Here is a 226,542-nt window from a genome sequence, read left to right as displayed (position 1 = left end):
TTGTTGTTCCCATGCAGCGAGAGGTTGGCGGCCGGCACCTTGGCGGCGCCGGCCACTGCCAGCTCGCCGCCGGAGCAGGTGTCAAGGCGCAGGCCCTCGTCGGTCACCCAGCGGGCCACCTCGGTGCACAAGAACGCCTTGCCGGCGTAGTAGACGTCGACTCCCCCGCACAGGTCCTTGAACGCCTCATCGAAGGCGGTCTTGAATCCGCGCGCGCGGGCACGGAAGTCGTTCTCGTCGAGCACGAACAGCGGGGTGCCGAATTCGGCTGCCAGCGCGGAGACGGGAAGGCCCTGGATGGACAGTTCGCCGCCAACCTCGCGGGAAACCCCCGAAGCCCACTCGATCTGACGAAGCGCGTTGATGTTTTCCGGGAAGTGCAGCCATTGCGGGGCTAGCGGCGATACGGCCATAGGGTCTTACATCCTCTCTGGGGCGGAAACGCCCAGCAGTTCCAATCCATTTGCCAAGACGGTGGTGGCGGCGTCGTTCAGCCACAGGCGGGTGCCGTGCACCGGTGCGACTGCTTCGTCTTCGCCCATCGGGGTGATGCGGGTGGCGGCGTACCACGAGTGGTAGGCGCCGGCGACCTGCTCCAGGTAGCGGGCGATGCGGTGCGGTTCGCGGAATTCAGCGGCGCCGGCAACCACCGACGGGAACTGGCCGAGCACTGCCAGCAGCTCGTTTTCGGTGGCGTCGGTCAGCAGCGCGGCGTCGAACTCATCGCGGGTCACGCCCTTGGCGGCGGCATTGCGGGCCGCGGCGCAGGAGCGGGCGTGGGCGTACTGCACGTAGAACACCGGGTTGTCGTTGGTGTTCTTCTTCAGCTGCTCCGGGTCCAGCGCGATCGGCGAATCGGCCGGGAAGCGGGCCAGCGAGTAGCGCAGCGCATCGGCGCCGATCCAGTTGATCAGATCGCGCAGCTCGATGATGTTGCCGGCGCGCTTGGACAGCTTGGCTCCGTTGACCGAAATCAGCTGGCCGATCAGCACCTCGATGTTCTTTTCCTTGTCATCGCCGGCGCAGGCGGCAATGGCCTTCAGGCGGTTGACGTAGCCGTGGTGGTCGGCGCCGAGCAGGTAGATCTTCTCTTCGAAGCCGCGGTCCTTCTTGGACAGGTAGTAGGCGGCGTCCGCGGCGAAGTAGGTAGGCTCTCCGTTGGCGCGGATCAGCACGCGGTCCTTGTCATCGCCGAAGTCGGTGGTGCGCAGCCAGACGGCTCCCTCCAAATCGAAGATGTGGCCCTGCTCGCGCAGGCGAGCCACGGCGTCGGCGACCGCGCCGCCTTCATGCAGGCTGGTTTCGGAGAAGAACACGTCGAAGCTGACGCCGAAGTCGGCCAGAGTCTTCTTGATGTCTTCGAGCTGCGCCTTGTAGGCGGCCTCGCGCAGGGCGGGAATGGCCTGCTCTTCATCCAGAGTGCCCAGCTCGGGGTTCTGCGCCAGGACGATATCGCCCAGTTCCTTGATGTATTCGCCGGGGTAGCCGCCCTCGGGCACCGGCAGGCCGTGGATGCGGTTGTAGACCGAGCGGGCGAACACGTTCATCTGGTTGCCGGCGTCGTTGATGTAGTACTCGGAAGTGACCTCGGCGCCCGAGGCGCGCAGCACGCGGGCGATGGCGTCGCCCAGCGCGGCCCAGCGGGTGTGGCCGATGTGCAGCGGGCCGGTAGGGTTCGCGGAGACGAATTCCATGTTGACCACGTGTCCGGCCAGGGCCTCGTTGTTGCCGTAGGCGGAACCTGCCTCGACGATGGCGCGGGCCAGAGAACCGGCAGCGGCTGCGTCCAGGGTGATGTTCAGGAAGCCGGGACCTGCGATGTCCACGGCGCCGACTCCTGGGACCGAAGCAAGCCGGGCAGCCAGGATCTGCGCGAAGTCGCGCGGGGCCATGCCGGCCTTCTTGCCCAGCTGCAACGCGATGTTGGTTGCCCAGTCGCCGTGCTCACGGCTCTTCGGGCGGTCCACGCGGACCGTCTCTGGCACCTCGACTGAGATTTCACCTGCGGCTACGGCTTCGGTGAGGCATGCGGATATTGCTGCGGAGAGTTCTTCAGGAGTCACCGTTCAAGAATACCGGTAATTGCGGTGCTTCTTCAGCATTCATGACTTGCAGCGCCTGTGACACTGGCCCAAGCCGGTGACTTTTGCAACACATCAGCACCGGGGTGTTTGAATTGCGCAGATCAACGCACGACCTGATAGTATTTTTCCTGTTGCCCGGCAACACGCCTCTGTAGCTCAGTGGATAGAGCGTCTGCCTCCGGAGCAGAAGGTCGAAGGTTCGATTCCTTTCAGGGGCACCAGCAAATTGCAGGTCCGGTTTATCCGGACCTGCAATTTTTTTTATTTCCCCAGCGGTGTGATCTTCCACCGCAGATCAGCTAAACACTGGCGGTTCTCGCCCAGCTGGTGGTTATCTTGGGGCATGACCGATTCAACGCAGGCCCACCCGGATGAGCCACACGATCAGAACTACGCCGAACGCCTGAACTGGCTCCGCGCCGGGGTGCTCGGCGCGAATGACGGCATCGTTTCGGTAGCCGCCACAGTTGTTGGCGTCGCCGGCGTCACCAACCACACCGCCCCCATCTTCACTGCCGGAATGGCCGCGGTCATCGGCGGAGCCATCTCGATGGCCCTGGGTGAATATGTTTCGGTCAGCAGCCAACGTGATTCGCAGCGAGCCCTGGTTGAAAAGGAGCACCAAGAACTCCGTGACGATCCCGACGCGGAGCTCGCTGAGCTTGCCGGGATCTACGAGGCCAAGGGATTGAGCCAGCACACCGCGATGCAGGTAGCCACCGAGCTGACCGAGCATGATGCGTTGGCAGCACATTTGTCCGCCGAGCTGAATATCGATGAAGAAGAAGTCGTCAATCCTTGGCATGCCGCCTATGCATCGGCGGCGTCCTTCATTGTCGGCGCCATCTTGCCCATGCTGGCGATCTTGCTGCCGCCGGAACAGATCCGCATTCCGGTGACCTTTGCCGCGGTACTCGTAGCCCTCGCACTTACCGGGACGCTCGGCGCCTACATCGGCGGAAGCTCCAAACGCGTGGCAGCGCTGCGCCTGGTCATCGGCGGTGCCCTGGCCTTGGCCGCGACCTTCGCCATCGGCTCGCTGCTTGGCTCCAGCGGAATTATCTAGCCCACGAACTCCGGCCTGGGAAACTATTCATGGACACCCCATCGATAACTTTTGCTGAAGCGACACCACAGGATTCGAAGCACGTCCAGAGCGCTGCGATAATCTGGGCGCAGGCTGCGGCCCAACGCGATCACAAGCCCCTGCCTTTCGACGGCAGCCAAGCACTGGCCGGCGTCGAGCGTCGTTTGGCCTTGCCTGGTGTCAGGCTCGTGGTCGCATCCGAGGTCGGGGTTCCAGCAGGATTTACCCTCTGCTCACCGCCAGATGGCTATCTGGAGATCTACTACGTCGCTGTTGCGCCGGATTTCTGGGGACAGGGCGTGGCACGCGAACTCTTGGCCGAAGTGGACCACTTCGCGCAGAAGGCCGGTTCCCACGATTTGCGTCTATGGGCCATCGCCGATAATTCACGGGCCATCAAGCTGTATCAGGCCAACGGCTACCGTCCTACTGGTGAAGAACTCAGGGATGAAGCTTCGGGACGAGTGGAAATCCTGTTGTCCAAGACACTGCGCTAAAACCTGGCTTAAAAACAGCAAGGGCTTTGCCGCCCCCTCGGATCGGCAAAGCCCTTGATACTGGGCAATTCAGCTACTGCAGCATGGTCTTGTCATCGAGCTGTGCGCCCTTGATCTTGCTGAACTCGTCCAGCAAGTCCTGGACGGTCATCCTGGACTTCTCTTCCTGGTTCAAATCCAGGATGATCTGCCCGTCGTGCATCATGATCAGCCGGGTGCCCAGCTGCAATGCCTGCTCCATATTGTGCGTGACCATCAACGTGGTCAGCTGGTGGCGTTCGACAATTTCCTTGGTCAAGCGCGAGACCAGCGCCGCACGCTGCGGATCCAGGGCCGCGGTGTGCTCATCGAGCAGCAGGATCTTCGGCTTGGAGAAGGTGGCCATCAGCAGGCTCAGCGCCTGGCGCTGGCCGCCGGAGAGCAGGCCCACCTTCGTCTTCAGTCGCCCTTCCAAGCCGAGCTCCAGGGACTTCAGCTCCTCGACGAACAGCTCGCGGCGCTTGGAGCCCACGCCCAGGCCCAGTCCGCGGAAACGGCCCCGGGCGTAGGCCAGCGCCATGTTCTCCTCGATGGACATGGTCGGCGCGGTGCCGGCCATCGGATCCTGGAACACCCGGCCGATGTACTTGGCGCGGGAGTAGTCGGCCATCTTGGTGACATTCTTGCCCGCAATGGACACCGAGCCGGTATCCGGCTGCAGCTTGCCGGCGACCATGTTCAGCACGGTGGACTTGCCGGCGCCGTTGGAACCGATGACCGTGACGAATTCGCCGTCCGAGAGGTTCAGGTTGATGTTGCGCAGCGCCTTGCGCTCGTTGACGGTTCCCGGAAAGAAGGTGCGGGACAGGTTCTTGATCTCAAGCATTGGTGCGAACCTCTTCCTTGGATTCGGTGACGGGCGCCGGGGTGCGCTTGAAGGACTTCACAATCTTCTGGAAACCCTTCCACTTCGGCAGCAGCAGGGCCACGACCACGAGGACCGCGGAGATCAGCTTCATGTCGTTGACCTCCAGGCCGGCCGACAGGGCCAGCTGGATGACCAGGCGGTAGATCACGGCACCGAAGACCACCGCAATGGCGGCCAGCCAGATGTAGCGCTGGGTGAAAATCGCCTGGCCGACGATGACCGATGCCAAGCCGATCAGGATCAGGCCGATGCCCATGCCGATGTCGGCGAAGCCCTGGTACTGGGCGATGACCGCGCCGGAGAGCGCCACCAGGCCGTTGGACAGCGCCAGGCCCAGGATCTTCTGGTTATCGGTGCTTACGCCGAAGGAGCGGATCATTTCCTGGTTGTCGCCGGTGGCGCGCATGGCCATGCCCAGTTCAGTGTGCAGGAACCAGACGATTGCCGCGACGAAGACCAAGCAGACGCCGAAGAGGATCGCCACCGAAGCGGCCGAGCCGAGGATGCCGGCGGCCCGCATCGGGCTGATCAGCGTTTCCTCGCCGAGCAAGGGGGTATTGGCCTTGCCCATGATGCGCAGGTTGACCGAGTACAGCGCGATCATGGTCAGGATGCCGGCGAGCAGGCCGTCAATCTTGCCCTTGGTATGCAGCAGGCCGGTAATGACACCGGCAACCATGCCGGCGAAGAAGGCCAGCACGGTGGCCAGCCAGGGATTCATCCCGTTCACGATGCCGACCGAGGCGACGGCTGCACCGGTGGTGAAGCTGCCGTCGACGGTCAGGTCGGGAAAGTCCAGGATGCGGAAGGTCAGGTACACCCCGAGCGCCATGATGGCGTAGATCAGGCCGAGTTCAACCGCTGTGATCATGTGTGGATCCTTGAGTTGTAAGTTTTTTGCGAGTTATCACGACGAAAGGCGAGGCGTCAGGTTATGCGCCTCGCCTTTCGTCGATAAGTTGTTGCCGGGGTTTAGTAGACCTCGACGGCTTCCGATTTCATCTCATCGGTGAATTCGATGCCTGCTTTCTTGGCGGCATCTTCGTTCAGGTACAGGTCGACCTCGGAGATAGTCTCCACCGGCATGGTTGCCGGCTCGGCCTCGCCCTTGAGCAGCTTCATGGCCATGGCAGCGGTCTGCTCGCCGAGCTTCTCGTAGTTGATGCCGTAGGTTGCGGTCGCGCCGCGCTTGACGGACTCGCCGTCAGCCGAAATGACCGGAACCTTGTTCTTCTCGGCTACCTGCAGCAGGCCTTCCAGTGCGGAGACCACGGCATTGTCGGTCGGGACGTAGTACGCGTCGACATCCAGCGAGCTGGCGGCCTGCTGGACTTCGCTGGAAGCCGAGACAGCGGCTTCCTCAATGGTCAGGCCCAGGCCCTTGGCGGCTTCCTTGGCCATCTTCACCTGGACGGCGGAGTTCGCTTCGCCCGAGGAGTAGACGATGCCGACCTTCTTGGCATCCGGCACCAGGTCCTTGAGCAGCTGCAGCTGCTCATCGACCGGGTTCATGTCCGAGGTGCCGGTGACGTTTGCGCCCGGGGCTTCGTTGGAAGCAACCAGCTTGGCATCCACCGGGTCGGTCACAGCCGAGAAGAGCACCGGAACATTGGTGATCGCCTGAGCGGCTGCCTGTGCCGATGGGGTGGCTACTGCCAGCACCAGGTCGATATCCGAATCGGCGGCCAGCTTGCCGGCGATCGAGGTGTTGGTGGCCTGGTCGGTTTCGGCGTTGTTCTCGTCGTAGCTGATCTTCTCGCCCGTGTAGCCGGCTTCTTCCATGCCTGCCTTGAAGCCGGTGACCACTGCATCCAGCGACGGGTGTGAGACGAACTGGGAGATGCCGATATTGACTGGTTCGTCGCCGCCGCCGGCGGCACCCTGTTCTCCGCTGCCGCCGCAGGCGGTCAGGGCCAATGCGCCAGCTGCTGCGATCGCAGCGAATTTCATGGCGGTGAAGCTCTTCATTGAAGTTCCTTTCAAAGTTCCCTTGCGAGTGATTCCCACCGATAGCGCGGATGCCAGGTTATGAAGCGCAACTGGTGCGCAGCATGCGGGAACCGTCCAGGCATCGCGACGATGATTACCCACGATCTTACATGTGAACGACCTCACCTTGCCTACAATCAAGCGCGTTTTCTAGACGTTTGCCTCTTGATACCGATTCTGGTGGACACAAATGATCCACTTCTAGCCGGAATCTGGAAGTTTTGTATTTGGCGGCCCGAAGTTGTCGACAATTGCTTGGACAATCTGAAAATTTGACTCCTGGAGCCCTGCTTGCCGACTGCCTGGGCTATTGCATTAATGCTGCCCGGCCAGGCTTCGGCCCGGCGGCCACCACGAACATGCGGGGCGTGAATAGAATGGGAACATCATGGCGCTCAGCATTACGTATCCCGAAGCACTTCCCGTCTCAGCCCGCCGAGAGGACATCCTCGACGCGGTGCGCGAAAACCAGGTAGTGGTCATCGCCGGCGAAACCGGTTCGGGCAAGACCACCCAGCTTCCCAAGATGCTCATCGAACTCGGCCTGGCCGAGCAGGGCATGATCGGGCACACCCAGCCGCGCCGCCTGGCCGCGCGCACCGTGGCTGAGCGCATCGCCGAGGAAATGGGCACGTCCATCGGCGAAGAGGTCGGCTTCCACGTGCGCTTCACCGGCGAGGTCTCGCGCAAGACCAAGCTGAAGGTGATGACCGACGGCATCCTGCTGGCCGAGATCCAGCGCGACAAGCTGCTGAAGAAGTACTCGGCAATCATCATCGACGAAGCCCACGAGCGCAGCCTGAACATCGACTTCCTGCTCGGCTACCTCAAGCAGATCATGCCCAAGCGCCCGGATTTGAAGATCATCATCACCTCCGCCACCATCGACCCGCGGCGCTTCGCCGCGCACTTCGGCAAACAGGATGCCGACGGCGAACTGGTCCCCGCCCCGATCCTGGAGGTCTCCGGGCGCACCTTCCCGGTGGAACTGCGCTACCGGCCGCTGCAGGCCGATCAGCCCATGGACGCCGACGAGGCGGCCGAGAACACCCTGGAGGAAGAGCGCGACCCGCTGGATGCGGTCACCGACGCGGTCAAGGAACTGAGCGGCGAAGCTCCGGGCGACATCCTGATCTTCTTCTCCGGCGAGCGCGAAATCCGCGACGCAGCCGATGCGCTGCGCGCGATGGTCACCGCCAACAAGCGCCTGCCGCGCTATGAGGTGCTGCCGCTGTTCGCCCGGCTGTCGCTGGCCGAGCAGCATCGGGTCTTCCACCCCGGCGGCGCCCCGCGCATCATCCTGGCCACCAACGTGGCGGAGACCTCGTTGACCGTGCCGGGCATCAAGTACGTGATCGATACCGGCACCGCGCGCATCTCCCGCTACTCGCATCGCACCAAGGTGCAGCGCCTGCCGATCGAGCGCGTCTCGCAGGCCAGCGCCAACCAGCGCTCGGGCCGCTGCGGCCGCGTCTCCGAGGGCATCGCCATCCGCCTGTACTCCCAGGAGGACTACAACTCCCGACCTGAGTTCACCGACCCGGAAATCCTGCGCACCAACCTGGCCAGCGTGATCCTGCAGATGATCTCCATGGGCGTGGTGGCCTCGGCCGCCGAGGTCGCCAGCTTCCCGTTCGTCCAGCCGCCCGAAGCCAAGGCGATCACCGATGGCGTGAACCTGCTGCGCGAGCTCGGGGCGCTGGGCCAGGACAAGTCGGCCAAGCTCACCGAGGTCGGCCGGAAGCTGGCCCAGCTGCCGCTGGATGTGCGCCTGGGCCGGATGATCGTCGAATCCGCGCAGCGCTCGGTCGCCAAGGAAGTGATGGTGCTCGCCGCCGGGCTGAGCATCCAGGACCCGCGCGAGCGGCCCAGCGAGGAGACCGGGCAGCGCGAGCGCGCCACCGAGCTGCACAAGCGCTTCGCCGACGGCAAGTCCGACTTCATCGCGCTGCTGAATCTGTGGGCCTATCTGCAGGAGCAGCAGAAGGAACTGTCCTCCTCGGCCTTCCGCCGGCTGTGCAAGGCCGAGTTCATCAACTACCTGCGCGTGCGCGAGTGGCAGGATTTGTTCACCCAGCTGCGCCAGCTGGCCAAGCCGCTGGGCATCACCGTCGCGGCCGCCCCGATCGAGCCGGCAGCCAACGAGGACGAGGTGCACAAGTCGCTGCTCTCCGGGCTGCTCGGGCACATCGGGCTCTACGACGAGCGCAAGCGCGACTACCAGGGCGCGCGCGGCACCCGGTTCGCGATCTTCCCCGGCTCGGGCCTGTTCAAGAAGTCCCCCACCTGGGTGATGTCCGCCGAGCTGGTGGAGACCTCGCGGCTGTGGGCGCGCACCAATGCGGCCATCGACCCCACCTGGGTGGAGGAGCTCGCCCCGCATTTGCTCAAGCGCACCCACTCGGAGCCGCACTGGTCCAAGCGCAACGGCTCGGTGATGGGCTACGAGAAGGTCACGCTCTTCGGGCTGCCGATCGTCCCCCGCCGCCAGTTCCACTACTGGCGGGTGGACAAGGACCTGGCCCGCGAGCTGTTCATCCGCCATGCGCTGGTTGAGGGCGATTGGCGCACCCACCACAAGTTCTTCGCGAAGAACCGCGCGCTGCTCGAGGAAGTCGAGGAGCTGGAAACCCGCATGCGCCGCCACGACCTGCGCATCTCGGACGAGGACCTGTTCGCGTTCTACGATGCCCGGGTGGGTGCCGAGGTGTACTCCGAGCGGCACTTCGACCGCTGGTGGAAGAAGGCCCGCGCCGCCGACCCGGCGCTGCTGGACTTCGACCCCGAGGCGCTGCTGGCCGAAACGGACGCGGTGGACGAGACCGCGTTCCCGACCACCTGGAAGCTCGGCGGCATCCACCTGCCGCTGTCCTACGAGTACAACCCGGCAGCATCCGCCGGCGAGGGCGATGGCGTGTCGATCACCGTGCCGGTGGTGTTCCTCAACCAGCTCGATCCTGCCCGCTTCGCCTGGCTGATCCCGGGGCTGCGCCACGAGCTGCTCACCGCGCTGATCCGCTCGATGCCCAAGGCGATCCGCAAGAACTTCGTGCCCGCCCCGGATGTGGCGTCCAAGGCGCTGGGGATGCTGGAGGCGGACTTCGACCCGGACACCGACGAGCTGGCCGAATCCCTGGCCCTGGTGCTGCGCCGGCTGCGCGGCATCGTCGTCGATCCGGGCTCCTTCGATTTCGCCGCGCTGCCCGCGCATCTGCGCTTCGGCTTCACGATTACCGACGGCTCGGGCAAGGTGCTCGGGCGCGGGGACGATCTGGCTGCGCTGCAGTACAAGTTCGCCGCCGCCAACCGCGCCGCACTGGCCAGCGGGGTCAACTCCCCCGGGGCGGCCGCTCCGGGCGCAGCCGGCAAGCCCGGGACCCCGGGGGCGATGGCTTCCTCCTCGAAGCGGCAGAAGAAGGGAGCCAAGGCCGCCGGCTCCGCGGCCGCTGGCTCCGCTGCCACCGGGGCCTGGGACCAGCGCGGGCTGGATCACTGGCCGCAGCTGGAATCCGCTGGCGAGACCCAGGGCGATACGCTGCCGCAGAAGGTGAGCACCACCGTGATGGGCCAGCAGATTACCGCCTACCCGGGGTTGCTGGATACCGGGGACAAGGTGGACCTGACGGTCTTCCGCACCCAGGCCGAACGCGATGCGGCGCACCGCACCGGCGTGATCCGGCTGCTGATGCTGCGCCTGCCGCCAGCAGCGAAGTTCGTGATCTCGCACCTGAAGAACGCCGAGAAGCTGGTGTTCACGCAGAACCCGCACGGCTCCATCGAGAAGCTGATCGCCGACTGCACCATGGCAGCGGTGGACCAGCTGGTGCCCGAGCGGCTGCCGATGAACCGCGCCGAGTTCCAGGCGCTGTTCGAAACCGTGCGCGCCGAGCAGATCGATACGGTCTTCACCATCACCGCGATCGTGGCGAAGGTGTTCGGCTCCTCCACCCGCATCGCCAAGGATGTGAAGAACACCAAGTCGCTGGCGATGTTCGCGGCGGTGAGCGATATCCGCTCGCAATTGGAGCAGCTGATCTACCCGGGCTTCATCGCCGCTACCGGCGCGCCGCACCTGATGCGCCTGCCACGCTACCTGCAGGGCATCGAACTTCGCCTGGACAAGCTGCGCGGCGGTGCGGTCACCCGCGATTCGCAGGCTTTGGCGATCATCCAGAAGCTGGAGGACGAATACGATGCCGCGCTGGACAAGGTGCCCGCGGGCGCCCGGGTGCCGGCCGGCTTGGCCCAGGTGAAGTGGATGCTGGAGGAAATGCGCATCTCGCTGTTCGCCCAGGAGCTGGGCACCGCCTACACGGTCAGCGAGAAGCGCATCCGCAAGGCGATCAAGGATTCGCTGGCGCAGCTATAGCGGCCAGGAAAGGATCCCGACATGCACGGCGGTACCGCCGAGCACGCTGAGCACCGGTGCGCCGGCGCAGCAGGTGCAGCCCCATGGTGGCCGCCAGCGCGGCGGCCACCGGCCAGGCCACTGCCGGATCCATGATGCCGGCGGGCAGCGTGGCAGCAACCAGCACCACCATGATGCCCAGCGGCATGCGCAGGGCGAGGTAGTTGATGAACCCGTGGCTGCGCAATTTGGCGATGAAGGCCAAGGGCAGCGCGCGCAGCCCGAAGGTCACGGCGGTGCTCGCCGCGATGGCCGAAAAGAGGTACAGGTTATCGGGCATTGCTTCCTTCTTCCTGAAGTGGCGCAGCGGCAGGCTCGCCGTCGCCGGCACCGGTGCGCCGGCGCAGCAGGTAGGCCGCCGCCAGTCCGGCCAGGAACATCGCCATGGCCACCACCATCATGCTCTGCGGCGCGATCCAGCTGGCCACCACTGCGCTGATCAGCGCCAGGCCGGACAGCGGAATACTGCGGTACGCCTTGAACGCTTCGATCGCCAGCACGGCGAATAATGCGGTCACCGCGAATTCCAGGCCCTTGATGGATTCGGGGATCAGTGAGCCCAGCAGCGCCCCAGCCAGCACGCTGGTGGTCCAGCTTGCATGGAGCAGGCCCTGGATGGCCAGGATCCGCGTCGAGGAATAGTTGTACCGCTCTGCCTGCAGGGTCAGCGCGTAGGCCTCATCGGTCAGTGCGAACATGCTGTAGATCTTTGCGCCCTTGCCCCTGGTGAAGCCTCCCATATGACCATGCGCAATGTCCGCGGCTAGGCCTTCACAGGGCTGAAGGCCGGCTCAGGCCTCGGGCACGAACTGGCCGTGGCCGTCCTGGCGCAACCCCTCGCGCAGCGCCTGCGCGTTGTTCTCCATGGCCTGCGGATCCGGGTTGTCGGCCGCCCGGGACAAATCGAAGTCGGCCAGCGAATTGGTCGGCCAGACATGCACATGCAGGTGCGGTACCTCGAAGCCGGCGATCATCAGCCCGGCGCGCTGCGCGGAGAACACGCGCTTCTGGGTGCGCCCGATCTTGGTGGCGACCAGCGTCAGGTGCGCCATCAGCTCGTCGGGGGCGTCGGTGAACTCGTCGATTTCCTCGCGCGGAACCACCAGGGTGTGCCCGTCGGACAGCGGCCCGATGGACAGGAACGCCACGCACTGCTCGTCCTTCCAGACGAAGCGGCCGGGAATTTCCCCGTTGATGATCTTGGTGAACAGCGTGCTCATTGCTGCCTTTCTGCGTTGATTGCTGAACTCTAGTGGCGGTGCTGCTCGTCGCTCGTGGCGATCGGCGCATCCGGGTAGGAGCAGTATTCGGACCAGCTGCCGGGGAACAGCGCCAGCTCGATCCCGGCGGTGGCCGCGGCCAGCACCTGGTGCGAAGCGGTGATCCCGGAACCGCAGTAGGCGGCCGAACCCGGCCGGTCTGCGCCCAGCTTCGCGAAGCTGGCCTGCAGCGCTTCGGGCGCGTGGAACCGCATCTGCGCGTCCAGGTTGTCGGTGGTGGGGCGATTGCGCGCGCCGGGGATATGCCCGGCCACCGGGTCCACCGGTTCCTCGATGCCCAGATAGCGTGCGGTGGCCCGCGAATCAATCAGCGTCCCGGCCACCTGTCCCAGCTCCTCGTACTCCACCACCGGCATCCGGCCCCAGGACAGCGACACGCTGCCCGGGTCGGCCTGCTCGTAGCCCAGCGCCAGCTGCCCGCCGGCGTCGGTCCAGGCACCCAGTCCCCCATCGAGCACCTGCACGCGCTCGAACCCGGCATGGCGCAAGAGCCACCAGGCGCGGGCGGCGGCCAGCGCGCCGGCGTCGTCGTACACCACGACCTCGCTGCCGCCATCGATCCCCCAGCGGCGCGCGGCCGCTTCGAAATCCGCCGGCAGCGGCAGCGGATGGCGGCCGGTGTGCTCGCCCGGGGTCCCGGAGAGCTCCTTTTCGAGGTCGACGAACACGGCACCGGGAATATGCCCGGCGGCGTAGTTCTGCGCGCCGTCATCGCGCCCGAGCACCCAGCGCACGTCAAGCAGCACCGGGTTCTGGCCTGCGTCCAGGATTTCGCGCAGCTGCGCGGCGCTGATCAAGGGGTTCATTGGCTGTGTCCTCCCAGCAGCTCGTCGAGTTCGTGTTCGATTCCGGGTTCCGGGCGCAGATAGCTGCATCCCGCGCGCTGCGCAATCGCGCCGAGCTGGCGGTCGAACAGGCCCAGCCCGTTGCCGTTGAGCAGCCCATCGTGGATCGGGATCCAGCACGCCGCATCCACCGCCACGGCGAAATCGGCCGCCTCGGCCATCTTGCCCCACGGGGCCATCACCGGCAGCAGCAGCACATCGGGCTTGGCCCCGATGGGAACCTGGTAGCTGTCGCCCGGGTGGAAGATTTCCCGCTGGCCGACCGCGCGGTCCCCCAGCAGGTAGCCCACGTTGGCCACCAGCGGGATCGAATGGTGGATCCTGGCGTGGGTGCCGCCGAAGGTGCGGATGCGGATGCCGCCGACGATGAAGTCGGCCCCGGCCCGCACCGCCACCACCTGGGATTGGCTGGCCGGCGGCAGTTGGCCGCGCAGCGACTGCGCCAGCGCTTCGGGTGCATAGAGCTCCAGGACGGGGTTCGCTTCCAGCGCGGCGGCAATGGCCGGCTGGTCTGCATGATCGGCATGCTCGTGGGTGATCAGCACGGCGTTGATGCCGTTGAATGCGTCGCCGAGCTGCGAGAACCCGCCCGGATCCAGCAGGACCTTGCCGTCGATCGTGCCCACTTCCACGCAGGAATGGCCCCTAAGTTTGATGCGCATATCCTTAGCGTAGGCTCAGCGCCCCGCCCATGCCAGAGCCAGACACGCATTGCGCCGCAAAGTTGGCTAAAATTGAGGGAAACCGCAGGTGATTGGCCCAGTTTGCTGGCTGGTCGCCGGTCCGCAACAACGTCAAGGAATGGTGCACGTCGATGTCCCAGCCAGAAACCCGGGTCACCAAGCAGCGCCTGGCCGTCACCGAGGCGCTGAGCGAGGTCGATGATTTCGCCACCGCACAGCAGCTGCACCGCTGGCTGCAGGATTCCGAGAAGAAGGTTTCGCTGGCCACCGTGTACCGCCTGCTGCAGTCCATGGCCGACGACGGCCTGGTCGACGTGCTGCGCAGCGGAGATGGCGAAGCCCGTTTCCGCCAGTGCGTCACCGAAGTCCACCACCATCACCTGGTCTGCCGCTCCTGCTCCAAGACCGTCGAGGTGCTCGCCCCGGCCGTCGAGCGCTGGGCCGCCCGCGTCGCGGCGGAGCACGACTTCTCCGATCCCGAGCACACCGTGGAGATCTACGGCCTCTGCGCCGACTGCCGAGCCAAGGCCGAGACCGGCAGCAGCTCCGCCAAGTAGCCGTTTCAAGACCCGGGATCGGTTATCCCCACCAGAAAATATTCGAAGACATTTTCGAATAACGCGCGTATACTTATAGTATGTCCGAAGCAAAGGCGCACGGAAACGGCCTCGCACTCACCGCGGATCAGCCGGATTTGGAATCCCACCTGATCCAGCTGCAGAACGATCTGTCATGGCTCCAAGACCATGGCAGCAAAGCCGAATGCGCCCAAGCCATCGAATCCATCGAGGGCGTCATCGCTTCCCTGCGCTATGGCCAAGCTGGCCTGGCTCATCAGCTGGAGAAGGAAGTGCTGCGCGAGAATGAGGAGCGTGGCACCAATATCGATGACCAGGTCCGCGGCGCAGCCAGCCGGGTCGCCATCGCCCGCAAGCGGCCCCAAAACGGTTCCAGGAACTACTTGGTCAACTGCCGCATCCTCTTCGAAGACACGCCAAATATTGCCGCCGCGTTTTCCCGCGGTGAATTCACCGAAGCGCAGATCCAGGCAATGCTCACTCCGCTGCAGGATGTCCGGCCGCTGCGCCGCACTGAATTCGATGGGATTTTCAGGCAGAATCCAGACATGTTCGAATCCATGGGGCCTAAGCGCATCAAGGAGACGGTCACCGACTTCACTGTCAAATACACCTCGGATCGCGAAGACAAGAAGCTCAAGGACTCCAACGCCCAGCGTTATGTCCGGTTCCGCAAGGACCGCGAAGAAGGATGCGTTTTCCTGCAAGCTCGCCTGCCCATTGTGGGCGGCACCGGTTTGCAGAAGACCCTGCGGGACCAATCGTTCAGGATCAAGTGCAAGGGCGACCCGCGCACGCGCACGCAGATCGAGGCCGACCTGCTGGCCCGCTACATGTTCTTCGATGAAAACAACGAACAGACGATCAACGTCCAGCTGGGGCTGATCATGACCGACAAGGCATTGTTCATGGGCGATCGGGAACCGGCCTATTTGGAAGGCTACGGCTTCATCCCTGCCCAGACAGCCCGTGAACTAATTGGCGGCCACCAAATCCCCAATGAGCTGACCTTCGAGGAAATGGAAGCCAAGCTCACCCCGGAAAATATTGAGCGGATCGAGGTAATGACCGAGATTACCCGCCTGTACACAGCACCTGGGGATCAGGAACTGATCACGATGGATTCCAAAGCCCGGATCTTCCCGCAAAAGCTCAAGAAGTTCATCAGGATCCGCGACCGGCACTGCCGAACCCCGTTCTGCGATGGGCTGGTCGAGGAAACAGACCATGTCACCCAATTTGCCCGTGGCGGAGCGACCAGTGTTTCGAACTCATCGGGCCGTTGCGCCATCTGCAATAAGGCAAAGCAAGCCACCGGCTGGTACGAATACACCGCATTCAATGATCATCATTCGATGCTGATCTGCCCGGGCTCGGCAATGTCCTATCGCTCTACCGCGCCACCGGCAACTGGGTACGTTCATAAGCCATTCCCGCAATTGATGTGCGATTCACAGTGGTTCACGCAATTCAAGGAACGGCTCGACCATCCCGATGGGCCATATTGCACGCAATCATAGATAGCAGCGCGTGCTCCGTTGCACTATTCATCGCACGAAGGCCATCCCCGGGCCTGACAACCCTCTAGCATGCTTGCCGCGGCCGGAGAGCAGCATCAGCAATTCAAGACGAGTGCCGGCGATCTGCGGGCCAATGCCCCAACGAAAAGTTTCGTCCTGGCTGCATAACTGCACCTTGCGTGCCAGTTCCTTGGCACCGCCAACGCCTTGAGGGGTGGCGGCCTGGTACTTGATCGCCAATTCCAGCGACATTTCGGGATAGTCCCGTTTCAAGCCCACGGCACGGCGGATATCCTCGCCGTGCGCGATTTCTTCGACCAATCGGCTGGCTACCGGCCCCGGCGGAGCATCGCGCAAACCAGCTACCTTCACAAGCTTCTGCAATGTGCCATCGGGAGTTGCGGATTTCTCTGCCGCCACTCCCTGATCGTTCTGGCGGTCAAAGTTGAATCCAGCCTTGGCCATCGCGATCAGCAGCCGGAAAATCGTTGCCCGCGCGTTATTGACTAAATGGGCGGCCACGTCATGGATGCTCCACCCGCTGCAGAGCGAAGGAGCCTCCCACTGATCCGCCGTCAATGTTCCCAGATCATCGATCAGGGCAAGGCGCTCGGCGTGGACCAATGGCCAGATTTCACTGGCAGGGATTTTGCTCATGTTCCACCTTGGGAGCATGGAGTCCAGTTAGTCAAGCAAGCCCATGCCAGCCGACGCGCTCCAGGGACAGAAGCGCTATACCTGGTGCCGGCGCGGGGAACGCACCGCTTCGATTCCACGGCAGATCACATAGATAAGGAATGAAATCGTCGTGACATACGGGCTGATCGGCAAGGAACCTGCCAATGCCAGCAGGATGCCGCCTACGACAGCCAGTTCTGCGAACACGATGGAGAGCACGACGGTAGCAACCGGGTTGGACGTCACGCGCATGGCGGCGGCGGCCGGCGTGATCAGCAACGCAAGCACCAGCAAGGCGCCAACCACTTGGATCGTCACCGCCACGGCCAACGCCAGAATCATCATGAAGACAATGGACAGGCCCGAGGTGCGCACGCCGCGGGCGTTGGCAACCACCGGATCCACCGAAGCGAAGGTCAAGGGGCGCCAGACAAGCAGCAGCGCGATGACCACTACTGCCGAAAGGAGCAGCATTCCGTTCAGTTGCACATCATCCACGGCCACGATCTGGCCGGTCAGCAAGCCGAACTTGTTCGCGCTTCGCCCCTCATACAGCGACAGGAAAAGGATGCCCAAGCCAAGTCCGAAAGGCATGAGCACTCCGGTGATGGAGTTACGATCCCGGGCCCGGGTTCCGAGGATGCCGAGGATCAGGGCCGCGATCATGGAACCGAAGACTGAACCGGTCACCACATCAGCGCCGATGAGCAAGGCGAACGCCGCACCCGCGAAGGACAGCTCGGCGATGCCGTGCACGGCGAAAGCCATGTCGCGCATCATGATGAAAATCCCGATCAGGCCGCCGACGATGCCCAGGGCAGCGCCGGCGATCAAGGAATTGGTCACCAGCGGAAGCAGCAGCCCATAGTCCTGGAAATTGAATGCCTTCTCCAGAAGATCCGAAAAGTTCATATCCTGCTCCTACTTTCCGGTCTCGAGTTCGATGTCTTCAATGTGGTCATGCCCGTCGGCGGGCAAGGCCCGGGTTCCGTCACCGGAGACCACCACGATGCGTCCGTTGACCCGAAGCACCGCGACCGGAGCGCCGTAAAGTTCGGTGAGCACGGAGGACTGCATGACTTCATCCACGCTGCCCAGGTGGAAGCGCCCTTCGGCCAGGTACAGGACACGGTCGACGTACGGCAGGATCGGGTTGATCTCGTGCGTCACGAAGACCACGGCGCTGCCGCGCTCCACAGCCTGGCGGTGAATCACTTCACTGATCGCCTGCTGGTGGTTCAGGTCAAGCGACAGCAACGGCTCATCGCACAGCAGGACCCGAGGGTCGCTGGCCAATGCCTGGGCGGCGCGCAAGCGCTGCTGCTCGCCTCCGGAGAGGTCGGACACCGCGCGGTTGGCGTAGCCGCTGGCGCCAACGAGCTCCAGCAGTTCGTCGACTTTGTTGCGCACAGCCCGGCGGGCCATGCGGATCCCGGGCTTGGCGCCATCCACCCCCAGCGCCACCAGATCGCGGGCGCGCAACGGAACGTTGTCCCCAAAGGGTCGTTGCTGCGGAATCAACCCGACGGCAGCTGATCCCCTGCGCACCGGCTCACCGGCGATCGAGACGCGGCCGTGATTCAGCGCGGTGGTGCCGAGCATCGTGTTGATGAAGCTGGTCTTGCCCGATCCGTTGGGCCCCAGAACTGCAAGGAACTCCCCGGCCGCGATGGACAGGTCGAGTTGTTCCCAGAGCACGCGCGAGCCGAAGGCAAGGCGCGCGTCTTCGAATTTGACGATGGGGGTCTGAGTCATTGACTGCTTTCTGGATTGCGCTGGCTGCGGGTGGGCCGGCGACGAAAAACTGCGGCACCGCAATGGGTGCCGCAGTCAATCCTACCAGTTGCGAGTCATTCGCAATATGCGCTTAGGCGTGAGCTTCCGCTATTTTGCCTGCTTTTCGCTGCGAGGCGGGATAACGCGCTTTCGGGTGGTATCGGTGATCTCGCCAACCAGCACCTCGATGATGTCCTCCAGGAAGACGACGCCGAGGGTTGCGCCGGACTCGTCGACGACTGCAGAAAGGTGGTTTCCTTCCTGCCGCATCGCTTCGAGTGCCGCCTCGATTTCGGTGTCCTGCTCCAACCGGCCCAGCGGATGCAATGGCAAGTCGAGCAGCGGCTGCGTGGAGTGCGCATCATCGATGAGCATCACGTCCTTGACATGCCAGTAGCCCACCGGGACGTCGTTCTTGGTGATCACCATGCGCGAGAATCCGGTCTTGCCGACCTTCTTCTCGAACTCGCGTGCGGTGGTCTGCCCGTATTCCAAGGTGAACAGGTCATCCAGCGGAACCATGCAGCTGCGTGCGGTCACCGAGGAGAATTCCAGCGCCTTGGTCAACCGGGCGGCGTCGTCCTCATCCAGCGCGCCTTCCTCGGAGGAAGTATTGATGATCGAGCGAACTTCGGCGGCAGTGTAGGAACTGGCCACCTCGTCCTTCGGCTCGATGCCGAAGGCATGCAGCACGAGGTTAGCCAGGCCGTTGAGCGACGCGGTGATCGGCTTGAGCAGCTTGGACAGGCCAACCAGCGGCATGGCCAGCAGCAGCACGGCCTTGTCGGCGATGGACACTGAAATGTTCTTCGGCACCATTTCGCCGAAGGTCACGTGCAGGAAGGTCACCAGGATCAAGGCGATCAGGAAGGCAACGGAGTCCGCGGCGGATTCGGCCATGCCGATCTTCATCAGCGGCTCGGCGAGCAGGTGGTGGATTGCCGGCTCGGAGATATTCAGGATCAGCAGCGAGCAGACGGTAATGCCCAGCTGGCATACCGCGAGCATGATCGACACGTGCTCCATGGCGTACAGCGCGACCTTCGCCCGCTTGTTGCCTTCGTCGGCCAGCGGTTCGATCTGCGAACGACGTGCGCTCATCACCGCGAATTCACCGGCGACGAAGAACGCGTTGCCGGCCAGCAGCACAACCAGCCAGATCAGGCCCATGAAGTCATTCATTGCCTTCCTCCTTCGCTGGGGTTGCTGGTTCGAAGCGGACCTGCGAGATGCGTCGGCCGTCGAGTTCGGTCACCGTGAAGGTGCCATGCTCGGTGACGACCTGGTCGTTGAGCTCGGCCAAGCGGCCCAGTTCGGCGAGCATGAAGCCGCCGATCGTCTCGTACGCCGACTCCTCCGGGATCACGTCGCCATCGAAGTTCTCGTTGATTTGGTCCGGACGGTACATGCCTGGGAACAGCCAGTTGCCATCGGGCTGGGTGACTGCTTCTTCCTCGTCCTCGTCGTGCTCATCGGACACTTCGCCGACGATTTCCTCGACCAGGTCTTCAAGGGTGACCAGCCCGGCGGTTCCGCCGTACTCGTCCATCACGATTGCAACCTGGTATTCGGCGGCGCGCAGCTGCTCGAGCAGCACGTCCAAGTGGATTGTTTCCGGCACGTACAGCGCATCGCGGGCGAACTCGCCCACCTGCAGCGCGGCGCGGCGTTCACGGGGCACCGAGACAATCGCCTTGACATGGCAGATGCCCTGGATTTCATCGGTGGATCCGGTGGTGACCGGGAAACGCGAGAAGCCGGTGTCGGCGCTGACTTCGATCAGCTCGGACAGGGCCGCCTCGGAATCGATGGTGGACATCGAGGTGCGCGGGGTCATCACGTCGGCAGCGGTGCGCTCGGAGAATTCAATGGTGGATTCCACAAAGCGCGCGGTCTGCACATCCAGGGTGCCCAGCTGGGCCGAACGGCGAACCAGCGAAGCGAGCTCCTGCGAGGAACGGGCCGCGGAGATTTCCTCCTTGGCTTCCAGCCCGAAGAACTTGCGCAGGACCATGTTGGAAAAGCCGTTGAGCACGATGATCGCCGGCTTGAAGATGGCGGTGAAGACCAGCTGCGGGCGGGCCAGCAGCTTGCCGACCGCCATGGCCTTGGCGATCGCCATGTTCTTCGGGACCAGCTCGCCGATCAGCATCGACAGCAAGGTGGCAACGACCATCGAGACGACAACCGCGATGGCCAGCGAGCTTGCGGCGGGAATGCCCAATTTTTCCATCAACGGCTCAAGCAGCGCGCTCATCGCAGGTTCAAGCACATAGCCGGTCAGCAAAGTGGTCAGCGTGATGCCCAGCTGGCAGCTGGAGAGCTGGGTGGAGAGAGAGGTCAAGCACTGCAGCAGCGGCTTGGAGCCGCGCTCGCCATTGTTGACTGCGTTCTGGACGGTGCTTTTATCCAGTGCGACCAAGGAGAATTCCACGGCCACGAAGAAGCCGGTGCCGAGAATCAGCAGCAGGCCGAAGAGTATTGAGAGCCATTCCATAGGTGCTTACCGCCGCCTATGCGCTGGCGTGCAAAGTTCAGTTTCAGTGCCGATCTGGCGGCAACTAGAAGGCTCCAAACGGGAGGCGGAACTTCCTGAACATGGACTGTTGTGGCCGGCACTGCGCCCGTGGGCGGCACACCGGCTTGGAGAGTGAGATTCCATAGTGCGCATCAGTCTATCGAACGAAGTGCCGTTGCGCACGACTTCGACACATGCTCGTTCAGCGGTGCCGCGGATACGCTGAACGGCATGTTATACGCGACACTTTCGTGAGATTAGATACGTGCCGTGGCCAAGTGGGAGAAAAAGTCACTAGACTGGTGCGCAGGTCTAGAAATCTTGTGGGCCGCAGTGGTCGTATCACGTCCTCGAAAGACCACCGGCTCAAGCTAGAACAACGTAGAAATCAGGGAAGAGGCGTTGCACGTGCCAGAGCAAGCACACCACCGGCTGACTGAAGAGTTTGGTGGAAACGAGTGGCTAGTAGACGAGCTGTTCGAACAGTATCTCGTCGACAAGAACTCGGTAGATAAGAAATGGTGGGATATTTTCGAATCTCTCGCCGCCGAAAAGAAGGAACCCGCAGCACCGGCAGCGCAGCCGGCACCAGCAGCGGCAACCGCGGCAGCACCAGCTGCCAACGGGCAGGGCGCACCACGCGCCGCCGCCCAGGCCCGTGCCACCGAACCAGCGCCGGCTGCCACGGCAGCACCAGCTCCGGCCGCTGAAGCCAAGAAGGCTGAGCCAGCTCCGAAGACTGCCCCGATCCCGGCACAGGCCCCGAAGGCCACGCCGTCCACCGAACTTTACGGCGAGGAGAAGCGCACCCCGCTGCGCGGGCCAATGAAGGCCATCGCAACCAACATGGATGCCTCGCTCACCGTTCCTACCGCAACCACCGTGCGTGCCGTGCCGGCCAAGGTGATGATCGACAACCGCATTGTCATCAACAACCATCTCAAGCGCGCCCGCGGCGGCAAGATCTCCTTCACCCATCTGATCGGCTTCGCCGTGATCCGTGCGCTGAAGCAGATCCCGTCGATGAACGTCACCTACGACGTGATCGACAAGAAGCCGACCGCGATCCAGCCGGCCCACGTGAACTTCGGCATCGCCATCGACATGCCGAAGCCGGATGGCACCCGCATGCTGGCCGTGCCGAACATCAAGGCCGCCGAGACCCTGAGCTTCAACGAATTCTGGGCCACCTACGAAGATTTGATCAAGCGCGCCCGCGGCAACAAGCTGACCGCTGACGACTACGCAGGCACCACCGTCTCGCTGACCAACCCCGGCGGCATCGGCACCGTGCACTCGGTGCCCCGCCTGTCCAAGGGCCAGGCCGCGATCATCGGCGTCGGCGCACTGGAATACCCGGCCGAATACCGCGGCTCCTCGGAGAAGACCGTGGCTGCCTTGGGCATCGGCAAGCACATCACCCTGACCTCCACCTACGACCACCGCGTCATCCAGGGTGCAGGTTCGGGCGAGTTCCTGAAGCTGGTCGAGTCGCTGCTGCTGGGCGAGCAGGGCTTCTACGACGAGATCTTCGAGCAGCTGCGCATCCCTTACGAGCCGGTCCGCTGGGCCGTCGACAACCAGGTCGACATCGACCTGCAGGTCAACAAGGTCGCCCGCATCCAGCACCTGATCAACTCCTACCGCGTGCGCGGCCACCTGATGGCCGACACCAACCCGCTGGAATACGTCCAGCGCAAGCACCCGGACCTGGACATCAAGTCCTACGGCCTGACCCTGTGGGACCTGGACCGCGAATGGCTGGCCGGCGGCCTGGGCGGCAAGGACCGCGCGCTGCTGCGCGACATCCTCGGCGTGCTGCGCGATGCCTACTGCCGCACCATCGGCACCGAGTACATGCACCTGCAGAACCCGGAAGAGCGCGAATGGTTCCAGGCGAAGCTGGAATCCGGCTACGCCAAGCCAAGCCGCGAAGAGCAGCTGCGCATCCTGAGCAAGCTGAACTCCGCCGAGGCCTTCGAGACCTTCCTGCAGACCAAGTTCGTCGGCCAGAAGCGCTTCTCGCTGGAAGGCGGCGAATCGCTGATTCCGCTGCTGGATGCGATCATCTCCGACGCAGCCGACGAGCAGCTCAACGAGGTTGCGATCGGCATGGCCCATCGCGGCCGCCTGAACGTGCTGACCAACATCGCCGGCAAGACCTACGCACAGGTCTTCCGCGAATTCGAAGGCACCGCCACCCCGGGCTCGGTCCAGGGCTCAGGCGATGTGAAGTACCACCTGGGCACCGAGGGCTCGTACACCTCGGACGCCGGCAACCAGACCAAGATCTACCTGGCTGCCAACCCATCGCACCTGGAAGCCGTCGATCCGGTGCTCGAGGGCATCACCCGCGCCAAGCTGGACCGGCTGGAGCAGAAGAACACCGTGCTGCCGATCCTGGTCCACGGCGACGCCGCCTTCGCAGGCCAGGGCGTGGTTTCCGAGGTGCTGGCAATGAGCCAGCTGCCGGGCTACAAGACCGGCGGCACCGTGCACGTGATCGTGAACAACCAGATCGGCTTCACCACCGCGCCGAGCTCCTCGCGCTCCTCGGTCTACGCCACCGACGTGGCCCGCACCGTGCAGGCCCCGATCTTCCACGTCAACGGGGATGACCCGGAGGCAGTGGTGCACGTGGGCCAGCTGGCCTTCGAGTACCGCCAGAAGTTCGGCAAGGACGTCGTCATCGACCTGGTGTGCTACCGCCGCCGCGGCCACAACGAGGGCGACGACCCGTCGATGACCCAGCCGATCATGTACAACCTGATCGAAGCCAAGCGCTCAACCCGCAAGCTGTACACCGAAGCCCTGGTCGGCCGCGGCGACATCACGCAGGAAGAAGCCGAGAACGTGCTGGCCGAGTACAAGGAGAACCTGGAGCGCATCTTCGCCGAGACGCATGCCGCCCAGACCTCCCCGATCCCGATCATCACCCCGGGCTCGACCATCAACGACCTGGAGAAGCCATTCGCGCAGGCCGCCGACGAGAACACCGTCGACGGCGCCCGCGGCTCGGCCATCTCCGAGCAGACCCTGGCCAAGATCGGTGCCGCCCACCTGGACATCCCAGAAGGCTTCACCATGCACACCAAGCTGAAGTCGCTGCTGGAACGCCGCGAGAAGATGTCCCGCGAAGGCGGCATCGACTGGGGCTTCGCCGAGCTGGCAGCCCTGGGCAGCCTGACCATGGAAGGCGTGCCGGTCCGACTGGCAGGCCAGGACTCGCGCCGCGGCACCTTCGTGCAGCGCCACGCAGTCTTCCACGACCGCGAGAACGACAACGAGTGGTACCCGCTGAAGGGCCTGTCCGAGGACCAGGCTCCGCTGTGGATCTACGACTCGCTGCTCTCCGAATACGCCGCCCTCGGCTTCGAATACGGCTACTCGGTAGAGCGCCCGGATGCGCTGGTCATGTGGGAAGCGCAGTTCGGCGACTTCGTCAACGGCGCGCAGACCGTGATCGACGAGTTCATCTCCTCCGCCGAGCAGAAGTGGTCGCAGTCCTCCTCGCTGGTCATGCTGCTGCCGCACGGCTACGAAGGCCAGGGCCCGGACCACTCCTCGGCCCGCATCGAGCGCTTCCTGCAGCTGTGCGCGGAGAACAACATGGTCGTGGCCCAGCCGTCCACCGGTGCCAACCACTTCCACCTGCTGCGCCGCCAGGCCTACGCCCGTCCACGCAAGCCGCTGATCGTCTTCACCCCGAAGCAGCTGCTTCGCCTGAAGGCAGCCGCCAGCGCCGTGGAGGACTTCACCACCGGCGGCTTCCGCGAGGTCATCGGCGATGCGTCGATCACCGATGCGAACGCCGTGGACAAGGTGCTGCTGTGCTCGGGCCGCGTGTACTACGACCTGCTGGCAGCCCGCACCAAGGCGAACGACACCAAGACCGCACTGGTGCGCGTCGAGCAGCTCTACCCGGCTCCGGCCGAGCAGATCGCCGCCGAGCTGGCCAAGTACCCGAACGCCGAGGTTTCGTGGGTCCAGGACGAGCCTGCGAACCAGGGCCCATGGCCGTTCTTCGGCCTCTACGTGGTGCCGCAGCTCGATCGCAAGATCAAGCTCGTTTCGCGCCCGGCATCGGCTGCCACCTCGGCCGGTACCGCCAAGCGCCACGAAGCAGAAAACGCAGTGCTGATCCAGCAGGCTTTCGCCCGCTAACCAGCATCGGCTGAACGCTGCTGGCCAGCTGTGCCGGCGAACCGACCGGGGGTTGACCTCGGAGGTTCGCCGGCACAGCGCTTTAACCCCGGCACCGGATTCTCGCAGGGAATTGTGGGGTTCAACCACTGGCTGCCTCCCCCGATGCCGGCGATCCGACTGCTAAGGTGGGGATCGATTCATCTTTTTGAGCCAACGAAAGGTCGCCCAGTTGGAGTTACGCACAATCCGCATTACCGCAATCGGAGATGAGCTGCTGGCCGGGCATGGCGACCCGCGAGGCCTGGGCTGGTTCGGCCGGGTCATGGCCCGCACCCAGGATCCGGCGCTGCGCCTGCAGTCCTTCGTCCTGGCCGCACCGGCCGAGGGATCCGAGTCGCTGGCCGAGCGCTGGCTGGGCGAAGCCTCCCGCCGCTTCAGCGACCAGTACGAGAACCGCCTGGTCATCGCACTGTCCGACCGCGACGTCGACCTGGACGTCACCACCGCGCGCAGCCGGCTGAACCTGGCCAACATCCTGGATTCGGCCTCGCAGATGAACATCAAGGCGCTGCTGGTCGGCCCGGCCCCCTGCTTGGACGATGCGCGCAACCAGCGCGTGGCGGAGCTGAACCGGGTGTACTCGGATGTGGCGCTGCGCCGCAATCACCACTACGTCGATACCTTCACCCCGCTGCGTGCCCATGCCCAGTGGCGTGCGGACCTGAACGCCTCCGGCGGCGTGCCCGGCCAGGCCGGGTACGGCCTGATGGCCTGGCTGGTGCTGCACCGCGGCTGGTATTCCTGGCTGGACTTGCCCGAGCCGGGCGATAGCTGAGCCGGTCCGGTCCGTTAGGAAAATGGGCCGGAAGTGTGAAAGACTATGAGCCGGCCCGAATTTTCGGGAAGTACTATTGATCCCTCTAAGGAGTCACCATGTCGAAGCGCGCTCGTAAGCGTCGCGATCGCAAGCGTGGCGGTGCCAACCACGGCAAGCGCCCAAACAGCTAAGCGAAGCGAACATAAAAGAACCCCGTACCCTTCGAGATCTTCTCGAAAGATGCGGGGTTTCTCTTTGCCTTGCTAGCGGTGCCGGGCTAGTGCCCCGACTCCACGCGTATCTGTGAAATCCGCGCAATGATGCTGGCCTTCAGGGTCTGCGGGGCATGCTCCTGGCAGCTGCGGCGCACCACCGAGCGGATGATGCACTCCAGATCGTACTGCTCGGTGCATTCCGGGCAGCCTTCCAGATGAGACTTGACTTCCTTGAGGTCATCGAGCGTCAGCGCGCCGTCAAGGTACTCGTAGATGCGGACGATGCGGTCATCGGCGCAATCACCCAATGAATTGCAATCCATCCTATTTCGCTCCTCGTTCGGCCTTGGCGGCGCTCTTGCTCTGGGTGCCGGTGGCGATCCCGCGATCCGCGGCGTAATCCGCCAGCAATTCCCTCAAATTCTTTCGTCCACGATGCAACCTGGACATCACGGTGCCGATCGGCACGCCCAGGATCTCGCTGGCTTCCTTGTAGCTGAAGCCCTCGACATCCACGAAGTACACGGCCATGCGGAAATCCTCGCCGATCGACTGCAGCGCGGCCTTCACATCCGAATCCGGAAGGTGGTCCAGCGCTTCGGCCTCGGCCGAACGCAAGCCGGTCGGCGAATGCTCCATGGCCTGGGCCATCTGCCAATCCTCGACCGTGTCGGTGGAGGTGCGCAGCGGTTCGCGCTGGCGCTTGCGGTACAGGTTGATGTACGTGTTGGTCAGGATCCGGTACAGCCACGCCTTGAGGTTGGTGCCAGGCTTGTACTGGTGGAACGCGGAATAGGCCTTGGTGTAGGCCTCCTGCACCAGATCTTCGGCATCCGACGGGTTGCGCGCCATGCGCAGGGCAGCCGAATAGAGCTGGTCCACGTACTGCATCGCGTCACGCTCGAAGCGTTCGCGGCGCTGCTGTTCGGACTCAGAGGCCGCATCGGGCAAATTCTCGTCCACGCTCTCATTATTCATCACTGCCGAGTCTACGCGTTCAACCGGCTTTATGCGCGCGCCAGCACGGGCCCGGGCCGGGCGCGGGGCCTCGGCCAGCGCGCAGGCGGTGCCGCCGGCACTTGAAGTGTCCTGTCGTATCGTCACACTAGGCATAACCAACCGGGCGCAAACCTTATTCCCGCACCGATCTCGGCTAGGATTAAGCAGTGGGCGCACAGTGCTTCAAGCGCTGCCAGCGCCCCCGAAGTGAAGCATCGAGCCGAAGGATCTACCAATCAGCACCGCAAGCGCCCCCGGCAACCGACCCAACCAGCTGCACGAGGCAGAAGAGAACTGGTGGGCGGCGCCCTTCGCCGCCACCGGCCTGGATGCCACCGTGCAGGTGCCCGCGTCGAAGTCGCTGACCAACCGGTATCTGATCCTTGCGGCCCTGGCCTCCTCCCCCTCCACCATCCACAACACGCTGATCAGCCGCGACACCGAGCTGATGCTGCGCGCCCTGGCCGAGTTCGGGGCAGGAATCGAGCGCATCGGGCAGGCCGATGGCTCCACCACCGTGGTCATCACCCCGGGCCAGCTGGCCGCCGGCCCGCTGTCCATCGACTGCGGCCTGGCCGGCACGGTGATGCGCTTCGTGCCCCCGCTGGCCGCCGTCGCCGGCGCCACGGTGGCCTTCGACGGCGACGAGGCGGCACGCGTGCGCCCGATGGCCCCGGTGCTCGACGCGCTGGCGGACCTCGGCGCCCGCATCGACTATGCCGGCGCCGCCGGCATGCTGCCCTTCACCATCGATGCCAGCGCCATGAAGCAGGACGCCGAAGTGGTCATCGACGCCTCGGGCAGCTCGCAGTTCATCTCGGCGCTGCTGCTGGTCGGCCAGGCCCTGCCCGGCGGGCTGGCGCTGCGCGCCGCGCCGGGGCCGATCGCCTCCCCCGACCACATCGCGATGACGGTGCAGACCCTGCGCGAGCTCGGCGTGGACGTGCAGGTCGATGCCGATGCGCGCGGCTGGCGCATCGCACCGGGGCAGCTGAAGGGCTTCACCGTCACCGTCGAGCCCGACCTGTCCAATGCCGGCCCGTTCCTGGCCGCCGCGCTGGCCACCGCCGGCACCGTGCGCGTGCCCTTCTGGCCCGCGAAGACCACCCAGGTGGGCGGCAAGTGGGTTGAGATCCTGACCGCGATGGGCGCGCAGGCAAGCTTGGGCGATGACGGCGTGCTTTGCGTGCGCGGCACCGGAACAATCCGCGGGATCGACTACGCCGACGCCTCCGAGCTGGCCCCGACCCTGGCCGCCCTGTGCGTGCTGGCCGATGCGCCGAGCACGCTGAGCGGCATCGGGCACCTGCGCGGGCATGAAACCGATCGGCTGGCCGCGCTGGAAGCCGAATTGTCGAAGGTCGGCGCGCGCGTCACCGCGACCGCCGACGCGCTGCGCATCGTCCCGGGCCCGCTGCGGGCCGCGGATATCGAGTCCTACGAGGATCACCGCATGGCCACCGCCGGCGCCCTGCTGGGCCTGGCCATCGACGGGGTGCGCGTGCAGAACATCGCCACCACCGCGAAGACCATGCCCGACTTCCCGCAGTTGTGGAGCGCCATGGCCGCTACCGCAAAGGGCCAGGGCTGATGCGCTACTCCGACTACGACGAGTCCTCGGTGCGCGTGCGCCCGAACAAGAAGGGCAGCCGTCCGCGCACCAAGGACCGACCGGCCCACGAGCAGGCCGTGATCGGCCGCATCATCACCGTGGACCGCGGCCGCTACACCGCGATCCTCGACGAGGACACCGCCACCGAGCGCATCGTCATCGCCGCCCGCGCCCGCGAGCTGCGCCGCCAGGCGATCGTGCCCGGGGATCTGGTGGGGCTGGTCGGCGACACCTCCGGCAAGCCCGACACCCTGGCCCGGCTGGTGCGCATCGAACAGCGCAGCACCCTGCTGCGCCGCAGCGCCGATGACACCGACGCCACCGAGCGCGTGGTCGTGGCCAATGTGGACAAGCTGGTCATCGTCGTCGCCGCCGCGAACCCCGAGCCGCGCACCGGCTTCGTGGACCGCGCGCTGGTCGCCGCCTACGACGCCGGCATCCAGCCGGTGCTCTGCGTGACCAAGGCCGATGTGAAGGACCCGGCCGAGTTCCTCACCCACTACGAGGGGCTGGACTTCCCCGTGGTCATCTCCCGCACCACCGCGGCCGAGGCCTCGGGCATCGACGCCCGCAGCGCCGACGGCTCCAGCGCCCGGCTGGATGCCGGTGCCCTGGCCGAACTGGAGCAGCTGCTCTCCGGCTGCGTCTCGGTGGTGCTCGGCCACTCCGGGGTGGGCAAGTCCACCCTGGTCAACGCCCTGACCGGGTCGACCCGCGCCACCGGGCACGTCAACGCGGTCACCGGCCGCGGACGGCACACTTCCTCGAACGCGCTGGCCCTGCGCCTGGGCGGCACCCCCGGCTCCTGGCTGATCGACACCCCGGGCATCCGCTCCTTCGGGCTGGGGCTGGTGGATCCGGACAATATCCTGGCCGCCTTCGAGGACCTGGCCGAGATCGCCACCGGCTGCCCGCGCGGCTGCACCCATGCGGCCGGCGAGGCCGGCTGCGCGCTGGAAGCCTGGGCCGCCGAGTCCGAAGGCAGCCAGGCGGCCAACCGCCTTGCCTCCTACCGCCGGCTGGTCACCACCGAGGAAACCACGCACGAAAAGGAGCTCGGCGCGCAGTAGCCGCCGCATAACCATGGCTGAATACACCCTGCAGCAAGATCTCGACTTCGCCCTGGCATTGGCCGACAAGGTCGACGCCTTCACCCTGGCCCGCTACGGCGCCAACGACCTGGTGGTCGAATCCAAGCCGGACATGACCCCGGTCTCCGATGCCGATCGTGGCGCCGAGCAGCTGATCCTGGCCGAACTGGCAGCCCACCGCCCCGGCGACTCGGTGCTCGGCGAGGAATTCGGCGTGCACGGGGATTCGGCCCGGCGCTGGGTCATCGACCCGATCGACGGGACGAAGAACTTCGTGCGCCGCGTGCCGGTGTGGGCCACGCTGATCGCGCTGCTCATCGACGACGAGCCGGTGCTCGGCGTCATCTCCGCCCCGGCGATGACCCGCCGCTGGCATGCGGCCACCGGCCTGGGTGCCTACGTCAGCGAACCGGGCGCCGTCCCCGGGTCCACCGCCACCCGCCGCCTCGCCGTCTCCTCGGTCAGCGCGCTGGAAGACTCCTCGCTGTCCTACGCCTCGCTGAACGGCTGGAAGGACGCCGGCAAGCTAGATGGCCTGCTGGAGCTGCTGGGCACCGCCTGGCGCACCCGCGGCTACGGGGATTTCCTCTCCTACGCGCTGGTGGCCGAAGGCGCGGTCGACGCGGCCTTCGAACCCGAGCTGGAACTCTACGACATGGCAGCGCTGGTGCCGGTAGTGCGCGAGGCCGGTGGCCGCTTCACCTCGGTGGCCGGGGCGGAAGGCTGCCATGGCGGCAACGCGCTGGCCAGCAACGGCAAGCTGCACGAGGCAATCCTGCCCTACCTGAACCGCAGCTAGGCGCCGGGACGATCATGGCACCTGCACGCCGCGGACCGGCCGGCCTGACCACCAGCGAAGAGGACTACCTCAAGGCGCTGTACGCGCTCACCGAATGGGAAGACGCCGAAGTCGGCACCGGTGCGCTGGCCGACCAGCTGGGCCTGTCCCCCGCCTCGGCCACCGCCATGGTGCAAAAGCTCGCCGCCAAGGAGCTGGTGAACCACGTGCCGCGCGGGGCGATCACGCTCAGCGAGACCGGGCGGCGCGAGGCGCTGCGCATGGTGCGCCGCCACCGGCTGCTGGAGACCTTCCTGCGCGACGAGCTGGGCTACGGCTGGGACGAGGTCCACGACGAGGCCGAGGCCCTGGAGCACACCGTCACCGACCGGTTCATCAACGCCCTGGATGCCCGGCTGGGCCACCCGCGCCATGACCCGCACGGAGATGCGATCCCCAGCGCCGACGGGACCTTGCCGGTGTCTGCCGCGATCCGGCTGGACCGCTTCACCGGAAGCAGAGCGGTCATCGACCGGATCAGCGACGAGGATCCGCAGTTCCTGCGCCGTGCCGCCGTCCAGGGCCTGGTGCCCGGGGCGGGGATCGAGCTGCCGCATCAGCTGGATTTCATCGAGGCCTCGCTGATCTGGGTGCGCAAGGCCTAGCTGCGGGCTGTGCGAGAATGAAGAACAGCCCAAGACCCCAGGGAGGCCGGATGGAGCAGCGACCGATCATTCTCGGCGTGCCCGACCGGTTCGATCCCCACGTGCTGGCCACTGCCGCGCAATTGGCTGGCTCACTGGGCACCGGGCTGCTGTGCGTGCATGTCGATGCCACCGGCTACCCTCTCGAAGAACTGCCCGACGGCACCGTACGCAGCGCACCGCTGGATCCCGAATCCGGTGAGGAAGCCATCGTCCGCTTCCCGCAGGAGCTGCTGCTCCAGCTCGACGCCCAGCTTGCGGGCACGGAAGTCCACTGGCAGGCGCACGCCACCGCTGGCGGGCCAGGGCAGCAGCTGGCGCGGCTTGCCGTGCGGCATGATGCGGCGCTGATCGTGCTCGGAGTCCGCCAGCGATCCATGGCCAACGTCATCCGCGAGCTGCTCAACGGCTCCGTGGTGTTGCATCTGACGCACCGCCAGCGCCATCCGGTGCTTCTGGTCCCGCCACTCCCCGCCCGCCGAGCAGAACAGATCCAGAGTTCATGACCCCTCCGCCATCGCGCAGCGCGCAGAACACCGTGCCGCCTTCTTCCCTGGCCCCGGGTTCCTTGCTGCTGGTGTTCCTTGGCGGCGCCGCCGGGACAGCCGCCCGGCAAGGACTGGGCCTGCTGCTGCCTTCCGCTGGCGGTTTCCCGATCGCGATTTTCGCCGCCAACATGCTGGGAGCCTTCCTGCTCGGCCTGCTGCTGGAGGCGCTGTCGCACGGCGGCGGCAGCGAGGGACGGCGCCGCCGGCAGCGCTTGCTGCTGGGCACCGGTTTCATGGGCGGCTTCACCACCTACAGTGCGCTGGCCACCGACAGCATGCTGCTGTTCTCATCCAGTGCGGTGCTCCCGGCGCTGGCCTATGCTCTGCCCACGGTGATCTGCGGCGCTTTGGCTACCTGGTGCGGCATTGCCCTCGCGGCGAGGCGTGCGGCCCGAACAGCGGGAGGAGCCCGGTAGTGCTCTCCCCCGGCTTGTTTTTCACGGTTGCGCTCTGCGGCGGCCTTGGCGCCTGCCTGCGTTTCGTGCTTGATGCCCTGATCAGGCGGTGGCTTCCCGCCCCTCTGCCTTGGGGGACGATCCTGGTCAACCTTTCAGGCTCCTTCGCCCTCGGCCTGCTGACCGGGCTGCTGGCCCAGCAGCTGCTGTCTGCGCAATGGCTGGCGGCCATCGGTACGGGACTGCTCGGCGGCTACACGACGTTTTCCACGGCCAGCTTCGAAACGGTCCGGCTGCTGCAGTCAGGCCGCATCGCGGCGAGCCTGGCCAACGCCCTGGGCACGCTGGTTGGAGCCGTGCTTGCCGCGTGGCTCGGCTTCCAGCTGGCTGGGCTCTTCTAGCCGGAAACAGCACATGCCAAGCCGGAAGGCTTGGCATGTGCCGTTCGTTAGCGTGCTGCGCGGCGTCCCTTGGGTGCGCCCGTCCGGGCCCGGTTGGGAAGGTCCTTCGGCGGCCGCTTGGTGCGATCGTGCGGAACTACGTACCCTCCAGTGGCGATGACCAATATGGCGCTGATACCGGTCAACGAGAGCATCGCAATCGCCCAGATCTGGGACTGGTCATAGAAGGAATGGTCGACGCTCAGCCAAAGCACGTAGGCGCCGATGAGGTAGATGATATGGATCAAGAGCAGGCGGGTGCGCAGCCGCAGCTTGATGACTGCCTTCGGTGAGAAGAAGATCGACCACAGGATCAGCAGCGGAATGACCACGACGAGTATTGCTGGAATGGTCGGCCAGGGGATGAAGGCGATAGCTGCGAGTGCCGCCGCGAACAGCAGCCCGACTTCCAAGAGGAAAGCCACTGCGGCATAGGTTGCTGAGAGGAAAGGCGATACCCGCTGGGAACTTTTTTTACCCATCGACTTCAATCTCACTCCGTTTCTGCGCACGCGGCATTTCAAATGCCTTCGACTTTCATCTCAAGTCTATGTGCAAATTCTCCATCCCGCGAACAGGCTCGCGATGCGGCGGCTGACTTCAAGGCAAGCAAAAAGCTCCGGATCCAAGCTTGTGGGCTTGGATCCGGAGCCGGAATTTGTGGAGATGGGGAGAATTGAACTCCCGTCCGATGTGGTGTTGCCAGGTCTTCTCCGGGCGCAGTTTGCTGTGGATTTTCTCTGCCCCAACCATCACGCAAACAAGTGGTTGATCCGGGCACAGTTGCCTGAATGTGTACCCAGCAGCGGCAACAACTGCTGAATACATTGGCTATCTAAATGACGTTAGGAACAGGGGCGATAGCGTCCCCTGGCTAACGGACTGTCTGGCTGCTTAGGCAGCGAGAGCGAAGTCAGTGCGCTTTGATTCGGCACTTATTGGTTTGCAAAGAGCGTTTACGAGATAACTTTGCGTCCTCGGCCCGCTTCATCTGTCGCGACTCACACCGTCGAAACCGATCATCCCCGTATTTTGTTGTCAGTCCCGGTTTCCCGGATGCAACCACACCCTAGGGCGTGTTCATCAATCATAGCGCATCACGCCGGGTTGCCCCAATGCGAAATGCGCCACAACCTCTGCTTACGCGTTGCCGCGGTTGCGTTCGCGCATGGCACGCAATGCTTCGCGGTTATCCTGCTTTTCGCGCAGGGCCTGCCGCTTGTCGTACTCGCGCTTACCGCGGGCGACACCGATTTCCAGCTTCGCCCGACCCGATTTGAAGTACAAGCTCAGCGGTACGACAGTCAGGCCGGCTTCGCCGATCTTGCGCTCGATCTTGAGCAGTTCCTGGCGGTGCAGCAAGAGCTTTCGCCGACGACGAGCCGCATGATTGGTCCACGATCCGTTGAGGTACTCGGGAATGTAGACATTCTCGATGTACAGCTCTCCGCGGTAGAACTGGCCGAAACCGTCAACGAGCGAAGCTTTGCCTTCGCGCAGCGACTTCACTTCGGTACCGGTGAGCACCATGCCAGCTTCGAAGGTGTCGAGGATTTCAAAATCGTGGCGCGCCTTGCGGTTGCTCGCGATGACTCGATCTTCTTGGTTCTTCTTAGCCACGTTACTCCTTGCATGTCGCGGGCGGATTCCCGCGCACAGACTACAAGTCTAGCGCTAGAGAAGTCCCAATGGGTTCACATGTGATCCATTGATGATCGTTTCGAAGTGCAGATGGCAGCCAGTCGAATTGCCGGTGGTGCCAACGTAGCCGATGATCTGGCCCTGCTTCACATGCTGGCCGACACTGACCGCGATGCGGGACATATGGTGGTAGTTGGTGGCCAGGGCCTTGCCCTTGATGACTCCATGCGAAATGGTGACCTTGTTGCCCGAGGATCCACCCCACCCGGCCATCCAGACTTCGCCGGATGCTGCCGCCGTAATGGGCGAGCCGCACTGGCCGCCGAAGCCCCAGTCGATACCCGCGTGCACATAGCCGCCGCGGCCACCGTAATCGATGGTTCCGGCTGGCGTTGGGCGCCATCCGAAGGTCGAGGTCAAACGGTTGCTGGTGGTCGGCTTAATCAATCCCCAGCTACTTGGCTCAGCGTAGTCCGAAGACTTCGGCTGGGATTTCGGTGCAACGTAGGGCTTCTTCTTGTAGGTTTTTTTCTCCGCTCGGGCTTCGGCAGCCTTGCGCTCCTGCTCAGCCTCGTAGGCGGCCTTTTCCTCAGCGATGCGCTTTCGCTCGGCCGCTGCTTCGCGACGCGCCTTTTCTTCTGCCTTGCGCTTGCGCTCGGCGGCTTCCCGGATCAGGCGCTCCTGGCGTTCCTTGATCTGCTGATTGACCGCAGCGTATTCCTTCTGCTGCGATTCCAGCTTCGCCTGGATGCGCGGCTTCTGCGCTTCGAGTTCGGCGCTGAGCGCTTCGGTGCTGGCTACCAGTGCATCCAGCTCGTTCTTGGCGTTCTGCGCAGCATCTCGCGCTGCCTGCTCCTGCGCCAAAGCTTCCTCTGCCTGGGCTTTCAGCGAGGAGATTTCCTTCTCCACGGCAACCAGGCGAAGCTTGTTGCTTTCGTTATTGGCCTGTTCCTGGGCCAAATCGTTGTATGCGGCATTCTGGGATTCCATGGCACGATTGGCCATGCCCAGACCGTCGGCCATCTTGGTTGCCGAATCCATGTTGAGGATCATGTCCAGCCCGCCCGAGACACCGCCGCGCTTATAGGCTTCCGCGGCGATCTGCGCCATCGCGTCCTCCGCTTCGGACAGTTTCGCAGCGTTTTCTTCGATCTGCTGGGCCACTTCATCACGAGTCGCCTGCGCGCTGATCAAGCGGTTGTTCAGATCGGAGAGGGTGGCCTGGGCATTGGCTACGCGGCTTTGCGCGTCAGCCAATGCCTGCTGGGCAATGGGTACCTGCGCCTGCTGGTCACGCAATTTCTTGTCGGTTTCCTGGATGTCGGCATCCAGGAATTCCATGTCGGTCTCGAGGTTTTCGATGTTCTTCTCGACCTGAGCTTTCTTGTCGTCAAGCTCGTCAGCGACCACAAGGCCTGCTGGCAGAGTGAGCGCAAGAGCCATAGCTCCACCGATAGAGGCGCGTAAGAATTTACGTCGCACGGCGTTCGACAGCATAAAGCTCCTTTAAGAAATTGCGTACTTCAGTTCAAGCCTAGATAACGTTTCGGCTAAACCTTCAGGTAACGCTTCAACGTTACCACTGATGAAATTGTGGCCAAAACGATACCAATAATCAAGAGTATCGGAGCAACTAGCCATATTTCGGTGGTAGAGATGAACGCTACACCGACGTTTTCGTTGGCCAACTTGTCCTCAACGAGGAACTTCAGCAGCAACCACAGGGTGCCCGAAGCCAGCAGGCCGCCAATCAGCGACGCGATCACGCCTTCGATGATGAATGGCAATTGAATCGTTGCTTTCGAAGCGCCGACCAGCCGCATGATGGTTGTTTCGAGCCGCCGGTGCATGGCCGAGAGCTGAATGGTCGTCCCGGTGAGCAGCACCGCGCAAACAATCATCACGATTGCCACGACGGCGGCGGCAGCGGAAGCCACGCGCACCAACTGGAATACCTTTTCAAGCAGTTCGCGTTGGTCGATTACCGAGTCAACGCCGTCAACGGTGGAGAACGCTTCGTTGATCACCGGATACTTTTCCGGATCAACGAGTGCGACGCGGAAGGATTCGGGAAGTTGTTCTGCAGTGACTTGGTCGACCAACGCGGAGTTCTCGTATTGGTCAAGGAAGTTCTCGTACGCCTGTTCCTTGGATTCGTAGGCGAATTCCTTGATGTATGGGGCGAGCTGCTCGGACTTGAGCATCTCCTCGATGTCCTGCCGCTGTTCCTCGGTGACCGCACTGCCGGCACAGTTCGGTGAGGTGCTCGTGTCATCGCAGAGGTACACCGCGACTTCCATGCGGTCGTACCAGTAGCCCTTCATCTGGTTGATCTGGAGCTGAAGCAATACCGAAGCGCCAACGAAGGTCAACGATACGAAGGTCACCAGCACCACGGAAACAACCATGACGACGTTTTGCCGCAGGCCCTTCGCCGCTTCGCGGAGAATAAATCCTAGTCTCACTGGTCCTCGTCCTTCTTATCCTCGGCAACCTGCGATTCTTCGTCGTATTCCACGGCCGAATCGCCGACGAGCAGTTCACGCGAGCCGTCCTGGTTCACCACAGTGGTCATCGGCGTGTACTGGCCATCAATTTCATCGCGGATGACTCGTCCGCGTTTCAGTTCAATAACGCGGTGGCGGTATTCGCTCACCAGCTCGTGCGCGTGCGTAGCCATCAGGACGGTCGTGCCGTTCTGGTTGATGCGATTGAGCACGTTCATCACTTCGATGCTGTTCTTGCGGTCAAGGTTGCCAGTAGGCTCATCGGCCAGCAGGATCGACGGCCTGTTCACAATGGCGCGGGCAATGCCAACGCGTTGCTGCTCGCCACCGGAAAGCTCGGTTGGCTTGCGGCGTGCTTTGTCTTCGAGGCCGACCATTTTCAATGCGTCCGGCACTCGCTCGCGGATCTGGGCACGGGAGGCACCGATGACTTCCATGGCGAACGCGACGTTGTCGAAGACCGTACGCTCACGCAAGAGGCGGAAGTCCTGGAAAACGAATCCAATGTCGCGGCGCAGCTTGGGCACACGACGGCTCGGTATGCGGTTGAGGTTCTGTCCGGCCACGTAGACGGATCCGTCGGTGGAGCGCTTTTCGCGCAGCACCAAGCTGAGGAAGGTCGACTTACCCGAACCGGATTCACCAACCAGGAAGGCGAATTCGCCACGGTCTATCTCGATGCTTACCTCGTCCAAAGCCGCATTCTGCTGCTTCGGCTCGTAAACCATCGAGACGTTTTCGAATTTAATCATGTCTTCAATCGCTAGTCTTCGTCGGGGCGCGACCCACGAACACCAATCTCGAGATCAAACGTCTATTGATGCGCCAGTCTTCCAAACACTATCGGTGCAAGGTTGCGAACCAGCCGAAATATAAGGCGTGTTGCAAGATTCATGCCGTACGTCCAGCTAACGCGAAGTGCGCAGCTTCGGCATGACTAGCTGTAATTGGCGCAGCAGGATCCGCAACGGTGATGATGCTTACACCCTGCATGACAGAAGCGTCCACCGCGGTCAGTGTCAGCGAGACCGCCTACTTGCTTGGTCGGCGTTGTCCTGCACGCCAGCGGATGCCTGCATCGATGAAATCGTCGATTTCACCGTCAAGCACCGCCTGGGTGTTGCCCACTTCATGTTCGGTTCGCAGGTCCTTGACCATTTGATACGGGTTGAGCACGTAGGAGCGCATTTGGTCACCCCAAGATGCCTTCACGTCGCCGGCGAGTTCCTTCTTCTGCGCGTCCTCCTGCTCCTTCTTCAAGAGCAGCAAGCGCGACTGCAGAACTCGAAGCGCGGCGGCACGGTTCTGGATCTGCGATTTCTCGTTCTGCATCGAGACGACGACGCCGGTAGGAATATGCGTCATGCGTACCGCGGAGTCGGTGGTGTTGACGCTCTGGCCGCCAGGCCCCGAGGAGCGGAACACGTCCACGCGGATTTCAGATTCCGGGATTTCGATAGTGTCGGTCTGCTCAATCAGCGGCACAACTTCCACGGCCGCAAACGATGTCTGGCGACGACCCTGATTATCGAATGGCGAGATGCGCACCAGGCGGTGGGTACCGGCTTCTACTGAGAGCGTGCCGAAGGCATACGGGGCATCAATTTCAAAGGTTGCCGATTTGAGGCCGGCTTCTTCGGCGTACGAAGTGTCCATGACAGTGGCCTTGTATCCACGGCGTTCAGCCCAACGCAGGTACATGCGCAGGAGCATCTCCGCGAAGTCCGCGGCATCAACACCGCCGGCACCGGAGCGAATCGTGACAACCGCACCTCGGGCATCGAATTCGCCGTTGAGGAGGGTGACTATCTCGAGTTCAGCGAGGGCCTTCTGGATGCTGGTGAGCTCCTTGTCCGCTTCATCCAGCGTATCGTCGTCTTCTTCGAGCTCGGCAAGCTCAACCAGGACTTCCAAATCATCGATTCGCGTCTGCAGCCGAGTCAGCCGTTCCAGCTCGGATTGGCGATGGGATAGCTTGCTGGTGACGATTTGAGCAGCGGCCGGATCATCCCAGAGGTTGGGAGCGCCCGCTTCTTCCGAGAGGACTGCGATGTCAGCTTTGATCTGCTCGACATCGCTCACGTCTTCGATTGCGGAGAATGTAGAACGCAGTGAGCGGATTTCAGCGGAGAAGTCAGTTTTTGCCATGGTCTTCTAAGACTACGTCATTTGGCTTCTGATCATTGAGTCCGGCGGCCAACGTGGTGATTACCTGCTCAATACGGTTCGAGCGGATGATTCGACTGATATCGGCACTCCACCGGGAACTAGCCACCCTACTATCGGCGGTTGCACCGAACCGCTCAACTGGAGATTCGCGCCTTGGCCATCGGGCATGATCTGGACCCGGTCGATTCGCAGATTCTCGACCCGGCCGGCCGCACCAACGTCTGACAGGTACTGCTGCACTGCTTGCTGCACGCGTTGCTGGTCGAGCTGGATCCTTGGGTTGCCGTTGTCCGCAACGAACTCGAATTCGTCTACGGCAGCCACGACCGCTCCGTCGGCAATTGACAACAGCTGACGCGCTTTGAGATTGACGGCGCTGGCTGCCAGCACCACGGAAATGGTCAGCAATGTGATGGCGCACAGGCCGATTGCCAGCACCAAGGATTGCCCATCCTCATTCCGCAGATTCCGGACGGCACGTTGCGGCCTAGCCAAATCGATCAGTCCTTTGCGACGCGGAGGAATCCACGGTGAATGCGGACGCCTCGACCCATTCGGATACGAAAGGCAGCGGGACATCCAAGGCTACAGTCACGGTGACGACACTGCCCGGGCTCAAGCATTCCATTTCGCAACGAATTGAAGTGCGGGCGTTGCGATACCCAAAATTGTGCATGGTTCTTCGCACAACAGCGTGTGCATCGTTCCTCGCCTGCACAGGGTCTTCGGCGGCGGCAAAGACCTTGGCGGCATGATCGGCAGCACCAACCACGGCATAGCTGCCTCCTTGAAGCTGGCCGGCGGCCAGTATCAAGTACACCAGGGGAATCAGCAAGACGGTTGAAGCAAAAACGAATTCCACTACCGCACTTCCACGATCTTCATCCCGAATTCTGCGATGCATGGCGGTAGCCAGATTCTTGGCCTTACCCATAACGCACTGCTTCTCCTTCCACGTGCAAGTCCCACCCATTGGGCAAGAGCCCGATCAATGGCACTCGGGTGCTGACCGATACGGTAACCAACTGGCTGTCCCCTACTGGAGTGGTGCTCACGGCAATGTCACGGGCGAATCCACCATGCAAGCTTTCGGTGATCAATGTCCGGGTTCTGCCTTGGGCATCGGCCGCTGAACGATTGGCCAGTGCACCGTAGTGGGCGCCGTTGGAAGCCGCGTCAATCAGCGTATTGCGCACATGCAGAACCAGCGCGAGTTGGACAAGTGTCATTGCGATCACCACAAGCAACGTTGTCACCATGACAAATTCCGCTACAGCAGACCCGCGCTCGCTGCGCGTGGGCTCCACGGAGCGCAGAATTCCGGATGACCGCGCACCAAAGCTCATGCGCGGTTATCCCAATCCGGAAACTCGATCGATTGCCTGGTTGAACAGGTCCTGCAGCCTAGGTCCTGCGATGGCCAGCAACGCGGCGACCAGCAAAGCAGACATGAGTATGACTATGTGCTTGTTGCTATTGAAAATCCACCAAGATCATTTCGGCGTCACAGTGGCAACTATTGAGCCAGCAGGATTCGCACGTATCGATACTCATTATTGATTCATCTCACTAAGATAAACACATGATAATGTCATTCGTTCAAGTTTTCCTAGCACTACCAGCAAACGTTGGTCCCAATGAAAACAGTGGTTCCTGCAACGGAAATGATCCACTTTTAGATTCCTTGGCCATTGCGATACCTTCAGTTATTGCAATAGCAGCCTTGTACATAGGGGCATATTTGCAACGGCGGAGTACCGTCATGGCCGAACGACGAGCATTGATCGGAAACCTGGACGGCCTCAGCGTAGAGATTATGGAATACGCAGAGGCTGTATCTTTGATGCGCTCACCAGAACATCGCAGCCTATACACCAATCCTTCCCAAGAGGCCATAGATTATCGGATAAAGGCATATGGGAAGAACTACGAAGTGCGCGCCGCTCTAGGCACCCTCAACGGTAATTGCAATTCTCTAGCACGGAAACACAGCTTGACTACTTTACGTAAGGCAGAAACTCTCCAGGACGCAATACTCGAAACTTGCGCTGCTATGTTCGACGTCAACTTGCTAGCAAGAACCTTTCCACGTGGTCTACCATATGTCGATCCGTTCCATTCGAAAGAAGTAATCAAGAGGCTTGATATCGTTGTTGAGCGAATCAGAGCCACCGAATCGGCAAGAAAAGACTTGTTGGAGAATTTCGGTAATTCTTACCGAAAACCGCATTTTATGAATAACTGGCAAGACTAGCCAACAGCGCAGAAAACCGCCCCACCCTCGTTTGAGGGTGGGGCGATTTCGGTTATTCGTCCGGGGTGACCGATCCGGTTGCTTCGATATTGCCTGCATGTGGTTCGTCGGTCTTGGTTCCGGCTGCCAGCCAAGGTAGGAAGCGCTGGAAGAACGCCTCCACACCGGGTAGTGCCATGATGCGGGTGATCGCCGCAGCGATACCCAACGCCAGCGCAGCGGCGCCGGTGGCAGCTTCTGGGCTGCCCATCGTGGCAGCCGTGTAGATCGAGGGGGCCATGGCCGCGAGAGCGACGATGACCGCGAGGATCGTGCGTACGGTAGCTCGCCAGGGGTGCTGTGACTGGGTGGTGACGGCTGCACGCTTAGCCATGGTGTCTCCTTAGTTGTTGTCGTTGAGCCATCGCTGGATGGCCTTGCCGGTTTCCTTCAACGGCTTGCCGTCGAGGCGCCACTTGCGGGTGTCGTAGTAGATCTTGCCGCGGTGGCCCAGGTCATCGGCCAGCATGCGCTGGAACTCGATCCAGAACCAGTAACCGTCGTCGCCGTCCTTCTTGAGCGGGGTACCCTTCTTGGCACCACGGGCGGCGAACGGAGTCTTGAGGTAGTACCCGTTGCGCTGCATCAGCGTCATGGTGTCGGTGATGGTCAGCTTCTCGAACTTGCCATCCCACTGCTTGTTGAGACCGTTCACGACGTTCTCCAGCAGGATCTGCAGGGCACCGATCTCCCAGGACAGGAAGTTGCCGTTGATCTTCAGATCGGCGTAGTTGTCCGGGAAGTTCGTGGAACCGTTCGGAACGTTGGTTGGCGACTGGTCCTTAACCTTCGGACGCGACATGACTGGGACTGGCTTGCCGGTCAGCTTGCCGCCCAGCTCCCGCTCCCACAGCTCGATGGTGTCGTCCTTGTTGCGGCGTGCAGCCGACCAGGAGAACTCCACGTGCAGGTGGTCGGTATGTGGGTTCACGCCGATGTAGTTATACCAGCCCTTGTTCTTGTATCCGCCGGAGAAGATCTTGCGGTTGAAGATGATGCACTGGATGCCCAGTTCCTTGGAGTTCAGGCGCAGCTGCTCGGCGAACTCTTCGAAGATTTCGATCTTGTCGTACCAGCGCAGGCCGAAGTCCATCGCACGGCCCTCGCCATGCAACGAGGTGGTGCTGTTGGATCCGCGCACTGGCCGGCAGTTGTAGATGCCGGAGTTGCGGCCGCCGAACTCCTTGTACTTGGCGAGGAACCATGCCATGGCGCCGAGTGCGCCCTCGGCTGGCCCCTTGGTGCAGGTCTTGGCGCCGGTGTATCCGTTGTAGATCGCCATGGTTACTTGCCTCCTAGTGGCTTGATGCCCTTGGCTGGTGCCACGTAGTCCGGATGGTTCGGGTCGGTGACTTCCTCTGGGTTCGGGTCTTCGTAGTTGTCCTGGTCGATGGCTTCCATCGGGTTGCAGTCAGACATGCTGTACCACCTTTCGGGCATAGAAAAACCCAGACACCGTTCGTGCCTGGGCATAAGAAAGGCCACCGCAAAGGGTGGCCACGCGTTGGTTTCGCTGTTATGGTTTTGTCTCGCCAAGAGTAGGACAAGAGAGAATGGTGGGGTTGTGAGTTACGACGATTCAATGATCGAAGACGAACAAAATGGAATGATGTGCTCCAAATGTGGGGATTGGCATTCGCCGGATGGAATGACCGCAGAAGACTTCTGCAAACGAGTCTGACCAAGTAATGCCACCGCATCAATGCGGTGGCATTACTTGTCGGGTGCGTATTTCGATTTCAGCTTGCCAACGTCCTCTACAAGCTTTTCCTGGGCTTTGTCAGATTCCTTGGCAATTACGATATGCTCGTCCAGCTTCTCGGTGGTCTCAGCAAGCTTGTATGCCGTCTCGTTGCCTCGGTCCTCAATTCGCTTCACCGCGTCCTTGATGGACCCGCCATGATTCGGTGTCACCTCGTGGTGAATGCGCTCCGTCTTCTCTTCCAGAGTGAGGATGCGGGCTGACACACCAGGCTCTGCATGCTGCACTATCTGACCGGATCGGTCCTTCTTCTCAGGCTTGCCATTCCATTGGTCAAGGAATGCCGCGAACTCCTTGAGCCTCGACCAGACGACCTTCACCGGCTTCCAGAAGAACGCGATCAGCAAGATCATCACTGCGGAATAACCAAGCCAGCCATTCGGGCCGCCAAGGAACTCGGGGATCACCGGCATGCACACCCCCTCAGCGGTTTGCGGGACGGTCGGTAAACATGAGTTGGCAACGGGGCCTCCTTGTGGGTCGACACTCGATTACCGAGCACGGAGATAACATTTGTGCAACGTTTGACTATTGGGCAGCAAAGTACTTGAACCTTATGATTAGCTGTTAATTAATTAGCAAGTATTTTCTTGGGGGAAATTCATGAACGAAATCACAGCGCTCAATTCGATTGCTGAGTACATTAATGCCAAAGGGATCGCTGACTCGTACGAAAGCGATGAAATTAGCCAGGCGCGCTTAGATAAACTTGCAGCCCGAGCAATCGAGGGATTCAAGACACTCGTCAAATAGCCCTAGAGCACGTGTGTTAAGAGCGCCCACAGGATACAGAGAAAATCTCGCCACCTGTGGGCGTTCTTTATTGTCAGACCGGCTTCGCCGGGTAGTTCACGAATGAGATGTACCGTGGGCCGCCGTTCGCTACCGATGCGTTCATCTTCAGTGCGCCACCCACCTCGAAGTCGTAGAACTGGCCGGCTGTCAGATTGATCGTCGCCGGGATGCGCTGGTGTGTTTCGGGGCGGGCCCACCAAGGTAGCGACGAAGCCTGCGCCGTTCCGGTTGCGGTCGCGTGAGTCAAGGAACCGCGGAATTCGATCTTCCCGTTATGCTGGCGTACCGCCGCCTGCGAGGATGTGAAACCGTTCTCCGGGGTCAGCGGATGCCAGGTCGAAGCGGTATCGCCCACGATCTTCGCGTGAATCGTCAGGAAGTCGATCGCCGCCCGCTGGGACAAAGGATCAGAGGAAGGGTTCAACCAGTTGCCCTGCACCAGCGCCTGGGCTGAACCGCCGCCATCCAGTGGGATCGCGAACACTGCACCAAGACTCACCGCCAGATCAGCAGACTGCTTATAGGTCAGCCCGGACACCAAAGACAGTCCGGTGACTTCAATAATGAGAAGGTCCCCAGCAGCTGTGACCGCGAGAACCTGTCTCGCGCTGATAGTGGTTGCATCAACAGCCTGCGACACACCGGCTTTTACTAACGCTGGCCCGAAGCTGAACGAGTGCTGCACACCAGCATCGACCATGCCCTGACCTGTGGCCCCATCGGCGGCGCTGTATAGCCCGATGGACCCGTCGTAGTGGATGCCGATTGCGTCGCGGCCTCGGTTCCCTGAAGGGTTGAAGTCTCGGTAGAGAACCCCATCGAGGATCTGGCATCCGTCCATGAACCCATCACGGGGGTTGCCAGGTTCGACTACCCACCCTGCTCCGTGCAGAACGATGTCCGCCCCGGTGCGCTGGAAAACACTGGTTAGAGTCTCGGTTGGCGGGGTGAACCCGTCGCCCTTCGTGCCAGAAATGTCATCCTGGCCGAACCGCTTGCCGATCAGGCCCGGTTTGCCGGCGGCACCTACGACCCGGATTAGCTTGTAATTCGCGCCGCCATAAGCCCCCGTGGTTATCACTGCTGTGGAAGACCTAGACAGGTCCGCCGCCGCATTAGCCAGTGCGCTGACCACAGGTCCCGTTGGTCGTGCAAGGATGTCCTGCTCGTACCCTTCGAACTGCGTCACCAGTTCAGGGCCGAGCTTCGCCGGCGTTACCGCACCATCGACGATCTTCGGTGTCGACACTGCATCGTCGTAGAGATTCGGGGTGCCGACCTTCCGCCCATCGACCACGTCTTCCACAGCAGCGCGAGCCACGCTAGCTTCAGTGCCGATAGCGGTTGCGACAGCCTCCATCGTTGGAATCGTGTTCGGGCCGGGATCACCCTGCGCGCCACGCACGTCCCCGGCCACAACCGTCTCGCCGTTATCGCGGGTCAAGACCAGGTCATCGCCCTGCACCTCGGCAGCAACAAATGTTTGCGCGACCAACGCTGCTGACTCATTGGCTGCAAGTTGCGCCTTCGCGGCTTCTTCCTCAGCACGCAGCACCGCAGCTTCAACCTGTTCCAAGCCGAGACCAGGCGAAGATGGAACCTTCACGAGCGTGGTCAGGTCCACAGCAGCATCCGAGGGGAGGAAGAACGCGTGCGGCTCGATCTTCGGCTCCACACCGTTGACCGTCTCGAACGTGTATTTCACGTTCCACGTCCACTCCTGCACCAGCAGGTCAGGATCATCGGTGGCAATCAGACGGATTCCCCGCTCACCAGGGCCGCCAGCCTCATTGACCGTACACAGGTACCCCTCATGATCCAGCACACCAACGACCGGCGCCTGCAACAGGGTCACTGGTGCAGGGTCGGCCGTTGGATCCGGCAGGTACGGCACGGACGCAACAAACAAGATGCGCCCCACAGCGGCAATGAAGTCCGGTTCCTGATCCACATCAGGTCCGTCAGCGACACCGACAATGAACCGTCCAGTGACTAAACCGGTTTGAACGTTCGCAGGCTTCACAGCGCCTCCTTAAACACGAATGCCGCCCTGAAGGCGGCTATGGGATGGGATGGTGTCACGGCAGGAGAACGTCCGGGACAAGGTTGTGCAGGTCGAAGTATCCTGCATCGTTGGGGTGCCACTGGTCGGCGTAGAGGTTTCGGCGCACTGCAAGGTCGCGGTTGACCCAGTGCGAAGAGAAGTCCACCATCGGCACTCCCATCGCGTCGGCCACGTCGTAGAGCGCCGGACGGAACACCGATTCCCACGTGGTGCGGGTTTCGGACTCCACCGGAGGGTCCACAATCAGCAGCACGTCCATGCCCCAGAACTGGAAGTACGGGATGACGTTCTTCAAATTCGCAACCAGGGAGTTCACGCCGACGGAGTGGATCAGCTCGTTGGCGCCGAGCTGGATCACCACGCCGTCTGGTTTGATGAAGTCCACGACGTTCTTGTAGCCGCTGTAGAAGATCCCGCCGGGCTGCCAGTCCTCGGCGATGCATCCGGAGTACCCGAAGTTCGAGGCACGGAACCCGGTCGAATACGACACGGCCACACCCAGCACATAGGACGGCGTGGTGCTCAGCGTCGCGATCACCACAGTGTGCTTCATGTCAGCCAGCCCGGTGATGCGGGTCAGCTGACCGGCAGCCTGCCCGCTTGGGGTGATCGTGACTGGCGCGGCCCCGTCGATGCTGTAGCTCATGGGACCGGAGTTGCCGTACGTGTAGATTTCCACCACCGTGCCCGGAGTGTCCGACGTGTGGGTGTAAGCCTGGCCCACGGTCGTGGCGCCCACGTGCGACTGCATGTTGCCCTGCGGGCTGCCCTTGGCGGTGAACCCGGCACTGTAGGACACCCGTGCATCACGCGTTGTGTTGTTGTACGCGTACACCACGCCCGCTGATGCCTTGCCGGCTTGCATGGCCCGGTTCACCAGCCACTTCACGTTATCGGCGACGCCCGGCGTCCCTCCCTGCCCCGCTACGATCGAATGCCCGATCCACGCCAAATGGTACGAATCCTCGCCTCGCAGCGCCTTGGCGATACGGCGACGCATTGGCCCCATATCCGCAGGGGTCGGAATGTACAGGCGCTTGTCCTGGTTGTACCCGCCAGCACGGGCACCAGCACACGAAGGGGCAGAACCGAACGGCTCCCCGAACAGCTTGACGATGGTCGAACCGCGTGATGCCGAAGCATTCGCCGCGCCATCCCAATAACCGTTCTCCCATGACCCCGACAGGTACGGGCGCACCCGGCCGGACGGAGTGCAAATAGCTGCCGATACGTCCAACGTGTCACCCGTCGCGTACTGCGCAGCACCACCCTGAGCGGATGCAGCCGCACCCAACCGCACCGAAACGGTACCGGCTGGTGAGCGGTATCCGTTGATTTCCAGCAATGTCCACTCGTTAGCGGGCACACGGTACTTGCGGTTGTAGATCGTGTCGCCGATCTGATCGCCAGCACTGTTGTAGAAGTACAGCGTCACCGCCATGACCGTGGCCTTTGATGAGCGCACTTGAATGGAGCCCGAGTGCAGGATGCCGGGGCTGGCGTTATTGCTTCCCGGCGCGATGACTGAAACGTTGGTTCCGGTCGCAGCGCTGGTCCAGGTCAGGTGCAAGTACCCGGTACGAGATGGCGCGCTGGTTGAAGGGACGAATTCCCGAGTACCGTTGCCACCGGCCCAACCGGAAGTCCACGACGGGGTTATCGCATCCGGACCAGGGTTTGAAAGGACGTTTCGGTACACCAGCGACTCGTCAGACAAGGCGATAGCGTAAGAAGTGCGCTGTGATTCTTTACCCTGCCATGCTTCAATGGCTTCGAACCGGTTCATCGCATTCGCATCGCCGGGAGGGCCCATCAGATTAGCGATGTATACCCATTGTTTTGCCATTATGCGTTCCTCAATTCATAGAGCTTCCCGGAGGACTGGTAGTTCGTGTTGTCCGGATCATCCGGGTCAGAATGCAACCACAATGAGAACGTGGGCAGGTTCGTTGGTGGAGTGCTCAGTGATACCCAGACCATGCTCCGATTGAATCCCGGCTCATCTGCGGAGAACATTTGGTCGAGCCGGCCGCCGCCAGATGGGACGCGGATCTTCCAGTCGGGGAAGTCGATCAAGGCTGCGCCTGCTTCAGCGCCGAGCCAGCGGATGCGGATCTTGTACCAGGCATCCGTCATCATGCTCGTGGTCTGCATGAGGTTGACCGTGAAAGAGCCGTCAACTTCAGAAGGTGTCACCCGAACTGTTTCAGTTGGGTGGATGTCGCCGCCGCTGCGTATGTTCGGCCCGTTGAGTTCAAATATGATGACGGCTTCTTTGCCTGTCATCCGTGACCCGATGATGTCATGTAGTGAGCCTGTGACAACTGGCATGGCGCCTCCCTTTTGGGTATAAGAAAACCCACCGGCTATTCGGTGGGCTGGGTTGCAAGTTTGAGTTGTGCGGTAAGGATCGCTGTCTGATGATTAGCGGCCGCAAGCGCCTGCTTGTACTGGCTGATCACCAGGTCTTGCACCTGCACCTGATTCCGCAGTGGTCCGATTTTCCCTTCCAGGGTTTCGAGTCGTTGTTCGATTGTTACCTCTGATTCCGGGCTTGGATCTGCCATTTGTCGGCTCCTTAGATTAATCTGGTGGGCATGCGCCCTAAACTTGTTGCTTTGTTTGCTGTACCCGCTTTGGCCCTAGTAGGCTGTTCTGCCGCGGAGAACCCACCGGAACCTACTGCGACCGTCACCGTGACGGCCAAACCATCGGCGAGCGCCGAGAATAGTAATGGTGCTGAGCCGACACTCGTAGTTCCTGAAGAGAGCCTGTCGCCGGAAGAGAAGTACCTCAATGGATCACGTAGGCAGTCTGAAATCTTGAAGGATATGAGCGATTCCAAGCTCCTGGACCTCGCGCACGAATCCTGCGAGCAAATGGAAGAAGGCTCTCGCCTCCCCGAGGTCGTTGGCTCCAACGATGACCCCAAGATTCAGTCCGCTAATATCGTCGTCTACGGGATGGCCGGTAGTCAGCTATGCCCTGATTCACTTCAACCGACGAGCCAAAACTGACCGTTTGCATCAATATGCACGTTGGCCTGGGCTCCTAACTTTGAAGCCAAGCTCGGCATGTAGACGAATGGCGAAGCGATATTCGTTTCTACAGCAGTTAGTTGGAGTCCTTGCGGGGCGGAGAATTCCATAAACGTTCCAGTGTCGTAAATGGCCCCGTTTGCTGTACGAATGGTTCCGCTGCCTGTCGGATCAATTTCGACGTTTCCTGCTTTGATCTTTCCACCCGTGGTGACATTCACGTCGTTGCGCACGGTGAGTGTTCCGTCAGCTGCGATGCCCAGCGTTCCGAAGTCTGCTGAACCATCTGGACGCAGCTCAAACAAGCCTGCTTGCATCGTTCCGTCCGATGCAATACCCAAAGCGCCGAACTTCGCGGAGCCGTCAGGATAGATCAGCGAGTCACCCGCTTTGAACTGGCCGCCAGCGATGATCTCGAAATTACCGGCAACGTCCGTTGGGCCGATCAGATGGTTCTCGCCCCTGAGGTTGTTGATACCGTTCGCGTTGAGCACACCATTGGATTCCAGTGTTCCGGTGATAGTCGCTGTACCAGTAACTTGAAGTGCACCATTCTCGATCAGGAGAACAGAGCCGTCGTAGAAGCGGACTCGGCCGCGGCCAACGGAAGCGGAGGCTAGCGGACTGCCGCGCTCCAGCCGTTTGATGCGGCGTTCCAAGCCTTTCAGGTTGCCGGTGTTCATGTTGGGGATACCCATTAGCCACCCCAGTCCGTCATCGTCAACGTCACCTCAGGCTTCAACGAACCCGAGAACTCGATCAATGTCTGCTCATGCCACACGTTCGGCAGGTACGGATCGTCGATGGTCCGCCACCGCACCTTAGAGCCCAAACGGAACTGCCCCACATGCGGTGGCCCATCAGCATGAACCTTCAAACCGCACTGGCGGATCGTCGCATCAAACGAAGTGCGCTCAGCGGTCACCAAGGACTGCAAGCGCTCAACCGTGTTCACGCTCTTTCCATCAATGACGCGTTCCAACGCAGGGTACGGTGAACCGCCAGGCTTCTGCGACGTGCGCAGAAGCATATCCTCCTCAGAACCCTCGCCAGTGATGTACACGTGATTGGCCAGCTCTGAACCGACCACCTTGTAATCCAAGTCGAGGACAGGCGACACGGCTGCATCCAGGTCGTATTCCAGGAGGATGCCTGACTGGTCGAACTCCATCGACCAGCCCAACGACTTATCCGACTTCCAATACGGCCTGAACTCAACGTTCAAATCACCAGCATCAACAGCTTCATCAATGAGCTCTTTCACCGTCTCGAACTGGTACCCGTAAACATCCCGGTTCAACGTTCCAGACGTTTCGGCAGGGAACACGATTGGCAGCCACCAGTTCAAGTCGCCGTCGTAGCTTTCAGTACCAATCTTCACCGCACGAATAGCCAGCGTCTGGTAACTGATGTTCTTCCAGTCATACGAGAACTGGCCAGCTTGCGCGGTACGGTCCGACAGAACATGCCGGCGATCCCAGAACCACCAAATGTCCGCATAGCTGATCGTCACGGTGCGTGACTTCCAGTTGTAGTCATGATCGGTAATGATTGCCGCATAGATCGGGGTGTTGTTCCACTGGACAACCAGCCAGTACTCCAACGGCCACAAACTCGTCCGATGCAGTTCCGGCATGAGGTCCAACTCGGACACCTTGAACCGCAACGAACCCTGGTGCCCGGTATTCCACGCACGCTTCCACGGGAAATCATCAATCGGAAGATCATAGACCGGCATGAACGAAGCACCGTCAACCAGCGTCAAACGATAAGCCACAAGACCCCCTAGATGTACGTGTCAGTCACGCTGACAACAGCAGTGCCAGAACCAGAAGGGCAAGACAGCCCGAACGCGGTACGCGGGCCAGAAGGAACAGGCCGGAACCCCGTAGAGCCAAACGCACCGAAGAACACTTCGCCATTCACATACAAACGCCGATTCTTGAAATCAATCCGATGCGTCACCCCAGACGGGATACCCATCGGCACCGAAACAGTCTGCGAACGATAAGACAGCGTGTACCCATCCGGCATGCTCCCCATAACCGTCACCACCGGCCATGCCTCTGTCGTGCCAAAGTGGAACACGGAAATTTCCGAGCCCGACGCTAGGTCATAGGAATGGGCTTCCCCGTATCTAAAGGGATCATTGGCCTTGAGCTGCAGCGTGTACTCCATTAGGAGAGGAGCCACCCAGACTGCGCTCGCCTGGTCGACCGCTTTAACGTCTGCCCATAGAATCTGGCTATCCGCACGAACCACGAGCCGTCGAGCTCCCGACGCGAGCAAAGCCGCGATGATATTCGCTCCTTCCCATCGATCGTTCCGAGCTTTCGCTGCGAAAGCTCCACGAATGGTGATGTACCTGGCTTCGAGAAAACTCTCCGAACTCATGTCACCGTGATTCAACGCTCTCGCTTCATCTGTGTTCCGCCATGATGGGGGATTCCACCAGCCGTCTATCTCGTCGACTTCGAAATACCCATGTCGGTGATTGGGATCATTGAGTTCCACGCCTCCGATTTGGACGCTGATGTCACGATCCAATGTTCACCCCCTCTTTTTTCATTTCGCCTCTGAACCTGGCCCACAGCTTCTGGTAGATTTCTTCCGAATCTCCCCCCTGCACCTGGTACACCGGCGCATAAGTCGTGGACTTCTCGGTGATCTGAGGAGAGCTGCGAACTGGCGCCGTTGCAGCGGCGAAGCCTATCGGTCCCGGAGCATCCGGAACTTCGACCAGGTGCGCCATGGACGCGTCGATCGCCGGTGCCATGTCCTCAACACCGACAAGCACGCCTTCGCCGATGTTCTCGCCGAAGCCAGCGAACACGCGGGACGGCGAATGGATGCCGAGCGCCGCCTTGAACGGGCCAACGATCCAGCCAGGCAGCAGGTCGAGGAAGAAGTTTCCGATGGATCCGGCCAGCGAGCCGATACCGTCGAGCAGGCCTTGGATGATATTTCGCCCGGTGTCGACCAGCCAGTTTCCGGCGCCGGAGAGGACACCGAGGATCAAGCCTGGCAAGCCGGTGAAGAAATCGACCAGATTCTGGCCCATATTCTGGGCGCCGTCTACGAATCCTTGCCACAGTCCGGACAGGAATTCTCCGACCCCGGCCCACATGGCGTTCCATCCCTCGATGAAACCGTTTGTCACTTCGCCAAGCCAGCCGAGGAATCCGCCCCATACTTCACCGATCCACGCTACGACAGTGTCCCAGTTAGCGATCAGCAGAGCGAGTGCGGCGATCAGCAGGACGATTCCGGCGACAATCCATGTCACCGGGCTCGCCCACATCACAGCGTTCGCGATGCCCTGGGCGATCGCAAACGCACCGATGGCCAGCACCAGCGGGCCAAGGATCGGCGCGAACTGTGAGAGTCCTTCCAAAAGTGGCTCAAGGACCGGCAATGCTCCGGCTACCATGCCGCCCAACGCGGACTCCGCCTCGCGACCCAGAGTGGTGAGCGCTGCCTGAGGCCCGTCAGTCAGCGCGGTGGCCAGCTCGTCAGCCTTGCCAGCAGTTTCTCCCAGACCTCCGTCCGCTGAGGTGAGCGCATCGAGGAAGCCCGGGATCTTGTCCTTGCCGATGTCTTCCAACGGCGTGCCAAACAGAGCCACCGCAGCGGCGGCCTGCTTGCCTGGATCCTTGATGCCCTGCAGCTCTGACACGATCTGCTGGAAAGCGCCCGAGGCCTGGTCCCCGCCGGCCAGCAAGCTGTTGGCCATGTCCGTTCCGGACAGGCCAATCCCAGCCAAGGCTTCCTGCGCTCCCGTGTCGTCCAAGTCGGATGCGCGGATCATGAACTCCTTGAGCGCGTCACCGGTCTTGTCCATCTGGATCGTGCCGCCCTGGGCAGCATCGGCGATGAGGCCCATGGCATTCGGCCCCTGGATGCCCAGAGCCTGAAAGTCCTTCGAGTATTCGCTGAGCGTGGGAATCAGCTCGCCACGCATTGCCTTCGGGACGTTCTGCGACGCCGCGGCCAGCAGGTCCATCGCCTCGGCGCCGTCCTTCGCCAGGCCCGAAGTAACCATGATGCCGGCGGCACTGGCAGCTTCTCCCACGTCAGCTTCCAGCGCCTTGCCCAGGGCCATGGCCTTGCCAGTCATCGACTCAATTGCATCTTCGCCGGCGGACTTCATGCCAGGGAAGGTGGAGATGACTGTCTCCACTGCGGAGCCAACCTCTTGCATGGAGTCACCGAAGGCACTGGTGTACAGGTCACCAGTGGCGGACGCCGCGGCTGCTGCCTGCCCCGGATCCAATCCGAGCCCGGCCGAGATTTCCCGATTGATCTGGTCTGCATCAAGGGCCGTCATGAACCCCTTGGTCAGCGCGGCACCAGCGATGGCACCAGCACCAGCACCCACACGGGGATCCATCATCCCGGCGAACGCATCCTTGCCCGCCGCCTTCAACCGGCCGCCCATGGTCTCGGCCGACTTCACCACATCATCGAACGCCTTATCAACATTCTTCGCGTTGCCAATGATGTCGAACATCAGCTTCTGAACAGCCATGACCGCCCTTCCTGCCTAGCGTCGGCGTCCCGCCCTCGGCGAGCGCTTGCGTTCGCGGGATTTCTTTTGTTGTTCGGCCCATTTGTCCGCGTGGCGGACGTAGAGGATCCACATGTCGTATTTCATGTCCCAGACGTTGAGCGGGGTTATTCCTGGCCAGACGTGGGAGATGGTGGGGAGCCAGCGGAAGATGCTTTGCTCGATGTCGTCTATGTGGTCGCTGGCCCCGGTTCGGGAGTTTCGTCGTCCGGAGCGGAAGCCGTCGGGGTTTCTTTTGGGTCGGCTTCGGCGGTGTCCTCTTCTTCAGTTTCGAATCCGATGGAGCTGATAGGCACGTCGGTTGCTTCGTCGAAGTCGACGTGTTCACCGGCAGCGCGGCGGCAGAGGAAGATCATTGCGCGCAGGGCTTGGATGCCGTTTTCGTCCTCGAGGAAATCGAGGTGGGTTTCAGCGCCTTTGAGTCCGTTGAAGGTGTGCATGATTGTTTTGATGCCCATACCGGATTTGATCTTGAGAACGTAGAGGTCGCCGAGGCTGGCTTTGGCGATGCCTTCTTTGAGCGGGTATTTCTTGTCGCCGATGATCAGCTTCATGGTTATCCTTTTCCGTTCAGTGCGTCGGTGATTGCTTTTTCTGCCTGGGCTGCGGCTTGCTTGCTGCCCTTGGCGATCGGTTTCCACCAGTAGGGCTGGCCGTACTGGGTGACCCAGTCACCGCGACGGTTGCCGAAGGCTGGGTGGCGGAAGGTCTTCTTGTTCCAGACCTTGGCCATGTCGTACTTCTTGCCGCTCGATTTGCTCGGGGTCTTGGCCGCTTCGATGCGGATTCCCGAGCGGGTCTTGCCGGCGACGACGCGGGTCTTGAGGTTTTGCTTGATGCTTGCGCGCAGGTTAGTGCTGCGTGAGCGTTGAGCTTCTCGGGCGTCGTACACGTTGATGGTGCGTAGGTAGGCCTTGCGGCCGTTGCGTGGCTTGACGCGAACGATTTTCTTTCCTGCTCGGACGGCCACGCCGGGCAACGGACCGGAGAGTTCCTGGCGTTGCCCGGCGATGATGCCGTCACCTACGGATCGGAGGTTGCGGCGGAGGTTGCGCAGCATGCGCGGCCCCTGCTCTTCCTTGACCCGTTGGAGGGTTGCCCGCAGATTCTTCGTGTCGAATTCGATCTGCGGATCGTTGCCGCTCATCAGTAGGCGGTGTCGGTGGACCGGTATACGGCGTAGACCGGTTCGACCCCTGCGAGCAGCCCGTCCAGGGATGTGAAGTCGATGGACTGGGTGATTGGTTCGCCGCCGTTGGAGGCGGGCAGCTGGCCGTCGAGCTTCACCGAGGACAGGAAGATCTGCAAGGTAGGGCGCACCCCGGCGGAGATCTCGGCTCCTGCTTCGAAGGTGAGCACGATCTGCAGCGACTCCTGGTTCAGGAAGGCGTCGCGCAGCATGTTGTTGTCGTATTCGGCGACCATGGAGCCGGTCGCTTCGATCAGGCCAACCTCGGGGCGGCGTCCACGCTTGCCGGCAGAGCCGAAGGTGAAGCCTCCCTCGTCGATGCCGTTGGACAGTGAGAGCGTGAACTCGGTGATGTTGCCGGCGACGGTGCCCCCGGTGGCCAGCGCGGTGCTGGTCGGCGCGGTGACCGAGCCGCCGATGGTGATGGCGCCGTGCACGAAGGTGAACAGCTCCATGTCCGCCGGGTACACGGTTGGCACGTAGGGCGTGTCGGTGACTGTCTCGCGGGCGTTCCAGGTGGTGGACAGCTTCACGATTTCGCCCTGTGCGGCGCTGAACTCCGCGGACTCCACGACAGCGCCGTGGAAGGTGTGCGGCTGGATCGCGCCGCCACCGATCAGTGGCACGCCTTTCTGGATGGTGTACGACGGCAGTGCGCCCTTGGTGTAGGTGTGCACCTGCTGGTATCCCGTACCGGCATCGATCGCGGTGATGGCCGATTCGCCGAAGATCGCATGCAGGAACACTCCAAGGCCCTTGGTGGTCGCTTCCACCTCGATGTCTCCACCGGACATCTCCTTGCCCAACGCGCGGCGGGCAGTGCGCGGGGCGCGCGACCCTACACGCAGGCCCTCGCCCTGGACCATTTCCGGGTTCCATGCCAGCGTCTCGGAGATGAACTCCACGAACTGGTCCGGCGTGGCCGGCACCCCATAGGCGCTTTCCTTGCCGAGCCCTAGCGAGCAATCAAGCTGTGTAGTCATCGGTTGCCTCCAACCTGTTCGAAGTTACGTGCTTGTGCCAGGAGTTTGTCTGCTGCAGCTTGAGGCACGGTGATGGTCTGTCCTGCTTTGACGATCTGCCCGAGCAAGGGCACGTCGAGGTCGCCCAGCGGCGAGATGTTCTTGATCTTGATGTTCTGAGCCATGCTCGTTCCTATCCTCGGACCCGGTTACGGGCGGTGAAGGTTGCTGTGACGTCCACGCCGCGCCCGGCCTGCAAGTATTCCTCCGGCGTCTGCCCGTCGGTCTGCACTCCGGTGAGCAGGCACTGGCGCACCACGCCGCCCAGGGTGGTGTCTTCCATGCGCACGTGGCGTTCGATTCGGCCCAGCAAGTCGAAGGCGCGTTCCTGGGCTGGCAGTTCCTGCGTCTCATCGCCGCCGAAGAGGCAGGAGAAGACGACGGACACGGTCAGGGTTTCCTCGCGGGTGCGATTGGCGCCCATGGTGGCGAAGTCCTGCTGCACTTCCAATTCGGTCACGGCGATAATCTCGTCGGGCTGGAAGCTCCCGGGAGTGCCGGGCGCAACCAGAACATCCTCGGTATCTGCGGTTTCGGCCATGATCGTCTTGATCGCTTCGAACAAGGCCTTCTTGAATGCCATGCCTGCGGTGAAAGTCGAACTCATGCGAAACCACCAATCTGCTGGTGCGGGGTGCACAGCTCCACAACACGACGTGGAACGGCGAAACCCGAGGGAGTGAACACTTCATCGGTCGGATCACTGCGGACGCCGGAGCCGCCCGCGTTCTGCTTGCCGATCTGCACCCAGTGGCGGACCAGCTCGCGTGCAGCGAGGCGGACATTCGGAGGCACACTGTCAGCTCCGAGCTGGACGGTAGCCACGAGCGTTCCCACAGGGAAAGTTCCCAGTTGCTGGCGGGTGCCGGCATAGAGAATTCCATGCTCCACATACCAGTCAGCCACGGTCACACCGTCAACGCTGACCTGCGTTACGCTCCTGGCTGCCCAATCCAGCAATACCGAACTGCCGCCGCCGGCGGCCGTCATGGTCACCGTTGAAAGCAGGATCGGCCCAGTGATGTCCTCGATAACCGGAGTAGCCGCCGCGATGTACAGGCGAAGATCATCGATGTACTGATCACTGGCACGACCTGCGTTCAGGCCGGCGAGCGCGTCATCGATGCTGATGATGAAGCGCGGGTCGGTTGGCCAGACGTCGAAGATGTCCGTATAGACCATGCCGGTGTCGGTGCCCCAGGTGATGCGCCAGCGCCCTGCCATGGTGGCTGGGATCTGGGCCTTGCCGGTGGCGTGGTCGACGGTGGCGGTTCCGGTGGTGCCGTCAGGGCGGGTGACCTCGGCTGTGAGCATGGCGCTTTCCGGCCGGGTCTTCCATTCGGCGGTGTACGTCGAGCCGAGGTCAACCGCCGACATCAGGACTCCTTGGTCTTAGGTGCAGGAGTCTTGGCCTTCGCCTTGGCTGCTTCCGCGGCCTTGGCGTCGGCGTCAGCCTTGGCGTCGGCGTCAGCCTTGGCCTGGGCTTCAGCTGCGGCTTTCTCCTCGGCGGCCTTCGCGTCAGCGTCGGCCTTTGCCTGGGCTTCAGCTGCGGCTTTCTCCTCGGCGCGGACGGATGCCAGCGACTTGTTGCCGGCTGGTGCCACTGCCTTTTCGGTGTCGATGTTGGCGACTGCGGATTCGTTCCGATCCGGGGCAGCGGCGATGCCCTGGGCGATCAGCTGCGCAGCTTCTGCCTCGGGCACGTCGATGGTTTCTCCCGGCTTGGGCCATTTCTTGCCGTTGCGCGATCCGGAGATCAGCGCACGCATGCGAACAATTGGTGCCATGATCGTTCCTTTCTGAGAATGTTGAGGTACCAACGGCGGCCGCCCTTGGGGTGACGGCCGCCAGTGGTACCGGCTTGGTTAGGCTGCTGGCAGCAGCAGGTGCTTTACAGCACCGGACTGGTCCATCAGCAGGCCATCACCGCGCACCAAGGCGCGGAAGGTGACGACGTCGCGGTTGAAGGCGTAGTGCTCCGAGGATTCGAAGCGGATCCCGTTGATCAGGCGCACCACGTAGGAGGACAGATCACCGAACAGCAGAGGCTTGGCGTTGGCGTCCATGGTCGGCATGAACGGGTCGGTCCGTACCGGCTTGCCCTCGATGGTGTCCGGGGTGCCGGCGATGACCGATGCCTGCCAGATGTAGTTGCCGTTGCCGTCCTTCAGCTTGCGCAGGTACCCGGCGGTGGTGTCCTCCATGACCCAGGACGCCGACGGGCGGTTGCGGTACGGGCCGATGACCGAGTAGTACAGATCGATCACGTCGTCGAAGGTCGGGGTCAGGGTCGCAGCGGTCTTGCCCATGGTCGAGCTGCCGACAATGCCGGCCGGTTCGCTGGTCCCGGTGCCGGTGATCAGCTTCTCGCCCAGGGCGTTTCCGACTGCCCAGCCCGCAATGCGTGCCAGGTAGCCTTCCAGATCCACGCCGGTATCGGTCAGCAGCTCTTTTGGAACCTCGACCAGGTCGCCGTACTTGTAGCCGCCCAGAGTACGCTTGCCGAACGCCGGATCGGACGACGGAATCACGCCGCCTTCGGAGACCTGAGCGCCCTGCGGGTGCGACACGGTCACTGGGACGTCGATGTTCTCGCCGCTGGCGGTGTTCCAGGTCGTGGCGCCGCCGGCCAGCAGGGTGGCCACCTCGACGGCGTGCTCCATGAGCTTGCCGTAGAAGGTGGTTGGCACGGTTGCGCCACCAGCACCGAGGGTGCCTGTGGACAGCGCGCGGCACTCTTCCTTGGTGCCCAACGCATTGAACTCGTTGGTCTTGCCGGTCAGGAAGGAGCGCAGCTGCTCCTCGGTGTCGGTTGCGCCGCCGCGCTGCTCCGGAGTTCCGGTCACGCCGGCCTTCTCCAGTGCCGACTCGGCCGCGCGGGAACGCTCCTCGGCCTGCACCAGGGAGTCAGCCTGCTTGCGCAGAGATTCCATGTCCGAGCTCATCTTCTCGAACTTCTCGGTTTCCTCGCCAGAGAGGCTGCGTTCTTCCTTCTCGGCGTTGTCCAGCAGTGCGCGCATCTGCGCTTCGGTGTTCTTTCGCTGCTCCATGAGCAACTGGGCCATAGTTTTGGCCATGGGGATCATTCCTTTCTAGAAATGACGAAAGCCCAGCATGATGCCGGGCTTAGGATGATTTCGGAATGCGGGTGGTTTGCTACCTGCCCACGGTTTTCAGAGCCAGTGCTCCGCGAGAGAAGCCCGACGCGATTGGGCGTCGAGCCTCTCCCGTAGTTCGCTGGTGGACGGATGAGTTGCGCCCTGTCCGTCCTCCTGCGATTCCTCGTGCCCGTGGGCGCGGGAAGTCTCTTTGTCGTGCAGCAGCGTGGCCAGCTTGTTCTGCTCGGCCGCGGCGCGCGCTTCTTCCAGATCCAGCTCGAAGCGGTCAGCCAGCGAACGCAGACCGGTCGTAGTATCCCGGTACGCAGGATTGACCACCGGGGCCACATCGACCAACTGCACGGCCTTGAGCGTGCGCAGCGGGAAGTCCTCGGAGGTGTATCCCCAGTCGTCCTCCATGGTTCGGAAAGCGAAGGAGCTGAATCGCAGATCGCCACGCTCGGCGAGCGCTTTGACGTCACGGCCGGTGCTAGTGTCTGGGAGGTCCACTTCGTACCAGAGGCCGGTGCCGTCGGTACCCAGGCGCAGGGTCTCGGCCAGGGAAGTTCCCAGTAGCGCGTCATCCGAGTGGTTGAAGCGTGCCAGAACTTCTACACCGTCGGCGATGGTCTTGTTGAAAGCTGCGGGGTCGACTTGCTCGACGAAGCCGCCCAGGTTTTGGCTGTAGCGGTTGAACACAGCTGCGTAGCCGAACAGCACACCGATGCCGTTGGTGGAGGCTCGCAGTTCGATCTTGGCTGTGTGGAACCGCCGTTCGATGTCTTTGTTTTTCACGAGGTTTCCTCCTTCGGTGCGGTTGGTTGCTTGCCGTAGTTCTTCAACCATTCCTGCTTTTGCTTGTCGGTCAGGATTGGACGTTCTTCCAGCTCGCGGCCCTCGTCGAGGGTGAGCAGCCCAATTTCCAGATTGAGCTTGTTCACTTCGGTTCGGGTCTTGATGTCGGTTCGCACCAGCGCATCCGGGTTGAACTTCATGTAGTGGTAATCCGGGAGCAACCGCGTGATGTGGTGCTCCAGCCGGGTGAAGATCGGTTGCAGCGCCCGGGTTTGGAATTTGATCTGGTTCATTTCCAGCGTGGAGTACGTCAACGAGTTTCCGGCTTCGCCGCCGATATCCGACGGATCTACCCGGTAGATCGCTGCGATCTGGTTGGCGGTAGCCTTGATCGTCTGCAAGAATTGCGCTTCGTCTGGTTTGACGCTGACTGCATTCCATTCCCAGTCCTCACCAGAAACAAATACGTCATTGTTGGCTACGGCTGCCTTGAACCGCGCTTTCGCCTTGGCTGAATCGGATCCGGTGAGTGATCCCTTGTTGTACTTCAGATGGCCTGAAGGGGTGGACCCGTTCTTGAACCAGTCGGCGCCATATCGCTCGGCCGAACTGCCTGTTTCAAGCATCTGCCGAAACTGGCCGATGGGCGATAGCCCGACGACAGAACCGGGGACCGGATACCACGGGATGTGCACGACGGTGCTGGGATCCAGATCCTTGCCCTTGTACTGGTACTTAGGCTGGCTTCCGCTCTCGTCCACCGCCACCGCGTCAGGATGCAACCAGGCAATCTTTGATGGAATACCACCGCTGTCCAGTGCGACGATCAGCCCGTAGGCGTTACCGCGCAACAGGAAACTGGTGGTGAACTGGTGCAACCATTCGATGCGGGTCATGGTGGCCGCGGGATGCGGGTCGATCATGAGCTGCGACTGCTGCTTCGCTTTGACCTTGGATCCGCCGGTGGATTCGTACTCGCTGCAAGGCATGATCGCGATTGAATCGGCAATCAAGCTTGTGGCCGCGTACAGCGGGACCAGGCGAAGGGCCGACTTCATCGACCCGTCCAGACCCTTGCCACTGCCGAGGATGCTGAACCAGCCATCGTTGTCGGAGCGGGTTTCAACGCTCGATCGTCGGAACAAGCTCATGTGCGCGTCCTCCGATCAATTAGCCAGGACAGCACCAGCAACAGCACACCGCCGGTGGCCAAGGCTCCGGGCAAGGTGTACATGGCCACGGCGAGTGCGATAGCAGTGATGACTAGTAGCGATCCGATCAGGTCGAGGATGGAAGTAAGCCCTACAGGGCGTAGGTCATCCGAGCGTTTCATCGACATCGTAGGCATCCTCTCTTTTCTCGATGTACAGCCAGCGAGCCAGGGCGACTGCGTACATGGGCGATATGTCCTTGAGTTCCCGGCCGCGAGCGAAGACGAACGCCTTGTCGGCGATGATGCGCTTGACCGTGCAAGCCATGGCGTCGTTCAGGAGCGAGTCATCCGGGAAGCGGAGGTTTCCCACCAAAGCCTTGTCGTAGAAGTCGCCACAGGCGGCCACACGCTTTGGGCCGGTGACAGTGACGACATTAAAGCCTTCATCTTCGAGGTCCTGCTTCAGGGACACTGCCGAGCCGTTGCCGTCGATTGCAACGTGGCTTCCGCCTAGTACTTCTCGGAGGCGTTTGAGTTCGGCGACGACGTTCTGCGTGCCGTCCAGCCGGTCGAATACTTCGACGTATGCGTTGGCGTTCGGGTCCATTGGCTTGGCCGCCAACGCGATCGATGCGAAATCCCTCTCCGGAGAAACATCGATCGCCCAGAATGGCGTGCCCGTCCAGGACTCGTCATCGATGGGAACGAAGTTCTTCTTCCAGGCAAGCTCAGGAATGAGCTTCGGAGGCCCCTTGGCTGCTGGCCACCACCCCAACCAGGCACGTTCCCATTCGGTCTTGTCTGTCGTGTTTACGCGCAAGTTCATCACGCGCTCGGCTTCTATGGTGTACCCGATGGCCGGGTGGCAGCCGAGGAGGGTTTCGACGTCGTTCGGATCCGAGTCCACCGGGGCCGAGTACTCGATATAGCAGGTACGTGACTCCACGCCTGCATCAATCAGCGCCCGGCCCAGATCGACCTTGTCCTTCAGGTATGCCGAGGACGTATCGCCTGCTGCCGAAAGCACCCACATCTGAGAGCCGACAATGGTCATCAGCGTTGGCTGCAGACCGCCTTCCAGCATGCTGTCCCGGTGCACGTACGCTTCATCGATATGCGCTTCATCGTTCGCATCGCCGTGGCCGGACTCGCGCTTCACCGCGTCGATGGCCAGCTCGGCACCGTTGATGAAGCGCACAGCTTCCTCGCCACCTCGCCACCGTGGCTTAGTCAGGAACATGTCCAGTGGCGAACGGTGCAACGGCAGGTAGTAGTCATCCTTGAGCCGCTTGAGCGCTTTCAAGCGGTTCTGGGCTGTGTAGATCATCCGGGCATCCTGCGTCGTCAGCGCTCGGTGTGTCAGCTTCCCGCGGCTAATGGTGGTCTTGCCAGCACGGCGCAGCACAATGATGATCACCGTGTCGTACCAGTAGCCACCCGTGCGCGGATCAATCTCGCAGGCCACATTCAACGCATCGCGCTGCCACGGCATCGGAGTATTGCCCATGGCCTTCATGACCTTGGCAACCTGGCCACCGCGAGTTTGCCTCTGCGGGTTTCGTAGCGTTGCGTACAGCGGCGCGGGATTCCGCGGAGCATACAGCGACTCCACGAGCCACCTCCATTACTGCGTCGAGGCACCGCCCTCATCGCCAAACAAGCCAGCCAGGAACGCCTCGGGCGAGGTCGGGGCTTTGTCGCCACCGTCCGTGACCTTGCGTAGCCGGTCGAAAACATTGAACAGGCGCGACTCCATGCCGGAAATCAAATCGGGGCGCTCAATACGGGGGATCTGGTCCAGCACACGGGCGTTGTACTTGGCCAACACGAGCAGAGTCTTCTTGAACGGCGGTTCACCAACGAGCTTGTCCAGCTCCTCGGTAAGCACTTCCTCGATCTGCCCAGGCTCTGCCTGCCAGTCCAGCGACATGCTCGATGCGTCAACGGCCGGCGGGAGCTCCGGAAGGTCTTCCAGCGCCACCTCGCCACCCTGCTCGCGCAGCTTACGGCGAGCGCGGTACGCCGCCATGTCATCGCGCTTGGCTTTCTTGCACCCTGCGCAGCGGCATCCTCGACGGTATCCGTTGAGGCTGGGCTCGCCCTTGCCATGGCGGTAAGGAATTGACGGGACCTGAGAGTCTTCCATACCCTTTACCGCCTCTCTGGTGAGCTGGTGAAAAATCGGCCAAATCGCCGGTTGACCTGCCTACATGTGTAGGGCACTACCCGGGAAATCGGGGAGAGAGAAAAAATGGAACATGCGCGGATGATCCGTACGCGCTTTTCCTAAAAAACCGGATGTTTCTGGGGCGGATCGAAGGTCATCGACGCCTCAACGCGGATAATTTTGTGACTGGCCTAGGTGCCGGTTTCTTTTTCTTCCGACGCCTGGCAGCTTCCTTCTTGCTGTTGCATCCAAGGTGCATGGGCTGAAGGTTCCATGGTGCGGTTGGATGACCGCCATCGGTGAGCGCAATGATGTGATCAAGCGATGGACCGAGTGGATGCTGGCGACGAAGGCCGAAGACAATCTCTTGCCGGCACCATGCACAGATCGAACCAGGCGGACAATGCTGTGCAACCAGCCTGCGCCATGGCCTGCCCTGCCTGCCACGCTTGGGGTCCCATTCGCTGAGCACTTGCACCTGCCCTAGATACGACGAAAGCCCAGCCGGTAATTGGCTGGGCTTTCGATACACAGGGCTTTGGATACACCTGTGGTAAGCACGTTCATCGTACAACGACAATCGCGAAACTGTCGAATCAGGCTGGTCTGGTCAATTGCTCAAGGATATGGATATCGCTCCCCTTCCATTCGGCGCCACATACCCTGCATAGCACCAGCACCGAAGTGCCCTTGTTACCTCGGCGGATCTGGGCCACGACTGCACGATTCACCACACGCTCACCATTCAGCTCCTCACGCACCTCATTCGAGTGGCAGGCAGGGCAGGGCCGGCGCAAGGCGACGATGATCGGCGGGTTCAGAAGCGACTCGATCTCCTGCACCCATGATGCCAATACTCGGTGGCATTCATTGAGCGCTTCTTCATCCACACTCACCGATCCGGACTCATGCTGGATACTCAGGCTCTCGACCCACTGGATGACCTTGTCCTGCAGACCAGGAGCAGGCTTACCTGGATACCGGATCCAGTACTGGTCATTAGCTTCCTGCTCGATCTTCATCTGCAAGTCCAACGCGGCCGCATCCAATGGCAACCCCGGCCCAGACGAGCTACCACCAGAGCTAGGCTCACCCGATGGCTTCAAAGCCCTGGCCAGCAAGAGCAACAGCGCCTCGGTCTTCACCACGCGAGGCCCTTCCGGCAACCGCTCAATCTCATGCGTCGATTCCAGGAGCTGATCCCGCAATCGCCACACCTGAACCAACCGATACATCGACCGACTCTCCACCGGCACTCCCCCACTCTCCGTTGACTTCAACTGCACGCATCCCCAACATCCACAATCTTCAACATCCTTATGCTCGGGCACTGGTCGCACCTCCTCGCAGGACTTTCTCAACACGACGACTCACCCAATCCGACGGACGCCACACCTCAGCAAACTGGCCACCAAGACGAAGATCATCCAGCCACAACTCCTGCGCTGCACTGACTCGCCCGCCCTGAGACTTCAACTCCACGAACAAGACCTGCTTCGTCCGACCATGGATCATCACCAGATCCGGGAACCCTGCCTCGGAACCACGAGAGTCCTTGGTGTGATAGATCCTCATGTACCCCAGGGACTTCGCTAAGCGGATCACATTGGACTGGAACACGGCTTCACTCCACTGGAGGACGGGGTTATTGAACTGCTGGCGGTACTTCATTAGCTCTTCCTCCTACGAGGTCTATTACGTCTTCGACGGGGCCGAGAATCAGTCACAGGCTTAGTAGGAGTGCCATGGCCAGCACCAGCGTGCCCGTCCAGACCCAGCCCAGCCCGGCCCAACCCGTCCCGACCCGACCCGGCAAAGCCAGATCTGACATAGCTTTCACCTGTGGTCTGGTTTTGGTTATCAGTTGATCGATGTTTGATCAGTGTTTGATCGGCGCCCTGGTTCGACCGTGCACGTGAGCGGCCGGAGGTATCCGTTGCCTGCTCTGGTTCGGGAGCCTGGGTTTCCCGATCTGCAGCCGGGTCCTCAACCTTGACGGGAAGTTCAACAGCGGCATCTTCGGCTTCGATCGCTTCAACGCTCGGGAACGCGGCCAGATCTGAGTGCGATCTGAAGACCCGGGCCGGTGAATCCGTTGCGCCAGGTGACTCGACCGCGATCGTCTTTTCCGTAGCAGTGACGGCTGCATCGGTGGCGCCGGAGGTGTCCGTTGCGCTCACCTTGGCCGGATCCTCACCACGAGTGGGAGGTTCGACAGCCTGCTTCTGTCCTGCCGGAGACTTTGCGGGAGTCTTCGTTTCCTTGCGTTCCTCGGTCGGTTTGACGTCGAAACCACATTTTTCCATCAGCCACTTTGCCGTCGCCGTACTGTAGTACGGGTTTGTCGGCACGGGTCTGAGTTCCTTATCCCAGTTGTCACCGTCCTGTCTTGAAGAGTTGCATGATTTGCAGGCTACGACCCGGTCTTCTTCCTTCGCGTTCTTTTCGCCTGGCTTGAGGTGGTCGATGGTTCCCATTCGCGCTGACCTGCGATCTGAGTCCCATCTGGTGATGCGGCCGCACCAACGGCATTCGTCGCCGTCGCGCTTGCGCACGGGGCCGGAACGCTCGGGGTTGCGGTTGTCGTACTGGCGCTGAGCTTCCCATTCCTTCTCGGAACGAAGAATCATGTGGAAGAGGTCCTTTTCTTCCACGAGCTTCAGCACTTTGCGCTGTTCTTTGCCAGTGACATTTCCTTCATCGTCTTTGGTCTCCTCGGTGATTTCTTTCTCGAAGAAGATCCCGCAGAACACCGCTGCATCTCGCAAGGCTTCATACCGGCCCCACGCCAGACTGCGAGCAACACCAATCTCCACGATGTAGTCCATATCGTGAGCCGCCGACATCGTCGCGCAGCGGTTCACCCAGCCGTACATCTCATTGAGTAGCCGGTCGTCGTAGTCCTTCCACTCCAATACCCGAAGAACGAGAGGATGATTCGCGGCGATGTCCGACTGCTTCAACCACGACATTCTCGGTTCCGTTCTTCTCTCTTGCTTTTGGTAGCTTCTGAGCTTGAGCCTTGGCTACGGCGAGCGCGTCTTTAGGGTATTTGGTGTCTGCGATGGTGTTTCTTCGTTGAAGGGTGATCCAACGGAGTGTGTATGGGTTTCTGCAGCAGTAGATCTTGTCTGAGTCATCGGTGAGGGCTCGCATGATCATCATTGGTGGGCCTCGATTCTTATGACTTGTTCGGGGTCGCTGCGGTGCTTGATCTGGACACCGTTCCAGGTGAGCTCTACGACGGTGGCATGGAGTTGGTGGGTTAGATAGGTGATGCGCCCGTAGAGTCGTGGCTCGCCCGGAACATTGATGCAGGCGTGCAGCCCCATGTGCTCCAGATTGTTCAGTCGGCCGGTTTGGATCGCTTCCATGTCCCGCAGCGGGTCAAGGCGCGATACTGGCCCATCACTCCTTGGGCGTTTTGGCTTCACTAAGTCGGTCACTCGTCCACCTCCGGGCGGTACAGCACACGGGCGGGGAATACTGGTGTTGCTGGCATGCCTTCATCGTCCCGCCAGATAATCCCTGGAGCTCCTGTGCACCACACACGCCAGAGCCGTCGACCCGTGCGGTCTTTGATCAGGGAGCCAACACGCAATCCAGCATCACTGGTTACTTCCGGCTGGGCGACGGCGAGGTAAGCGGACACGGCGATTTTGGCGGCTTCCGTGTAGTAGATCTGCAAGCCTTCCCAGTCCTCATGGTGCGGGGCTAAGGCGTTCTCAGCCGCTTCAAGCGCGTCCGGGTTTAGCGGGGCCTGGTCAGTCATGACTACTGCTTTCCCGTCTGGAGCTCCAGCTCCGGCAGGAGCGTTTCGGGCTTGATGATGATCCGTGTGTGATAGACACTCACATCAATGGCGTCAAGCTGCTCGGCCACGTAGAACGTGTTGTCCGAAAGCCCGATCATGTGCTTGCGGTATTCGTTCTCGCCGTGCCTGCAGGTGACTTCCAGCTGGTGCCCCTGGTCATTGATCGAGCATCTCCCGACGACCTCGAAGGCGTATTCTCCGGTGATGCCGTTGACGCCGACGATGTGGCGCTGCACTTCGAAGTTATCGGCGGCGATCGACAGGTTCTCGTTGGCCATGTCCGCGTTCGTGGTGCAACCGGCGAGCGCGATGGTGGCTAGGAGTGCGGCGGTGATGGTGGTGGTTTTCTTGGTGTTCATGACTCTTTCTTTCGGGTGGTGGCGATTTCGGCGATGGCTCGGCCTAGTTGTCCGTGGAGTTCAGCGAGGGCGAGTGGTGAGGCGTCTTTGCTGATGTGTGCCAGGTGTCGTGCGATGGTGCGGGTTTCGCGGCGTGCTTGGATTTCTGCTGGGGTTCTGTTGGCCTGGCTCATCGGGGTCGTTTTTCGTTCCGAACTTGTTCGGCCACCATGGTTTTGAGGATCTCCATGGCTTCTGCACGAGTGAATCCTGCTTGCACGTATGCGACGAGCATTTCGTGCATTTGGATTGCGCCGGCGAGAAGCTGGCTGATGGGGCTTTCTGGGTTGGTGCTCATGCCTTCACCAGGAACCCCGAGAACGGACCGATGACTGGCGTCTCATGCGGCAGCATCTGGCCATCCTTTGGATAGACCAGGGCGGCTTCGTCCAGTGGGTTCTCCGGATCTCCGCCGGGCAACCAGTACCAGTCCTTACGGAACTTGATTTCGAACTCCACGAGGTCATCCGCGTCTTGGAACGCTTCGATGGTCTCCCCGGTATGGTCTTCGACCCATCCGCGTACAGCTTCGTCTGCGCTGTGCGCGTCTGAGGTTCCTTCGACAAGCCACGTGTCGGTGTCTTCGCCGAGTTCCCAAACTGTGAAGTTCTCGTTGCTCATGGCTGCAGCTCCTTTTTCAGGTCGTTGATTTTGTCGGGTTGGAACCCGAACCAGGTGGTTTCGTCGGTCGTGGCCGGGTAGTAGACGTGCACGAACGGCATTTCGCATGCCACGCCGAGGCTGGTGGCCTCGCGCTTCAGCTCATCAATGAGTTCGCGGTGGTCGTCGTGGACGATGATCTTGTTGTGCTGGATGCCGGCCTCGTCGAGCTTGCGGAGCGTGGTCTTGCAGCCCTGGCACACGGGCAGACCCTTCCCGGACGGCTTGACGTACACGGTGACGCGGGGACGCTCGTCTACCTGCGGCTCCTCGCCGAGTGGCTGGTCGAAGTCGCTCATGCTGCTGGTCCTTTCGGGCTTTGGAGAGCGGCTGCCGATCTTCTCATCTGGGCGATGAGCCGATTCACGGCGACCGCACCTTCGGGGGTGAGCTTGAGAGTGTGCATAACCTCGCCGCGGAATCGTGGCGCATCGTGGGCGAGGACTGCGTGAAAGTAGTTCTTCTTGTCGGCCATGGCGCTATACCGGTAGATCGGTTTCTTGCGCTGCTCCGTCTCCGACCAGCGTGAGGATTCCTGCTTGTAGATCCATTTCCGGTCCAAGAGGATCGCGCGCAGCTCGCCCTCGCCTACCTTCAAATCCGATGCCAGCGTTCGGAAGGTGATCAGATCCTCGTCGGCCACGAACGTATCGACGTAATCCGCTTTCGGCTCCAGCTCCGCGATGTGCTGGTCCTTCGCCGCGATCATCGCCTGCGCTTCTATCACCGCCATGGCTAGCAGCTCGGCACCGGACGGTTTGACCGACGGTGCCTGCACCTCCGCGGCGCGGGTCTGTATCGCGAAGTACGATTGCGCGGCCGCGACTTCTGGCTTGTTCGGATCGCCGTTCATGGCGACCAGGTACGCTGCGAAACGCGACAGGTGCCAGTCTGACTGTGGCATCTTGCCGGCAGCGGTAACTTTAACCGATCGGTTAAAGTTGCTGGCTGTGAATTGGCCTTGGTTTCCGGCGGTGGTCATGGCCCGGTTCAGCGGTGTTTCGAAATTCTGCCACGTGCTGTACCCCATGAGTGTCATCAGGTCTCGGGCCGACCAGTACTCGTTACCTTGGTCATCGGTGCGCTTGATCTGGTCGAACGGTGAGCGTGCGGATTCTTGCTGTGCTGCGTAGGTGAACAGGTCGTTCATTGGGTCCTCCTTACAAGGTGGTTGACTTGTTAATTTCTTGACAAGGTTTCAGCTGACGATGGCCAGGTGCATCGGCACGTGATCGATCCATGCTCGTTTGGTGGTTCGGAAGTTCTTGTCGGCCGTATTGTCGAGTTCCAACTTGGATACGTGCATCAGGCCGATGAATCTCGATCCGACCATGACCAAGATTTGCCCTCCGCCGGCAGACGCGAGCATGCAGCCGACGCCGTACACGGTTTCTGCAGCCTTGAACGCGCTGAGGGTTTTGCTGTCGAACTCGATCGGTGGAAGCTTGGAAGAATTCGCCTGCACGTAGGTTGCCAGCGTGTGCCACGACTTTTGCAGGTCTTTGCGTTCCTGCACCGGAGTGGTGACACGGTATGAGTCCCCTCCGAATAGCTGGCCCAGGCGACGGATGTTGATCGTCGCGATCTGGATGTCCTTTTCTTCAGGTTTCCGTTCAACAGTGAATGTCACCGTGATTTCCAGCCGCACTTCCCAATCCGTCTTGGACGGCGTGAACGCGGCAATGACGGTTGAGGCGATATCCGGAGTCATGCTGAACTCTCCCAGCTCGCCATCCCACTCGTCTTGGTCAACTTCTACTCGGGCCATTCCGGTGGTGAGGCCGTTCTCGGCGAAGACCAAGAGATCCCCGTTTTCGCGGAGAGACAATGTCAGTGAATTACCGACGGTGTCTTTCTTGTCCTTGGATGCGTGAGTCTTTACCGAGGCCAAGGCCGCACGGAAGTAGTACATATCAACGATGAACTTCATGATGCTGCCCTCTTCTCCCTGGTTCTTCTCTGGTTTGCTTCGACGCGCTGTTTGAGCTTGCGCCGGGTGCGTCGTTCTTCCTGGCTGAGCCCGCCGAAAGTGCCGTACTGCCGGCTGTTCGGATTGCTCTGCCCGTGCTCGTAGCAGATACTGACGACCGGGCAGCCCTCGCAGATCTTCTTGCCCGGTTTCGCAGCGAACGGCGCCGAGCTGATCGGATAGAACGGGTCCCCGTCCTTGCGGAAGTCCCACGTCTTGGCCATGTCCGCGCACGCGGCCTGATCCATCCACGCATTCGGATCACTGGACTTATCTGGAGCCTGCTGGATCATCGATGGGATGCGCCTGTTCACCATTGCGGGGCCCATCGCATGCGCTCGCTGCCGAGCTGGCCTGTTGTGAAGAAGTCGCTGATGCTCTTGAACTCCTCCACGGTGCGCTGCGCCCACCAGAACAGCTCGTCGCGGTTCGGCGAAGTGCGCGAGACCTGCACTCCGTTGACCAGAACCGGCTTGCCCGGGATAAACCAGAGGGTCGCGACCCACAAGGTTTCGCCCTCGGCTATGCCTGGCACCGGCCTGATCGTGGCTCGCGGGTAGTCCGTCCAGTACTTCCACCCGGGCTGGATCTGCTGGTATCCACGCTTGATGTCCACCACGCGCAGCGCGGTTGGCAAGGTCGCTGTGGAAGGATGCGCGGCCTGGCACTTGAGCCGGCCGATCACCTCCGGTGTGATCTCGTCGATGTCGGACCCCGGGGCCAGCATGACGTCGATTCTCTGGACCACCGGCATCAGGCGTCACCGCCATCGCAGGTCGGGCAGGGGGTGGACGCGTCGGCCGCGATCACCTGGTGCTGGCCACAGCCCGCGCAAGTCACCTCGGCACCCACAGGCAGATCAACATCCAACCCCTGGCTGCCCTGCTGGTCTTGGCTTGCAGCCAGACGCATCGCATCGACCTCGTCGCGGTCCGGGATGTACCCAAAGAGTTTGATCAGCCTCTGATACCAGGTAGCCATCGGCTTCCACCGGGCAGCTTTCTCCCAAGAATCCCGCTGATACAGGTTGAATTTGTGAGACATGTCCTCGGCATCTGCGGCCTGCAGCCACGCGTACAGGCGCACCTGCTGGCCCAAGGTCATCTTGTATACGAGTTCAAAGGCCTGCTCTTCCCAGATCGAGCGACGCGTTCTCACCGGTTCTGAGTACTCGCTCTCGTCACCCTCTGGCTCCGGGTACGGCAAATTGATGGCCTGCGCGACCAACCGTTTACGCGCTTCAGTCAACGAGTCACTGGCGAATACAACGTCAGCGAACAACTCGCGGTCCTCGGCATCGGAGAGTGCCTTCTTGTCCTGGATCTTCGAGACAACGAATTGCTGGCGCGCAACCTTCGAAGTCGGCAACGTGCCGTTCAGCCGGCGAACCAGTTCCAATTCGGCCTTACGCTCAGGCGAAACTTGCTTGGCCTTCATCTTGGCCTTGGCCCACCAGTTCACCGTCTCCGGAGTGCTCACATCGAATTGGTGCCCGGCCGCGATGTGTTCCTCGACGGACAGCACCGCATCGGTCTTGGACCACCTGCCGCTGTAGCGGTTCTCGGAATCAATCTCGACAGCACCCTGGCCGGTCAGCTCCACGCGCAGCACGTTGCGCTTCGCATTCGCCTTCTTCTGCTCGATCAGTCTGGTGACGTCGTGCTGATCCTGCTTCCAGCGAGAAGATTCCAGATCATCGACAACGCTCTCGAATAGGCTGCCGTCGCCGGTCTCGGTCTCCACATCCAGGATGTCCGCGGCGGTGAGCAGGTCAATGGTTCCGCGTTCGTGCAGTTTCGCGACCTTCGGCTGGCTGGCCAGGCGAGCGCGTGGCTTCACCTCGGCCTTGTCGATATTGAAGTTCTTGGCGATCCACGCCTCGGTCTTGCCCTCCGTGAGCAACCCCTGCAGGGCCTGCGACTGCCCCAAGTGGTCGAGCGGCAAGTGGTTGGTGCCCGTAGACAGCGCTTCGGTGAACAGAGCCATATCTGCGTTCGCTGGCGCCGGCACGACCTCGCACTTGAGCTCAGTCAGGCCGGCGCGCAGTGCGGCCGCGTGACGGCGGTGACCACCCTGGATCTTGTAGTCACTCTCGCGCTCCGGGTGCGGGTAGACGGTAATGGCGTCCATCTGGCCGACGGACTTCAACTCGTGAGCCAGCTGGTCAATATCGCCCATGTCGGTGCGAGGGTTCTTAGGATCCGGATGGATCGCATTGATCGGCAGCATCTTCAGCTGCCCTGGTTTTTGAGACACGAGTCCCCTCCAAAGATGTGAAAGTCAGAAAAAAGTTAGTGGCTTGCCGGCAGCAGCTCAGCGTCAGCGCGCATGATCCGGTGTGCCCGGATTTCGGCGTTCACCCAATCGACCACCGCGAAGAACGCGGCGATCCCGGTGAACATCAGCAGCAGCGTGGCCAGTCCGTTAGGCTGGTAGTTGGCCACGAGGACCGCAGCAACCAGGACGGCCACCAGGGGGATCCACATGATCCACATGCGGCGCTGGGCCAGCTGATAAACCTTGCCGGCGGTCATCGTGCGCCACCGTCGAACAGTGAGGCGGCGTCCACGGGCTTCAGGACGTGCAGGAAGCTGGTGACCTTCGCGTACTCGATGCCGTTCACGAACAGCGCCCCGGCGCCATCGTCGCCTTCCTTAGCGATGGACGCAGTATCCACAAACACGCTGTTGCCCCGATACTTATCGCGTCCCCAAGCCGTCGCGGCCTTCTTGACCTGGCGGGCACGGTCCGCTTTCGATTCGCTATCCCAGAAAGCAGTCAGCTTCGCCGAATGGTTATGCTGCCCGCGTGGGATGATCAGCACTCTGCCTTCAGCCTTGCTCATGCTGCGACTGCCTGGGCATTGAACTCTGCTCGCCAGCTGGCATAGACACCAGCAGCTTCACGCAGGCACTGCTCCCGCGAAGGCCGAACCTCGACCTGTGAGTTACCAGCGGTGTTCGATACACTGGACATTGAAATCACGCCTTTCTTAGTGGTTAGTTTTGGTTTCGTCGCCCTCAGCAGTTGCACCTGCTGAGGGCTTTTTATTTGCCTTCTTCTTCTCATGCCGTCTTTTTCTGAGAAACATCGTGTTCCGCAAAATCTGACACATGAGTCAAAAAAAGGTCTTCGACTCCAACGCCCAAGAACTTCGCAATGCGCAAAGCTGGTTCAGGTTCCAAAGTCTTCACTTCACCGTTCACCAAGCGATTCATGTAGCTATGGGACTTCCATCCCGCAGCTTTCGCCAGTCCTCGATTGGAGACTTCTTGGACGATCATGAGCCGCTGGAGCATCTTCCTGTCTCGGAGTTCCATCCAGAGACCTCCTGCTACTCGGGGATGTTTGACAATGTTCACTGTACCGCCTTCTGTTACGCCGTGTCCAGTAAAACGATACTTGAGAATTGCCCTAGTGTCCACCATTGATTCGCATTTCCTTCCCGTATCCGCGCGGACTCGGGCATCACTGTCCTAAAAATGGTAAATTTCTTGTGTCCAGTGTGGCGTTACAGGCAGTGTCCGCCCTGCTTGATTTGCCCTTTGCATCTAGCCCAAGGTTGTTCCGTGAACGAAATCCACCCACTTGGTGAGCTGATCCAAGAAGTCATGGACCGCAACGAGTGGTCGCTTCGAGGCTTGTCCTCACGGGCCGACCAGCTGGGCTTCAAAATGAGCCACTCTAATTTCGGCCGGCTCAAGGATGAACCGATTACGAGCATGAAGGGCGAGACGATCAAGATGCTCGCCAAAGTACTCAAGGTTCCCGAAGCCCGAGTCGCTACAGCGATCCTGGACTCCATGGGCGTCGCCAACGATGGCAGCCAGGAACGTGTAGCTTTGACGGATTTCGTTCGCACTTCAAGTGAAGTGAGCGCACGCGACCAGCGGATTCTCTTATCCGTCATCGGTGCCATGCGCGACGACGAAAGCGGAAGCAATGGACAACCAGAACGCGACAACCCCGACTCAACAGGCCCGCATCTGCGAACGGTGGCGTCCGAGGGTAACGCTCGCCCTGGACAGAAGACCGCGCCAGGGTATGGCATCACAGAACTCCACGGCGAGGAAGCCAGGAGCATCCCAGTACCTCCACGCGAGCGACTCGCAGCGCACCCAAAGGTGAAGACCAAGCGCGAGCAACTGGACGAAGAAACCGGCGAGCGCGAGCCAAATGCATTAGGGGGCGACGACTAATGGCTAGGCGCGGACTCCCTGGATTAGCTGTCTATGAACTCATAGCAAGTGAGCTGGGTTCAAAGGACCTGCAACAAGGTAAAGCAAATGTCTTCGTGAAGTCAGATGAGGACGCAGACCACCCGGTTGTCCTTCACGAATACATGGCTGCGCGCTTAGCTCACTCAATGGGCATCCCTGTCCCCTTCGGTGAATTAGCAACTATCCAGCGCAATGCCAAAGCCTGGGCAACTGCTATTATCGGCGCGCATGGTGAAGTCTCCGCTCCACCCAATCCACTTGAGCTCAGTGTTGCAGAGCCTCATATTTATGCCGGCATCGCAGTATTCGATGCGTGGTTGCTAAATATTGATCGCACGGATGTGAATCTCATCTGGACTCCAGACGTGGGCCTCTGGGCCATTGATCACGAGCAGTGCTTCAACGGAGTAGACCCCCGTCTACCAGACGCACTCAAGAATTGCACTGGTCTAGTTCATTGTTCCCAAGTTTACAGGGAAGCCCCACCCCAGCCCGATTTGATGCAACCTTGGATTGACCTCATTCGCTCTCACGGGAAGAGGTGGATCAACTCAGCCTGTGATGCCGCAGTTCAGAGAGGACTATCCAGTCGCGCCCGAGCTGATCAATATCGCCGTTTCCTAACTTCCCGAGCGCAGGATATTTCTTACCTGTCCACCCAAACGTATAAGGTACATGCCAACGATCTATTCAGTGTGTGGCCAATGGCGTCGGATGACGACGGATCGAATCCTTGTAAGGAGGATCCATGCAAGCGGACTGGTTCCTTGTCCAACTGACTGCCGACCTGCGTCGGCACGAGCCTCGTAATATTGGCGTTGTAGTGAATTGCGGAAGCACTTGGCAACTTCGCTTCCGTGGCATGGATGCAAATGGGAACCTAAATGGCCACCATCTACGCAGCTTAGGGGTCTCGAAATCAACCTACGAATCCTGGGTAGGCTATTTTTCGAGGAAGGCGCACGCAGGCCAATGGGAAGATGTACTGTCACTTCCAAGGAAACGTCCTTCGAACTTCAGCGTCATCCCCGCTGGAACAATTCTTGAGGTAGAGGGCGATCCTAGATTCCTAGCTGACCGCCTGTTCGGAGAGATGGTGTCAGTCCCAGATAGGCACCCTCAGGCACCCTTTGATCTCGCCAAGCGCCTCTTCGCTGATGCCCATGTGGAGGTTCATGAGCGAATACACTTGCCTGGCCGCTGGTATGCCAACACGCCTGAAGTCAATATTCCATTCGATTTTGGGCTCGGCACCGAAAGCCGAGTGACATTGGAAGCACTCAGCCCGAATGAACTAGCTATTTCTCACCTCCGCACCCGTATGGATGCAATTGACCGTATGGGCGTTTCAACAAGGATCATCGCGCTACTCCCATTAAGCCGGGCCGAAGAGTCGCACATTGATGACTTACTAAGACCCGTTGAGAAGAATGCTCACGTGCTTGATCTTGACGCTTCGGACGCGCCTGAGAATCTATTGCAGATGATTTCCTAGCACCCCACTCAGACAGAATAGCTTTTCAGTGCGTCACATTGTGTGAATTACTTTACTCGAACATATATTCGAAGAATGCAGAATGTATGGGGCATGCTGCGCTCACTCGCGCACGTCATTATTATTTGGAACCGTCCGTACCCGGACATAGTCGCGGCCACCGATGGCCGTCGCATTTGGATTGACCCGACTCTCACGACTAATGAGCGGCGCTGCTTCCTGGCGCACGAGGCAATCCATATCCAACACGGCCATGACGGCTGCCAGGCTCCAGCCATCGAACGGCAAGTCTGCCTTGAAGTGGCGCGCTTCCTTGTCAACTTCGAGAACCTGCGGGCAGTCGCCGGCTGGTCCCGGTGCCCGATCGAGATGGCCGAGGAACTCGGCGTCACCGAGCAAGTACTCCTGGACCGGCTGGCCACGCTGGACGGCGACCAGATCCAGACACTCTGGCCACCATCAGATCACATCGCCTGAATCCCCAGGCTTATCAACAACGAGCAGCATCGCTCCTGCCATGAATCACTGCAGGCGCACACTCGAATAAACATCTGATATCCACAGGAGACATTGTGAACAACTCGAATACCACTCCGGAAGAAACCACCCTTACCGAGCTGCCACCAGGCGCATTCGGCTGCACGCCAAGAGTGCCCACCGAAGAAGACGACAACCTGCTCCGACTCCTGATCGGACGACTCGACGAACTCACCCGGCCGCGGCCAGGAGGCAAACTCAAATGAGCAAGACACATCGGCCGAGGGCGGTCCTCTACCTGCGCCAATCCGTGGCCAAGGAAGATTCCATTAGCCTTGAGCTTCAAGAGGACGCAGGCCGCCGTTACGCCGTGCAGGCAGGCTATGTCGTTGTCGGAGTAGAGTCCGATCACGGGATCAGCGGACGAACATGGAAACGCCCGGCAGTGCTGCGCGTCATGAAGATGATCGAAGACCAGCAAGCCGAAGTCATCATCCTCTGGAAATGGTCGCGACTCTCACGCGCACGCCTGGACTGGGCCGTGGCTATCGATAAGGTTGAAGCCGCCGGCGGACGTATCGAATCCGCGACTGAGCAGGTCGACGTGAGCACGTCCACCGGGCGCTTCGCCCGCGGCATGCTGGCCGAGTTCGCAGCATTCGAATCAGAGCGCATCGGAGACACCTGGAAAGAAGCCCACAGGCGACGAGTCGAGCAAGGGATACCAGCTACCGGCAAGAAACGCTTCGGCTACGAATACGACCGGGCCACGGGCTTCACACCGCACCCCGTCGAAGGGCCAATCCTGCAGGAGTGCTACCGGAAGTACATCATTGGATCGTCCTTCTACGAAATCACCGACTACCTCAACCAAGGCCCAACGCTTCCGGGTGCCGGCTACACAGGACCCAAGCCTGATCGATGGTCACCACATACGGTCCGCCGAGTCATGGACAACCCCTTTGCAAGTGGACGCTTCACGGCCAGGGGCGAAGTCCACCAAGGGATCCACGAGCCACTGATCACCGAAGAAGTATGGGAACAATACCAAGTCCGCCGCAAAAGCCGCAGGGTCATCCGCTCCAGCACCAAAGGTAAATATCCTTACACAGGCTTGATCTTCTGTGAGCTCTGCGGACACGGCATGTACGCCGGCCTCTTCGGATCCGACCGCACCCTCAAATATCGCTGCAGCGGTGCCGCGCAATGGAAACTCCACCCAGGCGGCTACGTCATGAACAGCACAATCGAAACCACGCTACTCCCCTGGCTCACGAACCTCGCCGAAGAAATCAACCAAGCAGCCGACAACGCACCAACCGCCCCGAAAACTACAGACCCTACACCGCACCTCCGGCGAGCGCTGATGAAGGTTGAGGCCCGGCTGGAAGGGCTGACCGAGAAGCTGGTGGATGGGACGGTGCCGCAGGAAGTGTATGAGCGGATGCGTGATCAGTGGCTCGGTGAGAAGGGGGCTCTGGAGGATCAGTTGATGGCTTGCCGGGTTGAGGCCCGTGCGGAGCCGGTTAGGCTGCCACCTGATTTGATGTCGCAGTGGGGCGAGATGCCGGCTGAGGTGAAGCGGGAGCTGCTGGCCAGGGTGGTGGCGAGGATCGTGGTGAAGCCTGGGCGCCCTCGTGCTGAGGTGCGGATTATTGCTCGCTGGGAAGAAGACGCCTTGTCAGATGGTAGGAGCAATTAGGTCTTAGTCATGAGCGTGATCATGACCCACCCCGGAACGTCGCCTCTGCTATCCCTGAGTTTCGGAAAAAGCATATGAATGAGTAGTTCACCGGCCGCGATGATCTGCATTGCCAGTTTGAGCATCATTTGTTGTACGTGGTTCATGACAGCCCTTCCAACGTGCTAAAAGAATTCAAAGTGAGAGGTTCAAGATTTTCTATGCACCGTTCAGTAGCTCATCTCCAATAACGCTAGGCCGGGGAATACGGCAAAAACGATCGTGAGCGGCAGAATGCCGAATACCACCGGGATGAGCATGGAAATTTCACGTTTTCCGGCAACTTCCATCAGTTCGCGTTTCGACGCATCGCGAACATCCTGCGCCTGGTCTCTGAGCACCTGTGCCAAGGGCGTGCCCCGCTCTGTGGCAACAACGATCGCATCGACAAAGCGCGTCATCGCCCCGACTTGCATCCGGTCAGACATATTCTGCATAGCTTGGACCATCGGCGTACCTGCGTGAATGTCGTTCAAGGTCTTCGTGAATTCCTCGCCGATCACTCCATGGCAGATTCGCGAGATTCTCTCGATTGCTCCCGTTGTGGATTCGCCCGCGCCGACAGTTAGCGCCAGCACCTCGGCCACGGTGGGGAATTGAGTCAGTATTTTTCTAGACCGCCGGTGGATTTGTTCGCCAAGCCACCAACCACGCAAGGCGTAGCCCGAAATTCCGAAACCAATGACAACCAGCACTGACAAGAACAAAGAAACGTGATACTGGACGGCAGCAAGAGCCATGAATGCAGAACCTGCTACCAAACCAGCCAAAGCATAAACGATTTCCTGGGACCGATAGTCAACGAGGCTCATGTCCAATCCTGCAGCGTTCAGGCGCTTCCGGAGCGTACCGGCAGAAGGACTGTGCAAGCTAGCCAGCTTCTTGATTTGTTGCAGCATGGGGGCAGCTAGCTGGCCCAAAGCCGAGTGCCCGGAGTCCGAGTGCCAGGAGTCTTCAAGCATGCGCGAGCTTCGAACGCCAACACGGACGTGCGGCGCAATACGATCAGCGAAGGCCATTCTGCGCCAGCCCGGCAGGTTCACGAAGACCAGCCATAGACCCAGACCAAGTCCCAAACCGCAAAGCGCCGCCCATGACGTATAGCTGCTCATGCCAGCACTCGTTCTTCTACCGGCAAGGTACCGAGCCGGAGCATGATTCGATAGCAGACGAACGAAACCACCACGCCGAGGCCGAGCACGATCACTCCCCCGAATGTCATATACGCATCTTTCGCAGCTTCCTGGGTGCCCAGGACCAGCAGCAAGATCCACGGCGCCGCAACGGCCAGACGTGCTGCTGAAACAATCCATGATTGCCTGGCCGCGAGTTCTCCTCGTGTTCTCACGTCATCTCGCAGGAACGCCGACAACGTTGTGAGCGTATGGCCCAAGTCGGTGCCTCCGACCTCACGGGTGATGCGCAATGTCGTGAGAATTTTGTCAGCTACCGGGTCTGCCAATCGTTCGCCCAGCTGGTCCAGTGCCACAGAGAAGTTCGCGGTGGCTCGATAGTCCAAGGCGAAGTCCCGGAATAGAGGCCGCAATACGTCCGGTCCCACAACTGCCAACTGGCTCAAGGCTTCAGGAAGCGAGAGACCTGCCCGGATGGCGCTTCGCAAGTGGTCAACCACTTCGGGCCATTGCTCTTGCAACGCCGCGTGGCGTTTAGCTGCCTGATGGCGCAGATAAACCCATGGTGCAAATGACCCAAAGAGGCAAAACACGACGGCGAAGAGCCACGAAGCGGTGAGTCCCAAGGTCACCAACGCGAAAGTCAGCCCGCAGACCGCGCAAATTGCGATGAATTTTGCCGGCGCCAGATTGCTCATGCCCGCATGGAGCAATGCGTTCTTGATCGCCGAGCTGCGTTTAGGCGATTTCTCCCACGGGGCAAACAGCAACCAGTCAACCATGAGGGCAATGCCCAGCCCGCCGAGGAGAGCAAAGAAAGCAACCACCGCTACACCGCCATCAGTTCGGCAATATTGATGCCAGCTACATCGAACTTTTCATGCGACCAATCAGCACCCCTGGCCGGTTGCAGGCGATCGGCCTGCCGTTCGAAAAGCGTCGAGGACTCAATTTGCCCCTCCTCCACGCGATTGCGCACACTGAGAATTTCGTTGACGTAGCGATGGCCCTGGGGGCTTCGTACGCAATGGACAACTAGGTCAATGCATGCGGCTACCGTCTTGATGGTGAAGTCGCTGGTGATGTTCGGTCCGGCAAGCAGAGGCAAGGTGCAAATTTTCGTGATCGCGTCACGGGCAGAATTCGCATGCAAGGTGCACAGCCCCGCGATTCCCGAGTTCAACGCAATCAGCATATCCAAGGACTCTGCCTCGCGAACCTCGCCGACAATGATGCGTTCAGGGCGCATGCGCAGAGCTTCCTTGACCAATCGGCGCATGGTGATTTCGCCAGTTCCTTCAAGATTGGCGAGACGTGTTTGCATCGCAACGACATCCCGTAGCGAGAGATTGAGCTCGAAAATTTCCTCGATGGTGATGATTCGTTCCCTGGGGCCGATCGCTGATGCCAGGCAGTTGAGCATTGTGGTTTTTCCGGCCTGGGTAGGGCCAGTCACGATGACATTAAGACCTGCGCCGATGGCGGTGGAAAGGAATCTCGCCGCTTGTTCGCTCAATGATCCGAGCTCGACCAGGTCTTCGAGCTTTCCTGCGCGTGCTATGAACTTGCGAATGTTGATGGCCCAATGCTCGTGGGTGATATCCGGAATCACGACGTGCAGACGAGATCCGTCGGGCAACTGGCAGTCGACGAATGGTTGGGAAAGATCCAGGCGCCTGCCAGAGGACTTGAGCATCCGTTCTACCAGGGCTGCAATTTCGGCCGATTCCATGCGGATGTGGGTCAGTTCGCTTTGGCCGCCCCTTGCGCAAAAAATTTGATGCGGTGAATTGACCCAAATTTCCTCGACAGAAGGATCATCCAGCAGGGGTTGCAATGGTCCAAAACCGGACACGTTGTCGAAAACTGAACGTTGGGCGGCCTCTAGCGATCCAAGTGAAGGCACAGCTCCAAGCAATGCGCGTTCGTCGTAGTCTCGGATGACTTCATCGATTAAGGCCCGGATCATCGCTGGCTGCTTGGCTGGGTCCAATCCGCGACGCCGGACCAGCTCACGTACTTCGTCTTCGACAATGGACAGCGCATCCACCACTGGCTCCTTTGGCTTTCCTGTTGGAGGATCCCGAAGTCGGGGACCATCGGCGAGCGCGTCGTCGGTGCAGCATACCTATTCGTATGACAAGGGATGCTATCTGCAGCGGAGACCGCTTTCAAGAGGTTGCTGCAGTTGTGGATAGTTCTTAATTCTCTCTCCACAATGGGATTTATATTTCCCGATGCCGACCAAATTGCTGGTTTTGATGGGAAAGGCTACTTTCCATCACCTTCAGGAGGGCTCATGGTCCGCTATGAATTGCTTCTGGTTTCCCGAAAATTCCAGCATCCGAGACAATTCGAACTTGTCATGTCCGGGCGAATCTCGGGCGAGCAGCTCGCCGCGCTCCTGCAGCGGAACTTCCCGGACCATCGATGGTTTGCGGGAGCAACGCGGATAGAAGAATTGGAGATTCTGTCTGCTGCCGATCGCCTCGTGCTCCATGAACTGCCCCAGCCCGCTCTCGTCTCAGGCACCGCTGCTTCGCGCCTCAAGCTGCTAGTGCTTCGCGGCCCCGACGCTGGTGCCTGGATTCCGCTCACGAAGGGAGAGCATGTCATCGGCCGAACTGCCCCGCTCTGGTTGGAAGATCCGCTGGTTTCCAGGAATCATGCGAAGGTCATCGTGACAGCACAGGGCTTGCACCTGCACGCGTGTGCCGAGCAAGAAATTGCCATGCCAGATGGAAGCCACCGCCAGTCCGTCGAGCTGGAGCAGGGGTCACGCTTCCGGCTAGGCAACACCGAATTCGCCGTAGGCGATCCATTAGCTGCCGACTCCGGTCATCTGGTCTCCTCCGAACAGTTGGAAATCCAGGCACCTTCAAAGCCCGAACTGTCCCGATTGATTGCATTGGCCTTAGCCGCATTTGTTCCGATCATTTCCGGCGTCTTGCTTGCCGTGGTTACCGGTTCAATGCTCTTCCTGGTCTTGAGCGGCGTTTCTGCCCTGATGGGGCTGGTACCTGCGGGTCAGCTGGTGGTGGAACGGCGTCGGTGGAAAAGCGAAATGCAAGAGCAGCGGGCGTTCGCGATCGCCGCAAGAACGAGATACTCCCCGGACCTTGGCGAAGCGTTCGTAGCTGGACTGGATGCTTCGTCTTTGGGCCTGTCCTGTAATCGGATACCACCCTTGGTTTGGGGCGAGGGCCTGTGGTCTCCCCAAGAATTCTCTCGTCCTTCTTCCACGGGCGTGCGCAAGATATTTCGAGGCCTCAGAAAGACGAAGACGGATGCGCCCTGGTTTGGTCCGGTGTTCTTCCCAAGCACCCCGGGCGTCTGGCAATTGAAGACTGTGCAAGGGCAAAGTGCGGGATCGATTCTCGCCGCAGTTCTTGCGCGTTACCTCCCGGCTATACATGCCGGCCAGCTACGGCTGGTGATCGATCCCAGTATTCGCTGTCTTCCTGCGTCATTGCTCTTGATGAACAACGTCTGCATGTCCCATCTGTCCGATTCCGATGAATCGAGCTTCCTCAGGAAAGAGGAAGCCGGTCTGGCCACGCTGTACGTCACTGCCCAATCACCGCAGCCCATATCCGGCACACTGGTGCTGGGCATTTCGCCGGTACTGTCCGAGTCTGTGGAGAATTGGATTGTTCCAAGCCCCGTCTGTGCGCATTTGCCCGACGAACGGCTAGTTCTTCAGAGCCTGGGCACGCTGAGCCTCGCTCGGTTCGACAAGATGGTGCAGCAATATGTGCAGCTGCCTAAGAAAGCAGCAACAGAGAATCCAGACTCAAGGCCATCTGGCTCCCGGTGCCTACGCGCGCTTCTGGGTCTGGATGACCAGCAAGAGGACGTGTTCCTCGACCTTCACGAGGACGGTCCGCACGTACTGGTATGCGGCACGACCGGCTCGGGCAAGTCAGAAGCGCTCCGGCGCATCATCGCAGATTTTTCCTGCAACTATTCGCCGGCTCAGCTCGCTCTCGTGCTCATTGATTTCAAGGGTGGAGCTGGGCTCGGTGTTTATGCAGGCTTGCCCCACGTCCAGCTCTTCGCAAGCGACCTTGATGAAGCCGCGGCTCAGCGTACGTTAGAGCAATTGGAGCATGAAGTGCATCGGCGCGAAGAGCTTTTGGCGGATCACGGTTGCAGCGACATTGCCGAATATCAAGATCTCGCTGAACCAGGCCCAGTCCTGCCTCGCTTGGTAGTCGTCATTGACGAATTCCGCGTCTTCATCGAAACCCTGCCTCAAGCCAGCGCCAGAATTGATCGCTTGGCTGCGGTAGGCCGGGCTCTCGGTATCCACCTGATTCTCAGTACGCAACGACCGGCTGGCGCCTTGACCGGGCAAACCAAGGCGAACTTGAACACGACAATCGCCTTGAGGGTCAACGACCCAGGCGAATCGATCGAACTGGTTGGCTCCGTCCAAGCATCCAAATTCCTCTTCCCTGGCCAGGCGATCATCAAGAGTGCTTCCAAGCCAACTCGGTGCCTGCAATTCCATCTGGCCATCGAGCCACCTCTGCACGGCGAATTATTCGAGCGGAATCGCCAAGATCTCACCTTGCTTCCCCTGTGCCAATTCGAGAAGAGCGTTGCATCAGCAACCGGAGATCCATTGCGCGACCGTGCCTCCGAGCTTTCTTCACGATGGTCAGGTACGGAGCTGCCGGCATCCGGTTTTGCCCCGGCGTTGCCATTGCCATCAGAACCATGGCCTTCGCCGCCGTCTTGGGAGGGGAAGGAGCGCGGGGCTATCTGCTGCGGTATTGCAGATAACCTGCATCTGGCCCGGCTCGAGCCGCTGGTCCTCGACCCTGCCCGTTCACGATCAACGTTGATCTGCGGCCTGCCTGAAGCCGGTGCACGCGCGCTATTTGCTTCCCTTGCCGATTCGACAAGAAAAATATTGTGCTTCGGTCCATCACCAGTTCCTGATGCCGCCAAGAACCTCAAAGTCGTCACCGGTGAAGATCCCTACGACTTCTTCGAAGCTGTCGACTTCGTGGAATCCATGCCGAAGGATCCGGCATTGATCATTCTTGTACATTCACTCACCCAGTTGCAGTCCAACATCCACCCCCAGCATTTTCAACGCTTGGATGAAGCACTCGGTACGCTATTGCGCTTCGGCGGGCCTGAATCGCCAATGGTTCTTTGTTCCGTCGACCGGGACCAGAATGCCTTGAAGTCCACTGGTCTTTGCACCGAGCAATGGTTTTTCCCATTCAACGCCACCGAGTCGTTGAAGATGATCTGGCCCAAGATTCCGGCTTGTTCTCCGCTGCCTGGCCGCGGAGTCAAACTAAGTTCCGGGCAACCGCCGCAAGTCTTCCAACTCACCCACGCACATTCGGCTGGCGTCGCCGATAGCGCCTGGCCGGTCCGGCCAACGGCCAGAGAGATCTTTGCAGGATCTGCGCTGCGCCCGGAAACTTTTCTGGGATTCTCGCCCTTTGATGGTGAAGCCGTGCCTCGACCAGCAGGGCAACTAGCCATTGTGCTCTGTCCCGATACGCTACAGCGCGGGCAGTTGAGCGATGTGCTCGCTGGGCGCTGGAACGCCATGCATATTTGCGGCTTGTCGGACTTGGATCGGTTCGTCCGGGCTCTCGATGACGCCTCATCCGGGGACCGGCAGGAATTGCTCTGCGTGTACTTGGAAACCACTAGTGATTCGCGCCTGCCGCCGATCATTGAGGCACTGAAGTCCAGTGGGATCGGTGTCGTGCTATTCGTTCCACCGTCCAACAGGATCGCCTACGACTTGGGAATGAGCGTCAATGGGCTAGATGATCGCCAGGTGATTGTTGTCGAAGCCCATCATCCGCAGGATCTTCAACCGATGAACTGGCCGCCGATCCACCCGGAGATTGACCAAGGGTTCAAGGATTATTGGGCCGCCATCATCTCTAAACGAGGCAACCCTCGTGTGATTCACATTCCGTACGAATTATCTGGCGGGCTTTCAGCGATTCGGCCGGTCTCCGAGGAATGCGGTCGTCTTCGGGGCGAAGAGCATCACCACAGTAGTTCCCGCGATCACAATGGACAGGACCGCCGCGGCCGTCACCATCGGGATGTCGGAGCTCAGGAACGAAACGGAGAGGATGAGCTGGAATAGTTGCCAAACGATAATCGGAGCACGAGTGAACGCTTTTCCCTTGAAGAAGTTAATGGCAACCGAGCCGTGCCAAACAGCAAGCAGCAAGCAAAGAGCCAGCATGAATAGCTGCCCGCCCATGTTGACTGTTCCATTGGCATCCAGGTTCAGCATGTAGCTGATGGCGTACGCCAGGGTGGCCAGTGCTTCAATCAGGACCAGCGCGGCAACCACGAAAACACTGGTTGGGCGGGACGAGGTTGTATTTTCGTTGCTCACATCAACAATTTTCGTTGACCTTCTACGGGAACTCAAACCGCAACAATTGACTTTCGCTGTTGTTCGCGCCACACCACCGATAACTAGCGGATCCAGGTGCCAAATGCCATGTGAGAAAGCCCTCAGGCATTCAGCAACTTTTCACTTCCGTGACTCTTGTTTACTTCCGCGTTACATGAAAACCTTATGTGGTTGGTTAAACGAAGTGCCCGAATGGACTTCACCGACCTTTCGAAACGCCAGAAGTTAACCACTAGGCAACCAGGAATTCATTTCACTCCTAGGTCGTTGTTGCCTGTGTGTTGATTGCCGTTGGCGTTTCAGACCCTCTCAGATTTCAAGGAGCATCAATAAGCATGGATTGGCGTAGCCGCGCGGCGTGTCTGGAAAAGGACCCGGAACTGTTTTTCCCAGTGGGAAACACCGGTCCGGCCCTGTTGCAGATCGAAGAGGCCAAGAGCGTCTGCCGTCGATGTGAAGTAACCGAAACCTGCCTGCAGTGGGCCATTGAGTCCGGCCAGGACGCAGGGGTATGGGGCGGCATGAGCGAAGATGAGCGCCGTGCCTTGAAGCGTCGCGCAGCACGAGCTCGCCGCGCTTCCTAATTGAGCTGCGCTCGAGGTAATTCTCGCAACCCGAGACGCTATACGAAATCCGTCAGCGGTCAACACCACTGGCGGATTTCGAGTTTAAACGGCAAATTGTCAGCTCACCTAGGTACATTAAAAGTAGTATTCATGTTCGAAAGGATCCGTTAGTGACTCTGGCCCGCTTCGCGCGCACCGTTCAGGCAGGTGCGTCCGCAAAATGAGCCCGGCCCTGACCGACCCGAACCTGGGCAAGACGCTGGATGGCCGCTACCGGCTCGACCATCTGCTCGCTCTGGGTGGCATGTCACGGATCTACCGCAGCGTGGACAAGCGGTTGCACCGAGCCGTTGTCGTGAAGATCTTGAATGACAACTTCGCCAGCGAGTCCACGGTTCGTGAACGATTCGAATCTGAAGCTGTCATCGCCGCGAATATCACCCATCCGAATGTGGTTTCAATCCGAGATCACAACGTGAGCGACAATCTGGTGTACCTCGTGATGGAATATGTTCGCGGGCGCAATCTCGAACAGGTCATAGAGGAACGCGGGCGTTTTACACCGCGCCAGGCCCTCAGCGTCCTTGAGCAGATTTGCCGCGGTCTCAGCGCCGCGCACAGCGAGGGCATCATCCACCGGGACATGAAACCGGCCAACGTGCTGCTCTCCGATACCGGTGAAGTCAAAGTCACCGACTTCGGCTTGGCCCGTGCCGCGAGCGCCCATACCCAGTCGGCGACGCTCGTGGCAACGCTGTCCCATGTTTCTCCTGAACTGGTTTCAGGCTCGCCAGCCGATTCGCGCAGCGACATCTATGCCCTGGGCATCATGATCTATCAGATGCTGACGGGGCAATTGCCGTATACCGAAACCAATGCAGCCGCATTGATGAAACATCATCTGGACTCCCCCATGCCCCCGCCCTCGGACCTGGTTCCCGATTTGGCCGAAGATCTCGATGAACTCGTTCGATGGTGCACCGAGAAGGATCCGGAAAAGCGTCCGCAGGATGCCTCATTGCTGCTGGAGGAGATCATCCAGATCCGCTCCACGCTCAGCGATGCGCAATTGGATGTCGGTGCCGAGGATCTCGGCGGGATCGAAGATCTCGCACCGCAAGCATTCGCACAGATGCCTACGACGCTGCAGCAGCGCCTTGATGCGATGCAGCGCGAGCGCGAGGAAGAACGTGAACAGCTGTGGCTGGAGCGGAACGCTGCACAGCAAGAGGCCGGCTACGAACTAGACGATGCTCCAGCCGATCCTGATCGTACGACGGTCATTGCCGCCGCCGATGCCACCGAGGTCCTGGACCTTCGCGACGCGCAAGCCACCTTGGCCCCGCCTCGTGCGGCTGATCCCGGCTCGGATCCTGGAATTGCCGCGACGTCGGTGTACTCCCGTGGCGATGAGTTGGAATCAACCGAAGAACATGGCGAAGCCGATGAAGCTCCGCTGTCGGTCCGTGGCCAGAAGCGTGCGCAGAAGCAAGCCGCAAGGAAGTGGCGCAAGGAAGCCCAGGTGCCCACCCACAGTTTGCGCCAGCCGCGCACCGGAACGCAGAGGTTCGTCATCACGCTGATGTGGATCCTCGTCGTCGCTCTGGTGGCCGGCGCAGGATGGTTCTTCGGCCGCGGCCCCGGAACAATTATCCGCATCCCGTCATTGACCGGAATGCTCCAGTCCCAGGCAGTCGCGCAGATGGACGGCCAAGGCGTTCCCGTTCGCATAGGCACCGCCTACGACGATGAGATTGCCATCGGCCGGGTGGTGGATTCGCAACCTGGAACCGGCGAAAACATCATGAAGTTCCAGGGAATCGACCTGATCGTTTCACAAGGGCCGCAGCTTTTTGCGGTTCCGGATGTTGCCGGGAAAACCCTTGAGCAGGCCACCACGGCCCTGGCCGAGGTCGGCTTCGAGGACATTAAGACCACCGAAGCCTACTCGGAATCGGTCAAGGAGGGCGAAGTCATCAGTTCCACCCCGGCCGCCGGCGAGAAATTGCCGAGGAAGAACATCATCACCCTTGCCATTTCAAAGGGACATGCTCCGGTCAGCATTCCCTCGGTCATCGGCCTTGGCAAGGAGGCGGCCAAGGAGAAGCTTGAGGCGGTTGGCCTGGAGCTTGAGGCAGGTGAAGCCGTCCATTCCTCGACGGTCGAAAAAGACCTCATCGCACTCCAGGATCCAGCTCAGGGCACCGTCCCATATGGCAGCACCGTGACGGTAAATCTTTCGCAAGGACCGGAGTACGTCCAGATCCCGTCCGTGATTGGCATGGGCGTGGAAAAAGCCGTCACGACGCTGGAATCCGCCGGTTTTACCGTCAAGACCCATGATGTCTTTGGCGGTTTCGGCCAAACCGTGCGCATGCAATCTCCGCTGCATCAGCAAGCCGTGCGCGGCAGCGAGATCAGCATCTACGCTTTCTAGGGCCGTTGGCGCTTCCAGTTCACAAAAAGATAATCCGGTTCCCGCTTGGGGAACCGGATTACTTTTCTAGCTGCTAGCGATTGCGGCTGCGGCTCTGCAGTGCCGAGGAGACCAGGAAGGCCATTTCCAGGGACTGGCGGTGGTTCAGCCGCGGGTCGCACAGCGACTCATACAGCGAATCGAAGTCTTCCTCGCGGATCGGATCCGCGCCGCCGAGGCACTCAGCAACATCGTCGCCGGTCATCTCCACATGCAGACCGCCTGGGAAGGTGCCCAGCGAGTCGTGCACCTCGAAGAAGCCGCGGACTTCGTCCATGACGTCTTCGAAGTTGCGGGTCTTGTAGCCGTTCTGGCTGGTGACCGTGTTGCCGTGCATTGGGTCGGTAACCCACAGCACCTGTGCTCCTGATGCAGTGACCTTCTCCACCAGGCTCGGCAGCTTCTCGCGGATGTTCTTCGCACCCATGCGGGTGATGAAGGTCAGTCGGCCCGGCTCGCGGTTCGGATCGAGCTTGTCGATCAGCGCCAAGACATCTTCTGGATCCGTGGTTGGGCCCAGCTTCACGCCGATTGGGTTGCGCACGCGCGAAAGGAAATCAACGTGGGCGTGGTCCAGCTGGCGGGTGCGTTCGCCGATCCACAGGAAGTGGCCCGAGGTCGCGTACGGCAGGCCGGTGCGGGAGTCGGTACGGGTCAGCGCACGCTCGTAGTCCAGCAGCAAGGCTTCGTGGGAAGCGAAGAACTCGGTGCGCTTGAGCGCCTCGAAGTCTGCTCCGCAGGCATCCATGAAGCGGATGGCCGAGTCGATTTCTCCGGCCAGCTGCTCGTAGGCGGAGTGCGCCGGATTGGCCATGAAGCCGCTGTTCCAAGAGTGCACGCTGCGCAGGTCGGCGAATCCGCCCTGGGTGAAGGCGCGAATCAGGTTCAACGTGGCAGATGAGGTGTTGTAGGCCTGCACCATGCGCTTTGGATCGTGGGCACGGGACTCCGGCGTGAAATCGAAGCCGTTGACGATGTCGCCGCGGAATGCCGGCAAAGTTACACCATCTCGGGTTTCGTCATTCGAGGAGCGCGGCTTGGCGAACTGGCCAGCCATGCGCCCCATCTTGATGACCGGCATCGAGGCGCCATAGGTCAGCACGACGGCCATCTGCAAGATGGTGCGCACACGCGAGGAAATCTTGTCTGCGGTCGCGTCGGCAAAGGTTTCGGCGCAGTCGCCTCCCTGCAGCAAGAAGGCCTTGCCTTGGGCCGCCGCGGCCAGGCGTTCGCGCAATACGTCGACTTCGCCGGCAAATACCAGTGGCGGACGCGAACCCAATTCCTTGATGGAGGACTGATAGTCCTTGTGCTCACGCCAGGTCGGCTGCTGGGCAATTGGCAGTTCACGCCACAAATCTAGTTGCGGATCGGTGGCGGGGCCGGCTACAGAGGAGCCGGGCAATGGGGTTCGGTTTTCTTCGCTCACCTTGCCCATTCTACGTGGCGTGGGCTCAAAGCACCGCGACGAATGTAACAACGAGCCGTAACACTGCCGCTGGTGCGCTGCTACTTCTTCGCTTTGCGCGGTGCGTAGATATCAACGTAGCTCTGGCCTGAGAGGACATTGATCGCCTTGCGGATTTCGTCGGCGCAGGCACGGAGCGTTTCGGGGTTCGATGGCTGGCCGCCCAGGTGCTCGAAGGTCAGCGGCTTGCCGATCTTGATGCCGACCTTTCCCGGATGAGGCAGGCTCTGGCCGATGGGCTGCACCTTGTCGGTACCGATCATCGCAATCGGTATCACCGGTGCGCCGGTCTCCAAGGCGAGCTTGGCGACACCGAGCTTGGCCCGGTACAACCGGCCATCCGGAGAACGCGTCCCTTCGGGATAGATGCCCAGCACCTGTCCCTGCTCCAGCGCCTTCTTGGCGCTGGCCAGCGAGGCCGCCGATTTCTGCCCGCCTGACCGGTCCATGGGCAGCTGGTTGATGTTGCGGAAGAACCACGCGGTGATCCGGCCTTTGATGCCGGTGCCATTGAAGTACTCGTCCTTGGCCAGGAAGATTACGGTGCGGTCCAGCGCAGCGGGGAGGAACACCGAGTCGCACACCGACAAGTGATTCGAAGCCAGGATTGCCGCGCCGGTTTCCGGCACATTGCCGATGCCCTGGATCTTGACGCGGAAGAAAATTCGGATAAGTGGCCGGACAGCGAAACGCTTGAGGAAGTCGTACAGCACGGCGGGAAAAGTCCTTCTTCTAGTTGACCAGCTACGCGGGAAGAGAAACCGCGACCTTGCTGGTCGAAGCGCACTCCGCACCATTCAATTGTGCACTACGCTCGGAGGTGTAGGCAGAATTCGGGAGGGTACCATGATGAAAATTGATGAAGGCAATACTCCGCTCAATGAGCCCGTGCGCTCCAACGCAGTGCTCTTGATCCATGGTTTTACCGGCTCCCCCGTCGCCATGCGGCCTTGGGCGGATTCCCTGGAGCTGGCCGGGTTCGACACTGACGTCCCGCTTTTGCCAGGCCACGGCACACAGTGGCAGGACATGGTCGGCCGAGGGTACGACCAGTGGATCGGTGCCACCGAAGAAGCGTTCGACGAGCTCGCCAGGACCCACCAGCAGGTATTCGTCGCCGGACTTTCCATGGGTGGCGCGCTGGCTCTGCATCTGGCGACCCGGCGCAACGTGGCTGGTGTGTCGCTGGTCAACCCGGGACTGGTCGTGGACTCCCGCTTGGCGCCCTATACCCGTTGGCTCAAGCATGCCGTGCGCACTGTCGCCCCGATCAGCAATGACATTGCCAAGCGCGGCGTCGATGAAGGGGCCTACCCGCGCACCCCGGTAGCAGCAGTAGCCGAACTCCACGCGCTCTTTGCCCAAACCCGCCGCCGCCTGGAATTGGTCAGCGCCCCGGTGCAGCTCTTCCGGTCCACCGTTGACAACGTGGTTTCGGAGCAATCGGTGCGCGAACTGGTCGGGGGCTTGAACCCGGGCACCTTGGCCGAGCACCATATGCTCCTGCACTCCAAGCATGTGGCCACGCTGGATTACGATGCCGAGCAGATCTTCCATGAATCGGCCCGCTTCTTCGCGCAGCTGGCCGCCAGGGAGCAGAAGCGCAAGGAGGAACGCGCATGAATCCAGATGATGCCCATCCTTCGAACCAGCAAGACCCGCAATGGGATGAGCTGGTCGAGAATTTCCGCCAGCTCGATGCCGCGGCACCACGCGAACCCAGCGCCGAAGAGCGCAAGGCGCAGCTGGAGAAGCTGTTCAACACCGGACCTGCCGCGGTTCGCGGTCCACGCGACTACGAAGTCGACGACACCGGCGAGGAGTTCGTTCCAGAAGCACCCGCCGCACTGGGTTCTGGCGATCCGATGCTGAATCTCGCCTGGGCTGGCGCGGCTGGCGGCCCGCTGGGGTTGCTGCTGTGTGTGCTGTTTTTCCGCTCGGCTCCGGCGTTCATTTATTTCGGTTTGGGAATCATCGCCCTGCTCGGAGTCGCATACTTGCTGAAACGTCTTCCCACTGAACGCGATCCGGGAGATGATGGGGCGCAAGTCTAGAAAACGGCTTTGAGCACGAACCACCGTAGGTTACTCTATAGTAATAAACATGTGATGCGGATTACCCGCAATTGCTAATGGGGTCACACGAAGTTTCAGGAGTTGAAGACCAGATGCGCGAATACAGCTCGCCAATTCGCATTCATTCGCCAGAGCAGTCGAACATTACCGATCTGCTGCTGCGCCACGCGAATTCAGCGGCGAACCCGGCCTTGTTCTCCAAGCCGGGAGCCGACGGAACATGGAATGATGTCACTGCCTCGCAGTTCGCTGCCGATGCCCGGGCCATCGCGAAGGGCTTCATCGCCAACGGCATCGAGGCCGGCGACAGGATCGCCCTGATGGCCAAGACCCGATACGAGTGGACACTGGTCGACTTCGCCATCTGGTTCGCCGGTTGCATCACCGTTCCCATCTACGAAACCTCCTCCCCCAGCCAGGTTGCCTGGATCGTTTCGGATTCCGGCGCCAAGGCCGTGGTTGTGGAGGCCGCCGCCCAAGAAGCGGTCGTGCGCCGCGCCGCCCATCAGGAGCAGCTCGATTCCCTGGATCATGTCTGGCAGTTCGACGGCGGGCTGGACCAGCTCTCCGAAGATGGCAAGAACGTCGATGACCAGCTGCTCGAAACCCGCCGGGCAGGCGCATCCCTGGAAGATGTCGCCACAATCATCTACACCTCTGGCACAACCGGCCGCCCCAAGGGCTGCGAGCTGACCCACGGCAACTTCGTGGAACTGGCCGAGAATGCGGTGGCTGCCTTGCCCGGTGCCGTCTACCCGGGCGCATCGACCATCATGTTCCTGCCGCTGGCCCACGTATTCGCCCGTTTCATCTCGGTGGTCAACGTGGCCGCCGGCTGCCGCACCGGGCATACCCCGGATGTCAAGCACCTGCTCGAGGACCTGCAGTCCTTCAAGCCGAATTTCATCCTCGCCGTGCCGCGCGTCTTCGAGAAGGTCTACAACTCGGCCATGCTCAAGGCCGAGGACGGCGGCAAGGCCAAGATCTTCCACGCCGGCGTCAGCGTCGCGGTGGCGTATTCCAAGGCCACGCAGCAGGGCAAGGTTCCGCTGGCGCTGAATCTGAAGCACAAGCTCTTCGACGCCCTGCTCTACAAGAAGCTGCGCACCGCCATGGGCGGCAACATCCGCCATGCCGTCTCCGGAGGCGGCCCGCTGGGCGAACGCCTGGGCCATTTCTTCAACGGGATGGGCGTGACCATTCTGGAAGGCTACGGACTGACCGAAACCACCGCGCCGATTTCGGTCAATACGCTTGACCGCATCAAGATCGGCACCGTCGGCAAGCCGCTGCCGGGCAACGCCGTGCGCATTGCCGCTGACGGCGAGATCCTCGCCAAGGGCATCTGCGTGATGCGCGGCTACCGCAACCGCCCGGAACTCCAGGACGAGACCTTCACCGACGGCTGGTTCCACACCGGGGACATCGGCGAGCTCGATGCCGATGGATTCTTGAAGATCACCGGCCGCAAGAAGGAAATCATCGTGACCGCTGGCGGCAAGAACGTGGTTCCTGCCCTGCTCGAGGACCAGATCCGCGCCGACGCGCTGGTATCCCAATGCGTCGTCATCGGCGAGGGCCGGTCGTTCATTGCGGCCCTGGTGACCCTGGACCAGGAAGCCCTGCCGGGCTGGCTGGCCCGCCACCAGATGGACAAGGACCTGTCGCTGGAGGAGTTGTCGACCCACCCGAAGGTGCTCGAAACCGTGCAGGCGGTAATCGACAAGGCCAATGCCTCGGTCTCCAAGGCAGAGGCAATCAAGTCCTTCCGCATCGTGCCCGCTGACTTCACCGAGGAAACCGGCCATCTGACTCCCTCGATGAAGATCAAGCGTGCGGTAGTGCTCCAGGACTACGAAGCAGTGATCGATCAGATCTACTCGGCTCCCAAGCCCACTGCATAATCCAGCACAGCATGAGCCAGCTCCCACGATTCGCGAGCTGAAGCGGCCCAAGGCAACTTGAGGCCGCTTTGCTGTGTCCGGGCATAGTAGCTGCGCGGCAGGACCACGCGGCTGAACGCCGGGGCAGGGTGGTTCTGGTGCTCGTGGCCGAGCACCGCGTAGATCAGGTTCGCGGCAAGCTCCTTGCGGCCATTGGCCAGCAGCCATTCCACCAGTTCCATCAACCGGTCTTCGGATTCGGCGCTGGTATCCCCCACCGCCACCAGCACGTTCACACCGGTGAATTTGCCTTCCCTCACCGATTGCACGCGCTGCGGCCCGGCCGTGGCTACCGTGGCCTGGCACTCCAGCTCGCCGAATTGCTCGGCCAAGTGCTCGGCAATTTCGCAAAATGGCAGATGCGTGTCAAGGGTGAAGACCAGTACCGAGATGGGCAGGATCCTGGATCCCAGCTCGGCAACTTGTTGCTTCAGCTCCTCGGGCGCAGCCCCGGGCTTCGTCTTGTGTGCGCGCATCCCTGCTCCTTCAGCTAGTTGGTTCGCACGATCATTTGCGGCAGAGCGCAGGGGCCCGCAACCGTGGTCGCGAGCCCCTGCGCTCCGGGTACGGCGGGTGCTACTTCGGTTCGATGACCAGCAGCAGATCACCGCCCTGCACCTGGCTGGTGCCGTTCAGGGTTACCTGGCTGACCACGCCGCCGGTGTTGGCGGTGATGCCTGCCTCCATCTTCATGGCTTCGATGGTGGCTACCGACTGGCCGGCCTCGACCAAGTCGCCGACCTTGACGTTGACCGTCACGGCTCCGGCGAATGGTGCGGCGACATGGCCCTTGTCGTTAGGGTCGGCCTTCGGCGCGGACTTCACGGTGGATTCCACCGATTCATCGCGGACCCTGACCTGGCGGGACTGGCCGTTGAGGTTGACCACGACGGTGCGCAGGCCCTTCTCGTCAGCTTCCGACACCGATACCAGCCGGACGAGCAGTCGGACGCCGGTGCCCAGCGAGATGACATGCTCGATGCCTGGAACCAGGCCGTAGAGGTAGTCGCGGGTGTGCAGCACGGACAAATCGCCGTAGTTCTCCACCGACTTCTCGAAGTCGCGGGTTGGGCCTGCGAAGAGCAGCCGGTTCAGGGTGCCGCGGATCGTCTCCGAATCCGACTTCAGCGCCGCCGCGTCTTCCGCCGAGAGGTCCTCGATACGGGCCTTGACGTTGCGTCCCTGCAGCGCCTTCGTGCGGAATGGCTCTGGCCATCCGCCTGGAGGGTTGCCCAGCTCGCCCGAGAGGAACTGGATGACCGAATCCGGGATGTCGTAGTTCTGCGGGTTCGCTTCGAAGTCCGCGGCGGGCACGCCGGAGCCGACCAGCTGCAGGGCCAGGTCGCCCACGACCTTGGATGACGGGGTAACCTTCACCACGTTGCCGAGCATGTCGTTGACCGAAGCGTACATCGACTCGATGGCTTCGAAACGCTCGCCGAGGCCCAGCGCGATGGCCTGCTGGCGCAGGTTCGAAAGCTGGCCGCCAGGAATCTCATGCTGGTAGACACGGCCGGTCGGCGCCGGCAGTCCGGATTCGAATGGCCTGTACATCGCGCGCACTGCTTCCCAGTACGGTTCGAGCGACGCCACTGCATCCAGCGACAGGCCCGGATCGCGTTCGGTGAATTCCAGCGCCGCGACCAGTGCGGACGCCGAAGGCTGCGAGGTGGTGCCCGCCATGGCCGCGCTGGCCACGTCCACGGCGTCGACGCCGGCATCGATGGCAGCCATCAGGGTTGCCAGCTGGCCGCCGGAGGTGTCGTGGGTGTGCAGGTGCACCGGCAGGTCGAAGCGTTCGCGCAGCGCGGTCACCAGCTTGGTGGCAGCGGCCGGGCGCAGCAGGCCTGCCATGTCCTTAATCGCGATGATGTGCGCACCGGCATCGACGATCTGCTGGGCCAGGTCCAGGTAGTAGTCCAGGGTGTACAGCTTCTCGTTGGCATCCAGCAGGTTGCCGGTGTAGCACAGGGCCACTTCGGCGACCGCGGTGCCGGTTTCGCGCACTGCCTTGATGGCCGGGGCCATCTGCGAGACATCGTTCAGCGCGTCGAAGATGCGGAAGATGTCGATGCCGGCGGAGGCTGCTTCCTTCACGAACGCGTCGGTTACCTCGGTCGGGTATGGGGTGTAGCCCACGGTGTTGCGTCCGCGCAGCAGCATCTGCAGCGGGATGTTCGGCAGCTCGGCGCGCAGCAGCTCCAGGCGCTTCCATGGATCCTCGCCCAGGAATCGCAGGGACACATCGTAAGTGGCACCGCCCCAGACCTCCATGGAGAACAGCTGCGGCACGTTGTGCGCGTAGGCCGGAGCGGCGGCGAGCAGGTCGCGGGTACGCACGCGGGTGGCCAGCAGCGACTGGTGCGCGTCGCGGAAGGTGGTATCGGTGATGCCCACCGCCTTCGAGTCGCGCAGCGCCTTGGCAAAGCCCTCGGGGCCCAGCTCCAGCAGCTTCTGGCGCCAGCCATCAACCGGTGCGGCAGACTTCGATGGGCCGTCGAATGGCGAACGCTCCGGCTCGTCGGACTTGTCGCCCGGGAACGCGGGAAGCTTCTTGCGCGGGTCGATGCCCTCGACACGGCTGCCATTGGGCTGGTTCACCGTGACATGGGCCAGGTAGTTCAGCGCCTTGGTGCCGCGGTCCTGGGACTCGTTGCCGGTAAGCAGATCCGGACGGGAATCGATGAAGTTGGTAGCGACATCACCGGCCAGGAACTGCGGGTCGCTGAGCACATTCTGGATGAACGGGATGTTGGTGGCCACGCCGCGCACGCGGAACTCGGCCAGCGCACGGCGGGCGCGGGCCACGGCGGTGGCGTAGTCGCGGCCGCGGCAGGTGAGCTTGACCAGCATCGAGTCGAAGTGCGGCGAGACCTCCGCACCGGTGTAGATCGTGCCGCCATCCAGGCGTACGCCCGAGCCGCCGGCCGAACGGTACACCGTAATGGTTCCGACATCCGGACGGAAGCCGTTGGCCGGATCTTCGGTGGTGATGCGGGACTGCAGTGCCCAGCCACGCACCTGGACTGCATCCTGGCTGATGCCCAGGTCCTTCAGCGATTCGCCGGAGGCGATGCGCATCTGCGCCTGGACCAGATCGATGTCGGTGACTTCTTCGGTCACCGTGTGCTCCACCTGGATGCGCGGGTTCATCTCGATGAAGACGTGCTGACCGGCGCGCTCGCCCACGGTATCGACGAGGAATTCGACGGTACCGGCGTTCTGGTAGCCCAGGGTTTGGGCAAACTTCACGGCGTCGCGGAACAACGCCTGGCGGATCGACTCGTCCAGGTTCGGTGCCGGAGCGATCTCGACAACCTTCTGGTGGCGGCGCTGCAGCGAGCAGTCGCGCTCATGCAGGTGGACGATGTTGCCTTGCTCGTCGGCGAGGATCTGCACCTCGATGTGGCGCGGACGCAGCACTGCCTGCTCCAGGAAGACGGTTGGATCGCCGAAGGCGGTGCCGGCTTCGCGCATGGCCGCCCCCATCAGTTCCGGCAGGTCTTCGCGCTTGTCGACGCGGCGCATGCCGCGCCCGCCGCCGCCGGCTACTGCCTTGACGAAGATCGGGAAGCCGATGCGATCGGCCTCGGCGACCAGGTAGTCGACGTCGTCGCTTGGCTCGGAGGATTCCAGTACCGGAATGCCTGCTTCGCGGGCCGCTTTCAGTGCCGCGACTTTGTTGCCGGCCAGTTCAAGCACGTCCGCCTTTGGACCGATGAACTTGATGCCTTCTGCTTCGGCAGCGCGGGCGAGGTCGGGGTTCTCCGAGAGGAATCCGTAGCCCGGGTAAATTGCGTCCGCGCCGGCTTCTTTGGCAACGCGGATAATCTCGTCTATATCCAGGTAGGCTCGGACCGGATGGCCCTCTTCGCCGATCTGGTAGGCCTCTGCGGCCTTCTGGCGGTGGATCGAATTGCGATCTTCATGTGGGTAGACAGCAACGGTCTTTGCGCCCAGCTCGTAGCCGGCACGGAAGGCACGAATTGCAATCTCACCGCGGTTGGCGACCAAGATCTTTTCAAACATAGTGTCCCTACATCGAATCATTACACGCTGGCACAACGGCACCCTCGGGACTGTTTCCGCCAGGTGCTTGCCCGCCATACCAGCGTGTCGGGTCTCGAAAAGCGGCAAGCATTTGCCACTTCTGTGAAATACCCTACACGGGGAATCTCCAGAACGTCCAAACATTTCATCTTGTGGTCAGACCACATGAAATAATTGGAGCTGTGAAGTTTTAATCACTAACTTGTGCCTAATGGCAAAAACTCACGTTGCAAAGTCGGTGAAACGCCGGTCGGCACACTATGATGATGAGAGACTAAAAATTCGGTGGGACGTTTAAACTAACGAACAGTGAAAGGCGTGGTCTGGTCCGTGCACGTAGTGAGCATCAGCAGCCTCAAGGGTGGCGTAGGAAAAACCTCCGTGACACTCGGATTGGCTTCAGCAGCACTTGCCGCCGGCATTCCGACTCTCGTCATTGACCTGGATCCCCATGCGGATGCCAGCACTGGCCTCGGAGTCCGGGCTAACGGAAAGCAGCCAATTGGGCAGATGCTCAAGAACGCTCGCCGTGCCCGCCTGCAGGATCAGGTTGTCGCCAGCGCCTGGCAGTCAAAGGCAGCAGAGAAGAAGTCCCGCACCCGCATTCCAGTGCTCGACGTTGCTGTTGGCGACGCCTTCACCGGAATCTACGATCGCCCTGATCTGCGCACCCGCGACCTGCGCCGCCTCTCCCAGCTCCTGAGCCGCACCAGCGGTTACCAGCTGGTGCTCATCGACTGCCCGCCATCGCTCAACGGCCTGACCCGCATGGCATGGAGCGCATCGGATCAGCTCCTGCTGGTCGCAGAACCCAGCCTGTTCTCCGTCGCCGGCACCGAGCGCACCCAGCGCGCATTGGAACTGTTCCGCCGCGAGTTCGCTCCGTCCTTGGGACCGGTACACGTCGTCGCCAACCGGGTCCGCAAGGATTCTGCAGAGCACACCTTCCGCTTGGGCGAAATGCGCCAGATGTTCGGCGATTCCATGGTCAAGCCCGAAATTCCCGAGCACCCGGAGTGGCAGCAGATCCAGGGCGCCGCGTATTCGGTGCACCAGTGGCCTTCGAAAGCCACCGCTCCGATGCTGGCCCAGTTCGACGCCTTGCTCAAGGAAGTCATGTCTGTCGCAGGCCCGAACAACACCTAGGATCTCCGGACGATATCTGGAGAAATTGGAACTTAAACTACTGGCCGGATCTTCCTTCGTGGAAGATCCGGCCAGTAGTTTAAGTATTGGTTTCCAGTCCCGAGCTTAGCCGACGTTACGAGCGGCCTTGGCGGCACGACGGGCAGCCAGCTCGTCTTCAGGCAGGGTCTGCTGCGCAGAGCTCTCAGATGGCAGCTGGGCCAGCGATCCTTCGACCTCGCGCCAGACGCGGCCCACGGCGATGCCGAACACGCCTTGGCCCTTCTGGACGAGGTCGATGACCTCATCGGCGCTCGTGCATTCGTAGACCGAAGCGCCATCGCTCATCAGGGTGATCTGGGCAAGATCCTCGACACCGCGTTCACGCAGATGCAAAACAGCCGAACGGATCTGCTGCAGTGATACTCCGGTGTCCAGCAACCGCTTGACGACCTTGAGCACGAGGATGTCCCGGAAGGAGTAGAGCCGGTGGCTGCCAGAGCCCTTGGCTCCGCGCACTGCTGGCTCCACCAAGCCGGTACGTGCCCAGTAGTCGAGCTGGCGGTAGGTGATGCCTGCCGCCTTGCACACAATCGGACCACGGTAGCCTGCATGCTCGTCCAGCTCAGGCAGGTCATCGGTGAAGAGCAACCCTTGGGTACTGGATTGCTTGGTGCCACCATCGACCCCATAGTGAGGTCCAGTCTGGCGAGACTCCATCCAATTGCTCCTTGCGTGTCAGCACGTTCCTAAACGAGTATCCAGGGACCGAATAAGAACCGCGCAGATGCGAGTGATGAGTATCAAAATACAGCTCTATTTAAATGTCCCTATGCAAAGACGGTACGGCGATAATGCCTAATGGTCAAAGACCTTCAAGCTTAACTTTAAGGCGTGTCGCGCGAGCTTCGGGAATTACCCAATTCAAGGCCTGTATTCCGCTGAAACCAAACGTCCGATTTCTATGAGGAGAAATCTTCTGGATCAATGTTGTCCAAGAATTCCCGGAATTCCCGCATTTGCTCCTCGGGCGCTTCTTCGCCGTCTGACTCGTTTTCGATCGCCACTCCTGCTTCCTCCAGGACATCCTCGGCGCACATGATGGGGCACTGCGCGCGCACGGCCAGCGCCACCGCATCAGAGGAACGCGAATCCACGCGTTTGCCGTTGGAGAGGACGAGTTCGGCGACGAATACGGCGTTGTGCACCGAGACGATTTCGATCCGTTCAAGTTTCACGCCCATGCTTTCAATGACGCTGATCAACAGGTCGTGAGTCATCGGACGCGGCGGTGTGAGCCCTTGCTCGGACATGGCAATGGCCGAAGCCTCGGGCGCGCCAATCCACAGCGGCAGGTAGAGATTCCGCTCTGGATACTTGAGCAGCAGCAGCGGCTGATTCGCCGGCAGTTGAATACGGATCCCGGCAAACTCCAGTTCCAGCATGCTAGCCCCTTAGAGTTGTGGTTTCCTGTTGGAATTCAGCCTAGCGATCTAGTTGGGAAATAGCACGTTGCACTAGGGCTTCGTGAATTTCCAGGCACTGGCGGGAGATTTCCTGGGCCTCTTCCGCGGCACGGGCGCGGGCGGAAACTTCCGGCTTTTTCAGTTCGTTGCCGACAATCGATTCGATCAGCGAGAACTCGCGATCGGCCGCGGTGCGGAACTGCCGCAGATGGCGGGGCTCGACGCCATGACCGGCCAGCTGTACCGCCGACTTGGTGACCTTGATGCTGCTGGCGTCGAACAGGCCAGCCAACGGTTCGATCAAGCCAAACTTGATCAATTCGCCGATGAGATCCTCACTGGCGCCGGTCAGCCCCTGCAGCTCAGCCATGGAGACCGAACGGGCCTTTCGCTCCACGGCCTCGGCCATGTCGTTGTTGACTGCCTTGGGAGCCACCGGGGCTCCCCCAGGCAATGCCGCCGGTGCTTCACCGCGGTCCACCGAGTCAAGGTGGTCCTTGATGACCTTCAAAGGCAGGTACTGGTCGCGTTGCACGGACAGGATGAAACGCAAGCGGCTCACGTCCGACGCGGAGTACTTCCGGTATCCGGCTGAGGTGCGTTGCGGGATGATCAAACCCTTGTCTTCCAGGAAACGGATCTTGGAAGCGGTGACGCGCGGGAATTCATCCTTGAGTTCCGAGAGCACTTCGCCGATATTCAGCGCGGCCTGCCGGACGGCCTCGTGGCGTGGTGCCTCGAGTCGTGGGCTGCGGGCTGCGTCAAAGATCGGCAAAGGGTCTACACCTCGGATGTATGGATATGTCGGCGTGCCAGACGCCGGCGGACAAAACCTCGAACTCTACCAGTTTAAAGGTTGGGAACGCTTTGGTAGAAATTCAGGCGGAATTTGCCAATCTGAACTTGCACGCCGGTGCTCAAAGGGATTTCATCGATGCGGTCGCCGTTGATGTAGGTGCCGTTGAGCGATCCGATGTCGCTGAGGGTGAAGCGCTCGCCAGTACGGGAGAACTTGGCGTGACGACGCGAAACGGTTACGTCATCCAGGAAGATATCGGCGTTCGGATGCCGGCCTGCGATGCTCTCGTCGGTGTCCAGCAGGAAACGTGCGCCCTTATTCGGTCCTGAATGGGCGATAAGCAGCGCAGAACCAGCTGGAAGGGCGTTAACTGCGTTTTTCTCATCTTCACTCAGGGTGTAGATGACCGAAGGTTCAGCACCCTTGTGCGCCCCAGGAAGAGCGATATTGGTCGTCTCAGAGGCAGACTCGTTGTGCGGGTCAACCGGCCGATGTTCCGACATTGTTGGGTCCTCCAGAAAATTCTGCTTACAGTTCGTGCGTGACGACCTTGTGTTCTACGTTGGCACAGTCAGTATTACCAAACTATTTACAGATTAGCCTACTCACTGCCCAAGTGATAACAGAAAGTACATATTTTCCGATGCGCCGGATGGCCAGTGTGGCATGATGCCATTAGAGAAGAAGATGCACTGGGATCGCCAACACTTCGATCTTTTCGCACAGATGAAATCGATGCAAGGCCATATCAGGAACTTTCAGGTGAATCATGACGAAAATACTGCTCAAGCGGGCATACGCAGCGCCCAGCGCCGAGGATGGCTACAGGATTCTGGTTGACAGGCTCTGGCCGCGCGGGCAAAGCAAGGCGGTGCTCCAGCTGGATCACTGGGCCAAGGGCATTGCGCCGAGCACCGAGCTGCGCAAGGGCTGGGATCATGACCCCGCCCGCTTTGATGAATTCGCGCAGCACTATCGCACCGAACTGAACCAGAATCCCGCAGTCGACGATTTCCTGGAATTACTCTCCCAGCATCCAGTGGTCACCTTCGTCTACGGAGCGAAGGATGAGCAGGCTAATCACGCGATGGTGTTGCGTGACTATCTGCTGGATCAGCTGTCTGCTCCGTAGGAGGCACGAAGCACACGCCGTCGGCGCACACCATGTCCGAAGCGACAACCTGCTGAAGATCGAAGCTGAATTCCCCGCCCACCGTGGCACCTTTCGTCGAATAGCCCTGTCCTAGTGGTACAACCGCGCCAGCCCAGCAAATATTCCGGACTTGACGCCGCGACCGACTCCAGCAAGATGCCGATGGCACCGCGAGATATTCGCGGTGCCATCGTTATTCTAGGTGCCGGAAGTCAGCGCACTGCTTAGCGCTGATCGAGCAGGATCGGTTCGAAGAAGCCGGCCAGCTCTTCGGTAGCGTCCAGCGGCAGGATGCTGGCTACGTACATGTCCGGACGGACAATCACGATCGCGCCATCGCGGGAGATCTGGCGCTCCTCGAAGATATCTGAGCCTTCCCGCGTGGTGTAGACCTTCTCGTAATCCATGAGTCCGAAGTCCCCGATGTTCGGACGGAACACCTTGGGCGCGTCGTTGACGTTCATCGTGGTGTAGTCCTGCTGGTAGACGACCTTGATGTCGAACAGCGCATCGGTGTCGGCGCCCTTCGGGGTGAAGCGCACCAGCGGCGACCGCTCGTCCTCCAGCAGCCAGCTCGACAGGTCGGCAATCTTCTGCGACTGCCCGATTGGCAGCTGGTCTGCGAAGACGTAGATGCGGTAGCGGCCATCGGCCCGGTGGTGGTGGCCCAGGTGCTTCGGATTGGCATCGGCCAAGCGCATGACCTGCGAGGAGCGGAAGCGCTTGCCCATAGGGAAGCCGGCAGCCAGTTCCTGGTAGTCCTTGCCCGCGGTCAGCGACGACTGCGGGTACTCGGTCATGAAGCCCGCAGGGAATTCGGCTGTGCGCACGTAGAACTCGGCAACGCCTTCCTGGCCTTCGAGCTCCTCGGGCGAGGCGGCCATGATGGAGGACCACTTCTTGTCGAAGTCGATCAGGTCCTTGGCGATCACCTTGCGTTCCTCCGAGTAGGTGCGCAGCAGGCTTTCCGGAGCCCGGCCGGAGAGCACGTAGCCGATCTTCCAGGCCAGGTTGAAGCCGTCCTGCATGGACACGTTCATGCCCTGGCCTGCCTTGGCCGAGTGCGTGTGGCAGGCATCGCCGGTGATGAACACGCGTGGTTCGCGGGTACCGATTTCCTCGACCGCTACATCGTCGAAGCGGTCGGCCAGTCGGTGGCCCACTTCGTACACGCTGTGCCACGCAACGTCCTTGACCTCCAGGGTGTATGGATTCAGGATCGCCTTGGCGCGCTCGATGATTTCTTCCAGCGGGGTCTCGCGGACCTTGCCGTTATCCCCTTCCGGAACTTCGCCGAGGTCGACGTAGAGGCGGAAGAGCTGCCCGCCTTCGCGCGGGATCAGCAGAATCGAGCCGGCCTTGGAATGGATGGCGCATTTGGTGCGCACGTCCGGGAAGTTGGTCAGCGCCAGGGTATCCATGACACCCCAGGCGTGGTTGGCCTTATCGCCCGAGAGCTTCGCGCCAATTGAGCGGCGGACATTGCTACGGGCCCCGTCGGATCCGACCACATACTTGGCCCGCACTACGCGCTCGATGCCCTCGTTGCCATCCGTGCAACCGATCAGGGTGACCTTGACGGGATACTCCTCGCCGTCTTCGACGACCAGTTTCTTGAAATCCCAGCCGTAGTCCGGGACGGTGCGGGCTGGCGAGTTCGCGGCGAATTCAGCGAAGTAGTCGATGACTCGAGCCTGGTTGACGACGAGGTGCGGGAATTCGCTGACACCCATTGGGTCATCGGGGGTGCGGTCGGTGCGGATGATCCGCTCCGGGCTTGCCGGGTCGGGATTCCAGAAGGTGGTTTCCTTGATGATATAGGCCTCGGCGGTGATGCGCTCGGCAAAGCCGAACGCCTGGAAGGTCTCGACGGTGCGCGACTGGATTCCGTCGGCCTGGCCGATTTCCAGCCGGCCCGGGCGCCGGTCGATGATGCGGGTGTGCACATCAGGGAATTGGGACAGCTGGGCGGCGGTGATGATCCCGGCAGGACCGGCGCCGACGATCAGCACATCCATTTCATCCGGCAGCTCGGCGGGACGATTTACGCCCGCACCAGCAGCTGGCTGCACTCGTGGATCAGCCGAAATGTATCCGTTGTGGTGAAACTGCACCGTTTCATCCCCCAATTCCCTCTGATGACCTCAGTCAATACGCTACTTGTTCGATATTAGAACTCCATGATCTTTTATCGCACATTAATCATATACGATCTGTGAGCTCACACACAAGCGGACGTAGGCGGCACCCCACGCGCTCGGGTCGCTTGATGCCCTTTGCTGCAGATGCTCCCACTGCGCGCCAGCAGACTCCAGTACTTGTTGTTCATGGAGGTTCGAACTGCACTTGAGCGCTCGGTGCGCTGCTGGCCTTTGCGCAGACCACCCGGGAGCCGGGACTGTGCAGCTGGCAGCAAGCAGCGGATGAATTGGATTGCAGCTGAGCCGTGCCCACCCCGCGGCACGTTCGTCGGCGGTTCGGGCCGCGAACCGGAGAATCGAAACGGCGGCTTGAGTGGCAGTTGCTGGCTGGCAGAGGGCTACTTAACCAGCTCGACGTGTCCGGCTGAGACTGAGAGGCGATGCACTACCGCGTGCTCGCGCATTTTCTGCTGCCATCGCCGGTCATGGCTCACCGTGATCACGGTGCCCGGGTAATCCACCAGTGCGGCTTCCAGCTGCTCGACCAGGGCCGGGGAAAGATGGTTTGTCGGCTCGTCGAGAAGCAGCACCTGCGCCTTGGTGCTGACCGCAACGGCCAGTTCCAAGCGGCGGCGCTGGCCCACCGACAGCGCCATGGGATGCCGCTGGAAATCCTGCGGCGCAAACAAGCCAAGCTTGGCCAAGGACGCACCAGCATCCTGGACGTACTGGCTGGTGGCCGAGGCGAAAGCTTCGATCAGGCTGTCGCCGGGAAGGATCCCGATGTCCTGGCGCAGCCAAGCGCAGTGCAGGTGAGCAGCGCGCTCGATCCGCCCCGCGGTGCATTCCAGTTCGCCGGCAAGCATCTTCAGCAACGTAGATTTGCCAGCGCCGTTGGAGCCGGTGACCAGCCAACGTTCACCGAGCTTGATTTCGAAGCTGCCGGTGGACAGTTTCGGCGCGATGCTGCGCTGCGCGTTCATCACCTTCAGCAGGGTTTCACCGCTGTGCTGGCCTTCGCCGCCGCTAGGCATGGCGAATGCCAATTCGGCGGCAGGCTCAGGGGCACGGTGGGTTTCGAGTTCCTCGATACGCGACTTGGCTTGGCGAATCTTCGAAGTCGAGCCGTGGCTGGAATCGCGGGCACGGAAATTGCCGTGCCCGAAACCTGCCTTCTCCTGCTTGCGCGGGATGGCGGCAACGCGCGAAGCGTACTTGTCGACCAGATTCTGCGAACGCTCATACTCCTGGACCCAATTCTCATAAGCCACGCGGATTGCGGTTCTCTCCTGCTCCTTGGCATGCAGGTAACCGTCATAGCCGTTGCCGTAGTGCGCGAGCTGGCCATCGCTGACCTCGATGATGGACCGGGCGAAGCGCTTGAGGAACATCCGGTCGTGGCTGATCAGCACCAGGGCGCCGCGGTGCTTGTCGATGGTCCGCTCCAGCCAGTTCATGGCTGTCTCGTCAAGGTCGTTCGTCGGTTCATCCAGCAGAAGCAATTGCGCACCGGAGCACAGCACGCAGGCCAGGGCGAGTCGCGAGGATTGCCCGCCAGATAGCTGCGCAACGGGTCGTTGCCGGTCCATCTGCCCCAGCCCCAGCTGCTCCAGCGCGCTGTCCAGGCGTGGCGCCAGCGAATAGCCGTCGGCGGCTTCGTACAGATCGGTAACTTTCTGCAGCTGCTGCAGGAGCCGTTGGGCCTGATCCTCCGGGGCATCGTCGAGCCTATTGGATATGACGCGCATCAAGGTTTCCAGTTCGCGGAAGCGCTGGTGGTAGGAGTCGATCACCTGCTGCACGCTCATCGCTTGCGCGAAGCGCGGGTTCTGCGCCGCATAGGCCACGGCGCCGGGCGCGTTCATCGTGCGCTGCCCGCGGTCGGGTGCCAGATTTCCGGCGATGACACGCATCAGCGTAGATTTGCCCGAACCATTATCGCCAAGCACGGCGATGCGATCGGTAGCGGAAATGGACAGTTCGATGCCGGCGAGGACATCTCGTTCGCCGAAGCTGACCGCGATGTCCTGCAACAAGCAGACGTAATCCGGTTCGGTGTCTTGTTCGCGCCGATCGGAGGGGCGCACATTCCGGGAGTGGGTCATGGGTCATTCCTGCCTCGCACCGGTTCCGCCCGCCGGAGCAGGCTTCGGTGCTGGTGGTTGGAGGCACTCGCAGGTGCCGAGGACTTGGCGGCAGCGAAGCAGAGCTCAACGCTGGCTGGCGCCTAGAGGAAATGGATCCCAAGAATTATCGTGCCCATCGTCCAAGGCTAATGCTCTGGGTTCGGTGCTGGCAAGGCTCGTGCGGCTAGAGATCGATATTGCCTTCGATGAGCACATTCGTGGCTCCGCCCACCCAGAGCTGCCCGTCGGCCATCTCCAAATGCACTTCTCCATCGCGTCCCGCCTTGGCGCCCTGCCGGTTGACCAGCGGCGCGGCGGCATGCCCGGCGTCGATCAGCCATTGCGCGGCCGCGCCATTCAGGCTCCCGGTGACCGGATCCTCGCGCACTGCGCCGTTTTCGATGGTCAGCGCCCTCACCTCGAAGCCCCCGCCTGGCGTACTGGGTGGCAACGCGCCAAGGACCCCGATCTTCCAGCGGCCGAACCGCTGCGGAGCCTGCGCCGAGATCTCCAGGACCTGCTGCGCATCCTGCAGCAGGATAGCGGCCCAGCCTGGGCCGTTGTCCACCCATTGCGCGTCCACCACCTGCTCCGTGCCGATGCCCAGGATCTGCAGCATTTCCGCCAGTTCCTGCTGCCCGATCGCGCCGGTGCGCGTCGCCGGCGGCGAGGCGAAGGACAGCAGCTCGCCGTCGATCCTGATCGGCACCAGCCCGGCACCGCATTCGGCGATCAGCTGCTTCGGGTCGCGCGGCACTCCCCCGGCCTGCAGCCAGGCGCGTGCAGTGCCCAGGGCCGGGTGGCCGGCAAACGGGTATTCGCGGTCGCGGGCGAAGATCCGGAACCGGTAGTCGGCCTGCATGTGGCGTGCCGGCAGGATGAAGGTGGCCTCCGAGAGGTTGGACCACAGCGAATAGTTGCGCATCGCTTCGTCCTCCAGCCCGTCGCCATCGAGCACCACACCCAAGGGGTTGCCCTTGTACGGGACGGTGCTGAAGACATCGACCTGCTGGAATCTGCGTTGCATTGGACCATCCTCCGTATGTTCAGGCGCGGGATGCGCAATTGCCGGCGGGCACGGCAAAACCCCGCCGAGAAGTCATCTCGACGGGGTTTTCCGATCGGTTGGTCGGGCTAGCGGGATTTGAACCCACGGCCTCCTCACCCCCAGTGAGGCGCGCTACCAAGCTGCGCCATAGCCCGATGCCCTCGCAGCCGTTATCCCCAAGTCGTGAGAACCAAGGGTGCCGTCTGCGAAAAGCTCCTCCATTAGCCTACACCAAGTGAAGGGCTAAATTCGAAATTTAGCGATTGCGCCCGCGGCGTTCGCGGATTCGCATCGAAACTTCGATCGGGCTGCCCTCGAAACCGAAGGTTTCGCGCAGCCGGCGGGTGATGAAGCGGCGGTAGCCCGGATCCAGGAAGCCGGTGGTGAACAGCACGAAGCGCGGCGGGCGGGCCGAGGCCTGGGTGCCGAACAGGATGCGTGGCTGCTTGCCGCCGCGCACCGGGTGCGGGTGGGCCGCGACAAGCTCGCCCAGGAAGGCATTCAGCTTGCCGGTCGGGATGCGCTTGTCCCAGGATTCCAGCGCGGTATTCAGCGCGGGAACGAGCTTGTCCTTGTGCCAGCCGGTCTTCGCCGAGATGTTCACTCGCGGGGCCCATTCGATGTGCGCGAGGTCGCGTTCGATCTCCTGCTCAAGGTAGTAGCGGCGGTCCTCGTCCACCTCATCCCACTTGTTGTAGACGATGACCATCGCGCGGCCGGCCTCGATGGCCAGCTGGATGATGCGCACGTCCTGCTCGGAAATGGTCTCGTTGGCGGCCAGCAGGATCACTGCAACCTCGGCCTTTTCCAGCGCGGTCTGGGTGCGCAGCGACGCGTAGTAGTCCGAGCCGACGGCCATGTGCTGGCGGCGGCGGATGCCTGCGGTATCCACGAAGCGCCAGACTTCGCCGCCCAGCTCAACCAGTTCGTCCACCGGGTCGCGTGTGGTGCCGGCGTAGTCGTCGACCACCACCCGCTCGGAACCGGCCACCTTGTTCAGCAGCGAGGACTTGCCCACGTTCGGGCGGCCGATCAGCGCGATGCGGCGCGGACCGCCCGAGGGGATCATGCCGCCAAACGCCGAATGCTCCGGCAGCTTCTCCATGACCGCGTCCAGCAGGTCGGCGGTGCCGCGGCCGTGCAGGGCCGAGACCGGCCAGGGCTGGCCGAAGCCCAGGCCCCAGAGCACGGCGGCTTCGGCTTCCTGGTTGAAGTCGTCGACCTTGTTGGCCACCAGGAAGACCGGCTTGCCCTTCTTGCGCAGCATCTTCACCACGGCCTCGTCGGTGGCGGTGGCCCCCACATGGGAGTCGACCACGAAGAGGATGGCGTCGGCGACGTCGGCGGCGATTTCCGCCTGGTCGGCCACCGAGGCGTGGATGCCCTTGGCATCGTGCTCCCAGCCGCCGGTGTCCACGATGGTGAATGGGCGTCCCATCCACTCGGCGGAGTAGGACACGCGGTCGCGGGTGACGCCCGGGGTGTCCTCCACGACCGCTTCGCGGCGGCCGAGGATGCGGTTGACCAGGGTGGACTTGCCCACGTTGGGGCGTCCGATGACAGCCAGGACCGGTGGAATGACGACGTCTTCATCGTCGTCGTCGAAGTGGTCCAGGCCTGCCAGCAGGGCCGAGTCCTCGTCGTCCAGTTCGTAGTCTTCCAGTCCGCTGAGCAGGGCCTTGGCGCGGACGTCGGCCTCTTCCTCGCTCAGTTCGGCCAGGCGCTCGGCGATATCGTCGTCTCCAACGGGGATGTATTCCTCGTCGTGGGTGGAGTTGTTCTCGCTCATGATTTTCCCTTCACAGCGATCGTAATCTTCATCGGCTCTCGCCGAGGATGGGCACCAGCTTGAGGCTAGTTTTTCGTTGCGGTGCTGATGGCGTCAAGCACCGCGTCGATGGTCTGCTCGAAATCCAGCTCCGAGGAGTCAACGGTCATGACCCCGTCGGCGGCCTGGGTGAAGTTCACCACGGTGGAGTCCTTCGCATCGCGCGCCAGCACCTGGGTGGCCAGCTGCGCGTCGTTCTGGGTTCCGCCCAGCTGCAGGCCGCGGCGGCGCAGTCGGGCTTCCTCCGAAGCAGTCAGCAGGATGCGCGCATCGGCATCCGGGGCGACCACGGTGGTGATGTCGCGGCCTTCGGCCACGATGCGGGCGTTGGCGGCGATGATCTCCTGCTGGCGGCGGACCAGTTCGGCTCGCGCGTCCAGGTTGGTGGCCACGGTGGAGACCTGCTCGGAGATGCGCGGTTCGCGGATCGCCGCGGTCACATCCACCCCGCCGATTTCGACCAGTTCGGCATCCGGATCAACCGAGATGGACAGCTTCGCATCGCGCACTGCCTGGGCCACGGCGTCTGCGTTGGCCAGGTCGGTGCCGTCGGCGAGCACCGAGTAGGTGATCGCGCGGTACATGGCACCGGTATCCAGGTAGGCCGCGCCCAGCTTGCGGGCGACGGCCTTGGAGACCGAGGACTTGCCGGAGCCGCTGGGGCCGTCGATGGCAATAACAAGCTTGTCGTTGTTCAAGGTGCTCACTGGGCTACTTTCCATCCGTTCTTGGTCAATACGTCGATCAGTTCATCGCGCCGGCCGGGCACGACCGAAACATCCACCATGCCGACCTGGTGGCCGGCGGAGTGCTCCATGCGCAAATCCTCGATATTGATCTGCGCATCGCCGATTTCGGTAAGCAGCTGGGCGATCTGCCCCGGGCGGTCGTCGATCACGACGGTCACCAGGGCGAAGGCCTGCGGCGGTGCGCCGTGCTTGCCCGGGATCCGGGCACGCCCGGCGTTGCCTTCGGTCATCAGCTGCGAGAGGTCCAGCAGCGCGCCGGCCCCTTGCGGGTTGCGCAGCGTGTTGATCAGCCGGTCCAGGTCTTCCTTCATCCCGGTCAGGATCGGCACCAGCGCGTCGGCGTTGTGCGAGAAGATCTGGATCCAGAGCTTCTCGTCGCTGGCCGCGATGCGCGTGGTGTCGCGCAGCCCGTTGCCGGCCAGGGCCAGCTGGTGGCTTTCGGCGTTCAGCAGGCGCGAGGCGATCATCGAGCTGGCCGCCTGCGGGAAGTGGCTGATCAGCGCGACGGATTCGTCATGCTCGGTGACGCTCATCCGGTGCATGGTCGCGCCCAGGTCGATGGCCAGGGATTCGGCGGCCTTCACGCGCGAGGCCTGCGCCCCTTCGTGGGCGCAGATGACCCACGGCATGGAGGTGAACAGCTCGCCGCGGGCAGCGGCCGGGCCGGATTTCTCGCGGCCGGCCATCGGGTGCGTCCCCACATAGCGGGATCTCTCGGCCTCGCCCAGCCGCGTATCGGCCAGCACGCCGGCCAGGATCGAGCCCTTGACGCTGGCGATGTCCACCACCGTGGCGTTCGGGTAGGCCAGCAGCGCATCGCCGACCAGCGCGGCGGTGACATCCGGCGGAGCGCCGATCACTACCAGCTCGGGGGCGATCTGCTGGTTATCCAGCAGCACGCCGGCGCCGATGTCCTGGGCAACCCCGGCCGCGGTCGGCGAAATATCCGACAGGTAGACGTGCACGCCCTTGGCGCGCAGTCCCAGTCCCACAGAGGTGCCCAGCAAGCCGGTGCCGATGACCAGCACCGGGCCTGCGAGGTGCGAGGCGGCCATCAGCTACATCCCCACCATGGCCATGAGGTGCCCGACTTCCTGGTTGCCCAGGGAGCGGATGGTGCCCTGCTTCTGGTCACCCAGCTGCACCGGGCCCACTGCGACGCGCACCAGGCGCTGGACCGGGTGGCCCACGGCGTCGAACATGCGGCGCACGATGCGGTTGCGGCCCGAGTGCAGGGTCACCTCGACCATCACGTGCTTCGGGGTGGTGGCGATGATCTTCAGGTCATCGACCTTGATCCAGCCGTCTTCGAGCTTGATGCCCTCGCGCAGCTGGTTGCTCACCGCGCGCGGCAGCGGGCCGGGGATCTGCACCAGGTAGGTCTTCGGGACCTCGTACTTCGGGTGCTGCAGGCGGTTGGCCAGCTCGCCGTCGTTGGTCAGGATCAGCACGCCTTCGGTCTTGTAGTCCAGGCGGCCGACGTGGAACAGGCGCAGCGACTTGTGCTCGTTCTTGAAGTAGTCGGCGATGGTGCGCCGGCCTTCCGGGTCGTCCATCGTGCACATCACGTGCTTCGGCTTGTTGAAGACGAAGTAGCGGTTGGCCTGGTTCGTCTGGATGCGCATGCCATCGACGTGGATGCGGTCCTTGTCCGGGTCCACGCGGGTGCCCAGCTCGACGACGAGGTTGCCGTTGACCTCGACGCGGCCTTCGAGGATCATCTCCTCGCAGACGCGGCGCGATGCCACCCCGGCGTTGGCCATGGCCTTCTGCAGGCGGATGCCATCCTGCTGCTCCCCGTTGATCTCGCGGGCCGCTTGGTTCTCGGCACGGGCCTGGGCGCGGGCGCGCTGGGTCGGGCGTGCGTAGTTGTTCGGCACGGAGTTGCCGAAGCGTTCCTTGCCGAAAGCCCGCTCGGAGTTCTTGCGCGCTGCCGAAGTGTTGCGCTTGGCCGGGTTCGACTTCTCGCCCGGCTTGCCGGAGGACGACTTGCCGTACGGCTTCTCGCCGAAGGACTTGCCGCCGGTGCGGCCAGCGCCACCTGGCTTGCCGTAGGACTTGCCCCCGGATTTGCCGCCGTTGCTGTTGCGGCCGCCTGCTGGCTTGCCGCCGAAGTTTGAATTGCCGCCGCGTTCGCCGCGGCCGGAGGAGGATCCCCTGCTCATGCTTGCCTGTGTCCCTTGCTGTTACGTGTTCGCTGCGCGAGCCCGCCAGTGGCATCGGCTTCACGCGTGGTTGGTCCGGTGTAGCTGCCGGCTGGCAGCTACCTAGTCGTCGTAGGTTGCCGAATCGAGCGATTCGAGATCGGCCACCCCGGGAAGATACGGGGACAGCGCAGGCAACTCATCAAGCGAGCCCAGTCCCAGTCGTTCCAGGAAGTATTCGGTGGTTTGGTACAGCGTCGCTCCGCCATCCCCGACTTCCGGATACTCCGTGATCAATCCGCGGGTGAGCAGCGTGCGCACCACTGAATCGACGTTGACACCTCGAATCGCCGAAATACGTCCACGCGAGACCGGCTGTCGGTAAGCGATGACAGCCAGGGTTTCTAGGGCGGCCTGCGACAGGCGTGCTGTCTGCCCGTCGAGCACATAACTGGAGACGAAATCGGCGTAATCGGCCCGCGAATAGAAGCGCCACCCGGAGGCGACGCGACGCAGTTCAAATCCGCGCGGGCGATCCTTACCATCATACTCGGAAGCAAGATTCTCCAAAGCGGCGGCAACCCTGGCCGTGGGCACCTCGAAGATTTCGGCCAAACGCGCCGAGGATACGGGGATATCGGCGACCATCAGCACCGCTTCAAGACCCGATTCCAGGCCCCCCGGCAGCCGGTCAATGGGTGCAATCTCACTCATGATTCACCTCACCACCACTCCCCTCGTAGTCGTCTTGCACCGCCTGCGCATCGAAGCTCGATTCCTGGATCAGCGAGATCAGCAGCGGCCCGAGCGGATCTTGTTGCGCAAAGCTGATGGCTTTCTGCCTGAACATCTCCAACAATGCCAGAAAACGCACGACCACCACCAGCTGCGCCGGCGCGTCCGCGACCAGCTCGGTGAAGGCCAGCGTGCCGCGGGCTTCGAGCAGGGCGGTGATCGACTCGGCTTCCTCGGCGATCGTGACATTCGCCCCGTGCAGGTGCCCGATCCCGACCTCGGTGGCAGGTTCGGGCTTCGGCGCCAGCGCCTTGGCAGCCATCGCGGCCAGCGCGTCGGGCCCGATGGTGAACACCAGTTCCGGCAGCAGGGCGGCGAACTGCGGTTCCAGCGAGACCTCGCGGGGATGCCGGGCACCCTCGGCGGTGTAGCGTTCGCCCAGGAATTCGGCGGCCTGCTTGAAAGCCTTGTACTGCAGCAGGCGGGCGAACAGCAGGTCGCGGGCTTCGAGCAGCTCGAAGTCCTCCCCGTCGGCCATTTCGCCGCGCGGCAGCAGCCGGGCAGCCTTCAGATCCAGCAGCGTGGAGGCGACCACGAGGAATTCGGTGGTCTCGTCGAGCACCTTCATCCCGTCGCTGCCGCTTTCTGCGCTGGCAGCCTGCAGTTCGCGCAGGTAGGCGATGAATTCGTCGGTGACCTCGGCCAGTGCGACCTCGGTGATATCCAGCTCGCGCTTGGTGATCAGGTGCAGCAGCACATCGAAGGGCCCGTTGAAGTTCTGCAGGGCAAGGCGAAAACCGCCAGCCGATTCCTGCCCAGCTTCAGCTGGCGTCGTGGATTCGGTGGCGGTTTCCTCGCTGAGCGTGGCGCTCATTACGGGGCACCACCACGCCAAATCAGTTCGCGGGCGAGGTTGCGGTACGCCTCGGCACCCGGGTGGTTGGCCGCGTAGGAAGTTATCGGTTCGGCGGCCACGTTCGCGTCGGCGAACTTGATGGTGCGCTTGATCACGGTTTCGAAGAGCTTGTCGCCGAAGGCCTCATCCAGCCGGGTGATGACCTCGCGGCTGTGCAGGGTGCGCGCGTCGTACATGGTGGCCACCACGCCGTCCAGCTCCAGCACCTGGTTCAGCCGGTCCTTGACCTTGTCGATGGTTTCCATCAGCAGGGCCACCGCACGCAGCGCGAAGAACTCTGCGGTCAGCGGGATGATCACGCCGTGGGCGGCGGTCAGCGCGTTGATGGTCAGCAGGCCCAAGGATGGCTGGCAGTCGATGAGCACCACATCGTAATCGTCGATGACGTGGCGCAGCGCGCGTTCGAGCACCTGCTCGCGGGCGACCTCGTTGACCAGCTGCACCTCGGCGGCGGACAAATCGATGTTGGCCGGCAGCAGATCGATGTTCTCGACGTCGGTCTTCACAATCGCGTCGGTGATCTTGACCTTGCGGTCCATCAGCACGTTGTAGACGGTGATGTCCATTTCGTGCGGGTTGGTTCCGAAGCCCGCGGACAGCGCGCCCTGCGGGTCGAAGTCCACCAGCAGCACCTTGCGGCCGTACTCGGCGAGCGCGGCAGCGAGGTTGATCGTGGAGGTGGTCTTGCCGACGCCGCCCTTCTGGTTCACCATGGCGATCACGCGTGCCGGGCCGTGCGAAGGCAGCGGTGCTGGCACGGGGAAATCTGTCAATGGCTTGCCAGTTGGACCCACCGGACGAGGCTCCTTGAGCATCCCCGCTCCGCGGTGCTTATTTCCCTGTTCCTCGCTCACGATGGGTAAACCACACTTCCCGTTCGATAAACCTGATTCCTCGAGCTGTAAGCTCATTCCAAGGTTATCGGCCGAAGCAAAAGATCTTGGTTTTTTGGGCTCTTTCACGGCGAGCCTTTACCTTGAACCTTAGCTCTAATGTTGTATGCGAGCTGAATGCCAACTGGCATTAACCGAAAGGCAGCGATGAAGGCGATTGCCAAGTTCCCCAGCCTGGCCGAAGCCGAGCCGGGCAGCACGCAGGTCAGCGTCGGCGTGCTCTTCCAGGCCCAGCCGGAAGACGGGAAATGCATCGTGCTGCTCGATGACCGCGGGTTCTTTACGAGCGCGCAGTGGCAGCAGGCGAGACCGGAGGAAATCCGCGACACCGCACTGGCTATGGTGGGCCCGGATGAGCCGGCGCCGGGGGCGGACGCAGGCCGAGGCGCTGCACGATTACTGGGAGTACATCGCCTCCCTGCTGGCCGCCCAGCAGATCCAGGAGCCCGCCGAGGAGCTGGTGAAGCTGGAGCACGAGGTCCGTTTCGGCCCGCGCCTGCAGCGGCTGCTCGCCTCGAGCGGCCGCTGATCCGGCGCCCAGTCCGGACATTCGCTGGCCATCACCCAAGGGTTCTTGAACCTGGTACCCGGCAGTGGTCGAATGGATGAACACGCGCTGGTATCTGGCGGCCAAAGGGGCGAGGGCGATGTTCACGGGAATGCTCGGCAATTGCACGGTGTCCGATGCGGCTCGGGCGGAGAACTGGTATGCCCGGGTCTTCGGCAGGGCGCCGGATGCGCGGCCCATGGACGGGCTGATCGAATGGCATCTGGCCCCGGGCTTCGGCGTCCAGGTCTTCGCGGACCCTGAACGCGCAGGGCACAGCACAGTGGTCCTGGAAGTCGCCGACCTGGATGCCCAGGCCGAACGCCTGTTCGCCTCAGGCATCGAGCACCAGGGCCCGCAGCCCGGCGGCGGGGCACGGATCTTGCAGCTTCAGGACCCCGACGGCAACCGGGTGGTGCTCGCCTCTCCCCTGGTGGGACTTTCGCGCTGAGCCTGGCCCCAGGTGCTCAGGCCTGCTCGGCCACCCAATCGAAGGACCATGGCAGCAGTTCACCGATCGCGATGCTGCGCGCCCCGGCCGGGGTCTGGACAATGACCCGAAGCCGCGGATAGCTGTCGGCCATCACCTGCCGGCACCGACCGCACGGGTTCTTGATTCCGCGCCCCTGATTGCCCACCGCGACCACCACCTGCGGATCCACCGCCCCGGCTGCGCGAGCGGCTCCCAGGGCCACCAGCTCTGCGCACGGGCCTCCGGTGAAATGGCAGAAATTCACTCCTGCGTGCATCGTGCCATCGGCAGCAAGCACACCGGCCCCCATGGTGTGCATCCCGTCGCCGCCATAGGGCGCGTCGGTCACCGCCTCGATGGTTCGCCGGGCCAGCTCAACCAGTTCTACTTCGGCTTCTGCCAGTTCACGGCAGTGCAGCTCGTGCGGTGTTGATTTCATGGCTCCAGCCTAGCTGCATGCGTCTCGCAGCCGCGACGCTTGGGCCTGTCTGCCGAAAGCGCCACAACGCAGAAAATCCGCTACCCGAGCATGTCGGATAACGGATTCCTGGCTAAGGGCCTGGCGGACTAGTGTCCTTCGACGCTGTTCTCGTCGAATGGACGGTTGCCGGCCAGCACTGCCTGGGCCTGGTCCATGTCGATTTCCTTGGTCCACTTGCCGATCAGCAGCGTTGCCACGGCATTGCCGGTGAAGTTGGTCAGCGCGCGGGCCTCGGACATGAACTTGTCAATGCCCACGATCACGCCCATGCCGTCCAGCAGCTCCGGACGGTGCGACTGCAGGCCTGCAGCCAGGGTTGCCAGGCCGGCGCCGGTCACGCCGGCGGCGCCCTTGGAAGCGATGATCATGAAGACCAGAAGGCCGACCTGTTCGCCCAGGCTCATCGGCATGCCCATGGCGGTGGAAACGAACAGGGCAGCCATGGTCAGGTAGATGGCGGTGCCATCGAGGTTGAAGGAGTAGCCGGTCGGCACGGTGATGCCGACAACCGGCTTGGACACGCCAGCGTGCTCCATCTTGGCGATCAGGCGCGGCAGCGCCGACTCGGAGGAAGAGGTGGAGAAGATCAGCAGGTACTCGCGAGCCAGGTACTTCAGCAGCAGGAAGATGTTCAGGCCGGTGACCAGGCGCAGCAGGCTGCCCAGGATGACGACAATGAACAGCGCGCAGGTGACGTAGAAGGCACCCATGAGGATCGCCATCGAGCCGATGGCGGCCCAGCCGGTGGCACCGACCACTGCGGCGATGGCACCGAACGCGCCGATCGGGGCAGCCCACATGATCATCATCATCAGGCGGAAGACCACGGCCTGGATGTGCTTGATGCCGTTGAGCACCGGTTCGCCACTCTTGCCCATGGACTGCAGCGCGAAGCCTACCAGCAGCGCCAGCACCAGGGTCGGCAGCACGGGGATGTCGCCCGGAATCATGTCCAGCAAGAAGGCCACGGTGGAGTTCTCTTCGCCCTTGGCGCCAGACTCATACGGTTCGAGCTGCAGGCCCGAACCCGGGTGGATGATGTTGCCCACGACCAGGCCGATGGCCAGCGCGAAGGTGGACATGGTAATGAAGTACAGCAGCGCCAGGCCGCCGACCTTGCCGACGGTCGCCGCCTTGGCGATGGAGCCGACCCCCAGCACGATGGTGCAGAAGATGACCGGTGCGATCAGCATCTTGATCAGCGCGACGAATCCGGTGCCCAGCGGCTTGAGCGCCTTGCCGAGATCCGGGGCCATCAGGCCGACCGCTGCGCCGAGCACCACGGCGGCAATCACCATGATGTACAGCCAGTGGGTCTTGTCCTTCTTCTTCGTTCCGGCCTGCGGCGAATTGCCTGCCGGCGTCATCTGGTCTGTGACAGCCATTGCGTGGTCCTACCCTCGTGTGCGTGTGGAACCGGACGGCGCACCCTTGCGCGGCCGGCATTACGTAGAATCGTTCTGTATCCATGGTGCGGCGCAAAGTGATCCGCATCTCCATTGCGTTCATATTGGTCACGCGGTGGGCCTGCCAGGAGCAACCAGCACGAGGAGATGCGCGCAGTGACCGATCATTTCACCGACCTGTCGCTGGCCCGGCGCGCTGGCAACACCGCTTCCCCCGCCCCGCTGAGCCGCGACGGCTGGTCCCTGGCGGTCGTCATCTTCGCGGCGCAGATGATGGTGGTCATCCTCGTTGTCGTGGGCCTGGCCGTCGCCACCTACCAGCACCAGGCGCAGGTGATCCAGGACGACAAGCAGGCCACGGTGGCCGCGATCTCCATCACCCTGGCCAACGACCCCTTCGTGGCCGAAGCGCTGGCCGGCGAGAACCCCACCGAGCTGCTGCAGCCCTACACCAACAAGATCCTGGACCGCGGGCAGGGCGTGGATTTCATCACGATCATGACCGCCGAAGCCCTGCGCGTCACCCACCCCAATCCCGCGCAGCTGGGCAAGCCTTATTCGGGAAGCATCCGCCAGGCGCAGGCCGGCCAAACCTACAACGAGGTCGCCTTGGGCACCCTAGGGCTTTCGGTGCGCACCATCGCCCCGGTGTACCACGATGGCAAGCTGGTGGGCATGGTCGCCACTGGCATCACGCTGGAAAGCCTGCAGTCGATCTACCGCAGCGAGCTGCCGCAGATCCTGGCCGTGTCGGCGCTGGCCCTGCTGCTGGCCGGCTTCAGCTCATGGTCCTTTTCCCGCTACGTCAACCAGGCCACGCTGGGCTTCGGCCCGCACGGGTTGCGCCGGCTCTACGCTTTCTATTTCTCCGCGCTGCATTCGGTGCGCGAAGGCCTGGTGCTGCTGGATCGGCGGCACCGCATCGTGCTCTATAACCAGGAAGCGGCCCGATTGCTCGGCTTCCCCGAAGAAGTCCCTCCCGGCGGGTTGGATCTCGACCAGGTGCAGATCCCCGAAACCCTGCGCACCCTGATGGCGACCGGGCGCAGCTGCAAGGACGAGATCCATTTGGGCGCCCGCACGGTGCTGTCCATCTCCCAGGGGCCGGCCCGCCTGACCAACGCGCGCCTGCCCCGGCGCGGCGGGCTGCCGGTGCGCTGGTTCCGTTCCCAGCCGCTGACCGGCCAGGTCATGACGCTGCGCGATCTGACCGAAGTGCAGGAGCTGGCCGGCGAGGTGCAGTCGCTGAAGACCTTCTCCACCGCCCTGCGAGCGCAGACCCATGAGCATGCCAACCGCCTGCACACCATTGCCACGCTGATCGAAAATGGGCAGAGCGGCAAGGCGCTGGCTTTCGCGGTCGATGACCGCCAGCACTCGCAGAAGCTCACCGATGCGATTGTGCATTCCATCGACGACGTCTACCTCTCCAGCCTGCTGGTGGCCAAGGCCGCCCAGGCGAACGAGCGCGGCGTGCAGCTCGATATCAACACGCAAGGACAGATCCCGAGCGACGCGTTCGCCGCCACCGATATCGTCACGATCGTCGGCAACCTGCTGGATAACGCGCTGGACGCCTCGGCCGGCACCGAGGACGCGACGGTGTGGGTGGAAGTCGCAGCGGCCGATGACGAGCTGATCATCTCGGTAGCCGATTCGGGTCCGGGCATCGAGCCGGAATTCCTCGATCAGCTGCTGCGCTTCGGGGTCAGCACGAAGGCCGGCGGCCAACCGCGCGGCCTCGGCCTGGCGCTGGTGCAGCAGGCGGTGCTCCGGCTAGGTGGCACAATGAATGTTGACAACGACGCCGGAGCAATCTTCACCGTCACCCTGCCCCTGAAAAACAGCGACTAGACCGGGAGGTTTCGAGTGCACGACTCCGCTGCAGCCACGCCCGCGCCGGGCTTGCCCGCGCACACCTTCAAGGTCCTCGTTGTCGACGACGAACCGGAAACCGCAGCTTCCCACGCGAAGTACGTCAACCGCGTGCGCGGATTCGCCACCGGAGCCATTGCAGCCAATGGCCAGCAGGCGCTCGCGCTGCTGTCCGAGGCGCGCGCAGCGCACGAACCGTTCGACCTGGTCCTGCTGGATATGACCTTGCCCGACCTGCACGGCATCGATGTCGCCAAGCGCATGCGCGGCCACGGGCTGACCACCGACATCATCGCGATCACCGCGGTGCGCGACCTGGCGGTGGTGCGTTCGGCGGTCGCCACAGGCATCACCCAGTACCTGATCAAGCCCTTCACCTTTGCGGCGTTCACCGAGAAATTGGAGAACCACCGGCGTTTCATTTCCGAGATCAGCTCCAGCGGCCCGGATACCAGCCAGGCTGCGCTGGATAATGCGTTCTCCGCACTGCGCACCACCACCGCCTCGGCGTCGCTGCCCAAGGGCCTGATCCCTGAAACGCTGGCGCAGATCACCGGCCTGCTGCGCAGCAAGCCCGAAACCTGCTTGTCCGCCACCGAGCTCGGCGAAGAGCTGGGCATCTCCCGGGTCACCGCACGGCGCTATCTGGAGCATCTGGCCGAGGCCAAGGCCGTGGTCAAGCAGCCCCGGCACGGCACGAGAGGCCGCCCGGAATATGAATACCGGGCGGCCTCCCATGGCTAGCACTGCCGAGATCTAGGCCTCTGGACGCAGCAGCGGCACCAGTTCGTCGAGCACGCTCGTGTCCTCGATGGTCGACGGGACCGAGTATTCCTTGCCATCGGCAATCTGCCGCATGGTCTTGCGCAGGATCTTGCCCGAACGGGTCTTGGGCAGCGCGGCGACGACGGTGACTTCGCGGAAGTCGGCGACCGCACCGATGTGCTGGCGCACCAGCGCGACGATTTCCTTCTTCAGCGCCTCCTCCTCGACGTCGATCCCTGACTTGAGCACCACGTAGCCGCTGGCCCGCTGGCCCTTGAGCGCATCGGCCAGTCCGATCACGGCGCATTCGGCCACGGCCGGATGGCTGGCCAGCACCTGTTCCATGGCGCCGGTGGACAGCCGGTGCCCGGACACGTTGATCACGTCATCGGTGCGCCCCATGACGAACAGGTAGCCGTCGTCGTCAAGATAGCCGGAATCACCGGTCAGGTAGAACCCGTCGATCTGCGACAGGTAGGTATCGATGAAGCGCTGGTCGTTGCCCCACAGGGTGGTCAGGGCGCCGGGCGGCAAGGGCAGCCGGACCACGATGTTGCCTTCCTGGTTCGCTTCGAGCCGCTCGCCCAGCGCGTCGCGGATCTGCACGTCGAAGCCAGGCACCGGGGTGGTGGGCGAACCGGCCTTGGCAGGCAGCTCCTCCAGGCCCAGCGGGTTCGAGGCGATCGGCCAGCCCGTTTCGGTCTGCCACCAGTTGTCCACCACCGGAATGCCCAGCAGCTTCGAGGCGAAGTGGTAGGTGTCCGGGTCCAGCCGCTCGCCGGCGACGAACAGCGCGCGCAGGCTGGACAGGTCGTGGCTGGCGATCAGCGCACCTTCCGGATCGGCCTTGCGCACCGCGCGCAAGGCCGTCGGCGCGGTGAACATCGTGGTGACCTTGTGGTCGGCGATGATGCGGCCGAAGACCCCGGCGTCCGGGGTGCCGATGGGCTTGCCCTCGTAGAGCACCGTGGTGGCGCCGGCGATCAGCGGCGCGTAGACGATGTAGGAGTGGCCGACCACCCAGCCCACGTCGGAGGCGGTGAACATGGTATCGCCCGGATGCACGTCGTAGATCGCGTTCATGGAGAACTGCAGCGCGGTGGCGTAGCCGCCGGTATCGCGCACCACGCCCTTTGGCGCGCCGGTGGTGCCCGAGGTGTAGAGCACGTAGAGCGGGTGGGTGGATGGCACGGATACCGGCCCGGCCGGCGACGCGGTCTTCGCCTGCTCATCCCAGTCCAGCCAATTGATCTGCTGCCCGTTGACCGGTTTGCCCTGGTATTCATCCAGCGAGTGCTCGAAGCCTTCGCGGCGGGCGACGATCACGTCCCTGACCGCAGGCTCCGCCAGGCTCAGCGCCTCGGCCACCGCCGGCAGGTATTCGATGCGGCGGCTCGGCTCGATGCCGCCCGAGGCGGTGACGATCGCCACCGGGGCGCAGTCGGTGATGCGCGCCGCCAGTTCCTTGGGCGCGAACCCGCCGAAGACCACCGAATGGATCGCGCCCAGGCGTGCGCAGGCGAGCATCGCGATAGCCGCCTGCGGGATCATCGGCAGGTAGATCAGCACGCGGTCCCCGGTCTTCACGCCGCGTTCGGCCAGCACGCCGGCGAAGATTTCCACTTCGCGCAGCAGCTCGGAGTAGGTGTATTTGGTGACGGTGCCCAGCATGGCCGAATCGTAGATCAGCGCGGTGCTCTCCCCGCGGCCGGCTTCGACGTGGCGGTCCAGTGCGTTGGCCGAAAGGTTCAGCGTGCCATCCGGGAACCAGCCGTACAACGGCTTGCGCGAATCATCCAGCGCCGTCTGCGGTGCCGTATCCCAGCGGATATCCTGGGCGGCTTGCAGCCAGAATGCTGCTGGGTCAGTGGTGGCTTGCTCAAAGGCCTGGCGGTATTCCTGCACCATGGTTCTCTCCTCCTGGCCCCGGGCGTCATTACCCGGCACCTGCGTGGTGATTGAGGTCGTCCTCTTGGCATTAACTGTATGAGTACGATCACATGATCGCAACTACGTTGTATACAGATTTCGAAAAAATTCCAAATAAATTGGATCCGGCTCACACATTTCCCGCTTCTATGTATACACTGGAGCCATGAGAGCAAGCGATAAGGTCTACGAGAGCCTCCGCGCCGACATCGTCGAATGGCGGCTGGCTCCCGGCACCGTTCTTGCAGAAGTAGAGCAGTCCGAACGCCTGGGCGTTTCCCGCACTCCGGTGCGCGAGGCCCTGGGCCGATTGGTCGCCGACGGCTTGGCGGTGCAGCAACGCGGACGCGGCGCCGTCGTGTCCGAGGTCAGCGAAGACCACGTAGAAGACCTGTTCGTTCTGCGCGTGGCGCTGGAATGCGCCAGCGCACGCGAAGCTGCCAAGTCGACGGGGCGATCGGCCTTCAACGAGTTGGCCAGCCGCTTCGAAGCAGCCGTCAAGGAAGTGGAGCTTCCCGGATCCCGGGAGTCCTACTACCAGCTGGTGCAGCTGCTGGACGAGTCGATCGACGAAGCGGCCAGCAACAAGTACCTGTCCAACGCGCTGCGCACCTTGCGGGTGAACCTGCAACGGGTGCGGCGCCTGGCCAAGGACAACCCCGAAAGGCTCAAGGCTTCCGCTTCCGAGCATGCGGCCATCGCACGAGCGATTGCCAGCGGAAACCCAGAGGTCGCAGCCGCGGCCACCACAGTCCACCTGCACGAATCCTTCACCCACATCATGACCCACGCGGTCGGATCAGAAAGGCAGTTAGCATGATCAACCACCCAGTACGCGTATACCGCTCCGAGGAAAACCTGGCTCGCGAAGACCAGCTGGCACATAAGATCGCCAAGGTTGCCGCCGATCCGGTAGAGGTCACCAACGAAGTGACCGAAATGATCATCAACCGCATCATCGACAACGCTTCGGTTGCCATCGCGTCGCTGAACCGCGGCCCGATCGTCGCTGCCCGCGCCCAGGCGCTGACCCACGCCCCTTCCACCGGCGGCAAGGGTGCCTCGGTGTTCGGCATTTCCGAGAAGGTGTCCCCCGAATGGGCCGCCTGGGCCAACGGCGTGGCCGTGCGCGAACTGGACTACCACGACACCTTCCTGGCCGCCGAGTACTCCCACCCGGGCGATAACATTCCGCCGATCCTGGCCGTTGCCCAGCACACCGGCGCATCGGGCAAGGACCTGATCCGCGGCATCGCCACCGGCTACGAAATCCAGGTGGACCTGGTCAAGGCCATCTGCCTGCACAAGCACAAGATCGATCACGTAGCGCACCTGGGCCCATCGGCCGCCGCCGGCATCGGCACCCTGCTCGGACTCGATGTCGAGACCATCTTCCAGGCCGTGGGCCAGGGCCTGCACACCACCACCGCCACCCGCCAGTCGCGCAAGGGCGAAATCTCCACCTGGAAGGCCCACGCCCCGGCCTTCGCCGGCAAGATGGCAGTCGAGGCTGCCGACCGTGCCATGCGCGGCCAGACCTCCCCAGTGCCGATCTACGAAGGCGAAGACGGCGTCATCGCCTGGATGCTCGATGGCAAGGATGCCGCCTACGAGGTGCCGCTGCCAGAGGCCGGCGAAGCCAAGCGCGCCATCCTGGACACCTACACCAAGGAGCACTCGGCCGAGTACCAGGCGCAGGCCTGGATCGACTTGGCCCGCAAGCTGCACGGCGAGCACCCGGAAGCCACCGACCCGAAGAACGTGAAGTCGGTGCTGATCAAGACCAGCCACCACACCCACTACGTCATCGGCTCCGGCGCCAACGACCCGCAGAAGTACGATCCGACCGCTTCGCGCGAGACCCTGGACCACTCGATCCCGTACATCTTCACCGTCGCCCTGCAGGACGGCGCCTGGCACCACGTGGATTCCTACTCGCCGGAGCGCGCCGGCCGTGCCGATACCGTTGAGCTGTGGAACAAGGTCACCACCGAGGAAGACGCCGAGTGGACCCGCCGCTACCACTCGCTGGACATCTCGGAGAAGGCCTTCGGCGGTTCGGTGGAAATCACCCTGAACGACGGCACCGTGATCACCGATCAGATCGCAGTGGCCGACGCGCACCCGCTGGGCGCACGTCCATTCGCCCGCGAGCAGTACATCAACAAGTTCCGCACCCTGGCTAAGGGCCTGGTCGATGAGGCAGAGATCAACCGCTTCATCGCCGCCGCCGAGAACCTGGAAAACCTGGCCGCCGGCGAACTGGACCAGCTGAACATCCAGGCCGCAGCAGGCGTCATCGACACCGCGGCCGCACCGAAGGGCCTGTTCTAAGATGCTGTATTCAACCAAAACTCCAGATGCAAAGCGCGCCGCGCTGCGCGAGATGCTCACCCCGGGTGCTGCCCGCCAGTTCCCCGGAGCCTTCAACCCGCTCTCGGCCAAGCTGATCAGCGAGAAGAACTTCGACGGCGTCTACATCTCCGGTGCGGTGCTGGCCAACGACCTGGGCCTGCCGGATATCGGCCTGACCTCGCTGACCGAGGTCGCCACCCGCGCCGGGCAGATCGCCCGCATGACCGACCTGCCGTCGATCGTGGATGCCGATACAGGTTTCGGCGAGCCGATGAACGTGGCCCGCACCATCCAGGAACTGGAATACGCCGGCCTGGCGGGCTGCCACATCGAGGACCAGTTCAACCCGAAGCGCTGCGGCCACCTGGATGGCAAGAACGTGGTGGATACCGAAACCATGCTCAAGCGCATCGCGGCCGCCGCCGACGCGCGCATCGATGCGAACTTCCTGATCATGGCCCGCACCGACATCCGCGCGGTCGAAGGCCTGGATTCGGCAGTCGATCGCGCCAAGGCGATGGTTGATGCCGGAGCGGACGCGATCTTCCCGGAGGCGATGAAGAACGTCGCCGAGTTCGAGGCGATCTGCAACGCGGTGGACGTACCGGTGCTGGCCAACATGACCGAGTTCGGCAAGTCGGAATTGTTCAAGCGCCAGGAACTGGCAGATGCCGGCGTCGCGCTGATCATCTACCCGGTCACCCTGCTGCGCAGCGCCATGGGCGCCGCTGAACGCGTACTGGATGCCATCAGCGAAGATGGCACCCAGCAGCGCGAAGTGGATAACATGTTGACTAGGTCACGTTTGTACGAGCTCGTGGACTACGAGGCCTACAACCGCTTCGATACCGGAATCTTCAACTTCCAGGTCCCGACCCTGGACATTGATTCCAACAGCGCGAACCTCTAGGCTCGCAAGCATTTAGCACCATCTGCGCCGGCCGGCACCCGCTGGCCGGCGCAATCCAAAGCATTACTATTCTCCGGCAATGAAGAGGAGCAAGAATGACTGCCACCGAGGAAATCAAGAAGGGCCTGGCAGGCGTCGTCGTTGACTACACCGCCGTCTCCAAGGTCAATCCAGAAACCAACTCGCTGCTCTACCGCGGCTACCCCGTCCAGGACCTGGCCGCGAACAAGTCGTTCGAAGAGGTGGCACTGCTGCTCTGGACCGGCGAGCTGCCAACCCAAAGCGAACTGACCGAGTTCTGCGCTTTCGAGCGGGCCAACCGCGCTCTGGACCCACGCGTCAAGGCAGCCATCGACCTGCTGCCAACCGACTGCCACCCGATGGACGTGGGCCGCACCGCGGTCTCGGTGATCGGCGCCAACCACCCCGAGGCCGAGAACTCCTCCCCCGAGGCTGAGCTGCTCAAGGCCAAGGAACTGTTCGCCGCCTTCCCTGCAGTGGTTGCCTACGACCAGCGCCGCCGCCGCGGCCAGGATGCCGTGGCTCCACGCGAGGATCTGGACTACTCCTCGAACTTCCTGTGGATGGCCTTCGGCGAAGAAGCGGCCCCAGAGGTTGTCGACGCCTTCCGCGTGTCCATGGTGCTCTACGCGGAGCACTCCTTCAACGCTTCGACCTTCACCGCCCGCGTGATCACCTCGACCCTCTCAGACCTGCACTCGGCAGTCACCGGGGCGATCGGCGCGCTGAAGGGCCCGCTGCACGGCGGCGCCAACGAAGCAGTCATGCACACCTTCAACGAGATCGGCATCAACAAGGAGGAATCCCGCGAGGATGCCGCCAAGCGTGCCAAGGCCTGGATGGAAGAAGCACTGGCCGCCAAGAAGAAGGTCATGGGCTTCGGCCACCGCGTCTACAAGCACGGCGACTCCCGCGTGCCTACCATGAAGGCCGCACTGGATCGCATGATCGAGCACTATGGCCGCCATGAAATGCTGGGCCTGTACGACGGCCTGGAGGCCGCCATGGACGAGGCCAAGGCCATCAAGCCGAACCTCGACTACCCTGCCGGTCCCACCTATCACCTGATGGGCTTCGACACCGAGATGTTCACCCCGATCTTCATCGCGGCGCGCATCACCGGTTGGACCAGCCACATCTTCGAGCAGCGCGCAGCCAACGCGCTGATCCGCCCGCTTTCGGCCTACAACGGCGTGGAGCAGCGTTCGCTGTAAGAATTTCGCTTCCTGGCATTGGCCACGGGAATGGCGCAAGCGCGTCAGCCCGTGGCCATTCGCATGCCCAAGCTATCCGGAGTTGCCGTCGCAGACCTCTTGCCCTATCGTTTAACGATAGAAACATTTCGAAGAACGATAAGGTCCTAGCCATGGGAAAATACAGCATTATCGGCCTGAAGGTAGTTCTCGCCGTCATCCTGGCCGGAACGCTCTTTGTGCAGCTGTTCATGATACCGATGATCCTTATCCATGAATCGCCAAGCAACGGCACCGACAAGTTCTTCCAAGCCGCTTTCCTCGGCTATCTGATTCTCGCCGGACTGGTCATTGAAACTTGTGTCTACAGCGTGTGGAAACTGGCTACGAGAGTCAAGCGCGGCACCGTCTTCGATCCCGCGTCGCTGGGCTATGTCACCCCCATCATCGTCGCCTTCGCGGTTGGTGCGCTTGCCACTTTCGCCCTCGGCACCATCTTTGCCGCGAGCACCGACATCGCCCCTGGGGTCGTCCTCCTCGTTGGCGGAGCCGGGCTGCTGATGATCGGGATCAGCATCATCGTGCTCGTGCTGCGCCAGCTGCTCGCGCAAGCCGCGTTGACCGAGGCACAGGCAGCTGAGCTGCGGACCGAGCTGGGCGGCGTCATCTGATGGGAATCCGCGTAGATATCGACGTGATGCTGGCCCGCCGTAAAATGGCCGTCGGCGAGTTGGCCGAACGCATCGGCATTACCCCGGCCAACCTCGCTGTGCTCAAGAATGGGCGTGCCAAGGCGGTACGCTTCAGCACCCTTGAAGCGCTGTGCCGGGAGCTGGATTGCCAGCCAGGCGACCTGCTGGTCTTTGAACCCGGCGAAGACGGGCAACTGGCCGATAGCTAGTCCCAGTTCTCGAAGCTGATCTCCTGCACCGAAATGTTGTCCCGCGCCAGCACGATTTCAACGGTGAAATTCCCACCGGCTACGAGCTTGGGCAGCCACAACGGGGAATCCTGCCACATCTGCTCGACCGGCAGGGCATCCGGATCTGCCCACAGCGGCTCCAGTTCCTCGGTGGCTTCCGGCTGGCCCGTTGATTGCCTAGCAATGAAGGTTGCGCATTCCATGTCGGCTGCCGACTGAGCCGGGAATCGGAAATTGATTTGTGCCGCAAGCTCCAGTTCCTGCGGTGCGAGCACCAGGCCAGTTTCCTCGCGGAATTCCCGGATGGCCGCTTGCACAGCACTCTCTCCGGGCTCGATCTTGCCGCCGGGCAAGACGATATTTCCCTTGCCGAACCCGCGGCGCTTGCGCCCGAGCAGCACGTGCAGGCGACCGGCGCGTTCTTGCAGCAGGGCAACGAGGGCTACCTGCTTGGCACCGGGCATCCGGCGGCCCGCCACTAGTTCACCCTCGGGTGGGCCAACTGGTAGGCCTCGCGCAGCGAATCAACGGTGACCTTGGTGTAGATCTGCGTGGTGGTGACCGATGCATGCCCCAGCAGTTCCTGGACCACCCTGACATCTGCTCCGCCCTCCAGCAAATGCGTGGCGAAGGAATGGCGCAGCGTATGCGGAGAGACCTCGGTAGCTATCCCGGCCCGTTCGGCCGCCTTGGCCAGCAGCAGCCATACCGATTGGCGCGAGAGCCGTCCCCCGCGCTGGTTCAGGAACAATGCCGGGGTGCCCTTTCCCTTGGCGGCCAGCCCGGGACGAGCACGTACCAGATAATCGCTGACCGCACGCTGGGCGTACCTGCCGACCGGAACCACCCGCTCCTTGGATCCCTTGCCGAACAAGCGCACCACGGCATCGTCGGCAAAGTGCAGATCATCGACATCCAAGTCCACGACTTCGGATATGCGTGCGCCGGTGGAGTACAAGAATTCCAGGATCGCCCGATCCCGCAGTCCGGCAGGGGTTTCGATGCTCACCGATTCGAGGATCCGGGTGACCTGGTCGATGGATATTGCCTTGGGCAGGGATTGGCCGATGGCCGGGGGCTGGATCTCGCGGGCAGGATTCGGCGCGCAAATCCCTTCGAGCTCCCAGTACTTGTGCAGCTGGCGGATGGCTACCGAGTGGCGTGCGACGGAGCGGGCACTCAACGGCTGATGCTCTTCGTCTCCGCGCGAGAGCTCCTGCAGGTAGCCGCTGATGGCTGCCTCGGTAATCTGCTGCGGCTGCGCGATGCCTGCCGCTTGCAGCGCATCCGTGTATCGGGTCAGGTCCCTGCGGTAGGAAGCCAAGGTGTTCTCGGCCAGCCCGCGCTCGATCGCCAGATGCTGCAGGTAGCGCTTGAGCGGGGTTTCGAACCGGTTGCTCATCCTTCGCGCAGGTACGGGTGCACGTCGAATGGCTCGTTCGCATCGCGCAGGTCGAGGTACTTGTTGGCGCGGGCGGCATGGGCGGCCAGGATGGCGATGGTCGCGGTGGGGTTATGGATCTTTCCTGCCAGCACCGCGGCAACGGCTTCTTCCAGGGGAACCCAGGTGCTGACCATTTCGGCTTCCTCTTCGGTCCGCTGATGGCGATGGTCTGCTGCGACCAGCTTCGCATCGCGTGCCAGGTAGATCCGCACGGCCTCGGCCGACGAGCCCGGGCTCAAGAAGACATCGGTGAGGATCGACCAGTGATCGGCGGTGCGGTCCGCTTCTTCCCACAATTCGCGCTTGGCGGCTTCCAACGGCGGTTCGCCAGCTACGTCGAGCAGGCCGGCCGGGATTTCCCACAGGCGCATGCCGACCGGGTGGCGGTACTGGTTGACCATCAAGATGCGTTCCTCGGCGTCCATGACCAGCACGCTGACCGCACCGGGGTGGTTGATGTAGTCGCGTTCGATCGTCGCCCCTGATTCAGAGAGCTTCACGGAGTCATGGATGACGTCCCAGATGCGGCCCTCGTACACGGTTTCGCGGTTCAGCAATTCACGCGGTGAGAATTCATCGGCTATCGGATGCAGCGGCACGAGGATCGTCCTTCGGTAGAAAAAGCTGGTCGTTACTCTCCAGCTTAAACAGCAACGCGCCGGTCAGTACTGACCGGCGCGCATTGCCTTCAGAGTTTCACCCCTGGCAAGCTGTATTACTTGCGCAGCTCCAGGGCTGCCTCGACCAGACCTGCGAACAGCGGGTGCGGGCGAGTTGGGCGGCTGGAGAGCTCTGGGTGCGCCTGCGTGGAGACGTAGTACGGGTGCACGTCCTTCGGCAGTTCAACGAACTCGACCAGGCTGCCGTCTGGCGAGGTGCCAGCGAAGACCAGACCAGCTTCTTCAAGCTGGGCACGGTATGCGTTGTTGACCTCGTAGCGGTGGCGGTGGCGCTCTGCGACCTCGGTCTTGCCATAGGTTTCAGCAAGAACCGAACCTTCAAGCAGCTTCGCGTCGTACAGGCCCAGTCGCATGGTGCCGCCCAGATCACCCTTGCCGTCGACGATCTCCAGCTGCTCTTCCATGGTAGCGATGACCGGGGTCGAGGTTTCTGGATCGAATTCGGTGGACGAGGCATCGGTGAGGCCAGCCATGTTGCGGGCGTATTCGATGACCATCGACTGCAGCCCCAGGCACAGGCCCAGGGTTGGCAGCTTGTTTTCGCGAGCGAAGCGCAGTGCGCCCAGCTTGCCTTCCAGGCCGCGGATGCCGAAGCCGCCGGGGACGCAGATTGCTTCTGCGCCTTCAAGCGCCTTGGCAGCCCCTGCCTCGGTAGCGCAGTCGTCAGCCGGCACCCAGCGGATGTTGACCTTCGCGTTGTTGGCGAAACCGCCGGCACGCAGTGCTTCGGTGACCGACAGGTAGGCATCCGGCAGATCGATGTACTTGCCCACCAAAGCGACGGTCAGCTCGGTTGCCGGGTTGTGCACGACTTCGAGCAGTCGATCCCACGACTCCCAGTCCACATCGCGGAACTTCATCTCCAAGGTCTGGACGATGTAAGCGTCCAGGCCCTGGGAGTGGATGACCTTGGGGATGTCGTAGATGCTTGGAGCGTCGGCGCAGTTGATGACTGCTTCGGTGTCCACATCGCAGGTGCGGCCGAGCTTGGCGCGCATCTCCGCAGGGATTGGCCGGTCCGAGCGGATCACCAGTGCGTCTGGCTGGATGCCGATCGAGCGCAAAGCCGCAACGGAGTGCTGGGTAGGCTTGGTCTTCAGTTCATGGCTCGGGCCGATGAACGGAACCAGGGAAACGTGCACGAAGAATGCGTTCTTTCGGCCGATGTCCTGGCGGACCTGGCGCGCCGCCTCGAGGAATGGCTGGGATTCGATATCGCCAACGGTGCCACCGATTTCCGTGATGATCACGTCGGGAGCCGACTTGCCGGCGCCCGGGTCGGTAGCCGCCAAGCGCATGCGGCGCTTGATCTCATCGGTGATGTGCGGGATGACCTGCACGGTATCGCCGAGGTATTCACCGCGGCGTTCGCGTTCCAGGACGGTCGAGTAGACCTGTCCGGTGGTCACGTTGGCGGTACCTGGCAGGTTTTCGTCCAGGAAACGCTCGTAGTGGCCGATGTCCAGGTCGGTTTCGGCGCCATCGTCGGTAACGAAGACTTCACCGTGCTGGAAAGGGTTCATGGTACCTGGATCGACGTTCAGGTACGGGTCGAGCTTCTGCATGGTCACTGAGAGACCACGAGCTCGAAGTAGATGTCCGAGGCTGGATGCCGTCAAACCCTTACCCAGGGAAGAGGCCACACCGCCGGTGACGAAGATATGCTTTGTCGTTTCAGACGACCGAGAATCACGAGTTGAATTACGCTGCACCACGGGATTTCATCCTATCACCATTCCAATATTTCGCATCCTCATAAGACTCTAGTGCACCTCCGGCCAATGCCATAGCATCCGCGTAATTCAGGGGTTCACCAAGACTTTTAGGCCTTCGCCAATTTCTTTGAGGTGAGCGATGACACTAGCTTCTGGGCATCCTCGAGCAGCTCCTCGGCATGCGCCTGCGCGGTGCCGGATTCCTCTTGGCCGGCGAGCATGCGCGCAAGCTCCTTGACGCGGGCTTCCTGATCCAGGCTGATGACGTCGCTGGCAGTGTAGCCAGCTCCGGCCTTCAACTTGGCATCTGAATTCTTGATCACACGGATATGCCGATCCGCATAGGCGGCCACCTGGGGCAGGTGGGTCACCACGATGACCTGCACATGCTTGGCCAGCATGGCCAGGCGCTCGCCAATGGCCACCGCTGCCTTGCCGCCCACACCCTGGTCCACTTCATCGAAGACGAAGGTCGGTACCGGATCGACGGCTGCCAGGACGACTTCTATGGCTAGCATGACGCGGGAGAGCTCGCCGCCGCTGGCCCCCTTGCCCAGCGGCCGCGGCGAAGCGCCAGCATGCGGGGCCAGCAGCAGGGAGATTGCGTCTTGCCCGAAACCGCCGGGTTCTTCCAATTCGCTCACCTCGATGACGAGCTTGGCATCGGGCATCGCCAGGGCCTTCAGCTCGGCCGAAACCTGCGCGGAGAGCTTCTTGGCTGCCTTGCGGCGCGCATCGGAGAGGTCCGAGGCCAGCGAGGAAACCTTGTGCTCCAGGTCGACGACTTCTACTTCCAGTTCCTCGATGCGCGAGTCGTCCCCGCCAAGTTCTTCGAGCCGGGAGCGGGATTCGGCCGCCCAGGCCAGCACCTCATCGATGCTCGGCGCGTACTTGCGCATGAGCTTGTTCAGGTCGGCACGGCGAGCTTCAATCTGCGCCAAGCGCTCCGGGCCTTCTTCATCGAGGTCGGCTACGTAGGAGGAAAGATCACTGGAGAGCTCAGATGCAAGAATGCCCAATTCAGCTGCCCGCCCTGCGAAAGCCGCCAGCACGGTGTCATCGCCGCTGGCCTGGCCCAGCACGCCGCGGGCGGTCTCGGCCAAGGTCGTCACGCCCGGGTTTTCGAAATCTTCGGAGTCGATGATGGCCTGGGCCTGCTGGCAGGCGGTACGCAGGGATTCGATATTGCCCAGCTTCATGGATTGCTCGCGCAGCGACTCGTCCTCGCCGGGCTGCGGATCCAGCGAATCGATCTCATCCAACGCCAGGCGCAAGTTCTCTGCTTCGCGTACGCGGTTGCGCGAATCGGTTTTCAGGCCAGCCAGCTCCTTGGAAGCCGAACGCCACTGGCGATAGGCGCGCTGGTAGCTGCTGAGCGTGCGCGACAGCGAGCTACCGGCAAAGCGGTCCAACGCGTCACGTTGGGCAACAGGTTCTTTCAGGCGGATCTGGTCCGACTGGCCGTGGACGGCAACCAGATCATGGCCCAGCTCGGCCAGCAACCCGACCGGGGCGCTTCGTCCTCCAATGGTGGCCCGCGAACGACCTTGGGCCGAGAGCGAGCGGGACAGCAGCAGCTCGCTGTTCTCCCCCGCCGGCTCGATGAACGCACCGGCCTGGCCTGCGGCATCGAGCACGTGGTGATCCGGGGGCAGGTGCACTACGGCTTCGGCCAGGGCATGCTTGGCACCGTTGCGCACCGCACCGGCATCGGCCCGGCGTCCAAGCAGCAGGGACAGGGCGGTGATCACCATGGTCTTGCCAGCGCCCGTTTCACCGGTGACTACCGTGAGCCCGGGGCCAAGCGGCAGCGTGGCCTCGGTAATCACTCCGAGGTTGGAGATCTGGATTTCCTGAATCATTGCCTGCTCCCGAATGTCGAGTTCAAGTCGTACCGTGCGTTTTTAGTATATGTGTTCTAATCCTATTTTTCGCAACTATGTTCGAGCGGGTGGAGAATTTTTCGCTGATGCGGGCGGTTAGCCCTGGTCCTCAGGCCGTCCCACCATGGGGATCCCCGGTTCATCGCGGTAGTGCGGATCGACGCTTTGCAGTCCCGGCCCGATCACCGGCAATGCCGTGGTTGCCGGACGGCGGGCCTCTTCCGTTGCCGGACCGCGCCAGCCGGTAATCGGCAGTTCGAATTTGTTGACCAGTCGCTCGGAGAATGGGGTCGTGTTCAGCCGGGCCATGTAGACCGGCCGATCGCTGCGCGTCACTTCCACGCGGGCTCCCGGCGGCAGCTCGATGGTGCGCCGGCCATCGCACCAGAGCACCGCGCCGGCATCGGTGCGGGTGAGCATTTCCACGGCCATGATCGAATCCGGGGAAATGACCAGGGGCTTGGCGAACAGGGCGTGCGCGGAGATTGGCACCATGATCAGCGCCGCGACATCCGGCCACACCACTGGTCCGCCGGCAGAGAAGGAGTATGCGGTGGAGCCGGTCGGCGTGGCCATTACGACGCCGTCGCATCCGAAGGTTGAGATCGGACGCCCATCGACCTCGATCACGACCTCGACCATGCGCTCGCGGTTGGCCTTTTCCACGGCGGCCTCGTTCAAGGCCCAGGTCTCGGCAAGGCAGACGTTATCCAGCCACACCTTGACCTCGATGGTCATGCGCTCTTCCACTGTATAGGTCTCATTGACCAGCGCCTGGACGGTGGAGGCCAGTTCGCTGCGTTCAGCTTCGGCGAGGAAACCCACATGCCCGAGGTTCACGCCCACCAGCGGCATCGGGGATTCGCGGACCAGTTCCGCGGCGCGCAGCACCGAGCCGTCGCCGCCGAGCACCACGCCCAAGTCGACGTCTTCGATCTGGCAATCCTCGTCGAGCACCTGCACCGAGGGCACAGCCGCGCCGATCGCTTCGGTCATCGCCAGCTGGTCCTTGCGGCGCATCACCGGGATGGCGCCTGCTTCATTGAGCAGGGCGCAGGTTTCGATGGCCGCGGTGATCGCTTCTTGGCGGCCGGTATGGGTGAAAATCAGGATTCGGCGCAAGGCGGTCGGCCCCTCTCAGCTTCGCGAGGTGCAAAATGACCGTGGTTATCGACCACGGCTAAAACACGTCACTACTAAGAATAGTCAACGTCCTGCCCGAAGAGCGGCACATCGGCAGGCTGTGGATTCCCGCCGGCGGCCAGCCAGAGGAAGAATTCGACGTTGCCGTCCTGTCCCGGCAGGGGGCTGCGGGCCAAGCCGCGCAGTTGCAGGCCCGCAGCGTGCGCGCTGGCCACGACCGCTTCCACGGCGCTGCGGCGCAGCTGCGGATCGGTGACCACGCCGGTACGGTTCAGATGCTCGCGCCCGACCTCGAACTGCGGCTTGACCATCAGCAGCAGCCCGCCGCCGTCCTTGGTGGCCGAGGCCAAAGCGTCGATCACCAAGCGCAGCGAGATAAAGGACAAGTCGGCTACTACGAGGTCGACTGGTCCACCAATATCTTCGGGGAGCAGATAACGCACGTTCAGCCCTTCGCGGACCGTGACGCGCGGGTTTTCGCGGATCTCATCGACCAGCTGGCCATGGCCTACATCGGCTGCGACCACGGACTTTGCCCCGCGGCGCAGCAGCACGTCGGTGAAACCGCCGGTGGAGGCACCGGCATCCAGGCAGCGCAGGCCGGCTGGATCAATAGTCGCAAAGACATCTAGTGCGCCGGCGAGCTTGTGCCCGGCACGAGAGACGTACTCCTCACCTTCGCTGGGCACCAGGGCCAGCTCGTCGGCCGCGGACACCTTCTTGGAGGCCTTGGCGGCTGCCTGCCCGTTCAGCAGCACCCTCCCGGCATCGATCAGCTTGGCAGCTTCGGTGCGCGAGCGCGCCAGCGCCCTGGTGACAAGTTCTTGATCCAGGCGATTCACGCGCCGTGCTCCGTACGGTTCAGTTCGTGCTGCAGGCCGGCAAGCAGCTGCTCATAGATTCCGGCATGCTCGGTAATGTCGTGGTCGGCCAGCGAGGACAGCGCCTGCTCGACTGCCGCCTCATCCAGCCCTCGGGGGCCGGGGCCTGGGACAGGTTCCTGTGGCTGCATGGCTAGCCCCGCACCTTCCGCAGGGCATCCAGCCCGCGTTCGGTGAACCGGATTTCCGGTTCTTCGTGCCGCGACTGGCGCGGGTGGGCCAGCCACCAGGCATGGCAGGCGGCGCGCCAGGCGTTCAGGTCCTGGTCGCTGCCCGTCACTTCGATCGCGCCGTGATCGACCTTGGCGACCGCGTCGCCGACCTGCACGCCGTAGCCGAGCACCTTGATGGTCGGGTAGGGACGGTACAGGTCGGCCAGGGAGTTGATGAGGTAGTTGGGTCGCTGCTCGACCGGAGCGCCCAGCGCTGTGCGCGGGGTGTCGACGCCGGTGAGCACCAGCGCGGTGGAGAATCCTGCACGGAAGCCGCCGAGGATGTCGGTGTCCAGACGGTCGCCGACGACCAGCGGGCGCTGGGAATCCAGCCGGTCGGCGGCCCGTGCGAACAGGTAGGATTCGGGCTTTCCGGCCACCCGCGGTTCCACGCTGGTAGCCAGCTTCACCGCGTTGACCAGCGACCCGTTGCCCGGGGCCAGGCCCTCGGCGCGCGGGATCGTCAGGTCGGTGTTGGTGGCAACCCATGCGGCGCCGTTATTGATCGCATAGCTGGCCTCGGCCAGGTTAGTCCACGAGATGTCCGGGTCGAACCCCTGGATCACCGCTACGGGTTCTTCCTTATGGGTTTCGACGACTTCCAGCCCGCGCACGGCAATGCATTCGCGCAGGTAGGGGGAACCGACCACCAGGACCTTGGATCCCGGATTCAGTTCGCGGGCCAGCATCTCCGCGCCGGCGTCGGCCGAGCCGAAGACCTGCTCGGCACTGGTCTTCACACCCAGCTGGCGCAGGTGCGCCGCGACCGACATCGGCGAACGCCCGGCATTGTTGGTAATGAACGCCAGTGTGACATTCACTTCCGCGAGGGTGTTCAGCGACTCGACGGCGTCGTCAATGGCGTTCGGGCCAGCATAGACGACGCCATCCAAATCGGAGAGGACAGAATCAAATCCGGAGATCAGCATTCGGTGGTGGTTCCTACTACTTTAGGTATTTGGCTACTACGCCAAAGCTTACTTCGTCGATTCGTCTTCCACGTCGGCTTCGGCGGCGTCCGTGTCGGATTCGACGACCACGTTCAGGTCATCGTCCTCGTCGATGCCGGTCTGCTCGGCTTCAGGCTCTTCAGCTTCGTCTGCGGTTGCGTCGGCAGCCGCTTCCGAGGACTCGGAAGGTTCGATCAGATCCTTGGCACGCGGGGTTTCCTCTTCCTCGTCCAGCTCCGGAGCCAGGTCCATGATGAAGGATTCGGTTTCGCGTTCGATGCCCAGGGCGCTTTCGGCAACCTCCACCTGTGCATTCCAGCGCTTCGCGTCTTCTGCACGGCCGGCAGCCGAGAGCAGGTCAGCGTAGGCGGTGAACAGGCGCGGGCTGAAGGAGAAGGCGCGGTTGAAGTTCAGCTGCTCCAGCGACTCCAGCTCAGCCAGTGCCTTGTCCAGCTTACCCAGGTCGGCGTAGGAGCCAGCGGCAACCATCTGCATTTCGACCTTGACGGCAGTTTCCAGGTTGGCGCATTCCTCGGAGTGCGCCAGCTCGATGGCTTTCTCCGCACGGCCCAGGCCGCGCAGCGAGTCGGCGATCAACGGCAGGTTGTAGTCCGAGCCGGAAATGCGGCGGTGGGTGCGCAGCTCACGCAGCGCGTCGGCGTACTTGCCGGCATGGTAGGCGGCAATGCCAACGGCTTCGCGCACGACGGCGACGCGGCCGCCACGGCGCGATGCCGCCAGGGTGTGCTGGTAAGCCAGTTCCGGGTCCTCTTCCAGCAGGCGGCCAGCCATCACCAGGTGCTTGGCGACCCAGCTTGCCGAACGCTCTTCGAGGTAGCGCAGCTGTGCGCGTGCTACACGGTCCAGCTCCTTGCCAGTAACGTCCTCATCGATGTCCGGGGACTGCTCGCGATCGGAGCGGTTCGAGATGCGCAGATCGCCCGGGTTGTGCGCGCGTGGTGCATTCTCGCGCTTGTCGGCAAAGCGGTCCTCGCGTGCTGGACGATCCCCCTTGGAACGACGGTCATCGGCGCGCTTGAAGCCGCCACCGCGGTTGTCATCACGACGCTCGCCACGGAAACTGCCACGGTCATCGTTGCGCTTGAAATCGCCGCGGTTGTCATCACGACGCTCGCCACGGAAACCGCCACGGTCATCGTTGCGCTTGAAGCCGCCACCGCGGTTGTCATCACGACGCTCGCCACGGAAACCGCCACGGTCATCGTTGCGCTTGAAATCGCCGCGGTTGTCATCACGCTTGAACCCGCCACCGCGGTTGTCATCACGACGTTCACCACGGAAACCGCCACGGTCATCGTTGCGCTTGAAATCGCCGCGGTTGTCATCACGCTTGAACCCGCCACCGCGGTTGTCATCGCGACGTTCACCACGGAAACCGCCACGGTCATCGTTGCGTTTGAAACCGCCGCGATCATCATTACGCTTGAACCCGCCATCGCGGTTGTCATTGCGCTTGAAGCCACCACCGCGGTTGTCATCACGGCGCTCGCTACGGAAACCGCCACGGTCATCGTTGCGCTTAAAGCCACCGCGATCATCGTTACGATCGCCACGGAAACCACCACGATCATCGTTACGATCGCCACGGAAGCCACCGCGATCATCGTTGCGCTTGAACCCGCCACCGCGGTTGTCATCACGGCGCTCACCACGGAAACCGCCACGGTCGTCATTACGCTTGAACCCGCCACCGCGGTTGTCATCACGGCGCTCACCACGGAAACCGCCACGGTCGTCATTACGCTTGAACCCGCCACCGCGGTTGTCATCACGGCGCTCACCGCGGAATCCACCACGGTTATCGTCGGTGCGCTTGAAATCGCTGCGGTCATCGCGACGCTTGAAACCATCGCGGGAGTTGTTGCGGCTTGAGTTTGAGTTCCGGAAGTCGCCTCGTCCGTTGTCGGAGTTACGGCGGAATTCGTTAGACATCTAATGTCCCCTTCAGCGGCTATCTCAATACCGCAACCTTCGTGATTGCCTTAGCAAATCACTTCACTATTAACTATTCTGCACGCCATAAAGGCATGTACATCTAACTTCAAGTCTACGGGAGCCACGAGACATACCATAGGGAAACAGGTGCAATGTGGCAAGACACTCAGTCACTCCACTTAGGTTTTCTCTTCGGCTCAATACCGGCCTGATCCGTTGTGGAGCGGGGCACGGCAGCGGCCAGCGGCCAAACCCCCTTAAACACGAACAGGCCAGGCAATAGCACCTGGCCGCACACTGACGGGTTAAACAGGTGAGGCTCCAACCATCACTGGCTAGAGCCTCAAACCCACTAGGTTAAGTCCGGCGGTGACCTACTCTCCCACACCCTCACGAGTGCAGTACCATCGGCGCAATGGGCCTTAGCTTCCGGGTTCGGTATGGGACCGGGCGTTTCCCCCACGCTATGACCGCCGTAACAATCACGAAGCACACAAACCAAATATTTCCTGGTCAGTGTTTTCCGGTGCTACAAAGTCTTGTAACTCATCCGTATTTATTGGCTAGAGGTTGTTGTCTCGTAACCGCATAGTGAACGCGAACAGCATTGAAAAATATCAGTTCAAATTATTGTTTTATTGTGTGTTGTAAGTCATCGGCCTATTAGTACAGGTCAGCTGCACAAGTCTTCAGTCCTTGCTTCCACATCCTGCCTATCAACCCAGTGGTCTAGCTGGGGGCCTCTCACACACAAAGGTGCATGGAAATCTCATCTCGAAGCAGGCTTCCCGCTTAGATGCTTTCAGCGGTTATCCCTTCCAAACGTAGCTAATCAGCGATGCACTTGGCAGTACAACTGACACACCAGAGGTTCGTCCGTCCCGGTCCTCTCGTACTAAGGACAGCCCTTCTCAAATTTCCAACGCGCGCAGCGGATAGGGACCGAACTGTCTCACGACGTTCTAAACCCAGCTCGCGTACCGCTTTAATGGGCGAACAGCCCAACCCTTGGGACCTACTCCAGCCCCAGGATGCGACGAGCCGACATCGAGGTGCCAAACCATGCCGTCGATATGGACTCTTGGGCAAGATCAGCCTGTTATCCCCGAGGTACCTTTTATCCGTTGAGCGACGGCCCTTCCACGAGGTGCCGCCGGATCACTAGTCCCGACTTTCGTCCCTGCTCGAGCTGTCACTCTCACAGTCAAGCTCCCTTGTGCACTTACACTCGACACCTGATTGCCAACCAGGCTGAGGGAACCTTTGGGCGCCTCCGTTACATTTTAGGAGGCAACCGCCCCAGTTAAACTACCCATCAGGCACTGTCCCTGAACCAGATCATGGTCCGAAGTTAGGTGACCGGTACAGCCAGAGTGGTATTTCAACGATGACTCCACCTGGACTAGCGTCCAAGCTTCACAGTCTCCCACCTATCCTACACAAGCTGCACCGAACACCAATACCAAACTATAGTAAAGGTCTCGGGGTCTTTCCGTCCTGCTGCGCGTAACGAGCATCTTTACTCGTACTGCAATTTCGCCGAGTTCATGGTTGAGACAGCGGGGAAGTCGTTACTCCATTCGTGCAGGTCGGAACTTACCCGACAAGGAATTTCGCTACCTTAGGATGGTTATAGTTACCACCGCCGTTTACTGGGGCTTAAATTCTCAGCTTCGCCACAAAAGTGACTAACCAGTCCTCTTAACCTTCCAGCACCGGGCAGGAGTCAGTCCGTATACATCGTCTTGCGACTTCGCACGGACCTGTGTTTTTAGTAAACAGTCGCTTCCCCCTGGTCTCTGCGGCCCACACCCGCATCAGAGAAGCAAGTTCTCATCACGGGGCAGGCCCCCCTTCTTCCGAAGTTACGGGGGCATTTTGCCGAGTTCCTTAACCATGATTCTCTCGATCGCCTTAGTATTCTCTACCTGATCACCTGTGTCGGTTTGGGGTACGGGCGGACTGGGACCTCGCGCCGATGCTTTTCTAGGCAGCATAGGATCACCGAATCACCCCATAAACGGGGCGCCTATCAGGTCTCAGAAACATGAGCGGCGGATTTGCCAACCGCTCTTCCTACACCCTTGGACCAGGTCAATTCCATTGCCTGGCTCGGCTACCTTCCTGCGTCACACCTGTTAATACGCTGACCTCACTGCATCGGTTCCCACCACACCACCAGCAACCATTCCCGAAGGAACAAATCACCGGATCCGTCATGGTTAGCATCCACAGCTCAGTATGGGCGGTCCTTCGCCGGTACGGGAATATCAACCCGTTGTCCATCGACTACGCCTGTCGGCCTCGCCTTAGGTCCCGACTAACCCAGGGCAGATTAGCTTAACCCTGGAACCCTTGATCATTCGGCGGACGGGTTTCTCACCCGTCATTCGCTACTCATGCCTGCATTCTCACTCGTGTGGCCTCCACCGCTGGTTTACACCGCGACTTCACCGTCCACACGACGCTCCCCTACCCATCCAAACACCCAATCGAAACCAGGTTAATATTTGAATGACGCAACTTCGGCGGTGTGCTTGAGCCCCGCTACATTATCGGCGCGGAATCACTTGACCAGTGAGCTATTACGCACTCTTTCAAGGGTGGCTGCTTCTAAGCCAACCTCCTGGTTGTCACAGCAACTCCACATCCTTTTCCACTTAGCACACGCTTAGGGGCCTTAGTTGGCGTTCTGGGCTGTTTCCCTCTCGACTATGAAGCTTATCCCCCACAGTCTCACTGCTGCGCTCTCACTTGCCGGCATTCGGAGTTTGGCTAAGGTCAGTAACCTTGTAGGGCCCATCGCCTATCCAGTAGCTCTACCTCCAGCAAGAAACACGCAACGCTGCACCTAAATGCATTTCGGGGAGAACCAGCTATCACGAAGTTTGATTGGCCTTTCACCCCTACCCACAGCTCATCCCCTCCATTTTCAACTGAAGTGGGTTCGGTCCTCCACACGCTCTTACACGCGCTTCAACCTGGCCATGGGTAGATCACTTCGCTTCGGGTCTAGATCACGCCACTCAAACGCCCTATTCAGACTCGCTTTCGCTACGGCTTCCCCACACGGGTTAACCTCGCGACGTAACACTAACTCGCAGGCTCATTCTTCAAAAGGCACGCCATCACCAGGGAACAAGTCCCCAGCTCTAACGGATTGTAAGCGCACGGTTTCAGGTACTATTTCACTCCCCTCCCGGGGTACTTTTCACCATTCCCTCACGGTACTGATTCACTATCGGTCATCAAGTAGTATTCAGGCTTACCAGGTGGTCCTGGCAGATTCACACAAGGTTTCACGGGCCCCGTGCTACTCGGGTATCAACACTAGAACGGCAGACACGCATTACGCCTACGGGACTATCACCCTCTCTGGTCCGGCATTCCAACCGATTCACCTATACGCCTGCACCTCATCCCACCAGCAAGATAGCGCTGGTACATGTCAACCCCACAACCCCGATGATGCAACGCCTATCCGCTATCACACACCAACCGGTTTAGCCCCATCCGCGTTCGCTCGCCACTACTAACGGAATCACTGTTGTTTTCTCTTCCTGCGGGTACTGAGATGTTTCACTTCCCCGCGTTCCCTCCACACAGCCTATACATTCAGCTGCAGGTCACACCACATAACATGGTGCGGGGTTCCCCCATTCGGAAATCCTGGCCTCAACGTCCGGTTATCGACTCCACCAGGCTTATCGCAGATTCCCACGTCCTTCATCGGCTCTTGATGCCAAGGCATCCACCGTGCGCCCTTAAAAACTTCAACACAAATCAAAGTCTCAGAATTGAGCAATAAAACAATCTAACAAAATCACGCAGACAAGACTCCAACACCAGGCAATCCCAGGAAAAGGACTACCCAGCTCATCTCATCTGCAAGATGCTCGCGTTCACTATACAGTTCCCAAACAACAACCCCGCACCCCCGCAACAACACCCCAAAACCAACACCAACCAAAGGCCAGCATCAATCCACCAGGACATCCTTGCAGCAAACACAGGACAAACACCGAAACACCAAGAACCCCTCACCCAAGCGAACACCACCAGGACCCTCCCCACAGGAAGAACCCCGGCAACCATTCACCAGGAAAGGAGGCTTGTTGCCTCAAAACCCAACAGCATGCCAAACCATACAAACCACACAACACCCACACACCGCATTCCAGCACCGCAAGAAGAAAACCCCCTGCAATGCGTACTAGCAGATGCCCAAGCACCACGCGGCCACAGCCAATACCCCGCACCAGCATCAGCCAGCACGTTTTCCGGTATTGAGTCCATTGATATTCCACCCATGAGCAACCCACCCGGACAACACTCGTGTCCAGCATGGGCAACCAATAATGGTTAGCTCCTTAGAAAGGAGGTGATCCAGCCGCACCTTCCGGTACGGCTACCTTGTTACGACTTAGTCCCAATCGCCAGTCCCACCTTCGACGACTCCCCCCACACAAGGTGGTTAGGCCATCGGCTTCGGGTGTTACCAACTTTCGTGACTTGACGGGCGGTGTGTACAAGGCCCGGGAACGTATTCACCGCAGCGTTGCTGATCTGCGATTACTAGCGACTCCGACTTCATGGGGTCGAGTTGCAGACCCCAATCCGAACTGAGACCGGCTTTTAGGGATTAGCTCCACCTCACAGTATCGCAACCCATTGTACCGGCCATTGTAGCATGCGTGAAGCCCAAGACATAAGGGGCATGATGATTTGACGTCATCCCCACCTTCCTCCGAGTTGACCCCGGCAGTCTCCCATGAGTCCCCACCACTACGTGCTGGCAACATGGAACGAGGGTTGCGCTCGTTGCGGGACTTAACCCAACATCTCACGACACGAGCTGACGACAACCATGCACCACCTGTGAACCAGCCCCGAAGGGAAACCCCATCTCTGGAGCGGTCTGGCACATGTCAAGCCTTGGTAAGGTTCTTCGCGTTGCATCGAATTAATCCGCATGCTCCGCCGCTTGTGCGGGCCCCCGTCAATTCCTTTGAGTTTTAGCCTTGCGGCCGTACTCCCCAGGCGGGGCACTTAATGCGTTAGCTACGGCGCGGAAAACGTGGAATGTCCCCCACACCTAGTGCCCAACGTTTACGGCATGGACTACCAGGGTATCTAATCCTGTTCGCTCCCCATGCTTTCGCTCCTCAGCGTCAGTAAATGCCCAGAGACCTGCCTTCGCCATCGGTGTTCCTCCTGATATCTGCGCATTTCACCGCTACACCAGGAATTCCAGTCTCCCCTACATCACTCTAGTCTGCCCGTACCCACCGCAGATCCGAGGTTGAGCCTCGGACTTTCACGGCAGACGCGACAAACCGCCTACGAGCTCTTTACGCCCAATAAATCCGGATAACGCTTGCGCCCTACGTATTACCGCGGCTGCTGGCACGTAGTTAGCCGGCGCTTCTTCTGCAGGTACCGTCACTTTCGCTTCTTCCCTACTGAAAGAGGTTTACAACCCGAAGGCCGTCATCCCTCACGCGGCGTCGCTGCATCAGGCTTTCGCCCATTGTGCAATATTCCCCACTGCTGCCTCCCGTAGGAGTCTGGGCCGTGTCTCAGTCCCAGTGTGGCCGGTCACCCTCTCAGGCCGGCTACCCGTCGTCGCCTTGGTGAGCCATTACCTCACCAACAAGCTGATAGGCCGCGAGTCCATCCCCCACCGATAAATCTTTCCACCCCGCACCATGCGGTGCGAGGTCATATCCGGTATTAGACCCAGTTTCCCGGGCTTATCCCAGAGTCGGGGGCAGGTTACTCACGTGTTACTCACCCGTTCGCCACTAATCCACCCAGCAAGCTGGGCTTCATCGTTCGACTTGCATGTGTTAAGCACGCCGCCAGCGTTCATCCTGAGCCAGGATCAAACTCTCCATAAAAAAATAAAAAGCCACCAGCAACCCCTTGGAAAAGAAGGGCGAAGCCGATGAAGTCCTGGCGAATAATAAAACACTCAAGAACACTGCACGGGGGTGCAATGCCTCAAGCAAATGTTATGTATTCACCAAATAAAAATATTCGGTATCAACAAACTTGGCACACTATTGAGTTCTCAAACAACAAACACTCTCGACACCACACCAGCCATCCTGTGATGGCCGCTGCTTCGCTCCGGAGCAACTTTTCCAGCTTACCACCGCGTTGACCATTGTCAACTCGGCGTTTCAGACTGGTTCACCCCGCTGTTTCCGATTCGCCTTTTCAGGCCGTCCGGATCAGCGGCGCGAGATAAAACTTTACACGCATCCCACCACGACGCAAAATCGGCCAGCAGGCTTGTTTTCACTTATTATTTCGAGCTTGACTAGGAATTTTGTTAATTTGGTACAACAAAACCGCCAGAAAAGTGTCTTGGTTCACAAGTTTTTCTGGCGGTTTCGTGTAGTGCAGCTGTTCGCGGGCCTTACTTGACCAGTTCAGCCACTGCCATGTTCTTCTTGCCGCGGCGCACGATCGCGTACCGGCCATGCAGGAAGTCCGACTCGGCCAGTTCGGTTTCGATGCCGTCGACCTTGGCGTTGTTCACGTAGGCGCCACCTTCGGCTACCGTGCGGCGCGCTTCGGACAATGACTTGCTCAGGCCCGATGCCACCAGGACATTCAGGATGCCCAGATCGTCCGCGGCGACCTTTGCCGAAGGCAGCTCGGCGATGACCGATTCCAGGGTAGGAAGATCGATTGCGCCAAGATCGCCATTGCCGAAGACCGCAGCCGAAGCGGCGATCACCTGTTCGGTGGCCTGCACTCCGTGAACCAGGGAAGTGACTTCCCAGGCCAAGGTGCGCTGGGCGACGCGCTTGAACGGGCGCTCGGCAACCTCGGTTTCCAATTCCGCGATCTGCTCGCGGGTCAGGAAGGTGAAGACCTTCAGGCGGTCGATCACGTCGGCGTCGGCGGTGTTCAGCCAGAACTGGTAGAAGGTGTACGGGCTGCACATCTCGGCATCCAGCCAGATGGCGTTGCCCTCGGACTTGCCGAACTTCGTGCCGTCGGAATTGGTGATCAGCGGCGTGCCATAGGCGTGCACCGAGTTGCCCTGGACCTTGCGGATCAGGTCGGTGCCGCTGGTCAGGTTGCCCCACTGGTCCGAGCCGCCGGTCTGCAGGGTGCAGCCGTACTGGCGGTTCAGTTCCAGGAAGTCGTAGCCCTGCAGCACCTGGTAGGAGAACTCGGTGTAGCTGATGCCCTCGTCGGAGTTCAGGCGCGCGGCCACGATCTCCTTCTTGACCATGGTGCCTACGCGGAAGTACTTGCCCACGTCGCGCAGGAAGTCCAGGGCCGACAGCTGCGCGGTCCAGTCCAGGTTGTTGACCAGGCGCACCGCATTCTCGCCTTCGGCGGAGAGGAAGCGGGAAACCTGGGCCTGGAGCTTGGCGACCCATTCGGTCACGGTTTCCTTGGTGTTCAAGGTGCGCTCGGCGGTCTGCCGCGGGTCGCCGATCAGGCCGGTGGAACCGCCCACCAGGGCCAGCGGCTTGTGGCCGGCCAGCTGAAGGCGTCGCATGTTCAGCAGCTGCACCAGGTTGCCCAGGTGCAGGGACGGCGCGGTGGGATCGAATCCGCAATAGTAGGTCACAGATTCTTCGGACAGGGCTCGTTCCAGCTCGGCTTCGTCGGTGGACACGTGCACCAGGCCGCGCCACTTCAATTCCTGCCAGACGTTCTCGAAAGATGCGTCGTTGCTCTGTCCCGCAATCACGGGATTCTGCTTCGTATCAGACATGCTCACTGTGACCATTTTCTGTCTTCGTTCTGCCCCGAGTGCACGCATTTGCCTGCGTGCACCTGTGATCGCGCCGGGAGTCGGGGTTGCGTTCCCGGCACACAGGTTCAAGGTTATCGCCTGCCGGCGGGCTCGTGCCACTTGCCCGGCCCGCCCCTTGGTCACATCTGCAACCGCGCGGGCCGCTAGGCTTCCATGCCCTCGGGCAACTCGCGGGCGTGGACCACGTGCAGCCGCTGGGTGGTGCGGGTCATCGCCACGTACAAATCGCCGACGCCGCCGTCGACCTCGTCCACCAGCTCGGCAGGTTCAAGGATCAGCACGCCGTCGAATTCCAGGCCCTTGGACTCGCGCGCGGTGATCACCACGATGTCCTGGCTCAACCCGCCCGAGCCGCTGCCGACGCGGTCGCCGTAGACCTGCTCGACCGCCGCGCGGATGCGGGCCAGGTCCTGCTGCGGCACGATGATCGCCTGCAGTCCCCCGGCCGAATATTCCAGTTCTTCGCGCAGCGCGGCCAGCACCGTGTCCTGCACCTTGGCGGAGGTGGTGCGGGTCAGCACCGGCGGCCAGTCGCCCTCGCGGACCGCCTGCGGGGTGGTGATGCGCAGGCCGGCGGCCTGGGCAACGCGCACCGCCGCGTCGGCGATCTGCGCGGGGGTGCGGTAGTTCACGGTCAGTTCTTCGAGTTCGAAGCGGTCGCCGAAGAACGGCTCCAGGGCCTGGGACCAGCTGCTGGCGCCCGAGGCGGCCGAGGTCTGGGCGATATCGCCGACGATGGTGAAGGACTTCATCGGGCAGCGGCGAATCAGCAGGCGCCACTGCATCGGCGAGAGCTCCTGCGCCTCGTCGACGACGATATGCCCGTAGGCCCAGGTGCGGTCGGCCACCGCGCGTTCGGCGGCGGTGAGCCGCACGGCGGTTTCCTGGTTCACCCCGGCTACCTGCTCCGCGGTGACCACGCCGTCGATGCCGGCGTTTTCCAGCATCGTGTGCATATTGCGCAGGGCGGCCTTGGCGTTCTCCACATCGGCCTCGTACTGGGCGGTGCGGGCGCCTTCCAGCGGGTCGGCGAAGTCGCCGAGCAGCCCGGCGGCCTCGTCCAGCAGCGGCACATCGGCCTCCGTGAACGGCGAGCCGGCCCGGCGGTACAGGGCATCGCGTTCGTGCTCGGCCAGATGCGGCGCCGCGGCGGCCAGAAGGTGCGGGGTGGCGAACAGCTCGGCCACCAGCTGCTGCGGGGTCATCGGCATCCAGCACAGGTTCAGCGCCACGCGCACATCGTGCGATTCGCGCACCTCCTGCGGCAGGTAGGAGCGGTCGGTGGTCGAGGACTGCCCGGCCGATTCCTCCAGCTTGCGGCGCAGCTGCTCGGCCAGCTCGCCCACCAGCACCTTGACGAAGGTCTCGCGAGCCTCGTTGTACGGCTTGCGGGTGTGGCGGGCGCGTTCGCGCGCGTTCTTGACCATCTTCGGGGTCAGCACCAGGCGCGTGCCCTCCACCACCAAGGTCCGGTTTTCCGGGATCAGCCGCTGGCGGTTGCGCACCGCGTTGGCGATCACCTTGGCCATGGACAGCTGGCCCTTGAGCCGGGCGACGGTGCGGTTGGCTTCCGGCACGGCGTGGATTCCGTGGTAGAGATCGCCCACCGAGGACATGACCACGCCGGTCTCGCCCAGCGAGGGCAGCACGCGCTCGATGTAGCGCATGAAGGAGTTGGAGGGGCCGACGATTAGCACGCCGGCGTTCTTCAGCCGATCGCGGTATTCGTAGAGCAGAAAGGCCGCGCGGTGCAGGGCGACGGCGGTCTTGCCGGTGCCCGGGCCGCCCTGGACCACCACGGCCCCGGGCAGCTGGGCGCGGATGATCGCGTCCTGCTCGGCCTGGATGGTGCCGACGATGTCGCCCATGCGGCCGGTGCGCTTCTCGCGCAGGGCCGCCATCAGCGCGCCTTCGCCGTGGTGCGTGTGGCCCTCGTCCAGCCAGGTCTCGTCGAGCACGTCGTCCTCGATGCCTGCCACGGAGCGGCCCTTGAGCATCAGGTGGCGGCGGCGGCGCACCCCGCGCGGATTCAGCGCGGTGGCCTGGTAGAACGGGGCGGCTTCGCTGGCCCGCCAGTCGATCATCAGCCGATTCAGGTCCTCGTCGGACAGGCCGATGCGGCCGATGTAGCGCGGCGCGGCCGCGGAATCGGCGTCGCCGGGCTGCTGTTGCCGGCCGTTGGCCGCCATGTCCAGCCGGCCGAAGACCAGGCGGTCCTCGACGGCGTCGAGCTGGGCGATCCGGTCCTCGTAGAGCGTGGCGAAGGAGTCGCGTTCGGACATGTTCTGGAAGGTGCCCACGGCCCCCTGGGCCCGGGTGCGCTCCAGCTGCTCCAGCTTTTCGGCGCGCAACTCGTCCAGCCGCGCATACAGGCGGCCCACATACTCGGATTCAGCTAGCAGATCGGCCTCGATGGTGTCGGTCAACCCAGTTTCCCCTCGCGCTCAAGATGTGCCCGTGTGCAGGGCGCAGGGCCCCGCGTGCAACGGTTCCCGCGTAAAAACGCAGGACAGATAATGATACGCGCCTTTTCGCCGGCGCAGGTAATCCCGTGCGCCGTTGCCCGCGCGCGGTCCGGGCCCGCCGGAGGGTTGTTCGCCAGCGGCGTGGAACCGTGGCGGATTGTTACCCGCCCACACAGGTTCAGGAATGCACGACCTGCAAGGACACGACCTGCTGCCCCGGCAGCTTGGCGCGGCCGCCCAGGCCGTCGAGTTCCAGCACGACGCCGACGCCGGCGATCTTCGCGCCGGTCTGCTGGAGCAGGCGGACCGCCGATCCGACGGTGCCGCCGGTGGCGAGCACGTCGTCGAGGATCAGCACGCGGGTGCCCGGGGCGATCTCGTCCTTGTGCACCTCCAGGCAGCTGGTGCCGTACTCCAAGGTGTACTCGTCGCGGTAGACCTCGCGCGGCAGCTTGCCTGCCTTGCGGATGGTCAGCATGCCCTTGCCCGATGCGTAGGCGGCCGCCGCGGCCAGCACGAAACCGCGCGCTTCGAGGCCCGCGACGATGTCGAACTGCCCTTCGAAGGGTGCGATCAGTTCGTCGACCATGCGGCGCAGGCCGACCGGGTCGGCGAAGACCGGGGTGAGGTCCTTGAAGGAGATCCCCGGCTGCGGGTAATCGGGCACGATCTCGCACAGTCGGTCCAGCAGGTCGCTAATGCTCTCAGAAGTAGTCACGTCTGCCAATTTTAGTCCCTTTGCGCGCAGCTTTTCCCACGCTCGTGCATAATCATGAGCACATTCCGGGCGGCCCCGGCGCGGTGCGCCCGGTTCTAGCGGGCCATCAGCCGATCGCTGGGCCAGGGCAGCAGCTGCGGGTCGGCGGCCGAATCGGCGGCGGCGGTGACCTGCACCGGCCCGGCTGCCGGGCGTCCAGCCATCCAGGCGGCCAAATCGAAATCCGTGCCCGAAAGCACCCAGGATTTCGAGCCGTTCCCGAGCACGATCGGGGTCTTCCCATGCGGCTGCAGCACCAGGCGGGTTCCTTCAGGAACGCGGGCTTCGAGCGCACGGAACAGGTGCGCGCTGAAGGCCGCCGGCCAGCTGGCGGCAGGGCGGACGAATTCGTCCAGGTCGGTGGCGTGAATCAGCATCTCGCGCCAGGTCGCGTACATCAGGTCCGCGGCCGTGGCGCCCGGGCGGTACCCCACCGGCTGCTCCCAGACGTCTTCGACGCCGGGCAGGACGGCGCGCAACTGGGCCAACCCGTCGGTGGCCAGGGCACGCAGGGATTCGGGGCGCATCAGCGCGGTCATGTTGATCGCCTCGATCCGGCCCTCGGCGCCGCCGTCGTACATCGAGGGCAGCTGGTCCGCTCCGGCGTGCTCGAATTGGCGCACGGCGGCCTTCGCGAAGGAGGCCAGGTGCGCGATCAGCTGGGCGGTGCTCCACCCCGGCAGCGAGCTCGGCTTGGTGTACTGCGTGGCCGGAACCTCGCGCAGCTGCACGGTCAGCTCATCCAATGCGGTGGTGACCTGTGCGATCAGTTCGGCCGGGGCCAGGAGTTGTGTCATGAAGCACACTCTAGCGCGAACCTGGGACAAATGCGCAAGGGCAGGAGGCCATGGTTGAAACGGCAGCGGCCGCCGGGCGGGATGCTTCCTGATCGGCGGCCGCCTGCCACGTGGACAGTGCTACTTGGCCCAGGCCTTGATCTCGGCCAGCTGGCGTTCGAACTCTTCCAGCTGCGCCGCGACGGCGCTCGGGGCGGTGCCGCCCTGGCCGTTGCGGGCGTTCAGCGAGCCCTCGGTGGAGAGCACCTCGCGCACCGCAGGGGTCAGATGCTCGGAGATCCCGGCGTAGTCCTCGTCCGTCAGGTCCCACAGTTCCACGCCGCGCGATTCGGCCAGCTGCACGGCCGCGCCGGAGAGCTCGTGGGCGTCGCGGAACGGCACGCCCTGGCGGACCAGCCATTCGGCGATGTCGGTGGCCAGGGCGAAGCCCTGCGGGGCCAGCTCGGCCATGCGCTCGGTGTTGAAGGTCAGCGTGCCCATCATTCCGGCGACCGCAGGCAGCAGGATTTCCAGGGTATCCGCGGCGTCGAACACCGGCTCCTTGTCTTCCTGCAGGTCGCGGTTGTAGGCCAGCGGCAGCGCCTTGAGCGTGGCCAGCAGGCCGGTCAGGTCGCCGATCAGTCGGCCTGCCTTGCCGCGGGCCAGCTCGGCGATGTCCGGGTTCTTCTTCTGCGGCATGATCGAGGAGCCGGTGGAGAAGGAGTCGTGCAGCTTCACGAAGCTGAATTCCTTGGTGGCCCAGAGGATGACTTCTTCGCTCACGCGGGACAGGTCCACGCCGATCATGGCGGCGATCCAGGAGAATTCGGCGAACACGTCGCGGGCTGCGGTGCCGTCGATCGAGTTGTGCACGGCGGAGTCGAAGCCCAGCTCGGCGGCGACGAAGTTCGGATCCAGGCCCAGGGTCTGGCCGGCCAGCGCACCAGAGCCATAGGGCGAAACAGCGGCGCGCTTGTCCCAGTCGATCAGGCGCTGCACGTCGCGCAGCAGCGGCCAGGAGTAGGCCAGCAGCAGGTGCGAGAGCAGGATCGGCTGGGCATGCTGCAGGTGGGTGCGGCCGGGCATCGGCGCATACGGGTGCGCTTTGGCCTGCTGGACCATGGCGTCCAGGGTGTCGATCACGCCGCGGGCGATGATCCGCGCGTGGTCGCGCAGGAACATGCGGCCCAGGGTGGCGATCTGGTCATTGCGCGAACGGCCGGCGCGCAGCTTGCCGCCCAGGGTGGTTCCTGCGCGCTCCAGCAGCCCGCGCTCCAGCGAGCCGTGGACGTCCTCGTCGGTGGGCGCGGCAACATAGGCCTCGGAGAGCACGTCTGCTTCCAGCTGGTCCAGCGCGGTGATCATGTCTGCCAACTCGGCATCGGTGAGCAGGCCAGCGCGATTGAGCACCTTGGCATGGGCACGGGATCCGGCAATGTCGTAGCTGGCCAGGCGCCAGTCGAAGTGGGTGGACTTGCTCAGCGCTGCCATTGCATCCGCTGGGCCGCCGGAGAAGCGACCACCCCAGAGCGATCCTTCATTTGTTGACGAGGCCATGGCCCGTTCCTTTCTGCCGGTAAAAATTGCACTGCACCCTACTCTAGCAAAGCTTTATGCAATGCAACTCATATTTATGCAACGTTGTGCCAATTCATGCATCGCATGATTTCCGCCGTGGCCTGCGTGGCGATGATCGATGGAGCTCTGGAACACGCAGGAAACCTTAAGTTTTGCCTCTTCCAGTCCTCAGCGCCCGGGCGTATGGTGTGATCATAGAGCCGATACGGAACGATCTTCGGAGGTACCAAATGGAAATCCAGCTGTACCGGGGCGACATCACCACCCTGAAAGTTGATGCCATCGTCAATGCGGCTAATCCTTCACTGCTCGGTGGTGGCGGCGTCGACGGCGCCATCCATGCAGCCGCCGGCCCCAGCCTGCTGGCCGCTTGCCGGGAGATTCGCGCCAACCGCTACCCCGACGGAATCCCCTCGGGCATTGCCGTCATCACCAAGGCCGGGAATCTGCAGGCCAAGTGGGTCGTGCACACCGCAGCTCCGAATCTGGCGCTGATCAAGCCGAACCCGAAGATCCTTGATGACTGCTTCGTGAATTCCCTCTACGTCGCCGCCCGCCATGAGGCCCACTCGGTCGCGTTCCCGGCGATTGGCGCAGGTGCCTTCGGATGGGATCCCGAACAGGTTGCCGACATCGCCCATGCAGCCATCAGCCGGTGGGTCGAGACCAACAAGCACATTTCACCGATCCACAAGATCATTCTGGTGGCCCATACCGACGAGGTCCAGGCAGCTTTCGAGCGCGCATTCTCGCTTGACGCCGTGGAGGAGCTTGCCGCCTGATCCGGCCCGAACGGCATCAACGCACGAAAACTGCCGCGCACTTGGTACCGAGTGCGCGGCAGTTTTGCGATCCCAGGCAGCTAGGTCCGGGCGAAATAGGCGTTGCGTTGCGGCAGTTGCAGCGGATCGAGGTGCTTGGGCAGGATGATGTGGGGCAGTCCCCTGACCTTGACCACTCTCAGGTAGCCGCTGTGGACCATGGTGTGGTGCGCTGCGCACAGCGGGCAGCAGTCCTGGAGCCGGGTCCGGCCTCCCTTGGCCCATGGCCTGAAGTGGTGGAATTCGAGCAGGGCCGGGTCCTGCGTGCAGCCAGGGACCAGGCAACCGCCGTCCCGGTCGCGGGCGGCAAGCTTCATCCAGCGCGGGAAGTACCTGGCGTCACGGCCGATGTCCATGACCATCCCGTCAGCGTCGTAGATCGGGCTGAGCACTTTCGCTTCGCACAGCATGGTGCGCAGCTGCGGCGCTGGGATTTTCACGCCGTGGGCGCTGACGCCGGTGAGCGTTGCGAGATCCTGGAGATCTTCGAGGTGCGCGTGCACCACGATTTCGGGGATGATGCGTTGGCCGTTGCTTTCCCTGCCGGTATTGCGCAGGATCGCGCGTTGAGCCGGCGTTCGGGCACCGAGCAGGTTTCTGGCAGGCCCGGCGGCGGGGCCGGATCCGAACGGGCATCATCTGGCGGGGATTCATCTGGCGCGGATTCTTCTGGCGGGGAATCCGGCTCAATGCCCGCCCAGTCCGGGGCAGGTTGGCCGCTGTGCCAGAGGCGGTCGGACGCTGCGTCCTGCCCTGTCGTGCCATTGTGCGTTTGCTGGTCGTTTCCCGGGCCAGGCGCGTCGGGGGCCTGTGCGCCCCTGCGGCCGGTGGGCTGCCCGTCGGCCGCAGGATTGCCGGTGTCACCAGTTTGCTGGTCTGAGCTGCTGTTGCCGGAGCGCTGGCCATCTGCCGGGTCATCGCCGGCGGCATCTGCTGCGTCTGCTGCTTGGCGGGCGGCGGCGCCGGCCTTGGTGCGCTTGTTGTCGGCCTGCGTGATCAGCGATTCCCAGAGCTCCGCGTCGATCTCCCGCACGCGCACGATGAATTCATGCACGCCGTTGACCACCTTGCCGCGGAAAAGGCCCAGTTTCGGGGTCTTGCCCTGGGCGTGCGCGTCCTTGTAGTCCTTGATCAAGCCGTTGATGCGCTTTTGGCGGATGCGGATCCGGTCTTCCTTCAGGTGCGCGGCGGCGTGCTCCTCCAGCAAGTTGCCGTCGGCGGCCTTGGCGGTCGCCGCGGTGGGCAGGCCGTCGAAGGTGGTGTCTTGGGGTTCGAACTTGTCCAGCGCACGGGCGGTTTTCAGCACTTCGCGCGGGTCCGGGGCGTTGTGCAGCTCCGGCAGGGCCCAGCCGGCGGGCGCGTACGATGCCGCGGTACTCGTATCAGCGGTGGCCGAGGCGGCATCCGGCAGGCCGGGGGCGGGGGCTGCGAAGTGCTCGGCAAGCAGGGTGAAGCGCGGGGCGCAGGCGGCGCCGGAGATGTCCTTGCGGGCGTGGATCAGGTGGGCGTCCTTGACGCGGCGGTCGGCCTCGAAATAGTTCAGGTCCAGCAGCTGCGAGAGCACGGTGGCGGCATCCAGGTAGACGGTGCGGCCGGGCGCGAATTGGGGCGGGGCGCTGAAGTCGGTGGTGCCCGCGCGCAGGTGGTCGAACTCATCGAGGTCCAGGGCGTGGGCTGCGGTGGTTTCCACCAGGCTTGCGGCGATGATGAGGGCGCGGGTGGCGTGTTGGCCGAAGGCTTCGGCAAAGTGGGCGTGGGCCAGGGCAAGGCGCGGATCGGTGCTGCGCGAGGCCTGGGCGCCGAGGTGCTGGAACAGGTTCAGGCACGCGGCCTCGGCACGCAGCAGGCTGGCCGCATCCAGCGGGGTTCCGCTGGCCAGCTGCTCTGCGGTGCTGGCCAATACGGCGGCCAGGCCGGTGGCCGGATCGGCAGGCCCTGCGGTGCCTTGGGTGCCGACGTGTTCGTGTTGTTCCATGCACCGATCATCCGGCGCTACGGGGGCGGGCATGGCGAAGCCGCCGCGAACTGTGGAGAAGTTCGCGGCGGCTAGGGTGCTGGTGCCTAGCGGGGCTCGGCCAGCTGCAGAAAGCGGGCGGCGACTTCGGCGCCGCCGTCGACCGCGCGGGTGGTGAGCATGATGGTGTCATCCCCCGCGATGCAGCCCAGGATCGAGGGCATCTGCGAGTGGTCGATCGCCAAGGCCAGCAGGTTCGCGGCGCCTGGCGGGGTGCGCAGCACCACGATGTTGCCGCTGGCTTCGGCGGTGACCAGCTGCTCGGCGCAGATCTTCGCCAGGCGCGCGTCGAGCACTTCCTGGGTGATCGCGGTCTGCGGGGAACGGTCCCCGCCCTCCTGGCGCACCGCGTAGATCAGCTGGCCGGAGTTGTCGCGGATGCGCACCGCGCCGATTTCCACCAGGTCGCGCGAGAGCGTGGCCTGGGTGACTTCGAGCCCGTCCTCCTTGAGCAGGCCCAGCAGCTCGGCCTGGGACTTGACGGAGTTGTTTCCCAAAAAGGCGCGGATGCGGGCCTGGCGGGCGGTCTTGGTGCTGGGCTGGGCTGACATCCTAGAGCTCCACCCGGTCGTCGTCGGCCAGGCCGGAAGCGACCATCAGCCAGGTCATGACCGCCTTCTGCGCGTGCACGCGGTTCTCGGCCTCGTCGAACACCACCGACTGCGGGCCGTCGATCACCTCCGCGTCGATCTCGTAGCCGCGGTAGGCCGGCAGGCAGTGCAGCACGATCGCGTCGTCCTTGGCCAGCTTCATCGCCTGCGCGGTCACCGAGTAGCCGGTGAACAGCTTCAGCCGTGCTTCCTTCTCGTCCTCCTGGCCCATGGAGACCCAGGTGTCGGTGACGACCACGTCGGCGTCGGCGAGCGCGGCGGCGGCATCGGTGGTGATCATGACCGATCCCCCGGTGAGTGCCGCGCGTTCTTCAGCCGCGGCGATGATCGATGCGGAGGGCAGGTAGCCCTCGGGCCCGGCGATGCGCACGTGCATGCCGGCCGTCACCCCGGCCAGCAGGTAGGAGTTGGCCATGTTGTTCGCCGCGTCGCCCAGGTAGCTCATGGTCAGCCCCTTGGTCTTGCCCTTGTGCTCGCGCACGGTGAGCAGGTCGGCGATCAGCTGGCAGGGGTGGTAGTCGTCGGACAGCGCGTTGATCACCGGTACCGAGGAATTCGCGGCCATTTCCTCCAGGCCCGACTGGGCGAAGGTGCGCCACACGATGGTGGAGACCATGCGCTCGAGCACCTTGGCGGAGTCGGCGATGGACTCCTTGTGGCCCAGCTGCGAATCGGCGGAGTTGATGACCAGCGGGGAGCCGCCCAGTTCGGCGATGCCGGCGTGGAAGGAGACCCGGGTGCGGGTGGAGGTCTTGTCGAAGAAGACCGCGACGGTCTGCGGGCCGGCGTACGGGGCGTAGCCGTACTTGTCGGCCTTCATCGCCGCGGCCAGATCCAGCACCTTGGACTGCTCGTCGGGGGTGAAGTCCAGGTCGGTCAAGAAGTGGCGGGTTGCGCTCATGGGGTGATTCCTTTGCTCGTCTCAGGGGTGGTGGCGAGGTTCATTCCGGCGGCTAGCTGGCCGCGCTGATCAGCTGCGGCAGGGCGGCAATCAGGGTGCCCAGCTGCTCGGTGGTGATCACCAGCGGCGGGGCCAGGCGGATGGTCTGCTCGTCGGTGGCGTTCACGATGAAACCGGCATCCAGCGCCGCGGCCACCAGCTTCGGCGCGTTCGCGGAAACAAGTTCGAAGGCGGTGAGCAGCCCGGCGCCGCGCACCGCACAGATGCCCTCGATGCCCGCCAGCTGCTCGCGCAGCCAGTGGCCGGTGGCGCGCACATGGGCCAGCAGGTTCTGCGCTTCGATGGTGTGGATGACCGCCAGGCCCGCGGCGCAGGCCACCGGGTTCCCGCCAAAGGTGGTGCCGTGGTCGCCCGGGGCCAGCCACTTGGTGTTCTCTTCGCCGAAGACGATCATCGCGCCGATCGGGAAGCCGCCGCCCAGGCCCTTGGCCAGCGTCATCACATCCGGGATCACCGGTGCGGAGGCGAAGAACGACCCGGTGCGGCCCATGCCGGTCTGCACCTCGTCGAAGACCAGCAGCGCGCCGGCCTCGCGGGTGATCTGCCGGGCGGCGGCCAGGTACTCGGCAGAAAGCAGCCGCACCCCGGCCTCGCCCTGGATCGGCTCGATGAACACCGCCGAGACGGTCTCGTCCACCGCGGCGCGCAGCGCCTCGATGTTCCCGGCCTCGATCCACTGCACGTTGCCCGGCAGCGGGGCGAAGGGGGCGCGGTACTTCTCCTTGTAGGTCAGCGACAGCGCGCCGAGAGTGCGGCCGTGGAAGGCGTGTTCCAGGGCGATCACCTTGGTGCGCGGTGCGTCGGCGGTGCCGGCATTGCGCCGGGTCAGCTTCAGCGCCGCCTCATTGGCTTCGGTGCCGGAGTTGGCGAAGAACACCTTGGAGCCGGCCGGGGCGGCGGAGATCTCCAGCAGCTTCTCGGCCAGCGCGATCTGGCTGGGGCTGGTGAAGAAGTTCGAGACATGGCCCAGGGTGGCCAGCTGGCTGGAGATCACCGAGGCGAGCAGCGGGTGCCCGTGGCCGAGGGTGTTCACCGCGATGCCGCCGAGCAGATCCAGGTACTGGTTGCCGTCGGCATCCCAGACGTGGCAGCCCGATCCGCGCACCAGCACCCGCTGCGGGGTGCCGAAGACGCCGAGCAGGGAGTTGGAGTAGCGGTCGGCCAGTGCGGCCGAGGAGAGCTGGCTCAACCCGGCCACCTCGGCGGCTGCGCTGCCGGCCAGCGCGGAATCGGTGGTTGGGTCGGCGTGCTCGCTCACTTGGCGTCCTTCTGTGCGGTATTGCTTGCGGTGTTGGCGGCGGGGAGCACCTGGGTGCCCACGCCGGCGGTGGTGAAGATTTCCAGCAGCATCGAGTGCGGCTGGCGGCCATCGACGATGTGGGCCTGCCCCACGCCCTCGTCGACGGCCTTGAGGCAGGCGCCCATTTTCGGGATCATGCCCGATTCCAGGCCGGGCAGCATCGTACGCAGCTCGTCGTTGGTGATGGAGCTGATCAGCGAGGACTTGTCCGGCCAGGCCGCGTACAGCCCCTCCACGTCGGTGAGGATCACCAGCTTGGCAGCGCCCAGCGCGGTGGCCAGCGCCGCCGCGGCGGTATCCGCGTTGACATTCAGCACCGCGCCGGTGGGCTCGCCGTCGGCGTCGAACTCCGGGGCGACGGTGGAGATCACCGGGATCATCCCGGCGTCCACCAGCGAGTCGACCTGGTCGGTGCGCACGCGGGTGACCTCGCCGACCAGACCCAGATCCACCGGCAGACCGTCGACGATGGTGCCGGTGCGCACCGCCTGCAAGGTGGCGCCGTCCTCGCCGGACATGCCCACCGAGTAGGGTCCGTGCGAGTTGATCAGGCCAACCAGGTCGCGCTGCACCTGGCCGGTGAGCACCATGCGCACCACGTCCATGGCTTCGGGGGTGGTCACCCGCAGCCCGCCGCGGAATTCCGATTCGATCCCCAGGGTGTCGAGCATCTTGTTGATCTGCGGGCCGCCGCCGTGCACCACGACCGGGTTGATTCCGGCGTGGCGCAGGAACACGATGTCCTCGGCGAAGGCGCGGCGCAGCTCGTCGTTGACCATCGCGTTGCCGCCGTATTTGATGACCATGGTGCTCCCGGCGAAGCGCTGGATCCAGGGCAGCGCCTCGATCAGCGCTTCGGCCTTGGATTGGGCGGTATCCAGGTTGGTGCGGGCGGTGTGGGCCATAGCTGAATTCCCTTGCTTCTGCCTAGCTGGAGTAGGCGGAGTTCTCGTGGACGTAGTCGTGGGTCAGGTCGTTGGTCAGCACGGTCGCTTCCTCGGTGCCGGCGTTCAGGTCGATCTCGATGCGCACATTGCGCTCCTCGAGGCTGACCAGGTTGCGGTCCTCGCCGACGCCGCCGTTCTTGCAGACCATCACGCCGTTGATCGAGACGTTCAGCTCGTCGGGTTCGAAGGCCGCCTTGGTGGTGCCGACCTCGGAGAGCACGCGGCCCCAGTTCGGGTCCTTGCCGAAGACGGCGGTCTTGACCAGGTTGGAGCGCGAGACGGCCTTGGAGACTTCCAGCGCGTCGGCCTCGGTGGCGGCGTTGAAGGTGCGGATCGCGATGGTGTGATCGGCCCCTTCGGCATCCTCGATCAGCTTCGCCGCCAGCTCGCAGCAAGCGTCGGTCAGCGCGGCGGTGAAGTCGGCCAGGTCCGGGGTGGTGCCCGAGGCGCCGGAGGCCAGCAGCACCACGGTGTCGTTGGTGGACATGCAGCCATCGGAATCCGCGCGGTCGAAGCTCATCGCGGTGGCGGCGCGCAGGGCCGCATCGGCCTGCTCGGCGGTCAGCTGCGCGTCGGTGGTGAGCACCACGAGCATGGTGGCCAGCGCCGGGGCGAGCATGCCCGCGCCCTTGGCCATGCCGCCGATGACCACCTGGCCGGAGCCCGGGGCCCCGACGATGCGGGAGACCAGCTTCGGCACGGTGTCGGTGGTCATGATGCCCGCGGCCGCCTGATCGGCGGCGTTCTGGTCACTGGCCAAGGCGCTGGCGGCTGCTTGCACGCCGGGCAGCAGCTTGTCCATCGGCAGCTGCACGCCGATCAGCCCGGTGGAGGCCACCGCAACATCGCCGGCGGAAACCGAGAGCAGCTGCGCGGCGTATTCGGCGGTCTTATGGGTGTTGGCGAAGCCTTCGGCGCCGGTGCAGGCGTTCGCTCCGCCGGAGTTGAGCACCACCGCGTCGATGCGGCCATCGGCCAGCACCTGCTTGGACCAGTGCACCGGGGCGGCGGCCACGCGGTTGGAGGTGAACACGCCGGCGGCGGTGAACTGCGGGCCGAGGTTTTGCACCACGACCACGTCGTTCTTGCCGGTGGACTTCAGCCCTGCCGGCACGCCGGCGGCCGCGAAGCCTGCCGGGGCGGTGACGCCGGTGCCGGATGCCGAGGGGCGGGTGGGGGTGTAGGCGAGGCTCACGGTGCGACTCCTTGCATGAGCAGTCCGGTGTTTTCTTCCAGTCCCAGTGCGATGTTCATCGACTGGACGGCGGCACCTGCGGTGCCCTTGGTCAGGTTATCCAGCGCGGCGGTGGCGATCACGCGGTTCGCGTGCGTATCGAAGGCCAGCTGCAGCTGGACGTGGTTGGATCCGAGCACCGCACCGGTGGTCGGCCACTGGCCCTCGGGCAGCAGGTGCACGAACAGCTCGTCGGTGTAGGCCTCGGTCCAGGCCTCGCGCAGCTGCGCTGCGGTGACGCCCGGCAACACCCGCGCGGTGGCGGTGGTCAGGATGCCGCGCGGCATCGGGGCCAGGGTCGGGGTGAAGGAGACGGTGACATCTTCGCCGGCCAGCTTGGAGAAGCCCTGCTCCATTTCCGGGATGTGGCGGTGCGAGCCGCCCACCCCGTAGGTGCTCATCGAGCCCATCGCCTCGCTGCCCAGCAGGTGGGGCTTGAGCGACTTGCCGGCGCCCGAGGTGCCCGAAGCCGAGATGATGACCACGTCGTCGGCTTCCAGCAGCCCGGCGGCAAAGCCGGGGGCCAGGGCCAGCTGCGCGCCGGTCGGATAGCAGCCGGGGACGGCGACGCGCTTGGTTCCGGCCAGCTTTTCGCGCTGCCCGGGCAGCTCGGGCAGGCCATAGGGCCAGAAGCCTGCGTGCTCGGAGCCGTAGAACTTCTCCCAGGCGGCGGCCGATTCCAGCCGGTGGTCGGCGCCGGCGTCGATGACCAGGGTGTTCTCGGGCAGGGCCGCGGCCGCGGCGGCCGAGGCGCCGTGCGGCAGGGCCAGGAACACCACGTCGTGCCCGGCAAGGTTTTCCACGGTGGTGTCCACCAGGACCCGGTCGGCGAGCGCATGCAGGTGCGGGGCGATCGAGCCGAGACGCTGCCCGGCCTGCGAATGCGCGGTGATCGCGCCGATCTCTACCTCTGGGTGCGCCGCGAGGATGCGCAGGACCTCGCCGCCGGCGTATCCGCTGGCGCCGGAAACAGCTACTGAAATCGTCATGACCAGATTCTACCGCGAAATATTCACGCACGCTAATAAATATTCATAAAATTCTTCGTCACGTAACCCGACATCCACCCGCGCGGCGCCCGCACGGCCGCCCGAAGTCCTACACTGGCCGTAGAGACCGCCCGGCATCGAGCGCATCGAGCGCCGGGATCCAAATACGCAGAGTTTCGAGACCTGCGGAGCCAAGGAGCGCCATTCCATGCAGCAGCAAGCCATCGTGGTCAACGAACCATCCGACGCCAGCGGACTGGTGCCGGCAGAAATCCCGGTCCCTGCCCCGGGACCGGGCCAGCTGCTGGTGAAGATCGCCGCCACCGGGGTGAACTTCATCGAAACCTACCAGCGCAGCGGCGTGTACGCGGTGGACTACCCCTTCACCCCGGGTACCGAGTTCTCCGGCGTGGTGGAGCAGATCGGCGACGGCGTGCAGAACTACCGGGTCGGCGACCGGGTGGCCACCGCCTCCGGTTCCCGGGGCTACGCCCAGTACGCGCTGGTGGACGCCAAGCGGGCGGGCAAGGTGCCCGACGCGGTGAACCTGAATATCGCCGCCGCGCTGCCGCTGCAGGGCATGACGGCGCACTACCTGGTGCATTCGAGCTACATGGTGCGCTCGGGCGACGTGGTGCTGACCTATGCCGGCGCCGGCGGCGTGGGCCTGATCCTCACCCAGCTGCTCAAGCTCAAGGGGGCGACGGTGATCACCACCGCCTCCACCCAGGAGAAGAAGGACCTGGCCCGGGCCGCCGGTGCCGACTACGTGGTGGACTACGACCAGGTGGCGGCCACCGTCGAGCAGGTCACCGGCGGGGCGGGAGTGCATGCGGCCTACGACGGCATCGGCAAGGACACCTTCGAGACCTCGCTGGCGGCGCTGCGCCGGCGCGGCACGCTGGTGCTCTTCGGCGGCGCCTCCGGCCAGGTGCCCGACTTCAACCTGCAGCGGCTGAACGCCGGCGGCTCGCTGAGCGTGACCCGTCCGAAACTCGACGACTTCCTGGCCACCGAGCAGGAGCTGCACTGGCGCTTCGGCGACATCTTCGGCTGGGTCGCCGCCGGCCAGATCGATGTGCGCATCGGTGCCGAGTACCCGCTGGCCAAGGCCGCCGAGGCCCACGCCGCGCTCGAATCCCGGGCCACCACCGGCAAGATCATCCTGGTTCCCTAGCGCAGGATCCCCAGCCATGAACGAGCATCAATCCAGCCAGCACGCCGGCATCGGCCCCGCCACTGACGAGGCGGTGCCGGCGTACCTGCAGGCCCTGGGCATCCCGGGGCTGATTGACCTGCACGTGCACTTCATGCCGGATAACGTGCTGGCCAAGGTCTGGTCCTACTTCGATGGCGAAGCGCAGCGCACCGGGCACCCGTGGCCGATCAGCTACCGGATGCCCGAAGCGCAGCGCGTCACCGCGCTGGAGGAACTGGGTGTGATCGCCTACGGCACCTTGAATTACGCCCACCGCCCGGACATGGCCGCCTGGCTCAACGAGTACTCGCGGCAATTCGCGCAGCGCCATCCCAAGGCCATCCGTTCGGGCACCTTCTACCCGGAGCCCGGGGCCGCCGAACTGGTGCGCGCCGCGCTGGCCGAAGGGGTGCAGCTGTTCAAGGTGCACGTGCAGGTGGGCGGCTTCACCCCGCTCGATCCGCTGCTCGAAGGCGCCTGGGAGCTGGTCGCCGAGGCCCGGACGCCGGTGGTGATCCATTGCGGGCATGGGCCGCATGCCGGCCGGTTCACCGGGATCGAGCCGATCCGCGAACTGGTGGCACGGCATCCGCAGCTGGTGCTGGTCATCGCCCATGCCGGCTTGCCCGACTACGTGCAGTTCGCGCAGCTGGCCGCAGAAAATCCCAACGTCTACCTGGATACCACCATGGTGGGCACCGGGTTCATGAACCGCATCGCCCCGCTGCCGGCGGAATATCCGCGGCTCGTGGCCGGGCTCTCGCACAAGATCGTGTTCGGCTCAGACTTCCCGAATATCCCCTATTCCTACAGCCACCAGATCCAGGCGCTGGAATCCTGGTCGCTGGGCGCCCAATGGATGCGCGACGTGCTGCACGATACCCCGCGCAGGCTGCTGCAGGCGGTGCGCAACAGTTGAGAGATGCATGACAGTTCAACCATATTCTTGCGGCGGTCCGCCCGCGGCACGCTTTAATGGTTGATGGAACCCCGCGTTCCGCCCCTCCAGGATCCGCTTCACTTCCGGAGCGCTCTCCCCAGCGGACCGACACGCTCTTTAGTGAAGGGACGGATCCGATCAGCATGGACAACGGATAAACTCCAGCGCCGGATGCACCAATCCACCCACCCCAGTTCCCCTCCGGAGCCCTGGCGCCGCCTGCGCGCACCCTCGTGGACATCCTGCAGGCCACTGCAAAGGCCCACCCCGGCGCTCCGGCCAGCGACGACGGGCAGCGCATGGAAAGCTACGCGGAACTGCTGGACGAGGTCAAGGACAAGGTCCGGCGGCTGCACGAGCAGGGCCTGGGCGCGGTCTTGGAATCGGCGTGCTGGCGCATCGATGAGAATTCGGCGTTCCAGGAAATCCAGCCACTGCCTGGTCAGCGGAAACCAGGCCTTGAAGACGCTTTCCTTGGCGCTGAAGATCAGCCGCTCCCAGAAGATATCCGGATAGCGTGCCGATAGGTCTTCGACCATCGGCCGCTCTTCGGGAGGCAAGATGATGTCGAGGATTTCTTCTGGCAACGGGACGTGCAGTTCGGCGTCGATGCCCACGCCACGGATATCATTCGTGGAAGCTACAGCGGCTGCCCGGAAGCCCGCGCAGTGGGTCATGCTCCCGGCAACGCCAGCTGGCCAGATTGGTGCCCGCTTCCCATCCGGGACCAGGGCAGCACCTTCATGGCCCAGTTCTCGAAAGGCTCGGCGAGCGCACACCCGGACGGTGCGGAATTCACGCTGCCTTTCGGGCACCGCATCGGCAATGTACCGTTATTCTTCGGGATAGTACGGGCCTTCCTCCAGCTCGATGCGGGTCTCAACGACCCGCATCGCCGGCGGCAGCAAGTCTGCAAAGATATTGTCGGATTTCATCAGAAGCGGGAGGATCCGCCAGCGCCCGAGAAGCTTCCGCCACCGGAGTAGCCGCTGGATACTCCGCCGGAGGAGCTCGCCGCTTCACGCGAGGCAGTTACTGCGCTGACGCCTGAAGAATATCCGTGGTGGTAGCCGCTCACCCGCCAATACATCGATGCGGGATTCAGGACATCCAGGATGGTGCCGGAACGGCCGTCATAGGCACGGGTTTCGTACCGGGATTTCTTGAGCTCCGACTGCATATCGGCCTTCTCTTCCGCATTCTCCGCGTACACCTCGATTTGCGCTTGGGCGAAGATGTCCAGCTTTTCGGTCAGCTCGGCACGCAATGCGGATAATCCATCAAGCGCCTGGTCCACGGTGATCGATTCTTCCGTCAGCTGCGCCGTCAGCTCGTTGAGCTCGGTGGTTGCAGTTTCCCGGTAGGAAGCCAAGGCGGCAGCGCTGCCCTTCAGCTCCGGTTCGACGTCATTGAGCAATTCACGGATATCGTCCAGGTCGTCTTCCAATGGCTTGGTCTGCGCATGCCAGGCATCTTGCCATGAGGCCGAACGGGTATAGAGCGCGGCCGCGGCAATGATGGCGTCATCCGTCAGGTCCAAGGACTGGGTTGACTCTCGGAATTCCTTGGCCAGGCGAGCTCCGTTGGAGCCGGAACGCTCTTTCTTGCTCTGTTGCTCCAGCGACTGCTGCGCTTCGAAGCAGTCTCGGTATTCGGCCATGAATTTGCTGAAGCGCTGTTCCAGCTCGGCGGCATGCCCTGAAGCGGACGGCAGGGTACGAGCCGCCAATTCGGTCTCTTCCAGATCCATCGTGACGTTGGTCAGGTGAACGGTTCCCTGATGCAGTTCTTCGGCGAAAGTTTTCCGCCGTGTCGACCGGGTATGCAGCACGGCTCCGCCGACACTGGCGGCAACGAGTCCACCGATGCCGGTGGTAATCCACAAGGCAGGGTGCTGGTACCAGGGACGATTCATGATCGCGGATGCCTTGTCGGCTACGGCGATGACGCCGTCGGTCCAGCGGGACAGGTTGAAATCGTCGTAGCCGGCCTCGTGGATGCTCTCCATGGAGCTCTCGGAAACTTTGCGGTCTTCGCCAAAGTACGTGCCGATCTGTCCGTCTCCCTCTCCTTCGATGGACAAGGTGATGATGAACAGGCCATCGGCCCAGTAGTCGCCGTAGTCTTCGGGCTTGCCGGAAATCCATTCGGGATGCTTCGACTTGGCGTAGTCGAGAGTTTCGGTATTGATGTCGTCGGAGTATTCCCCGTTACGCGCGTAGATCGCCACATCGGTCGGCTCATTGAAATCGAGTTCTTCCAATGCATCACGCAGCCTCTGCTCATTGAGCTTGCCCGTGGAGTCATCGATGGTGACAGATTCCAGGTTCTGTCCCGCAGCGACCTGTACTCTGGTGGCCGCATGCGCCGCAGGCAACGCCCCTGCCAGTCCCAAAGAGAGCATGGCTGCGGCACCGGCTATCCGGATGTTCCAGGTTCGTGGGCTCAAGTTGCGTCTCCTTCATGGGGATTCCGGATTATCTCCGGCTGATGGCCTTTCCCCATCCTAGCGATCTTGGATGCGGCACGGGTCATCATTAAGACGGCTTTTGGCGCATCAAGCCTGCCATGCGCTGGCGCCGGGCACGGTTTCGCCAAAAGTGATGGATTCCTCAAGCTGGTCCATTGCCTGCCTATTCTTGCCTAATCAACGGATGGGAATCCTCCGGGCTCGGCAGGAAAAAGTGAACGGTCGGTTTCAACTGTGCATCGCTGCCACGAATTCGGGGATAAAATTGCAGAATGACTAGCATTGACGATTCAGGGGCATCCGTCCTTTCAGAACCAGAGCGCGAAATCCTCACCTGGGACACCTTCGGTGCGGCTTCCCGCGAGCTGGCACAGACCATTGTCGACGATGGCTTCGAGCCAGACATCGTCCTGGCAGTTGCACGAGGCGGCCTGCTGCTCGCCGGCTCCATTTCCTACGCCCTGGGTGTCAAGGCCTGCGGTGCGCTGAACGTGGAGTTCTACACCGGTATCGGCACCGTCCTGCCTGAACCAGTGGTTCTTCCCCCAATGCTTGATGACGGCCACCTGCGCGACAAGAAGATCCTGATCGTCGACGACGTCTCCGACTCCGGCCGCACCCTCGAAAAGGTTGTCGATCTGGTGTCCGCCTGGGGCGCCGATGTCAAGACCGTCTGCCTGTACACCAAGCCACGCACCATCATGGTCCCGGACTATGAATGGCGCCGCACCGATAAGTGGATTACCTTCCCATGGTCGGACTTGCCACCGGTTACCGCTGGTGGAACCAAGTAAAGTTCTTCAACTTCAGCAGGGAACGACGAAATTTCGTCGTTCCCTGCTTTTGTTTTGCCGTGCCTGCCACGGGAATGGAAGAGGCCAGTGTTCCAAGCAATGCCCGCAAACTCGGTGCGACTCAATCAGATCAAGTCCAAATTTCGGTCTCCAGTCCAAGCCATGGCCGTCTTTACTGGGAACTGACGGTTCTTGCCATGAAACCGCTTGGCTCGTGAAACGAAGCTTGCCTTCCTGCCGTGCCGGCATAGGCTGAAGCCATGGGTCCTTCACTGGTGCTAACGCCGATGGCCACGACAGATACGGATTTCGTTGCACGCCTCGCGGCAGATGAACGCGTCACGGCCTTTATCGGAGATGGCAGCACCTGGAGCCACGAATACACCGCGCAACGCGTGGAGCACGCCCTGAGCGATCCGGCGATCTCCTGGTTCATCGCGCGCCGCCAGAATTCACCGGTTGGCCTCTTCACCGCTACCGAACGCGGACAGGCCACCGAAATCGGCTATTGGATCGACCCGGAATACTGGGGCCAAGGCTTGGCGAAGGCAGTCGTCGGCGAAGGGCTCTCACAATTGCAGGAATCCGGCCGCAGCGCTTTTATCGCACGGGTGGACGACGCGAATATCGCGTCGCTGAAAGTGCTTGTCCGCTACGGGTTCATCGCCCAGGCGAAGGAAGGACCCGGGCTCATTACGCTGAAACTGGCTATGCCCACCGTTCAGATGCCGCCTGCCAGCTAAGGCGTGAACGTTTCCGACGGGCGAAGCGGATCGGGTGCTTCTTCCTCCACCGAAACGCTCGGCGTGGGCGGCTCATCGAGGTGGGTTCCTGCACCGCGCTGGATAAACAGCACCGCCGCCCATCCGGCCGCGATGAGCACGGCAACGGCCAAGATGCCGAGGAAGAACACCAGCAGCACAGCACCGCAAGAACGCAAACCCTTCACTTCCAGCCTCCTGCTGCATCTCGACGCCGTGTCGGTTCATCCCAGATCAAGTGTAGACCTCAAACATGCAGTCCCTGTGCACGGCCAGAACGCGAAATGCCCTGCTGCTATCCCGAGTTCCGGGATAGCAGCAGGGCATGCGGCACATTCAGGGCCTAGCGCTGGGAAGCACCGAACTTCTCGGTAGCCACTGCCACCGCGGCGGCGCGGGCCTCGGACGCCTCATCGGCGGTCAAGGTGCGGTCGGCGGCACGGAAACGCAGGCCGAAGGCCAGAGACTTCTTGCCGTCTTCGATGCCCTGGCCCTGGTACACGTCGAACAGCGCGATGTCTTCGAGCAGTTCACCGGCACCTTCACGCAGCGCGTCGCGCACATCGCCGGCCACGACGTCCTGGTCGACAACCAGTGCCACGTCCTGGGTAGCCAGCGGCTGTGTGGACAGGTGCTGCTGGGCGACCACCACGGCAGGTGCAGCGGCCATCATGGCAGCGGCGTCCAGTTCCATGGCCACGGTTCGAGCTGGCAGGTCCGCATCCTTCAGCAGCGCCGGGTGCAGTTCGCCGGCGTAGCCAACGATCTCGCCAGCAACCTTCAGCGCCGCGACGCGGCCCGGATGGAAGGCCTGGTGGCTGCCCTGGCCAACCTCCAGCTCAACGCCAAGGATATCCGCCGCGCAATAGGCGGCATCCAGTGCGTCGGCCCAGTCCCAAGCACGCGGTGCGAAGCCGGCAGCAGGCGTTGCCTCGCGGCCGGTGAGCACTGCGGCCAGGTGCCATGGCTGGTTCGGGACGCCATTGAACAGCTCGGCCAGGACCTCATCGCTTGGCTTGGCGCCCAGCGGAGGCAGCACCGAGGAGCCCAGCTGCTCACCTGGCAGGAAGACGAGTCCGCCCTCGTACAACGCCAGATCGCGGAAGCCGCGGCCGATGTTGCGGCGTGCGGTGTCCAGCAGGCCTGGCAGCAGCGAGGTGCGCAGGAAGCGGAATTCCTTGGAGATCGGATTGGCCAGCGCAATGGACTTCACCTCGGTCCCCGCCTGCGCGGCACCGAAGGTGCTGTTCTGCGCTTCAGAAACGAACGGGTAGTTCAGGACCTCGGTCAGCCCTGCATCCGCCAAACCCTGCAGCAGGCGGCGGCGCTGGGACTGGGTGCGTGTCAGGCCGCGGCCCGGAGGTGCCACCGGCAGGGTTGCCGGAATCTTGTCGTAGCCGACGACGCGGGCTACTTCCTCGACCAGGTCTTCCTTGATGGCCAGATCCGGGCGCCAGCTTGGCGCGGTGACCGCGAAGCCCTCGGCGTTCTGCTCGACGCTTGCGCCGATGCCTTCCAGCGCGGTGATGGTCTGCTCGTCGGTGTAGTCCACGCCGACCAGTGCGCCAGCGAAACCGGCCGGAAGCTGGATCGTGGTGTCGGCAGGAACCTGGCCCGCATCGGTGACCTTGGCGGTCTCGGTGCCGCCGGCCAGCTCCACCAGCAGGTCCACTGCGCGCTGCGCGGCGATCTGCATGACGCGCGGGTCCACGCCGCGCTCGAAGCGCTTGGAGGCTTCGGACGGCAGCTTGTGGCGGCGGCGCGAACGGCCGATGGACACGGCATCGAAGTGGGCGGCTTCGATCAGCACGCGGCTGGTCGAATCCGAGACCTCGGTGGCCGCGCCGCCCATGACGCCGGCAATGCCAATGGCGCCGGACTCGTCGGTGATCAGCAGATCCTCGACGGACAGCTCGCGTTCCTTGTCGTCCAGGGTGGTGAGCTTCTCCCCTGCGGAGGCACGGCGCACGGTGATGGCACCGGTCAGCTTGTCAGCGTCGTAGAAGTGCAGCGGCGCGCCGAGTTCCAGCATCACGTAGTTGGAAATGTCGACCACCAGCGAGATCGAGCGCATGCCGGCCAGCTGCAGGCGCGATGCCATCCAGCGCGGGGTCGGACGGCTCGGGTCGATGCCGTTGACCTCGCGGGTCACGAAGCGGGTGCAGCCTGGCACGCCGTAGATCGGCGCCTCATCGGCCAGCACGACCTCATGGCCGGCTTCTGCCGCGTCGGAGACGACCACCTTCGAAGCCGGATCGGTGAAGGAGGTGCCGGTGGCCAGCGCGTACTCGCGGGCTACGCCGCGGATCGAGAAGCAGTAGCCGCGGTCCGGGGTCACGTTGATCTCCGCCGCCTGGTCATCCAGGCCGAACAGCTCCATGACATCGGTGCCCAGCTCGGGGTCCAGGCCCAGGCGGGAGAGCACGATGATGCCGTCGTGGTCCTCGCCGATGCCCAGCTCGCGGCTGGAGGCGATCATGCCGGCCGAGGTGTGCCCGTAGGTCTTGCGCGGGGAGATCTTGAAGTTCCCGGGCAGCACGGCGCCGGGCAGGGTGACAACAACCTTGTCGCCTTCCACGAAGTTGTGCGCTCCGCACACGATGCCCTGCACGCCTGACGGGTCGATGCCCTTGCCGGCCAGGGTTTGCTCGGCCCCTTCGGGAACCACGCGGACCTGGCACCAGTTGATGGTCTTGCCGTTGGAGGCGACTTCCTTTTCCAGGGACAGCACCTGGCCGACCACGATGGGGCCCGAGAGCTCATCGGAGGGGCGGTGGACGTCTTCTTCCTCCAGGCCGACCTTGACCAGGTCTGCCATGACGTCTTCAGCCGAGGCGTCGGCTGGTACCTGCGCGTACTCGCGCAGCCAAGATAGTGGAATACGCATTGCTTAGATCTCCATCCCGAAGTGCTGGCTGAAACGGATGTCGCCCTCGATCATGTCGTGCATGTCGGGGACATCGTTGCGGAACATGAGCGTGCGCTCGATGCCCATGCCGAAGGCGAAGCCGGAGTACTCTTCCGGATCAATGCCTGCGGCGCGCAGCACGTTCGGGTTGATCATGCCGCAGCCGCCCCACTCGATCCAGCGCGGGCCGCCCTTGGCGCCCGGGTGCCAGATGTCCAGCTCGGCCGATGGCTCGGTGAACGGGAAGTAGGCAGGGCGCAGGCGGATCTGCGCTTCGGCGCCGAACATCTGCCGGGCGAAGTGCTCCAGGGTGCCGCGCAGGTCGGCCATGGTCAGGCCCTTGTCCACGGCAAGGCCCTCGAACTGGTGGAAGACCGGGGTGTGGGTGGCGTCCAGCTCATCGGTGCGGAAGGTGCGTCCAGGGCACAGCACGTAGACCGGCACATCACGCTCGAGCATCGAGCGGACCTGCACCGGGGAGGTATGGGTGCGCAGCACCAGGTGCGCGTCGGCAGGCTCCACGAAGAAGGTGTCCTGCATTTCGCGGGCCGGGTGATCCGGCTTGAAATTCAGCGCATCGAAGTTGAACCATTCGGATTCGACTTCCGGGCCCTCGGCGATTTCCCAGCCCATGCCGACGAAGATGTCAGCGACACGGTCCTGCAGCACCGAGAGCGGGTGGCGGGCGCCGACGCGGCGGCGGCGGGCTGCCGCGGTGACGTCCACGGTTTCCTCGATGAGGATGCGGGCGGCTTCGGCTTCTTCCAGCACCACGGTACGGGCGGCCAGCGCCTTGTTGACCCGTCCGCGGGCCCCGCCCACGAGCTTGCCGGCCACGGCCTTTTCGGACTTGTCCAGCTTGCCGATCTGCCGGTTGGCCAGCGACAGCGCCGACTTTTCGCCGGTATGGGCCAAGCGGGCTTCCTTCAGCTCGTTCAGGTCGCCAGCTGCCTCGATGGCTGCCAGGGCGGCGTCGACCGCATGCTGGATGCCTGCTTCATCGGTTGGGTGCGGAACATTTGACTCCCCGACAGGAGCTTGTTCAGTTGTCTGATCAGACATGGGATCGATCGATCCTTACTCTTATCTTGTACTTACGCGTAGAATTCTCTGCTTCCATTCTATGGCTAAGGGCCCGTGATCGTTTCACCGATGACGGGCCCTTGGCGTGAAGCTTCTTACCTTGAAGCGGGGTTGCCGCTTTCTAGTGAGCTTCCTTGGCGGCCTTGGGTGCGAATGCAGCCACGAAGACCAGGCTCAAGACCAGCAGCGCACCGCCGAACACTGCGGAGTAGAACATGGCGTGGTTGACCTTGCCGGTGGCCTCGTAGGCGGCGGCGCCCTGGATCATGTCGAAGGTGACGGTGTGGTGCTCAACGGTACCCGGGGTGTGCGAGGTGACAGCTCCCGGGAAGGTGACGTGCAGGTTAGCTTCGGTGAAGGAGGAATCCACGGCTGCCTTGTCGCCCGGCATCGAGAAGGTGTATTCCTGCCCGTCGTCGCTCAGGTTGATCTCGAAGCCGAAGAGGCTGAATGCGTCGGCCAGCTGGACGTAGGTCATCGGGCTGGTGGTCTCGAAGCGCAGGCCCACGTTCTCGCCATCATCAACGTTGCTGTAGGTCCACTTGTCCCCCAGCTGCTGTTCCATCGCTTCGATGTCGATCTGGCTGTTGAGCACTTCCTCGAAGCTGACGCCGTTGAGCGTCGACTTGTGCAGGGTCAGCTGCATGGCCCCGGCGACCTTGTCCTTGCCCAAGATGTCGACTTCTGCGTTCATGTTGACGCAGCCGGAAAGTGCTAGGACGGCGGCGAAGGCCAGAGCGATAACGCTCATAATTCGCTTCACGAAGTGTGCTCCTCAAAAAATATCGGTGATAGGCAATATGCCAGATGCTGGCGTGGTATCAAGCTTACGGGTGTTCAGCGCTGCGCCCCTGCACGTGCCTGGGCCAGGCATGCCGCAACGATCGGCGCATCGGCTGGAATCCATGGAACGATAGCGCCCAGCGAGTCATCGAGCTGGAGCCAGGCCAGCTGGTCATGCCCGTCCAGGGGTGCTGGTTCGCCCTCGGCGATCTGGGCGAACCACATGCGCATGGCGGCCTTCTCGTTCAGCTGCCAGCCTTGCGGATGCGGGCCCGGGATAGGGGCGCCAAGACGCAGCTGCACCCCGAGTTCTTCGCGCAGCTCGCGGTGCACGGCCTCGATTTCGCTCTCCCCCGGTTCGACCTTTCCGCCGGGAAATTCCCAGAGCCCGGCGAGGGCCGCTGGGCGGTTGCGGCGCGCGGCCAATAGCTTGGTGGGCTTCGCCAGGTCATCGACGATGGCCACGGCGACAATTTGCTTGAGTTCAGTGCTCATGGGTGTTCAGGATGCTCCTCTGCGCCTAGCGCTGGGCGCGGGCCGAGGCGTACAGGCAGACGGTGGATGCGGTCCCCACGTTCAGGGATTCGGCGACACCGTAGAGCGGCACTGCCACGCGGTAGTCGGCGGCGTCCTTCTCATGCTCGTCCAGGCCCTGGCCTTCGTTGCCGAACAGCCACAGGGTGGGCGCTTCGAGCACCGGCTGGCCTTCGGGCGCGTCGATGCCTGGCTGGTGTGCGCGCAGCACGGCGGCATCCTGCAGGGAATCGAGGTTGTGGGCGGCATAGCCGTCGGCTGCCAGGACCTGACTCCCGGTGCTCTTCGCGGCGGCGACCAGGTGGTCGAATTCGATGTTGCTCAGCACCGGCAGGTGGAACAGCGAGCCGGCGGTGGAGCGCACGGCCTTCGGGTTGTAGATGTCCACGCTGCCCTTGGTCAGGATCACCGCATCAGCTCCGGCGGCATCGGCGGCGCGCAGGATGGTGCCGGCGTTGCCCGGATCCTGCACGCGGCAGAGCACGGCGATCAGCTTCGGCTTGGTGTCCAGCACCTCGCTCAGCTGCGGCTGGGACATGGCGACGACCGCGAGGATGCCCTGCGGGGTCTGGGTGTCGGCCATGGCGTGCAGCACCTCGCCGGTGACGATGCGGGTTGGCACCTTCGCCTCGTCGAGCAGCTGCGCGAATTCCTCGTGGCTTTCCAGGAACCCGCCGACGGCGTAGACGCCTTGGACCAGGTTGTCGTCCTCCAGATGGGCCTTGAGCGCTTCGCGAACAGCCTGCGGGCCTTCGGCGAGGTATTCGCCGGTGGCTTCGCGGCCCTTGATCTTGGCCAGCCGCGCGATGGCCTTGACCCGTTCAGCGCGTGGATTGGACATCACTTCTGGAGGAAAACTGCTCATGACTCGAGAATACCGGTAGATACACGCAAAGGACGGGTCCGCGCTATGCGCGGGACCCGCCCTTCGTTGTGATCTATCCTACCTGAGCCTCAGCTCAAAGGGAGAAGAGATTTACTTCATCTGCTGACGGGATTCTCCGCCAGCTGGTTCGAAGCCTGCAGCCTTGGCAGCTTCGATGGAGTTGAACCAGTACTCTGCTTCAGTCTGCTCGTACCAGGTCGAACCTGGAACGTGGTACTTGTTCGAGCCGGCGTTGCCCTTGATGACGAAGCCCTCAGGAGCGTCTTCGCCTTCAACAGCCTTGATTACGCCTTCACCCTCGACAGCCTTGGCAGCAGCCTTTGGAGCCTTCTCAGCCTTAGGGGCAGCAACCTCAGCAGCAGCCTTTGGTGCGTTGACGTCAGCTGGAAGAGCGTCCTTTGCAACCTTCACCAGGGTGGCGAAAGCGTTCGAGTCCGAAACAGCCAGCTCTGCGAGCATGCGGCGGTCAACCTCGATCTGAGCAGCCTTCAGGCCCTGGATCAGGCGGTTGTAGGTCATGCCGTTGGCGCGGGATGCAGCGTTGATGCGCTGGATCCACAGGCGGCGGAAGTCGCCCTTGCGCTTGCGGCGGTCGTTGAAGCTGTAAACGAACGAGTGGAGCAGCTGCTCCTTGGCCTTACGGTACAGGCGCGAACGCTGACCGCGGTAACCCTTTGCGCGTTCCAGAACGACGCGACGCTTCTTGTGGGCGTTTACTGCCCGCTTCACACGTGCCACGTGTGTACTCCTTCAAGTCAGTTCCCCAGTGCCCGCAATGCCGCGGGATGGGTGAAATCTATGGGTGGTGGGGTATTGCTTCCCCGTAGTGCGAAAGGGAGAGCTTAGAGGCCCAGCATCCGCTTGATGGTCTTCACATCGGCCTTGGCGACGATCTGGTCAGAAGCCAGGCGACGGGTAACGCGCGAGGACTTGTGCTCCAGGTAGTGGCGGCGGTTGGCCTGCTGGCGAGCGAGCTTACCGCTGCCGGTGAGCTTGAAGCGCTTCTTGGCGCCACTGTGAGTCTTGAACTTCGGCATAGCTGCCGTTCTCCTTACGTGCTCCACCCGGTAAGGCACCGGGTGGGGATCATCCGAAGCGGGCCCCGATAAAGGTGACCGCTGTTGTTCTCTTGTAGTTGGATCTTCCCGGAGGAAGTTCCTTCACCGTGAACGGTGACGGGCCCGAAAGCCCAACAGGCTTGGCTAGGCGTCGCCTTCAGCTGCCTGACGTGCCTGCTCCAGCTTGGCGCGGGCGTCATCATCCATGGAAGCTGCGACATTCTGGCCCTCGGTCTCAACCGGAGCGTCGGTGCGGATCTTGCGCTTGGCCGAATTGCGGCCACCCGACTTCTGCTGCTGCTCGCGGCGAGCCTCTGCCTTGTTCTTCAGCGGACCAACAACCATGACCATGTTTCGGCCATCGATGCGCGGGCTGGACTCAATGACCCCAACTTCAGCGACGTCTGCTGCAAACTTTTCAAGCAAGCGGATGCCCATTTCTGGACGCTGCTGCTCACGACCACGGAACTGGATCATGGCCTTGACCTTGTCGCCTGCGCCCAGGAAGCGCAGTGCGTGGCCGACCTTGGTCTCGTAGTCGTGGGTGTCGATCTTCAGGCGGAAGCGGACTTCCTTCAAGACCGTGTTGGTCTGGTTCTTACGAGCTTCGCGAGCCTTGACGGCGGCTTCGTACTTGTACTTGCCGAAATCCATCAATTTGCACACTGGAGGCTTGGCGCTGGGTGCCACCTCGACCAAGTCCAGATCGGACTCGAGAGCAAGACGAAGCGCGTCCTCAATGCGGACGATGCCTACCTGCTCACCATTAGGGCCGACGAGACGTACCTCTGGCACGCGAATGCGCTCGTTAATGCGTGGATCGCTGATGTGTCACTCCTGAAATTCGTAATCCATGACCGCAAACAAAGAAGGCCTCCGTCTGCGATTGCAGGCGAAGGCCAGAAAGAACGACATAGCCGAACACGGGAAGTTCCCGCATAAGCGCTTGGGGATCGCATTGCTGTGATCCTGCCGAATTACCCGGAAGCCTGAAACGGCGACAGCGGGTGGGAGTTGGCCTCCACTTGCATGGCTCAATACTAGTACGAATCCCTCATCCAGGGCTAACTGGAGAACTGCGAGAAGTACCGGCATCGAGTCGGTCTGTGACAAGCTTAGCAGTATGACTAACGAAGACACCAACTCGCACCAGCACTCTGTGGACCAGCAGGTGCGCGATATCGCTGAAGTTGCAGCAGTTGAAATCATCACCACTGCCGCTGTCCACCTGATGAGTGCAGCTGCCGTCAAGTGCGGCCTTGCAGAGGGCGAAGATGCCAATGAGCTGAAGGATCTCGATGAGGCCCGCAAGCTGATCACCGCACTGGCAGGCCTAGTCACCGCCGGTGCGCCGGAGATCGGCTCGCAGCACGCAGCGCCTTTGCGCGACGGCCTGCGCAGCCTCCAGCTCGCCTTCCGCGAAGCTTCGATCATCCCCGATGCACCAGGCAAGGGCCCGGGCGAGAAGTTCACCGGACCGGTCAACTAGGTAATATTGGCTGAATTTTAAGAGATTAACATCATGGGCTCGTTTCCTTCGGGAAACGGGCCCATTGTTGTTTGGATCACCGGATAGGTTGGAAGCATGCAGATGCTCGAACAGCCAGTGCTGGACGCCGGTGCCTACCGCCTGCGTCCCTTCCAGCCCAGCGACATCCCTGCCGTGCGGCAGGCGTCCGCCGACCCGTACATTACGCGAATCACCACAGTCCCGGCGCAAGGGACCGAAGCGGACTACGCAGCATTCATCGAACGCCAGCACCGCCGGGTCGCCGAGGGCAGCGGGTACTCATTTGCCATCGCCGACGCTGCGACAAATGCCGCTGCCGGGCAGATCGGCCTCTGGCTGCGCGATGCCCATCAGGGCCGGGCAAGCATCGGATACTGGATCGCCCCGGGGTTCCGGCGCCGGGGCATTGCCAAGCAGGCATTGACGGCGCTGGCGGCCTGGGGCTTGGAGCATCCGGGCATCGAACGGGTGGAGCTCTACGTGGAGCCCTGGAACGAGGGGTCGTGGCGGACTGCCGAAGCCTGCGGCTTCCAGCGCGAAGGGTTGCTGCGCAGCTGGGAACGGGTGGGCTCCGACCGCAAGGACATGTACATGTACTCGCGGCTCAGGCCAGCGCCTCGCGCCTAGGCGATCGTTTCCAGGCGACGGCGGCGGGCACGGCGCACGCGACGGCGGATCTGCTGGGCGATCAGCGCGATCACTACAACCAGCGCGGCCATCGTGCTGATGCCGATGAAGGCCGGGGCCGGACCGAGGTTGTCGACGAAGATGCCGGTGATTGGAGAGCCCAGCGCGGTACCCGCGGTCATCGCCGAACCGTACCAGCCCATGGCTTCGCCGCGGCGCTTTTCGGCCACCAGGTCGGTGAGCCATTCGGAAGCCGCCGACAGCGTTGGCGCGCAGAGGAAGCCGGGCAGGGCGGAGAACAGCGCCAATGACCAGGTATCCCACGCAAAATACATCGGTATGGTCAGCACGGCCATGCTCAGCAGCAGCACCAGCGGAGAGATGACCCGGGTCATCGACCCGTAGATCAGGCCGCCGATCAGCGAGGCGCCGCACCAGAAGAAGAACACCAGCCCAAGCTGGTGGCTTTGCGCCGACGCATCCAGTTCGGCCACAATGGCCACCTCGGTGCCGGTGAGCAACATGCCCGCTCCGGCCGAGGCGATGAAGACCGCCAGGACCGAAGCGCTGACCCAGTTGAAACGGTTCTTGAAGTTGCGTCCGCGCTGCTTGATCCGGGCACGGGCGGATTTCATGCCGGCGGCAATCAGCTCGCCTTCGACTTCGGGCACGCCCATCGGTGCGGCGGCAATGAAGCTAGCTTCCGCGCCCAGGCGTTCTTCGTGCACGTTGGCCCGCGAAGCAATCGCCTTGGGGTCGTCGCTGCGTGTTGGCGGATTCAGGATCATCAGCGCCAAACCGGCCACCGTCGAGGTTACGCCAATTACGCTCAAGCCGATGACGCTGCTGACCTGGGTGGCGACAATGCCGGCACTGGCAGGGCCGACGATGAACACCAGTTCGGTGGCGGTTGCGTCCAGGGCGAAGGCGGTACGGCGCTGCTCACCGGTGGTCATGATGCCCAGGGCGGTACGCACCACGGAGAAGACCGGCAGTGCGAAGAGCCCGCCGATGAAGGCCAAGGGGTAGACCCAAACCAGCGGAACATGGGGCACCGTGCACCAGACGAGGGTTTCGACGATCACCGAGGGGATCATCGCGCGGCGCAGTCCCCAGACATCCACGCGGGCTCCGCGCCAGGGGGCGCCGATGGCGATGCCCAGGGTCATGACTGCCGTGACCAGGCCCGCTGAAACCCAGGATTGGTCGAGGTTGTTCACCAGATGCAGGAGCAGCAGCATGCTCAAGGCAGAGTGCGGCAGGCGGGCAATCATGCCAATCAGCAACAACAGTGAGATCTGCGGCTGGCGCAGGATCTGCCAATAGCTTTTCATGCCCGGAAAGTTCCTTATCTGGTCAAAAGGAGCCCGCCGGTCTAGCTCGGCGCGCTGTGCAAACTGAGTTCGAGGGAATCCACTGCTTCAGCGAATTCGGTGTTCTGGGACAAACGCCCGTGGATTGCGCGAGTTGCCTCGCGTGCGTCGTTCTCGCTCGTTCCAGGAGCAAAGACGAACTGCAGGTTAAGTTCCGGTCCGGAACCTCCGCCAAGGACAATTTGCCCGTCCTTGCTGCGGGAGCCGACTCCCCTGCCCGGGGCAACCTTGACGGTCTGCAACTGGCTGAAGCCTTCGGTTGCATCCTGCACCAGGTTGGCGATCTGCTGATTCTGATAACTCGGAATCCACTCGATCTGCTTAGCCAGGTTCCAGACCCCGGGTCGTCGAAGCACGAAGGTGAAATCGCTTCCGGGATCAAGGACCAGCAGCTGGCATTCCTCGCTGACTGCCGAGAGGGCCGCCCGCGGGGCGTAGACCGCCACCGGCCGAGCTTCCTTGTGCCACGTCTGAAGCCGTTCAACTGTGGTGAAGATCGGCAGGGCCATGCGGCCATCCGGAGCCTTGATCTTCACCAGCGCCATATCGGCTTCCTTATCGGAGGCGAAGCCGTGTTCAGTCATCGCTTCTTCACCGAGCTGGGCGACCACCGCAACGAAAACGCGCGCCTGTGACAAGGATTGATGCACTTCGCCCTCCCCCGCGGTGCCGGCTCGCAAGGCTGCCAAGGCGGCAACGACATTGGCGTCGGCCTTGCCGTCGTCCTTGTCGAAGTTATGCAGGGGGTTGCCTTCGCCGCTCAGGTCGCGGCCTTCCCAATCCTGGCCGGCAGAGTCGGTTTTTGAACCTGCCTGCGCCAGCGCAGCGACAATATGTCCCGGCAGATGGCGTTTGGGTGCAGATTCAGGTTGCTCGGTGCTCATAGCTCCATGCTATCGGTGGTTTCGAGGTTGTTGGCAGGAAGTTCCAAAACTGCATTCATGAGCTTGGACACCCCGAGCGGGGCATTTCAGATTTCATCCCCTGCCGGCTGTGCGCCATCGCTGCCAGGAGAAGGTATTGCAGGAATCTGGCTTCACAAATGGAAAGGCGATTCAGAAGCAGGGAGCTTCTGAATCGCCTTTCGCGGATGGTGCTTGGTGCCTAGCGGCGGCCTGCCACATCGAGCGCTTCTTGCAAGGTGAACTGGCCTGAGTACAGCGCCTTGCCCATGATGGCGCCTTCGATGCCTTCAGGAACCAGCTCACGCAAGACGCGGAGGTCTTCGAGCGAGGAGATGCCGCCCGAGGCGACAATCGGCTTGCTGGTCTTGGCAGCGATTTCGCGCAGCAGTTCAACGTTTGGACCGCGCAGCGTGCCGTCCTTGGTCACGTCGGTGACAACATAGCGGGCGCATCCGGCGTCTTCCAAGCGAGCTAGGACGTCCCATAGGTCGCCGCCGTCCTTGGTCCAGCCGTGGCCGGACAAGGTGGTTCCGCGCACGTCCATGCCCACGGCGATCTTGTCGCCGTGGCGGGCGATGGCCTGCTTCGTCCATTCCGGGTTTTCCAGTGCGGCGGTACCGAGGTTGACGCGGGTAGCGCCGAATTCCAGTGCACGTTCCAGGGAGGCGTCGTCGCGGATGCCGCCGGAGAGCTCGACCTTGATGTTCAGTTCCTTGGCAATGCGCTGGACGATCTCGACATTGCTTCCGCGGTCGAAGGCTGCGTCCAGGTCGACCAGGTGCAGCCATTCGGCCCCGGCGTTCTGCCAGGAAAGCGCAGCTTCCAGCGGGTCGCCGTATCCGGTCTCGGAACCGGCTTCGCCCTGGACCAGGCGCACTGCCTGGCCGCCGGCGATATCTACCGCAGGCAGGAGTTCGAGGATTGGTTGCTCGCTCATGATGTCCTTAGTGAAGAAGTAAAAAGTGGTTAGTAGGTCAGGGCCCAGGCTGCGATCAGGCTCATGCCTGCAAGCACCCAGAGCGCGATGATCCATGAAATATGGGCCTTCTGGTTCTTCAGCGAAATGGCCCCGCCGATCAGGAAGGCCCCGATAACACCCAAGATGAGGCTCCACATGCCTAGAGTGTCCCCAACCAGTTGCGCAGCAGCTGTGCGCCAGCGTCGCCGGACTTCTCCGGGTGGAACTGGACTGCCGAGAGCGGGCCGTTTTCGACGGCGGCCACGAATGGCGTCCCGTGCGTCGACCAGGTCACCTGCGGCGGGGTCATCGCCGGCTGGGTGACGTCGAATTCCCACTTCTGCACAGCGTAGGAGTGCACGAAGTAGAATCGCTCGTCCTCGATGCCTGCGAAAAGCTTGGATCCTTCCGGTGGGCGCACCGTGTTCCAGCCCATGTGCGGAATGACATCCGACTGGAGGCGTTCAACCTTGCCCGGCCATTCGCCGATGCCTTCGGTTTTCACCCCGTGCTCCACGCCTTCTTCAAAGAAGACCTGGTGGCCGACGCAGATCCCCAAGACCGGCAGGCCACCGGCGATGCGGCGGCCGATCCAGCGCAGGGAACCGGTTGCGGTCAACTGCTCCATGACCGAGGCGTAGGCGCCGACTCCCGGGACTACCAGTCCGTCGGCAGCCACGATCTTCTTCGGGTCTGCGGTCAGTTCCACCTCGGCGCCGGCGGCTTCCAAGGCGCGCACGGCGGAACGGACGTTGCCTGAACCGTAGTCCAGGACAACTACTGTTTTCTTCTCCACTTACAGGGCACCCTTCGTGGATGGGATCTTGTCGCCCATGCGCTCATCGCGCTCTACGGCTTCGCGCAAGGCGCGGGCGAAGGACTTGAATTGCGCTTCGACAATGTGGTGCGGGTCGCGGCCCGAGAGCACCTCGATGTGCGCGCAGATCTGTGCGTGGAAGGTGATGGCTTCGAAGACGTGGCGGGTCATCGAGCCGGTGAAGTGCCCGCCGATCAAGTGGTATTCCTGGCCAGCAGGCTCGCCGGAGTGCACGAGGTATGGCCGGCCCGAGACATCGACGACCGAGCGGGACAGCGCCTCGTCCAGCGGAGCGTAGGAGGTGCCGAAGCGGCGGATGCCTGCCTTGTTGCCCAGCGCCACGCGCAGCACTTCGCCGATGGTGATCGCGGTGTCCTCAACGGTGTGGTGGACATCGATGTGGGTATCGCCGGTAGCACGCACGGTGAGGTCGATGAGCGAATGCTTGGAGAGCGCAGTCAGCATGTGGTCATAGAACGGCACCGAGGTGCTGATCTCCGAGACGCCGGTTCCATCGAGATCCAATTCAACGAATACGGACGATTCGCTGGTCACGCGTTCCATGCGGGCGCGACGTGCGCCAATCAATTCGGCAGACATGTCTTCCTTCGCTTGTCTTTGATTACTTCTGCGAGCCGAGCAGTTCGGCAAGTCGTTCCAAGAAGGCTGTGGTTTCTGATTCGGTTCCGGCCGTAACACGCAAGGTCCCCGGAATTCCATTGTCGCGGATGATGATGCCGGCTTCCAACAGGCCTTCCCAAATAGCGTGGGGGTCTTCGACGCCACCGAAGAAGACGAAGTTGGAGTCGGAGACCGATGGCTTCAGGCCCAGTTCCTTCAAGCGCGCGACGATGCGGTCACGTTGGGACTTGATGTCTTCGACCTGCGCCAGCAGCAACTCGATGTTCTTCAAGGCAGCGATCGCCGTTGCCTGGGTCACGGCCGACAGGTGGTATGGCAGCCGCACCAAGCGGATGGCATCGGTGACTTCTGGCGCGGCGGCCAGGTAGCCGACGCGTGCGCCGGCCAGGCCGAATGCCTTGGACATGGTGCGCGAGACGATCAATCGCTGGCGGCCTTCAAGCAGGCTCAGTGCGGACTTGGTGCTGGCCAAGGAGAATTCGGCGTACGCCTCGTCAACGATCACCATGCCGTTGTGCTCGCTCATGGCTTCGTACACGGCCGTGATGACATCAAGGCCAAGGGCGGTGCCGGTGGGGTTGTTCGGCGAGCACAGGAACACGATATTCGGCTTGTGCTCGCGGACCTGCGCGGCTGCAGATTCGGCGGACAGGGTGAAATCCTCGGCGCGTTCACCGGCGATATAGGTGGTATCAGTACCACTGGCCAACAGCGGGTACATGGAGTAGGTGGGGCCGAAGCTCATCACGGTACGGCCTGGACCACCGAAGGCTTGCAGGATCTGCTGCAGGATTTCATTCGAACCGTTCGCGGCCCAGATGTTCTCCTTGGTGAGCGAGTGGCCGAGGTAAGCGGCAAGAAGTTCACGAAGCTCGGTGAACTCGCGGTCGGGATAGCGATTCAGAGTTGCCGCTGCCTTGGCCACTTCCTGGGCAATGGCGTCTACAACTACCGGTGGCAACGGATGGGTGTTCTCGTTGACGTTCAACTGGATCGGCACGTCAATTTGCGGTGCGCCATAAGGGGATAGCCCGCGGAGATTCTCACGCAAGGGCAGCTGACTCAAAAGTTCACTGCGGTCATTCACGCATCAAGTCTACGTGCGCAGCGAGCCCGCCAGTGAATCCGCTACGGCTGCAGGTAACAAACACTGGACAGCGGGGGAAGCTAGCCGGCAATGACCGGAATCGACAAGGTATCTCCAACCTGGATTTCGCTGCCGTCCAAGGCGTTGAGCTCCGCGATGTGGCCAACTGCGGAAGTCACGTCGTAACCGGTGGCATAGTCGCGAGCCAAACTCCAAAGCGTATCCCCGGGGATCACGGTCACATCGATGGTTCCAACCCCAGTAGGATCTTCTGCCGCGGCATGCGCGTCAGAGGCGAACATGGAGAAGAAGAAAGCAGCAGCGATCGTGAGTGCGAAAACGGGCATCCCCACCAGCACAGCCCAACCGCGGCGGTTGATGCGGATTTTCAGCGGCGCTTGGGTTTGATCTGAGTCAAGTGCGACGGTAGCCATGACGTTGTCTCCTCAAGAAATTCAAGTGATGCGAATTTTTATTCGAAAGAACGGATTCGAAAACTTGTTCGAACCTCGTATATCTGTTCTAACAGAGATTTGCGGAACTTGTCCAGAAGTTTTCGAACAAATCTTTGAAAGAAGCTCGCTTATCTACTAAGATTTCGAAGTAGACGAGCAATGAAAACATCTCACCATCTAGCTCCGACAGTTTGGACACGCAAACTTTCGAATGATTGCTAGGGAAGGCAAAATCTCATGTCAGCATCACAACGCACTCCCCGATCGAATGCACGTTCGCTGACGATTCGCCAAAAGAAGATCCTTGAGACGATCCAGCGGTCTATCGGCAAGAACGGTTATCCGCCATCGATGCGTGAGATTGGCGACGCTGTCGGACTCAAGAGTCTTTCGAGCGTGACCCACCAGTTGAGCCAGTTGGAAAAGCTCGGCTATATCCGTCGAGACCCACGCCGTCCGCGCGCGATGGAAATCCTGCTGCCGCTGCAATTGTCCGACGATGCAGAAAAGGCCGAGGTCTCGGAGCCGGTCGAGCCGGCTGCCAGCGAAGACGCCAAGATCATTGAGCTGAGCACTTCTGCTGACACCACCATGGTTCCGCTGGTTGGCCGTATTGCTGCTGGCGGTCCGATCCTGGCAGAACAGTCCGTCGAAGATGTTTTCTCGTTGCCTCGTCAGCTCGTGGGCCACGGGGAACTGTTCATGCTCAAGGTGTCCGGCGATTCAATGGTTGACGCCGCGATTTGCGATGGCGACTGGGTAGTTGTCCGCCGACAGCAGACGGCAGACAACGGCGACATCGTCGCAGCCCTGCTGGACGAGGAAGCGACCGTCAAGACCTTCCGGCAGCGTGATGGGCATACTTGGCTGCTTCCGCAGAACTCGCGCTACGAACCGATTTTGGGTGATGCAGCAAAGATCATGGGACGGGTCGTCTCGGTCATGCGCTCACTCTAGATTTCGTGTGGATATTGCGCTGGTGCTTGGCACCAGCGCAATTTTCGTTTAATCAGCTACTCGCCGGCCTCGAGCTCGATCTGGGCGGCCGCGGCGAAGATCATCCAGCGCTGGACTGCCGCCGAGAGCCGGCGCGGTTCCTGGTCGATCAGATGGCCTGCAGTTGCCGTGACCAGTTGCCTGGCCTGCTCCCTGCTTGGTGCTTCCAAGCGGTGATCTTTCGCGGCGAGGGCCAGATACCGGCACAGGATTCCGGCAAAAAGGTTCCCGTCTCCCCCGCGGTTGAACGCGAGTACTCGGGCCGCGGAAGACAGCGAGTGCGTGGTCGCATCGATCAGCACCTGGGCGTGAGCCAGATCGGCCGGCTCGCCAAGCTCAAGCAACGCGCCTAGCACCGTGCCCTGGTTATAGGTATAGACCGCTGGCTCCATCGTGTGCCCCTGGCTGGTCAACCGCACCCCGTCCAGATACAGCCCACGCTCGGCGCTGAACAGGTTCTTCTCCAGCCATTGGAGGACCTGCCGTGCGGTGTCCTCCTGGCCGGTTCGGCCGAAGAACAGGGCCGCCGGCGCATTGGCCGGCGTATTCTTGAAATCCCGTTTTTTCGACCAGTACAGGCCGCCGCCCAGCACCTCGTCCATGCCAGCTTGAAGCTGTTCTCCCAGCACCCGCATTGCAGTCTGAGCAGCGTGGTTTCCTTCTCCCGTCACGGCCAGCGTGAACTGCGCCAGACGGCCGCTGGCCAAGGCAAGCCACGCCATATCGTCGAAGAAGTAGTTGGGCAGCATCCCGAAGTTGCGAATTCGAATGCCACGCAACAGATGATTGGCCCGGGCCAGCTCGGCACGCGCCGATTCCGCGTCGCCTGCGGCCAGATAGGAGTAGCCGTCATCAATGATGGCATCCAGATAATGCGCCTGCCACCAATAGTTCCACTCCGACAACGGGTGCGCGCAGCCATTGAGATCGCTGAGCAAGCTTCCGTCGCGCAACCGGTGCGCCCTGCTGTAGCTCTGCCCAATCCAGGTTCCGGGCAGCCGCAAGAGGCGCCGTCCGAAACGCTGGTGGGTGTCGATGGCGGCTTGGTGTGCCAATTCCTGCATGGACTCCATGGTGCCTTCCGGTTCACGCGGCATCAGTTCTTGTCACAGACCTTAGTGCATCTCCAACCATCCTGCTGATAGTGCTTAAAGAACTTGAGCTGCCCCAAGTCCGAGGACAGCTCAAGTTCATGCTCTGGCTGCGGCTATTTCCCGTCCGGGTTCAAGCGCTGGAGAACTCCGGTGATGACCTTCTTGTCGACAGTCGGCCACATCGGCGGCAGCGTCGCTTTCAAGAAGCTGCCGTACCGTGCAGTGGCCATGCGCGAATCGAGGATCGCCACCACGCCCTTGTCCCCGACCGAACGGATCAGGCGTCCAGCGCCCTGTGCCAGGCGAATCGCCGCATGGGTGGCGGCCACCTGCATGAAGCCGTTGCCGCCATGCTTGGCCACGTCCTCGGAACGGGCTTTGGAGATCGGATCGTCCGGGCGCGGGAACGGGATCTTGTCGATGATGACCAGCCGGCAGGAATCTCCTGGCACGTCCACGCCCTGCCACAGGGTCATGGTTCCGAACAGGCAGGTGTCGCGTTCGCTGCTGAACTGCTCGACCAGCGACTTCATGCTGCCCTCGCCCTGGCACAGGATCTCCACGTCCAGGCGTTCGCGCAAGATGCTTGCCGCTTCTTCGGCGGAGCGTTTCGAAGTGAACAGAGCCAGTGCACCGCCGCCGGAGGCCTTGATGAGATCCTCGATCTCATCCAGCGTCTCGGCGGCCAGTTGGCGGCCCGGCTTGGGCAGATGCTTGGCTACGTACAGGATGCCCTGCTTCGGGTAATCGAAGGGACTGCCGACGTCCACGCCGGTCCAGGACGGAGCCCCTGCGCCCATCAGACCCAGGGAGCCTGCGACCGAATCGAACTGCGAGCCGATAGCCAAGGTAGCGCTGGTCAAGACGACCGTGCGCCCGTCGAACAGCCCTTCGCGCAGCTTGCCAGCAACGGACAACGGGGCAACGTTCAACGTGGCTGGCTGGGTCTCGTCAGCTTCGACGTAGCCCCGGCCTTCGACAAACTCCCGCGGACGGGTGGTGTACAGCACCTCGCGGCGCTCTTCGGATTCGAGCATGCGAATCGCATCGTCCATCACCGCCTGCAGCTGGGAGCGGGCGGTCTGTCGTCCGCCGTCAGCCGGTGCATTGGCTTCGGGCTTGGACAGCGCCAACGCCAGCCGGGCCTGTTCCACGATGTCGTTCAGGGCGATGCCCATGTCTTCGCGCAGGCCATGTTCCAGCAGCCCCGTGGGCACACCGGTCAACGACTTCTCCAGGCGGTTCGCCGCCTTGACCATCTCATCCACGTTGACGCCGCAATGGCGTTTGGCACCGCCAGCCGCGGTGAGCACCATGCGTGCGGAGAGCGCCCCGGACACCGAGCTGGTCACGCGGTCTTGCAGTTCGTGGGCCTCATCGATGATTGCGACTTCGAAGTCCGGGAGGACCGAAAGCCCCTCGAAGGCCGATACCGCCAGCAGGGCGTGGTTGGTAATGACCACGTCCGCTTCCGCGGCACGGGCACGAGCCATCTCCGAGAAGCATTCATCAGCCATCGGGCACTTCTGCGACCCCAAGCACTCCATGGCCGAGACCGAGACCTGCTTCCACGCCTTGTCGCTGACCCCGGGCACCAGCTCATCGCGGTCACCGGTCTCAGTCTCTTCAGCCCATTCGCGCAGCTTCATGACCTCGCTGGCCAACGGCGAATAGGTGGTGCCGGCAGGAGCTGCCGGCTCATCCATCGAGAAAAGCGTGCCTTCGTCATCCGGGTACCCGCCGCCGAGCTTGTACTGGCACAGGTAGTTCGAGCGTCCCTTGAGCAGGGCCACATCCATCGGGCGCGAGAGCTTGCCCTTGAGCGATTCGAGCAACCGCGGCACGTCACGGCCGACAATCTGCGATTGCAGCGCCAAGGTCGCGGTGGAGACGATCACCGGCTTGGCGCTGGTCTGCGCGTGGGCCAATGCCGGAATCAGGTAGCCCATCGACTTGCCGGTGCCGGTGCCTGCCTGCACCAGCAAGTGCTTTTCATCTTCCAGCGCGCTGACCACATGCTTGACCATTTCCTGTTGGCCGGTGCGCATGGCACCGCCCATGGAAGTGACCGCGGCCTCCAGGAGCCCCAGGGCCTGCTCTTGCTTATCCATGAAGGTTGAAGGTCTCCAACTCTGCAGCTAGGGAATCGCGCACCTTGACGATCATCCGGGTGCCCTCCTCCAGGTGTTCGCTTTCCAAGATCTCTGATTCGCTCTGGTGCAGCTTGGCGATCAAATCCCCGCGGTTGTAGGGAATGAGCACCTCAAGCTGGATGCCGGGGCGTGGAATCGATGAGCTGATCTTTTCGAGCAGCTCCTGGATGCCTTCACCGGTGTGCGCGGAGACGACCACGGTGTTGGATTCCCGGTTGCGGATGCGTTCGACGACGAACGGGTCAGCCACATCGGCCTTGTTGACCACGATGATCTCTGGAATGTTCAACGCGTCGACTTCGCCGAGCACGGTGCGCACGGCCTGGATCTGCCCTTCGGGATCAGGGTGGGACCCGTCAACGACGTGCAGGATGAGATCCGAATCGGCGATTTCCTCCAGCGTGGATCGGAAGGCTTCCACCAGCTGGGTCGGGAGGTTGGATACGAAGCCGACGGTATCGGCCAGCGTGTAGGTCAACCCGTCCTCGGTCGCCGACTGGCGGACGGTTGGGTCCAGGGTAGCGAACAGCGCGTTCTCCACCAGCACCCCGGCGTTGGTCAAGCGGTTGAGCAGCGAGGATTTGCCGGCGTTGGTGTAGCCGGCAATGGCCACGGCTGGAACCGCATTGCGCTTGCGGTTGGCACGCTTGGCTTCACGCGCAGGCTTCATGGCCTTGATCTCGCGGCGCAGCTTCGCCATGCGGTCGCGAATGCGGCGGCGGTCCATCTCGATCTTGGTTTCACCCGGTCCACGCGAACCGATGCCGCCACCGGCGGCACCTACGCGGCCACCGGCCTGGCGGGACATCGATTCGCCCCAGCCGCGAAGACGCGGCAGCAGGTATTCGAGCTGGGCCAGTTCAACCTGGGCCTTGCCCTCGCGCGATTGGGCATGCTGCGCAAAGATGTCCAGGATCAGGCTGGTGCGGTCGATGACCTTGACCTTGACGATGTCTTCCAGGGCGCGGCGCTGCGATGGCGCCAGCTCTGCATCGACAATCACGGTATCGGCACCCGTTGACGCAACGATTCCGCGCAGCTCTTCGGCCTTGCCCGAGCCGAGGAAGGTCGAAGGGTCCGGCTTGCTGCGGCGCTGCACCAGGCCATCGAGGACTTCGGAACCTGCGGTCTCCGCCAAGGCGGCGAGCTCGCGCAGAGAGTTCTCGGCGTCGGCGACGGTACCATCGCTCCAGATGCCCGCCAGCACGACGCGTTCCAGGCGCAGCTGGCGGTATTCAACCTCGGTGACGTCTTCCAGTTCCGTGGACAGGCCTGCGACGCGACGCAGCGCGCGGCGATCCTCCAGATCTTCCTGGTCCCCGTCGAAATTGCTGAGGCCTGAGGAAAAACGGTTCAGTGCAGTAGCCTGGCCAGCGAAAATGGAATTCTCTTCTTCGCCGAAGTGCTGAACCTGCGGGCTCTGCGCATCATCGGCTGCGAGAATTCGATCGATGGCGGCCTGGATCTGGGCATCATCCATCGATGCCGAATCGTGCTCGTGTGACTCGGAGTTAGTCATGGTCTCCTTAGAAGTACTTCGCTTTCCAGAATAGTGCGGGTGGACCCCACTTTGCGACGTGGCGCGTTCAGATTCGGTTGGTTCATCAAACATTCGTGGTCCTTTGCAAGGAGTAAAGGTCTATGGGCAGACAGGTGAATGCATGGTTACCGGTAAGCAAAGGCGTATGCGGGGTTCTGGAAAGAAGAACTGCCAGGTAGAGGGAAATGACTTTGCCGTCTGCTGATTCAGCCCGGTGGGCGCGCAAGAACTGCGCGGCCAGCTCGTGGAACCGCGGGTAACCAAGAGGGCTACGTATTAGACGAAAATGAAAGTCATAGGGAAAACTCTATCAGTGATATCTGCTCACGCCCATATCGCCTTGCTCACGTTGCCGACGCTGATCTTTGGGGTATCCGTACTGGGCGATAAGCTTTGCCTATGACCTCGGATCACTACTTCACCGCCAGCCCGGCCTCGGCAGATGAACGGCGCACCATCGAAGTCGAGCTCAACGGCTCGTTGCGCAAGGTGCAGACGGCCTCAGGAATCTTCTCCCCCGCCGGTCTGGACAAGGGAACGGCGGTGCTGTTGCAGTACGTGCCAACCCCTCGCGGACGCATTCTGGATATCGGGTGCGGCTGGGGACCCATCACCCTGGCCGCCGCCGAGCAGTCCCCGCAGTCCGAGGTCTACGGCGTGGATGTCAATGAGCGTTCCATCGACCTGGCCCGCTTGAACGCCGCGGCGCTCGGCTTGTCCAACGTAGTTGTCGGCACCCCTGAGTCCGTGGATCCGAGCCTGCAATTCGACACCATCTGGTCGAACCCGCCCATTCGCATCGGCAAGGATGCCCTGCATGAATTGCTGATGCTGTGGTTGCCGCGGTTGGCCCCGGGTGGCGAGGCATGGATGGTGGTGCAGAAGAACCTAGGCAGCGATTCGCTGCAGAAGTGGCTGGTTGAGCAGCTTCCCTCGGATTGGAAGATCACCCGTGAAGCGACCGCCAAGGCCTTCCGCGTGCTGAAGGTAGCGCGTCCGGCCTGATTGCCAAAAGCAAAATCGCAGAATAGCTCGCGAAGCTATTCTGCGATTTTTGCTACGGAGCCGATCAGGTCTACTCCGAACCGATGATCCCGCGGGCAACCAGGTCTGCCGGGCCGCTGAGGATCGTATCTTCGCCGCCCTCTGCATTGCCACGGAATTCAACGCCGACGACTCCGCCGGGCACCTTGACAGCCCACTGGTTGATCAGCGCGGTGCTGCGTGCCCAGTAGCGTACGGCTGCCGCGGCCGCACACGCACCGGTACCGCATGAGAGCGTCTCGCCGACCCCGCGTTCATGGACGCGCATCTGGACCTGGGCAACCCCGTCCTCTTCGATCAGCGGCTCGGAAGGAACCACGAATTCCACGTTGGTGCCGTTGGCAGGGACGGGAGAAACCTCTGGGGCTTGGAACAGGTCCAGTTCTTCAAGCATCTGGACGTCTGGCAAGGCAACTACGGTGTGCGGGTTGCCCATGGTGATGCTCAAGGCCGGCAGCGCCTGCTCCCAGCCTCTGGGCTTGACCATGGAGTCCACCGATTTTTCCGCGGCTTCCTGCTCGAAGATCAATCCCCAGGGGCCGAGGTTCACCGCGTAGCCATCAGCGAGTCGGGTAATTTCCTTGACGCCGGCACGGCTGCCGATCTGGAAACTTTGCCCGACCTGGAGGCTCACGAGCCCCTCGGCAATCAGGTAGTGAGCGAAGGCGCGTACGCCGTTGCCGCACATCTCGGCGATGGAGCCGTCATTGTTCCGGTAATCCATGAACCAGTAGGCCTTGGGATGCTCCAGGAACTGCCCTTCGTATCCGGGAACCTTGGAGGTGGGCACGGCACGGATCAGCCCGTCACCGCCAACGCCGAAGCGGCGGTGGCACAGGGCCGCCACCTGTTCGGCGTTGAGATCCAGCTGCGCTTCCGGGTCGGCAATCAGCACGAAGTCGTTGCCGGTGGCATGGCCCTTGGCGAAACGTTGTCCAGCCAGCTGACCTAATTCGGTGCGGTACATCAATGCTCCTAGAGTTTCCGTTCGTACGTTGGCTAGCCGATGATCTTCAGTGTTTTTTCCAGCAGCCCAGGTTCCAGCGGGTTCAGCCAGTTGACCCGCTCATCTGCATTGAACCAGGTGATTTGGCGTCGCGCGAACTTGCGGGTGGCAATGACCGTCTGGTCAATGGCTTCGTCCCGGGTGATCCGCCCGTCGAGGAAGTCGATATACTGCTGGTAGCCGATGGCGCGAGAGGCGGTCTTGCCGTCGCGCAATCCCTGGCCGAGCAGTCCCTCGACTTCCGCGGCCAATCCCATGGCATCCATCTTGTGCACTCGGGTTTCCAAGGCCTCATGCAATGCCTGGCGGTCGTAGTTCAAGCCGATCTGGATTGCCGGAGCGGCATACTCGCGTTGCGGCATGAAGGAGCTGAAGGCCCGACCGGAAATCTCGTGGACTTCAAGGGCGCGGATCGCGCGGCGCAAGTCAAGATTGCGTGCTGCGGATACCGGGTCGACCTCGGCCAGCCGGCGGCGCAGCGATCCGTCTCCTTGAGCCTCGACCTCGGCCTCCAGCCGTTTCCTGACGTCTGGATCTGTCGGCGGGAAATCGATGACATCAAGGGCCGCCCGCACATACAGTCCCGAGCCTCCGACCATCACCGGAACCTTGCCGCGGGCACGGATTTGGGCGAAGTGGTCGCGGGCTTCGGCTTGGAAGGCGGCAACGGATGCTTCCTCGGTGATGCCCATGGTGTCGAGCAGGTGATGCTCGATGCCGCCACGCTCATTCACCGGCAGCTTCGCGGTGCCGATGTCCATGCCGCGGTAGAACTGCAGGGCATCGGAATTGACGATTTCCCCGCCCAGTTCCTGCGCCACGGCGATGGCCAAGTCCGACTTGCCGCTACCTGTGGGACCGACGATCGCAATCACCGGCAGGTTCGAAGTGGCCATATGGCTAGCTGCGCACTTTCAACGTCGGCATGCCCAAGCTCGTGCGGCCCTTGGATCCGCTCCCCGCCGGCGCTGGAACCCCGCAGCTTTCGGCCTGCGCCCGGTCCCACGCATCCCCGGCGCGCGAACGACGCAGGGAGTACTGGTCCACGGTGGGATCCGAGATCAGGTGGAATGCCGCCACTTCGGTGATCGGCAGGGTTACCAGGTCGCCAGGGCGCGGGGCCTGGGCACCTTCAGGTACCGAGAAGTGCACCAGGCGCTGGTCCTGCGAGCGTCCGGAGAGACGGTGGGTCTCTTCGGCCTTGCGTCCGGACTGTTCGGTGGCCATGACTTCCACGGTACGGCCCAGCTGCTTCGCGTTCTCCTCCTTGGAAATGCGGTCCTGCAACGCCGTCAAGCGCTCATAGCGTTCCTGCACCACTGCCTTGGGAAGCTGCTCGTCCAGGTCGGCTGCCGGGGTGCCCGGACGCTTGGAGTACTGGAAGGTGAAGGCCGAGGAGAACCGCGACGCTTCAACCACGTCGAGGGTGGCCTGGAAGTCTTCTTCGGTTTCACCCGGGAAGCCGACAATGATGTCGGTGGTGATTGCCGCATGCGGGATGCGTTCGCGGACCTTGTCCAGGATCCCGAGGAATTTCTTGGACCGGTAGGAGCGGCGCATGTCCTTGAGCACCTTGTCCGAGCCGGACTGCAGCGGCATGTGCAGCTGCGGCATCACGTTAGGTGTTTCCGCCATGGCATCGATGACGTCATCGGTGAAGGCCGCCGGGTGCGGGCTGGTGAAGCGCACGCGTTCCAGCCCTTCGATTTCACCGCAAGCGCGCAGCAGCTTGCCGAAGGCCAGGCGGTCTCCGAATTCCACGCCGTAGGAGTTCACATTTTGGCCCAGCAGGGTCACTTCGATGGCGCCGTCGTCTACGAGGGCCTGGATTTCGGCGAGGATCTCGCCCGGGCGGCGGTCCCGCTCCTTGCCGCGCAGGGAAGGGACGATGCAGAAGGTGCAGGTGTTATTGCACCCTACGGAGATGGAGACCCAGCCGGCGTACACGGATTCGCGTCGGGTAGGCAATGTGGAGGGGAAGACATCCAGGGATTCAAGGATCTCCAGTTGCGCCTTTTGGTTGTGGCGCGAGCGGGCCAGCAGCGTGGGCAGCGAGCCGATGTTGTGCGTGCCGAAAACCACGTCGACCCATGGGGCCTTCTTGATGATGGTGTCGCGGTCCTTCTGAGCAAGGCAGCCGCCGACGGCAATTTGCATATTGGGGCGTTCAGCCTTCAGGTTCTTGAGCATGCCCAGGTGCCCGTACAGCTTGTTGTCTGCGTTCTCACGCACTGCGCAGGTGTTGAAGACAACAACGTCGGCGACTTCTTCGGCCAGCTCTTCCGGCTTGCGGCTCAGCCCTGCATCTTCCATCAGGCCAGAGAGGCGCTCGGAGTCGTGGACGTTCATTTGGCAGCCGAAGGTACGTACCTCATAGGTACGGGGTAGTTCTTCGCTGCCGATGTTGCTCAAGGTATGTTGCTCAGTCACCCTTAAAGATTACCGAAGATCGGGTGCCGCTGAAATGTAGGCGAGCCTCCGCTGAACTCCTGGTTGCCTTCACGGTTACGGCCTAGTGGCCGTCGGTGCGCGCCTTCGGGTGGAAGGCCAGGAAAAGGAATAGGCTTTTCGATAGCTGATTCGGCGTATGAAAGGGCAATCCGTGGAAAACCATTCGCCAGGCAAGCACCAGAAAACCGGCAAGTACCGACCGTTGCGGTTGTCGCGCGGCATGAAGATCTTCCACTGGTGGATGGCAGGATTATCCGCGCTTTTCCTTCTCGCCATCCCGATCGCTATTGGCATCATCCCGCCCATTGATGGACAAACCGACAGCCTGCTGTTCAATATCGGTGTCGGCTCGATGCTTGCCGGGGTCCTGGTCTTGAGCCTCTGGGCCTACCAGGGCATTGACGATTGGCTTGAGCGCCGGAGAAACGCACCAGGGCGGCATCCGAAACGACATCAGTAGCGATTGCCGAAGCGCTCTTCCCATTCCTCGCGGGCGACCTTGAACGCCATGCCGCCGTTGTAGCCTTTGCGGCCCAGCATCCCCACGAGCCGGCGCAGGGCTTTGTCCCGATCGGCGCCCATGGATTCGGGACGCAGCTTCGCGCGCACCAGTTCACGGGCTCGCTGCTCCTCCGCTTCGTCATCGATTTGCTCCAGCGCTTCAGCGGCCAGCTCGTCGTCCACCCCCTTGGTGCGCAGCTCGCGCTTGATCGCACCGCGGGCTAATCCACGCGAGCGAGCGCGGGCAACGACCCAGGACTTCGCAAAGCGTTCATCATCCACGAGGTTGATCTCGGCATAGCGGTCGATGACCTCATCGGCAATGTCTTCCGGGCATTCATTCTCAAGGAGCTTGTCCTTGAGCTGCTTGGCGGTCTTGTCGCTGGCCGTGAGCTGGCGCAGCAAAATTCCGCGCGCCTTTTCCCGCCACTGGTCGTCGCTGAGCTCTTCAGGCTCCCCCGCTTGGCGGGCAGCTTTTCGCGCTTCGCGCGCTTCGCGGCGTTCCTGCTTCGACGGTTTGGCCGGCGCGGGCGCAGCCACAATCTGCTCCATGGCCGCGCGCAGCTCTTCGATGCTGCCCGGTTTCGCCGGCTGCTCGGAGAAGCTGGCAATGGTTCGCGAGGTGCTGCCGGCCGGCATTGCAGACGCCGCAGCGCGCTGGGATGCCCACTGAGCCGCCCGGTCCCGCTTGGCTGATTCCCCAGCCGCTTGGGCTTCCAATTCTTCCGGGCTGGGCCTGGCCCAGTCCGGCATGTCTTCGAGGTCGCCCTGGAACTCTTTGGAAACGGACGTAGCGTCCGACCCCGAATTCTTTCCGGGTCGGACGCTACGTCGTTGGAAGCCTGAGGCCACTACTGATCGCCCTCGACGACTCGCAGTTCTGTCTCGTCTTCTTCAACTTCTTCCATTGGCAGGACGCCGAGCTTCTGCAGGATCTGGCGTTCGAGCTCGTTGGCCAGATCCGGGTTGTCGCGCAGGAAGCGGCGGGCGTTTTCCTTGCCCTGGCCCAGCTGGTCTCCGTCATAGGTGAACCAGGCACCGGACTTCTTGACCAGGTTGTGCTCGACGCCCATGTCGATGAGCGAGCCTTCCTTGGAGATGCCGTGGCCGTACAGGATGTCGAACTCGGCCTGTTTGAAAGGAGGAGCCATCTTGTTCTTGACGATCTTGCAGCGGGTACGGTTGCCGACCGCGTTGGTGCCCTCTTTCAGGGTCTCGATGCGGCGGATATCGATGCGCACCGAAGCGTAGAACTTCAGCGCCTTGCCACCTGTGGTGGTTTCCGGGCTGCCGAAGAAGACACCGATCTTCTCACGCAGCTGGTTGATGAAGATTGCGGTGGTCTTCGAGGCCGAGAGGCGGCCGGTGATCTTGCGCAATGCCTGGGACATCAGTCGAGCCTGCAGGCCGACGTGGCTGTCGCCCATCTCGCCTTCGATTTCGGCGCGGGGAACCAGTGCCGCCACGGAGTCGATGACGATGATATCCAGTGCACCGGAGCCCACGAGCATATCCATGATTTCCAGTGCCTGCTCGCCGGTATCCGGCTGGGAGACCAGCAGCGCATCGGTGTCGACGCCCAACTTCTTGGCGTATTCCGGATCCAGCGCGTGCTCGGCATCGATGAATGCCGCGACGCCGCCGGCCTTCTGTGCGCTGGCGACTGCGTGCAGGGCAACCGTGGTCTTGCCCGAAGATTCCGGACCATAGATCTCCACCACGCGGCCGCGTGGCAATCCGCCAATGCCAAGGGCGGCATCCAGGGCAACCGAGCCGGTAGGGATTACTTCAATGGGTGCGCGGGTTTCGTCGCCCAGGCGCATGACCGAGCCTTTGCCATAGGCCTTGTCAATTTGGCCCAGGACAGCCTCTAGCGCCTTTTCCCGATCATTTTTTGCTGCCATGGTTCACCTTTGCTCTTGCAAGCCTGCTACGTACTTGCTCATGATTTTTGTCCTGCAATAGACAGTATGCTTGCCCACCGACACTTTGGACTCCGATAGCCCAGAAGTGTGGACAATCCCAGTGCTTAAGTTCTTGGCGCAGTTTCCTGCGTTGTTTCCAGCATAACCCTATCCGAACAGGTGTTCGAAATTCAACACGGCGTGTTCGAAGAATTACTGCATGGGTATTCGAATGGAATCCCTACGATTGCTTCGGCTCGATATCCACGCCAAGCCAGCGTTCAGCCGGAACATCTTGCGCCCGGCACAGGGCTTCCCAGATCTGCTTGGGCTTGATGCCCCTATCGAGCGCCTGTGCCGCAGTCAGGCTGCCGAGTTCGGTCAGGGCCATGGAATCGGCCAGCACGCGGGAGTACCGCGGGCCGAACTCGTTTTCCATATTTCGCCAGAAATCGCTGATTTTCACCTGATAATTCTCCCACGCAAAGGCAAGGAGCCCGCGCATTTCGCGCAGGCTCCTTGCATGGCTGCCGGCAGTCTCGATTACTGAGTAGCGGCGGCCTGGAAAAGATGATGCTAGACCGAGGCCAGTGGCTTGCTGTTGCCCTTGGCGGCAAACTCGTCGGCCATATCCGTTGGGACGGTATCCGGGATCGCAATGCCCTCTGCCAGGGCAACGCGCTCGGATACTTCACGGAGCATCAATGACAATGGGATTTCCAGCGCAACGCAGATTGAAGAGAGCAGCTCCGAAGAGGCTTCTTTCTGGCCACGCTCAACCTCGGACAGGTATCCGAGGGAAACTCGTGCGCTGTGCGAAACCTCGCGCAGGGTACGACCCTGGCGCTGGCGGACGTCGCGCAGGACATCGCCGATTTCATGACGGAGTACTACCATTTTGTGCTCCTCCTTCTCGGGCTGGACCATATGGGCTTCTCCCATATCGCGCCAACGGACGACACCATTGACAGTTACGGGTTGCTTGACCATGAATTTAGCCTCTGCTCCTAGGTCCATCTCGAAGATCTAATCAAATACGGGGGCCATCCTTGCGGCCCGGCAATTCGTACAACGACAGGCCATACGATTTTGTTCCCGTACGTTCACCCTAATCACATAAATGCGAGCTACGCCACATCCGGGATGGTTTTTGCGTAATATCCCAGGAAGAAAAGTATTTCGTGTCTTACTGTGAAGAAGCTTTATCCAAGATGGAAGCGAACTGGTGAAGTGCCGCTTGGGTGCTCTGCTCGCGAATCTGCGCCCGGTCCCCCACAAAGTGGTGGGCCTCGGATCCGGATTTGTCTCCAATGGCCCATCCAATATACACGGTGCCCACGGCCTTGCCATCGTGCGGCTCAGGGCCGGCGACTCCGGTTGCCGAAATCGCCGCGTCGGCGCCGCAGGCTCGCTGCGCGCCGACGGCCATCTGCCGGGCCACCTCGGGATCCACCGATCCGTTGGCCGCCAGCAGTGCTTCGTCGACGCCCAGCAGCGAGGACTTGACCTCGGAGGAATAGCTGACGACTCCCCCGCGCAATACGGCCGAGGCACCGGGAACTTCGGCCAGGCGCGCTGCGATCATTCCGGCGGTCAGCGATTCCGCGGTCGCCAGCTGCACGGCGCCGTCGATGGCCTTGGCAATCACCTCGGGGGCGGTGGGCCTCATGGCGTCACTGCTCCCGCTTCTTGGCGGCCGCCACCAGCTGGCCGGCCTTGATGAGGTATTCGATGCCGGTGACCACGGTGACCGCCAGGGTCAGCAGCATCAGGTACCAGGCCGCGGTGCCCAGCCAGTCAATGGTGTGGGTGTAGGGCAGCAGGTACACCCCGATCACGATCGCCTGCAGCACGGTCTTGATCTTCCCGCCCATGTTCGCGGCGATCACGCCGTAGCGGATGACCACCACGCGCAGCAGGGTGATGCCCCATTCGCGGACCAGGATCACGATGGTGACCCACCAGGGCAGCTCGGCCAGGATCGAGAAGCACACCAGCGCCGAGCCGGTGAGCAGCTTGTCCGCGATCGGGTCGGCGATCTTGCCGAAGTTGGTGATCAGCCCGCGGCTGCGCGCCAGGTCCCCGTCGAGCTTGTCGGTGTACATGGCCACTACGAACAGTGCCAGCGCGACCCAGCGCCATAGGCCCTGCTCGTGGTTGTCCGCCATCAGCGCCCAGATGAAGAACGGCACCATGATGATGCGGATGGTGGTGAGCACGTTGGCGATGTTCAGCGTCGGTACCGGTGGCTGGGCACTGCGGCCAGCTTGCTCGCTCATGGGTATCAGTTTCTTCCTGTCAGGTTCCAGGCGTCCTCGCCCGAATCGTCGTCATCGGAGCCGTCGAAGTAGTCCACGGCCTGCGGGCGATCCTCCAGATCCCTGGCGACCAGGTCCTCGGCATAGTCGGTGACCGGCTCGGCATGGTTCACGTTGGCCTCGGCGACCAGCGCCGCCTCGGTGGCCGACGGGGTGCTGGTGGCCGGATCGTCGCCGCGCATCGCGGCCAGCACCATCGGCAGGTCGTCCGGCTGGATCAGCACGTCGCGGGCCTTGGAGCCTTCGGAAGGGCCGACCACGCCGCGCGATTCCATCAGGTCCATCAGGCGACCTGCCTTGGCGAAGCCCACGCGCAGCTTGCGCTGCAGCATCGAGGTGGAGCCGAACTGGCTGGTGACCACGAGCTCGGTGGCCTGCAGCAGCAGTTCCAGGTCGTCTCCGATGTCCTCGTCGATCTGCTTCTTCTTCTCGGCGGCCGGGATCACGTCGTCCCGGTATTCGGGCTGCAGCTGGCTCTTGACGTGCTCGACGACGCGGTGGATCTCCGATTCGGTGACCCAGGCGCCCTGGACGCGCATCGGCTTGGAGGTGCCCATCGGCAGGAACAGCGCGTCGCCCTGGCCCAGCAGCTTCTCCGCGCCGGGCTGGTCGAGCACCACGCGGGAGTCGGTGACCGAGGAGGTGGCGAAGGCCATGCGCGAAGGCACGTTGGCCTTGATCAGGCCGGTGACCACGTCAACCGACGGGCGCTGGGTGGCCAGCACCAGATGGATGCCGGCGGCACGCGCCAGCTGGGTGATGCGCACGATGGACTCTTCCACATCGCGCGGGGCGACCATCATCAAATCGGCGAGCTCGTCGACGATCACCAGCAGGTACGGGTAGGGCTTGAGCACGCGCTTGGAACCCTCGGGAGGGTGCACCTTGCCGGCCTTGACCGCCTTGTTGAAGTCGTCGATGTGCTTGAAGCCGAAGTTGGCCAGGTCGTCGTAGCGGGTGTCCATTTCGCGGACCACCCACTGCAGGGCCTCGGCGGCCTTCTTCGGGTTGGTGATGATCGGGGTGATCAGGTGCGGCACGCCCTCGTAGGCGGTGAGCTCCACGCGCTTGGGGTCGACCATGACCATGCGCACCTCGTCGGGGGTGGCGCGCATCAGGATCGAGGTGATCATCGAGTTCACGAACGAGGACTTGCCCGCGCCGGTGGCGCCGGCCACCAGCAGGTGCGGCATCTTGGCCAAGTTGGCCACGACGAAGCCGCCCTCGACGTCCTTGCCCACGCCCATCACCATCGGGTGCTCGGACTTGCGGGCGTTGGAGCTGCGCAGCACGTCGCCCAGGGCGACGACTTCCTTGTCGGTGTTCGGGATCTCGATGCCGATGGCGGACTTGCCCGGGATCGGCGAGAGGATGCGCACATCCGAGGAGGCCACGGCGTAGGAGATGTTCTTGGACAGCGCGGTGACCTTCTCCACCTTGGTGCCCGGGGCCAGCTCGATCTCGTAGCGGGTCACCGTCGGGCCGCGCGAGAAGCCGGTGACCTGCGCGTCGACCTTGAACTGCTGCAGCGTGTTGGTCAGCGCGTCGACCACCACCTGATTGGCTTCGGAGGCTTCCTTGGCCGGCGGGCCGGCAGGCAGGTAGTGCTCCTCGGGCAGGGTGTAGGTGACATCCCCGGAGAGCTGCAGCTGCTCGCTGCGCGCCGGGATCGGCGCCTGCGGGGAAGTTCCGAGCCCGGCGGCGCGCGAGGAGACCTGGTCCATCGCTGAGGTGGTGGCTTCGGGTTCGGCCTTCAGCCCGATGTTGGCCATGATCTCGGCCATTTCGGCCTCGGCCTTGGTGGGGCGCTTGACCCCCGGCGGCGGGCCGGCCGGTTTCGGGATCGCCACTGTGGCGGCGTCTTCGCTGGCATCGGCGGGGCCGGAGCCATCCAGCTGCGGGCGGGCGATGGCCTGGGTGGCCGCCTCGTCGGCGTCGAAGATCTTGCCGGAGTTGCGGCTGGCCGCAGGCATCGCGTCGGTGGCAGGATCATCCTCGCCGATGACCGCCTGGTCGTAGGCGATATCGCCGGAGCGGTCGGAATTCTCCGTCCCATCCACGTCGTAGACTTCGGTGACCTTGCGGGCGGCGGCTGCACGGCGCTCGAAGAAGCCCGGCTTCTTCTTTTTCGGTGCCGGGGCCTCGGCCTCGGCCTCGGGATAGAGGTAGGACTGGTCGTGGTCCTCGCGGGTGGCATCCAGTTCCATCGCGGCGGTGGCCCGGGTGGCGCGCGGCGTATCCGGGTCCTGGCCGAGCAGGCGGTTGTAGCCGGCGCGCACGCGCGCAGGGATCTGCATCACCGGGGTGGCGGTGACGATCAGGATCGACATGAACACCAGGAAAATGAACACCGCCATGGCACCCGGAACCGAGATCAGCAGGCCCAGCGGGGTGCCCAGGATGGACCCGGCCATGCCGCCGGCATTCCACAGCGCTTCGAAGTCGTCGGTGACCGCCGGCGAGCCGTTGGCCAGCGAGGCGATGGACGAGCCGGAGAGCGTCATGATCAGCAGCCCGATGCCGATGCGGTTGTTCGCGGTGACAGCTTCGGGGTAGCGGAAGAGCCGGAAGGCGCCGATGAACAGGATGACCGGCAGCAGCACCGCCATGAAGCCCAGGGTGCCGCCGGCGACAGCGTGCACGCCGGTGCCGAACCAGCCGGCATCGCGCAGGCCCCACCATTCGATGACCGCGACGATGATCGCGATCAGCGCGAGGAACAAGCCGGTGCCGTCGCGGCGCAGCTCGTAGTCAGGCTTGACGGTTCCGCCGATGCGGCGGAACGCGCCGCCGAAGATCCGGGCAATGCCCATCCACACGCTGCGGATTGCGCGCAGCGGCAGGGCGAGTTCCGCATCCGGGTTCTCGGGCGTTTTCTTGGAGGACGAGGAGCTGGACGCCTTGGGTTTGCGCGTCGCAGTCTTCTTCGTCCCCTGAGACTGGGTACGTGAGGCCATACTCCAAGGGTATCGCCATACGCTGGATGCACCCCGAATTTACACGTCTGCACGGGTGCTGCAGCGGCTAGATAATCATCACGCCGCAGGACCGGGCTATGGCGTGTACTCGATCACCAGGGTGTAGCCGCCGGGGCTTGGCATGCAGCCATGGCTGTCCACCTGGTACCCGGAGGCCTCGAAGGCATCCACCGTGGCAGTTTCCATCATGGCGCAGGTGCCGGCACTGGAGACTTCCTGGGTGTAGGCCATGGCGCTGGCGTAGGCGGCCGGGATGGCTGCCAGCGCCCACGCCCCGGCCAGCATCGTTGCCGCGGCGCAGGCGCCGAGGCGGCTTGCGGACTTCATGCGCTCTCCTTCCCTGCGTTGGAACCGGCGCCTGGACCTGGCGCCCGCCTCCCGACCTGCCACAGCGAGCGGTGCTCGGCCAGCGGCGCCCAGCTGGCAACCAGCTGGCGCTTGGGCCGTCGCTCCCCAGAGATCTTCAGCCTCGGGCGGTGCAGCAGTTGAGCCCGGCCAGGATGGCGGATCCCGCGGCGAAGCACACCACCAGCAGCCCCAGGGCAGTACCGAGGAATGGCGCCGGATTCGTATCGTCCAGGCCCATGGCGGCGATCGCCACCGCGGGAAGCATGGCGGCGACGGCAGCTCCGAGGCCGGCGGCTGCCGATTGCCGGGTGCCACTGGCCTCCGGTTTCCCCGCGGCTTGGATTTCAAGGGCCGCATGCGCCCCGCTGCAGCAGATCAACCCCATCAGCACGCCGGCTATCGCGCCGTAGGCCAGCGGCAAGCCCAATTCGCCGAGGTTGCTGCCGTAGCCATCCTGGCCGATCGGCCAGAACATCCAGAGCACCGCCAGCATGCCCAGACCCAAGCCCACGCCCGCGGCGATCAGGAACATGCTGCCGGTCTTCGAGGTCGCGGTTCGCGCGGTATTCCGAGTCATGGCTTCAGCCTAGGACAGCGTGGCGCCATTGGCTACTGGCCTGCGGATTCATCTGCCGGCGGCCAGTGAACTGGCCGGCTTCGGCCGCTAGGAGAAATCCAGGCCGAGCAACGCGTTCTCGGTGACCTCCGGCAGGGCCGGGTGGATCCAGTACTGCTTGGTTGCCACCTCGCGCACGTCCAGACCGAAGGCCATGACTGTGATCATCTGCTGGATCAGCGTCGAGGCCTGCGGGCCCATGTAGTGCGCACCGAGCAGCTTGCCGGTGTCCCGGTCGGCGATGAGCTTTGCGATGCCGGTGCCATCTTCCATCGCCCAGCCGTAGGCCACGTCCCCGTACTTCTGCACCTTGACCGTGACATCATGCCCGGCCTCGCGGGCTTGATCTTCGGTCATCCCGACGTAGGCGATCTGCGGGTGGGTGAAGACCGCGGCCGGCACGTGCTCGTGCGGCATCTTCACCATGTCCTGCGGGTTCAGCAGGTTGTGGCGCACCGCGCGCATCTCGGCGTTGGCCACATGCTTGAGCTGGAAGGGCGAGGAAATATCGCCCAGCGCCCAGACACCTTCAGCGGAAGTCGAGCGGCCGTATTCGTCCACGCTGACCTGCCCGTCGTCCGAGGCGATGCCTGCATTCTGCAGGTCCAACTGGTCGCCGTTGGGCACCCGCCCGGTCGCTACCAGCAGCACCTCGGCGCTGGCGGTGGAGCCGTCATCCAGGGTCAGCACCACCCCGTCGCTTTCCTGCACGGCGCTGGCCACCGTCCGTCCCATGCGCACGTCATAGCGTTCGGCGGCCAGCTGGTTGAAGGGCTCGCGCAGGTCGGCATCCAGGTGGCGCATCAGCTCGGAGCGGGCCAGGATGGTGACCTTGGTGCCCAGCGCCTCGAAGACGTGGGCGAACTCCATGGCAATGTAGCCGCCGCCGATGATCACAATGGACTTCGGCTGGCTCGCCAAGCGCATGATGTCCTCGTTCGTGTGGTAATGCACCCCCGAATCAATGATTTCCTGCGGAATGAAGGGGCGCGAACCGGCGGCCAGGACAATCTGGTCCGCGCTGATGGTCTTGGCTTCTGCTCCCTGCCCGGTGCGCAGCGTGCGCTCGCCGACGAAACGCGCGTGCTGGTCATAGACGTCGATGTTCGGCGTCTGCTCGCCGCGGCGGTACTCCTCGCCGCCCTGGGCGATCGGATCGATGCGCTTGCCGAAGACCCTGCTGACGATGCCGGGCCAGTCCACGGAATTGACTTGGGCGTCGATTCCCAGCCGTGCCGATTCCCTGGTTTCCAAGGCGACGTCTGCGGCATAGACATACATCTTGGTCGGGATGCAGCCGACGTTCAGGCAGGTGCCGCCGAAGGCGCCCTTCTCGATGATGGCAATGGACTGCCCGTCGAATTCGGGACCGGGAATGGAGTTGCCCGATCCGGTGCCGAGGATGATCAGATCGTAGTGCTTGTCTGCTTCGATAGCGGCGGAAGACGTCATGGCAGGTGTACCTTTCACGGTCAATGCTTGGGGCCCGGCAGGCAGGCGGGTGGACAGCGCTTGCCTACCGGGCAGGCTATCATCCGGGAACCGGACTTCCGCTATGTTGCAGTTCTGGCTCATCGGCCAGGCTGAACACCAGCTGCAGGATCCCGTCCACGAGCACCGGCTGCGCATGGATCCCGTAGACCTGCAGCAGGAGTTCGGGCGCCAGCACCTGGTGGGGCGTCCCCGCGGCGATGATTCCGCCGTTGGCCAGCAGCACCAGCTTGCTGCAGTAGCGGGCCGCCAGATTCAGGTCGTGCAGCACCACCACCGTGGTGGTTCCCAGTTCTCCGACCATGCGCAGCAGCTCATGCTGGTAGCGGATGTCGAGGTGGTTGGTGGGCTCGTCCAGCAGCAGGTGCTCGGCCTTCTGGGCCAAGGTCCGGGCCACCAGCACGCGCTGCTTCTCGCCCCCGGAGAGGGTCGAGTAGCGGCGGTCGGCCAGGTGCCGGGCGCCGACCCGGGCCAGCGCCGAGGCAACTGCCCGGTGGTCCTCGCGGGACATGGCGGCCAGCGCCTTGCGGTGCGGTGCCCTGCCCAGGAGCACCATTTCGGCGACGCTGACCGGCAATTCGGTGGGGGTTTCCTGGGCCACGACCGCAATTCTGCGGGCCAGTTCGTTGCCGCGCAGTTCGGTGACCGGGCGTTCGTCGACAAGCACCAGCCCGGCGGTGGGCTTCAGCGCCGCATAGAGCGTGCGCAGCAGGGTGGACTTGCCGCTGCCGTTGGGGCCGATCAGCCCGACCACTTCCCCGGGGCCGGCTTGCAGCCCTGCCGATTCGATGACCAGCTTTCCGCCATAGCCCACGGATATATCGGTAGCAGTAATCATTCTTCTTGCCTTCTTCCAGGTTCGTTTTTCCTACTGGACCGCATTGAGCTTGCGAACCAGCGCGAACAGCAATGGGGCACCGAGCAGCGCCGTCACGATGCCCAGGGGCAACTCCTGCGGCGCCATGGCAGTCCGGGCCAGCACATCGGCCCAGACCAGGAACACCGCACCGAGCAACGCAGCGACCGGTATCAGGATCCGGTGCGTCGATCCAACGCACAGCCGGGCCACGTGCGGAATCACCAACCCGACAAACCCGATGCCGCCTGAGGAGGCGACCAGCGCGCCCACGCACACCGCGGTCACGACCATCACGGACGCGCGCAGCTTGGCCGGAGCTATGCCCAGTGCCTGCGCGGTGCCATCGCCAATGGCCAGCGCGTCCAGCGGCCGCGACCAATAGGCCAGCAGCGTGGCGGTCCCGAGCACCACGACCCAGGTGATCATGACCGACTGCCCGGTAGCCTGCGCCAGGGAACCCAAGGTCCAGAACAGCACCGAACGCCCGGCGTTGGGATCATCCGAAGCGAAAATCAGCAGCGAGGTGAGCGCGTGCAGCACATAGCCCACTGACACCCCTGCCAGGACCAGACGGGTGGATGTCATCTCGGAGCCGACCCGTGCCAGCAGGTAGACGAAGATCCCCGCGGCCAACGCCCCGGCAAAGGCGCTGGCCGCCAGCGAGGCCGTTCCGATGCCGGCGGCCGCTCCGAAGAGGATCGAGGCCGCCGAGAGCGTGGATGCCCCGGAGGTCACGCCCAGCAGGTACGGTTCAGCCAGGATGTTGCGGGTCAGCGCCTGCAGCGCCACCCCGGCCAGGGCCAGCCCGGCGCCGACGGCGGCGCCCAGAAGGACCCGCGGAACGCGCAGCAGCAGGACAATGGACTCATCCGATGCGCTGAAGGCACCGGAGCCGGCTGCCCCGGACAGGTGCGCCTTGAGGATCTGCAGGACGGTGCCCGGCTCAATGGCCACCGGGCCGAGCCCTACGGCCACCGGCACAGAGACCAGCAACACGCTCAGCAGCGCGCAAATCCACAGCCATGCGTGCCGGGCGCGCCGGTCATGATCCAGATCATCGCCTGAACCGGCCAGCGGCTCCCGGTGTGCTCGCACTGCAGAATCCAACGGGGTCATGGTTGCCTTTCCAGGGTTTTGGCAGGGGAAGGGGTGCGCAGGGTCAGCGCGGCAGCCAGCGCCACCAGTGTCAATGCGCACAGCACGGCAGCGGCGACCAGGTAGCCGGAGCCGGCCAGCGCCGCGCCGGAAGCCGCCGTGCCCAGGAACAAGCCCAGGGACATTCCGGCCGCGTTCAGGCTCAGCGCGGTGCCGCGCACCTGCGTGCAGCGGCTCACCAGCAGGCTCATCACGGCGGCCGAGACCACCGCGTGGCTGGCCGAAAGCACCGCTGTGCCGGCCACCGCCATCGGCAGCACCGGAGCGAGGTAGACCCCGGACAGCGCCACGAGCGAAATACCCAGGCTGATAACCATCACGGCACGGGTGCGGGCCGGCGAGTCTTCGGTATTGAGCATTCGCCCGGCCAGCAGGTGGCCGAGGAAGAAGGCCCCGCCGCTGACCGACCAGACGAAGGCGAACCAATTGGCATCCAGGGAGAATTTCTGGGCGTACAGCGGAGCGAGGAAGGCCAGATGCCCCATGAAGGCTCCGGCGCGCCCGAAGGAAACCAGCAGCAGAACCCGAGTGCCGGGCACCCCAGCCAGGGTGCGGAAGGCCGCAAGGTAGCCCAGCCGGGCAGGGGCCGGGGTGTCCCCGGCGTGCCCAGCGCCACGGCGGCCGTAGCGCAGCACCGCCGGGATCAGCGCGATGCTGAACACGGCGATGGCGACCAGATTGCCCTGTCACCCCCAGAACAGCGCCGGCAGCACCAGCAGCGGCGCGCCCACCGTGGAAGCCAAAGTCTGGGCCGTCATCACCAAGGTGGCCGCCCGGCCGGCGGCCGGCGTGGTGCCGAACCGGTCCGCGGCCGCGGTGGACAGCGCGGGATACAGCAAGGCGTTGGATACACCGGTGGCCAGGCAGAATACCGCCAGCGCGGCCGGTCCCGAAAAGGTTCCCACGATGGCTGCCAGACCCATCAGCCCCAGCGCCGCGGCGGCCACGGCGCCCGGGGCGATGCGCCCGATCAGCGGGGCCAGCGCAACTCCGGCGAGCACAGCGCCGATGCCGGCCAGCCCGCGCAGGGTTCCAGTTTCGGCGTAGCCGGCCCCGGCCCAGTCCGCGATGGGCACCAGGAAGGTGCTCAGCACCGTGAAGGGCAGCAAGCCCAGTGCCGAGGCCAGCAGCGCAGGCCAGATCTCCGCGATAATGCGCCGTTCGCTGGGCAATTGGTGCGCGGTATGCAGGTCGGTCTGGCTCATCAACGAGCCAGCCGGTCGGCGATCAGCTCGACCCCGTCCACGGCCAGCGGACCGGGCGAGGAATAGTAGTAGTTCAGCGGCACAATGGCGCTGTCCTGGTCAATGGCGGGCAAACCCGCCAATTCGGGGCGGTTGCGCAGCTCGTCGATGACCTGCTGGTCCGTTTCCAAGTTCGAGGACCCGGTCGGCAGGTACATGGCGAAGACCTTGTCGGCTGAGCTGTTCACGAGTTCTTCGGTGGAGGGCTCGAAGTAGCGCTTGGGAACGTCGCTGAAGACGTTCTCCATGCCCAGTAATTCCATCTGCTCGGCAATCAGGGATTCATGGCCGTATGACCCCAAGGTGCCGGAGACGGGCACGTACAACGGCACGCCCCGCTGCCCACTGGCCTGCTTGGCATTGCGCGCTGCCTGCTCGACGCGGGAGCGCATGTCCTTCACCGAGCCGGCGGCTACCTGTTCGGTGCCGAAGAGCTGTCCGTAGGATTCCACATCCTTGTAGATCTGGTCGAAACCGCTCAGTCCTCCGGTGGATCGATCCTCGAATCCAGCGCAGTACCCGCTGACGGTCAGCATCTTCACTCCGGTGCTTTCCAAACGCTCTGCCAACGAATCCAGATCGATTCCGGCTGCGATATCGGTTCCGATCACCACGTCCGCACCCGAGGCCAGGATCATTTCGTAGGAGACGTCATGGGAGTCTTCGGTGATCCGATCGGCCTTGCGCACCACCGCCATGGTTTCTTCGTCGAAAGGCACCTGCATGCTGCCTGCGTAGTGCGTGAGCTTGTCTCCCGCTCCAGCGGCAGTCAATAGGGCTGGCGCTTCCGAACCCACAGCGAGAACGCTTTCCGGGGCCTTGTCGAAGACTACTTGCCTTCCGCAGCTGTCTAGGACAAGGTTTGTCGTCTCGGCACCCTGCGGCGCGCCGCTGGCGGATCCGGCCGGCGTGCTGCACCCGGTTACCAAAGCCAAGACTGCAACTGGCACGGCCAGCTTCCAGGGGTTGAGTTTTTTCATCTATCAGTGCTCCATTCATGGCAGGCGGGCGTCGACCGCCGAATTCCAGCGAGTCCTCAGCCAACAACGCTAAACACTAATGAGAATCATTATCAATTGTCAAAATATGTCAGCACCGCGCTCTTCCCAGCCCAAGCCGTTTTCGGGCAATGAAAAGCAGCCGCACTGCCCGATATTGAACGGGCGGCACGGCTGCCGTGATGCTGCTTTTCTGTGCTGGATTGCGGGCTAGAGTCCCTCGGAAGCCAGCCAGGCCGAAGCGATGTCGGCTGCCGATTTCTTGTCTACGGTGCTTTGGACATTCAGGTTCACCAGAACCTGCGCCGTCAGTTTCTCGCTGACCGGATTGAGGACTTCCGCCAATTCCTCGGATTGATCAGCAGCCACCAATGGCACCACGTTTGATGCCAGGAACAGCGACTTCGGATCTTCAAGAACCACGAGGTCCTCGGTCTGGATGCGCGGATCGGCGGTAAAGACGTTGGCAATGTTCACCGTGCCGGCGACCAGGTCTTCAACGGTCGTATCGCCCGTTGCAGAGAACTCCGCCTTCACGCCGTAGGTGCTTTCCAAGCCCTTGGGGCCGTAGGGGCGCTCAGCAAGTTCGGGCGGGCCGCCCACGGTCAATGGTTCGGAGATGCCGGCAAGGTCCTCGATGCTGGTGAGGTTGTTGGCTTCGGCGAATTTTTTCGTCACCGTATAGGAGTCCTGGTCCGAAGCCTCGGCGGCTTCGAGCACCGCGAGTGATTCAGGCAAGGACTTCTTCAGCTCGTCATAGACTTCCTCGGAGGAACGTGCTTCGGTGTCTTCCTTGTAGAACTGCAGCAGGTTGCCCGTGTATTCAGGGAAGACGTCAATGCTTCCGTCTTCCAGCTGAGGCATGTAGGCATCGCGCTGCCCGATGCTGAATTGCCGTTCTACTTCCATGCCGGCTCCTTCAAGTGCCTGGGCATAGATCTCGGCGACAATTTCATTTGAGTAGTAGGCCTGCGAACCTACCACGACCGTTGTTCCGCCATCCTGGGCGGCATCGCTTTCCGTGGCCAGCGGGTCCGCACTGGAGCATCCGGCCAGTACCAGGCTTCCGGCCAGCACGAGAGCGCTTGTGGAGAAAAACTGCTTCCTGTTCATGACATTTCCCTTTCGAGGGTGATTTGGTCATCGGTATAGTGGAACTTCTTCTTCGTGCGCGCACCCAGACCGCGCGGTACGGCAGCTTTCTGGGCCATGGCAAATGCCAAGTCCAGCACAAGGGCCAGCGCCGCAACCATCAAGGCTCCACCCAGGACCATGTCGAAGCGCCGCAGGTTCAGTCCGGTGATGATGGGCAAGCCCAGGCCGCCGAGGTTCACGTAGGCGGCGACAGTTACCGTGGCCACTACTTGAAGCACCGCGGAGCGGATCCCGCCCACGAGCAGGGCGAGGCCTAGTGGAATCTCGACCTTGAAGAGTATCTGCCATTCGGTCATTCCCACGGCCCTGGCAGCGTCAATGGTTTTGCGGTCAATGGCTTCGAAGCCGGTGTAGGCTCCCGCAAGCAGTGATGGAATCGCCAGCACAACGAAGGTCAGCAGGGCCGCTTCTGGCTTGTGCAGTACACCGAGCAGCAGCACCAGCAGGATCAGCAAGCCGAAGGATGGCACCGCCCGGGCAATGCCGGCGATGCCGACCGCAATTTCGCGCCCTTTGCCAGTGTGCCCGATTGCCCATCCGGCGGGGATGGCAATCACGCCAGCGATCAGCACTGCCAGCACGGTGAACAGCAGGTGCTGCCCCAGCAGGGCAGCCAGTCCCCCATCGCCCTGCCACTGTTCAGCTGCGAAGATCCATGACAGCGCATCGGAAATCAGATTCATGATGCCGCCTGTTCAGTGGACTTCGGCGCCGGCGTTCGCCGCTTCAAGGTGCTCGCCGTGGTCCACGGCATCAGCCAACGACCCGCCAGAAGCAACAGCAGGTCGACCAGCAGGGCGATCGCTGCCACTGCGATAATGCCGGCCAGGACTTCCTCGATAATGCGGCGCTGCAAGCCGTTGGTGAACAAGTAGCCCAGGTTGGTGACGCCGACCAGGATGCCAACCGTGGCCAGCGAGATCGTGCTGACCGCGGTCACGCGCAATCCGGCCAGAACCACGGGACCGGCCAACGGGAGGTCAACAGCAAAGAAACGACGTGCCGTTCCGTAGCCCATAGCCGTTGCCGCCGACCTGGTTGCCGGGTCGACCGAGTTCAGCCCGTCGACCACGCTGCGCACCATGATGGCGACCGCGTAGATCGCCAGAGCAAGAATCAAGTTGGCTTCGCTGATCGCGCTCATCCCGGTGAGCACGGGCAGTATCATCAGCAAAGCCAATGAAGGGATCGTGTAGAGCAATCCAGTGAGGCTCACGACTGGTGCGCGCAGGAGCTTGTATTTCCAGGCCACCCAACCCAGCGGGATCGACGCAGCGAATCCGAGAACGATTGCTATCACGGACTGGCGCAGGTGCTCCAGCGAAAGCGACCCAATGAGTCCGAGGTTTTCCAGGATCCAGTTCACTGGACTGTTCCGTCCTCGACAAGCTTGCCCTGCGTCCGACCTTGCGCATCGATAAGGACGGTTCCATGTTCCGTCTGCTTCAGGCTCAATGCCCGGGACCCGCGCTGCGCACCGATGAAGGAGGCGACGAAATCATTGGCTGGATGCTCAATAATTTCACTGGGGCTGCCTACTTGGAGCTTCTGTGCGCCGGCCGCCAGAATCACTACCTGGTCTCCCAGCAGGAAGGCCTCGTCAATATCGTGGGTAACAAAGACAATGGTCTTGTCGAGTTCTCTTTGGAGTCGAAGCAATTCTTCTTGCAGCTCGGCGCGAACGATAGGGTCAACCGCGCCGAAGGGCTCATCCATGAGCAGGATGTTCGGGTCCGAGGCAAGTGCCCTGGCGACACCGACACGCTGCTGCTGGCCTCCCGAGAGTTGGTGCGGATAGCGGTCGGCCTGCGCAGGAATTAAACCTACGGTTTCCATGAGTTCGAGGGCTCGTTTGCGTGACGCGGCTTTGGACATGCCTTGAAGCCGCGGCACGGTAGCGATGTTCTCCGCGACGGTGAAATGCGGCATGAGTCCCGAGTTCTGCATGACGTAGCCAATGCTTCGACGCAGTTCCACCGCTGGCTTGTTGGTGATGTCCTCCCCATCGATCCGAAGCACTCCATGGCTCGGATCAACCATGCGGTTTACCATCCGCAGCAAGGTCGTCTTGCCGCAGCCTGAGGATCCCACGAAGACTGTGGTGCGGTGTGCCGGAATTTGCAGGCTGAAATCCTTGACGGCAACCGTGCCATCCGGATAGTGCTTCGAGACGTTCTCGAACTCAATCATGCGCATTCCTCCTCGGCGGTTTCATTCCGAACCTTGTGCGATGCCTCAGCATGTTTCGTCTCCTTGAGCTGGCGTTGAGCCCAATTCTGCCTCAAAAGCGCTGTGACAGCACCCAATGCCGGGAATCATTCAGCTTCAAACAGTTTGGCGCTTACCGTATTCCTACCAGAATGTCGGTAGAGTGAGCCAAAAGCATTTTTACGGCATTTGGAGAATACATTGCACAAACGCTCGAAATTCATGGCTACTGCCGCTTTGGCAAGTGGTGCCTTGGCTCTCTCGTCACCAGCAATCGCTGACACGCAAGGTTTTACCCCAACCGGTGATTGGGACAGCACAGTTATCATGGACACTCGCACCGGGGAGGTGCTGGAGCGGATCGATGCGGACCAGTGGGATTCGGTCATTGTCATGGACGCGCAAACGGGGCACGTCGTGCCTCAAAGTCCTGCTCCGGCAATCGAACGGCCTGACTGGCCGAAGCCTGCATTCTTGAGTTTCGTTGGATGACACTGAATTTCTACACAGGCACTGTTGGAGCTGTCCAAAAAAATTATTGCCTCGAACCATAATTGGTTCGAGGCAATAATTCCGGAAGTCTAGGCTTCGAGTACTACTGGAACAATCATTGGGCGGCGGCGCAGCTTGCGCGATACCCACGAGCCGATCACGCGGCGGGTGATCTGCTGCAGCTGGTGCGTGGTGTGGTTCGGGTTGTTGCCCACTGCTTCCACAATCGCGGCTGCAATCTTCGGCTTGATCTCGTTGAAGACCGAGTCCTCTTCCGCCACACCGCGTGCGTGGATGTCCGGGCCGGAGATGATCGTGCCGTTCTGGCGGTTGATCACGGTGATGACCGAGATGAAGCCTTCCTCGCCCAGGGTGACGCGGTCCTTCAGGTCATCGTCGGTGATGGTGCCGACCTTGGAGCCGTCAACGTAGACGTATCCGCATTCGACCTGGCCGACGAGCTTCGCAACGCCGTCCTTCATGTCGATGACCGAACCGTCGTCTGCCAGCAGCACGTTGTCCTCCGGGACACCGGCCTGCGCGGCCAGCCGGCCGTTGGCAATCAGGTGGCGGGTTTCGCCGTGCACCGGGAGCACGTTCTTCGGGCGCAGGATGTTGTAGCAGTACAGCAATTCGCCAGCCGATGCGTGGCCGGAAACGTGGACCTTGGCCATGCCCTTGTGGATGACCTCTGCCCCCAAGCGCATCAAGCCATTTATCACGCGGAAGACCGAGTTCTCATTGCCCGGGATCAGGCTGGAGGCCAGGATGACGGTATCGCCCGGGTTGATCTGGACCTTGTGCTCGCCGTTGGCCATGCGGGACAGGGCGGCCATCGGCTCGCCCTGCGAACCGGTGGACATCAGCACGACCTTGTGGTCCGGCAGCGAGTCGATCTGCTTCAGGTCGACCAGCACGCCCTGCGGAACGTCGAGGTAGCCCAGGCGTTCGGCGATGCCCATGTTGCGCACCATCGAGCGGCCGATGAAGGCAACCTTGCGCCCGTGCATCGCGGCCGCATCCAGCACCTGCTGCACACGGTGCACGTGCGAGGAGAAGGACGCGACAATGATGCGGCGGCGGGCGCGCGCGAACTTGGCTTCGAGGACCGGGCCGATCTCGCGTTCGGCCACGGTGAAGCCCGGGACTTCGGCGTTGGTGGAGTCCGGCAGGAACAGGTCCACGCCTTCCTCGCCCAGACGCGCGAAGTGGCGCAGGTCGGTGATGCGGCCGTCCAGCGGCAGCTGGTCCATCTTGAAGTCGCCGGTGTGCAGCACGGTGCCGGCCTCGGTGCGCAGGAATACTGCCAGGGCGTCGGGGATCGAGTGGTTCACGGCAACGAATTCGCATTCGAAGTTGCCAACCTGCGCGATCTCGCCCTCCACCACGATGTTGGTGTTGGCCTTGATGCGGTGTTCTGCCAGCTTTGCTTCAACGAAGGCCAGGGTCAGCTTGGACCCGTACAAAGGGATGTCTTCGCGCAGGCGCAGCAGGTAAGGAACAGCACCGATATGGTCCTCGTGGCCGTGGGTCAGCACGAGGCCCACCACGTCGTCCAGGCGGTCCTTGATGTAGGAGAAGTCCGGCAGGATCAGATCCACGCCAGGCTGGTGCTCTTCGGGGAAGAGCACGCCGCAGTCGACGATCAACAGTTTCCCGTTGAGTTCGAATACGGTCATGTTTCGGCCGACCTCGCCCAAGCCGCCGAGGGGAACAATGCGCATTGTCCCCTTCTTCAGCTTCGCCGGAGCCTGCATACGCGCAGCGTCAGCCTTGCCTACTGAACTCTCAGTCATATGTGGTTAGTCCCTTTCGTTACAGATCCCATCCACCTTCACGTAGGTCCGCGCGGATGGCATCTAGCTCTGCGTCCGACGGTGCCAACAGCGGCAGCCGGACGACGGTGTTCGGCAGGACACCCTGCCAGTGAAGTCCATATTTTGCGGCAACGGCGCCCTGAATGTGGCCCATGATGCCGCGCTGGATCGCGTCCAGCTCAAAGTGTGTGGTGCGTGCAGTTGCCAGATCTCCTGCATGCATTGCATTAACTAGCGTACGGTACTTGGCGGCTGCAACGTGAGCGGTGACCGAAACCACGCCGACTGCACCGGCCGCCATCAGCGGCAGGGTCAGGCCGTCATCGCCCGAGTACACGTGCAGATCGGTGTTGGCCAGCACGGTGGTGGTGGACTGGTAATCCGCTTTGGCGTCCTTCAGCGCAATGACCTGAGGAATCTTGGCCAGCTCGATAATGGTTTCCGGTGCCAGCGCAATGCCGGTGCGTCCAGGGATGTCATAGAGCATGATGGGCAGCTCAACAGCTTCGGCGATGGCCTTCACGTGGGCGATGACGCCTGCCTGGCTTGGCTTGTTGTAGTACGGGGTGGTCAACAGCACACCGTCGACGCCCGCTTCCTTGGCTGCCAGCGAAAGCTTGATGGAGTGGCGGGTGTCGTTCGTGGTGGAACCGGCCAGCACCGCGGCCCGGCCGCCCACCGCTTTGGCGACGGTACGGAACATCTCGATGTTCTCTTCATCGGTCAAGGTCGAGGTCTCGCCGGTGGTGCCGGTGACAACTAGTCCGTCGCAGCCATCATCAACCAGCTTCGTTGCCAGTTTTGCGGCCAACGCGTAATCGACTTCACCCGCTTCGTCGAAGGGCGTGACCATAGCGGTCAGCACGGTTCCGAACGGGTATGCCTGCTTATCAATTGCACTTGTAGCCATGGGATTAAATCTACACTCGCGCATGTTGCATTGGCATCCCCGGAACTATTCGTGGTGCGATGAATCCATGAACGATTCGGGTAGTTCCCAGCGCCTGCTGGGCGTGGATGCGGCGCGGCTTGCCGCCATCCTCGGCATGTTCGCCGCGCACGTCTTCGCACTGTATGAAATCAGCGGCGCACCCGCCTACTCCCCAACGTTTACCGGGGCTGTCGCCTCCGGCAGGGCATCGGTCCTGTTCATGGTGCTGGCCGGATTATCCCTGGGTTTGCTCTCGAAATCCTTGGCCCGGAAGGGCTTCTCCCACCCTAAGGTTTACTCAGTCCTTGTGCTGAGAGCATTAATTATTGCCGTGCTCGGAATGGCAATTGGGTCAATAAATGAAGCCATCGCAGTCATCCTTGTCCACTATGGGCTACTATTTCTATTGCTTCCGCTGGCTCTGAAGCTCTCAAGAATAACCATTTGGGTAGTCTCAGTCCTGTGGCTGCTGCTGATGCCGGCACTTTGGCGGCCCCTGGCCGGCAGCTGGATGGGGAACGCCCTGGGCCATAATCCAACCTTCAGCGACCTTTTCGCCCCGCAATTGCTCGTCAAGGATCTGGTCGTCACCGGATACTACCCGTTGATGATCTGGTTCGGATTCGGCCTGCTGGGAATAGCCATCGGAAGATGCAATCTTCACAGCACGAGAACCGCTGGTCTGCTTGCCGCGGCCGGGACGCTCATCGCCGCGGCGACCTATGCAGCGGGACATCTGGTAGGCATGAAGAATGCCGCGATCATAGCCCGTGAACTGGATCTGGATCTGTCCCTAGTTCCAACAATGATCACCACCGGGCGCTTGCCAGGCACCAATCTCGATCCGTTCCTGGATAATCCCGCCTACCTCTGGTTGCCGACCGGCCACAGCAATTCCTTGCTGTCCACGCTGCACAACGCCGCCTGCGCCGCCGCAATCATCGGCCTGCTGTCGCTGATTATTGGCCGCCTCGGCGCGCTGGGCCGGATTCTGGCTGGCGCCGGCCGCGCGCCACTGACCCTGTATGCCGGACACATCATCTTGCTGCCAGCGATGAAAGAGAACATGGATCCGATGGCCATCTGGTGGATTCTCTGTTCAGCGACTGCCGTCTGCGGAATTTGGCTCGGCTTCAGCAGAGCATCCGGCCCGTTGGAATATGGCGTCAGGGTACTCAGCGGAGCTGACGCCGATCCCGAGACGAAGACGAAATTCTAGAACGATGGCCCGGGCTCGTGCGAGCCCGGGCCATCGACAAGATGCTGGTATTCGTGATTTCTACTGGCTGACCTTCTGATCGGCTTGCCAAAAGGCGATCGCCGTACGCATGGATTTGCGAGCCCGCGGCTTATCGCCACAGGCTTCATATGCCAGCGCCAGGCGGTACCAGGATTTCCATGACTCCGGGTTCTCTTCCACGTCCCGCTGGTGGTTGGGGAAATCCGCGTCGGCCGCCGAACGGATGAAGCGTCCCGATGGCATGCGGGGAAGATCTTCTGGCAGCTCACCTGAAGCGGCTAAGGCCTTGCCCATCTTCTCGGTGCGTAAACCGAAGAGCACTTCGCGAATCAGTATCCAGACGCACAAGGCAGGAATCACCAAGATCGCAATGCCCATGATCTGGGCGACCAGCTCCCCGGTATTCAGCAGTCGGATGGCCTGGGTGAATGTCATGCCAATGTACAGCGCGAACAGCAGCAGAATGCCGCCTACCCAGAGTTTGGTTTTCACTGGCCCAGCTCCAGGTAGCCGTCGAGCCCATAGGTCAACCCCGGACGGGAACCAACGGTGCGCAGGCCCAGAAGGACGCCCGGCATGAACGAGGCACGGTCAAAGGAATCATGGCGCAACGTGAACTGCTCGCCGGGTCCGCCAAAGAGCACTTCCTGGTGGGCTACCAAGCCACGCAAGCGGACCGAATGGACGTTGATTCCATCGACAACTGCACCGCGGGCACCGTCGAGCTGGGTCTCGGTAGCATCAGGGCTGGCAGGTACCCCAGCGGCCTCACGCGACTTGGCGATCAGTTCAGCGGTACGCACCGCGGTGCCGCTGGGAGCGTCCACCTTATTGGGGTGATGGAGTTCGATGATCTCGACGGATTCGAAGTACTTCGCTGCCGTGGCAGCGAACGCGCTGGCCAGCACGGAGCCGAGGGCGAAGTTGGGCGCAATCAGCACACCGGCTTCGGGATGCTCGCTCAGCAACGCTTCCAGATTTGCCCGGCGGGCATCATCCCAGCCGGTGGTGCCGACGACCGCATGCAGTCCATGCCCAACGGCGAAACGCACATTGTCTTCGGTGGATGCTGGCACGGAAAGGTCAACGATGTGGGTTGCTCCGGCTTCAAGGATCTGCGACAGGTCGTCGCCTCGCCCCAAGCTTGCAACCAGTTCCATGTCTGCAGCCTCAGTCACGGCCTTGACCGCTTCCGAGCCCATTCGTCCTGCCGCGCCGAGCACGGCCACCTTGATCTGTGCACTCATGGGCTTAAGCCTATCCTCCTGAACGCACCAGTCCTGCCAACGATGACGTGATCTCTCTCGAGTTTTGCAACGGCTTCTCAGCAGGGAGCAGTCGGCAAATCATTGCGGAGGCACCCTACGGCCAGTCCAACTTGTTTTGCCCAGCAAATAGGGGAAAAATATGTGTCAGGAGTTCCCAAATAGTGAGCAGGGCCATGGGTCAGAAAATTAAGCGTATCGGTTTCGGCATCGGTGCAATCCTCGCCGCGACCTTCGCATGCACTTCCTGCGGTTCTGGCAGCGAACCGATCACCCTGTCGGATGACGAACGAGCATCAATCATCGATATCGTCCAAGAGCAGGGAACAGTTATCGAATCACCGACATGCCAGGTAGAAGTTTTCCGAATCGAGGATTCCACGACCTACGGCTGGGCTACCTGCGCACCCGATAGCCAGGAATCCGCGGATGCCGCGGCTCAAGCCGACGCCTTCCCATTCCGCATCGACGGGCAAGAACTGCGTCGTCCAAGTGACGGTTCCGACTACGAAAAAGACGTGAAGGAACTCTTCCCGGAAGATCTCCGTTCCGCCATTAATCAGCATTCGACCGGGGTGGGCGGCTAGCTCCCTTGGTGCTCGTCTCGCCATTTCTGGCGAGTGTGCCGATTTTCCCTACCGATAGTATGTGCGCACTTTTCGCACGATGAAAGGCTGGCGTGCGCCACGAGTACTTTGGGCATTTGCCCGAATCCTTGAAAACCAGGCTCTCGGTTCGAGTCGCAGGCCAGGGGCCCGACGTGGTGCTCCTGCATGGGCTCGGGGCTTCCAGCCGCTATTTCACTCCGCTGGCAAACATCTTGGCGCAGAAGCATCGGGTGATCGTTCCCGAGCTGCCCGGCCATGGCAAGAATCTCGATGATGGCCGCCCGGTGACCGTACCGCGTTTTGCACACGAGGTGGCACTGGCGTTGCGCGAGCTGAAGGTTGAGAACGCAATTGTCCTCGGGCATTCCATGGGTGCGCAGGTTTCCATTGAGCTGGCCCGCGCGTGGCCCGACCTAGTCAAGCACCTGATCATTGCAGCTCCAGCGGTCAACGACCGCGAGGCGACGCTCTTCAGGCAGGCACGCCGGCTCTTCGAGGATTTCCCGTATGAGTTGAACTCGGTTAAGGCAATCTTGCTCGTCGACTACCTGCGTTGCGGCATCCCATGGTGGGCCAAAAGCTGTGCCCAGATGCTGGATTACTCCACCATCGATTTGCTCCGCACAGTGCACTGCCCGGTTGATGTCGTATGCGGCACCCGGGATCCGCTATCTCCCCCGGAATTCGGTCTTCGCTTGGTCGCCAAAACTCCGCAGGCCAAGCTTGCTGTCATGCGCCATGGTGCGCATGGGTTCAATTTCTCCCACGCGCCCGAGCTTGCGGCGCTAGTAGAAGCCGCGGTTTGAACCAATAAAACGGCAATGCCCCGTGAATCACGATCCTCAGATTCGATTCAAGGGGCACTGCCGGTGGATTCTAGAGGCCTAGCGCGGCTTCATTCTCAAATGGTCCTACCACGGTGATCACGCGATCCTTGGCCGCCAGTTCCTGGGCCAGCTGCTGCACGTCCTGGGCGGTGACTGCATTGACGCGGGACAGGGCTTCGTCGATGTCTTGGAATTCGCCGGTAATCATTTCTGCCCTGCCCAAACGGGACATGCGGCTTCCAGGATCTTCCAAGGCCAGCACCGTTCCCCCGGATAGCTGGCCCTTGGCCTGCGCCAATTCAGACTCGCTGATGCCGTCCTTGGCCAAGCGATCCAGTTCGTCGCCGAGCAACCCGATAACTTGAGCCGCCTTGGCCGGGGCGCAACCTGCGTACATGCCGAAGTATCCGGCATCCGTATAGGCGGCGGAGAAGGAATAGGTCGAGTACACAAGTCCGCGCTTCTCCCGGATTTCCTGGAACAAGCGCGAGCTCATGCCGCCGCCGAGCACAGCGTTCAGCACCGCGAGCACCTGGCGTCGGTCGTCGTGGCCGGTGATGCCCGAGCAGCCCATGATGATATTGGCTTGCTCGCCTGGGCGGTTGATGACTTCCAGCCCGGCCTTCGAGGTGATCTGCGCTGGCTCGCCCATGCGGCGTGGCTCCGGCACTGCCATCGGGTCCAGTTCCCAGCCGGCTTCAGCCAGCGCCTTGAGAACCAGCTCGCACAGCTTGTCGTGCTCCAGGGAACCTGCTGCAGTGACAATCAGCTCGCTTGGGCGGTAGTGCGCACGGTAGTGCTCCATGACTGCCTCGCGGGAGATCTCCATGATCTCTTCTGGAGTTCCGCCAATAGGCCGTCCTAGCGGGTGATCGCCCAGGACGTTGGCAACGAAGCGCTCGTGGGCGACGTCCATCGCGTCATCTGCATCCATGGCAAGTTCTTCGATGATCACCCCGCGCTCCTGCTCCAGTTCCTGCGGATCGATCACCGCTGAGGTGACCATGTCAGCGATGACCTCCAGCGCCATCGGCAGATCCGTGTCAAGCACCCGGGCGTAATAGCAGGTCGATTCCTTGGCGGTGGCTGCGTTCGATTCGCCGCCCACTGCGTCGAAGGACTGGGCAATTTCCAAGGCGGTTCGCTTTGCAGTGCCCTTGAAGAGCAAGTGCTCCAGGAAGTGGGTGGATCCGTAGTGTCCTGCTTCCTCGTCGCGGGAACCGACCGGAACCCAGAATCCCACAGTAGTGGACCGCTGTCCGGGCATCGCTTCCGTCAGGACTCGTACGCCACCAGGCAGGATGCTGCGCCGGACTTCAGAGCCGCCTTCGCCGCGGTGGACCAACGTCGGGTCCGCCGGGTCAATCGGAGAAAACTGTGTGGTCTCCACCGAATGCAACGGCAATGGAATCATGGCCACGAATATACGTCCTTAATTCGTCGAGAATAGCGATTTCAAGCTAAGTACACTGTCTTTCATTCTCCCATAGAAACGCTATTTGAAGGCAATAGCTCATTGGTGATGGAGCCATCACATTCTGGGAGATTACGAGATCGAACCGCTGCTATCGAAATACCGTCATGCAGATTTGCAGGTCATGTCGCATCGAGATATCCGCGTTTCGCGGCATCAGCGCACACTGGGGTCCGCCGCGCTGGGTCGCTGGAGGCACAGGCAAGGTAAACGGTGTTCGCGGCATCTTCTGTACTCAATTCCGGATATCCCATCGATCCGGGATTATAGGAGACAGCAGTGCTCCACTCATCGAGGTCCTTGCAAGCACTAAGCGACTTTTTCTCGGCTTCGCCGATCATCTCTTGGGATGATTCAGGATCGGACCAGGCTTGGTTCTGCCGCTGGATTGCCGATTGGCATTCCTTGCCGATGCTGGATGTCCTTGCCGCATCGAAATTCATGCATCCACTAACAGCCAACGACATGGCGCCCAGTACTGATGCCAAGGAAAGAACTCTGCGCATGGTCTTCATGCTAGCGCCTGCGCGCAGTGATTCTGCGGCTTATTTACGGCTTGGCGTCTACCTTTCTGCCAGGCCAGGAAACAGCCAAGCAAGAAAAAATCCCGCGCGTCCCCAACAGAACACACGGGATTTCCAGTTCACAAGCTACTGCTTAGGCAATCTTGGAACGATCGAACGCGTCAAGGCTAATGCCTTGTTCCAAGACGACCTTCGCCCATTCGCGAGCCGAGTGCAGTGAATGGTCACGGTAATTGCCGCAGCTCACGGCTTCGGTTCCCGGAACATCCTCCCAGGTAACCTTCTCGGCAATGTCTTCCAGCGAGCTCTTGATAGCAGCGGCGACAACCGACGGGGTCGGTTCGCCCCACAGGATCATATGGAAGCCGGTGCGGCAGCCAAATGGGGAGAAATCGATCAGGCCATCAATGCGGGTACGCAGCAAACCAGCCATGGTGTGCTCGATGGTGTGCAGGCCAGCCGTTGGAATCTCGCCGTGGTTTGGCTGGACTAGACGGATGTCGTAGTTGGTGATGGCATCGCCCTTGGGACCGTGTTCCACCCCGATTTTGCGCACATACGGCGCCTTCACCTTGGTGTGGTCCAGTGCAAAGCTTTCAACTTCAGCAAGTTCAATATCACTCATATGCAAAGTCTATCTGCTCACCGTCTGGCAAATCGAGACCTCAGTGAAGGAGGTAACCGATAGACTTCTTAGGACGTTCGGGGCAGCACTCCCCGAGCCAATTTCTTTAGAGGGGAAGTTCATGTCGGACCAGAAGTCCTTGCTCGTCTTTGCGCACGCAGACGAAGCCGTAGCCTTTGCAGATGTCGAGCACCTCGTTTCCGGTGTTGGCAAGATCAACGCATCGGTAGCCTTGGCTGGAGTGCTCGCTGAGGGCAACATCAAGAACGTCGTAGTCCTGGGCACCGCCGGCGTTGTAGGTCATGCCGGTGAAGATCGCCCGAGCCTGGACACCATTTACCAGGTCACCAAGCTGATCCAGCACGATTTCCCGCTGCCTTCGGCGGATGTGGATCCCGCAGGTGAAATTCTGCTTCCTGATTTCCAGGCCACCATGGCTACCGGTGACGTTTTTGTTTCCAATGACGAACAGCGCATCCACATCAAGTCTTTGGGCGCCTCGCTCGTCGACATGGAAGGCTACGCCTACGCCAGCATCTGCCAGCGCTTCAATGTCCCGCTGCAGATCTTCAAGATCCCATCCGATTACGCGGACGACTCGGCGTCGATCGACGAATGGGATGACATCGCCAAGCAGAAGAGCGTCCAGCTGCGCGAGTTCTTCGACAAGCATCTGAGCTGAAATTCAGGCACTGGCCCCAGAGCCAGATTCAACCTGCACTGGACACTCGGCTGGTTTCCAGCCGGGTGTCCTGCTTAACAGGGTCGCCTCGCGGAATTCTGCCGCTCCGTGCATGAGCAGGTCGGCCCGGGTTCTCGGAGCCCGGGAATTCCTGGCGTAAACTCACCTCAAGAAAATGTCTAGCTCAGCCGTCACCGCTTTGAGCGGCCGACTAGGAACGTAATGCCTTCATGCTGCGAACAGGGGGCACAAGGAGGATTCATGGTAAGAGCACTGAGCTATGCAAAGCAGTCGCTGCGCGGAATCTGGTTCCGGGCCACAGTATTCACCGTAGCTGGAATCCTTCTGGCCATCGCCGCACCAGCACTGGGCAATCTCATTCCGGCGAACCTGCTGGAAGCGCTCGGCAACGATGCCGCCGCGACGCTATTGCAGATCCTGGCCACGTCGATGCTGGCTGTCACGACGTTTTCCCTGACCACGATGGTCTCGGCATACTCCACTGCCACGCAAATCGGTACTCCCCGCTCCATCCAGCTGCTGATTGCCGACCGGACCTCGCATACTGCCCTGTCTACCTTCGTGGGGGCTTTCGCATTCTCCATCGTCGGGATCATCGCGTTGTCCTTGGATGTCTATTCCAGCTCGGAAAAAGCGCTGCTGCTGTTGGGAACCATCCTGGTCATTGCCGTGGTGCTGGTGACCTTGCTGCGCTGGATCTCGTTCCTCACCACTTTCGGCCGCATGGCCGACATCATCGACCGGGTCGGCGATGCCGCCTCGCAGGCCATGTCGGACTACGCCGAGCAGCCGCTGCTCGGCGGACGCCTGTGGGTTGATCCGCCTACGACTGCCATCCCGCTGGAATGCGACCATCCAGGATTCGTGGTCAAGGTCGACGTGGCAGCTCTGCAGCGAATTGCCGAGCAGGAAAACTGCCAGCTCTGGGTCGAACGCCGCCCAGGCTCAAGGATTTTTGCCGGGCACCCCATTGCGTACCTGAGCGGCAAGGTGTCGGAAGAGAGCCAGGAAGCGATCCAGCGGGCCTTCGTCATCGCCAACCACCGGACTTTCGAACAGGACCCGCGGCTCGGGCTGCTCGCGCTGTCGGAAATCTCCAGCAAGTCGCTCTCCCCCGGAATCAATGATCCGGGAACCGCCATCGAGGTCCTGGAAGCAACGCACCGCGTACTGGACATCGCCATGCAGGCAAGGATTCCGGATTCCTCGGACGCCGGGCGGGTCCACCTTCGCCTGCTTGAGCCGCAGGACCTGCTCCAGGATGCCTTCCGGGCGACCTCGCGCGATGGCGCTTCGAACGTCGAAGTCATGATGCGGATCCAAAAGGAACTCGGTGCCCTGATTGCGCGCTCCGATGCCCCATGGACGGCAGCCTTGAAGGCTCAGGCAAAGGATTCCTTCGCCCGAGCCGAGCGGGCACTGGAGCTGGAGGAGGATCGCCGCGAGGTTGAAGTTCTGCACTTCGAGGCGCTGAGCGCCACCGGCATCAGCAAGGATGCGGCACCCGCGTAGGCGCTGACCTGCCAGCCATGCCAATCAAGCTGGTCTGAAGAGAAGGAAAACCCCGATTCATCAGAGTGAATCGGGGTTTTCCTGCAGGAATCTAAAGACTACTCAGCAGCTACTGCTTCTTCAGCTTCTTCCTCGATGACTGGAGCCAGCGACAGCTTGCCGCGGTCATCGATCTTGGTGATCTCCACCTGCAGCTTCTGGCCAACGCCGACGACGTCTTCGACGTCCTCCACACGCTTGCCGTCATTGATCTTGCGCAGCTCGGAGATGTGCAGCAGGCCGTCCTTGCCCGGGGTCAGCGAAACGAACGCTCCGAAGGTGGTCAGCTTCACGACGGTGCCCAGGTAGCGCTCGCCGACCTCAGGAACCTGAGGGTTGGCGATGGCGTTGATGGCCGAACGGGCAGCCTCGGCGGATTCGCCGTTGGTTGCGCCGATCAGCACGGTGCCGTCATCCTCGATCGAGATGTCTGCGCCGGTGTCTTCCTGGATCTGGTTGATCATCTTGCCCTTAGGGCCGATGACCTCGCCGATCTTGTCCACTGGAATCTTCACCGAGATGATGCGCGGAGCATTGACGTTCAGCTCATCCGGAGCGTCGATGGCCTGGTTCAGCACGTTCAGGATGTGCAGGCGTGCTTCGCGAGCCTGGGTCAGCGCGGCGGCCAGCACCGAAGCCGGAATGCCATCCAGCTTGGTGTCCAGCTGGATCGCAGTCACGAACTCGGAAGTACCAGCAACCTTGAAGTCCATGTCGCCCATGGCATCTTCGGCGCCGAGGATATCGGTCAAAGCAGCGTAACGGGTTTCGCCGTCAACGGTGTCCGAAACCAGGCCCATGGCGATGCCGGCAACGGCGGCCTTCAGCGGCACGCCGGCGTTCAGCAGCGACAGGGTCGAAGCGCAGACCGAGCCCATGGAGGTCGATCCGTTGGAGCCCAGTGCCTCGGAGACCTGGCGGATGGCGTATGGGAATTCCTCGCGGCTTGGCAGCACTGGAACCAGCGCGCGCTCTGCCAGTGCACCGTGGCCGATTTCGCGGCGCTTCGGCGAACCAACACGGCCGGTTTCACCGGTCGAGTATGGCGGGAAGTTGTAGTTGTGCATGTAGCGCTTTGACTTCACTGGGGACAGCGAGTCGATCTGCTGCTCCATCTTGAGCATGTTCAGGGTGGTGACGCCCATGATCTGGGTTTCGCCACGCTCGAAGATGGCCGAACCGTGCACGCGAGGCAGCACCTCGACCTCGGCGGAGAGCTGGCGGATGTCAGCCAGGCCGCGGCCGTCGATGCGGATCTGGTCGGTCAGGATGCGCTGGCGCACGATGTGCTTGGTCACCGCACCGAAGGCCTTGGAGATTTCGGACTCGCGGCCTTCGAAAGCGTTGCCTTCGCCAGCCAGCGATGCCAGGATCTCGTCCTTGTAGTCGCTTGCGGCGTTGTCGCGCTCCTGCTTGTCAGCGATGGTGTAGATCTCTGCCAGGCGGGTCGAAGCGGCAGCCTCGACAGCGGTGAAGGCATCGTCTTCGTAGTCGCGGAAGACCGGGAACTCAACGGTTTCCTTGGCAGCGCGGGCAGCCAGGTCGGCCTGGGCCTCGCACAGGACCTTGATGAATGGCTTGGCAGCCTCAAGGCCTTCGGCGACAACCTCTTCGGTTGGAGCCTGGGCGCCGCGTTCCTTGATCAGTTCCCAAGCGTTGTCGGTAGCTTCGGCTTCCACCATCATGATGGCAACGTCATCGCCAGCGATGCGGCCGGCAACAACCATGTTGAAGACAGCGTTCTTCAGCTCGGAGTGCTTAGGGAAGGCAACCCACTGGGCGCCGTTTCCGTCATCAACCAGTGCAACGCGAACGCCGCCGATTGGGCCGGAGAATGGCAGGCCCGAAAGCTGGGTGGACATCGACGAAGCGTTGATTGCCACGACGTCGTACAGCTCATCCGGCTCGATGGACAGGACGGTGACGACAACCTGGACCTCGTTGCGCAGGCCCTTGACGAAGGCTGGGCGCAGCGGGCGGTCCATCAGGCGGCAAGCCAGGATGGCTTCGGTCGATGGGCGGCCTTCGCGGCGGAAGAAGCTGCCCGGGATGCGGCCGGCAGCGTACATGCGCTCCTCGACGTCCACGGTCAGCGGGAAGAAGTCGAAGCCTTCGCGCGGGTGCTTGCCGGCGGTAGTTGCCGAGAGCAGCGCGGTCTCTTCGTCGATGTAGACCATTGCCGAGCCAGCAGCCTGCTTGGCGAGGCGGCCGGTTTCGAAGCGAATGGTGCGGGTACCGTAGCGGCCGTTGTCGATCAGCGCTTCGGCGAATTGGATTTCTGGACCCTCCATTAAGGGGGTGCTCCTTTCGATCGCTCCCACATGGTGGATGAGCGAACCGTATAGCCCTACCCAGATCTGGTCTTCGATCGAGACCCGCGCTGGGGCAGCTATTTGCCCTAGCGAAAGTCACTACCGAGGACCGGGAAACTGGCGGTCGGGACCAACGGTCAGTCAGTCCTGGGAGTTATTTTCATTCGGGGCCCGCACAGAACATGCAGACCCATGTACTAGCCTACCGGGAATTGGCAAAAGACGCAGTTCTTGAGCGATGGGCGCATGCCAGCAACTTGTGGGTTCGCCATTCACTGTTGCAGCGATGCGTTGCGATGCCTGAGCAACCAGCAGAGATCACGCGGCACCGTTGCGCCTGCGATCCGCGGGCGCAGCCAGCATAGATCTACGTCCATCACGGCTCCTCGCCAATCGGATGAGTCAATGATCCTTTGAGCCCGATAGCCTCCGGTGAAAGTCCAGATCGCCCAAAGGGCAGGCAACATGGAAAGCGCTACCGTTTGGCCAGTGCCGAGGCCCGTATCGACATGGGCTGCCAGTGCCGTGAGCGCCGTCCATAGGCTCCACCACAGTCCGCGGGAAAGCGAATTGAGGCGGATTTTCTGCAGGGCCAACTCCAGCAGATCCGAATGCATTTCCCGGTTTTGCAAGCTGGCGTGCTGCTGCAGGTCATCACCCCGTTCGCGTAGTTGGACGGCGTGATTCCGGGTGTCGGCAAGTTCCTGCCTGAGCCGTGCGTTCGCCTGCTCCAGCGACGAAGTCCGGGAACCCTGTACCGACAGTTCCCGGGCCAGCTGTTCTATCTTCGTCTTGAGCTGTTTGGAGGTCGGCTGGCCGGCGAACCAGCGCCGGTTGTTTTCCGTTCTGATCGCGATCCCGGCCGTTTGCGACACATCGAAGCTGGCCGTTGCCGCACGCGCAGCCAAGGGCACATGCTCACTGTGTCCAAGTGCGGTGATGACCGGAAGCGCGCATTGGCGAATAGCTTGGATCAGTTCGCGGTCGTCGAAGGCGACGAAGTCCGCATACGACCCCCCGCCGCGCAATACGATTACGGCATCGGCCTGGCCCGGTTTGAGGCTCGAAAGCTTACGCGAGATTTCGCGCACGGCACTGGGCCCTTGGACCCTGAGCTCGGCAACTTCGACAGCAACCCGTTTCTTCACTCCTTTCGGGTGCAGTCCACGAACAAAGTCCAGGAGCACTTGGTTGTCCCGGCCACACAGCACTAGCACCTTGGAGATCTTCCCGCCCGGCTCTATAGTCTCCAAGTTCTGGCTTGACTCTAGCGGGAGGCCGAATTCCCGGGATGTTTCTTGCCTGAGCAGCGCCCAAGGGCCTTTGTCTCTCGTTGCTTGAACTGCGAGTTGACCGTGATTCTCATAGTTCCCAACGGCAACCCACACTGGATTTCGTCGCCAGGAGTCGATATTTGGCCTCGCTGTCACCGTCAGTTGGTGGCCATCTCCCAGCCATGATGGGCACATG

At 62.3% G+C, this 226,542-nt stretch carries 223 protein-coding genes, 2 tRNA genes, 3 rRNA genes, 1 other RNA gene and 1 pseudogene (1 of these 230 cut by a window edge); 56 read left to right on the top strand and 174 right to left on the bottom strand.

What is annotated here, in order from left to right; genetic code table 11:
• On the bottom strand, window positions 1-413 hold the start of the coding sequence (gene lysA / locus ACR9WD_RS06265) for a diaminopimelate decarboxylase (protein WP_434922969.1). It extends 1,009 nt beyond the left edge of the window; the window shows 413 of its 1,422 coding nt (coding positions 1-413); the start codon lies at window positions 411-413; its stop codon lies off the left edge, out of view.
• Window positions 414-419: 6 nt separating this feature from the next.
• Window positions 420-2,063 carry an arginine--tRNA ligase gene (gene argS / locus ACR9WD_RS06260; protein ID WP_073707647.1) on the bottom strand — a complete coding sequence of 548 codons (1,644 nt, stop codon included), beginning with the start codon at window positions 2,061-2,063 and terminating at the stop codon, window positions 420-422.
• A gap of 166 nt (window positions 2,064-2,229) precedes the next feature.
• On the opposite strand from argS, the gene ACR9WD_RS06255 reads away from it, so the two are divergent.
• The 3 genes from ACR9WD_RS06255 (at window position 2,230) to ACR9WD_RS06245 (ending at window position 3,668) form a co-directional block, all read left to right on the top strand.
• Window positions 2,230-2,305: transfer RNA gene (locus ACR9WD_RS06255), tRNA-Arg, on the top strand.
• Between the two features lie 122 nt (window positions 2,306-2,427).
• Window positions 2,428-3,150 carry a VIT1/CCC1 transporter family protein gene (locus ACR9WD_RS06250; protein ID WP_434922968.1) on the top strand — a complete coding sequence of 241 codons (723 nt, stop codon included), beginning with the start codon at window positions 2,428-2,430 and terminating at the stop codon, window positions 3,148-3,150.
• A 29-nt stretch (window positions 3,151-3,179) separates the two neighbouring features.
• Complete coding sequence (locus ACR9WD_RS06245) at window positions 3,180-3,668, top strand: GNAT family N-acetyltransferase (RefSeq protein ID WP_434922967.1); 489 nt, start codon at window positions 3,180-3,182, stop codon at window positions 3,666-3,668.
• A gap of 73 nt (window positions 3,669-3,741) precedes the next feature.
• Here ACR9WD_RS06245 and ACR9WD_RS06240 read toward each other — a convergent pair whose 3' ends face one another.
• The 3 genes from ACR9WD_RS06240 to ACR9WD_RS06230 form a co-directional block, all read right to left on the bottom strand.
• The gene (locus ACR9WD_RS06240; protein ID WP_038990443.1) at window positions 3,742-4,533 is read right to left on the bottom strand and encodes an ABC transporter ATP-binding protein; all 792 of its coding nucleotides are present in this window, start codon (window positions 4,531-4,533) and stop codon (window positions 3,742-3,744) included.
• Window positions 4,526-5,446: an ABC transporter permease gene (locus ACR9WD_RS06235; RefSeq protein ID WP_038990442.1), complete on the bottom strand. Its 921-nt coding sequence runs from the start codon at window positions 5,444-5,446 to the stop codon at window positions 4,526-4,528. The genes ACR9WD_RS06240 and ACR9WD_RS06235 overlap by 8 nt, the downstream gene beginning before the upstream one ends.
• Window positions 5,447-5,547: 101 nt before the next feature.
• Complete coding sequence (locus ACR9WD_RS06230) at window positions 5,548-6,543, bottom strand: ABC transporter substrate-binding protein (RefSeq protein WP_434922966.1); 996 nt, start codon at window positions 6,541-6,543, stop codon at window positions 5,548-5,550.
• Window positions 6,544-6,952: 409 nt separating this feature from the next.
• On the opposite strand from ACR9WD_RS06230, the gene hrpA reads away from it, so the two are divergent.
• Window positions 6,953-10,933: an ATP-dependent RNA helicase HrpA gene (hrpA, locus tag ACR9WD_RS06225; RefSeq protein WP_434922965.1), complete on the top strand. Its 3,981-nt coding sequence runs from the start codon at window positions 6,953-6,955 to the stop codon at window positions 10,931-10,933.
• Here hrpA and ACR9WD_RS06220 read toward each other — a convergent pair.
• The 5 genes from ACR9WD_RS06220 to ACR9WD_RS06200 form a co-directional block, all read right to left on the bottom strand.
• Entirely contained in the window at window positions 10,908-11,252 is a 345-nt protein-coding gene (locus tag ACR9WD_RS06220; RefSeq protein WP_434922964.1) for an AzlD domain-containing protein, read from the bottom strand. The genes hrpA and ACR9WD_RS06220 overlap by 26 nt on opposite strands.
• The gene (locus ACR9WD_RS06215) at window positions 11,242-11,670 is read right to left on the bottom strand and encodes a hypothetical protein (protein WP_149596677.1); all 429 of its coding nucleotides are present in this window, start codon (window positions 11,668-11,670) and stop codon (window positions 11,242-11,244) included. The genes ACR9WD_RS06220 and ACR9WD_RS06215 overlap by 11 nt, the downstream gene beginning before the upstream one ends.
• Window positions 11,671-11,763: 93 nt before the next feature.
• Window positions 11,764-12,192, bottom strand: a complete 429-nt coding sequence (locus ACR9WD_RS06210) for an HIT family protein (protein ID WP_066137601.1) — start codon at window positions 12,190-12,192, stop codon at window positions 11,764-11,766.
• Between the two features lie 29 nt (window positions 12,193-12,221).
• Window positions 12,222-13,058 carry a sulfurtransferase gene (locus tag ACR9WD_RS06205; protein ID WP_434922963.1) on the bottom strand — a complete coding sequence of 279 codons (837 nt, stop codon included), beginning with the start codon at window positions 13,056-13,058 and terminating at the stop codon, window positions 12,222-12,224.
• Window positions 13,055-13,759 carry an MBL fold metallo-hydrolase gene (locus ACR9WD_RS06200; RefSeq protein WP_434922962.1) on the bottom strand — a complete coding sequence of 235 codons (705 nt, stop codon included), beginning with the start codon at window positions 13,757-13,759 and terminating at the stop codon, window positions 13,055-13,057. Before ACR9WD_RS06200 ends, ACR9WD_RS06205 begins: the two co-directional genes overlap by 4 nt.
• 152 nt (window positions 13,760-13,911) lie before the next feature.
• Here ACR9WD_RS06200 and ACR9WD_RS06195 point away from each other — a divergent pair, with 152 nt between their 5' ends.
• Complete coding sequence (locus tag ACR9WD_RS06195) at window positions 13,912-14,337, top strand: Fur family transcriptional regulator (protein ID WP_434922961.1); 426 nt, start codon at window positions 13,912-13,914, stop codon at window positions 14,335-14,337.
• Window positions 14,338-14,417: 80 nt separating this feature from the next.
• Window positions 14,418-15,878 (top strand): HNH endonuclease, encoded by a 1,461-nt coding sequence (locus tag ACR9WD_RS06190; protein WP_434922960.1) that lies wholly within the window; start codon window positions 14,418-14,420, stop codon window positions 15,876-15,878.
• Between the two features lie 27 nt (window positions 15,879-15,905).
• On the opposite strand, the gene ACR9WD_RS06185 is transcribed toward ACR9WD_RS06190, so the two are convergent.
• The 5 genes from ACR9WD_RS06185 to ACR9WD_RS06165 form a co-directional block, all read right to left on the bottom strand.
• Entirely contained in the window at window positions 15,906-16,535 is a 630-nt protein-coding gene (locus ACR9WD_RS06185; RefSeq protein WP_434922959.1) for a maleylpyruvate isomerase family mycothiol-dependent enzyme, read from the bottom strand.
• Between the two features lie 75 nt (window positions 16,536-16,610).
• Window positions 16,611-17,468 carry a metal ABC transporter permease gene (locus tag ACR9WD_RS06180; RefSeq protein WP_128470625.1) on the bottom strand — a complete coding sequence of 286 codons (858 nt, stop codon included), beginning with the start codon at window positions 17,466-17,468 and terminating at the stop codon, window positions 16,611-16,613.
• A 9-nt stretch (window positions 17,469-17,477) separates the two neighbouring features.
• Entirely contained in the window at window positions 17,478-18,311 is an 834-nt protein-coding gene (locus ACR9WD_RS06175; RefSeq protein ID WP_073707659.1) for a metal ABC transporter ATP-binding protein, read from the bottom strand.
• 129 nt (window positions 18,312-18,440) lie between these two features.
• The gene (locus tag ACR9WD_RS06170) at window positions 18,441-19,514 is read right to left on the bottom strand and encodes a hemolysin family protein (RefSeq protein WP_434922958.1); all 1,074 of its coding nucleotides are present in this window, start codon (window positions 19,512-19,514) and stop codon (window positions 18,441-18,443) included.
• Window positions 19,507-20,829, bottom strand: coding sequence for a hemolysin family protein (locus ACR9WD_RS06165; RefSeq protein WP_038990424.1), 1,323 nt, complete (start codon window positions 20,827-20,829; stop codon window positions 19,507-19,509). The genes ACR9WD_RS06170 and ACR9WD_RS06165 overlap by 8 nt, the downstream gene beginning before the upstream one ends.
• A gap of 429 nt (window positions 20,830-21,258) precedes the next feature.
• Between ACR9WD_RS06165 and ACR9WD_RS06160 the strand changes: the two genes are divergently transcribed.
• The 3 genes from ACR9WD_RS06160 (at window position 21,259) to ACR9WD_RS06150 (ending at window position 26,004) form a co-directional block, all read left to right on the top strand.
• Window positions 21,259-25,014, top strand: a complete 3,756-nt coding sequence (locus ACR9WD_RS06160; RefSeq protein ID WP_434922957.1) for a multifunctional oxoglutarate decarboxylase/oxoglutarate dehydrogenase thiamine pyrophosphate-binding subunit/dihydrolipoyllysine-residue succinyltransferase subunit — start codon at window positions 21,259-21,261, stop codon at window positions 25,012-25,014.
• 211 nt (window positions 25,015-25,225) lie between these two features.
• Window positions 25,226-25,831, top strand: a complete 606-nt coding sequence (locus ACR9WD_RS06155; protein ID WP_434922956.1) for a GDSL-type esterase/lipase family protein — start codon at window positions 25,226-25,228, stop codon at window positions 25,829-25,831.
• Between the two features lie 98 nt (window positions 25,832-25,929).
• Window positions 25,930-26,004 (top strand): 50S ribosomal protein bL37, encoded by a 75-nt coding sequence (locus ACR9WD_RS06150; RefSeq protein ID WP_369299107.1) that lies wholly within the window; start codon window positions 25,930-25,932, stop codon window positions 26,002-26,004.
• A gap of 86 nt (window positions 26,005-26,090) precedes the next feature.
• On the opposite strand, the gene rsrA is transcribed toward ACR9WD_RS06150, so the two are convergent.
• Window positions 26,091-26,351, bottom strand: a complete 261-nt coding sequence (gene rsrA, locus ACR9WD_RS06145) for a mycothiol system anti-sigma-R factor (RefSeq protein WP_038990421.1) — start codon at window positions 26,349-26,351, stop codon at window positions 26,091-26,093.
• A 1-nt stretch (window position 26,352) separates the two neighbouring features.
• Window positions 26,353-27,006 (bottom strand): sigma-70 family RNA polymerase sigma factor, encoded by a 654-nt coding sequence (locus ACR9WD_RS06140; RefSeq protein ID WP_168202065.1) that lies wholly within the window; start codon window positions 27,004-27,006, stop codon window positions 26,353-26,355.
• A 295-nt stretch (window positions 27,007-27,301) separates the two neighbouring features.
• Between ACR9WD_RS06140 and aroA the strand changes: the two genes are divergently transcribed.
• The 7 genes from aroA to crcB are packed head-to-tail and all read left to right on the top strand — an operon-like array spanning window position 27,302 to window position 32,556.
• On the top strand, window positions 27,302-28,618 hold the full coding sequence (aroA, locus tag ACR9WD_RS06135; protein WP_434923192.1) for a 3-phosphoshikimate 1-carboxyvinyltransferase: 1,317 nt from the start codon (window positions 27,302-27,304) through the stop codon (window positions 28,616-28,618).
• Window positions 28,618-29,709, top strand: coding sequence for a ribosome small subunit-dependent GTPase A (rsgA, locus tag ACR9WD_RS06130; protein ID WP_369826792.1), 1,092 nt, complete (start codon window positions 28,618-28,620; stop codon window positions 29,707-29,709). The genes aroA and rsgA overlap by 1 nt, the downstream gene beginning before the upstream one ends.
• Window positions 29,710-29,716: 7 nt before the next feature.
• Entirely contained in the window at window positions 29,717-30,529 is an 813-nt protein-coding gene (locus ACR9WD_RS06125) for an inositol monophosphatase family protein (protein WP_396264234.1), read from the top strand.
• A gap of 14 nt (window positions 30,530-30,543) precedes the next feature.
• The gene (locus ACR9WD_RS06120; protein WP_073707664.1) at window positions 30,544-31,173 is read left to right on the top strand and encodes a metal-dependent transcriptional regulator; all 630 of its coding nucleotides are present in this window, start codon (window positions 30,544-30,546) and stop codon (window positions 31,171-31,173) included.
• A 50-nt stretch (window positions 31,174-31,223) separates the two neighbouring features.
• Window positions 31,224-31,718: a universal stress protein gene (locus ACR9WD_RS06115; protein WP_434922955.1), complete on the top strand. Its 495-nt coding sequence runs from the start codon at window positions 31,224-31,226 to the stop codon at window positions 31,716-31,718.
• Window positions 31,715-32,176 carry a fluoride efflux transporter FluC gene (locus ACR9WD_RS06110; RefSeq protein ID WP_073707666.1) on the top strand — a complete coding sequence of 154 codons (462 nt, stop codon included), beginning with the start codon at window positions 31,715-31,717 and terminating at the stop codon, window positions 32,174-32,176. The genes ACR9WD_RS06115 and ACR9WD_RS06110 overlap by 4 nt, the downstream gene beginning before the upstream one ends.
• Window positions 32,176-32,556: a fluoride efflux transporter CrcB gene (gene crcB / locus ACR9WD_RS06105; RefSeq protein WP_073707667.1), complete on the top strand. Its 381-nt coding sequence runs from the start codon at window positions 32,176-32,178 to the stop codon at window positions 32,554-32,556. The genes ACR9WD_RS06110 and crcB overlap by 1 nt, the downstream gene beginning before the upstream one ends.
• 47 nt (window positions 32,557-32,603) lie before the next feature.
• Here crcB and ACR9WD_RS06100 read toward each other — a convergent pair whose 3' ends face one another.
• From ACR9WD_RS06100 to ACR9WD_RS06055, 10 genes are all read right to left on the bottom strand, one after another.
• Window positions 32,604-33,077 carry a DUF2568 domain-containing protein gene (locus ACR9WD_RS06100; protein ID WP_066137568.1) on the bottom strand — a complete coding sequence of 158 codons (474 nt, stop codon included), beginning with the start codon at window positions 33,075-33,077 and terminating at the stop codon, window positions 32,604-32,606.
• A 176-nt stretch (window positions 33,078-33,253) separates the two neighbouring features.
• Window positions 33,254-33,622: a transfer-messenger RNA gene (gene ssrA, locus ACR9WD_RS06095) on the bottom strand.
• A 113-nt stretch (window positions 33,623-33,735) separates the two neighbouring features.
• Window positions 33,736-34,215, bottom strand: coding sequence for an SsrA-binding protein SmpB (gene smpB / locus ACR9WD_RS06090; protein WP_073707668.1), 480 nt, complete (start codon window positions 34,213-34,215; stop codon window positions 33,736-33,738).
• 54 nt (window positions 34,216-34,269) lie between these two features.
• Window positions 34,270-35,679 carry a peptidoglycan DD-metalloendopeptidase family protein gene (locus ACR9WD_RS06085; RefSeq protein WP_434922954.1) on the bottom strand — a complete coding sequence of 470 codons (1,410 nt, stop codon included), beginning with the start codon at window positions 35,677-35,679 and terminating at the stop codon, window positions 34,270-34,272.
• 107 nt (window positions 35,680-35,786) lie between these two features.
• Window positions 35,787-36,701, bottom strand: coding sequence for a permease-like cell division protein FtsX (ftsX, locus tag ACR9WD_RS06080; protein WP_066137562.1), 915 nt, complete (start codon window positions 36,699-36,701; stop codon window positions 35,787-35,789).
• On the bottom strand, window positions 36,698-37,495 hold the full coding sequence (ftsE, locus tag ACR9WD_RS06075) for a cell division ATP-binding protein FtsE (RefSeq protein ID WP_038990409.1): 798 nt from the start codon (window positions 37,493-37,495) through the stop codon (window positions 36,698-36,700). Before ftsE ends, ftsX begins: the two co-directional genes overlap by 4 nt.
• A gap of 280 nt (window positions 37,496-37,775) precedes the next feature.
• Entirely contained in the window at window positions 37,776-38,891 is a 1,116-nt protein-coding gene (prfB, locus tag ACR9WD_RS06070) for a peptide chain release factor 2 (protein WP_038990407.1), read from the bottom strand.
• A 60-nt stretch (window positions 38,892-38,951) separates the two neighbouring features.
• A complete protein-coding gene (locus ACR9WD_RS06065) occupies window positions 38,952-39,353 on the bottom strand; it encodes a hypothetical protein (RefSeq protein ID WP_083586908.1) in 402 nt (133 codons plus the stop codon).
• A 46-nt stretch (window positions 39,354-39,399) separates the two neighbouring features.
• The gene (locus ACR9WD_RS06060; protein ID WP_233125390.1) at window positions 39,400-39,846 is read right to left on the bottom strand and encodes a hypothetical protein; all 447 of its coding nucleotides are present in this window, start codon (window positions 39,844-39,846) and stop codon (window positions 39,400-39,402) included.
• Entirely contained in the window at window positions 39,839-40,258 is a 420-nt protein-coding gene (locus ACR9WD_RS06055) for a TadE family protein (RefSeq protein WP_073707670.1), read from the bottom strand. Before ACR9WD_RS06055 ends, ACR9WD_RS06060 begins: the two co-directional genes overlap by 8 nt.
• Before the next feature lie 416 nt (window positions 40,259-40,674).
• Here ACR9WD_RS06055 and ACR9WD_RS06050 point away from each other — a divergent pair, with 416 nt between their 5' ends.
• On the top strand, window positions 40,675-41,166 hold the full coding sequence (locus tag ACR9WD_RS06050; protein WP_434922953.1) for a hypothetical protein: 492 nt from the start codon (window positions 40,675-40,677) through the stop codon (window positions 41,164-41,166).
• A 52-nt stretch (window positions 41,167-41,218) separates the two neighbouring features.
• Here the strand turns inward: ACR9WD_RS06050 and ACR9WD_RS06045 are convergent, their stop codons facing one another.
• The 4 genes from ACR9WD_RS06045 to ACR9WD_RS06030 form a co-directional block, all read right to left on the bottom strand.
• Window positions 41,219-41,539, bottom strand: coding sequence for a hypothetical protein (locus ACR9WD_RS06045; RefSeq protein WP_434922952.1), 321 nt, complete (start codon window positions 41,537-41,539; stop codon window positions 41,219-41,221).
• A gap of 9 nt (window positions 41,540-41,548) precedes the next feature.
• On the bottom strand, window positions 41,549-42,487 hold the full coding sequence (locus ACR9WD_RS06040; protein WP_434922951.1) for a hypothetical protein: 939 nt from the start codon (window positions 42,485-42,487) through the stop codon (window positions 41,549-41,551).
• 2 nt (window positions 42,488-42,489) lie between these two features.
• Entirely contained in the window at window positions 42,490-42,624 is a 135-nt protein-coding gene (locus ACR9WD_RS06035) for a hypothetical protein (RefSeq protein WP_434922950.1), read from the bottom strand.
• A 294-nt stretch (window positions 42,625-42,918) separates the two neighbouring features.
• The gene (locus ACR9WD_RS06030; RefSeq protein WP_434922949.1) at window positions 42,919-43,380 is read right to left on the bottom strand and encodes a hypothetical protein; all 462 of its coding nucleotides are present in this window, start codon (window positions 43,378-43,380) and stop codon (window positions 42,919-42,921) included.
• Between the two features lie 190 nt (window positions 43,381-43,570).
• On the opposite strand from ACR9WD_RS06030, the gene ACR9WD_RS06025 reads away from it, so the two are divergent.
• Window positions 43,571-43,720, top strand: a complete 150-nt coding sequence (locus ACR9WD_RS06025; RefSeq protein ID WP_434922948.1) for a hypothetical protein — start codon at window positions 43,571-43,573, stop codon at window positions 43,718-43,720.
• Window positions 43,721-43,793: 73 nt separating this feature from the next.
• Here the strand turns inward: ACR9WD_RS06025 and ACR9WD_RS06020 are convergent, their stop codons facing one another.
• The 38 genes from ACR9WD_RS06020 to ACR9WD_RS05835 form a co-directional block, all read right to left on the bottom strand.
• Window positions 43,794-45,713: a phosphodiester glycosidase family protein gene (locus tag ACR9WD_RS06020; protein WP_434922947.1), complete on the bottom strand. Its 1,920-nt coding sequence runs from the start codon at window positions 45,711-45,713 to the stop codon at window positions 43,794-43,796.
• 127 nt (window positions 45,714-45,840) lie between these two features.
• Window positions 45,841-47,673 carry an SGNH/GDSL hydrolase family protein gene (locus tag ACR9WD_RS06015; protein WP_434922946.1) on the bottom strand — a complete coding sequence of 611 codons (1,833 nt, stop codon included), beginning with the start codon at window positions 47,671-47,673 and terminating at the stop codon, window positions 45,841-45,843.
• Entirely contained in the window at window positions 47,673-48,158 is a 486-nt protein-coding gene (locus ACR9WD_RS06010) for a hypothetical protein (RefSeq protein WP_434922945.1), read from the bottom strand. The genes ACR9WD_RS06015 and ACR9WD_RS06010 overlap by 1 nt, the downstream gene beginning before the upstream one ends.
• A 35-nt stretch (window positions 48,159-48,193) precedes the next feature.
• The gene (locus ACR9WD_RS06005; RefSeq protein WP_434922944.1) at window positions 48,194-48,394 is read right to left on the bottom strand and encodes a hypothetical protein; all 201 of its coding nucleotides are present in this window, start codon (window positions 48,392-48,394) and stop codon (window positions 48,194-48,196) included.
• A 428-nt stretch (window positions 48,395-48,822) separates the two neighbouring features.
• Window positions 48,823-49,563: a hypothetical protein gene (locus ACR9WD_RS06000; protein ID WP_434922943.1), complete on the bottom strand. Its 741-nt coding sequence runs from the start codon at window positions 49,561-49,563 to the stop codon at window positions 48,823-48,825.
• On the bottom strand, window positions 49,563-50,642 hold the full coding sequence (locus tag ACR9WD_RS05995; protein WP_434922942.1) for a hypothetical protein: 1,080 nt from the start codon (window positions 50,640-50,642) through the stop codon (window positions 49,563-49,565). Before ACR9WD_RS05995 ends, ACR9WD_RS06000 begins: the two co-directional genes overlap by 1 nt.
• 8 nt (window positions 50,643-50,650) lie before the next feature.
• Window positions 50,651-51,379 (bottom strand): hypothetical protein, encoded by a 729-nt coding sequence (locus ACR9WD_RS05990; RefSeq protein ID WP_434922941.1) that lies wholly within the window; start codon window positions 51,377-51,379, stop codon window positions 50,651-50,653.
• A gap of 22 nt (window positions 51,380-51,401) precedes the next feature.
• The gene (locus ACR9WD_RS05985; protein WP_434922940.1) at window positions 51,402-53,393 is read right to left on the bottom strand and encodes a hypothetical protein; all 1,992 of its coding nucleotides are present in this window, start codon (window positions 53,391-53,393) and stop codon (window positions 51,402-51,404) included.
• 209 nt (window positions 53,394-53,602) lie between these two features.
• Window positions 53,603-53,986: a hypothetical protein gene (locus ACR9WD_RS05980; RefSeq protein ID WP_434922939.1), complete on the bottom strand. Its 384-nt coding sequence runs from the start codon at window positions 53,984-53,986 to the stop codon at window positions 53,603-53,605.
• Window positions 53,987-53,988: 2 nt separating this feature from the next.
• Window positions 53,989-54,579, bottom strand: coding sequence for a hypothetical protein (locus ACR9WD_RS05975; RefSeq protein WP_434922938.1), 591 nt, complete (start codon window positions 54,577-54,579; stop codon window positions 53,989-53,991).
• On the bottom strand, window positions 54,579-55,604 hold the full coding sequence (locus ACR9WD_RS05970; protein WP_434922937.1) for a phage tail tube protein: 1,026 nt from the start codon (window positions 55,602-55,604) through the stop codon (window positions 54,579-54,581). The genes ACR9WD_RS05975 and ACR9WD_RS05970 overlap by 1 nt, the downstream gene beginning before the upstream one ends.
• Window positions 55,601-55,768 carry a hypothetical protein gene (locus ACR9WD_RS05965; RefSeq protein ID WP_434922936.1) on the bottom strand — a complete coding sequence of 56 codons (168 nt, stop codon included), beginning with the start codon at window positions 55,766-55,768 and terminating at the stop codon, window positions 55,601-55,603. Before ACR9WD_RS05965 ends, ACR9WD_RS05970 begins: the two co-directional genes overlap by 4 nt.
• 8 nt (window positions 55,769-55,776) lie before the next feature.
• The gene (locus ACR9WD_RS05960; protein WP_434922935.1) at window positions 55,777-56,250 is read right to left on the bottom strand and encodes a hypothetical protein; all 474 of its coding nucleotides are present in this window, start codon (window positions 56,248-56,250) and stop codon (window positions 55,777-55,779) included.
• Window positions 56,247-57,020, bottom strand: coding sequence for a hypothetical protein (locus ACR9WD_RS05955; protein ID WP_434922934.1), 774 nt, complete (start codon window positions 57,018-57,020; stop codon window positions 56,247-56,249). Before ACR9WD_RS05955 ends, ACR9WD_RS05960 begins: the two co-directional genes overlap by 4 nt.
• Complete coding sequence (locus ACR9WD_RS05950; RefSeq protein WP_434922933.1) at window positions 57,020-57,430, bottom strand: hypothetical protein; 411 nt, start codon at window positions 57,428-57,430, stop codon at window positions 57,020-57,022. Before ACR9WD_RS05950 ends, ACR9WD_RS05955 begins: the two co-directional genes overlap by 1 nt.
• Window positions 57,431-57,508: 78 nt before the next feature.
• Window positions 57,509-58,720 (bottom strand): phage major capsid protein, encoded by a 1,212-nt coding sequence (locus tag ACR9WD_RS05945; protein WP_434922932.1) that lies wholly within the window; start codon window positions 58,718-58,720, stop codon window positions 57,509-57,511.
• A 96-nt stretch (window positions 58,721-58,816) separates the two neighbouring features.
• On the bottom strand, window positions 58,817-59,536 hold the full coding sequence (locus tag ACR9WD_RS05940) for an HK97 family phage prohead protease (RefSeq protein ID WP_434922931.1): 720 nt from the start codon (window positions 59,534-59,536) through the stop codon (window positions 58,817-58,819).
• Entirely contained in the window at window positions 59,533-60,687 is a 1,155-nt protein-coding gene (locus ACR9WD_RS05935) for a phage portal protein (RefSeq protein WP_434922930.1), read from the bottom strand. The genes ACR9WD_RS05940 and ACR9WD_RS05935 overlap by 4 nt, the downstream gene beginning before the upstream one ends.
• On the bottom strand, window positions 60,684-60,875 hold the full coding sequence (locus tag ACR9WD_RS05930; protein ID WP_434922929.1) for a hypothetical protein: 192 nt from the start codon (window positions 60,873-60,875) through the stop codon (window positions 60,684-60,686). The genes ACR9WD_RS05935 and ACR9WD_RS05930 overlap by 4 nt, the downstream gene beginning before the upstream one ends.
• Entirely contained in the window at window positions 60,853-62,301 is a 1,449-nt protein-coding gene (locus ACR9WD_RS05925) for a hypothetical protein (protein ID WP_434922928.1), read from the bottom strand. Before ACR9WD_RS05925 ends, ACR9WD_RS05930 begins: the two co-directional genes overlap by 23 nt.
• A gap of 12 nt (window positions 62,302-62,313) precedes the next feature.
• Window positions 62,314-62,835 (bottom strand): hypothetical protein, encoded by a 522-nt coding sequence (locus tag ACR9WD_RS05920; RefSeq protein ID WP_434922927.1) that lies wholly within the window; start codon window positions 62,833-62,835, stop codon window positions 62,314-62,316.
• 617 nt (window positions 62,836-63,452) lie between these two features.
• A complete protein-coding gene (locus tag ACR9WD_RS05915; RefSeq protein ID WP_434922926.1) occupies window positions 63,453-64,091 on the bottom strand; it encodes a DUF7341 domain-containing protein in 639 nt (212 codons plus the stop codon).
• An 82-nt stretch (window positions 64,092-64,173) separates the two neighbouring features.
• Window positions 64,174-64,527, bottom strand: a complete 354-nt coding sequence (locus tag ACR9WD_RS05910; RefSeq protein ID WP_434922925.1) for a VRR-NUC domain-containing protein — start codon at window positions 64,525-64,527, stop codon at window positions 64,174-64,176.
• A complete protein-coding gene (locus tag ACR9WD_RS05905; protein ID WP_434922924.1) occupies window positions 64,527-65,828 on the bottom strand; it encodes a hypothetical protein in 1,302 nt (433 codons plus the stop codon). The genes ACR9WD_RS05910 and ACR9WD_RS05905 overlap by 1 nt, the downstream gene beginning before the upstream one ends.
• Before the next feature lie 189 nt (window positions 65,829-66,017).
• Window positions 66,018-66,302: a hypothetical protein gene (locus ACR9WD_RS05900; protein ID WP_434922923.1), complete on the bottom strand. Its 285-nt coding sequence runs from the start codon at window positions 66,300-66,302 to the stop codon at window positions 66,018-66,020.
• On the bottom strand, window positions 66,299-66,628 hold the full coding sequence (locus tag ACR9WD_RS05895) for a hypothetical protein (RefSeq protein WP_434922922.1): 330 nt from the start codon (window positions 66,626-66,628) through the stop codon (window positions 66,299-66,301). The genes ACR9WD_RS05900 and ACR9WD_RS05895 overlap by 4 nt, the downstream gene beginning before the upstream one ends.
• A gap of 2 nt (window positions 66,629-66,630) precedes the next feature.
• Window positions 66,631-67,029, bottom strand: a complete 399-nt coding sequence (locus ACR9WD_RS05890) for a hypothetical protein (protein ID WP_434922921.1) — start codon at window positions 67,027-67,029, stop codon at window positions 66,631-66,633.
• A gap of 169 nt (window positions 67,030-67,198) precedes the next feature.
• Complete coding sequence (locus ACR9WD_RS05885) at window positions 67,199-67,366, bottom strand: hypothetical protein (protein ID WP_434922920.1); 168 nt, start codon at window positions 67,364-67,366, stop codon at window positions 67,199-67,201.
• Window positions 67,363-67,689: a hypothetical protein gene (locus ACR9WD_RS05880; RefSeq protein ID WP_434922919.1), complete on the bottom strand. Its 327-nt coding sequence runs from the start codon at window positions 67,687-67,689 to the stop codon at window positions 67,363-67,365. The genes ACR9WD_RS05885 and ACR9WD_RS05880 overlap by 4 nt, the downstream gene beginning before the upstream one ends.
• Window positions 67,686-68,027: a hypothetical protein gene (locus tag ACR9WD_RS05875; RefSeq protein ID WP_434922918.1), complete on the bottom strand. Its 342-nt coding sequence runs from the start codon at window positions 68,025-68,027 to the stop codon at window positions 67,686-67,688. Before ACR9WD_RS05875 ends, ACR9WD_RS05880 begins: the two co-directional genes overlap by 4 nt.
• Window positions 68,024-68,878: a phage antirepressor KilAC domain-containing protein gene (locus ACR9WD_RS05870; RefSeq protein ID WP_434922917.1), complete on the bottom strand. Its 855-nt coding sequence runs from the start codon at window positions 68,876-68,878 to the stop codon at window positions 68,024-68,026. Before ACR9WD_RS05870 ends, ACR9WD_RS05875 begins: the two co-directional genes overlap by 4 nt.
• Window positions 68,879-68,926: 48 nt before the next feature.
• Window positions 68,927-69,658 carry a hypothetical protein gene (locus ACR9WD_RS05865; protein ID WP_434922916.1) on the bottom strand — a complete coding sequence of 244 codons (732 nt, stop codon included), beginning with the start codon at window positions 69,656-69,658 and terminating at the stop codon, window positions 68,927-68,929.
• Window positions 69,655-69,990 (bottom strand): WhiB family transcriptional regulator, encoded by a 336-nt coding sequence (locus tag ACR9WD_RS05860; RefSeq protein ID WP_434922915.1) that lies wholly within the window; start codon window positions 69,988-69,990, stop codon window positions 69,655-69,657. The genes ACR9WD_RS05865 and ACR9WD_RS05860 overlap by 4 nt, the downstream gene beginning before the upstream one ends.
• A gap of 17 nt (window positions 69,991-70,007) precedes the next feature.
• Complete coding sequence (locus tag ACR9WD_RS05855; protein ID WP_434922914.1) at window positions 70,008-70,451, bottom strand: hypothetical protein; 444 nt, start codon at window positions 70,449-70,451, stop codon at window positions 70,008-70,010.
• Window positions 70,451-71,953: a ParB/RepB/Spo0J family partition protein gene (locus tag ACR9WD_RS05850; RefSeq protein WP_434922913.1), complete on the bottom strand. Its 1,503-nt coding sequence runs from the start codon at window positions 71,951-71,953 to the stop codon at window positions 70,451-70,453. Before ACR9WD_RS05850 ends, ACR9WD_RS05855 begins: the two co-directional genes overlap by 1 nt.
• A gap of 35 nt (window positions 71,954-71,988) precedes the next feature.
• Window positions 71,989-72,231, bottom strand: a complete 243-nt coding sequence (locus ACR9WD_RS05845; RefSeq protein WP_434922912.1) for a hypothetical protein — start codon at window positions 72,229-72,231, stop codon at window positions 71,989-71,991.
• The gene (locus ACR9WD_RS05840; protein WP_434922911.1) at window positions 72,228-72,542 is read right to left on the bottom strand and encodes a hypothetical protein; all 315 of its coding nucleotides are present in this window, start codon (window positions 72,540-72,542) and stop codon (window positions 72,228-72,230) included. The genes ACR9WD_RS05845 and ACR9WD_RS05840 overlap by 4 nt, the downstream gene beginning before the upstream one ends.
• A gap of 220 nt (window positions 72,543-72,762) precedes the next feature.
• On the bottom strand, window positions 72,763-73,017 hold the full coding sequence (locus ACR9WD_RS05835; protein WP_434922910.1) for a helix-turn-helix domain-containing protein: 255 nt from the start codon (window positions 73,015-73,017) through the stop codon (window positions 72,763-72,765).
• A 249-nt stretch (window positions 73,018-73,266) separates the two neighbouring features.
• Between ACR9WD_RS05835 and ACR9WD_RS05830 the strand changes: the two genes are divergently transcribed.
• The 5 genes from ACR9WD_RS05830 to ACR9WD_RS05810 all read left to right on the top strand — a co-directional run bounded on the left by ACR9WD_RS05830 (window position 73,267) and on the right by ACR9WD_RS05810 (window position 77,591).
• Window positions 73,267-73,896 carry a hypothetical protein gene (locus ACR9WD_RS05830; RefSeq protein WP_434922909.1) on the top strand — a complete coding sequence of 210 codons (630 nt, stop codon included), beginning with the start codon at window positions 73,267-73,269 and terminating at the stop codon, window positions 73,894-73,896.
• Window positions 73,896-74,696, top strand: a complete 801-nt coding sequence (locus tag ACR9WD_RS05825) for a HipA family kinase (protein ID WP_434922908.1) — start codon at window positions 73,896-73,898, stop codon at window positions 74,694-74,696. Before ACR9WD_RS05830 ends, ACR9WD_RS05825 begins: the two co-directional genes overlap by 1 nt.
• Window positions 74,666-75,412: a hypothetical protein gene (locus ACR9WD_RS05820; protein WP_434922907.1), complete on the top strand. Its 747-nt coding sequence runs from the start codon at window positions 74,666-74,668 to the stop codon at window positions 75,410-75,412. The genes ACR9WD_RS05825 and ACR9WD_RS05820 overlap by 31 nt, the downstream gene beginning before the upstream one ends.
• Before the next feature lie 93 nt (window positions 75,413-75,505).
• Window positions 75,506-75,889 carry an ImmA/IrrE family metallo-endopeptidase gene (locus tag ACR9WD_RS05815; protein WP_434922906.1) on the top strand — a complete coding sequence of 128 codons (384 nt, stop codon included), beginning with the start codon at window positions 75,506-75,508 and terminating at the stop codon, window positions 75,887-75,889.
• Window positions 75,890-76,151: 262 nt separating this feature from the next.
• Window positions 76,152-77,591 (top strand): recombinase family protein, encoded by a 1,440-nt coding sequence (locus ACR9WD_RS05810; protein WP_434922905.1) that lies wholly within the window; start codon window positions 76,152-76,154, stop codon window positions 77,589-77,591.
• 209 nt (window positions 77,592-77,800) lie between these two features.
• Here ACR9WD_RS05810 and ACR9WD_RS05805 read toward each other — a convergent pair whose 3' ends face one another.
• The 3 genes from ACR9WD_RS05805 to ACR9WD_RS05795 are packed head-to-tail and all read right to left on the bottom strand — an operon-like array spanning window position 77,801 to window position 80,813.
• Window positions 77,801-78,742 carry a type II secretion system F family protein gene (locus ACR9WD_RS05805; protein WP_066137554.1) on the bottom strand — a complete coding sequence of 314 codons (942 nt, stop codon included), beginning with the start codon at window positions 78,740-78,742 and terminating at the stop codon, window positions 77,801-77,803.
• The gene (locus tag ACR9WD_RS05800) at window positions 78,739-79,590 is read right to left on the bottom strand and encodes a type II secretion system F family protein (protein WP_038990360.1); all 852 of its coding nucleotides are present in this window, start codon (window positions 79,588-79,590) and stop codon (window positions 78,739-78,741) included. The genes ACR9WD_RS05805 and ACR9WD_RS05800 overlap by 4 nt, the downstream gene beginning before the upstream one ends.
• A 2-nt stretch (window positions 79,591-79,592) precedes the next feature.
• Window positions 79,593-80,813, bottom strand: coding sequence for a CpaF family protein (locus ACR9WD_RS05795; RefSeq protein ID WP_038990359.1), 1,221 nt, complete (start codon window positions 80,811-80,813; stop codon window positions 79,593-79,595).
• Between the two features lie 249 nt (window positions 80,814-81,062).
• Between ACR9WD_RS05795 and ACR9WD_RS05790 the strand changes: the two genes are divergently transcribed.
• The 3 genes from ACR9WD_RS05790 to ACR9WD_RS05780 all read left to right on the top strand — a co-directional run bounded on the left by ACR9WD_RS05790 (window position 81,063) and on the right by ACR9WD_RS05780 (window position 88,178).
• Window positions 81,063-84,896, top strand: a complete 3,834-nt coding sequence (locus ACR9WD_RS05790) for an FtsK/SpoIIIE domain-containing protein (RefSeq protein WP_434922904.1) — start codon at window positions 81,063-81,065, stop codon at window positions 84,894-84,896.
• A 614-nt stretch (window positions 84,897-85,510) separates the two neighbouring features.
• On the top strand, window positions 85,511-85,759 hold the full coding sequence (locus tag ACR9WD_RS05785; RefSeq protein ID WP_013348560.1) for a WhiB family transcriptional regulator: 249 nt from the start codon (window positions 85,511-85,513) through the stop codon (window positions 85,757-85,759).
• A gap of 202 nt (window positions 85,760-85,961) precedes the next feature.
• Window positions 85,962-88,178: a protein kinase domain-containing protein gene (locus tag ACR9WD_RS05780; RefSeq protein WP_434922903.1), complete on the top strand. Its 2,217-nt coding sequence runs from the start codon at window positions 85,962-85,964 to the stop codon at window positions 88,176-88,178.
• A 73-nt stretch (window positions 88,179-88,251) separates the two neighbouring features.
• On the opposite strand, the gene ACR9WD_RS05775 is transcribed toward ACR9WD_RS05780, so the two are convergent.
• On the bottom strand, window positions 88,252-89,655 hold the full coding sequence (locus tag ACR9WD_RS05775; RefSeq protein ID WP_434922902.1) for a class II 3-deoxy-7-phosphoheptulonate synthase: 1,404 nt from the start codon (window positions 89,653-89,655) through the stop codon (window positions 88,252-88,254).
• A gap of 71 nt (window positions 89,656-89,726) precedes the next feature.
• Entirely contained in the window at window positions 89,727-90,398 is a 672-nt protein-coding gene (locus ACR9WD_RS05770) for a lysophospholipid acyltransferase family protein (RefSeq protein ID WP_208644137.1), read from the bottom strand.
• Window positions 90,399-90,531: 133 nt separating this feature from the next.
• On the opposite strand from ACR9WD_RS05770, the gene ACR9WD_RS05765 reads away from it, so the two are divergent.
• The 3 genes from ACR9WD_RS05765 (at window position 90,532) to ACR9WD_RS05755 (ending at window position 93,664) form a co-directional block, all read left to right on the top strand.
• A complete protein-coding gene (locus ACR9WD_RS05765; protein WP_434922901.1) occupies window positions 90,532-91,308 on the top strand; it encodes an alpha/beta hydrolase in 777 nt (258 codons plus the stop codon).
• Complete coding sequence (locus ACR9WD_RS05760) at window positions 91,305-91,739, top strand: hypothetical protein (protein ID WP_052253602.1); 435 nt, start codon at window positions 91,305-91,307, stop codon at window positions 91,737-91,739. Before ACR9WD_RS05765 ends, ACR9WD_RS05760 begins: the two co-directional genes overlap by 4 nt.
• A 113-nt stretch (window positions 91,740-91,852) precedes the next feature.
• Window positions 91,853-93,664: an AMP-dependent synthetase/ligase gene (locus tag ACR9WD_RS05755; RefSeq protein ID WP_434922900.1), complete on the top strand. Its 1,812-nt coding sequence runs from the start codon at window positions 91,853-91,855 to the stop codon at window positions 93,662-93,664.
• Here ACR9WD_RS05755 and ACR9WD_RS05750 read toward each other — a convergent pair.
• Together ACR9WD_RS05750 and ACR9WD_RS05745 are read right to left on the bottom strand one after the other, a co-directional pair.
• Entirely contained in the window at window positions 93,637-94,179 is a 543-nt protein-coding gene (locus tag ACR9WD_RS05750; protein WP_038990352.1) for a hypothetical protein, read from the bottom strand. The genes ACR9WD_RS05755 and ACR9WD_RS05750 overlap by 28 nt on opposite strands.
• 100 nt (window positions 94,180-94,279) lie before the next feature.
• Window positions 94,280-97,732, bottom strand: coding sequence for a pyruvate carboxylase (locus ACR9WD_RS05745; RefSeq protein ID WP_434922899.1), 3,453 nt, complete (start codon window positions 97,730-97,732; stop codon window positions 94,280-94,282).
• Window positions 97,733-98,083: 351 nt separating this feature from the next.
• On the opposite strand from ACR9WD_RS05745, the gene ACR9WD_RS05740 reads away from it, so the two are divergent.
• Complete coding sequence (locus ACR9WD_RS05740; RefSeq protein ID WP_149596656.1) at window positions 98,084-98,899, top strand: ParA family protein; 816 nt, start codon at window positions 98,084-98,086, stop codon at window positions 98,897-98,899.
• A gap of 105 nt (window positions 98,900-99,004) precedes the next feature.
• Here ACR9WD_RS05740 and ACR9WD_RS05735 read toward each other — a convergent pair whose 3' ends face one another.
• From ACR9WD_RS05735 to ACR9WD_RS05720, 4 genes are all read right to left on the bottom strand, one after another.
• Window positions 99,005-99,598, bottom strand: coding sequence for a MerR family transcriptional regulator (locus ACR9WD_RS05735; RefSeq protein ID WP_038990350.1), 594 nt, complete (start codon window positions 99,596-99,598; stop codon window positions 99,005-99,007).
• 242 nt (window positions 99,599-99,840) lie between these two features.
• Entirely contained in the window at window positions 99,841-100,323 is a 483-nt protein-coding gene (locus ACR9WD_RS05730; protein WP_038990348.1) for a bifunctional nuclease family protein, read from the bottom strand.
• A gap of 40 nt (window positions 100,324-100,363) precedes the next feature.
• Entirely contained in the window at window positions 100,364-101,119 is a 756-nt protein-coding gene (ftsR, locus tag ACR9WD_RS05725) for a transcriptional regulator FtsR (RefSeq protein WP_246857142.1), read from the bottom strand.
• Window positions 101,120-101,193: 74 nt separating this feature from the next.
• Window positions 101,194-101,646 carry an FHA domain-containing protein gene (locus ACR9WD_RS05720; protein WP_038990347.1) on the bottom strand — a complete coding sequence of 151 codons (453 nt, stop codon included), beginning with the start codon at window positions 101,644-101,646 and terminating at the stop codon, window positions 101,194-101,196.
• Window positions 101,647-101,912: 266 nt separating this feature from the next.
• On the opposite strand from ACR9WD_RS05720, the gene ACR9WD_RS05715 reads away from it, so the two are divergent.
• The gene (locus ACR9WD_RS05715; protein ID WP_038990346.1) at window positions 101,913-102,275 is read left to right on the top strand and encodes a DUF488 domain-containing protein; all 363 of its coding nucleotides are present in this window, start codon (window positions 101,913-101,915) and stop codon (window positions 102,273-102,275) included.
• Between the two features lie 245 nt (window positions 102,276-102,520).
• Here the strand turns inward: ACR9WD_RS05715 and ACR9WD_RS05710 are convergent, their stop codons facing one another.
• From ACR9WD_RS05710 to ACR9WD_RS05660, 11 genes are all read right to left on the bottom strand, one after another.
• Window positions 102,521-104,410 carry an FAD-binding monooxygenase gene (locus tag ACR9WD_RS05710; RefSeq protein WP_434922898.1) on the bottom strand — a complete coding sequence of 630 codons (1,890 nt, stop codon included), beginning with the start codon at window positions 104,408-104,410 and terminating at the stop codon, window positions 102,521-102,523.
• Window positions 104,411-104,835: 425 nt separating this feature from the next.
• Entirely contained in the window at window positions 104,836-106,542 is a 1,707-nt protein-coding gene (abc-f, locus tag ACR9WD_RS05705) for a ribosomal protection-like ABC-F family protein (RefSeq protein WP_434922897.1), read from the bottom strand.
• Window positions 106,543-106,747: 205 nt separating this feature from the next.
• Window positions 106,748-107,590 (bottom strand): PhzF family phenazine biosynthesis protein, encoded by an 843-nt coding sequence (locus ACR9WD_RS05700; protein WP_434922896.1) that lies wholly within the window; start codon window positions 107,588-107,590, stop codon window positions 106,748-106,750.
• Between the two features lie 99 nt (window positions 107,591-107,689).
• Window positions 107,690-107,766, bottom strand: a tRNA-Pro gene (locus ACR9WD_RS05695).
• A 101-nt stretch (window positions 107,767-107,867) separates the two neighbouring features.
• Entirely contained in the window at window positions 107,868-109,400 is a 1,533-nt protein-coding gene (gene der / locus ACR9WD_RS05690; protein ID WP_121866508.1) for a ribosome biogenesis GTPase Der, read from the bottom strand.
• Between the two features lie 65 nt (window positions 109,401-109,465).
• Window positions 109,466-110,176, bottom strand: coding sequence for a (d)CMP kinase (gene cmk / locus ACR9WD_RS05685; RefSeq protein ID WP_371737261.1), 711 nt, complete (start codon window positions 110,174-110,176; stop codon window positions 109,466-109,468).
• Window positions 110,143-111,243, bottom strand: coding sequence for a prephenate dehydrogenase (locus ACR9WD_RS05680; protein WP_073707680.1), 1,101 nt, complete (start codon window positions 111,241-111,243; stop codon window positions 110,143-110,145). The genes cmk and ACR9WD_RS05680 overlap by 34 nt, the downstream gene beginning before the upstream one ends.
• A gap of 3 nt (window positions 111,244-111,246) precedes the next feature.
• The gene (locus ACR9WD_RS05675; RefSeq protein ID WP_038990340.1) at window positions 111,247-112,353 is read right to left on the bottom strand and encodes a pseudouridine synthase; all 1,107 of its coding nucleotides are present in this window, start codon (window positions 112,351-112,353) and stop codon (window positions 111,247-111,249) included.
• A 102-nt stretch (window positions 112,354-112,455) separates the two neighbouring features.
• Window positions 112,456-113,046, bottom strand: coding sequence for an SMC-Scp complex subunit ScpB (scpB, locus tag ACR9WD_RS05670; RefSeq protein WP_038990339.1), 591 nt, complete (start codon window positions 113,044-113,046; stop codon window positions 112,456-112,458).
• The gene (locus ACR9WD_RS05665) at window positions 113,039-113,941 is read right to left on the bottom strand and encodes a segregation and condensation protein A (protein WP_149596649.1); all 903 of its coding nucleotides are present in this window, start codon (window positions 113,939-113,941) and stop codon (window positions 113,039-113,041) included. Before ACR9WD_RS05665 ends, scpB begins: the two co-directional genes overlap by 8 nt.
• Window positions 113,941-114,837 (bottom strand): ParA family protein, encoded by an 897-nt coding sequence (locus ACR9WD_RS05660; RefSeq protein WP_038990337.1) that lies wholly within the window; start codon window positions 114,835-114,837, stop codon window positions 113,941-113,943. Before ACR9WD_RS05660 ends, ACR9WD_RS05665 begins: the two co-directional genes overlap by 1 nt.
• Before the next feature lie 391 nt (window positions 114,838-115,228).
• Here ACR9WD_RS05660 and ACR9WD_RS05655 point away from each other — a divergent pair, with 391 nt between their 5' ends.
• The gene (locus tag ACR9WD_RS05655; protein ID WP_158024701.1) at window positions 115,229-115,405 is read left to right on the top strand and encodes a hypothetical protein; all 177 of its coding nucleotides are present in this window, start codon (window positions 115,229-115,231) and stop codon (window positions 115,403-115,405) included.
• A 118-nt stretch (window positions 115,406-115,523) separates the two neighbouring features.
• Entirely contained in the window at window positions 115,524-115,874 is a 351-nt protein-coding gene (locus ACR9WD_RS05650) for a VOC family protein (RefSeq protein WP_038990335.1), read from the top strand.
• Between the two features lie 16 nt (window positions 115,875-115,890).
• Here ACR9WD_RS05650 and ACR9WD_RS05645 read toward each other — a convergent pair whose 3' ends face one another.
• Together ACR9WD_RS05645 and ACR9WD_RS05640 are read right to left on the bottom strand one after the other, a co-directional pair.
• Entirely contained in the window at window positions 115,891-116,334 is a 444-nt protein-coding gene (locus ACR9WD_RS05645) for a cytidine deaminase (RefSeq protein ID WP_073707683.1), read from the bottom strand.
• 128 nt (window positions 116,335-116,462) lie between these two features.
• Window positions 116,463-117,761 (bottom strand): cation:dicarboxylate symporter family transporter, encoded by a 1,299-nt coding sequence (locus ACR9WD_RS05640; protein WP_038990332.1) that lies wholly within the window; start codon window positions 117,759-117,761, stop codon window positions 116,463-116,465.
• A 177-nt stretch (window positions 117,762-117,938) separates the two neighbouring features.
• On the opposite strand from ACR9WD_RS05640, the gene ACR9WD_RS05635 reads away from it, so the two are divergent.
• On the top strand, window positions 117,939-119,636 hold the full coding sequence (locus ACR9WD_RS05635; RefSeq protein ID WP_158024702.1) for a sensor histidine kinase: 1,698 nt from the start codon (window positions 117,939-117,941) through the stop codon (window positions 119,634-119,636).
• 15 nt (window positions 119,637-119,651) lie between these two features.
• Complete coding sequence (locus tag ACR9WD_RS05630; RefSeq protein ID WP_285675797.1) at window positions 119,652-120,401, top strand: response regulator; 750 nt, start codon at window positions 119,652-119,654, stop codon at window positions 120,399-120,401.
• Window positions 120,402-120,413: 12 nt separating this feature from the next.
• Here ACR9WD_RS05630 and ACR9WD_RS05625 read toward each other — a convergent pair whose 3' ends face one another.
• Complete coding sequence (locus ACR9WD_RS05625) at window positions 120,414-122,330, bottom strand: AMP-binding protein (protein ID WP_121866503.1); 1,917 nt, start codon at window positions 122,328-122,330, stop codon at window positions 120,414-120,416.
• 187 nt (window positions 122,331-122,517) lie between these two features.
• Here ACR9WD_RS05625 and ACR9WD_RS05620 point away from each other — a divergent pair, with 187 nt between their 5' ends.
• The 6 genes from ACR9WD_RS05620 to ACR9WD_RS05595 all read left to right on the top strand — a co-directional run bounded on the left by ACR9WD_RS05620 (window position 122,518) and on the right by ACR9WD_RS05595 (window position 127,731).
• A complete protein-coding gene (locus ACR9WD_RS05620; RefSeq protein WP_038990330.1) occupies window positions 122,518-123,171 on the top strand; it encodes a GntR family transcriptional regulator in 654 nt (217 codons plus the stop codon).
• A complete protein-coding gene (locus ACR9WD_RS05615) occupies window positions 123,168-124,685 on the top strand; it encodes an MmgE/PrpD family protein (protein WP_434922895.1) in 1,518 nt (505 codons plus the stop codon). Before ACR9WD_RS05620 ends, ACR9WD_RS05615 begins: the two co-directional genes overlap by 4 nt.
• A gap of 1 nt (window position 124,686) precedes the next feature.
• A complete protein-coding gene (gene prpB / locus ACR9WD_RS05610; RefSeq protein ID WP_038990328.1) occupies window positions 124,687-125,616 on the top strand; it encodes a methylisocitrate lyase in 930 nt (309 codons plus the stop codon).
• A gap of 95 nt (window positions 125,617-125,711) precedes the next feature.
• A complete protein-coding gene (locus tag ACR9WD_RS05605; RefSeq protein WP_038990327.1) occupies window positions 125,712-126,851 on the top strand; it encodes a bifunctional 2-methylcitrate synthase/citrate synthase in 1,140 nt (379 codons plus the stop codon).
• 152 nt (window positions 126,852-127,003) lie between these two features.
• Window positions 127,004-127,501, top strand: a complete 498-nt coding sequence (locus tag ACR9WD_RS05600; protein WP_149596646.1) for a DUF2975 domain-containing protein — start codon at window positions 127,004-127,006, stop codon at window positions 127,499-127,501.
• Window positions 127,501-127,731: a helix-turn-helix domain-containing protein gene (locus ACR9WD_RS05595; protein WP_066137503.1), complete on the top strand. Its 231-nt coding sequence runs from the start codon at window positions 127,501-127,503 to the stop codon at window positions 127,729-127,731. The genes ACR9WD_RS05600 and ACR9WD_RS05595 overlap by 1 nt, the downstream gene beginning before the upstream one ends.
• Here the strand turns inward: ACR9WD_RS05595 and ACR9WD_RS05590 are convergent.
• The 19 genes and pseudogenes from ACR9WD_RS05590 to argH form a co-directional block, all read right to left on the bottom strand.
• On the bottom strand, window positions 127,728-128,231 hold the full coding sequence (locus tag ACR9WD_RS05590; protein WP_434922894.1) for an 8-oxo-dGTP diphosphatase: 504 nt from the start codon (window positions 128,229-128,231) through the stop codon (window positions 127,728-127,730). The two genes, ACR9WD_RS05595 and ACR9WD_RS05590, sit on opposite strands and share 4 nt — an antisense overlap.
• A complete protein-coding gene (gene xerD, locus ACR9WD_RS05585; protein WP_073707686.1) occupies window positions 128,231-129,154 on the bottom strand; it encodes a site-specific tyrosine recombinase XerD in 924 nt (307 codons plus the stop codon). Before xerD ends, ACR9WD_RS05590 begins: the two co-directional genes overlap by 1 nt.
• A complete protein-coding gene (locus ACR9WD_RS05580; RefSeq protein ID WP_141359145.1) occupies window positions 129,151-129,795 on the bottom strand; it encodes an NUDIX domain-containing protein in 645 nt (214 codons plus the stop codon). Before ACR9WD_RS05580 ends, xerD begins: the two co-directional genes overlap by 4 nt.
• A gap of 116 nt (window positions 129,796-129,911) precedes the next feature.
• Window positions 129,912-131,591 (bottom strand): CTP synthase, encoded by a 1,680-nt coding sequence (locus ACR9WD_RS05575; protein WP_038990321.1) that lies wholly within the window; start codon window positions 131,589-131,591, stop codon window positions 129,912-129,914.
• Window positions 131,592-131,698: 107 nt separating this feature from the next.
• Window positions 131,699-133,453: a DNA repair protein RecN gene (gene recN, locus ACR9WD_RS05570; protein ID WP_434922893.1), complete on the bottom strand. Its 1,755-nt coding sequence runs from the start codon at window positions 133,451-133,453 to the stop codon at window positions 131,699-131,701.
• Window positions 133,454-133,570: 117 nt separating this feature from the next.
• A complete protein-coding gene (locus tag ACR9WD_RS05565) occupies window positions 133,571-134,596 on the bottom strand; it encodes an NAD kinase (protein ID WP_052253599.1) in 1,026 nt (341 codons plus the stop codon).
• 74 nt (window positions 134,597-134,670) lie between these two features.
• A complete protein-coding gene (locus ACR9WD_RS05560; RefSeq protein WP_434922892.1) occupies window positions 134,671-135,459 on the bottom strand; it encodes a TlyA family RNA methyltransferase in 789 nt (262 codons plus the stop codon).
• Entirely contained in the window at window positions 135,456-135,629 is a 174-nt protein-coding gene (locus tag ACR9WD_RS05555; RefSeq protein WP_158024703.1) for a hypothetical protein, read from the bottom strand. The genes ACR9WD_RS05560 and ACR9WD_RS05555 overlap by 4 nt, the downstream gene beginning before the upstream one ends.
• Window positions 135,630-135,631: 2 nt before the next feature.
• Entirely contained in the window at window positions 135,632-136,639 is a 1,008-nt protein-coding gene (locus tag ACR9WD_RS05550) for an HAD-IIA family hydrolase (RefSeq protein WP_038990318.1), read from the bottom strand.
• Between the two features lie 48 nt (window positions 136,640-136,687).
• A complete protein-coding gene (locus tag ACR9WD_RS05545; RefSeq protein ID WP_208644136.1) occupies window positions 136,688-137,452 on the bottom strand; it encodes a hypothetical protein in 765 nt (254 codons plus the stop codon).
• A 165-nt stretch (window positions 137,453-137,617) separates the two neighbouring features.
• Window positions 137,618-138,613, bottom strand: a pseudogene (locus ACR9WD_RS05540) (hypothetical protein); the annotation flags it as partial.
• 364 nt (window positions 138,614-138,977) lie between these two features.
• Window positions 138,978-139,094 (bottom strand): 5S ribosomal RNA (gene rrf / locus ACR9WD_RS05535).
• Between the two features lie 164 nt (window positions 139,095-139,258).
• A 23S ribosomal RNA gene (locus ACR9WD_RS05530) occupies window positions 139,259-142,394 on the bottom strand.
• A gap of 596 nt (window positions 142,395-142,990) precedes the next feature.
• A 16S ribosomal RNA gene (locus tag ACR9WD_RS05525) occupies window positions 142,991-144,516 on the bottom strand.
• Together the 16S, 23S and 5S rRNA genes form the textbook arrangement of a ribosomal RNA operon.
• A gap of 524 nt (window positions 144,517-145,040) precedes the next feature.
• Complete coding sequence (tyrS, locus tag ACR9WD_RS05520; RefSeq protein WP_052254096.1) at window positions 145,041-146,360, bottom strand: tyrosine--tRNA ligase; 1,320 nt, start codon at window positions 146,358-146,360, stop codon at window positions 145,041-145,043.
• A gap of 185 nt (window positions 146,361-146,545) precedes the next feature.
• Window positions 146,546-148,828: a HelD family protein gene (locus tag ACR9WD_RS05515; protein WP_434922891.1), complete on the bottom strand. Its 2,283-nt coding sequence runs from the start codon at window positions 148,826-148,828 to the stop codon at window positions 146,546-146,548.
• Between the two features lie 217 nt (window positions 148,829-149,045).
• Complete coding sequence (locus ACR9WD_RS05510; protein WP_121866497.1) at window positions 149,046-149,594, bottom strand: adenine phosphoribosyltransferase; 549 nt, start codon at window positions 149,592-149,594, stop codon at window positions 149,046-149,048.
• Between the two features lie 86 nt (window positions 149,595-149,680).
• A complete protein-coding gene (locus ACR9WD_RS05505) occupies window positions 149,681-150,421 on the bottom strand; it encodes a maleylpyruvate isomerase family mycothiol-dependent enzyme (RefSeq protein ID WP_038993665.1) in 741 nt (246 codons plus the stop codon).
• 120 nt (window positions 150,422-150,541) lie between these two features.
• On the bottom strand, window positions 150,542-151,957 hold the full coding sequence (gene argH, locus ACR9WD_RS05500; RefSeq protein WP_121866496.1) for an argininosuccinate lyase: 1,416 nt from the start codon (window positions 151,955-151,957) through the stop codon (window positions 150,542-150,544).
• A 251-nt stretch (window positions 151,958-152,208) separates the two neighbouring features.
• On the opposite strand from argH, the gene ACR9WD_RS05495 reads away from it, so the two are divergent.
• A complete protein-coding gene (locus ACR9WD_RS05495; protein WP_038993667.1) occupies window positions 152,209-152,760 on the top strand; it encodes a macro domain-containing protein in 552 nt (183 codons plus the stop codon).
• 80 nt (window positions 152,761-152,840) lie between these two features.
• Here ACR9WD_RS05495 and ACR9WD_RS05490 read toward each other — a convergent pair whose 3' ends face one another.
• The 8 genes from ACR9WD_RS05490 to argC form a co-directional block, all read right to left on the bottom strand.
• On the bottom strand, window positions 152,841-153,239 hold the full coding sequence (locus ACR9WD_RS05490) for an HNH endonuclease signature motif containing protein (protein WP_434922890.1): 399 nt from the start codon (window positions 153,237-153,239) through the stop codon (window positions 152,841-152,843).
• On the bottom strand, window positions 153,236-154,774 hold the full coding sequence (locus ACR9WD_RS05485; protein WP_434922889.1) for a hypothetical protein: 1,539 nt from the start codon (window positions 154,772-154,774) through the stop codon (window positions 153,236-153,238). Before ACR9WD_RS05485 ends, ACR9WD_RS05490 begins: the two co-directional genes overlap by 4 nt.
• An 86-nt stretch (window positions 154,775-154,860) precedes the next feature.
• Window positions 154,861-155,364 carry an arginine repressor gene (locus ACR9WD_RS05480; protein WP_038993670.1) on the bottom strand — a complete coding sequence of 168 codons (504 nt, stop codon included), beginning with the start codon at window positions 155,362-155,364 and terminating at the stop codon, window positions 154,861-154,863.
• A gap of 1 nt (window position 155,365) precedes the next feature.
• The gene (gene argF, locus ACR9WD_RS05475) at window positions 155,366-156,325 is read right to left on the bottom strand and encodes an ornithine carbamoyltransferase (RefSeq protein ID WP_038993671.1); all 960 of its coding nucleotides are present in this window, start codon (window positions 156,323-156,325) and stop codon (window positions 155,366-155,368) included.
• 52 nt (window positions 156,326-156,377) lie between these two features.
• Window positions 156,378-157,643: an acetylornithine transaminase gene (locus ACR9WD_RS05470; protein ID WP_121866493.1), complete on the bottom strand. Its 1,266-nt coding sequence runs from the start codon at window positions 157,641-157,643 to the stop codon at window positions 156,378-156,380.
• Entirely contained in the window at window positions 157,640-158,590 is a 951-nt protein-coding gene (gene argB / locus ACR9WD_RS05465) for an acetylglutamate kinase (protein ID WP_141357578.1), read from the bottom strand. The genes ACR9WD_RS05470 and argB overlap by 4 nt, the downstream gene beginning before the upstream one ends.
• A gap of 22 nt (window positions 158,591-158,612) precedes the next feature.
• Window positions 158,613-159,827: a bifunctional glutamate N-acetyltransferase/amino-acid acetyltransferase ArgJ gene (gene argJ / locus ACR9WD_RS05460; RefSeq protein WP_434922888.1), complete on the bottom strand. Its 1,215-nt coding sequence runs from the start codon at window positions 159,825-159,827 to the stop codon at window positions 158,613-158,615.
• Window positions 159,824-160,855, bottom strand: a complete 1,032-nt coding sequence (argC, locus tag ACR9WD_RS05455; RefSeq protein WP_434922887.1) for an N-acetyl-gamma-glutamyl-phosphate reductase — start codon at window positions 160,853-160,855, stop codon at window positions 159,824-159,826. Before argC ends, argJ begins: the two co-directional genes overlap by 4 nt.
• Window positions 160,856-161,063: 208 nt before the next feature.
• Between argC and ACR9WD_RS05450 the strand changes: the two genes are divergently transcribed.
• Both ACR9WD_RS05450 and ACR9WD_RS05445 read left to right on the top strand, forming a co-directional pair.
• Window positions 161,064-162,032: a quinone oxidoreductase family protein gene (locus tag ACR9WD_RS05450; RefSeq protein ID WP_434922886.1), complete on the top strand. Its 969-nt coding sequence runs from the start codon at window positions 161,064-161,066 to the stop codon at window positions 162,030-162,032.
• A gap of 16 nt (window positions 162,033-162,048) precedes the next feature.
• Window positions 162,049-162,972, top strand: coding sequence for an amidohydrolase family protein (locus ACR9WD_RS05445; RefSeq protein ID WP_434922885.1), 924 nt, complete (start codon window positions 162,049-162,051; stop codon window positions 162,970-162,972).
• 98 nt (window positions 162,973-163,070) lie between these two features.
• On the opposite strand, the gene ACR9WD_RS05440 is transcribed toward ACR9WD_RS05445, so the two are convergent.
• Together ACR9WD_RS05440 and ACR9WD_RS05435 are read right to left on the bottom strand one after the other, a co-directional pair.
• Window positions 163,071-163,820, bottom strand: a complete 750-nt coding sequence (locus ACR9WD_RS05440; RefSeq protein ID WP_434923191.1) for a 4'-phosphopantetheinyl transferase family protein — start codon at window positions 163,818-163,820, stop codon at window positions 163,071-163,073.
• A gap of 107 nt (window positions 163,821-163,927) precedes the next feature.
• A complete protein-coding gene (locus ACR9WD_RS05435; RefSeq protein WP_434922884.1) occupies window positions 163,928-165,442 on the bottom strand; it encodes a DUF5129 domain-containing protein in 1,515 nt (504 codons plus the stop codon).
• 293 nt (window positions 165,443-165,735) lie between these two features.
• Between ACR9WD_RS05435 and ACR9WD_RS05430 the strand changes: the two genes are divergently transcribed.
• A complete protein-coding gene (locus ACR9WD_RS05430; protein ID WP_073706807.1) occupies window positions 165,736-166,257 on the top strand; it encodes a phosphoribosyltransferase in 522 nt (173 codons plus the stop codon).
• 260 nt (window positions 166,258-166,517) lie between these two features.
• Window positions 166,518-167,000 (top strand): GNAT family N-acetyltransferase, encoded by a 483-nt coding sequence (locus ACR9WD_RS05425; protein WP_434922883.1) that lies wholly within the window; start codon window positions 166,518-166,520, stop codon window positions 166,998-167,000.
• Here ACR9WD_RS05425 and ACR9WD_RS05420 read toward each other — a convergent pair.
• The 9 genes from ACR9WD_RS05420 to infC all read right to left on the bottom strand — a co-directional run bounded on the left by ACR9WD_RS05420 (window position 166,997) and on the right by infC (window position 175,065).
• Window positions 166,997-167,206, bottom strand: coding sequence for a hypothetical protein (locus ACR9WD_RS05420; protein ID WP_038993684.1), 210 nt, complete (start codon window positions 167,204-167,206; stop codon window positions 166,997-166,999). The two genes, ACR9WD_RS05425 and ACR9WD_RS05420, sit on opposite strands and share 4 nt — an antisense overlap.
• A 155-nt stretch (window positions 167,207-167,361) precedes the next feature.
• Window positions 167,362-169,905, bottom strand: a complete 2,544-nt coding sequence (gene pheT / locus ACR9WD_RS05415; RefSeq protein WP_121866482.1) for a phenylalanine--tRNA ligase subunit beta — start codon at window positions 169,903-169,905, stop codon at window positions 167,362-167,364.
• Window positions 169,906-169,908: 3 nt separating this feature from the next.
• Window positions 169,909-170,988 carry a phenylalanine--tRNA ligase subunit alpha gene (pheS, locus tag ACR9WD_RS05410; RefSeq protein ID WP_128469891.1) on the bottom strand — a complete coding sequence of 360 codons (1,080 nt, stop codon included), beginning with the start codon at window positions 170,986-170,988 and terminating at the stop codon, window positions 169,909-169,911.
• 142 nt (window positions 170,989-171,130) lie between these two features.
• Window positions 171,131-171,760, bottom strand: coding sequence for an LppM family (lipo)protein (locus ACR9WD_RS05405; RefSeq protein WP_121866480.1), 630 nt, complete (start codon window positions 171,758-171,760; stop codon window positions 171,131-171,133).
• Between the two features lie 86 nt (window positions 171,761-171,846).
• Window positions 171,847-172,287, bottom strand: a complete 441-nt coding sequence (locus ACR9WD_RS05400) for a (deoxy)nucleoside triphosphate pyrophosphohydrolase (protein ID WP_073706803.1) — start codon at window positions 172,285-172,287, stop codon at window positions 171,847-171,849.
• A gap of 25 nt (window positions 172,288-172,312) precedes the next feature.
• On the bottom strand, window positions 172,313-173,167 hold the full coding sequence (locus ACR9WD_RS05395; protein WP_434922882.1) for a TrmH family RNA methyltransferase: 855 nt from the start codon (window positions 173,165-173,167) through the stop codon (window positions 172,313-172,315).
• A 135-nt stretch (window positions 173,168-173,302) separates the two neighbouring features.
• Window positions 173,303-173,950, bottom strand: coding sequence for a 50S ribosomal protein L20, sunset domain variant (gene rplT / locus ACR9WD_RS05390; RefSeq protein ID WP_038993693.1), 648 nt, complete (start codon window positions 173,948-173,950; stop codon window positions 173,303-173,305).
• Between the two features lie 104 nt (window positions 173,951-174,054).
• Window positions 174,055-174,249, bottom strand: a complete 195-nt coding sequence (gene rpmI, locus ACR9WD_RS05385) for a 50S ribosomal protein L35 (protein WP_013348480.1) — start codon at window positions 174,247-174,249, stop codon at window positions 174,055-174,057.
• A 165-nt stretch (window positions 174,250-174,414) separates the two neighbouring features.
• Window positions 174,415-175,065 (bottom strand): translation initiation factor IF-3, encoded by a 651-nt coding sequence (infC, locus tag ACR9WD_RS05380; RefSeq protein WP_038993694.1) that lies wholly within the window; start codon window positions 175,063-175,065, stop codon window positions 174,415-174,417.
• Window positions 175,066-175,393: 328 nt separating this feature from the next.
• On the opposite strand from infC, the gene ACR9WD_RS05375 reads away from it, so the two are divergent.
• Together ACR9WD_RS05375 and ACR9WD_RS05370 are read left to right on the top strand one after the other, a co-directional pair.
• Entirely contained in the window at window positions 175,394-175,759 is a 366-nt protein-coding gene (locus ACR9WD_RS05375; protein WP_038993696.1) for a DUF1844 domain-containing protein, read from the top strand.
• A 96-nt stretch (window positions 175,760-175,855) separates the two neighbouring features.
• Window positions 175,856-176,407, top strand: a complete 552-nt coding sequence (locus ACR9WD_RS05370) for a GNAT family N-acetyltransferase (protein WP_434922881.1) — start codon at window positions 175,856-175,858, stop codon at window positions 176,405-176,407.
• On the opposite strand, the gene ACR9WD_RS05365 is transcribed toward ACR9WD_RS05370, so the two are convergent.
• From ACR9WD_RS05365 to ACR9WD_RS05330, 8 genes are all read right to left on the bottom strand, one after another.
• A complete protein-coding gene (locus ACR9WD_RS05365) occupies window positions 176,404-177,741 on the bottom strand; it encodes an MFS transporter (RefSeq protein ID WP_066139119.1) in 1,338 nt (445 codons plus the stop codon). The genes ACR9WD_RS05370 and ACR9WD_RS05365 overlap by 4 nt on opposite strands.
• 41 nt (window positions 177,742-177,782) lie before the next feature.
• Entirely contained in the window at window positions 177,783-178,664 is an 882-nt protein-coding gene (locus ACR9WD_RS05360) for an SseB family protein (RefSeq protein WP_434922880.1), read from the bottom strand.
• A gap of 220 nt (window positions 178,665-178,884) precedes the next feature.
• Entirely contained in the window at window positions 178,885-179,622 is a 738-nt protein-coding gene (priA, locus tag ACR9WD_RS05355) for a bifunctional 1-(5-phosphoribosyl)-5-((5-phosphoribosylamino)methylideneamino)imidazole-4-carboxamide isomerase/phosphoribosylanthranilate isomerase PriA (protein WP_038993701.1), read from the bottom strand.
• A gap of 29 nt (window positions 179,623-179,651) precedes the next feature.
• Entirely contained in the window at window positions 179,652-179,786 is a 135-nt protein-coding gene (locus tag ACR9WD_RS05350) for a hypothetical protein (RefSeq protein ID WP_279630091.1), read from the bottom strand.
• Between the two features lie 17 nt (window positions 179,787-179,803).
• Entirely contained in the window at window positions 179,804-180,439 is a 636-nt protein-coding gene (gene hisH, locus ACR9WD_RS05345) for an imidazole glycerol phosphate synthase subunit HisH (protein WP_038993703.1), read from the bottom strand.
• Window positions 180,440-181,060 (bottom strand): imidazoleglycerol-phosphate dehydratase HisB, encoded by a 621-nt coding sequence (gene hisB, locus ACR9WD_RS05340; protein ID WP_013348471.1) that lies wholly within the window; start codon window positions 181,058-181,060, stop codon window positions 180,440-180,442.
• 22 nt (window positions 181,061-181,082) lie between these two features.
• On the bottom strand, window positions 181,083-182,189 hold the full coding sequence (locus ACR9WD_RS05335) for a histidinol-phosphate transaminase (protein ID WP_434922879.1): 1,107 nt from the start codon (window positions 182,187-182,189) through the stop codon (window positions 181,083-181,085).
• A gap of 80 nt (window positions 182,190-182,269) precedes the next feature.
• Window positions 182,270-182,623, bottom strand: a complete 354-nt coding sequence (locus tag ACR9WD_RS05330; protein WP_434922878.1) for a LysM peptidoglycan-binding domain-containing protein — start codon at window positions 182,621-182,623, stop codon at window positions 182,270-182,272.
• A gap of 258 nt (window positions 182,624-182,881) precedes the next feature.
• Here ACR9WD_RS05330 and lexA point away from each other — a divergent pair, with 258 nt between their 5' ends.
• Window positions 182,882-183,601, top strand: a complete 720-nt coding sequence (gene lexA / locus ACR9WD_RS05325) for a transcriptional repressor LexA (protein WP_073706797.1) — start codon at window positions 182,882-182,884, stop codon at window positions 183,599-183,601.
• A 56-nt stretch (window positions 183,602-183,657) separates the two neighbouring features.
• Here the strand turns inward: lexA and ACR9WD_RS05320 are convergent, their stop codons facing one another.
• From ACR9WD_RS05320 to hflX, 3 genes are all read right to left on the bottom strand, one after another.
• On the bottom strand, window positions 183,658-184,737 hold the full coding sequence (locus ACR9WD_RS05320) for a glycoside hydrolase family 76 protein (protein ID WP_434922877.1): 1,080 nt from the start codon (window positions 184,735-184,737) through the stop codon (window positions 183,658-183,660).
• A gap of 110 nt (window positions 184,738-184,847) precedes the next feature.
• Entirely contained in the window at window positions 184,848-186,845 is a 1,998-nt protein-coding gene (locus ACR9WD_RS05315; RefSeq protein WP_128469883.1) for an ATP-dependent DNA helicase, read from the bottom strand.
• Window positions 186,838-188,499 (bottom strand): GTPase HflX, encoded by a 1,662-nt coding sequence (gene hflX / locus ACR9WD_RS05310; RefSeq protein ID WP_434922876.1) that lies wholly within the window; start codon window positions 188,497-188,499, stop codon window positions 186,838-186,840. Before hflX ends, ACR9WD_RS05315 begins: the two co-directional genes overlap by 8 nt.
• Before the next feature lie 327 nt (window positions 188,500-188,826).
• Here hflX and ACR9WD_RS05305 point away from each other — a divergent pair, with 327 nt between their 5' ends.
• Window positions 188,827-189,432 (top strand): class I SAM-dependent methyltransferase, encoded by a 606-nt coding sequence (locus tag ACR9WD_RS05305; RefSeq protein WP_038992599.1) that lies wholly within the window; start codon window positions 188,827-188,829, stop codon window positions 189,430-189,432.
• 70 nt (window positions 189,433-189,502) lie between these two features.
• Here the strand turns inward: ACR9WD_RS05305 and dapF are convergent, their stop codons facing one another.
• The 3 genes from dapF to miaB are packed head-to-tail and all read right to left on the bottom strand — an operon-like array spanning window position 189,503 to window position 192,907.
• Entirely contained in the window at window positions 189,503-190,438 is a 936-nt protein-coding gene (gene dapF, locus ACR9WD_RS05300; RefSeq protein ID WP_073706796.1) for a diaminopimelate epimerase, read from the bottom strand.
• 32 nt (window positions 190,439-190,470) lie between these two features.
• Window positions 190,471-191,373 (bottom strand): tRNA (adenosine(37)-N6)-dimethylallyltransferase MiaA, encoded by a 903-nt coding sequence (miaA, locus tag ACR9WD_RS05295; protein ID WP_434922875.1) that lies wholly within the window; start codon window positions 191,371-191,373, stop codon window positions 190,471-190,473.
• Between the two features lie 4 nt (window positions 191,374-191,377).
• Complete coding sequence (gene miaB / locus ACR9WD_RS05290) at window positions 191,378-192,907, bottom strand: tRNA (N6-isopentenyl adenosine(37)-C2)-methylthiotransferase MiaB (protein WP_434922874.1); 1,530 nt, start codon at window positions 192,905-192,907, stop codon at window positions 191,378-191,380.
• Between the two features lie 172 nt (window positions 192,908-193,079).
• On the opposite strand from miaB, the gene ACR9WD_RS05285 reads away from it, so the two are divergent.
• Window positions 193,080-193,388, top strand: a complete 309-nt coding sequence (locus ACR9WD_RS05285; RefSeq protein WP_141357544.1) for a hypothetical protein — start codon at window positions 193,080-193,082, stop codon at window positions 193,386-193,388.
• On the opposite strand, the gene ACR9WD_RS05280 is transcribed toward ACR9WD_RS05285, so the two are convergent.
• From ACR9WD_RS05280 to dapA, 21 genes are all read right to left on the bottom strand, one after another.
• Window positions 193,382-194,182 (bottom strand): regulatory protein RecX, encoded by an 801-nt coding sequence (locus ACR9WD_RS05280; RefSeq protein ID WP_434922873.1) that lies wholly within the window; start codon window positions 194,180-194,182, stop codon window positions 193,382-193,384. The genes ACR9WD_RS05285 and ACR9WD_RS05280 overlap by 7 nt on opposite strands.
• A 98-nt stretch (window positions 194,183-194,280) precedes the next feature.
• Window positions 194,281-195,333: a recombinase RecA gene (recA, locus tag ACR9WD_RS05275; RefSeq protein WP_038992608.1), complete on the bottom strand. Its 1,053-nt coding sequence runs from the start codon at window positions 195,331-195,333 to the stop codon at window positions 194,281-194,283.
• A gap of 241 nt (window positions 195,334-195,574) precedes the next feature.
• Window positions 195,575-195,799, bottom strand: coding sequence for a DUF3046 domain-containing protein (locus ACR9WD_RS05270; protein WP_038992632.1), 225 nt, complete (start codon window positions 195,797-195,799; stop codon window positions 195,575-195,577).
• 110 nt (window positions 195,800-195,909) lie between these two features.
• Entirely contained in the window at window positions 195,910-196,323 is a 414-nt protein-coding gene (locus tag ACR9WD_RS05265) for a helix-turn-helix domain-containing protein (RefSeq protein WP_038992609.1), read from the bottom strand.
• A 196-nt stretch (window positions 196,324-196,519) separates the two neighbouring features.
• A complete protein-coding gene (locus ACR9WD_RS05260) occupies window positions 196,520-197,002 on the bottom strand; it encodes a CinA family protein (protein WP_434922872.1) in 483 nt (160 codons plus the stop codon).
• Between the two features lie 4 nt (window positions 197,003-197,006).
• A complete protein-coding gene (gene pgsA / locus ACR9WD_RS05255) occupies window positions 197,007-197,612 on the bottom strand; it encodes a CDP-diacylglycerol--glycerol-3-phosphate 3-phosphatidyltransferase (protein ID WP_038992611.1) in 606 nt (201 codons plus the stop codon).
• Window positions 197,613-197,617: 5 nt separating this feature from the next.
• Window positions 197,618-200,608 (bottom strand): DNA translocase FtsK 4TM domain-containing protein, encoded by a 2,991-nt coding sequence (locus ACR9WD_RS05250; protein ID WP_434922871.1) that lies wholly within the window; start codon window positions 200,606-200,608, stop codon window positions 197,618-197,620.
• Window positions 200,609-200,704: 96 nt separating this feature from the next.
• Window positions 200,705-200,956, bottom strand: coding sequence for a hypothetical protein (locus ACR9WD_RS05245; protein WP_434922870.1), 252 nt, complete (start codon window positions 200,954-200,956; stop codon window positions 200,705-200,707).
• A gap of 136 nt (window positions 200,957-201,092) precedes the next feature.
• A complete protein-coding gene (locus ACR9WD_RS05240) occupies window positions 201,093-201,554 on the bottom strand; it encodes a hypothetical protein (RefSeq protein WP_434922869.1) in 462 nt (153 codons plus the stop codon).
• 87 nt (window positions 201,555-201,641) lie between these two features.
• Entirely contained in the window at window positions 201,642-203,045 is a 1,404-nt protein-coding gene (mtr, locus tag ACR9WD_RS05235; protein WP_038992614.1) for a mycothione reductase, read from the bottom strand.
• A 79-nt stretch (window positions 203,046-203,124) separates the two neighbouring features.
• Window positions 203,125-203,922 (bottom strand): ABC transporter ATP-binding protein, encoded by a 798-nt coding sequence (locus ACR9WD_RS05230; RefSeq protein WP_434922868.1) that lies wholly within the window; start codon window positions 203,920-203,922, stop codon window positions 203,125-203,127.
• 30 nt (window positions 203,923-203,952) lie between these two features.
• Window positions 203,953-205,038, bottom strand: coding sequence for a FecCD family ABC transporter permease (locus ACR9WD_RS05225; protein WP_233125309.1), 1,086 nt, complete (start codon window positions 205,036-205,038; stop codon window positions 203,953-203,955).
• 17 nt (window positions 205,039-205,055) lie between these two features.
• The gene (locus ACR9WD_RS05220) at window positions 205,056-205,760 is read right to left on the bottom strand and encodes a hypothetical protein (protein WP_434922867.1); all 705 of its coding nucleotides are present in this window, start codon (window positions 205,758-205,760) and stop codon (window positions 205,056-205,058) included.
• 24 nt (window positions 205,761-205,784) lie between these two features.
• Window positions 205,785-206,303 carry a hypothetical protein gene (locus ACR9WD_RS05215; protein WP_434922866.1) on the bottom strand — a complete coding sequence of 173 codons (519 nt, stop codon included), beginning with the start codon at window positions 206,301-206,303 and terminating at the stop codon, window positions 205,785-205,787.
• The gene (locus ACR9WD_RS05210) at window positions 206,303-207,322 is read right to left on the bottom strand and encodes an ABC transporter substrate-binding protein (protein ID WP_434922865.1); all 1,020 of its coding nucleotides are present in this window, start codon (window positions 207,320-207,322) and stop codon (window positions 206,303-206,305) included. The genes ACR9WD_RS05215 and ACR9WD_RS05210 overlap by 1 nt, the downstream gene beginning before the upstream one ends.
• A 228-nt stretch (window positions 207,323-207,550) precedes the next feature.
• On the bottom strand, window positions 207,551-208,453 hold the full coding sequence (locus ACR9WD_RS05205; protein ID WP_204721344.1) for an ABC transporter substrate-binding protein: 903 nt from the start codon (window positions 208,451-208,453) through the stop codon (window positions 207,551-207,553).
• Complete coding sequence (locus ACR9WD_RS05200) at window positions 208,450-209,178, bottom strand: ABC transporter permease (protein WP_038992621.1); 729 nt, start codon at window positions 209,176-209,178, stop codon at window positions 208,450-208,452. The genes ACR9WD_RS05205 and ACR9WD_RS05200 overlap by 4 nt, the downstream gene beginning before the upstream one ends.
• The gene (locus ACR9WD_RS05195; protein WP_190264801.1) at window positions 209,175-209,861 is read right to left on the bottom strand and encodes an ABC transporter permease; all 687 of its coding nucleotides are present in this window, start codon (window positions 209,859-209,861) and stop codon (window positions 209,175-209,177) included. The genes ACR9WD_RS05200 and ACR9WD_RS05195 overlap by 4 nt, the downstream gene beginning before the upstream one ends.
• Window positions 209,858-210,685, bottom strand: a complete 828-nt coding sequence (locus ACR9WD_RS05190; protein ID WP_121867782.1) for an ABC transporter ATP-binding protein — start codon at window positions 210,683-210,685, stop codon at window positions 209,858-209,860. Before ACR9WD_RS05190 ends, ACR9WD_RS05195 begins: the two co-directional genes overlap by 4 nt.
• Before the next feature lie 599 nt (window positions 210,686-211,284).
• Window positions 211,285-212,991 (bottom strand): ribonuclease J, encoded by a 1,707-nt coding sequence (locus ACR9WD_RS05185; protein ID WP_073706782.1) that lies wholly within the window; start codon window positions 212,989-212,991, stop codon window positions 211,285-211,287.
• A gap of 19 nt (window positions 212,992-213,010) precedes the next feature.
• Complete coding sequence (gene dapA, locus ACR9WD_RS05180) at window positions 213,011-213,922, bottom strand: 4-hydroxy-tetrahydrodipicolinate synthase (RefSeq protein WP_038989608.1); 912 nt, start codon at window positions 213,920-213,922, stop codon at window positions 213,011-213,013.
• Between the two features lie 67 nt (window positions 213,923-213,989).
• Here dapA and ACR9WD_RS05175 point away from each other — a divergent pair, with 67 nt between their 5' ends.
• Entirely contained in the window at window positions 213,990-215,162 is a 1,173-nt protein-coding gene (locus tag ACR9WD_RS05175) for a heparan-alpha-glucosaminide N-acetyltransferase domain-containing protein (RefSeq protein ID WP_434922864.1), read from the top strand.
• Between the two features lie 60 nt (window positions 215,163-215,222).
• Here ACR9WD_RS05175 and ACR9WD_RS05170 read toward each other — a convergent pair whose 3' ends face one another.
• A complete protein-coding gene (locus ACR9WD_RS05170) occupies window positions 215,223-215,675 on the bottom strand; it encodes a tetratricopeptide repeat protein (protein WP_121866458.1) in 453 nt (150 codons plus the stop codon).
• Window positions 215,672-216,430 carry a 4-hydroxy-tetrahydrodipicolinate reductase gene (dapB, locus tag ACR9WD_RS05165; protein WP_190264799.1) on the bottom strand — a complete coding sequence of 253 codons (759 nt, stop codon included), beginning with the start codon at window positions 216,428-216,430 and terminating at the stop codon, window positions 215,672-215,674. The genes ACR9WD_RS05170 and dapB overlap by 4 nt, the downstream gene beginning before the upstream one ends.
• 194 nt (window positions 216,431-216,624) lie before the next feature.
• Between dapB and ACR9WD_RS05160 the strand changes: the two genes are divergently transcribed.
• Window positions 216,625-217,035, top strand: a complete 411-nt coding sequence (locus tag ACR9WD_RS05160) for a hypothetical protein (RefSeq protein ID WP_038989612.1) — start codon at window positions 216,625-216,627, stop codon at window positions 217,033-217,035.
• A 92-nt stretch (window positions 217,036-217,127) separates the two neighbouring features.
• Window positions 217,128-217,862 carry an alpha/beta fold hydrolase gene (locus tag ACR9WD_RS05155; RefSeq protein WP_083586691.1) on the top strand — a complete coding sequence of 245 codons (735 nt, stop codon included), beginning with the start codon at window positions 217,128-217,130 and terminating at the stop codon, window positions 217,860-217,862.
• Between the two features lie 70 nt (window positions 217,863-217,932).
• Here the strand turns inward: ACR9WD_RS05155 and ACR9WD_RS05150 are convergent, their stop codons facing one another.
• From ACR9WD_RS05150 to ACR9WD_RS05140, 3 genes are all read right to left on the bottom strand, one after another.
• Entirely contained in the window at window positions 217,933-219,303 is a 1,371-nt protein-coding gene (locus ACR9WD_RS05150) for a M16 family metallopeptidase (protein WP_371858954.1), read from the bottom strand.
• Between the two features lie 176 nt (window positions 219,304-219,479).
• Window positions 219,480-219,872, bottom strand: a complete 393-nt coding sequence (locus ACR9WD_RS05145) for a hypothetical protein (RefSeq protein ID WP_143181061.1) — start codon at window positions 219,870-219,872, stop codon at window positions 219,480-219,482.
• Between the two features lie 142 nt (window positions 219,873-220,014).
• Entirely contained in the window at window positions 220,015-220,506 is a 492-nt protein-coding gene (locus ACR9WD_RS05140) for an S-ribosylhomocysteine lyase (protein ID WP_434922863.1), read from the bottom strand.
• A gap of 121 nt (window positions 220,507-220,627) precedes the next feature.
• On the opposite strand from ACR9WD_RS05140, the gene ACR9WD_RS05135 reads away from it, so the two are divergent.
• Complete coding sequence (locus tag ACR9WD_RS05135) at window positions 220,628-221,188, top strand: purine-nucleoside phosphorylase (RefSeq protein WP_121866455.1); 561 nt, start codon at window positions 220,628-220,630, stop codon at window positions 221,186-221,188.
• Window positions 221,189-221,449: 261 nt separating this feature from the next.
• Window positions 221,450-222,721 carry a DUF2254 domain-containing protein gene (locus ACR9WD_RS05130; protein WP_423299799.1) on the top strand — a complete coding sequence of 424 codons (1,272 nt, stop codon included), beginning with the start codon at window positions 221,450-221,452 and terminating at the stop codon, window positions 222,719-222,721.
• 98 nt (window positions 222,722-222,819) lie between these two features.
• Here the strand turns inward: ACR9WD_RS05130 and ACR9WD_RS05125 are convergent, their stop codons facing one another.
• Window positions 222,820-225,051 (bottom strand): polyribonucleotide nucleotidyltransferase, encoded by a 2,232-nt coding sequence (locus ACR9WD_RS05125; RefSeq protein ID WP_254590525.1) that lies wholly within the window; start codon window positions 225,049-225,051, stop codon window positions 222,820-222,822.
• A gap of 293 nt (window positions 225,052-225,344) precedes the next feature.
• Window positions 225,345-226,541 carry an exodeoxyribonuclease VII large subunit gene (locus ACR9WD_RS05120; RefSeq protein WP_223308973.1) on the bottom strand — a complete coding sequence of 399 codons (1,197 nt, stop codon included), beginning with the start codon at window positions 226,539-226,541 and terminating at the stop codon, window positions 225,345-225,347.
• Between the last annotated feature and the right edge of the window lies 1 nt (window position 226,542).

Source organism: Glutamicibacter sp. PAEs-4 (genome assembly GCF_051161755.1).
Classification (GTDB): domain Bacteria; phylum Actinomycetota; class Actinomycetes; order Actinomycetales; family Micrococcaceae; genus Glutamicibacter; species Glutamicibacter nicotianae.
This window is presented reverse-complemented; position numbering and strand designations above follow the sequence as displayed.

Bases quoted from the DNA above. Each gene is read 5' to 3' on its own strand.
- ACR9WD_RS05895 (WP_434922922.1), bottom strand. From the start codon at position 66,628: ATGACTGACCAGGCCCCGCTAAACCCGGACGCGCTTGAAGCGGCTGAG.
- ACR9WD_RS05775 (WP_434922902.1), bottom strand. From the start codon at position 89,655: ATGGGCAAGGTGAGCGAAGAAAACCGAACCCCATTGCCCGGCTCCTCT.
- der (WP_121866508.1), bottom strand. From the start codon at position 109,400: ATGAGCGAGAACAACTCCACCCACGACGAGGAATACATCCCCGTTGGA.
- ACR9WD_RS06000 (WP_434922943.1), bottom strand. From the start codon at position 49,563: ATGGGTATCCCCAACATGAACACCGGCAACCTGAAAGGCTTGGAACGC.
- ACR9WD_RS05665 (WP_149596649.1), bottom strand. From the start codon at position 113,941: ATGAGCGCCACGCTCAGCGAGGAAACCGCCACCGAATCCACGACGCCA.
- ACR9WD_RS05545 (WP_208644136.1), bottom strand. From the start codon at position 137,452: ATGGCTGGCCGCCTGCTGGAAGAGGACCCGGAACTGGCTTACCAGCAC.
- dapF (WP_073706796.1), bottom strand. From the start codon at position 190,438: ATGTACCGCACCGAATTAGGTCAGCTGGCTGGACAACGTTTCGCCAAG.
- ACR9WD_RS05845 (WP_434922912.1), bottom strand. From the start codon at position 72,231: ATGACCGCCGGCAAGGTTTATCAGCTGGCCCAGCGCCGCATGTGGATC.
- tyrS (WP_052254096.1), bottom strand. From the start codon at position 146,360: ATGTCTGATACGAAGCAGAATCCCGTGATTGCGGGACAGAGCAACGAC.
- ACR9WD_RS06085 (WP_434922954.1), bottom strand. From the start codon at position 35,679: ATGGCTCTTGCGCTCACTCTGCCAGCAGGCCTTGTGGTCGCTGACGAG.
- ACR9WD_RS06115 (WP_434922955.1), top strand. From the start codon at position 31,224: ATGGAGCAGCGACCGATCATTCTCGGCGTGCCCGACCGGTTCGATCCC.
- argH (WP_121866496.1), bottom strand. From the start codon at position 151,957: ATGGCCTCGTCAACAAATGAAGGATCGCTCTGGGGTGGTCGCTTCTCC.
- ACR9WD_RS05555 (WP_158024703.1), bottom strand. From the start codon at position 135,629: ATGCAGCCACAGGAACCTGTCCCAGGCCCCGGCCCCCGAGGGCTGGAT.
- ACR9WD_RS05920 (WP_434922927.1), bottom strand. From the start codon at position 62,835: ATGGAAGACTCTCAGGTCCCGTCAATTCCTTACCGCCATGGCAAGGGC.
- ACR9WD_RS05865 (WP_434922916.1), bottom strand. From the start codon at position 69,658: ATGAAGTTCATCGTTGATATGTACTACTTCCGTGCGGCCTTGGCCTCG.
- ACR9WD_RS05370 (WP_434922881.1), top strand. From the start codon at position 175,856: ATGCAGATGCTCGAACAGCCAGTGCTGGACGCCGGTGCCTACCGCCTG.
- ACR9WD_RS05715 (WP_038990346.1), top strand. From the start codon at position 101,913: ATGACGAAAATACTGCTCAAGCGGGCATACGCAGCGCCCAGCGCCGAG.
- ftsE (WP_038990409.1), bottom strand. From the start codon at position 37,495: ATGATTAAATTCGAAAACGTCTCGATGGTTTACGAGCCGAAGCAGCAG.
- ACR9WD_RS05320 (WP_434922877.1), bottom strand. From the start codon at position 184,737: ATGCCGCGTGAACCGGAAGGCACCATGGAGTCCATGCAGGAATTGGCA.
- ACR9WD_RS06025 (WP_434922948.1), top strand. From the start codon at position 43,571: ATGAACGAAATCACAGCGCTCAATTCGATTGCTGAGTACATTAATGCC.
- ACR9WD_RS05645 (WP_073707683.1), bottom strand. From the start codon at position 116,334: ATGAAATCAACACCGCACGAGCTGCACTGCCGTGAACTGGCAGAAGCC.
- ACR9WD_RS05880 (WP_434922919.1), bottom strand. From the start codon at position 67,689: ATGAGCAACGAGAACTTCACAGTTTGGGAACTCGGCGAAGACACCGAC.
- ACR9WD_RS06210 (WP_066137601.1), bottom strand. From the start codon at position 12,192: ATGAGCACGCTGTTCACCAAGATCATCAACGGGGAAATTCCCGGCCGC.
- ACR9WD_RS06140 (WP_168202065.1), bottom strand. From the start codon at position 27,006: ATGAATAATGAGAGCGTGGACGAGAATTTGCCCGATGCGGCCTCTGAG.
- ACR9WD_RS05980 (WP_434922939.1), bottom strand. From the start codon at position 53,986: ATGAAGCTGATCATCGGCGACAAGAAATACCCGCTCAAAGAAGGCATC.
- recN (WP_434922893.1), bottom strand. From the start codon at position 133,453: ATGATTCAGGAAATCCAGATCTCCAACCTCGGAGTGATTACCGAGGCC.
- rpmI (WP_013348480.1), bottom strand. From the start codon at position 174,249: ATGCCGAAGTTCAAGACTCACAGTGGCGCCAAGAAGCGCTTCAAGCTC.
- ACR9WD_RS06185 (WP_434922959.1), bottom strand. From the start codon at position 16,535: ATGAGCAAAATCCCTGCCAGTGAAATCTGGCCATTGGTCCACGCCGAG.
- ACR9WD_RS06245 (WP_434922967.1), top strand. From the start codon at position 3,180: ATGGACACCCCATCGATAACTTTTGCTGAAGCGACACCACAGGATTCG.
- ACR9WD_RS06190 (WP_434922960.1), top strand. From the start codon at position 14,418: ATGTCCGAAGCAAAGGCGCACGGAAACGGCCTCGCACTCACCGCGGAT.
- ACR9WD_RS06030 (WP_434922949.1), bottom strand. From the start codon at position 43,380: ATGCCGGTGATCCCCGAGTTCCTTGGCGGCCCGAATGGCTGGCTTGGT.
- argC (WP_434922887.1), bottom strand. From the start codon at position 160,855: ATGACGATTTCAGTAGCTGTTTCCGGCGCCAGCGGATACGCCGGCGGC.
- ACR9WD_RS05835 (WP_434922910.1), bottom strand. From the start codon at position 73,017: ATGGAACTCCGAGACAGGAAGATGCTCCAGCGGCTCATGATCGTCCAA.
- pgsA (WP_038992611.1), bottom strand. From the start codon at position 197,612: ATGAGCGAGCAAGCTGGCCGCAGTGCCCAGCCACCGGTACCGACGCTG.
- ACR9WD_RS06175 (WP_073707659.1), bottom strand. From the start codon at position 18,311: ATGACTCAGACCCCCATCGTCAAATTCGAAGACGCGCGCCTTGCCTTC.
- ACR9WD_RS05885 (WP_434922920.1), bottom strand. From the start codon at position 67,366: ATGAGCACCAACCCAGAAAGCCCCATCAGCCAGCTTCTCGCCGGCGCA.
- dapA (WP_038989608.1), bottom strand. From the start codon at position 213,922: ATGGCTACAAGTGCAATTGATAAGCAGGCATACCCGTTCGGAACCGTG.
- ACR9WD_RS05200 (WP_038992621.1), bottom strand. From the start codon at position 209,178: ATGAATCTGATTTCCGATGCGCTGTCATGGATCTTCGCAGCTGAACAG.
- ACR9WD_RS05405 (WP_121866480.1), bottom strand. From the start codon at position 171,760: ATGAGCGTTATCGCTCTGGCCTTCGCCGCCGTCCTAGCACTTTCCGGC.
- ACR9WD_RS05145 (WP_143181061.1), bottom strand. From the start codon at position 219,872: ATGAAGACCATGCGCAGAGTTCTTTCCTTGGCATCAGTACTGGGCGCC.
- argF (WP_038993671.1), bottom strand. From the start codon at position 156,325: ATGAGCGCAACCCGCCACTTCTTGACCGACCTGGACTTCACCCCCGAC.
- ACR9WD_RS05805 (WP_066137554.1), bottom strand. From the start codon at position 78,742: ATGAGCAGCTATACGTCATGGGCGGCGCTTTGCGGTTTGGGACTTGGT.
- ACR9WD_RS05605 (WP_038990327.1), top strand. From the start codon at position 125,712: ATGACTGCCACCGAGGAAATCAAGAAGGGCCTGGCAGGCGTCGTCGTT.
- ACR9WD_RS05735 (WP_038990350.1), bottom strand. From the start codon at position 99,598: ATGGAGTCTCGCCAGACTGGACCTCACTATGGGGTCGATGGTGGCACC.
- ACR9WD_RS05265 (WP_038992609.1), bottom strand. From the start codon at position 196,323: ATGGTCAAGCAACCCGTAACTGTCAATGGTGTCGTCCGTTGGCGCGAT.
- ACR9WD_RS05495 (WP_038993667.1), top strand. From the start codon at position 152,209: ATGGAAATCCAGCTGTACCGGGGCGACATCACCACCCTGAAAGTTGAT.
- ACR9WD_RS05905 (WP_434922924.1), bottom strand. From the start codon at position 65,828: ATGTCGTGGTTGAAGCAGTCGGACATCGCCGCGAATCATCCTCTCGTT.
- ACR9WD_RS05640 (WP_038990332.1), bottom strand. From the start codon at position 117,761: ATGGCTGTCACAGACCAGATGACGCCGGCAGGCAATTCGCCGCAGGCC.
- ACR9WD_RS05135 (WP_121866455.1), top strand. From the start codon at position 220,628: ATGTCGGACCAGAAGTCCTTGCTCGTCTTTGCGCACGCAGACGAAGCC.
- rsgA (WP_369826792.1), top strand. From the start codon at position 28,618: ATGCGCTACTCCGACTACGACGAGTCCTCGGTGCGCGTGCGCCCGAAC.
- ACR9WD_RS06015 (WP_434922946.1), bottom strand. From the start codon at position 47,673: ATGGCAAAACAATGGGTATACATCGCTAATCTGATGGGCCCTCCCGGC.
- ACR9WD_RS05595 (WP_066137503.1), top strand. From the start codon at position 127,501: ATGGGAATCCGCGTAGATATCGACGTGATGCTGGCCCGCCGTAAAATG.
- ACR9WD_RS05280 (WP_434922873.1), bottom strand. From the start codon at position 194,182: ATGCCGGACTGGGCCAGGCCCAGCCCGGAAGAATTGGAAGCCCAAGCG.
- abc-f (WP_434922897.1), bottom strand. From the start codon at position 106,542: ATGACCCACTCCCGGAATGTGCGCCCCTCCGATCGGCGCGAACAAGAC.
- ACR9WD_RS05240 (WP_434922869.1), bottom strand. From the start codon at position 201,554: ATGACTCGGAATACCGCGCGAACCGCGACCTCGAAGACCGGCAGCATG.
- ACR9WD_RS05960 (WP_434922935.1), bottom strand. From the start codon at position 56,250: ATGAGTTCGACTTTCACCGCAGGCATGGCATTCAAGAAGGCCTTGTTC.
- ACR9WD_RS05430 (WP_073706807.1), top strand. From the start codon at position 165,736: ATGACTAGCATTGACGATTCAGGGGCATCCGTCCTTTCAGAACCAGAG.
- ACR9WD_RS06110 (WP_073707666.1), top strand. From the start codon at position 31,715: ATGACCCCTCCGCCATCGCGCAGCGCGCAGAACACCGTGCCGCCTTCT.
- recA (WP_038992608.1), bottom strand. From the start codon at position 195,333: ATGGCAGCAAAAAATGATCGGGAAAAGGCGCTAGAGGCTGTCCTGGGC.
- ACR9WD_RS05745 (WP_434922899.1), bottom strand. From the start codon at position 97,732: ATGTTTGAAAAGATCTTGGTCGCCAACCGCGGTGAGATTGCAATTCGT.
- prfB (WP_038990407.1), bottom strand. From the start codon at position 38,891: ATGGCAAAAACTGACTTCTCCGCTGAAATCCGCTCACTGCGTTCTACA.
- ACR9WD_RS05450 (WP_434922886.1), top strand. From the start codon at position 161,064: ATGCAGCAGCAAGCCATCGTGGTCAACGAACCATCCGACGCCAGCGGA.
- ACR9WD_RS06040 (WP_434922951.1), bottom strand. From the start codon at position 42,487: ATGGCGATCTACAACGGATACACCGGCGCCAAGACCTGCACCAAGGGG.
- ACR9WD_RS05985 (WP_434922940.1), bottom strand. From the start codon at position 53,393: ATGGCTGTTCAGAAGCTGATGTTCGACATCATTGGCAACGCGAAGAAT.
- ACR9WD_RS05245 (WP_434922870.1), bottom strand. From the start codon at position 200,956: ATGAAGTCCGCAAGCCGCCTCGGCGCCTGCGCCGCGGCAACGATGCTG.
- ACR9WD_RS05785 (WP_013348560.1), top strand. From the start codon at position 85,511: ATGGATTGGCGTAGCCGCGCGGCGTGTCTGGAAAAGGACCCGGAACTG.
- lexA (WP_073706797.1), top strand. From the start codon at position 182,882: ATGTCAGCATCACAACGCACTCCCCGATCGAATGCACGTTCGCTGACG.
- ACR9WD_RS06235 (WP_038990442.1), bottom strand. From the start codon at position 5,446: ATGATCACAGCGGTTGAACTCGGCCTGATCTACGCCATCATGGCGCTC.
- ACR9WD_RS05750 (WP_038990352.1), bottom strand. From the start codon at position 94,179: ATGCGCGCACACAAGACGAAGCCCGGGGCTGCGCCCGAGGAGCTGAAG.
- ACR9WD_RS06165 (WP_038990424.1), bottom strand. From the start codon at position 20,829: ATGGAATGGCTCTCAATACTCTTCGGCCTGCTGCTGATTCTCGGCACC.
- ACR9WD_RS05950 (WP_434922933.1), bottom strand. From the start codon at position 57,430: ATGGCACCAATTGTTCGCATGCGTGCGCTGATCTCCGGATCGCGCAAC.
- ACR9WD_RS05230 (WP_434922868.1), bottom strand. From the start codon at position 203,922: ATGATTACTGCTACCGATATATCCGTGGGCTATGGCGGAAAGCTGGTC.
- ACR9WD_RS06215 (WP_149596677.1), bottom strand. From the start codon at position 11,670: ATGTTCGCACTGACCGATGAGGCCTACGCGCTGACCCTGCAGGCAGAG.
- ACR9WD_RS06055 (WP_073707670.1), bottom strand. From the start codon at position 40,258: ATGAGCTTTGGTGCGCGGTCATCCGGAATTCTGCGCTCCGTGGAGCCC.
- ACR9WD_RS05600 (WP_149596646.1), top strand. From the start codon at position 127,004: ATGGGAAAATACAGCATTATCGGCCTGAAGGTAGTTCTCGCCGTCATC.
- ACR9WD_RS05120 (WP_223308973.1), bottom strand. From the start codon at position 226,541: ATGTGCCCATCATGGCTGGGAGATGGCCACCAACTGACGGTGACAGCG.
- ACR9WD_RS05175 (WP_434922864.1), top strand. From the start codon at position 213,990: ATGAACGATTCGGGTAGTTCCCAGCGCCTGCTGGGCGTGGATGCGGCG.
- xerD (WP_073707686.1), bottom strand. From the start codon at position 129,154: ATGAGCAACCGGTTCGAAACCCCGCTCAAGCGCTACCTGCAGCATCTG.
- ACR9WD_RS05870 (WP_434922917.1), bottom strand. From the start codon at position 68,878: ATGAACGACCTGTTCACCTACGCAGCACAGCAAGAATCCGCACGCTCA.
- rsrA (WP_038990421.1), bottom strand. From the start codon at position 26,351: ATGGATTGCAATTCATTGGGTGATTGCGCCGATGACCGCATCGTCCGC.
- ACR9WD_RS06180 (WP_128470625.1), bottom strand. From the start codon at position 17,468: ATGAACTTTTCGGATCTTCTGGAGAAGGCATTCAATTTCCAGGACTAT.
- ACR9WD_RS05855 (WP_434922914.1), bottom strand. From the start codon at position 70,451: ATGCCGGTGGTCCAGAGAATCGACGTCATGCTGGCCCCGGGGTCCGAC.
- ACR9WD_RS05185 (WP_073706782.1), bottom strand. From the start codon at position 212,991: ATGACTGAGAGTTCAGTAGGCAAGGCTGACGCTGCGCGTATGCAGGCT.
- hflX (WP_434922876.1), bottom strand. From the start codon at position 188,499: ATGTTTGATGAACCAACCGAATCTGAACGCGCCACGTCGCAAAGTGGG.
- ACR9WD_RS05260 (WP_434922872.1), bottom strand. From the start codon at position 197,002: ATGAGGCCCACCGCCCCCGAGGTGATTGCCAAGGCCATCGACGGCGCC.
- ACR9WD_RS05890 (WP_434922921.1), bottom strand. From the start codon at position 67,029: ATGAACACCAAGAAAACCACCACCATCACCGCCGCACTCCTAGCCACC.
- ACR9WD_RS06230 (WP_434922966.1), bottom strand. From the start codon at position 6,543: ATGAAGAGCTTCACCGCCATGAAATTCGCTGCGATCGCAGCAGCTGGC.
- ACR9WD_RS05730 (WP_038990348.1), bottom strand. From the start codon at position 100,323: ATGCTGGAACTGGAGTTTGCCGGGATCCGTATTCAACTGCCGGCGAAT.
- ACR9WD_RS05965 (WP_434922936.1), bottom strand. From the start codon at position 55,768: ATGGCTCAGAACATCAAGATCAAGAACATCTCGCCGCTGGGCGACCTC.
- ACR9WD_RS05780 (WP_434922903.1), top strand. From the start codon at position 85,962: ATGAGCCCGGCCCTGACCGACCCGAACCTGGGCAAGACGCTGGATGGC.
- ACR9WD_RS05205 (WP_204721344.1), bottom strand. From the start codon at position 208,453: ATGAACAGGAAGCAGTTTTTCTCCACAAGCGCTCTCGTGCTGGCCGGA.
- ACR9WD_RS05130 (WP_423299799.1), top strand. From the start codon at position 221,450: ATGGTAAGAGCACTGAGCTATGCAAAGCAGTCGCTGCGCGGAATCTGG.
- ACR9WD_RS05910 (WP_434922925.1), bottom strand. From the start codon at position 64,527: ATGAAGTACCGCCAGCAGTTCAATAACCCCGTCCTCCAGTGGAGTGAA.
- ACR9WD_RS05425 (WP_434922883.1), top strand. From the start codon at position 166,518: ATGGGTCCTTCACTGGTGCTAACGCCGATGGCCACGACAGATACGGAT.
- ACR9WD_RS06005 (WP_434922944.1), bottom strand. From the start codon at position 48,394: ATGGCAGATCCAAGCCCGGAATCAGAGGTAACAATCGAACAACGACTC.
- scpB (WP_038990339.1), bottom strand. From the start codon at position 113,046: ATGAGTGAGATTGCACCCATTGACCGGCTGCCGGGGGGCCTGGAATCG.
- ACR9WD_RS05810 (WP_434922905.1), top strand. From the start codon at position 76,152: ATGAGCAAGACACATCGGCCGAGGGCGGTCCTCTACCTGCGCCAATCC.
- argB (WP_141357578.1), bottom strand. From the start codon at position 158,590: ATGGCCCACACCGCCCGCACCAACCTGGATACCGCCCAATCCAAGGCC.
- ACR9WD_RS05860 (WP_434922915.1), bottom strand. From the start codon at position 69,990: ATGATCCAGCAGGCTCCAGATAAGTCCAGTGATCCGAATGCGTGGATG.
- ACR9WD_RS05760 (WP_052253602.1), top strand. From the start codon at position 91,305: ATGAATCCAGATGATGCCCATCCTTCGAACCAGCAAGACCCGCAATGG.
- ACR9WD_RS05375 (WP_038993696.1), top strand. From the start codon at position 175,394: ATGACTAACGAAGACACCAACTCGCACCAGCACTCTGTGGACCAGCAG.
- ACR9WD_RS05930 (WP_434922929.1), bottom strand. From the start codon at position 60,875: ATGTCGATGAAACGCTCGGATGACCTACGCCCTGTAGGGCTTACTTCC.
- miaA (WP_434922875.1), bottom strand. From the start codon at position 191,373: ATGGCCACTTCGAACCTGCCGGTGATTGCGATCGTCGGTCCCACAGGT.
- ACR9WD_RS06010 (WP_434922945.1), bottom strand. From the start codon at position 48,158: ATGCCAGTTGTCACAGGCTCACTACATGACATCATCGGGTCACGGATG.
- ACR9WD_RS06035 (WP_434922950.1), bottom strand. From the start codon at position 42,624: ATGTCTGACTGCAACCCGATGGAAGCCATCGACCAGGACAACTACGAA.
- ACR9WD_RS06060 (WP_233125390.1), bottom strand. From the start codon at position 39,846: ATGGGTAAGGCCAAGAATCTGGCTACCGCCATGCATCGCAGAATTCGG.
- ACR9WD_RS05945 (WP_434922932.1), bottom strand. From the start codon at position 58,720: ATGGCCAAAACTATGGCCCAGTTGCTCATGGAGCAGCGAAAGAACACC.
- ACR9WD_RS06120 (WP_073707664.1), top strand. From the start codon at position 30,544: ATGGCACCTGCACGCCGCGGACCGGCCGGCCTGACCACCAGCGAAGAG.
- ACR9WD_RS05875 (WP_434922918.1), bottom strand. From the start codon at position 68,027: ATGAGCGACTTCGACCAGCCACTCGGCGAGGAGCCGCAGGTAGACGAG.
- ACR9WD_RS05820 (WP_434922907.1), top strand. From the start codon at position 74,666: ATGCAAGCGGACTGGTTCCTTGTCCAACTGACTGCCGACCTGCGTCGG.
- ACR9WD_RS06220 (WP_434922964.1), bottom strand. From the start codon at position 11,252: ATGCCCGATAACCTGTACCTCTTTTCGGCCATCGCGGCGAGCACCGCC.
- ACR9WD_RS05655 (WP_158024701.1), top strand. From the start codon at position 115,229: ATGAGCCGGCGCCGGGGGCGGACGCAGGCCGAGGCGCTGCACGATTAC.
- ACR9WD_RS05650 (WP_038990335.1), top strand. From the start codon at position 115,524: ATGTTCACGGGAATGCTCGGCAATTGCACGGTGTCCGATGCGGCTCGG.
- ACR9WD_RS05720 (WP_038990347.1), bottom strand. From the start codon at position 101,646: ATGTCGGAACATCGGCCGGTTGACCCGCACAACGAGTCTGCCTCTGAG.
- ACR9WD_RS05190 (WP_121867782.1), bottom strand. From the start codon at position 210,685: ATGATTGAGTTCGAGAACGTCTCGAAGCACTATCCGGATGGCACGGTT.
- ACR9WD_RS05140 (WP_434922863.1), bottom strand. From the start codon at position 220,506: ATGAGTGATATTGAACTTGCTGAAGTTGAAAGCTTTGCACTGGACCAC.
- ACR9WD_RS05680 (WP_073707680.1), bottom strand. From the start codon at position 111,243: ATGGCCGCCTCGCACCTCGCAGGCCCGGTGCTGGTCATCGGCACCGGC.
- ACR9WD_RS06240 (WP_038990443.1), bottom strand. From the start codon at position 4,533: ATGCTTGAGATCAAGAACCTGTCCCGCACCTTCTTTCCGGGAACCGTC.
- ACR9WD_RS05815 (WP_434922906.1), top strand. From the start codon at position 75,506: ATGCTGCGCTCACTCGCGCACGTCATTATTATTTGGAACCGTCCGTAC.
- ACR9WD_RS05505 (WP_038993665.1), bottom strand. From the start codon at position 150,421: ATGACACAACTCCTGGCCCCGGCCGAACTGATCGCACAGGTCACCACC.
- ACR9WD_RS05935 (WP_434922930.1), bottom strand. From the start codon at position 60,687: ATGAGCTTGTTCCGACGATCGAGCGTTGAAACCCGCTCCGACAACGAT.
- ACR9WD_RS06045 (WP_434922952.1), bottom strand. From the start codon at position 41,539: ATGGCTAAGCGTGCAGCCGTCACCACCCAGTCACAGCACCCCTGGCGA.
- hisB (WP_013348471.1), bottom strand. From the start codon at position 181,060: ATGTCTGCCGAATTGATTGGCGCACGTCGCGCCCGCATGGAACGCGTG.
- priA (WP_038993701.1), bottom strand. From the start codon at position 179,622: ATGAGCGAGCAACCAATCCTCGAACTCCTGCCTGCGGTAGATATCGCC.
- ACR9WD_RS05840 (WP_434922911.1), bottom strand. From the start codon at position 72,542: ATGAGCAAGGCTGAAGGCAGAGTGCTGATCATCCCACGCGGGCAGCAT.
- ACR9WD_RS05445 (WP_434922885.1), top strand. From the start codon at position 162,049: ATGAACGAGCATCAATCCAGCCAGCACGCCGGCATCGGCCCCGCCACT.
- ACR9WD_RS05330 (WP_434922878.1), bottom strand. From the start codon at position 182,623: ATGGCTACCGTCGCACTTGACTCAGATCAAACCCAAGCGCCGCTGAAA.
- prpB (WP_038990328.1), top strand. From the start codon at position 124,687: ATGCTGTATTCAACCAAAACTCCAGATGCAAAGCGCGCCGCGCTGCGC.
- ACR9WD_RS05360 (WP_434922880.1), bottom strand. From the start codon at position 178,664: ATGAGCACCGAGCAACCTGAATCTGCACCCAAACGCCATCTGCCGGGA.
- ACR9WD_RS05620 (WP_038990330.1), top strand. From the start codon at position 122,518: ATGAGAGCAAGCGATAAGGTCTACGAGAGCCTCCGCGCCGACATCGTC.
- ACR9WD_RS05765 (WP_434922901.1), top strand. From the start codon at position 90,532: ATGATGAAAATTGATGAAGGCAATACTCCGCTCAATGAGCCCGTGCGC.
- ACR9WD_RS05615 (WP_434922895.1), top strand. From the start codon at position 123,168: ATGATCAACCACCCAGTACGCGTATACCGCTCCGAGGAAAACCTGGCT.
- ACR9WD_RS05210 (WP_434922865.1), bottom strand. From the start codon at position 207,322: ATGAAAAAACTCAACCCCTGGAAGCTGGCCGTGCCAGTTGCAGTCTTG.
- ACR9WD_RS05675 (WP_038990340.1), bottom strand. From the start codon at position 112,353: ATGAGCAGGGGATCCTCCTCCGGCCGCGGCGAACGCGGCGGCAATTCA.
- dapB (WP_190264799.1), bottom strand. From the start codon at position 216,430: ATGAGTGCACAGATCAAGGTGGCCGTGCTCGGCGCGGCAGGACGAATG.
- ACR9WD_RS05755 (WP_434922900.1), top strand. From the start codon at position 91,853: ATGCGCGAATACAGCTCGCCAATTCGCATTCATTCGCCAGAGCAGTCG.
- ACR9WD_RS05160 (WP_038989612.1), top strand. From the start codon at position 216,625: ATGGGTCAGAAAATTAAGCGTATCGGTTTCGGCATCGGTGCAATCCTC.
- ACR9WD_RS05550 (WP_038990318.1), bottom strand. From the start codon at position 136,639: ATGCTGATCTCCGGATTTGATTCTGTCCTCTCCGATTTGGATGGCGTC.
- ACR9WD_RS05400 (WP_073706803.1), bottom strand. From the start codon at position 172,287: ATGAGCACTGAACTCAAGCAAATTGTCGCCGTGGCCATCGTCGATGAC.
- mtr (WP_038992614.1), bottom strand. From the start codon at position 203,045: ATGACGTCTTCCGCCGCTATCGAAGCAGACAAGCACTACGATCTGATC.
- ACR9WD_RS05700 (WP_434922896.1), bottom strand. From the start codon at position 107,590: ATGCAACGCAGATTCCAGCAGGTCGATGTCTTCAGCACCGTCCCGTAC.
- ACR9WD_RS05975 (WP_434922938.1), bottom strand. From the start codon at position 54,579: ATGAGCGGCAACGATCCGCAGATCGAATTCGACACGAAGAATCTGCGG.
- ACR9WD_RS06205 (WP_434922963.1), bottom strand. From the start codon at position 13,058: ATGAACCCCTTGATCAGCGCCGCGCAGCTGCGCGAAATCCTGGACGCA.
- ACR9WD_RS06250 (WP_434922968.1), top strand. From the start codon at position 2,428: ATGACCGATTCAACGCAGGCCCACCCGGATGAGCCACACGATCAGAAC.
- ACR9WD_RS05915 (WP_434922926.1), bottom strand. From the start codon at position 64,091: ATGTATCGGTTGGTTCAGGTGTGGCGATTGCGGGATCAGCTCCTGGAA.
- ACR9WD_RS05395 (WP_434922882.1), bottom strand. From the start codon at position 173,167: ATGTCCAATCCACGCGCTGAACGGGTCAAGGCCATCGCGCGGCTGGCC.
- ACR9WD_RS05790 (WP_434922904.1), top strand. From the start codon at position 81,063: ATGGTCCGCTATGAATTGCTTCTGGTTTCCCGAAAATTCCAGCATCCG.
- ACR9WD_RS05250 (WP_434922871.1), bottom strand. From the start codon at position 200,608: ATGGCCTCACGTACCCAGTCTCAGGGGACGAAGAAGACTGCGACGCGC.
- hrpA (WP_434922965.1), top strand. From the start codon at position 6,953: ATGGCGCTCAGCATTACGTATCCCGAAGCACTTCCCGTCTCAGCCCGC.
- ACR9WD_RS05825 (WP_434922908.1), top strand. From the start codon at position 73,896: ATGGCTAGGCGCGGACTCCCTGGATTAGCTGTCTATGAACTCATAGCA.
- ACR9WD_RS05315 (WP_128469883.1), bottom strand. From the start codon at position 186,845: ATGGATAAGCAAGAGCAGGCCCTGGGGCTCCTGGAGGCCGCGGTCACT.
- ACR9WD_RS06050 (WP_434922953.1), top strand. From the start codon at position 40,675: ATGGCCGAACGACGAGCATTGATCGGAAACCTGGACGGCCTCAGCGTA.
- ACR9WD_RS05625 (WP_121866503.1), bottom strand. From the start codon at position 122,330: ATGGTGCAGGAATACCGCCAGGCCTTTGAGCAAGCCACCACTGACCCA.
- ACR9WD_RS05215 (WP_434922866.1), bottom strand. From the start codon at position 206,303: ATGAGCCAGACCGACCTGCATACCGCGCACCAATTGCCCAGCGAACGG.
- ACR9WD_RS06200 (WP_434922962.1), bottom strand. From the start codon at position 13,759: ATGCGCATCAAACTTAGGGGCCATTCCTGCGTGGAAGTGGGCACGATC.
- ACR9WD_RS06100 (WP_066137568.1), bottom strand. From the start codon at position 33,077: ATGGGTAAAAAAAGTTCCCAGCGGGTATCGCCTTTCCTCTCAGCAACC.
- ACR9WD_RS05365 (WP_066139119.1), bottom strand. From the start codon at position 177,741: ATGAAAAGCTATTGGCAGATCCTGCGCCAGCCGCAGATCTCACTGTTG.
- ACR9WD_RS05485 (WP_434922889.1), bottom strand. From the start codon at position 154,774: ATGGAACAACACGAACACGTCGGCACCCAAGGCACCGCAGGGCCTGCC.
- ACR9WD_RS06170 (WP_434922958.1), bottom strand. From the start codon at position 19,514: ATGAATGACTTCATGGGCCTGATCTGGCTGGTTGTGCTGCTGGCCGGC.
- ACR9WD_RS05125 (WP_254590525.1), bottom strand. From the start codon at position 225,051: ATGGAGGGTCCAGAAATCCAATTCGCCGAAGCGCTGATCGACAACGGC.
- ACR9WD_RS06195 (WP_434922961.1), top strand. From the start codon at position 13,912: ATGTCCCAGCCAGAAACCCGGGTCACCAAGCAGCGCCTGGCCGTCACC.
- ACR9WD_RS05480 (WP_038993670.1), bottom strand. From the start codon at position 155,364: ATGTCAGCCCAGCCCAGCACCAAGACCGCCCGCCAGGCCCGCATCCGC.
- pheS (WP_128469891.1), bottom strand. From the start codon at position 170,988: ATGTCTGATCAGACAACTGAACAAGCTCCTGTCGGGGAGTCAAATGTT.
- pheT (WP_121866482.1), bottom strand. From the start codon at position 169,905: ATGCGTATTCCACTATCTTGGCTGCGCGAGTACGCGCAGGTACCAGCC.
- ACR9WD_RS05955 (WP_434922934.1), bottom strand. From the start codon at position 57,020: ATGTCGGCGGTTGACCTCGGCTCGACGTACACCGCCGAATGGAAGACC.
- ACR9WD_RS05970 (WP_434922937.1), bottom strand. From the start codon at position 55,604: ATGACTACACAGCTTGATTGCTCGCTAGGGCTCGGCAAGGAAAGCGCC.
- ACR9WD_RS05305 (WP_038992599.1), top strand. From the start codon at position 188,827: ATGACCTCGGATCACTACTTCACCGCCAGCCCGGCCTCGGCAGATGAA.